General features: G+C 35.1%; 190 protein-coding genes and 1 tRNA gene (2 of these 191 running past the window's edge). 106 read left to right on the top strand and 85 right to left on the bottom strand.

The features are described from left to right. On the top strand, window positions 1–677 hold the 3' end of the coding sequence (locus LNP23_RS05125) for a T9SS type A sorting domain-containing protein (protein ID WP_230004174.1). 2,170 nt of this gene lie to the left of the window's left edge; the window shows 677 of its 2,847 coding nt (coding positions 2,171–2,847); its start codon lies beyond the left edge, outside the window; it ends in the stop codon at window positions 675–677. Between the two features lie 135 nt (window positions 678–812). Beyond that, window positions 813–1,418, top strand: a complete 606-nt coding sequence (locus tag LNP23_RS05120; RefSeq protein WP_047774748.1) for a hypothetical protein — start codon at window positions 813–815, stop codon at window positions 1,416–1,418. A gap of 332 nt (window positions 1,419–1,750) precedes the next feature. Here the strand turns inward: LNP23_RS05120 and LNP23_RS05115 are convergent, their stop codons facing one another. After that, window positions 1,751–2,995 carry an NAD(P)/FAD-dependent oxidoreductase gene (locus tag LNP23_RS05115; RefSeq protein WP_047774747.1) on the bottom strand — a complete coding sequence of 415 codons (1,245 nt, stop codon included), beginning with the start codon at window positions 2,993–2,995 and terminating at the stop codon, window positions 1,751–1,753. Window positions 2,996–3,096: 101 nt separating this feature from the next. Here LNP23_RS05115 and flxA point away from each other — a divergent pair, with 101 nt between their 5' ends. From flxA to LNP23_RS04925, 38 genes are all read left to right on the top strand, one after another. Then, complete coding sequence (gene flxA, locus LNP23_RS05110; RefSeq protein WP_230004172.1) at window positions 3,097–4,617, top strand: flexirubin biosynthesis tyrosine ammonia-lyase FlxA; 1,521 nt, start codon at window positions 3,097–3,099, stop codon at window positions 4,615–4,617. A 37-nt stretch (window positions 4,618–4,654) separates the two neighbouring features. Beyond that, the gene (locus tag LNP23_RS05105) at window positions 4,655–5,866 is read left to right on the top strand and encodes a WG repeat-containing protein (RefSeq protein ID WP_230004170.1); all 1,212 of its coding nucleotides are present in this window, start codon (window positions 4,655–4,657) and stop codon (window positions 5,864–5,866) included. Window positions 5,867–5,897: 31 nt separating this feature from the next. Further along, the gene (gene flxB, locus LNP23_RS05100) at window positions 5,898–6,629 is read left to right on the top strand and encodes a flexirubin biosynthesis SDR family reductase FlxB (RefSeq protein ID WP_047774742.1); all 732 of its coding nucleotides are present in this window, start codon (window positions 5,898–5,900) and stop codon (window positions 6,627–6,629) included. 19 nt (window positions 6,630–6,648) lie between these two features. After that, complete coding sequence (locus LNP23_RS05095; protein WP_047774741.1) at window positions 6,649–7,872, top strand: beta-ketoacyl-[acyl-carrier-protein] synthase family protein; 1,224 nt, start codon at window positions 6,649–6,651, stop codon at window positions 7,870–7,872. A 4-nt stretch (window positions 7,873–7,876) separates the two neighbouring features. Next, window positions 7,877–8,131, top strand: coding sequence for an acyl carrier protein (locus tag LNP23_RS05090; protein ID WP_047774738.1), 255 nt, complete (start codon window positions 7,877–7,879; stop codon window positions 8,129–8,131). Then, window positions 8,131–9,012, top strand: a complete 882-nt coding sequence (locus LNP23_RS05085; protein WP_230004168.1) for a lysophospholipid acyltransferase family protein — start codon at window positions 8,131–8,133, stop codon at window positions 9,010–9,012. Before LNP23_RS05090 ends, LNP23_RS05085 begins: the two co-directional genes overlap by 1 nt. A 72-nt stretch (window positions 9,013–9,084) precedes the next feature. Further along, on the top strand, window positions 9,085–10,734 hold the full coding sequence (locus tag LNP23_RS05080; RefSeq protein ID WP_230004166.1) for a phytoene desaturase family protein: 1,650 nt from the start codon (window positions 9,085–9,087) through the stop codon (window positions 10,732–10,734). Between the two features lie 32 nt (window positions 10,735–10,766). Then, a complete protein-coding gene (locus LNP23_RS05075; protein ID WP_230004164.1) occupies window positions 10,767–11,669 on the top strand; it encodes an NADPH-dependent FMN reductase family protein in 903 nt (300 codons plus the stop codon). A gap of 16 nt (window positions 11,670–11,685) precedes the next feature. Next, window positions 11,686–12,819, top strand: coding sequence for a dialkylresorcinol biosynthesis protein DarB (gene darB / locus LNP23_RS05070; protein WP_230004163.1), 1,134 nt, complete (start codon window positions 11,686–11,688; stop codon window positions 12,817–12,819). Continuing rightward, window positions 12,819–13,250 (top strand): hotdog family protein, encoded by a 432-nt coding sequence (locus tag LNP23_RS05065; RefSeq protein ID WP_047774729.1) that lies wholly within the window; start codon window positions 12,819–12,821, stop codon window positions 13,248–13,250. The genes darB and LNP23_RS05065 overlap by 1 nt, the downstream gene beginning before the upstream one ends. Window positions 13,251–13,257: 7 nt before the next feature. Next, window positions 13,258–13,722: a hotdog family protein gene (locus LNP23_RS05060; RefSeq protein WP_047774728.1), complete on the top strand. Its 465-nt coding sequence runs from the start codon at window positions 13,258–13,260 to the stop codon at window positions 13,720–13,722. Window positions 13,723–13,748: 26 nt separating this feature from the next. Beyond that, entirely contained in the window at window positions 13,749–14,153 is a 405-nt protein-coding gene (DarG, locus tag LNP23_RS05055) for a flexirubin biosynthesis protein DarG (protein ID WP_047774726.1), read from the top strand. Continuing rightward, a complete protein-coding gene (darH, locus tag LNP23_RS05050) occupies window positions 14,153–15,151 on the top strand; it encodes a BtrH-related acyltransferase DarH (RefSeq protein WP_230004161.1) in 999 nt (332 codons plus the stop codon). Before DarG ends, darH begins: the two co-directional genes overlap by 1 nt. 6 nt (window positions 15,152–15,157) lie before the next feature. Then, window positions 15,158–15,910: an ABC transporter ATP-binding protein gene (locus LNP23_RS05045; RefSeq protein WP_117610275.1), complete on the top strand. Its 753-nt coding sequence runs from the start codon at window positions 15,158–15,160 to the stop codon at window positions 15,908–15,910. Continuing rightward, a complete protein-coding gene (locus LNP23_RS05040; protein ID WP_047774723.1) occupies window positions 15,900–17,183 on the top strand; it encodes an ABC transporter permease in 1,284 nt (427 codons plus the stop codon). Before LNP23_RS05045 ends, LNP23_RS05040 begins: the two co-directional genes overlap by 11 nt. Further along, window positions 17,158–17,607, top strand: coding sequence for an acyl-CoA thioesterase (locus LNP23_RS05035; protein ID WP_230004159.1), 450 nt, complete (start codon window positions 17,158–17,160; stop codon window positions 17,605–17,607). Before LNP23_RS05040 ends, LNP23_RS05035 begins: the two co-directional genes overlap by 26 nt. Before the next feature lie 559 nt (window positions 17,608–18,166). Continuing rightward, window positions 18,167–19,309: a beta-ketoacyl synthase N-terminal-like domain-containing protein gene (locus LNP23_RS05030; protein ID WP_230004157.1), complete on the top strand. Its 1,143-nt coding sequence runs from the start codon at window positions 18,167–18,169 to the stop codon at window positions 19,307–19,309. Then, the gene (locus tag LNP23_RS05025; RefSeq protein ID WP_230004155.1) at window positions 19,309–19,986 is read left to right on the top strand and encodes a hypothetical protein; all 678 of its coding nucleotides are present in this window, start codon (window positions 19,309–19,311) and stop codon (window positions 19,984–19,986) included. The genes LNP23_RS05030 and LNP23_RS05025 overlap by 1 nt, the downstream gene beginning before the upstream one ends. A gap of 21 nt (window positions 19,987–20,007) precedes the next feature. Further along, on the top strand, window positions 20,008–20,625 hold the full coding sequence (locus tag LNP23_RS05020) for a beta-ketoacyl-[acyl-carrier-protein] synthase family protein (RefSeq protein ID WP_230004153.1): 618 nt from the start codon (window positions 20,008–20,010) through the stop codon (window positions 20,623–20,625). A gap of 2 nt (window positions 20,626–20,627) precedes the next feature. Next, window positions 20,628–20,885: a phosphopantetheine-binding protein gene (locus tag LNP23_RS05015; protein WP_047774715.1), complete on the top strand. Its 258-nt coding sequence runs from the start codon at window positions 20,628–20,630 to the stop codon at window positions 20,883–20,885. A 103-nt stretch (window positions 20,886–20,988) separates the two neighbouring features. Next, entirely contained in the window at window positions 20,989–22,188 is a 1,200-nt protein-coding gene (locus tag LNP23_RS05010; RefSeq protein WP_230004152.1) for a beta-ketoacyl-[acyl-carrier-protein] synthase family protein, read from the top strand. Further along, entirely contained in the window at window positions 22,185–23,249 is a 1,065-nt protein-coding gene (locus LNP23_RS05005) for a beta-ketoacyl synthase N-terminal-like domain-containing protein (RefSeq protein WP_230004150.1), read from the top strand. The genes LNP23_RS05010 and LNP23_RS05005 overlap by 4 nt, the downstream gene beginning before the upstream one ends. A gap of 68 nt (window positions 23,250–23,317) precedes the next feature. Beyond that, window positions 23,318–24,022, top strand: a complete 705-nt coding sequence (locus LNP23_RS05000; RefSeq protein WP_230004149.1) for a polysaccharide deacetylase family protein — start codon at window positions 23,318–23,320, stop codon at window positions 24,020–24,022. Further along, window positions 24,012–24,644, top strand: a complete 633-nt coding sequence (lolA2, locus tag LNP23_RS04995; protein ID WP_047774708.1) for a flexirubin biosynthesis/transport protein LolA2 — start codon at window positions 24,012–24,014, stop codon at window positions 24,642–24,644. Before LNP23_RS05000 ends, lolA2 begins: the two co-directional genes overlap by 11 nt. Continuing rightward, on the top strand, window positions 24,610–25,245 hold the full coding sequence (gene lolB2, locus LNP23_RS04990) for a flexirubin biosynthesis protein LolB2 (RefSeq protein WP_230004147.1): 636 nt from the start codon (window positions 24,610–24,612) through the stop codon (window positions 25,243–25,245). Before lolA2 ends, lolB2 begins: the two co-directional genes overlap by 35 nt. A 29-nt stretch (window positions 25,246–25,274) precedes the next feature. Then, complete coding sequence (locus tag LNP23_RS04985) at window positions 25,275–25,898, top strand: porin family protein (RefSeq protein WP_230004145.1); 624 nt, start codon at window positions 25,275–25,277, stop codon at window positions 25,896–25,898. 40 nt (window positions 25,899–25,938) lie between these two features. After that, entirely contained in the window at window positions 25,939–26,589 is a 651-nt protein-coding gene (locus tag LNP23_RS04980) for a porin family protein (protein WP_230004143.1), read from the top strand. A gap of 6 nt (window positions 26,590–26,595) precedes the next feature. After that, on the top strand, window positions 26,596–27,210 hold the full coding sequence (locus LNP23_RS04975; RefSeq protein ID WP_428979175.1) for an outer membrane beta-barrel protein: 615 nt from the start codon (window positions 26,596–26,598) through the stop codon (window positions 27,208–27,210). Between the two features lie 5 nt (window positions 27,211–27,215). Continuing rightward, on the top strand, window positions 27,216–27,587 hold the full coding sequence (locus tag LNP23_RS04970; protein WP_047774694.1) for an ApeI family dehydratase: 372 nt from the start codon (window positions 27,216–27,218) through the stop codon (window positions 27,585–27,587). 2 nt (window positions 27,588–27,589) lie between these two features. After that, window positions 27,590–28,075 carry a hypothetical protein gene (locus LNP23_RS04965; protein ID WP_230004139.1) on the top strand — a complete coding sequence of 162 codons (486 nt, stop codon included), beginning with the start codon at window positions 27,590–27,592 and terminating at the stop codon, window positions 28,073–28,075. A gap of 19 nt (window positions 28,076–28,094) precedes the next feature. Beyond that, the gene (locus LNP23_RS04960; RefSeq protein ID WP_230004138.1) at window positions 28,095–29,273 is read left to right on the top strand and encodes a DUF2062 domain-containing protein; all 1,179 of its coding nucleotides are present in this window, start codon (window positions 28,095–28,097) and stop codon (window positions 29,271–29,273) included. Between the two features lie 172 nt (window positions 29,274–29,445). Continuing rightward, a complete protein-coding gene (locus tag LNP23_RS04955; protein ID WP_230004136.1) occupies window positions 29,446–33,126 on the top strand; it encodes a 1-acyl-sn-glycerol-3-phosphate acyltransferase in 3,681 nt (1,226 codons plus the stop codon). A gap of 1 nt (window position 33,127) precedes the next feature. Next, complete coding sequence (locus LNP23_RS04950; RefSeq protein ID WP_230004134.1) at window positions 33,128–34,645, top strand: phytoene desaturase family protein; 1,518 nt, start codon at window positions 33,128–33,130, stop codon at window positions 34,643–34,645. A gap of 9 nt (window positions 34,646–34,654) precedes the next feature. After that, window positions 34,655–36,316, top strand: coding sequence for a C45 family autoproteolytic acyltransferase/hydrolase (locus tag LNP23_RS04945; protein ID WP_230004132.1), 1,662 nt, complete (start codon window positions 34,655–34,657; stop codon window positions 36,314–36,316). Between the two features lie 2 nt (window positions 36,317–36,318). After that, complete coding sequence (gene flxY / locus LNP23_RS04940; protein WP_230004130.1) at window positions 36,319–37,617, top strand: flexirubin biosynthesis putative acyl-CoA ligase FlxY; 1,299 nt, start codon at window positions 36,319–36,321, stop codon at window positions 37,615–37,617. Between the two features lie 301 nt (window positions 37,618–37,918). Further along, the gene (gene dusB / locus LNP23_RS04935) at window positions 37,919–38,911 is read left to right on the top strand and encodes a tRNA dihydrouridine synthase DusB (RefSeq protein ID WP_047774678.1); all 993 of its coding nucleotides are present in this window, start codon (window positions 37,919–37,921) and stop codon (window positions 38,909–38,911) included. 160 nt (window positions 38,912–39,071) lie between these two features. Continuing rightward, entirely contained in the window at window positions 39,072–40,412 is a 1,341-nt protein-coding gene (locus LNP23_RS04930; RefSeq protein WP_230004128.1) for a hypothetical protein, read from the top strand. Window positions 40,413–40,431: 19 nt separating this feature from the next. After that, window positions 40,432–40,848: a hypothetical protein gene (locus LNP23_RS04925; RefSeq protein WP_230004126.1), complete on the top strand. Its 417-nt coding sequence runs from the start codon at window positions 40,432–40,434 to the stop codon at window positions 40,846–40,848. 277 nt (window positions 40,849–41,125) lie between these two features. Here the strand turns inward: LNP23_RS04925 and LNP23_RS04920 are convergent, their stop codons facing one another. From LNP23_RS04920 to LNP23_RS04815, 22 genes are all read right to left on the bottom strand, one after another. Then, window positions 41,126–41,731, bottom strand: a complete 606-nt coding sequence (locus LNP23_RS04920; RefSeq protein WP_230004124.1) for an N-acetylmuramoyl-L-alanine amidase family protein — start codon at window positions 41,729–41,731, stop codon at window positions 41,126–41,128. Between the two features lie 71 nt (window positions 41,732–41,802). Next, window positions 41,803–43,230: an MATE family efflux transporter gene (locus LNP23_RS04915; RefSeq protein WP_230004122.1), complete on the bottom strand. Its 1,428-nt coding sequence runs from the start codon at window positions 43,228–43,230 to the stop codon at window positions 41,803–41,805. Between the two features lie 173 nt (window positions 43,231–43,403). Continuing rightward, window positions 43,404–44,603 (bottom strand): ABC transporter permease, encoded by a 1,200-nt coding sequence (locus LNP23_RS04910; protein ID WP_230004120.1) that lies wholly within the window; start codon window positions 44,601–44,603, stop codon window positions 43,404–43,406. Window position 44,604: 1 nt separating this feature from the next. Beyond that, window positions 44,605–44,997, bottom strand: a complete 393-nt coding sequence (gene rbfA, locus LNP23_RS04905) for a 30S ribosome-binding factor RbfA (protein WP_047774669.1) — start codon at window positions 44,995–44,997, stop codon at window positions 44,605–44,607. Window positions 44,998–45,241: 244 nt separating this feature from the next. Further along, window positions 45,242–46,495, bottom strand: a complete 1,254-nt coding sequence (locus LNP23_RS04900; protein WP_230004118.1) for a murein hydrolase activator EnvC family protein — start codon at window positions 46,493–46,495, stop codon at window positions 45,242–45,244. Between the two features lie 23 nt (window positions 46,496–46,518). Next, complete coding sequence (gene lolB1, locus LNP23_RS04895) at window positions 46,519–47,298, bottom strand: lipoprotein insertase outer membrane protein LolB1 (RefSeq protein ID WP_047774665.1); 780 nt, start codon at window positions 47,296–47,298, stop codon at window positions 46,519–46,521. Window positions 47,299–47,305: 7 nt separating this feature from the next. After that, the gene (locus LNP23_RS04890; RefSeq protein WP_230005138.1) at window positions 47,306–48,655 is read right to left on the bottom strand and encodes a tetratricopeptide repeat protein; all 1,350 of its coding nucleotides are present in this window, start codon (window positions 48,653–48,655) and stop codon (window positions 47,306–47,308) included. Between the two features lie 41 nt (window positions 48,656–48,696). Next, complete coding sequence (locus LNP23_RS04885; protein WP_230004116.1) at window positions 48,697–49,713, bottom strand: sugar phosphate nucleotidyltransferase; 1,017 nt, start codon at window positions 49,711–49,713, stop codon at window positions 48,697–48,699. Window positions 49,714–49,801: 88 nt separating this feature from the next. Then, window positions 49,802–50,236 (bottom strand): dUTP diphosphatase, encoded by a 435-nt coding sequence (gene dut, locus LNP23_RS04880; RefSeq protein WP_230004115.1) that lies wholly within the window; start codon window positions 50,234–50,236, stop codon window positions 49,802–49,804. Window positions 50,237–50,281: 45 nt separating this feature from the next. Continuing rightward, the gene (locus LNP23_RS04875; protein WP_230004113.1) at window positions 50,282–51,742 is read right to left on the bottom strand and encodes a lipopolysaccharide biosynthesis protein; all 1,461 of its coding nucleotides are present in this window, start codon (window positions 51,740–51,742) and stop codon (window positions 50,282–50,284) included. Between the two features lie 94 nt (window positions 51,743–51,836). Next, a complete protein-coding gene (locus tag LNP23_RS04870) occupies window positions 51,837–52,283 on the bottom strand; it encodes a GNAT family N-acetyltransferase (RefSeq protein ID WP_230004111.1) in 447 nt (148 codons plus the stop codon). Between the two features lie 396 nt (window positions 52,284–52,679). Continuing rightward, entirely contained in the window at window positions 52,680–53,540 is an 861-nt protein-coding gene (atpG, locus tag LNP23_RS04865) for an ATP synthase F1 subunit gamma (protein ID WP_230004108.1), read from the bottom strand. A 90-nt stretch (window positions 53,541–53,630) separates the two neighbouring features. Beyond that, window positions 53,631–55,208 carry a F0F1 ATP synthase subunit alpha gene (gene atpA / locus LNP23_RS04860; RefSeq protein WP_047774652.1) on the bottom strand — a complete coding sequence of 526 codons (1,578 nt, stop codon included), beginning with the start codon at window positions 55,206–55,208 and terminating at the stop codon, window positions 53,631–53,633. A gap of 38 nt (window positions 55,209–55,246) precedes the next feature. Then, a complete protein-coding gene (gene atpH, locus LNP23_RS04855) occupies window positions 55,247–55,780 on the bottom strand; it encodes an ATP synthase F1 subunit delta (RefSeq protein ID WP_230004106.1) in 534 nt (177 codons plus the stop codon). Window positions 55,781–55,784: 4 nt separating this feature from the next. Continuing rightward, on the bottom strand, window positions 55,785–56,285 hold the full coding sequence (locus tag LNP23_RS04850) for a F0F1 ATP synthase subunit B (protein ID WP_047774649.1): 501 nt from the start codon (window positions 56,283–56,285) through the stop codon (window positions 55,785–55,787). Window positions 56,286–56,411: 126 nt separating this feature from the next. Continuing rightward, on the bottom strand, window positions 56,412–56,603 hold the full coding sequence (gene atpE, locus LNP23_RS04845; protein ID WP_047774646.1) for an ATP synthase F0 subunit C: 192 nt from the start codon (window positions 56,601–56,603) through the stop codon (window positions 56,412–56,414). 102 nt (window positions 56,604–56,705) lie between these two features. Then, on the bottom strand, window positions 56,706–57,860 hold the full coding sequence (gene atpB, locus LNP23_RS04840; protein ID WP_230004104.1) for a F0F1 ATP synthase subunit A: 1,155 nt from the start codon (window positions 57,858–57,860) through the stop codon (window positions 56,706–56,708). 569 nt (window positions 57,861–58,429) lie between these two features. Next, complete coding sequence (locus LNP23_RS04835; protein WP_047774642.1) at window positions 58,430–58,657, bottom strand: AtpZ/AtpI family protein; 228 nt, start codon at window positions 58,655–58,657, stop codon at window positions 58,430–58,432. Then, on the bottom strand, window positions 58,629–59,033 hold the full coding sequence (locus LNP23_RS04830) for a bactofilin family protein (RefSeq protein ID WP_047774640.1): 405 nt from the start codon (window positions 59,031–59,033) through the stop codon (window positions 58,629–58,631). The genes LNP23_RS04835 and LNP23_RS04830 overlap by 29 nt, the downstream gene beginning before the upstream one ends. A gap of 4 nt (window positions 59,034–59,037) precedes the next feature. Then, a complete protein-coding gene (porW, locus tag LNP23_RS04825; RefSeq protein WP_230004102.1) occupies window positions 59,038–61,656 on the bottom strand; it encodes a type IX secretion system periplasmic lipoprotein PorW/SprE in 2,619 nt (872 codons plus the stop codon). 88 nt (window positions 61,657–61,744) lie between these two features. Further along, window positions 61,745–62,440: an ABC transporter ATP-binding protein gene (locus tag LNP23_RS04820; RefSeq protein WP_230004100.1), complete on the bottom strand. Its 696-nt coding sequence runs from the start codon at window positions 62,438–62,440 to the stop codon at window positions 61,745–61,747. Window positions 62,441–62,586: 146 nt separating this feature from the next. Beyond that, window positions 62,587–64,047 carry a DUF5687 family protein gene (locus LNP23_RS04815; RefSeq protein ID WP_230004099.1) on the bottom strand — a complete coding sequence of 487 codons (1,461 nt, stop codon included), beginning with the start codon at window positions 64,045–64,047 and terminating at the stop codon, window positions 62,587–62,589. 128 nt (window positions 64,048–64,175) lie between these two features. On the opposite strand from LNP23_RS04815, the gene LNP23_RS22875 reads away from it, so the two are divergent. Continuing rightward, the gene (locus LNP23_RS22875) at window positions 64,176–65,228 is read left to right on the top strand and encodes a ferredoxin--NADP reductase (RefSeq protein ID WP_305070196.1); all 1,053 of its coding nucleotides are present in this window, start codon (window positions 64,176–64,178) and stop codon (window positions 65,226–65,228) included. A gap of 310 nt (window positions 65,229–65,538) precedes the next feature. On the opposite strand, the gene LNP23_RS04800 is transcribed toward LNP23_RS22875, so the two are convergent. Beyond that, the gene (locus tag LNP23_RS04800; protein WP_230005136.1) at window positions 65,539–66,558 is read right to left on the bottom strand and encodes a glycosyltransferase family 9 protein; all 1,020 of its coding nucleotides are present in this window, start codon (window positions 66,556–66,558) and stop codon (window positions 65,539–65,541) included. 43 nt (window positions 66,559–66,601) lie between these two features. Continuing rightward, window positions 66,602–67,207: a DUF4254 domain-containing protein gene (locus LNP23_RS04795; protein ID WP_230004097.1), complete on the bottom strand. Its 606-nt coding sequence runs from the start codon at window positions 67,205–67,207 to the stop codon at window positions 66,602–66,604. Window positions 67,208–67,320: 113 nt separating this feature from the next. On the opposite strand from LNP23_RS04795, the gene upp reads away from it, so the two are divergent. Further along, entirely contained in the window at window positions 67,321–67,974 is a 654-nt protein-coding gene (gene upp, locus LNP23_RS04790) for a uracil phosphoribosyltransferase (protein ID WP_047774631.1), read from the top strand. On the opposite strand, the gene LNP23_RS04785 is transcribed toward upp, so the two are convergent. Continuing rightward, on the bottom strand, window positions 67,969–68,898 hold the full coding sequence (locus LNP23_RS04785) for a DUF6427 family protein (protein ID WP_047774630.1): 930 nt from the start codon (window positions 68,896–68,898) through the stop codon (window positions 67,969–67,971). The two genes, upp and LNP23_RS04785, sit on opposite strands and share 6 nt — an antisense overlap. Window positions 68,899–69,036: 138 nt before the next feature. Here LNP23_RS04785 and LNP23_RS04780 point away from each other — a divergent pair, with 138 nt between their 5' ends. Then, window positions 69,037–69,267, top strand: coding sequence for a DUF6341 family protein (locus tag LNP23_RS04780; protein ID WP_047774628.1), 231 nt, complete (start codon window positions 69,037–69,039; stop codon window positions 69,265–69,267). Here the strand turns inward: LNP23_RS04780 and purD are convergent. Beyond that, entirely contained in the window at window positions 69,259–70,533 is a 1,275-nt protein-coding gene (purD, locus tag LNP23_RS04775) for a phosphoribosylamine--glycine ligase (RefSeq protein WP_047774626.1), read from the bottom strand. The two genes, LNP23_RS04780 and purD, sit on opposite strands and share 9 nt — an antisense overlap. Window positions 70,534–70,666: 133 nt before the next feature. Here purD and LNP23_RS04770 point away from each other — a divergent pair, with 133 nt between their 5' ends. Continuing rightward, complete coding sequence (locus tag LNP23_RS04770; protein WP_230004095.1) at window positions 70,667–71,977, top strand: phenylacetate--CoA ligase family protein; 1,311 nt, start codon at window positions 70,667–70,669, stop codon at window positions 71,975–71,977. Window positions 71,978–72,012: 35 nt separating this feature from the next. Further along, complete coding sequence (locus LNP23_RS04765; protein ID WP_230004093.1) at window positions 72,013–72,540, top strand: ORF6N domain-containing protein; 528 nt, start codon at window positions 72,013–72,015, stop codon at window positions 72,538–72,540. A gap of 39 nt (window positions 72,541–72,579) precedes the next feature. Here LNP23_RS04765 and LNP23_RS04760 read toward each other — a convergent pair whose 3' ends face one another. The 4 genes from LNP23_RS04760 to LNP23_RS04745 all read right to left on the bottom strand — a co-directional run bounded on the left by LNP23_RS04760 (window position 72,580) and on the right by LNP23_RS04745 (window position 77,013). Then, window positions 72,580–73,347, bottom strand: coding sequence for a glycosyltransferase family 2 protein (locus LNP23_RS04760; RefSeq protein ID WP_230004091.1), 768 nt, complete (start codon window positions 73,345–73,347; stop codon window positions 72,580–72,582). An 87-nt stretch (window positions 73,348–73,434) separates the two neighbouring features. After that, a complete protein-coding gene (locus tag LNP23_RS04755) occupies window positions 73,435–74,418 on the bottom strand; it encodes a UDP-glucuronic acid decarboxylase family protein (RefSeq protein ID WP_230004088.1) in 984 nt (327 codons plus the stop codon). A 230-nt stretch (window positions 74,419–74,648) separates the two neighbouring features. After that, the gene (locus LNP23_RS04750) at window positions 74,649–75,965 is read right to left on the bottom strand and encodes an O-antigen ligase family protein (protein ID WP_230004086.1); all 1,317 of its coding nucleotides are present in this window, start codon (window positions 75,963–75,965) and stop codon (window positions 74,649–74,651) included. Next, the gene (locus LNP23_RS04745) at window positions 75,925–77,013 is read right to left on the bottom strand and encodes a DUF1972 domain-containing protein (RefSeq protein WP_230004084.1); all 1,089 of its coding nucleotides are present in this window, start codon (window positions 77,011–77,013) and stop codon (window positions 75,925–75,927) included. Before LNP23_RS04745 ends, LNP23_RS04750 begins: the two co-directional genes overlap by 41 nt. Window positions 77,014–77,128: 115 nt before the next feature. Here LNP23_RS04745 and LNP23_RS04740 point away from each other — a divergent pair, with 115 nt between their 5' ends. Then, window positions 77,129–77,935 (top strand): 2OG-Fe(II) oxygenase, encoded by an 807-nt coding sequence (locus LNP23_RS04740; protein ID WP_230004082.1) that lies wholly within the window; start codon window positions 77,129–77,131, stop codon window positions 77,933–77,935. A gap of 13 nt (window positions 77,936–77,948) precedes the next feature. Here LNP23_RS04740 and LNP23_RS04735 read toward each other — a convergent pair whose 3' ends face one another. The 8 genes from LNP23_RS04735 to LNP23_RS04700 all read right to left on the bottom strand — a co-directional run bounded on the left by LNP23_RS04735 (window position 77,949) and on the right by LNP23_RS04700 (window position 87,116). Then, entirely contained in the window at window positions 77,949–79,064 is a 1,116-nt protein-coding gene (locus LNP23_RS04735; RefSeq protein WP_230004080.1) for a glycosyltransferase family 4 protein, read from the bottom strand. Next, window positions 79,057–80,319: a hypothetical protein gene (locus LNP23_RS04730; RefSeq protein WP_230004078.1), complete on the bottom strand. Its 1,263-nt coding sequence runs from the start codon at window positions 80,317–80,319 to the stop codon at window positions 79,057–79,059. The genes LNP23_RS04735 and LNP23_RS04730 overlap by 8 nt, the downstream gene beginning before the upstream one ends. Continuing rightward, complete coding sequence (locus tag LNP23_RS04725; protein ID WP_230004076.1) at window positions 80,319–81,560, bottom strand: oligosaccharide flippase family protein; 1,242 nt, start codon at window positions 81,558–81,560, stop codon at window positions 80,319–80,321. The genes LNP23_RS04730 and LNP23_RS04725 overlap by 1 nt, the downstream gene beginning before the upstream one ends. Before the next feature lie 190 nt (window positions 81,561–81,750). Continuing rightward, complete coding sequence (locus tag LNP23_RS04720) at window positions 81,751–82,299, bottom strand: hypothetical protein (protein WP_230004074.1); 549 nt, start codon at window positions 82,297–82,299, stop codon at window positions 81,751–81,753. 101 nt (window positions 82,300–82,400) lie between these two features. Next, window positions 82,401–83,390, bottom strand: a complete 990-nt coding sequence (locus tag LNP23_RS04715) for a hypothetical protein (RefSeq protein ID WP_230004072.1) — start codon at window positions 83,388–83,390, stop codon at window positions 82,401–82,403. A 9-nt stretch (window positions 83,391–83,399) separates the two neighbouring features. After that, window positions 83,400–85,079, bottom strand: coding sequence for a DUF6909 family protein (locus LNP23_RS04710; RefSeq protein ID WP_047774606.1), 1,680 nt, complete (start codon window positions 85,077–85,079; stop codon window positions 83,400–83,402). A gap of 40 nt (window positions 85,080–85,119) precedes the next feature. Next, on the bottom strand, window positions 85,120–86,604 hold the full coding sequence (locus tag LNP23_RS04705; RefSeq protein WP_230004071.1) for a GH3 auxin-responsive promoter family protein: 1,485 nt from the start codon (window positions 86,602–86,604) through the stop codon (window positions 85,120–85,122). Window positions 86,605–86,615: 11 nt separating this feature from the next. Then, window positions 86,616–87,116, bottom strand: coding sequence for a peptidase (locus LNP23_RS04700; protein ID WP_230004069.1), 501 nt, complete (start codon window positions 87,114–87,116; stop codon window positions 86,616–86,618). Window positions 87,117–87,325: 209 nt separating this feature from the next. Between LNP23_RS04700 and LNP23_RS04695 the strand changes: the two genes are divergently transcribed. Further along, window positions 87,326–87,511: a Sec-independent protein translocase subunit TatA/TatB gene (locus tag LNP23_RS04695; RefSeq protein ID WP_047774603.1), complete on the top strand. Its 186-nt coding sequence runs from the start codon at window positions 87,326–87,328 to the stop codon at window positions 87,509–87,511. A gap of 108 nt (window positions 87,512–87,619) precedes the next feature. Here the strand turns inward: LNP23_RS04695 and LNP23_RS04690 are convergent, their stop codons facing one another. Together LNP23_RS04690 and LNP23_RS04685 are read right to left on the bottom strand one after the other, a co-directional pair. Then, entirely contained in the window at window positions 87,620–89,743 is a 2,124-nt protein-coding gene (locus LNP23_RS04690; protein WP_230004067.1) for a Tex family protein, read from the bottom strand. A 59-nt stretch (window positions 89,744–89,802) separates the two neighbouring features. Continuing rightward, entirely contained in the window at window positions 89,803–91,101 is a 1,299-nt protein-coding gene (locus LNP23_RS04685) for a Fic family protein (protein ID WP_230004065.1), read from the bottom strand. Between the two features lie 149 nt (window positions 91,102–91,250). Between LNP23_RS04685 and LNP23_RS04680 the strand changes: the two genes are divergently transcribed. Next, window positions 91,251–91,520, top strand: a complete 270-nt coding sequence (locus LNP23_RS04680; protein ID WP_230004063.1) for a DUF1294 domain-containing protein — start codon at window positions 91,251–91,253, stop codon at window positions 91,518–91,520. 60 nt (window positions 91,521–91,580) lie between these two features. Here LNP23_RS04680 and LNP23_RS04675 read toward each other — a convergent pair whose 3' ends face one another. The 4 genes from LNP23_RS04675 to LNP23_RS04660 form a co-directional block, all read right to left on the bottom strand. Beyond that, on the bottom strand, window positions 91,581–93,494 hold the full coding sequence (locus LNP23_RS04675; protein WP_230004061.1) for a DUF3857 domain-containing protein: 1,914 nt from the start codon (window positions 93,492–93,494) through the stop codon (window positions 91,581–91,583). Further along, window positions 93,491–95,356, bottom strand: coding sequence for a DUF3858 domain-containing protein (locus LNP23_RS04670; RefSeq protein ID WP_230004059.1), 1,866 nt, complete (start codon window positions 95,354–95,356; stop codon window positions 93,491–93,493). Before LNP23_RS04670 ends, LNP23_RS04675 begins: the two co-directional genes overlap by 4 nt. 360 nt (window positions 95,357–95,716) lie before the next feature. Beyond that, window positions 95,717–96,145 carry a ribose 5-phosphate isomerase B gene (rpiB, locus tag LNP23_RS04665; protein WP_230004057.1) on the bottom strand — a complete coding sequence of 143 codons (429 nt, stop codon included), beginning with the start codon at window positions 96,143–96,145 and terminating at the stop codon, window positions 95,717–95,719. Between the two features lie 1,996 nt (window positions 96,146–98,141). Next, window positions 98,142–98,375, bottom strand: coding sequence for a putative signal transducing protein (locus LNP23_RS04660; RefSeq protein WP_047774592.1), 234 nt, complete (start codon window positions 98,373–98,375; stop codon window positions 98,142–98,144). A gap of 109 nt (window positions 98,376–98,484) precedes the next feature. On the opposite strand from LNP23_RS04660, the gene rnr reads away from it, so the two are divergent. Genes rnr through LNP23_RS04645 form a run of 3 tightly spaced genes read left to right on the top strand, consistent with a single transcriptional unit; the run spans window position 98,485 to window position 102,054 of the window. Then, window positions 98,485–100,662: a ribonuclease R gene (gene rnr, locus LNP23_RS04655; RefSeq protein ID WP_230004056.1), complete on the top strand. Its 2,178-nt coding sequence runs from the start codon at window positions 98,485–98,487 to the stop codon at window positions 100,660–100,662. 27 nt (window positions 100,663–100,689) lie between these two features. Next, window positions 100,690–101,358, top strand: coding sequence for a head GIN domain-containing protein (locus LNP23_RS04650; protein ID WP_230004054.1), 669 nt, complete (start codon window positions 100,690–100,692; stop codon window positions 101,356–101,358). A 15-nt stretch (window positions 101,359–101,373) separates the two neighbouring features. Then, window positions 101,374–102,054 carry a LysE family translocator gene (locus tag LNP23_RS04645; protein WP_047774587.1) on the top strand — a complete coding sequence of 227 codons (681 nt, stop codon included), beginning with the start codon at window positions 101,374–101,376 and terminating at the stop codon, window positions 102,052–102,054. A 143-nt stretch (window positions 102,055–102,197) separates the two neighbouring features. Here LNP23_RS04645 and LNP23_RS04640 read toward each other — a convergent pair whose 3' ends face one another. The 3 genes from LNP23_RS04640 to folB all read right to left on the bottom strand — a co-directional run bounded on the left by LNP23_RS04640 (window position 102,198) and on the right by folB (window position 103,558). Beyond that, a complete protein-coding gene (locus LNP23_RS04640; protein WP_230004052.1) occupies window positions 102,198–102,734 on the bottom strand; it encodes a hypothetical protein in 537 nt (178 codons plus the stop codon). A gap of 300 nt (window positions 102,735–103,034) precedes the next feature. After that, window positions 103,035–103,105, bottom strand: a tRNA-Cys gene (locus LNP23_RS04635). A gap of 93 nt (window positions 103,106–103,198) precedes the next feature. Continuing rightward, window positions 103,199–103,558: a dihydroneopterin aldolase gene (folB, locus tag LNP23_RS04630; RefSeq protein ID WP_230004050.1), complete on the bottom strand. Its 360-nt coding sequence runs from the start codon at window positions 103,556–103,558 to the stop codon at window positions 103,199–103,201. A gap of 107 nt (window positions 103,559–103,665) precedes the next feature. On the opposite strand from folB, the gene LNP23_RS04625 reads away from it, so the two are divergent. The 5 genes from LNP23_RS04625 (at window position 103,666) to LNP23_RS04605 (ending at window position 108,976) form a co-directional block, all read left to right on the top strand. Next, window positions 103,666–105,783 carry a glutamine--tRNA ligase/YqeY domain fusion protein gene (locus tag LNP23_RS04625; RefSeq protein WP_230004048.1) on the top strand — a complete coding sequence of 706 codons (2,118 nt, stop codon included), beginning with the start codon at window positions 103,666–103,668 and terminating at the stop codon, window positions 105,781–105,783. A gap of 1,559 nt (window positions 105,784–107,342) precedes the next feature. Beyond that, the gene (locus LNP23_RS04620; RefSeq protein ID WP_047774577.1) at window positions 107,343–107,822 is read left to right on the top strand and encodes a hypothetical protein; all 480 of its coding nucleotides are present in this window, start codon (window positions 107,343–107,345) and stop codon (window positions 107,820–107,822) included. 90 nt (window positions 107,823–107,912) lie between these two features. Then, window positions 107,913–108,239: a YtxH domain-containing protein gene (locus LNP23_RS04615; protein ID WP_047774575.1), complete on the top strand. Its 327-nt coding sequence runs from the start codon at window positions 107,913–107,915 to the stop codon at window positions 108,237–108,239. Window positions 108,240–108,368: 129 nt separating this feature from the next. Further along, window positions 108,369–108,719 (top strand): hypothetical protein, encoded by a 351-nt coding sequence (locus LNP23_RS04610; RefSeq protein WP_047774958.1) that lies wholly within the window; start codon window positions 108,369–108,371, stop codon window positions 108,717–108,719. 2 nt (window positions 108,720–108,721) lie between these two features. Continuing rightward, the gene (locus LNP23_RS04605; protein WP_047774574.1) at window positions 108,722–108,976 is read left to right on the top strand and encodes a DUF6327 family protein; all 255 of its coding nucleotides are present in this window, start codon (window positions 108,722–108,724) and stop codon (window positions 108,974–108,976) included. A gap of 21 nt (window positions 108,977–108,997) precedes the next feature. Here LNP23_RS04605 and LNP23_RS04600 read toward each other — a convergent pair whose 3' ends face one another. Together LNP23_RS04600 and gltX are read right to left on the bottom strand one after the other, a co-directional pair. After that, window positions 108,998–109,978 carry an SPFH domain-containing protein gene (locus tag LNP23_RS04600; protein ID WP_230004046.1) on the bottom strand — a complete coding sequence of 327 codons (981 nt, stop codon included), beginning with the start codon at window positions 109,976–109,978 and terminating at the stop codon, window positions 108,998–109,000. A gap of 134 nt (window positions 109,979–110,112) precedes the next feature. Then, a complete protein-coding gene (gltX, locus tag LNP23_RS04595; RefSeq protein ID WP_230004045.1) occupies window positions 110,113–111,618 on the bottom strand; it encodes a glutamate--tRNA ligase in 1,506 nt (501 codons plus the stop codon). A 163-nt stretch (window positions 111,619–111,781) separates the two neighbouring features. On the opposite strand from gltX, the gene LNP23_RS04590 reads away from it, so the two are divergent. From LNP23_RS04590 to LNP23_RS04560, 7 genes are all read left to right on the top strand, one after another. Beyond that, window positions 111,782–115,171 (top strand): DUF4175 family protein, encoded by a 3,390-nt coding sequence (locus tag LNP23_RS04590; RefSeq protein ID WP_230004042.1) that lies wholly within the window; start codon window positions 111,782–111,784, stop codon window positions 115,169–115,171. After that, window positions 115,168–115,587 carry an rRNA maturation RNase YbeY gene (ybeY, locus tag LNP23_RS04585; protein ID WP_230004040.1) on the top strand — a complete coding sequence of 140 codons (420 nt, stop codon included), beginning with the start codon at window positions 115,168–115,170 and terminating at the stop codon, window positions 115,585–115,587. The genes LNP23_RS04590 and ybeY overlap by 4 nt, the downstream gene beginning before the upstream one ends. 337 nt (window positions 115,588–115,924) lie before the next feature. Beyond that, complete coding sequence (gene mnmG / locus LNP23_RS04580; protein ID WP_230004038.1) at window positions 115,925–117,796, top strand: tRNA uridine-5-carboxymethylaminomethyl(34) synthesis enzyme MnmG; 1,872 nt, start codon at window positions 115,925–115,927, stop codon at window positions 117,794–117,796. Window positions 117,797–117,958: 162 nt separating this feature from the next. Then, window positions 117,959–118,423, top strand: coding sequence for a GNAT family N-acetyltransferase (locus LNP23_RS04575; protein ID WP_230004036.1), 465 nt, complete (start codon window positions 117,959–117,961; stop codon window positions 118,421–118,423). A gap of 91 nt (window positions 118,424–118,514) precedes the next feature. Continuing rightward, the gene (locus LNP23_RS04570) at window positions 118,515–119,363 is read left to right on the top strand and encodes a class I SAM-dependent methyltransferase (protein ID WP_230004034.1); all 849 of its coding nucleotides are present in this window, start codon (window positions 118,515–118,517) and stop codon (window positions 119,361–119,363) included. 244 nt (window positions 119,364–119,607) lie between these two features. After that, complete coding sequence (locus LNP23_RS04565) at window positions 119,608–120,189, top strand: OmpH/Skp family outer membrane protein (protein ID WP_047774550.1); 582 nt, start codon at window positions 119,608–119,610, stop codon at window positions 120,187–120,189. Window positions 120,190–120,290: 101 nt separating this feature from the next. Beyond that, window positions 120,291–122,570: a helix-turn-helix domain-containing protein gene (locus tag LNP23_RS04560; protein ID WP_230004032.1), complete on the top strand. Its 2,280-nt coding sequence runs from the start codon at window positions 120,291–120,293 to the stop codon at window positions 122,568–122,570. A gap of 2,397 nt (window positions 122,571–124,967) precedes the next feature. Here the strand turns inward: LNP23_RS04560 and LNP23_RS04555 are convergent. After that, window positions 124,968–125,942, bottom strand: a complete 975-nt coding sequence (locus tag LNP23_RS04555) for an HU domain-containing protein (protein WP_230004030.1) — start codon at window positions 125,940–125,942, stop codon at window positions 124,968–124,970. Window positions 125,943–126,180: 238 nt separating this feature from the next. Between LNP23_RS04555 and dprA the strand changes: the two genes are divergently transcribed. After that, window positions 126,181–127,281, top strand: a complete 1,101-nt coding sequence (gene dprA, locus LNP23_RS04550) for a DNA-processing protein DprA (protein ID WP_230004028.1) — start codon at window positions 126,181–126,183, stop codon at window positions 127,279–127,281. Between the two features lie 73 nt (window positions 127,282–127,354). After that, window positions 127,355–128,209 (top strand): hypothetical protein, encoded by an 855-nt coding sequence (locus LNP23_RS04545; protein ID WP_230004026.1) that lies wholly within the window; start codon window positions 127,355–127,357, stop codon window positions 128,207–128,209. 176 nt (window positions 128,210–128,385) lie between these two features. Here the strand turns inward: LNP23_RS04545 and trpS are convergent, their stop codons facing one another. Next, a complete protein-coding gene (trpS, locus tag LNP23_RS04540) occupies window positions 128,386–129,363 on the bottom strand; it encodes a tryptophan--tRNA ligase (RefSeq protein WP_230004024.1) in 978 nt (325 codons plus the stop codon). Between the two features lie 253 nt (window positions 129,364–129,616). On the opposite strand from trpS, the gene LNP23_RS04535 reads away from it, so the two are divergent. Beyond that, complete coding sequence (locus tag LNP23_RS04535) at window positions 129,617–130,363, top strand: lysophospholipid acyltransferase family protein (RefSeq protein ID WP_047774535.1); 747 nt, start codon at window positions 129,617–129,619, stop codon at window positions 130,361–130,363. A 353-nt stretch (window positions 130,364–130,716) separates the two neighbouring features. Here the strand turns inward: LNP23_RS04535 and recA are convergent, their stop codons facing one another. From recA to LNP23_RS04515, 4 genes are all read right to left on the bottom strand, one after another. Beyond that, window positions 130,717–131,724, bottom strand: a complete 1,008-nt coding sequence (gene recA, locus LNP23_RS04530; protein WP_047774954.1) for a recombinase RecA — start codon at window positions 131,722–131,724, stop codon at window positions 130,717–130,719. Between the two features lie 143 nt (window positions 131,725–131,867). Continuing rightward, window positions 131,868–132,377 carry an acyl-CoA thioesterase gene (locus LNP23_RS04525; RefSeq protein ID WP_230004023.1) on the bottom strand — a complete coding sequence of 170 codons (510 nt, stop codon included), beginning with the start codon at window positions 132,375–132,377 and terminating at the stop codon, window positions 131,868–131,870. A gap of 246 nt (window positions 132,378–132,623) precedes the next feature. Then, entirely contained in the window at window positions 132,624–133,007 is a 384-nt protein-coding gene (locus LNP23_RS04520; protein WP_047774533.1) for a hypothetical protein, read from the bottom strand. Window positions 133,008–133,014: 7 nt separating this feature from the next. After that, on the bottom strand, window positions 133,015–134,163 hold the full coding sequence (locus tag LNP23_RS04515) for a DNA polymerase III subunit (protein ID WP_047774532.1): 1,149 nt from the start codon (window positions 134,161–134,163) through the stop codon (window positions 133,015–133,017). A 437-nt stretch (window positions 134,164–134,600) separates the two neighbouring features. Here LNP23_RS04515 and LNP23_RS04510 point away from each other — a divergent pair, with 437 nt between their 5' ends. The 14 genes from LNP23_RS04510 to LNP23_RS04445 all read left to right on the top strand — a co-directional run bounded on the left by LNP23_RS04510 (window position 134,601) and on the right by LNP23_RS04445 (window position 169,314). Further along, window positions 134,601–135,053 carry a hypothetical protein gene (locus LNP23_RS04510; RefSeq protein WP_047774529.1) on the top strand — a complete coding sequence of 151 codons (453 nt, stop codon included), beginning with the start codon at window positions 134,601–134,603 and terminating at the stop codon, window positions 135,051–135,053. A 376-nt stretch (window positions 135,054–135,429) separates the two neighbouring features. Next, window positions 135,430–136,722, top strand: a complete 1,293-nt coding sequence (locus tag LNP23_RS04505) for a hypothetical protein (RefSeq protein WP_047774527.1) — start codon at window positions 135,430–135,432, stop codon at window positions 136,720–136,722. Between the two features lie 105 nt (window positions 136,723–136,827). Then, window positions 136,828–137,244, top strand: a complete 417-nt coding sequence (locus LNP23_RS04500; RefSeq protein ID WP_047774525.1) for a hypothetical protein — start codon at window positions 136,828–136,830, stop codon at window positions 137,242–137,244. Beyond that, window positions 137,241–138,710, top strand: a complete 1,470-nt coding sequence (gene sprC, locus LNP23_RS04495; RefSeq protein ID WP_230004021.1) for a gliding motility protein SprC — start codon at window positions 137,241–137,243, stop codon at window positions 138,708–138,710. The genes LNP23_RS04500 and sprC overlap by 4 nt, the downstream gene beginning before the upstream one ends. Window position 138,711: 1 nt before the next feature. Further along, window positions 138,712–143,214 (top strand): PorP/SprF family type IX secretion system membrane protein, encoded by a 4,503-nt coding sequence (locus LNP23_RS04490; RefSeq protein WP_230004019.1) that lies wholly within the window; start codon window positions 138,712–138,714, stop codon window positions 143,212–143,214. A 126-nt stretch (window positions 143,215–143,340) separates the two neighbouring features. Continuing rightward, on the top strand, window positions 143,341–153,039 hold the full coding sequence (locus LNP23_RS04485) for a DUF11 domain-containing protein (protein WP_230004017.1): 9,699 nt from the start codon (window positions 143,341–143,343) through the stop codon (window positions 153,037–153,039). A 117-nt stretch (window positions 153,040–153,156) separates the two neighbouring features. After that, window positions 153,157–161,331 (top strand): T9SS type B sorting domain-containing protein, encoded by an 8,175-nt coding sequence (locus tag LNP23_RS04480; protein ID WP_230004015.1) that lies wholly within the window; start codon window positions 153,157–153,159, stop codon window positions 161,329–161,331. A gap of 43 nt (window positions 161,332–161,374) precedes the next feature. Next, window positions 161,375–162,370 carry a PorP/SprF family type IX secretion system membrane protein gene (locus tag LNP23_RS04475; RefSeq protein ID WP_047777093.1) on the top strand — a complete coding sequence of 332 codons (996 nt, stop codon included), beginning with the start codon at window positions 161,375–161,377 and terminating at the stop codon, window positions 162,368–162,370. 247 nt (window positions 162,371–162,617) lie between these two features. Beyond that, entirely contained in the window at window positions 162,618–163,805 is a 1,188-nt protein-coding gene (locus LNP23_RS04470) for a phosphoglycerate kinase (RefSeq protein WP_230004013.1), read from the top strand. 109 nt (window positions 163,806–163,914) lie between these two features. Beyond that, window positions 163,915–165,759: a LysM peptidoglycan-binding domain-containing protein gene (locus tag LNP23_RS04465; RefSeq protein ID WP_230004011.1), complete on the top strand. Its 1,845-nt coding sequence runs from the start codon at window positions 163,915–163,917 to the stop codon at window positions 165,757–165,759. Between the two features lie 46 nt (window positions 165,760–165,805). Beyond that, a complete protein-coding gene (locus LNP23_RS04460; RefSeq protein ID WP_230004009.1) occupies window positions 165,806–166,777 on the top strand; it encodes a DUF4837 family protein in 972 nt (323 codons plus the stop codon). 49 nt (window positions 166,778–166,826) lie between these two features. Continuing rightward, window positions 166,827–167,468 (top strand): DUF1579 domain-containing protein, encoded by a 642-nt coding sequence (locus LNP23_RS04455; RefSeq protein WP_230004007.1) that lies wholly within the window; start codon window positions 166,827–166,829, stop codon window positions 167,466–167,468. 420 nt (window positions 167,469–167,888) lie between these two features. Continuing rightward, entirely contained in the window at window positions 167,889–168,437 is a 549-nt protein-coding gene (locus LNP23_RS04450) for a hypothetical protein (RefSeq protein ID WP_230004005.1), read from the top strand. Between the two features lie 430 nt (window positions 168,438–168,867). Continuing rightward, window positions 168,868–169,314 (top strand): GNAT family N-acetyltransferase, encoded by a 447-nt coding sequence (locus LNP23_RS04445; protein WP_230005135.1) that lies wholly within the window; start codon window positions 168,868–168,870, stop codon window positions 169,312–169,314. A gap of 7 nt (window positions 169,315–169,321) precedes the next feature. Here LNP23_RS04445 and LNP23_RS04440 read toward each other — a convergent pair whose 3' ends face one another. The 4 genes from LNP23_RS04440 to rnpA all read right to left on the bottom strand — a co-directional run bounded on the left by LNP23_RS04440 (window position 169,322) and on the right by rnpA (window position 173,081). Next, the gene (locus tag LNP23_RS04440) at window positions 169,322–170,128 is read right to left on the bottom strand and encodes an OmpA family protein (RefSeq protein WP_230004003.1); all 807 of its coding nucleotides are present in this window, start codon (window positions 170,126–170,128) and stop codon (window positions 169,322–169,324) included. Window positions 170,129–170,131: 3 nt separating this feature from the next. After that, the gene (locus tag LNP23_RS04435; RefSeq protein WP_230004001.1) at window positions 170,132–171,769 is read right to left on the bottom strand and encodes a S41 family peptidase; all 1,638 of its coding nucleotides are present in this window, start codon (window positions 171,767–171,769) and stop codon (window positions 170,132–170,134) included. 2 nt (window positions 171,770–171,771) lie between these two features. Then, window positions 171,772–172,596, bottom strand: coding sequence for a DUF4349 domain-containing protein (locus LNP23_RS04430; protein ID WP_230003999.1), 825 nt, complete (start codon window positions 172,594–172,596; stop codon window positions 171,772–171,774). An 80-nt stretch (window positions 172,597–172,676) separates the two neighbouring features. Beyond that, a complete protein-coding gene (rnpA, locus tag LNP23_RS04425; RefSeq protein WP_230003997.1) occupies window positions 172,677–173,081 on the bottom strand; it encodes a ribonuclease P protein component in 405 nt (134 codons plus the stop codon). A gap of 127 nt (window positions 173,082–173,208) precedes the next feature. Between rnpA and LNP23_RS04420 the strand changes: the two genes are divergently transcribed. The 3 genes from LNP23_RS04420 (at window position 173,209) to LNP23_RS04410 (ending at window position 175,909) form a co-directional block, all read left to right on the top strand. Further along, complete coding sequence (locus LNP23_RS04420; protein WP_047776871.1) at window positions 173,209–173,949, top strand: lysophospholipid acyltransferase family protein; 741 nt, start codon at window positions 173,209–173,211, stop codon at window positions 173,947–173,949. 52 nt (window positions 173,950–174,001) lie between these two features. Continuing rightward, window positions 174,002–174,994: an acyl-ACP desaturase gene (locus tag LNP23_RS04415; protein WP_047776872.1), complete on the top strand. Its 993-nt coding sequence runs from the start codon at window positions 174,002–174,004 to the stop codon at window positions 174,992–174,994. Window positions 174,995–175,255: 261 nt separating this feature from the next. Further along, window positions 175,256–175,909 (top strand): HD domain-containing protein, encoded by a 654-nt coding sequence (locus LNP23_RS04410; RefSeq protein WP_230003995.1) that lies wholly within the window; start codon window positions 175,256–175,258, stop codon window positions 175,907–175,909. 433 nt (window positions 175,910–176,342) lie between these two features. On the opposite strand, the gene LNP23_RS04405 is transcribed toward LNP23_RS04410, so the two are convergent. The 5 genes from LNP23_RS04405 to LNP23_RS04385 form a co-directional block, all read right to left on the bottom strand. After that, the gene (locus LNP23_RS04405; protein WP_230003993.1) at window positions 176,343–176,465 is read right to left on the bottom strand and encodes a FeoB-associated Cys-rich membrane protein; all 123 of its coding nucleotides are present in this window, start codon (window positions 176,463–176,465) and stop codon (window positions 176,343–176,345) included. Between the two features lie 6 nt (window positions 176,466–176,471). Beyond that, the gene (gene feoB / locus LNP23_RS04400; protein WP_230003991.1) at window positions 176,472–178,571 is read right to left on the bottom strand and encodes a ferrous iron transport protein B; all 2,100 of its coding nucleotides are present in this window, start codon (window positions 178,569–178,571) and stop codon (window positions 176,472–176,474) included. Beyond that, complete coding sequence (locus LNP23_RS04395; protein ID WP_047776875.1) at window positions 178,571–178,810, bottom strand: FeoA family protein; 240 nt, start codon at window positions 178,808–178,810, stop codon at window positions 178,571–178,573. Before LNP23_RS04395 ends, feoB begins: the two co-directional genes overlap by 1 nt. A 104-nt stretch (window positions 178,811–178,914) precedes the next feature. Next, window positions 178,915–179,580, bottom strand: a complete 666-nt coding sequence (locus LNP23_RS04390) for an SCO family protein (RefSeq protein WP_047776876.1) — start codon at window positions 179,578–179,580, stop codon at window positions 178,915–178,917. 87 nt (window positions 179,581–179,667) lie between these two features. Continuing rightward, window positions 179,668–180,591: a DMT family transporter gene (locus tag LNP23_RS04385; protein ID WP_230003989.1), complete on the bottom strand. Its 924-nt coding sequence runs from the start codon at window positions 180,589–180,591 to the stop codon at window positions 179,668–179,670. Between the two features lie 201 nt (window positions 180,592–180,792). Here LNP23_RS04385 and LNP23_RS04380 point away from each other — a divergent pair, with 201 nt between their 5' ends. Next, a complete protein-coding gene (locus tag LNP23_RS04380; RefSeq protein WP_230003987.1) occupies window positions 180,793–182,853 on the top strand; it encodes a M13 family metallopeptidase in 2,061 nt (686 codons plus the stop codon). A 173-nt stretch (window positions 182,854–183,026) separates the two neighbouring features. Here LNP23_RS04380 and LNP23_RS04375 read toward each other — a convergent pair whose 3' ends face one another. The 11 genes from LNP23_RS04375 to hemA form a co-directional block, all read right to left on the bottom strand. Beyond that, the gene (locus LNP23_RS04375; protein WP_230003985.1) at window positions 183,027–183,476 is read right to left on the bottom strand and encodes a GyrI-like domain-containing protein; all 450 of its coding nucleotides are present in this window, start codon (window positions 183,474–183,476) and stop codon (window positions 183,027–183,029) included. Window positions 183,477–183,640: 164 nt separating this feature from the next. Continuing rightward, complete coding sequence (locus LNP23_RS04370) at window positions 183,641–184,042, bottom strand: c-type cytochrome (protein ID WP_230003983.1); 402 nt, start codon at window positions 184,040–184,042, stop codon at window positions 183,641–183,643. A gap of 12 nt (window positions 184,043–184,054) precedes the next feature. Further along, a complete protein-coding gene (locus LNP23_RS04365) occupies window positions 184,055–184,564 on the bottom strand; it encodes a DinB family protein (RefSeq protein WP_230003981.1) in 510 nt (169 codons plus the stop codon). 2 nt (window positions 184,565–184,566) lie between these two features. Next, window positions 184,567–185,562, bottom strand: a complete 996-nt coding sequence (gene hemB, locus LNP23_RS04360; RefSeq protein ID WP_230003979.1) for a porphobilinogen synthase — start codon at window positions 185,560–185,562, stop codon at window positions 184,567–184,569. Between the two features lie 103 nt (window positions 185,563–185,665). Further along, the gene (gene hemF, locus LNP23_RS04355) at window positions 185,666–186,589 is read right to left on the bottom strand and encodes an oxygen-dependent coproporphyrinogen oxidase (RefSeq protein ID WP_230003977.1); all 924 of its coding nucleotides are present in this window, start codon (window positions 186,587–186,589) and stop codon (window positions 185,666–185,668) included. After that, entirely contained in the window at window positions 186,579–187,130 is a 552-nt protein-coding gene (locus tag LNP23_RS04350) for a GNAT family N-acetyltransferase (protein ID WP_230003975.1), read from the bottom strand. The genes hemF and LNP23_RS04350 overlap by 11 nt, the downstream gene beginning before the upstream one ends. Before the next feature lie 2 nt (window positions 187,131–187,132). Continuing rightward, window positions 187,133–187,510: a hypothetical protein gene (locus tag LNP23_RS04345; protein WP_230003973.1), complete on the bottom strand. Its 378-nt coding sequence runs from the start codon at window positions 187,508–187,510 to the stop codon at window positions 187,133–187,135. A gap of 109 nt (window positions 187,511–187,619) precedes the next feature. Next, on the bottom strand, window positions 187,620–188,645 hold the full coding sequence (gene hemE, locus LNP23_RS04340; RefSeq protein WP_047776893.1) for a uroporphyrinogen decarboxylase: 1,026 nt from the start codon (window positions 188,643–188,645) through the stop codon (window positions 187,620–187,622). A 56-nt stretch (window positions 188,646–188,701) separates the two neighbouring features. After that, on the bottom strand, window positions 188,702–189,367 hold the full coding sequence (locus tag LNP23_RS04335; protein WP_230003971.1) for a uroporphyrinogen-III synthase: 666 nt from the start codon (window positions 189,365–189,367) through the stop codon (window positions 188,702–188,704). After that, the gene (gene hemC / locus LNP23_RS04330; RefSeq protein ID WP_047776896.1) at window positions 189,367–190,290 is read right to left on the bottom strand and encodes a hydroxymethylbilane synthase; all 924 of its coding nucleotides are present in this window, start codon (window positions 190,288–190,290) and stop codon (window positions 189,367–189,369) included. The genes LNP23_RS04335 and hemC overlap by 1 nt, the downstream gene beginning before the upstream one ends. A 383-nt stretch (window positions 190,291–190,673) precedes the next feature. Next, entirely contained in the window at window positions 190,674–191,924 is a 1,251-nt protein-coding gene (gene hemA, locus LNP23_RS04325) for a glutamyl-tRNA reductase (RefSeq protein WP_047777096.1), read from the bottom strand. 227 nt (window positions 191,925–192,151) lie between these two features. On the opposite strand from hemA, the gene LNP23_RS04320 reads away from it, so the two are divergent. From LNP23_RS04320 to LNP23_RS04285, 8 genes are all read left to right on the top strand, one after another. Then, window positions 192,152–193,024, top strand: coding sequence for an AraC family transcriptional regulator (locus tag LNP23_RS04320; RefSeq protein WP_047776898.1), 873 nt, complete (start codon window positions 192,152–192,154; stop codon window positions 193,022–193,024). A gap of 213 nt (window positions 193,025–193,237) precedes the next feature. Next, the gene (gene hemH / locus LNP23_RS04315; RefSeq protein WP_230003969.1) at window positions 193,238–194,263 is read left to right on the top strand and encodes a ferrochelatase; all 1,026 of its coding nucleotides are present in this window, start codon (window positions 193,238–193,240) and stop codon (window positions 194,261–194,263) included. 8 nt (window positions 194,264–194,271) lie between these two features. Continuing rightward, window positions 194,272–195,285 carry a PDDEXK nuclease domain-containing protein gene (locus LNP23_RS04310; RefSeq protein WP_230003967.1) on the top strand — a complete coding sequence of 338 codons (1,014 nt, stop codon included), beginning with the start codon at window positions 194,272–194,274 and terminating at the stop codon, window positions 195,283–195,285. Window positions 195,286–195,290: 5 nt separating this feature from the next. After that, the gene (locus LNP23_RS04305) at window positions 195,291–195,839 is read left to right on the top strand and encodes a CopD family protein (RefSeq protein ID WP_047776901.1); all 549 of its coding nucleotides are present in this window, start codon (window positions 195,291–195,293) and stop codon (window positions 195,837–195,839) included. Window positions 195,840–195,988: 149 nt separating this feature from the next. Continuing rightward, window positions 195,989–197,404: an ATP-binding protein gene (locus tag LNP23_RS04300; protein ID WP_230005134.1), complete on the top strand. Its 1,416-nt coding sequence runs from the start codon at window positions 195,989–195,991 to the stop codon at window positions 197,402–197,404. Between the two features lie 10 nt (window positions 197,405–197,414). Then, window positions 197,415–198,197 carry an enoyl-CoA hydratase/isomerase family protein gene (locus LNP23_RS04295; protein WP_230003965.1) on the top strand — a complete coding sequence of 261 codons (783 nt, stop codon included), beginning with the start codon at window positions 197,415–197,417 and terminating at the stop codon, window positions 198,195–198,197. A gap of 71 nt (window positions 198,198–198,268) precedes the next feature. Beyond that, window positions 198,269–198,670: a hypothetical protein gene (locus tag LNP23_RS04290; RefSeq protein ID WP_047776905.1), complete on the top strand. Its 402-nt coding sequence runs from the start codon at window positions 198,269–198,271 to the stop codon at window positions 198,668–198,670. Between the two features lie 63 nt (window positions 198,671–198,733). Further along, complete coding sequence (locus LNP23_RS04285) at window positions 198,734–199,261, top strand: hypothetical protein (protein WP_230003964.1); 528 nt, start codon at window positions 198,734–198,736, stop codon at window positions 199,259–199,261. A gap of 41 nt (window positions 199,262–199,302) precedes the next feature. Here LNP23_RS04285 and LNP23_RS04280 read toward each other — a convergent pair whose 3' ends face one another. The 3 genes from LNP23_RS04280 to LNP23_RS04270 all read right to left on the bottom strand — a co-directional run bounded on the left by LNP23_RS04280 (window position 199,303) and on the right by LNP23_RS04270 (window position 202,383). After that, the gene (locus LNP23_RS04280) at window positions 199,303–199,956 is read right to left on the bottom strand and encodes a metal-dependent transcriptional regulator (RefSeq protein WP_047776909.1); all 654 of its coding nucleotides are present in this window, start codon (window positions 199,954–199,956) and stop codon (window positions 199,303–199,305) included. 91 nt (window positions 199,957–200,047) lie between these two features. Beyond that, complete coding sequence (locus LNP23_RS04275) at window positions 200,048–201,919, bottom strand: Nramp family divalent metal transporter (protein WP_230003962.1); 1,872 nt, start codon at window positions 201,917–201,919, stop codon at window positions 200,048–200,050. A 74-nt stretch (window positions 201,920–201,993) separates the two neighbouring features. Further along, complete coding sequence (locus LNP23_RS04270) at window positions 201,994–202,383, bottom strand: Fur family transcriptional regulator (RefSeq protein WP_047776913.1); 390 nt, start codon at window positions 202,381–202,383, stop codon at window positions 201,994–201,996. An 82-nt stretch (window positions 202,384–202,465) separates the two neighbouring features. On the opposite strand from LNP23_RS04270, the gene LNP23_RS04265 reads away from it, so the two are divergent. The 7 genes from LNP23_RS04265 to LNP23_RS04235 all read left to right on the top strand — a co-directional run bounded on the left by LNP23_RS04265 (window position 202,466) and on the right by LNP23_RS04235 (window position 209,437). Then, window positions 202,466–202,810, top strand: a complete 345-nt coding sequence (locus LNP23_RS04265; RefSeq protein ID WP_047776915.1) for a MerC domain-containing protein — start codon at window positions 202,466–202,468, stop codon at window positions 202,808–202,810. A gap of 5 nt (window positions 202,811–202,815) precedes the next feature. After that, entirely contained in the window at window positions 202,816–203,727 is a 912-nt protein-coding gene (locus tag LNP23_RS04260; protein ID WP_230003960.1) for an NAD(P)/FAD-dependent oxidoreductase, read from the top strand. 249 nt (window positions 203,728–203,976) lie between these two features. Then, a complete protein-coding gene (locus LNP23_RS04255) occupies window positions 203,977–206,262 on the top strand; it encodes a TonB-dependent receptor (protein ID WP_230003958.1) in 2,286 nt (761 codons plus the stop codon). 189 nt (window positions 206,263–206,451) lie between these two features. Continuing rightward, the gene (locus LNP23_RS04250) at window positions 206,452–206,916 is read left to right on the top strand and encodes a thioredoxin family protein (protein WP_230003956.1); all 465 of its coding nucleotides are present in this window, start codon (window positions 206,452–206,454) and stop codon (window positions 206,914–206,916) included. Between the two features lie 18 nt (window positions 206,917–206,934). Next, window positions 206,935–208,128 carry a lycopene cyclase family protein gene (locus LNP23_RS04245; protein ID WP_230005133.1) on the top strand — a complete coding sequence of 398 codons (1,194 nt, stop codon included), beginning with the start codon at window positions 206,935–206,937 and terminating at the stop codon, window positions 208,126–208,128. 3 nt (window positions 208,129–208,131) lie between these two features. After that, window positions 208,132–208,929, top strand: a complete 798-nt coding sequence (locus LNP23_RS04240) for a tetratricopeptide repeat protein (protein WP_230003954.1) — start codon at window positions 208,132–208,134, stop codon at window positions 208,927–208,929. A gap of 97 nt (window positions 208,930–209,026) precedes the next feature. Continuing rightward, on the top strand, window positions 209,027–209,437 hold the full coding sequence (locus LNP23_RS04235; RefSeq protein WP_029271207.1) for a BrxA/BrxB family bacilliredoxin: 411 nt from the start codon (window positions 209,027–209,029) through the stop codon (window positions 209,435–209,437). A gap of 1,152 nt (window positions 209,438–210,589) precedes the next feature. On the opposite strand, the gene LNP23_RS04230 is transcribed toward LNP23_RS04235, so the two are convergent. Genes LNP23_RS04230 through LNP23_RS04220 form a run of 3 tightly spaced genes read right to left on the bottom strand, consistent with a single transcriptional unit; the run spans window position 210,590 to window position 216,249 of the window. After that, window positions 210,590–211,957, bottom strand: a complete 1,368-nt coding sequence (locus LNP23_RS04230; RefSeq protein WP_230003952.1) for a TolC family protein — start codon at window positions 211,955–211,957, stop codon at window positions 210,590–210,592. Then, entirely contained in the window at window positions 211,954–215,097 is a 3,144-nt protein-coding gene (locus tag LNP23_RS04225; protein ID WP_230003950.1) for an efflux RND transporter permease subunit, read from the bottom strand. The genes LNP23_RS04230 and LNP23_RS04225 overlap by 4 nt, the downstream gene beginning before the upstream one ends. Before the next feature lie 3 nt (window positions 215,098–215,100). Continuing rightward, window positions 215,101–216,249, bottom strand: a complete 1,149-nt coding sequence (locus tag LNP23_RS04220) for an efflux RND transporter periplasmic adaptor subunit (protein WP_230003948.1) — start codon at window positions 216,247–216,249, stop codon at window positions 215,101–215,103. A 219-nt stretch (window positions 216,250–216,468) separates the two neighbouring features. On the opposite strand from LNP23_RS04220, the gene trhO reads away from it, so the two are divergent. Further along, window positions 216,469–217,836: an oxygen-dependent tRNA uridine(34) hydroxylase TrhO gene (trhO, locus tag LNP23_RS04215; protein WP_047776924.1), complete on the top strand. Its 1,368-nt coding sequence runs from the start codon at window positions 216,469–216,471 to the stop codon at window positions 217,834–217,836. Between the two features lie 177 nt (window positions 217,837–218,013). On the opposite strand, the gene LNP23_RS04210 is transcribed toward trhO, so the two are convergent. After that, window positions 218,014–220,029 (bottom strand): T9SS type B sorting domain-containing protein, encoded by a 2,016-nt coding sequence (locus LNP23_RS04210; protein WP_230003947.1) that lies wholly within the window; start codon window positions 220,027–220,029, stop codon window positions 218,014–218,016. A 379-nt stretch (window positions 220,030–220,408) separates the two neighbouring features. Here LNP23_RS04210 and LNP23_RS04205 point away from each other — a divergent pair, with 379 nt between their 5' ends. The 5 genes from LNP23_RS04205 (at window position 220,409) to LNP23_RS04185 (ending at window position 226,218) form a co-directional block, all read left to right on the top strand. Then, window positions 220,409–221,770: a PSP1 domain-containing protein gene (locus LNP23_RS04205; RefSeq protein WP_230003945.1), complete on the top strand. Its 1,362-nt coding sequence runs from the start codon at window positions 220,409–220,411 to the stop codon at window positions 221,768–221,770. Further along, a complete protein-coding gene (locus tag LNP23_RS04200; RefSeq protein ID WP_047776931.1) occupies window positions 221,754–222,233 on the top strand; it encodes a gliding motility lipoprotein GldH in 480 nt (159 codons plus the stop codon). The genes LNP23_RS04205 and LNP23_RS04200 overlap by 17 nt, the downstream gene beginning before the upstream one ends. Window positions 222,234–222,245: 12 nt before the next feature. Continuing rightward, window positions 222,246–224,552, top strand: a complete 2,307-nt coding sequence (locus LNP23_RS04195; protein WP_047776933.1) for a penicillin-binding protein 1A — start codon at window positions 222,246–222,248, stop codon at window positions 224,550–224,552. A gap of 166 nt (window positions 224,553–224,718) precedes the next feature. Next, window positions 224,719–225,417, top strand: a complete 699-nt coding sequence (locus LNP23_RS04190) for a CoA transferase subunit A (RefSeq protein ID WP_047776935.1) — start codon at window positions 224,719–224,721, stop codon at window positions 225,415–225,417. Between the two features lie 147 nt (window positions 225,418–225,564). Beyond that, window positions 225,565–226,218: a CoA transferase subunit B gene (locus tag LNP23_RS04185; RefSeq protein ID WP_047776937.1), complete on the top strand. Its 654-nt coding sequence runs from the start codon at window positions 225,565–225,567 to the stop codon at window positions 226,216–226,218. Window positions 226,219–226,381: 163 nt separating this feature from the next. Here LNP23_RS04185 and LNP23_RS04180 read toward each other — a convergent pair whose 3' ends face one another. Both LNP23_RS04180 and LNP23_RS04175 read right to left on the bottom strand, forming a co-directional pair. Then, window positions 226,382–226,909, bottom strand: coding sequence for a DUF6646 family protein (locus LNP23_RS04180; protein WP_047776939.1), 528 nt, complete (start codon window positions 226,907–226,909; stop codon window positions 226,382–226,384). A gap of 49 nt (window positions 226,910–226,958) precedes the next feature. Next, window positions 226,959–227,693, bottom strand: a complete 735-nt coding sequence (locus LNP23_RS04175; protein WP_230003943.1) for a metallophosphoesterase family protein — start codon at window positions 227,691–227,693, stop codon at window positions 226,959–226,961. Window positions 227,694–228,271: 578 nt separating this feature from the next. Between LNP23_RS04175 and LNP23_RS04170 the strand changes: the two genes are divergently transcribed. Continuing rightward, a protein-coding gene (locus LNP23_RS04170) for a M4 family metallopeptidase (protein ID WP_230003941.1) crosses the window boundary here: on the top strand, window positions 228,272–230,686 show its 5' portion. 348 nt of this gene lie beyond the right edge of the window; 2,415 of the gene's 2,763 nt are visible here — the first part of the coding sequence; it begins with the start codon at window positions 228,272–228,274; its stop codon lies off the right edge, out of view.

Below are 230,686 nucleotides of genomic sequence, written 5' to 3'. Positions count from 1 at the left end.
TTGTCCTCTGGCAAATCCCCGTAGGGCATATCAATGGTTCAGAAACTCTAAATGAACGAACAGCAGCTCCTTTCCAAATTTTAAATAATACCAGCCAGCACTATGAAGATTCTGCTACTACTTTTTTCTTTGGGGATACTGTAAATTTCTCAAATGACACGAATCGCTATAACTATTTCAGCCAGAATAAACATGCTGATCCCAAACTTCAGGTTAATTCTGCAACCAAAAAAGTAACTTTCGGAAATCATTTCGCAGAGGTAAAAAATAGCGGAACTAAACTGGTCTTAATGGGAGCAGGTGTAGGAGCTAGTACGGATGGAATCGGAAATCCGGGAACCACTCTTACAGATGATCATTTCTGGATTCAGAAATTACAGGATTATTACATCAATCAGACTTCCGGCAATCGCACGCTAAGTACTGCGGATATAAATGATGATGTAAAATTTAATTCTCCTCTGATTATTTACCCGAACCCTGTTAAAGAAGAACTAAACATTGATACAAATGAAAAAGTAGAAGTGGTCTATGTTTTTGATATGAATGGTAAAAATGTGATTACGGTGAAAAATAAAAATAAAATCAACCTTTCCGCACTTCAAACCGGGTGGTACATAGTCGCTGTAAAACTTGAAAACGGTAAAAAGATTTCCAACAAAATATTAAAAAACTAAAAAACAATCCGTTGCAAGCAATGGTTTGTTGAAGAAGATAAAAGAGATGTTTTTTGCATCTCTTTTTTTATTTACATTACCTTACTATTTTAGTAAAATATTATTTACATTTGGCGCTTTAACAACACCCTTTTTATGAAAAAACTAATACTTGCATTATTCCTTATCTCAGGAATGGCCTTTTCTCAAGACATGAACGTGTTACAGGGAAATTTTGATTTTTTAAAAGATCAGAAAGAAATTAACGTTGAATTTGATTATAGTAATTTTACTATGATGAAAGAAAAAAAATCTGAAGCGCAGTATGTTGCAGAAAGAGAGGCAGATCTAAATGAAAAAACAAAAGGAACCGGTACTATTTGGAAAAAGAAATGGGTTTCTGCGAAAGAATTAATCTGGAATCCAAAATTTTTAGAGATCGCCAATGTTGTTTTAGTAAAAGATAAAAAAGACGTTAATTTTCAAGAAGGATTAAATACACCTTATACCTTAATTGTACAAACTATTTGGGTTTATCCGGGTTGGGATGCCGGTATCATGAAACAACATGCAAAAGTGACTACCAATTTAAGATTTGTTGAAACCGCAAATAAATCAAAAGTTTTACTTGAAATCACCAGTGACGAAGCTCCAGGAGACCAATGGGGAAACAACTATAGTAACGAATCCAGAATTGGAGAAGGTTATGCCAAAACAGCAAAATCATTGTCTAAAATGTTGTTGAAAAAAGCATACAGATAAGATTTCGAATCTGTACTATCTTCAGAAAAACACACAAAAGGGAAACTATAATGGTATCCCTTTTTTTATGATTCCTTTTTACCTTTTTGAAAAATAAGGATCAAGTTCAACAGTTGTGAGGAAGTAAAAATCTCGCAGAGTCGCAAAGTCGCAAAGTTTTAATGAAAAAGCAGAAAAAAAACTTAGCTACTTTGCGCCTTTGCGAGATCGTCAAAGCGAAAAGTTGGGAAATACAGGCTTAAAAAGAAGGGTGATGAAAAAAGTATAACCTCTCTAAACAAAAAAAGAGGATGCCATTGGCATCCTCTTCTTATATTATAGTATCACAAAAATTATTTACTTTCTTTTTCCCGATCCAAAAGATACGCCATGTTCTTGATCACATTGTCGTGTTTCTTTACAAAAGGATTTTCTTCATTCCAGACATAACCTGCCAGAACAGAACAAATCTTTTCTTTCACATCCGGATTCTCGGGCTGATGAAAAAATAAAGTCTGTAGGTTTCCGGTATACCATTCTTTCACGTAAGTGGTAAAAACACCAATTCCGCGTTTCATATATTCTGTAAACTCTACTTCCCAATTGACTTCAATTCCTTTCGATTCTTTGAGATACAATTTAGCCGCCAACATTCCCGATTCTGTCGCAAAAGCAACTCCTGAAGAGAAAACCGGATCTAAAAATTCAGAGCTGTTTCCCGTCAACGCAAAACCATCACCGTACATTTTTTTTACGGCTCTGGAATAATTCTCTAACTTCACAGGCTCGAACAAAAATTCAGTCCCTTTAAATCTTTGTATGTAATAGTCCGAAAGCTGAATGGCGTTTCGTAAAGCCTCCGCATTGTCTTTGTTCTCTGACAAAGCATTAATAAAATCGGTTGGACCTACAACTCCTAAACTTGTATTTCCGTTAGAAAAAGGAATAACCCACAACCAAACTTCGGTTTCTAAAATATCAAACGAAATTAAAGTTCCTTCCTCTCCCTCCGGTCTGTTTATATCTTTTACATGTGAAAATATCGAAGAATGAGGATCTAACTTTGACGGTGTATCAAGATCTAAAAGTCTTGGCAAAACACGTCCGTATCCACTGGAATCGATAATGAATTTAGCATGAATTTCTTTTAAATTCCCATCCTTATCTTTTACAATTGTTTTAGAATTTTTCCCTTCAAAAGAAACTTCCAAAACTTCCGATTCAAATTCCAGATCAATTCCTTTTCTAATTACTTCCTGCGCCATAGTGTTGTCAAAATCAGCTCTTGGCACTTGCCAGGTCCAATCCCAACCTTCACCAAATTTTTTACTGAAATCAAAAACACAAATTTCTTCTCCTCTTATAAAACGAGCCCCTAGTTTCTTTTCAAAATTCATTTTGTCAAGACTTTCAAAAAGCTCTGCCTCTGCAAAATGGTCCATAACACGCGGAATAAGACTCTCCCCGACAACAAGTCTTGGGAATCTTGTTTTTTCCACCACTTTTATCTTAACGCCATTATTATGAAGATACGATGCCGAAACGCATCCTGAAGGTCCTGCGCCTATGATTAAAACATCTACAAACTCCTTTGTCATATTAGAAATGTTATGATTTATTAACTTACATTTGCCATCATCAAAATAACCACATTTATTTTGATAAATAAAATTAAATTAGCACAATCAAAACCGGTTTAATGAATACAATTAATGAATATTTAAGTTTAGCAGAATTTGAGTCTATTATCTTTGGAAATAATAAAGTTGTTGTTAGCGATGTTGTTTTAAATAGAATAAATGAAAGCTTTAATTTCCTAAAAGAATTTTCAGGAAACAAAGTAATATACGGTGTAAATACAGGCTTTGGACCAATGGCCCAATACCGAATCAAAGAATCCGATCAGATTCAATTGCAATATAATTTAATCAGAAGCCACTCTTCAGGAACCGGAAAACCTTTGAGTCCTGTGTGTGCAAAAGCAGCTATTTTAGCCCGATTAAATACACTATCATTAGGGAATTCCGGAGTTCATTCTTCTGTAATTCACTTAATGGCAGAACTTATTAACCGAGATATTACCCCATTAATTTTCGAACACGGTGGTGTTGGTGCCAGTGGAGATTTAGTACAATTGTCTCATCTGGCTTTAGTTTTAATTGGAGAAGGAGAAGTTTTTTATAAAGGAGACCGAAGACCAACTCAGGAAGTTTTCGAAATCGAAGGCTTAAAACCAATCCAGGTAGAAATCAGAGAAGGACTTGCTTTGATCAACGGAACTTCGGTAATGACTGGAATTGGAGTTGTAAATGTACACCACGCTTCTAAATTACTAGACTGGTCTTTAAAATGTTCTTGTGCGATAAACGAATTAGTTCAGGCCTACGACGACCATTTTTCTGAAGAATTAAATCAGACCAAACGTCATAAAGGACAACAGGAAGTAGCTAAAAGAATGAGACAAAATCTTTCGGACAGTACTTTGATCCGCAAAAGAGAAGATCATTTATACTCCGGAGAAAATACCGAAGAAATTTTTAAAGAAAAAGTACAGGAATATTACTCTTTAAGATGTGTTCCTCAAATTCTTGGTCCGGTTTTAGAGACTATAAATAATGTTGCTTCGATTTTGGAAGACGAATTCAATTCGGCAAACGACAATCCGATTATCGATGTAAAAAACAAACACGTATATCACGGTGGTAATTTTCACGGCGATTATATTTCGCTTGAAATGGATAAATTAAAAATCGTAATTACCAAATTAACGATGTTGGCAGAGCGTCAGTTGAATTATTTGTTAAATTCAAAAATCAACGAAATTCTTCCTCCGTTCGTAAATTTAGGGACATTAGGATTTAATTTCGGAATGCAGGGTGTGCAGTTTACCGCTACCTCAACAACTGCCGAAAGTCAGATGTTATCCAACCCAATGTATGTTCACAGTATCCCGAACAACAACGACAATCAGGACATTGTGAGTATGGGAACAAATGCTGCTGTAATTACCTCAAAAGTAATCGAAAATGCTTTTGAAGTATTAAGTATCGAAATGATTACAATCGTACAGGCGATCGATTACCTGGGGCAAAAAGATAAAATTTCATCTGTTACTAAAAAATGGTACGATGATGTTCGAAATATTATTCCGGAATTTAAAGAGGATCAGGTAATGTATCCTTTTGTTCAAAAAGTAAAAGATTACCTGATCGAGAGTTAAACCGCATACCATATTATTAATCTTGAATCTTAAACCTATGAAAAAGTCACTCTTTTTTTTATCGTTATTATTTATTCAGTTTGTTAATAGTCAGGAATTGGCTTTAGTCAAGAAAAGTTCAAAAATTGGATATCTTTCCAAGGACGGAACACTGCGCATCGAACCCCAGTACAAATCAGCAAAAAGTTTCTCTGAAGGCCTGGCCGCAGTAGAAAAAGACGGAAAATGGGGATTTATAGATACTAAAGGTACCTGGGTAATTCCTGCCGATTATAAAGGGGTTAAAGATTTTAACAGCGGAATTGCAATCGTACAAAAAGAGAAGGATTGGGTTTACATCAATACAAAAGGAGAGATTCAACAAGCACCCGCTACAGAGAAATTATTTGATTTTAATGACGGAGTTGCTTTTATCAGACAAAATGATAAAGTAGGATTGATCAATTCAAAAATGGTGGTTGTTTTAGAACCAAAATACGATCAGATCAAACCTTTTGAAAATGGTTATGCAAGAGTTGAGAGCAATAAAAAATGGGGTATCATTAATACTGCCGGCAAGGAATTAATAGAACCTGCCTACGACGAAATAGGCAATTATTTTAAAAACACAACCTGGGCAAGAAAAGATAAAACTTTCGGAGTCGTAAGTGGCGGAAATTTTACTCCGGTTGAGGGTGTCGAAAAAATCTGGGACTTTGACACACAAGATTTAACTTATGCTAAAAAGAACGGAAAAATCGGATTCATTGACTTAAAAGGAAATTGGGCCATTTTGCCTATTTACGATAAAGCAAAAGCATTCTCAAAAAATTTAGCTCCTGTTGCGGTAGGATCAAAATGGGGATACATTAATCCAAAAGCAGAATTTATTATTCCGCCAACCTATGCTGATGCAGAAGTTTTCAGTTCAAATGGGCTCGCTCCGGTAAAAGAAAAAAACTGGGGGTTCATCAATGAAAGCGGAAAATTAGTCATTCCAACCCAATATGCTATTACTTCAAACGGAATCATTATTTCTCTTTTTGTCAAACAGGACAAAGGATTTATTGATGGTTTTGCAAGAGTAAAAAATGAAGGAAAATGGGGCTTTCTAAAACCGGACGGAACTGTCTTAGGCAACCAATGGTTTGAAAACGCTGAACTATTTTCAAATACAACAGAAAAAAAAGAGGTGACTGAAATCGCAGCTGAAAAACCAAAACCAGCAACAAAACCAGCAGCAAAGCCGGTAAATAAAAAAAAGCGATAACATCGACCTATAAAAAATAAAAATTACTTAAATGAAATGTGTATTAGTAACAGGCGGATCAAGAGGAATTGGAAGCGCTATTTGTAAAAAATTAGCCGTTGAAGCCAATTATCATATTTTGATTAATTATCATTCTAATAAAACGGCTGCCGAAGAAACACTTCAGGAAATACAAAAATTAGGAGCTACGGGCGAAATTTTAGGCTTTGATGTTTCTGATTTTGAACAAGTACAAGACATTTTAACAAAATGGCAGGAAGCCAATCCTGAAGCAATTGTTGAAGCAATAGTAAACAACGCCGGAATAACAAAAGACGGTCTTTTTATGTGGATGACTCCACAAGACTGGAACGGAGTTGTGAACACCAGTGTAAACGGTTTTTTTAATGTTACTCAGTTTTTCATTCAGAAAATGTTGCGTAACAAATATGGCCGAATCGTAAATATAGTTTCGGTTTCGGGAGTAAAAGGAACTGCCGGACAAACCAATTATTCGGCTGCAAAAGGAGCAATTGTTGCGGCAACCAAAGCTTTGGCTCAGGAAGTTGCCAAAAGAAACATTACTGTAAATGCAGTAGCACCGGGTTTTATCAGAACCGATATGACCAGTCAGTTAGACGAAAAAGAATTACTGAAGCTAATTCCGGTAAATCGTTTTGGCGAAGCCGAAGAAGTAGCAGATTTGGTAAGCTTTTTGATTTCAAAAAAAGCGAGCTACATTACAGGAGAAATTATCAATATAAACGGAGGAATTTATTCTTAAAAAATTACTTTGAAAGACGATGAATAAGAGAGTTGTAATTACTGGAATGGGAATTTATTCTTGTATCGGAACTTCTTTAGATGAAGTAAAAGAGTCCCTATACAATGGAAAATCAGGCATTCAGTTTGACCCTGAAAGAAAAGAATTTGGTTTTCAATCGGCCTTAACAGGAATGGTTCCTAAAGCCGATCTGAAAAACTTACTGTCGCGCAGACAACGTATGAGCATCGGTGAAGAAACCGAATATGCCTATATGGCCACTATTGAAGCCTTAAAAAATGCCCAAATAGACGATGCTTTTTTTGACACTCGTGAAGTGGGAATCATGTACGGAAACGATAGTGTTTCTAAAGCTATTATTGATGCCACCGATATTATCAGAGAGAAAAAAGACACCGCTTTAATTGGTTCCGGCGCCATTTTTAAATCGATGAATTCTACGGTAACAATGAATTTATCTACTATTTTTAAATTGAGAGGAATCAATCTTACCATAAGTGCCGCCTGTGCCAGTGGATCTCACTCTATTGGACTAGCCTATTTTTTAATAAAAAGTGGTTTTCAGGATATTATTATCACCGGAGGAGCGCAAGAAATCAACAAATACGCCATGAGCAGTTTTGATGGTTTAGGTGTTTTTTCTTCCCGTGAAAATGATCCGACAAAAGCATCAAGACCTTTTGATTCCGGTCGCGACGGCTTAATCCCAAGTGGTGGAGGTGCCACTTTAATTCTGGAAAGTTATGAATCTGCCATCGCCCGTGGAGCAACTATTATTGCAGAAGTTGCCGGTTATGGATTTTCTTCAAACGGAGGACACATTTCTACCCCAAATGTCGAAGGCCCATCAACAGCGATGCAACGCGCACTTGACGATGCAAAATTAAAATCGTCAGATATTGACTACATAAACGCACATGCCACTTCAACTCCGGTTGGAGATGAAAATGAAGCCAAAGCAATCTTTGAAGTTTTCGGAGAAGAAAATCCCTACATTAGCTCAACCAAGTCCATGACGGGTCATGAATGCTGGATGGCAGGAGCAAGCGAGGTAATTTACTCTATTCTAATGATGCAGCACGATTTTATTGCTCCAAACATCAATTTAGAAAATCCTGACGAAGATGCTTCAAAATTAAATTTAGTTAAAACTACGTTAAACAAAAAATTTGATATATTTTTGTCCAATTCCTTCGGGTTTGGAGGAACCAACTCTGCGTTGGTAGTTAAAAAGTTTAAATGAAGTGATGAATAAAGAAGAAATAATAGAAAAAATTAATAGTTTTTTGGTTGATGAATTTGAGGTTGATAGTGATGACATTGAACCAGACGCTAATTTAAAAGATACACTTGGTCTGGATAGTTTAGATTATGTAGATTTAGTGGTTTCTATTGAATCTAATTTTGGTGTAAAACTAGTAGAAGCTGATTTCGTCGGAATCGCTACTTTTCAAAATTTCTACGATCTTATCGAAGCCAAATTAAAAGCGAAAGCCCTTTAATGAGTCAATGGGATGGCAAATCAAAAGGCACCGTTTTAGGCTATAAAATATTCGTTTTTTTAATACAAAAAGCGGGGATTAAATCGGCCTATATCTTACTTTATTTTGTTGCCTCCTATTATTTTCTGTTTCTAAAGAAAAGCAATCGGGCCATCTCTTATTATTTTAAAGAACGGCTCGACTATTCCTATTTCAAATCTAAAAAAATGGTATTCAAAAGTTACTATACTTTTGGACAAACCATTATTGATAAGGTAGCTATTTCTGCAGGAATGCGGAATAAATTCACCTATGAGTTTGATGGAATAGAAATTCTGAAGCAACTTTTAGCCGAGAAAAAAGGGGGTGTACTGATTAGTGCTCATGTTGGAAATTTTGAAATCGCCGAACACTTTCTGGGCGATATCGATCTTAATTTCCAGATTAATTTGGTCACTACAGATTTGGAACATTCCCATATTAAAAAATATCTGGAAACGGTTACTCAAAAACCAACCGTAAAATTTATTATCATCAAAGACGATTTGTCTCATATTTTTGAGATCAATGCAGCTTTGGCAAATAACGAATTGGTTTGTTTTACCGGTGATCGCTATTTTGAAGGCACCAAATCACTTTCCGAAAAAATACTTGGACAAGAGGCCAACTTCCCTGCCGGTCCTTTTTTAATTGCTTCCCGTTTACGAGTTCCGGTGGTTTTTGTTTATGTAATGAAGGAACCCAACCTACATTATCATTTATACGCCAGAGAAGCTACTGTAAAACATCGCGACGAAAAAGCCCTACTCAAAGAATACGTACAAAGTGTCGAAACAATTATACAGCAATACCCTTTGCAATGGTTTAATTATTTTGATTTTTGGAAGCGCTCTGAAAAATAAACAATAAAAGACAGCATCATTCCACTTATAATTGGCATTCTTTCCTACTTTTAAGAAATCTTAAAACAAAACATGAAAGAATACGACGCGATTATCATTGGTTCCGGAGTTGGAGGTTTAGCAACTGGTATTTGTTTGGCAAGAGCCGGACAAAAAGTTCTGATTCTCGAACAACATTATGTTCCGGGTGGCTGGAGTCACAGTTTCACGCTAAACGGACAACGTTTTAGCCCCGGTGTACATTATGTCGGACTTCTTGAGGAAGGAGCCTCTACCAATGAACTCTATCGTGGTTTAGGAATTGCCAATGATCTGGTTTTTTTTCGAATGAATAAAAAAGCCTATGAACATTGTTTAATCGGCGATAAAACTTTTAATCTCCCGGCAGGAATTGACAATCTTAAAGAAACCCTTTCCTCCCATTTCCCTTCTGAAGAAAAAAACATAAACGAATATCTTTCCTTAGTCGAAAAAGTAAGTACAGAACTTCAGCTAATTCCAAAATTACAAGGCTGGTGGCAAAAAATAACAGTGCCCTTTCGCACCAAACATTTTGGAAAATTCGCATTATTCCCTTTAAAAAAAGTAGTCGGATGGCATGTCAAAGATCCGATGTTAAAAGCAGTTCTTAATATTCAATGTGGGGATCACGGGCTTCCGCCAAACCGGGCTTGTTTTCCAGTACACTGTTCCGTGATGAGTCATTATTTTGATGGCGGTTATTATCCAATGGGCGGCGGTGGCGGTATCGTAAAAGCAATGACAAACGGAATAAAAAGACATGGAGGTGAAATTCGCGTACAGCAAAACGTCCATAAAATCATAATCGAAGATAAAAAAGCCGTTGGCATTGAACTGGAAAATGGTGAAAAGCTATGGGCAAAAAATATTATTTCGAATGCTGATCCTTCTATTACCTATTTAAATTTAATTGACAAGGAGCACCTCAGCAAATCCCTTCTCAAGAAACTTGATAAAACAAAATACTCCGTCACCTCATTGATTCTATTTCTGACCTTAGATATTGATGTTACTCAATTTAAAATTGATTCGGGAAATATCTGGATGATGAAAGATGAAAATGACGATGCCAATTTTGAAGATTTAATGAACAATGACATTGCAGAAGGAGATTCATTCCCTGCCGTTTTTATAAGCTGCACCACACTCAAAGATCCGGCAAGTTTTAATGGAAGGTACCATAATTTCGAAATTGTCACCTATGTCAATTATGAGCATTTAGACGATTTTAACGGTTTAGAAGACTATCACAATGAAGCTTATAAAGTCTTCAAAGAAAAAGTCACCAATAAACTGATGAACAATGTCGAAAAAATAATCCCTAATGCAAAACAACATATTATTCAGGCCGAATTAGGAACACCAAAAACCAACGAATTCTACATTAATTCGACAAAAGGAAATGTTTACGGAACGGAAAAAACACTGAATCAGGTGGGGCCGTTTAGCTATAAAAATAAAACCGAGATCGCTAATTTGTTTCTTTGCGGAGCCTGTACGTTATCACATGGTGTTAGTGGTGCCACGTATTCCGGAATCGCAGCCGCGGCATTAATCTTAGAATGTAAATCGGATGATTTATTACTGAAAGATGTCGATCAGAAAGTACGAATTTATGATGCTGAAGATGCTTCAACATGGCCGGAATGGGTGCATACCAAACGATCCGATAAAATCCGAAAATTCATTCCAAAAAATTAACTACTTTTGCGAGAACCAAAGACAAAACCAAAATGAAAAATGTTCTTGTTATCTACTATTCCCAATCTGGACAATTGGAAGAGATTGCACAAAATATCGCAAAACCATTCTTAAATTCAGCAGAGATAAAGGTAACATTTCATGAAATACAGTTAGAAAAACCATTCCCCTTTCCTTGGGATAAAAATTCCTTTTTTGATGCTTTCCCGGAAACTTTTCTACAAATCCCAACCGCATTAAAACCGGTACCGGAAGAAATTTTAAACACCAAATTTGACTTAGTATTATTTCATTATCAAGTCTGGTATTTATCCCCTTCAATTCCGATAAATTCATTTTTGAAAAGTGATGCGGCCAAAAAATTACTAAACAACACCCCCGTAATAACCATCAGCGGTTCCCGAAATATGTGGATCATGGCTCAGGAAAAAATCAAGGTATTGTTACAGGAAGCGAATGCAAAATTGGTCGGAAATGTAGCATTAGTTGACCGTGTTGGAAATCTAATCAGTGTAATCACTATTGTAGAATGGATGTTCTCCGGAGTAAAGAAAAAATACTTGGGTATATTCCCGTTACCGGGAGTTTCCGATAAAGATATTAAGGAATCAGATAAGTTCGGAACGCTTATGCTTTCTGGGTTTAACCAGAACAATCTAGCCGATTTACAACCTAAATTGGTAGCTATTGGCGCAGTCAAAATAAGTCCGTACCTGGTAACCGTTGACAAAACAGCCAATAAAATTTTCAATAAATGGTCAAACCTGATTTATAAGAATCAAAAAAACAGAAAAATGCTGCTAAAGCTATTTAATGTTTATTTATTCCTTGCTATCTGGTTAATCTCGCCAATAGTATATATATTGCACCTTATTACCTATCCCGTTAAGTTAAATACCATAAAAAAAGAAACTCAATATTATCAGGGAGTTTAGAAGACGAAATTAGATTATGTTTGAAGTATATATTACCAAAGCTGCAAAATATTTGCCAAATGATGCCGTTTCAAATGACGAAATGGAAAGCTTTTTAGGCCTTATCAACGATACCGCTTCAAAAGCAAGACGTATTATTTTGCGCAATAATAAAATTACAAGCCGATATTACGCAGTTGACAAAACAGGAAAAAGTACACACAGCAATGCCGAATTAACTCAAAACGCTATTGTACAACTGTTTGACGAGAACTTTACGGCTCAAGATGTGGAAGTACTTTCTTGCGGAACCTCAACACCGGATCTTTTTCTTCCTTCACATGCGGCAATGGTACATGGTTTACTAAAAAACAAATCAGTAGAATTAAACTCGTCAACGGGTGTTTGCTGTGCCGGAATGAATTCCTTAAAATTCGGTTTTCTTTCGGTAAAATCAGGAAATTCAAAAAATGCTATCTGCACAGGATCAGAAAAAGTATCTACCTGGCTTTTAGCTCAAAAATACAATCACGAAACAACCAATCTGAAAAATCTGGAAGAACAACCTATCATTGCCTTCAAAAAAGATTTTTTACGCTGGATGTTGTCTGATGGAGCTGGTGCTTTTCTATTAGAAAATAAACCTCAAGGACCAATTTCACTAAAGATAGAATGGATGGAAGCTTTTTCGTATGCTTACGAATTAGAGACCTGCATGTATGCCGGAGGTGATAAATTAGAAAATGGTGAAATCAAATCATGGAGTGATTATGCGCCTGAAGAATGGTTAAACGAATCTGTTTTTGCCATCAAACAGGATGTGAAATTACTGGATGAATTCATTCTTTCTAAAGGAGCCGAGAGTATGAAAGACGCCATGGACAAGAACAACATTACCGCTGACCATATTGATTATTTTATTCCGCACGTTTCTTCTAACTTTTTTGTCGAAGGATTAAAAAAAGGACTAACAGAAAGAGGAATCGGAATGGTGGATGAGAAATGGTTTATGAATCTTTCAAGAGTAGGAAATGTGGGCTCTGCCTCTATTTACCTGGCTTTGGAAGAATTAATGAATTCCGGAAACCTGAAAAAAGGAGACCGCATTCTTTTATCTGTTCCCGAAAGCGGAAGATTCTCCTTTGCTTATGCTTATTTAACCGTTTGCTAATGAACACAACTTTACTTTTAGAAAAAGAAGCTGTCGAGAATTTATTACCACAAAAGTTTCCTTTTGTAATGGTAGATAAAATGTATTCGTTTACCGAAAACACATTGGTTTCGGGTTTAAATATTACAGACGACAATATCTTTTTTAATCAAAATACTTTTCTGGAAGCAGGTTTAATTGAGCATATGGCGCAATCTGTAGCCTTGCATACCGGATATGATTTTTTCTTGAAAAACCAAAAAGCTCCAACGGGTTATATTGGTTCCATCAAAGAAATTCAAATTAAAAAGTTACCTAAAATCAATGATACGATTCAATCGACTGTAACCATTATACAGGAATTTGCAGGAATCACTTTGGTCGAAATCGTAACAACTCTGAACAACGAAGAAATCGCCAACGGACAGATGAAAACGGTCCTGGCAAAATAATACTGGTATGAGAACTGCAGTAGACATTCAAAATTATTTACCACACCGGGCACCTATGCTTATGGTCGATTTAATTCTGGATGTAAATGCCAGTTTTGTAGAAACCGTATTTTTGATCAAAGAAGACAATATCTTTGTGGCGAACAATACTTTTATTGAAGCCGGTTTAATCGAAAATACAGCACAAACCTGTTCGTCTATTGTAGGGAAAAAATATTTTTTTGCCGATGACGGTTCAGAAAACGAAAACGTAAATGTAATTGGTTTTATCAGCGCCATAAAAAACCTGAAAATCCATTCGTTACCAAACGTTGGACAAAGCATTGTTACCAGAGCAAATCTGGTTTCCAAGTTTGAAGGCGACGATTACACTTTATGCACAATGAGCTGCGAAAGCTTAGTTGAAGACAAAATACTTTTAGAATGCGAAATTAATTTGTTCATTCAAAAAACAATTTCGACTGTATTATAATCATTTCAATCGAAAACCAAACGGTCATGGAAAAAGAAAAAGTACCACAAGACAAAGGCAATTTAACCCAAAACAACCTCAAAGAATTACTGTATGCCACCGATGAAAATGGTAATTATACTACGACTTTAAGCACGGGTTGGGAGCCCAAAACAATTGCCCTTTCTAATTCTATTGATGATATTAACGAAAGAATTGCTGAAGCAAAACAACAGGTGGAAGCTGGAGAAGTCAGTCCGATTTGTTATTATATGGAATTGAACAAAATGGACCTCACGATCCTTGCCAGTTATGTCGGAATGTGGAAATGGCGTGTAAAAAGACATTTTAAACCAGCCGTTTTCGCAAAATTAAGCGATACCCTTTTACAGAAATATGCCGACGCTTTTGACATTTCAATAGCCGAACTAAAAAATAGCAAAACAGACTAATGCAAACTAATTTTACACATCATCAATCTGCTCATTGTGAGAATGGAGTAGCTTCGAATTTGTTAAAAAATAACGGACTGAACATCAGCGAACCGATGGTTTTTGGTATTGGCTCCGGACTTTTCTTTGTATATCTTCCCTTTATAAAAGTAAATCATGCGCCGGCCATAAGTTACAGAACTTTACCCGGGCAAATTTTTAATAAACTGGCAAGCCGTCTAAATTTAAAAATAAAAAGACAAAAATTCTCGTCTGTTACCAACGCAAATGCGGCTTTAGAGGCGAACTTAAAAAACAATATTCCAACCGGATTACAAGTTGGTGTTTATCATTTGAGTTACTTTCCTGACGAATATCGTTTTCATTTTAACGCTCATAATTTAGTCGTTTACGGAAAAACCGAAACCGATTATCTAATTAGCGATCCTGTAATGGAAACCGTTACGACGCTAACGCATGACGAATTAGACAAAGTACGTTTTGCAAAAGGCGCTTTTGCTCCAAGAGGACAAATGTACTATCCGATTCAGATTCCAAAAGAGGTAGATCTTAAAAGTGCTATCCTTAAGGGAATCAAGAATACGTGCCGTGATATGTTGGCGCCAATGCCAATTGTCGGGGTACGCGGTATTAAATTCGTGTCCAGACAAATTAGAAAATGGTCCGTAAAACACGGTACTAAAAAGGCCAATCATTATCTGGCGCAAATGGTACGAATGCAAGAAGAGATTGGTACCGGAGGCGGTGGTTTCCGTTTTATTTATGCCGCATTTTTACAAGAAGCTTCGGTTATTTTAAACAATGAAGAGTTGAAAATACTCTCTAAAGAAATGACTCAGATTGGAGATTCCTGGCGTGATTTTGCCGTAGAAGCTTCCCGAATTTATAAAAACAGAAGCGCCAAAGAAGACGCCTACAATACCATTGCCGATGAACTTTTGGACATTGCCAACAGAGAAGAAGTATTTTTCAAAAAACTAAAAAAAGCAATCAGCTAAACTATTTTGCATCCCATAATTAAAATAGAATCCCTCTCGAAAAAGTACAAAGATGCAGAATTGTATTCTTTGAATGATTTTTCGTTGAACATAAACGAAGGCCAGATTTTTGGATTATTAGGTCCAAACGGTGCCGGAAAAACAACTTTGATTTCCATGCTTTGCGGATTGGTAAAACCAACATCAGGTCATTTTACCATTCAGGAGCTGAACTATGCGAATCATGCCTCAAAAATTAAAAAAATTATTGGTGTCGTTCCTCAGGAATACGCTTTATACCCCACCCTAACTGCCAGAGAAAATCTGCATTATTTTGGTAGTATGTATGGTTTGAAAGGGTCACATCTCAAAGACAAAGTGGTTGAAACTTTAGATCTTTTGGGGCTCTTAAAATTTGCAGACAAACGCATCGAAACTTTCTCGGGCGGAATGAAACGAAGAGTCAATCTGATTGCGGGAATACTGCACAATCCAAAGGTGTTGTTTTTGGATGAACCAACCGTTGGTGTTGACGTTCAATCTAAAAATGCCATAATCGATTATTTGAAGTTCCTGAATCAAAATGGAACAACGATTATTTATACCTCCCATCATCTAGCTGAAGCGGAAGATTTCTGTACCCAGATTGCTATTGTAGACCAAGGCAAAATTTACGCGCAAGGCACCCCGTCAAGCCTGATCGCTTCAACTGCTGAAGCCAGAAATCTCGAAGAAGTTTTTATTTCATTAACCGGTAAAAACTTAAGAGATGCTATATAAAATTTGGATGTCGGTTGTAAAAGAATTTTTACTCCTTAAACGCGATTTAGGTGGTTTGATTATTTTGTTTATCATGCCATTGGTCCTTGTCATCACGGTAACCTTAATACAAGACAGTACGTTTAAAGCGGTTAGTGACACTAAAATTCAGATCTTACTCGTAGACAAAGATAAAGGAGCTGTGTCTAAAACCGTTTTTGACAATTTAGAAAAGAGCAATCTGTTTACCGTTGTAACTCAAATCGACAACAAACCTATTACCGAAGACATTGCCAGAGAAAATGTATACAAAGGAAAATACCAATTGGCTATTGTAATTCCGGCAAAATTAAGCACCGATCTACAGGCCAAAATTGATCAGAACGTACAAAATATTGTAAGCAGTATTGGTTTAACAGACAGTGTTGCTGCTCCGCAAACTGCAACAGTCATCAAAGAAAAAGAAGTCAAATTGTATTTTGATCCGGCGGTTCAGATGAGTTTCAAAAATGCGGTGATGAGTTCGATTGACAAGATGATTTCACAAATCGAAACCCAATCTATTTACACTACTTTTCAAAGTCAGCTGGGAGAAGGCAGCGCTAAATTTGAGCAAAAGAGTTTCATTACTTTCAAGGAAATAATTCCGAAAATCAACAACAAAGAAGTTCGTCCGAATTCAGTACAACATAACGTTCCTGCCTGGACTCTTTTTGCAATATTTTTTATTGTAATTCCGTTGTCTATTAATATCGTAAAAGAAAAATCACAGGGAACCTTTGTACGATTGTTAACCAATCCGGTTTCTAATTTGGTTGTTATCATAGGCAAAACGATCACCTACTCTGCTATTTGCATGATTCAGTTTTATATGATGGTGGCTGTTGCTATTTTCTTATTTCCGCATATTGGTCTGCCTCCGTTAAATGTTGAAGGCCATTTACTATTAATGAGTGTTGTTGCCCTATTCTCCGGTTTTGCAGCCATCGGATTCGGAATTTTGTTGGGTACTGTTGCCAGCACTCAGGAACAGTCTGCTCCTTTTGGCGCAACAAGTGTTATCATTTTAGCTGCCATTGGCGGGGTTTGGGTTCCTGTTTTTGCAATGCCCAAAATCATGCAGTTTATTGCCAAATCGTCTCCTATGAATTGGGGACTGGAAGCCTTTTACGATGTTTTATTACGCAACGTAACTCTATTAGAAATCATTCCAAAAATAAGTTTATTGTTTTTGTTTTTTATCATCACAACCTCGATTGCATTATTCTATGACAAAAAGAAAAGAACAGTTTAAGGAAGCTTCTGCGCTAACCGTTTCACATGAAATCAGAATTCGTTTTAACGAAACTGATCCGCTTGGAATCGTTTGGCACGGCAATTATATTACCTATTTTGAAGACGGAAGAGAAGCCTTTGGTCGTCAACACGGACTTACGTATTTGGACATTGGTAACACGGGTTATACGACTCCGATTGTAAAATCAAAATGTGAACATAAATTATCACTTCGTTACGGCGATGTGGTAACAATAGAAACAACGGTAGTAGACACTCCTGCTGCCAAAATGGTTTATCGTTTTAAAATAATTGACGCCAAAGGCGAAATTGCCTGCACCGGAGAAACCGTTCAGGTATTTTTAGATAAAGAAGGGAATTTAATGCTGACCAATCCTCCGTTTTATGAGGAATGGAAGAGGAAAGTAGGTTTGTTGCTTTAATCGGATCGGCGAGGTTAAAATATACCTAAAAGTAACTCTAAAAAGTCATAAAAACGTAACGCTATAAATCCGCTTAATCTGCGTGCTAAAAATTTAACACATAGAAATATAGGATTTAAAATACGCTAAGAAGAATACATAACAAATCATAATTTGACACATACTGTTATGTCAATTTAAAAAAAAGGAAACACCTTTTTATGAAGAAAAGGAAAGCGAGATTGATAAAATAATACATCCTATAAAATCTAAAAGTAACTGTAAAAAGCCATAAAACGTAACGCTATAAATCTGCTTAATCTGCGTGCTAAAAAATTTAACACATAGAAATATAGGATTTAAAATGCGCTAAGAAGAATACATAACAAATCATAATTTGACACATAGCGTTATGTCAATTTAAAAAAAAGAGAAACGCCTTTTTATGAAGAAAAGGAAAGCGAGATTGATAAAATAATACATCCCAGTCCTGCAAGGTCTTTTTCTGACCTTGTAGGTTTTAGGAATTTAAACGCATACCTACACGGTTTTAAAAACCTTGCAGGAATAAAAATACACCATGATAAGAGAAGTATACATCACCGCAACCAATTGTATCACCCCATTAGGATTTGATGTCGAATCGAACATTGATGCGCTGGTGAATGGTAAAACGGGCATTCAACAGCACGAAGATTCTTCTTTGATGCCTGTCCCCTTTTATGCTTCCATCATAAATAATGAAAAACTAAACAGCGCTTTTGAAAAAATTAGTGCTGACAAAAAATATTCCCGCTTAGAAAAAATGATGATTTTGGCTTTAGAACCCATTATCGAAAATTCAAGCGTTGAACTAAATTCAAAAACAGCTTTTGTCCTTTCAACCACAAAAGGAAATGTTACCGCATTAAAAGAGGATTCTGAAACCAGTTTTCAAAACGCCCATTTAGATGTTTTAGCACAAAATGTTGCTGATTTCTTCGGATTTAAAACACAACCCATTGTCGTTTCAAATGCCTGCGTTTCGGGAATTTTAGCTGTTTCCGTTGCCAAAAGATTAATTCAATCGGAGCTTTACGATACTATTTTTGTGGTAGCGGGCGACGAAGTTTCTGAATTTGTTTTGTCCGGATTTAATGCTTTTCAGGCCATGAGTGATGCCCCTTGCAAACCGTATTCTAAAAACAGAACCGGAGTAAGTTTAGGGGAAGCAACTGCAGCTGTTTTACTTTCGACGCAAAATAAAAATGCTAAAATAAAAGTTCTTGGAGACAGTTCAATAAACGATGCCAATCACATTTCCGGACCATCAAGAACCGGGGAAGGTTTGTTTAGAAGTATCCAAAATGCTATAAAAGAAGCACAAATAGATCCTGAAAAATTAGATTATATTTCAGCACATGGAACCGCTACTCCGTTTAACGATGAGATGGAAGCCATTGCATTGAACCGTTTAGGTCTGCAGAATGCTCCTGTAAATAGTTTAAAAGGTTTTTACGGACATACGCTGGGTGCGTCGGGATTATTAGAAACAGTAATTGCTATTGAATCTGCCAATCAAAATATACTCTTTGAATCGAAAGGGTATGATGAATTGGGTGTAAGCGAATCCATCAATATCATTGCAAAAAATGAAAAAGCCAACATTGATTACTTTCTAAAAACAGCTTCGGGTTTTGGAGGTTGTAATACGGCTGTAGTTTTTGAAAAAGTGACGTATTAATGAAAAGAGCAAAATTCATAGTACTGTTTGCTGTTTTGCTTTCCTTTTTCGGATGCGAAAAAAAAGTGGATGCACGCCCTTTTGAAGAGGATGTAATCAATAGTCTCTTTGTAGAAATCGTTGATTCTATATATATGGATCGAAGAACTATGCTTCCTCCGCCAACACCAAGAATTGATTTCAAAACAAATAAGCAAGACACTACTGGCTTTCATAAAAAATTAAAAGAATACTGGCATAATCAAGATAGCATCAAAAATAGTACAGCAAGAATTTTAATTGGTGTATCTGATCTTATAACAAAAATTAGCCCACTGGAAACGGAAATAATTCTCAAAGAGATTAATCCTTCAGGATACAATTATGATACTTTAAAAGAAGCAGAAAGTTTTAAATTTGATTTAACTCCTTTTAAGAATAATAAAAAATTTGATTTTCAACTTTTATCAAAATTTCCTGCTGTAAATCTTTGGGATTTAAATGACACCCCTAATTCTTTGCCTGTTGGAGCTGTTGGATTTTCAAGAATTCAGTTTAATAAAACAAAGACTAAAGGAATATTATCTGCCAGTGCCTCCTGTGGTGGTGGAAAATGCGGAAGAGGTTTTTTAATTTTAATTGAAAACAAATCTGGAAAATGGAAAATCAAAAAAATCATTCCTACTTGGCTTTCATAAAACCAATCTAGTTCTAAAAAAATGACTCAAACCAAAACCTACATACACGATTATTGCACCATCGAAAACAACAAAATTGTTCTCAACGGGACTACTGTTTTCAAAACAGAGCCGACCTCTTTTGGTGATTTCTCTAAACAGGCTTATCGCAATTCTGATATTCAATACCCTAAGTTTTTCAAAATGGATGCTTTGAGCAAATTGGCTTTTTTGGGAGCTGAATTGCTTTTAAGTCCAATAACTTCACCGGGGACAGAAAACAATATTGCTTTGGTTTTGGCCAATAAATCCTCGAGTTTAGACACCGATGTAAAATATCAGGAATCGATTTCTAACCAGGAAAACTACTTTCCGAGTCCCGCGGTTTTCGTTTATACACTGCCAAATATCTGTCTGGGCGAAATAAGTATCCGTCATCAGCTGAAAAGTGAAAATTCTTTCTTTATATTTGATGCCTTTAATCCTGATTTTATGTCGAATTATGCGAACATTCTTCTACAGTCAAACAAAGCCGATTTGGTGCTTTGTGGCTGGGTTGAATACTTTAATGAGACTTACAAAGCATTTCTTTGTACGATAGGCACGCAGGAAAACACAAAATATACAAACGAAACGATCAATACATTATACAATAAATAATCATGGAAGCATTAAAAGCAGAATTAAAAAACAAAATCATTACTACCTTAAACCTTGAAGATATCGCAGTTGAAGATATTGCTGATAACGATACTTTATTTGGAGACGGTTTAGGATTAGACTCGATTGATGCTCTTGAATTAATCGTGATTTTAGACAAGGACTACGGTATTAAATTGGTTGATCCAAAAGAAGGAAAAACTATTTTTCAATCGATCGAAACAATGGCTGCCTACATTCAGGCAAACAGAACAAAATAATTTTAGACAGCAGATCAAACAACTTGAAAGAATCTTCAGAGATCATCTGAATGCTTTTTTCATAGTTTCAATCTAAAATCTAAAATCATAAATCTAAAATTAGATGAAAGGTGTTGCAATAACAGGAATGGGAATTATCTCTTCGATTGGAAATTCAGTTGAGGAAAATTTCAATTCATTATTAAGTGAAAAATGTGCCATTACTCGTGTTGAGTATATTAAGACGGTTCATGCCGACACTAATAAGGTAGGAGAAATCAAGAAAACCAATTCGGAATTGATTGATGAACTAAATCTTCCTGCTGATAATAACTTTTCAAGAACCGCTATGATTGGTGCTTTTGCTGCCAAACAAGCTGTTGAAAATGCCGGAATTACATCCATCAACGAATTTAGAACAGGCCTTATTTCGGCTACCAGCGTTGGCGGAATGGACATGACGGAGAAATATTATTACGATTACTTCGAAAAACCCGAACTGGTCAAATACATTAGCTGTCATGATGGTGGCGATGTAGCGGATAAAATCGCTGAAGAATTAGGCTTAAAAGGAATGGTAACCACAATAAGCACCGCCTGCTCCTCGGCTGCAAACTCGATTATGTTGGGTGCCCGATTGATTAAAAGCGGTAAACTGGATCGTGTTATTGTTGGCGGATCTGATGCTTTGGCAAAATTCACCATCAACGGTTTTAAAACGCTGATGATTTTATCTGACGATTACAACAAACCTTTTGACAACAATCGTAAAGGTCTGAACTTGGGAGAAGCCGCCGCCTATTTGGTTTTAGAATCGGACGAAATTGTTGCCAAACAAAATAAAAAAGTCTTAGCCAGAGTTTCCGGTTACGGCAATGCCAATGATGCCTTTCATCAAACCGCTTCTTCAGAAAATGGAGATGGTGCGTATCTGGCAATGAAAAAAGCTTTTGAGGTTTCAGGTTTAAAACCTTCCGAAATAGATTATATCAATGTACACGGAACGGCAACTCCAAACAATGATTTGTCAGAGGGAAGAGCTTTACTTCGAATTTACGAAAACGAAAACGTGCCTGATTTTAGTTCAACGAAACCATTCACGGGACACACTTTAGCAGCCGCAGCGGCTATTGAGGCGGTTTACAGTGTTTTGGCAATTCAAAATGGTGTCGTTTATCCAAACCTGAATTTTGAAACTCCAATGGAAGAGTTTGATTTGAAACCGCACACAACTTTAAAAAATAAAAATATAGAACACGTTCTCTCTAATTCTTTTGGTTTTGGAGGAAATTGTTCCACTCTTATATTTTCAAAAAACAAATGAAAAAGAGAACTTATATAAACGGAGTAAGTTGTATTTCGACTCAAAAAACATTTGATACTGTTTTTTTAGAAGAGGCAGTGTACAATCAAAATGACACTGTTCTTAACGTTGTTTCCCCAGTTTACAAAGACTTTATTTCTCCCGCTGCCGCCAGAAGAATGGCAAAAGGAGTAAAAAACGGAATTGTAGCTTCGGCGCTCGCCATGAAGGATGCACATGTTGAAAATGTCGATGCTATTATCACCGGAACTGGATTAGGCTGTATTGAGGATTCAGAAAAATTCTTGAAAAACATCCTTGATAATAACGAGGAATTTTTAACCCCTACTTCTTTTATTCAATCTACTCACAATACGGTTGGCGCTCAAATTGCTCTGACAATCCAATGCAAAGGCTATAATTTTACCTATGTAAACGGAGCTGTTTCTTTTGAATCTGCTCTTTTAGATGCCAAAATGCAGTTGGAAGAAAATGAAGCAAATTCTATTTTAACAGGTGGTGTCGATGAAAATGGCGATTATACCATGTCTCTTTTCAAACTGGCAGGGCGTGTTAAACAAGAAAGTAATGAACCTTTCAATCTTTTAACGCCAACAACAACCGGAGCTGTTCATGGTGAAGGTGCCTGTTTTTTTGTTTTGGAAAATGAAAAAAAAGCCAATACTTATGCTGAAATTCTCGACGTTGAAATTAAAAACACGATCGCTGAAAACGAAATTGAAGCTGAAATAACGGCTTTCTTAAAGGCTAACCATCTGGAAATTTCAGATGTCGATGCAGTCGTTTTAGGTTTTAACGGGGATATGCAATTTGATTCTTATTATAAAACACTGGCTGAAAATGCCTTTTCAAATACGCCTCAGTTATATTACAAACATTTGTGCGGCGAATACGATACCGCAGCTGCCTTTGGTTTATGGATGGCATCAAAAGTTTTGCAACTACAGGAAGTTCCTGAAATTATAAGAGTAAATTCAGTTGAAAAATCAGTTTACAATACGATTTTATTATACAATCAATTAAGCGGAAAAAACCATAGTTTTACGTTACTATCCAAATGATAACGCACAAAAACATCTCGTTTTTCTTTCTCTTTCTCTTGCTTTTACTGGTTCTTCTGAATCTTTATATGGCAATTAGTTTCTGGTGGTTTCCAGTGATTATTTTAATTTTGTTGGGAATTAATGCCGTTCAGTCCTCCCGAATTTCTTCCAATTATCATGTAAAAGCGTACTGCAATAATCCGCTCGAAACAGCAAAAAAAATTGCTTTAACTTTTGACGATGGTCCAAGTTCTTATACCGTAGAAATTTTAGCCCTTTTAAAAAAATACAATGCAAAAGCAACATTCTTCTGCATTGGAAAAAACATAGAAACGCATCCCGAAATCCTGCAACAAATCATAGCCGAAGGTCATCTGGTAGCCAATCATTCCTATAGTCATTCTCCCTTTTTTGATTTTTATAATGCAAAAAAAATAACCGAAGAAATTCAGAGAACAGATGCGTTGCTCGAAAAATTCACTTCAAAAAAAATAAACTTTTTCAGACCACCCTATGGCGTAACCACTCCATCTATCCGAAGAGCACTCCAAGTAACCGGACATAAGGTAATTGGCTGGAACATTCGCTCGCTCGATGGTGGTACCAAAAACCGGGAATTAATTTACAAGCGAATTATAAAACGTGTTTCTCCCGGCGGAATCGTACTTTTGCACGATACTGCTCCCCACTCTGTTTTGGTATTGGAACAGTTTTTGCAATTTCTGCAACAAAATAAATATACCGTAATTTCAACGGAAGAACTTTTGAATCTTAAAGCGTATGAAAGCTAAACTATATCTTTTCCTTTTACTGTTAAATATTGGCAACATCGCGTTTGCTCAGGAACAAAAAATGACGGACTCCGAAATTGCTTCTTTTAAACAGGACGTAAATGTGGTTTCCAAAAAAATCAAAAGCTTAACCACGGATTTTGTTCAATACAAACACCTGGATTTTTTATCGAAGGACATTGAAACTTCGGGGAAAATGAACTTTAAGGAACCTGGTTTATTGCAATGGCAATACAAAAAACCCTACAACTACAGTATTGTTTTTAAAAACGGGAAAATCCTGATCAACGACGAAGGAAAGAAAAGTGCCGTTGATATTGGGAACAGCAAGATTTTTGGCCGCATCAATAAATTAATTATCGGAAGTGTAAGCGGAAATATGTTTGATGACAAAGAGTTCTCCATTTCTTATTTCAAATCGAAAGGACAAAACATCGCCAAATTTATTCCGAAAGATGCTACTTTGAAAAAATACATCAAACAAATCGAACTTACTTTCGACAAAGAAGAAGCGACAGTTGTTCAGGTTAAACTACTGGAATCCTCTGAAGACTATACCCGAATTGTACTTAAAAATAAAGTAATCAATGCAAAAATCGACGATTCCATTTTTACTAATTAATTGCTTTTTGGCGGTTGCTATACTTTCTTGTGGCTCGCTCTCAAAAAAGTATAGTCCAAAAAAATTAGACAAAACGTCTTACCAGGCAACGTATTTTTCAGACTCAAAAACAGACTACGTTTACAAAACCAATATCACGGTTTACGGAAATGAACTGAGCGGAATTTTTATTGCCAAAAAAATAAATGACACTACGCATCGCGTTGTTTTTACGACAGAATTTGGCAACAAATTATTGGATTTTGAAATTTCTGAAACCAATTTTAAAGTCAATGCTATTGTATCTGAATTAGATCGCAAAATCCTGATCAATACTTTAAAAGAAGATTTCAGATTACTGCTCAAAAAAGAATACCAGATTCAGGAGCAATTTGAAAACGAATCAGATAATATTTACAAATCTGCAGATGGAAAACGATTTAATTATTTGTTTCTCTCTAAAAAAGACCAAAAATTAGAGAAAGTGGTCCATGCCTCTAAAACAAAAGAAAAAATAACCCTGACATTTAGTTCAGAAAACAATATTTTTGCTGAAAAAATTCAGATAATTCATCAGAATATTAAATTAAAAATTGAATTAAATTACTTTAAATCAGAATAATAAATCAAAATAAACACTATTTCAAACAAATGAGAAAAACGGTAATCATCGCCTTAGTATTATTTATCACGACTATAACATCGCAAGCACAAGTAAAAGTAAGCCCGGGGCTTCGCGCAGGTACAAATTTTTCAACATTAAGCAATATTGAAGATGCCAGCTTTAAAACTGATTTTTATGTAGGTGCATTAGTCGCTATAAAATTTAATAAATATTTTACCCTTCAACCCGAATTAACCTACTCCAGACAAGGCTCTGAAGGAATTTCTTATGATCCTCAAAATCCATATATTAGAAGTTATAAAAAAGAATATGAGTTAAATTATCTTTCGGTTGGCGCTGTTGCCAAATATCATTTTAACGGAAGTGGTTTTCATATCTTAGGCGGTCCTTCTGCAGATTTCAAAACAAGTGATAATTTCAAACAAAATGAATTTGACCCGATTGACTTTGATCTTTCGATTATTGGAGGATTTGGTTATTCGTTACCAAACGGATTAACGTTTGAAGCCAGAATTAAACAGGGTCTTATTGACATTTATGGTTATAACGAATATCAATATAATAACAACAATAATAATAACCGTTATGACGATGCCATCTTAAATCAGGTTTTCCAGATTGGTGTGAGCTACACCTTCAAAATGAAATAAAAACAAATAAAACACAAATAGAAAATAAATAAAAAACCAAATGAACAACAGAAATCTAATAATTGCAATAGCCCTTTTTTTTACAGCCCTGAACCTGCAAGCACAAGTAACGTTCAGACCCGGAGTTCATGCCGGACTAAACATTTCAAAATTCACAGATTCGGATTTTGGAAACAAAACTGATTTCTATATTGGAGCATTTGGAGCTTTAAAACTTTCTAAAGTGTACACTTTACAACCGGAATTGACCTACTCCAGACAAGGAGCTAAAGGAAGTAACGTTCCGATGGGATATACCAGCATTTATAACCCGTCAACAAATACATACACTACAGTTTATAACGAAGGTAGTGTCGATATTTCTTTGCAATATCTTTCTGCCGTTACCATTAATAAATTCAATTTAACAAACGATTTCTATTTGTTAGTAGGTCCGTACTTTGATATTCTTGTTGGCGATGATGTTAAAGTTAATCCTAAAAGCAGAGAAAGAGATTTTAAAAAAGGAGAGGATGTTGACTTAGGAATTGTAGGAGGTCTTGGATACAGTTTAAAAAATGGAATTTCCTTTGAAGGAAGAATCAAAAAAGGGCTTACCAATTCTTTTACCAACTATTATAGCTACAATTATTCAGATGCAACCAATTTAGTATTTCAATTGGGTGCCACTTATACCTTTGGAAAAAAATAAAAAATGATGAGTCAAAAAAAAATAGTTTTCCTCCTGTTTGTTTTTTTTACAATACTACAGACACAAGCTCAGGTTAGTTTTAAACCCGGCTTAAGGGGAGGATTGAGTCTTTCTTCCATTTCTGAAATGCATGGTGATTACAAACCTGATTTTTATGTTGGTGGTTTTGGTGAAATTAATTTAACCAAACGTTATGCACTTCAACCGGAAATCACGTATACCAGACAGGGTTCTAATGACGTTGCCCGAAATTATTTTGAGGCCGGTACTTCAATAGAAAAAGTGGAACGCCTGGATTTAAAACTCGATTATCTGTCGTTAAGTTTACTTAATAAGTTTACTTTTGGACCTGGTATTCAAATCCAATTCGGTCCCTCATTAGATGTGTTGGTAGATGATAATTTAGCGATCACAAAAAATAGAAATGATATATCTTTTATTTCCGGAGTTGCTTATCGCTTCCCTTCAGGTCTGACAATTGAAGCCCGTTTTAAAAAAGGTTTTCTTGACGTATTGGACAGCAGTTATTATTCCAACAACTCCAATAATTATTACTGGTTAGGGGAATACAATGTAAATAACAGTTTTCAGTTTGGTGTTTCTTATATATTCGGAAAATAGATACTATGGTTTTAAAAGATTTTTACAAGATTCTTTCGGAGGAAAAAATATCCGATTCGAAATACAATATCACGATTTTGGTCAATGAAAAACACGAAATTTTCAAAGGTCATTTTCCGGGAAACCCCATTATGCCTGGTGTCTGCATGATTCAGATTATCAAAGAACTTACAGAATCAATTACTGCAAGTTCTTTGATGATTCAAACTCTTTCTAATGTAAAATTCATGGCGCTTATCAATCCAGAAGCGACTCCTGAATTACGTTTAGAATTGGATATTGCCACTACAGAAGAGCAGTTGGTTAAAGTAAAAAACACTACGTATTTTAATGATACTGTTGCTTTAAAATTAAGCAACACTTATAAAAAAATATAATTATGAAACTTTTACTCTCCTTACTTTTATGGTTCAGTTTTGTCGGTAATCCGGATTTAGCTTCCATTCGCAAAGCTTATCCTGACGTTAATAAATCAGAAGCTAATGCTAAAAGTTTTGTAGAAAAGCTCTCCGGTGTTTCAAACAATGACGATAAAATCTTAGTCGCCTACAAAGCTGCTGCGATCTTATTGGATTCAAAATTTGAAAAAAAACTGAAAGAAAAAATGAATCGCTTCAAGGAAGGGGCAAAATTGCTGGAATCAACCATTGCAAGCGAACCAAACAATATTGAAATCCGAATGATTCGGTTGAGTATTCAGGAAAATGTACCGGGAATTACGGGTTACAAAAAAAATATTAAGGAAGACAAAAAGTATATTACCACCCATTACAGCGAGCAAAATGCCGCTTTAAAAGAATACCTAAAAGATTTTGTTTTACAATCTAAGAGTTTCTCTGACAAGGAGAAGCAATTTGTAAAGTAAACAAAGAAAAATCTCCCACATGAAACCTACTTTACCACAGCAGGACCTGATTAATTCGACGCATTTTTGTGTGCTTGTTCCCACGTACAACAACCACAAAACTTTAAGAAAAGTCTTAGATTCTGTTTTGGATTTCACTCCCAATATCATCATCATCAATGACGGTTCTACTGATGAAACCAGCACTATATTAAAAGACTATTCGTACTTAACTCAAATTCACCACGCCAAAAATTCAGGAAAAGGAATGGCTTTGAGAAATGGTTTCAAAAAAGCAATTGAACTGAATTTTGAATATGCCATTACTATTGATTCTGATGGTCAGCATTTTGCTACCGATATTCCAAATTTTCTTGTCGAAATTCAAAAGCAACCCGATTCTTTATTGATCGGAAGCCGAAATATGACACAGGAAAATGTGCCTAAAAAAAGTAGCTTTGGTAATAAATTCTCCAACTTTTGGTTTTGGTTCGAAACCGGAATTAAACTCGACGATACACAATCGGGTTTCCGTTTGTACCCGTTAAGACTCATCCCGAAAAAATATTATACCAATAAATTTGAGTTTGAAATTGAAGTTATCGTTCGCTCTGCCTGGAAAGGTATTTTGGTGAAAAATATCCCAATTCAAATTTTGTATGACCCTACGGAACGGGTTTCACACTTTCGTCCTTTCAAAGATTTTACCCGAATCAGTATTTTAAATACCGTTTTAGTTCTCAATGCCCTTTTGTACATTAAGCCCCGGGACTTTGTTCGAAAAGCAAAAAAAAAAGGTTTTAAAAGATTCTTTCTCGAAGACATTTTAGAAAGCAGTGATTCCAATTTCAAAAAAGCAGCTGCTATTGCACTGGGCATTTTTATCGGAATTTCGCCTTTTTGGGGATTTCAAACCGTATTGCTTTTGTTTTTTGCTACTCTTTTTAAACTCAACAAAGTCATTGCTTATTTGTCATCCAATGTGAGTTTCCCTCCTTTTATTCCATTTGTAATTTATGGATCATTAAAAATGGGCAGCTATTTTGTGTCCACAGATACGCCTTTGGTTTTAGACAGTTCCGTGACGTTTGATGATATTCAAAAAAATGCAACACAATATATCGTCGGAAGTCTTATTTTAGCATCCGTTTTAGCGCTTTCAGTTGGTCTTATCAGTTATTTACTTTTGACCGCTTTTAGTTCTAAAAAAAATAAATAGCAAATAAAGGTTTGCCACAGATTAAGAAGATTAAAAGGATTTCAAATCTGTGATCTTTCGCCACGAACTTCACAAATTAAACGAATTAATTGGTGGCAATTCGCGTAATTCACGGCAAAAAAACTGTTTAATCCTTTTAATCTGTGGCAAAAAAAACAATAAAAAAATAATTATGCATCACTATTTCTACGCCATTCACTTATTTGTAAACCGAAGAAAAACCCTATCGGTTGTACTGGCTGTTGCGATGCTTTTTGTGTTTGGATTTTTTGCTTCTCAAATTAAATTTGAAGAAGATATTACCAAAATTATTCCGACAAACGACAAATCAGATGTTACGGCAAAAGTGCTTAAACAGCTTAATTTTGCAGATAAAATTACCGTTATTTTCAAACTCGAAAAAAACGGAACCGAAGAAGATTTAACCCAAATGGCAACTGCTTTTTCTGACAGTGTTGCGGTATCCTGTAAGCCTTATATCACCGGAATTCAAGGGAAAGTTGACGAAGAAAACATTCAGGAAACTATCGATTTTGTTTACCACAATCTGCCGCTTTTTCTGGATACTGAAGATTATGCTGCCATCGGGAACAAGCTTCAAAAAGACAGTATTGCGGCGACCGTTCAGGGCAATTATAAAGCAATTATTTCGCCTTCAGGATTTGTGACCAAAGATTTTATTTTACAGGATCCGTTGGGAATTTCTTTTATTGCTTTAAAAAAATTACAACAACTAAACGTTGGGGATGATTTCACCCTCAATAATGGTTTTGTTATGACCAAAGACAAAAAGAAATTATTGCTTTTTATCACCTCCAATCTTCCGTCGAGCGAAACCGAAAAGAATACTCTTTTTGCCGCCAAGCTTCAATCAATTCAGGACCATCTAAATCAGAAATTCAAAACCAAAACTTCGATCAGTTATTTTGGTTCGGCTTTAATTGCGGTTGCCAATGCCAATCAGATTAAAAGCGATATTATTCTGACGACCTCCATCGCGATGATCACTTTGATGTTGATTCTGATTTTGTTTTACCGAAAAATATTGATCCCGTTAATTATTTTTCTGCCAACGGTTTTTGGTGGTCTCTTTGCTGTGGCTTTTCTGTATTTTATAAAAGATCAAATTTCGGCCATCTCCCTCGGAATTGGCTCTATTTTATTGGGAATCACAATTGATTATTCCATTCATATCCTCACCCATTACAAACACAATAGCGATGTAAAAACGTTATACAAAGACATTACAATGCCTGTTATTATGAGTAGTTCAACAACTGCTGTGGCCTTCTTGTGTCTGCTTTTTGTAAAATCTGATGCCTTGAATGATTTGGGAATTTTTGCAGCCGTGATTGTAATGTCTTCTGCTTTTTTCTCGCTCTTAATTGTTCCGCACTTGTACAAACCAAAAGAGCATACTCCTGAGCATAAGAAAAATGTAATCGATAAACTCGCTCATTTCTCCTTTCACAATAATAAATTCTTAATCGGATTTTGTGTTCTCATTACGATTGTTTGCTGCTTTACTTATAATGATGTTGGTTTCAACAATGACTTATCGCAATTAAATTTCGTTCCAAAAGAAATAAAAGCGGCCGAAAAAGACCTCGAAGAAAGCACTAGTCTGACTTCAAAAACCATTTATGTTGCTTCGTACGGGAAAAGTATGGAGGAAGTGCTGCAAAACAACAGCCGTCTTTTTGCTCATTTGGCTAAAGAAAAACAGCAACAGAAAATACTAAATTTCAGTTCTGTCGGCGGTATTATGCTTTCAGAATCTGCTCAAAAACAAAAAATCGATCAATGGAATTCGTTTTGGGATACCCACAAAAAACAACTTTTGCAATCCGAATTAGTTGCCGAAGGTTCCAAATTAGGTTTCAAACCCACAACATACGCGACATTTTTTGAGCATTTAGATTACAATTTCAAACCCATTACACCCGCCGATTATCTAAAAATTCAGGCGTTGCAATTGCATGAATTTGTAACAGAAAAGAAAGGCTTTTATACCATTTCGACCTTAGTAAAAGTAACTCCTGAACAACGTGATCCTTTTATAAAAGAAGCGGAAACTCAAAAAGACCTGATTGCAATTGACCGTCAACAGATGAATGAAACATTCTTTAGCACTTTAAAGACTGATTTTAATTCTCTTGTAAATTATTCTTTTGTGGCTGTAATTCTGATTTTATTTTTCTTTTTCAGAAGAATTGAATTGGTCATCGTAAGCTGTATTCCGATTGTTTTGACCGGAATTGTTACAGCAGGAATTATGGGGATTTTTGGCATTCAGCTAAATATTTTCAGTATGATTGTCTGTACCCTGATTTTTGGTCATGGAGTCGATTTCAGTATTTTCATGACCAGTGCGCTTCAGAAAGAATATACAACCGGAAAAAACGAAATTGCCATCTACAGAACTTCCATTATTCTGGCAGTAATCACAACTATCTTAGGAATTGGTGCGATGATTTTTGCACACCATCCTGCGCTTAGATCTATTTCGTCTATCTCCCTAATTGGGGTTTTTGCCGCACTTATCATCACCTTTATTTTTTATCCGATTCTGTTCAAACTGTTTTTATCGAATCGTCCTAAAAAAGGAAATGCTCCTTTTGAATTGCGCAGTTTTGTTCACGGTGTTTTGTCTTTTGCCTACTATGGACTTGGTGGTCTTTTAATGTCTCTTTTCAGTTTAATCGTGATGCCGATTATTCCGTTAAACGAAAAAACAAAAATGAAAGGCTTTCGATATGCGATTTCAAAATTCATGAAATCGGTGTTGTATACCAATCCATATATTCATAAAAAAGTCATTAACAACTTTAATGAAAATTTTGAAAAACCGGCTATTATTATCGCCAATCATTCTTCTTTTCTTGATATTTTATTGGTGGGAATGCTCAGTCCAAAAATTATATTTTTAGTAAATGACTGGGTTTACAATTCGCCAATCTTTGGTGCGACCGTTCGAAAAGCGGGCTTCTATCCGGTTTCTGAAGGACTCGAAGGCGGTGTTGAACATCTCCGTCAGAAAGTAAACGAAGGCTATTCGTTAATGATTTTCCCGGAAGGAACACGCTCAGAAAGCAATCAGATTAAACGTTTTCACAAAGGTGCTTTTTACCTTGCCGAAGCATTTAATTTAGACATTCTTCCTGTTTTGATTCATGGCGCTTCAGAAGCCATTCCGAAAGGCGATTTTGTAATTCACGACACCACACTTACCGTTTCTATTCTGGAAAGAATTACACCTGATAATCTTTCGTTTGGCAAAAATTACACCGAAAGAACAAAACAAATTGGTGCTTATTTTAAAAACGAATTTGCTAAAATCCGCCAAGAATTAGAAGGCCCGAAATATTTCAAAAAAATGCTTTTGCACAGTTACGATTACAAAGAAATTGAAATCGTAAACAGTGTAAAAAACGATCTGAAGGCCAATTTAGAAACGTATCACAATCTGAACCAACATCTTTCGACGAAGGCTAAAATATTGCATTTATCAAACGATTATGGGCAACTGGATGTTTTGTTGACGCTACAAGAGCCACAACGAAAAATATATTCCTATACTAAAGACGAAGAAAAATTGGCCGTTGCAAAAACCAATTACATCGTTTCAAAAAGAAAAATCACTTATCTGGACCATTTTGATCTGACTTTACAAGATCAATACGATGCTGTTTTAATTTCTGACGAAAACTATAAAAATGACCTTGAGAAAATTGTTGCTACAACTTCTGTCGTTATTTTAATTGATGCTTCCGATTTAAAAGACACTTTGACTAACTTTGGCTTTAATTCGGTTTTAGACAAAGACTCCATAATTATATTAAAGAAAAACTAGGATGAAAGAGCATTACGACGTCGTAATTGTAGGAAGCGGTTTAGGCGGTTTAGTTTCGTCTATAATCCTGGCGAAAGAAGGCTATAGCGTTTGTGTGCTGGAAAAAAACAATCAATATGGCGGAAATCTGCAGACTTTTGTGCGCGATAAAACCATTTTTGATACCGGAATTCATTATATCGGAGGTCTGAGTGAAGGGCAAAATCTGCACAAATATTTTAAATATCTAGGGATAATTGACCATTTGAAATTAAAAAAAATGGACGAAAATGGTTTTGATATGATCTCATTTGAAGACGATCAAAACGAATATCCACATGCCCAAGGGTATGATAATTTTGTAAAACAATTAGAAACCTATTTCCCCGAAGAGAAAACCAACATTGAAAATTATTGCGATAAACTAAGAACTATCTGCGATTCTTTCCCACTTTATAATCTGGAATGGGGAGGCAAATATGACAATGCCATTTTAGAACTAAATGCGAAGGCAACCATAGAAGAATTTACACAAAACGAAAAGTTAAGAGCCGTTTTGAGTGGTTCGAATTTTCTGTATGCCGGAATTGCAGACAAATCTCCTTTTTATGTGCACGCGCTCTCGGTAAACTCCTATATCCAAAGTTCCTGGCGCTGTATTAATGGTGGAAGTCAGATTACAAAGCAACTGCTGAAACAGTTAAAAAAACACGGTGGAGAATTTTACAAACACAAAGAAGTTATTCATTTTCCTGTTGAAAACAACAAGGTCACATCGGTAAAAATGAAGGACGGAACAGAAGTTTCGGGTACCTATTTTATTTCAAACATTGAACCGAAAACTACCTTGAAAATGGTCGGGGAAGAAAATTTCAGAAAGTCGTTTTACAGCAGGATTCAAAGTCTGGAAGGTGTTATTTCTGCCTTTAGTCTTTATATTGTTTTCAAGCCAAAAAGTTTCAAATACATCAACCATAATTATTATCATTTTAAGAACAGCCAGGAAGTCTGGACCGCTCATGAGTATGATGAAAATTCATGGCCAAAAGCCTATATGGCATCCATGAATGCCTCAGCAAAAGAAGAAGAATGGGCAGACGGGATGACTTTTATTACTTACATGAAATATGATGATGTTTCGCCATGGGTAGATACCCATAATACGATCGTGGACAAAAAAGATCGCGGCGAAAGTTATGAAGAATTTAAAACCCGAAAGGCTGCTGCTTTTTTAGATCAAATCGAAAAGAAATTTACAGGAATCAAAGACTGTATCCAATCCGTTCATACTTCTACGCCACTTTCTTATCGCGATTATATTGGCGGTGATAAAGGCAATATGTACGGTTACGTCAAAGATTCAAATAGTCCGATGAAAACCCTGATTGCCTCCAAAACAAAATTAGACAATCTTTATCTCACAGGTCAAAGCATCAATATGCACGGTGTACTGGGGGTAACAATCGGAGCTGTAGTAACCTGCTCGGAAATTGTAGGCAAAGAATATCTGGTTGACAAAATAAATCAAGAATCTGAATAAGTAAGCATTATGAAAAGCAGAAGAATACTTCTTTTCTTTATCGGTATTTCGATGCTGCTAACTTCTTGTGGTATCTCAAAATCAAAACATCATTTACCTGATGTTGCCAGTTATAATGCAACAAAACCGGTAGTGACAAAACAATCGGACAGCGCTTTTGTGTCCGGAAGAAATTCGTTTTTAAAAAATAAACAAGGTCTTTGGGAATTGTATGTCGAAGGAGATCCGCTTGAAATCGGTCTTAGCACCGGTGCTTTAACAGATTCCCTTTTAAAAAAACAGGAGCAGATTTTTTTCTCGCGAATTGAAGATATTGTTCCCTCTAAATTCCAGCAAAACTTGCTTCGTAATTTTCTAAAATGGTACAATCGAAAATTATATCTCAATGTTCCTAACGAATATCAGGCCGAAATCTATGGTATTTCGCAATATACTTCACATACTTTTGACAATCTGGCGCCACAATATCAACGCAATTTGTACCTGCATGGAGCACACGATATTGGCCATGCTCTACAAGATTTGGCCTTGGTCGGTTGTTCCTCTTTTGCTGCCTGGAATGAAAAATCGGAAGACGGAAATCTGATTTTAGGACGCAATTTTGATTTTTATGTCAATGAGGCTTTCGCAGAAAATAAAATAGTTGCCTTTATTAATCCAAAAGAAGGATATCCTTTTATGATGGTAACCTGGCCCGGAATGATTGGGGCAGTTTCGGGAATGAATAAAGAAGGACTTACCGTAACCATAAATGCCGGAAAATCGAAAATTCCTTTGAGCGCCAAAACACCAATTTCTATTCTAACCAGAGAGATTTTACAACACGCACAAAACATAGAGGAAGCCATTGCAATTGTCAAAAAGAGAAACGTATTTGTTTCCGAATCCATCATGGTTGGAAGTGCACACGATAACAAAGCTATTCTAATCGAAGTCTCACCCAAAAAAATGGATGTGTACGATGTTCCCAACAGTGATCAATTAATTTGTTCCAATCATTTTCAGAGTGCTGCTTTTAAAGATGATAAACGAAATCAATTTCAAATTGCCAACAGTCACTCGGAATATCGTTTTGAAAGAATGCAGGAACTCCTTAGTCAAAACACAAAAATTAACCCTCAAATTGCTTCCGAAATCCTCAGAAACAAAGAAGGTTTACAAAATAGTACCTTGGGTTATGGCAATGAAAAAGCGCTAAATCAGCTGATGGCGCATCACGGAATTATTTTCAAACCGAAAGAAAAAACGGTTTGGATTTCAGCAAATCCCTATCAATTAGGCGAGTTTGTCTGTTACAATTTAGATTCTGTTTTTAAAGAACGGAAAACAAATCCTCTTCTTTCGTTTGAAGAAGAAAACCGGAACATCGCCAAAGATCCTTTTTTACAAACAACAGCCTTCAAAAACTATAAAAAGTTCAAAACTGAAGATCATAAAATAGATGTATACCTAAAAAATAAAACAAAAATTCCTTTTGATTTTATTCAACAATATCAATCATTAAACCCTGATTATTGGGTTGTGTATTATAAAGCAGGGTTGTATTTTTACCAAAAGAAATACTTTAGACTTGCGCAGGAAAACTTTGAGAAAGCATTGACCAAAGAAGTCACAACAGTTCCTCAAAAACTGGCAATTGAAAAATATTTAAAAAAACTCAAAAGAAAATGAACATGATTCCATCAATAGAAAAGGATTCTTTAGAACAAATTAAAATTTTTCAAGAGCAAAAATTAGCCGACCTTTTAGCCTATGTCAGTCAACATTCTCCCTTTTACAAAAGACTTTTTTCAGGACAGAATATTGACCTTTCAAAAATAAAAACGCTTGAAGATTTACAGCATTTACCCGTAACTACAAAAGAAGATTTACAGCAATACAATGACGATTTTTTATGTGTACCACAACATAAAATTATCGATTACGCCTCAACTTCAGGGACTTTGGGCGATCCTGTAACTTTTGGTTTAACCGATTCGGACTTGGACCGATTGGCTTATAACGAAGCCATTTCGTTTGCCTGTGCCGGAATCGCAGAAGGAGATGTTGTGCAACTTATGACGACAATTGACCGTAAATTTATGGCTGGTTTAGCCTACTTTTTAGGACTGCGAAAACTAAAAGTGGGTGTCATTCGGGTAGGCGCAGGAATCCCGGAATTACAATGGGATTCTATTTTAAAATACAAGCCTTCTTACTTAATAACGGTTCCTTCTTTTTTATTGAAATTGATTGAATATGCCGAAATTCACGGAATAGATTATAACAACTCCAGCATAAAAGGCGCTATTTGCATTGGAGAATCGCTGAGAAATCAGGATTTTTCGATGAATACGTTATCCAAAAAAATAACAGATCAATGGAATATTCAGTTGTTTTCGACTTATGCTTCTACAGAAATGAGTACCGCTTTTACAGAGTGCGAGCATGGAATCGGAGGGCATCACCATCCGGAACTAATCATTACGGAAGTTTTAGACGAAAATAACAATCCCGTAAAAAATGGCGAAGCAGGCGAATTGACCTTTACTACTTTGGGCATTGAGGCCATGCCGTTACTGCGTTTTAAAACCGGAGATATTGTACAGCTTCATGATGAACCTTGTGCTTGCGGAAGAAACACTTTTCGAGTAGGTCCGGTAATTGGTCGTAAAAAACAAATGATTAAATATAAAGGAACAACCCTTTATCCGCCGGCAATGAATGATGTGCTAAGCGATTTCGACAATATAGAAAATCACCTTATTGAGATCTCTACCAATGATTTGGGAACAGATGAAATCCTTATAAAAATAGCCGTAAAAAGTCAAACTCCTGAGTTTTTACAGGAAATAAAAGACCACTTCAGAGCCAAACTGAGGGTTACTCCAAAAATTGAATTTGCCTCAAAAGAAGTTTTAAACCCACTGGTTTTTAACCCAATGAGCAGAAAACCTATTCGCTTTTTTGATTTTAGGAAGACAACTGTTTAGGTTTTTTTTAAACCATATAAGTGATGTAAGTTCATATAAACTGGGTGTTTTGCCTCGCTTAACTTGTATCACTTAGATGGTAAAGGTAACGTTTCTAGCTTTGCAACTACCTCCTGCTTCACTGAACTTACATCACTTATATGGTGAAACCAACCCACAGCTTTGCAACTCCCTTCTACTTCACTGAAATTGCATCACTTATATGGTGAAACCAACCCACAGCTTTGCCCCTTTCTCCCTTTGCCCCTCTAAATAGCAATCAATTAAACTAAAAGTTGTAATTTTGCACAAAATATTGAAGATGGTCAAGATTGGCAACATAGAATTACCCGAATTTCCTTTATTACTAGCACCGATGGAAGACGTGAGCGATCCGCCGTTTCGCAGATTATGCAAAACGCATGGCGCTGACTTAATGTACTCTGAGTTTATTTCGTCGGAAGGATTGATTCGTGATGCTATTAAAAGTAGAATGAAGTTGGATATTTTTGATTACGAACGTCCGGTTGGTATTCAGATTTTTGGTGGTGATGAAGAAGCGATGGCCCTTTCGTCTAAAATTGTTTCTGCCGTAAAACCCGATTTAGTAGATATCAATTTTGGATGTCCTGTAAAAAAAGTAGTTTGCAAAGGTGCCGGTGCCGGAGTTTTAAAAGATGTTGACTTGATGGTGCGTTTGACTAAAGCTGTTATTCGCAGTACTGATTTACCGGTAACCGTAAAAACACGTTTAGGCTGGGATGACAACTCTATCAATATCGATGAAGTTGCCGAAAGGCTTCAGGATATTGGCGTTCAGGCTTTGACCATTCACGCCAGAACCCGTGCCCAAATGTATAAAGGTCATGCCGACTGGTCGCATATTGCACGTGTAAAAAACAACCCAAGAATTACAATGCCCATTTTTGGAAACGGCGATATCGACAGCCCCGAAAAAGCATTAAAATATAAAAATGAATACGGTATTGACGGTATCATGATTGGTCGTGCTGCCATTGGTTATCCATGGATTTTCAACGAAATCAAGCATTATTTTAATACCGGTGAACACTTAGCTGCTCCAACGGTCGGAGATCGTGTTGAAGCCGCCAGAAACCACCTGCAATGGTCTATGGACTGGAAAGGCCAGCGTTTGGGAATTGTAGAAATGCGTCGTCATTATACTAATTATTTCAAAGGAATTCACTCTTTTAAAGAATACAAACAAAAATTGGTTACAACCGATGAACCTGAAATTTTATTCGCCATTATGGATGAAATTAAAGACGTTTATGCCGGATACGAATTTGTTTAAAAGTAAAAAGACCTTCATTTTTGAAGGTCTTTTTTTATGTTATTAAATTGACATGAAAAACATTCTTCTCAGAAAAAAAACTATTCGCTCTTACACTTGTTCTTTGTAATTTTTATCCTATTTTTGATCAAAACAAGAAAAATCTTAAACTCAACTAACTATGAGCCGGATAGAAAAAAGCAAACCCAAAATCCACAAATTACTACTATTTTTATTCCTGACAATGACACTAACTAATTGTCAGAAAGAAGAAAACAATACGGAACAGAACAAAAACATAAAAACCGTCAGTATTGATGAAACTCTTGGGTTTCTAAAAGAGCATGCTATAACAACAGACGCAACAACAAGTAAAAAAACTGTTTTGTCGCCCGATACAGCAAATATAACTCAGGAAAAAATAATAAACAGCGATCAGTTTATGACGGTAATACCCGTATTCTCAACAGAAAAAGAAAGCACCACCCGACTAGTTCTACTTAAGGTACACAATGTACTGAAATCGGCTATAGTAAAAATGACTCCGGATCAAAAGGTATCAACTGAATTTTTCTCGGGAAAACTATTTCTTTATAGAATTGACGGTAGTCTGATTACTGGTTTTAAAGTAGAAAATGGCCTTTTGGTTATACAGTATTTTGGAGCAGAAAAACGAATCAGTAAAAGTACTGGTGGTGAGATAGAATTACGTGAGGTTATCATTATTAACCGATATCACAAATCATATGCTTTGGATGTTGAATATTTTGACTGGGCTTCAGGTGGGGCAAGCCCTGAAAGTTCAGCTGACATGAGTTATATGTGGGGGTCATCAGACGGCGGTGGAGGGAATTCAAATCCTCCGCAAAACAACACAGGTTTAGACCCTTGCGAGACAGCAGCACAGGCTACTTTAGATGCTAAATCTACTACTTTTACAGCTGCGAAAGCAGCAATAATTGCCGCAAGTTCAGACGGAAAAGAACACAGTATCACTTTAGGAAGAAGTACTTACAATGAGATAAGTCAAGCTCCGATGAATAACGGAGGACAATATAATGTTGTAACAAATACAACTTGGCCTGGAGCATTTGCGGTTTTACACAACCACCCAAATAATACTAAACCATCTGCTGGCGACATCTATGCCAGTGTTACATTGAATGAAAAAAGTGTTTTCTTTAACACTTCTTTTGTTTTAACTGGTGGTGAAGTTTACGCAATTGTGGTTACAGATTTAGCAGCAGCACAAGCTTTTGTAAAAGCTTATCCAGCTTACATAAATCCACCTAATACTCCCGAATTTCCCGATAGTTTATTTTATGAAATGGAAGCGCTCAGACCAGCTATGGGATATAGCCAAAATGGATTAGCAATAGCAATGGCATATGTTTTAGATCAGCACAATTCAGGAATAACATTATTTAAACAAGATAGCACGGGTGATTTTCAACCTATAAAAATTAAACAAATAACACAACCTAATGGGAATAAAGCATACACTACAGTTCCTTGCTACTAAACAAAAAAAATATAACGTCATGAAATTTACATTAAAAATAATCCCTATCCTATTACTATTTATGAACGTTGCATGCAATGCACAACAAATCGTTCAACTACCAAAAGATGCTTATAAATTAAAAACAAATGAACAGCAGTTTCTAAATAAACCCTTGAAAAATTTGCTAAAAGAAATAAAACCGGAAATAAAAACTGCCTGGGCGACTCTAGGAGAACAGTCCTATTTCTCTTTTTATTTTACTGATCCAGAAGCATTTAAAAACGGGAGTATAATAGAAAAAAACAACATCGGCTTATTTATCTACGTAAAAGAGCCAATTGATTGGGTATTTGAAAAAAGATCAAAAGACAAAGAACTATTTTGGACAAAAGAAGATGCAGAAAAATACGGAAATCTTACAGTAATTCGAATTAAAGTAATTGGCAAAGATTAACAAATCTTTTCATCTCAAAATTAAGTAAAATGAGCCATCCAAACTTTAGTAATTTGGATGGCTCATAATTTGAGTTAAGCAAAATTTAAGAATCAAAAACACATTATAATGTTTGTAATTCCTTTCTTGTTATGAACTATAGCTCAGAAGTACCACAATTGACACACCTATCTAACGATACTTAATAAACGTAAATAAAAAGTGTACCTGTCAACAAATCTTTAAAAGAAACAGACCCAGAAATCAAGATTATTCACAAAACATTAAATGTCTCCTATTACTTTATTGATTCCAAAATTTTAGCAGCCATCTCATTTTGTCCATTTTCACTGGTGATGTAAGCTCTGTCTTTTTCGTTAGACAAAAATCCCATCTCTAACAGTACGGCAGGACAATTAGCATTTTTCAAGATATAAAAAGGAGCTTCGTTTATTCTTCTTTTCAAAAGATTTTCACCCGAAACTTCGGTAAGGATTTTCTCTGCTTTTTCTTTCGACTTTCCGTGAAATTCTTCTCTTGATGTGATATAAGCGTCAACTCCGTTGGTTTCAAAACTTTTCGAAGAATTGATATGCAATGAGATGACCAATTCAGGTTTGATGTTATTGATTATGGAAACTCTTTCGCTAAATTCCATAAAGTGATCCCCATCACGAAGTAATACGATTTCGAGATTAGCATCTTTATTGAGTTCTTTTACTTTTTTAGCAATCGTTTCTGAAATGATCTTTTCCTGAAAACCATACATCGCTACACCGAAATCATGGCCACCATGACCTGCGTCAATAACAATTACTCTTTTTTCTGCAGCAGGTTTAAAAGCAAAAAGGACAAATAATAATGCTGTACTAAGGATTCCTAAAATTTTGGTGCTGGTTTTCATGCTAGTTTATTTTTTGGTTTATTAATCAATTCTAACGAGACTGATTAAGAAATATTGTACAAAAATAAAACTTACACCTGAACACGTTTCCACTTTCCACGTTTGTAAAAGAAAATACCTGCCAATGTTATAGCGGTTTCAGCAACCGGAATTGCGATGAAAACACCTGTTGGTCCCATCTGGTAATGCTTCGCCAGTAAAAAAGCCAATGGTATCTGGAACAACCAAAATCCAAAGAAATTAATTCCCGTTGGTGTCCACGTATCTCCTGCTCCGTTGAATGTATTTATTAAAACCATTCCGATTCCGTAGAATACAAAACCAATACTCATAATTTGTAAAGCCTCGACTGCGATGGTTTTTACACTTTCGTCATTGGTGAAAAAAGAAATAATATATTTTCCCAAAACTAATGTAACTACCATAATTGTTGCCATAAAAATGACATTGTACTTCGCTGTTGTCATAACCGATTTCTCGGCACGATCAATTCGCTTGGCTCCTAAATTTTGTCCAACCAAAGTGGCCGCTGCATTACTAAGTCCCCAGGCCGGAAGTATAAAAAACATCATGATTCTAAGAGCCGTCTGATATCCGGCAGAACCGTGATCACCTCCTGTTGTTGCTACCAATTGCGCCAGAAAAATCCAGCTGCAAGAGGCAATTACAAATTGTAAAACACCCGGAGCAGCAATTTTTACCAATGCTTTTATTTGTGTAAAGTCAGGAATAAAATAAGCGGCATAAATTCTCAACACGCCTTTCCCAAAAAACAAATGATACAATTGGTAAAATACCCCGATACTTCTTCCTAAGGTAGTTGCTATCGCGGCACCAGTCAGTCCAAAAGCGGGAATTGGGCCAAAGCCGTTAATCAAAATTGGACATAAAATGATATTGCAAATGTTGGCCAACCAAAGACTTTTCATGGCAATAGCCGCATTTCCGGCACCACGAAAAATTCCGTTAATCAAAAACAAAAGCATGATACATAAACTTCCGCCGATCATAATTTGGGTAAATCGATAGCCATGTTCAGCCGCATCAAGTGAGGCTCCCATGAATATCAGAATCTCTTTGGCATAAATAAAACCTAAAATACTCATTACACTGTTGATTACAAAAGCGATAATTATAGCCTGCATTCCGGCTTTTGCAGCTGCAATCGGATCTTTCTCTCCAATACGTCTCGCTACAACAGCTGTTGCTGCCATACTAATTCCTATTGCAATCGAGTATACAATTGTTATTACAGATTCTGTTAAACCAACGGTTTGAATGGCAAAACTACTGTGTTCCAAATGGCCAACGAAGTACAAATCGACAAGCGCAAATACCGATTCCATCATCATTTCTAAAACCATCGGTATGGCTAGTAATATGACTGCTTTTTTAATGCTTCCTTCGGTATAATCAAAAGACTCGTCTCCTTTGATTGCTAATTTTAATGTGGTGAAAATTTTAGAAAATAAACTCTTCTTTATGGTTGTTTCTGTCATGATATATTAAGATAAATGTAAAAATGAGCCCAGATGCAAAGACCTGAACTGAAGAAAAAAAACGTAAGTATCCTAATTATTCTAAAAAATAAAAATAGGACTAGGCAGAAACAATCATAAACTTGAATTTTTAAGACGATAAATATAGGTATTATTTTCTTACTAAGAAAACACTAATCTAATAGTCTTTTACTTACCCGGCTACTGGCAATTAAAGAAGCTACAAAACCAAGAGAAATAATGGTTCCCATTACGATCAGTACGTTTTCTAAAGTAAAAACGACCGGATACGCCAAAGTTGGTGTAATCATAATTAACTCATACTGTTGTTGCAGTACGACCAGGATAATACCCAGCACAAGGCCAATAACGCCACCAAAAACACTTAGTAATGTTCCCTGAAGTAAAAATATTTTTCTCAGATCATTGATTTCCGTACCCAGATTAAAAAGGGTTTTAAGATTTCCTTTTTTATCTAAAATCATCATAATCAAAGCCCCGATCAAATTAAAAAGTGCCACGATAATCACGAGGGTAAAAATAAGATAAACCGCTATATTTTCGGTATTTAGCATTTTATACAGAGACTCGTTAAGTTGCGCTCTGTTTTTTACAGTAATTTTATTTTTGAAGATCGTTTCTAATTGAAGGTTAATTGCCTTTTCATCGGCATTTTCCTTTATATTAAATTCAATTCCTGAAATCTGATTCGGTTTGTACAGCAATAATTCCTGTGCTAAACCTAAGTCGGCAAACACGTATTTTGAATCTAAATCTTCACTAATGGAATAAATCCCGACCGGTAAAACATCTGTTTTATTAAATGCTTCTTCGGGATTTTCAAAAGCTCCTTTTCCCGGTTTAGGCGCGAATATTTGCAAGGGATTTTCGAAATCTAATATGCCCATCGAAAAATCTCTTGCAATTCCATAACCAACGACTACCTGATAGGTGTCCGGTTTTAGCCATTGTCCGTTGAAAAGTTTTTTTCTGATATCGTTTACAGCAACATAATTGCTGTCAACTCCTTTTATGTAAGTAACTTGTTGTTTGTCTTTAAACAGAAACAAAACACGCTCTTCAATAATTTTTGTATACGAAACGACCCCATTAATTTCTTTAATCTGTTTTTCCTGATCGGGTGTAATCAAAAATGATTTTCCGTAGGTACTGGTCATTTTTAAATCAGGGTCGATTTCATTTGTAAACGAAAGACTAAATACTTTTAATCCGCTAAAAACGGATAACACCACAAACAAAGCCATCGTACCAACAATAATCCCCATGCTGGCAATATAATTGATAATATTTATAGCATTGTTTTTACTTCTGCTAAAAATATAACGCTTGGCTATGTAAAATGGGAAATTCAATTTATGATTTTCTTCTTTTTTCTAAAAGATCACGATTTTCAATTGGATTTTCTCTGTTAGATAAGGCATTATCAATTTTCTCAATATAATCTAAAGAGTCATCGATAAAAAATACCAAATTAGGTACACGACGTAATTGCAAACGAACGCGTTGTGATAAATCGTGCTTAATTAAAGTGGAGTTTGATTTTATACCCTCTAAAGTTTCTTTGGCTTTCTCCTGAGGAAAAATGCTTAAATATACGGTAGCAACCGATAAATCTGAAGTAACACTTACTTTGGATACTGAAATTACTAAATTATTAATTCCATTTTTTCTCACTTCACCTTGCAAAATATCAACCAAATCTTTTTGGATGACACCGCCTATTTTTTTCTGTCTATTTGTTTCCATACTGCAAAAATACTATTTTAAATTTCAATCAATACCATTTCAAATAAACAATAGGCTGATTTTTGCATTCGCAGTGGTTTTAAGGTGTTTTTACTCTTCTTTTTTTTAAAGTTTTTCATTCATTACCCTTAGCAGATAATGGAATCTTTAGTTGCATTTTTTTGACCATCGCTATGATGAGACCTTTATTAGAGTGATATGATTAAAAAAAGTTCATAAAAAAAGGGAGCTTGGCTCCCTTTTTTTATCTATTCTGCAACCAACCTTCCGGATTGTTATTTGATGTATTTTGAAGAATCAGAAACTTAATGATTGTTTTTCCGGTATCACCACTGGTTCTTACTTTTCCAATACTTTGTTTGATATTTACTTTATCTCCTTTATTTACAAATACCTGACTTAAATTCTGATATACGGTAAAATAATCTCCATGCTGAATCATAACGGCCCTGTTAATTGGAGATAAAACCATGATGCTTGCTACTTCTCCCGCAAATACGGCACGGGCATTTGCTCCTTGTTCGGTCGTAATCTCCACACCTGAATTGTGTACGGTTAATGACGGATAAAGCGGGTGCGGCTGATCTCCGTAACCAAGAGAAATAAATCCTTTTTCTACTGGCCAAGGTAATTTTCCTCTGTTTGCTTTGAAATCGGCAGCTAAAATTTTTCCTTCCGGTGTCAATGCAATTTTAGAAGAGGAAACTGGTACATTTGATGCTGTAGATCCCGGATTTTCTTTTGCTCTTTCCAGCGCTGCTTTTCTGTTGGCCTCCGCAATAGCTTCACGAATCAAACGATCAATTTGTCTGTCGATTCTTTTTGCTTCCTGCTGCTTGCTTTTGGTATCGGCAATGATTTTATTTTTATCTTTTTTGATTGAGTTAACCAGCTTTTGTTGCTCTTTTTTCTCAATCTCTAAAGCGGAACGCTCTTTCTGATTTTCGGCAATAATTTTTTTCTTGACTTGCCTTTGACCGTTTAGTTTTGTGTTGAAATTTTCTAATTCTGCCGTTTTAGATTGAATTTCCAAGCCTTGATTTTTTCTAAAATTCGTATACTGTTTTAAATACTGCGCTCTTTTATAAGCTTGCAAAAAACTTTCCGAAGATAAAATAAACATAGCCCTGCTCTGCTCTGAACGGCTTTTATACGATTTAAGAATCATCTTGGCATAATCCTCTTTTAGAATCGCCAATTCTTTTTTCAGTTTATTAACCTTAACTTGGTTAATATACATATCGTTACTTAAAAGTTTCTCCTGTTTTGCCGTAGTATTAATCAGCTTTTCTTTCAGCTTAATTTTATTGGCCTGAATTAAAAATACATTTACCGCTGATTTTTCTTTTTTCTTTACGGATTGCAACATCTTTTCGTTATCTCTAATTTCCTGCTGAATCTGAGCTTTACGCTGTTCCAGCTTTTCTTGTTGCGAATCTTGTGCCCACAGCATTGTAGAGGCACATATAAAAATCAGACTTAGGAGAAATTTCGGCATGTTTCTTTTTTCTTTTTGCAAATTTACTTAATTATAACCTTTTTATAGCCACTTGGTACGCTATACGGAAAAGAAAGTTGTTCGTTGAACGAAATAGTATTGTAATTTAAATTAATATCTGTTTTTCCTTTCGGCTGAATCGCATTAATTTCGATTGCCGTTGGAAGTGTTCCCTGATCAAAAACTTTACTGTCAGAATATTTAATTTCTAACATTCTGTTTTCTGATGGTTGTGAAATTTGTTCCTTTTGCAACAAATATTTTTCCGGCTCCAGAAAGAATACTTTTTTGATATTCGCTTCTTTTTGATCTTCCAAACGAAAGAGGTTTTCTACAATAGTTTGTGTGTAGTCTCCTTTTCTTAAATCTTCTAAAGCCTCACCTACCAATAAATTTTGTACCTTACTGTAATTCAATTCTGTACCCAACCATTTACTCAAACTTGTAAAGTCGCCTTCGTAGTAAGTACTGTTTATTTTTTCGTAATAACTTACAGCTGTCGGCGTTATCAACGCTTTTGCCATGGTAATTCCCAGAAAACGAACACTTATTAAAATCTGTTTGTCTTTTTCGATTTTTATCTCGGCCGAAACATTTTGACTTTGTTTTTCATCGACATACCTCGCACTTGCTTTTATGTATACGGTTGAAAAATCTAATTTATTATCGTAATGTTTTTCTATTGCTTTTTTGTCTTTTTTTGCCTCAACTACTTCCGTTTTATTGTTTTGTACGGCAACAGCTTTAGATTTACAAGAAATCACAAAAACGGACATCGATAGTATTATTATATACTTTTTCATTTACTCTTTACTTTTTTTTCTTCAATAACTCATTTGCCTTCAAAAAGTATTCCTCTTTTTTCTTGGCATCTCCTAACCCATTGTAAGCCTCTCCTAACTGAATATTAAAATTCGATTCCAGTTTTATATCGTCAACTACATAATCCAGTCCCATTTCTAAAACCGTTTTTGCATTTTTAAATTGCTTCAATTGATTGTTCCCTAAACCGGCATAATAATAAAATTGCGGTTGACTCGGGTACACTTCAATCATATACATGGCTCTTTTTGTCATAGGCTCAAATTGTTTTGCCTGTGTATAAGCCTCTAACAAAAGCAAATTGGTCTCGCGATCGGTATCTGAGTTTGATTTTAGATCTTTCTCATAATACTTAATGGCGTTTTCAAATTGATTTTTGCTGTGATAAAACTTTCCTATTTCTTTTGCAACATCAATTTCTTTATCATTATCAAAATAAGAAATCGCTTTTTCCAGATCCGGAGCGTACTGCGGATTTTTATTCACATAAATCAAAAATTCATTTAAGGTACGGTGTTTTATTTTTGAATCAATTTTTGCACTTGATAAAATTACATTCATCGCCTTAATCGCTTTATCAGCCTGATTGGCATCTAAATATCCCTTAAACAAACTGACCTGAGCCCAATCTGAAGTCGGAATTTCTTTTGCCAATTGTTTGGCAACGTCTATAGCCTTGTCTGTTTCTTCTCCTTTTGAATACAGAAAAATCAGGTTTACGTAATTGGATTCTTCTTTTGGGTTCTTCTTAATCTGATCAATCAAATTGCCAATCTCTGCATTTTGATATTTCCCCTGAGACATGATCTGATTTTTATAAATTTCACGATCTGATGATTTCCCAAACTTGTCGTTCATTTCATTAATCGCAACCAACGCTTTATCGTATTGATTGGTTATCATGTATATCGAAATCAAATCGTCCTTATACTCTTCATCAAACAAAATGATTCTTTGAATGGTTTCAATTGCGAGATTGTAATTTTTGGTTTCAAAACTTACATCATAAATCCCAAGCCAAAACCATTTGTTTTTTGGATCTAACTGAGTCGCTTTTTCAAAAGAATCCTGTGCATTTTTATAATCTTTTAAAGCCAGATAATTTTTACCCAATTCGAAATAAGCAACTGCATCATTGGGTTTTAACTTGATACATTTCTGCAACGAAACGATTGCCTTATCATAATTTTCAATTCCTTTTTGCTTTAATGATTCGAAAAAAGAGTCTTTATATTCATCTGTAACCATAGCAATATCCTCCGGTTCTGTCTGAGCCATAACCGACATCGTATTACCAAAGAAAACAGAAAACAAAATTACTAAAACTCCCTTTTTCATCATTTTTATAATTTCATTTAAAACAAAAGAATACTACCTGTCTATTCTAAAACCGAATAATCACCAATACTAATACTGGTAAACTTACCATCATAGCTAACGTGATTTCCGATCATCGCATTGTCTAAATTAGCATTTTTTATTTGAGAAAACGTTTGTACCAGACTATTTTTAATGGTACTGTCAATCACATGACATCCTTTTCCTAATGAAACGTTTGGTCCTACCGTTGCGTTTTTCAACACTACGTTTTCACCAATATAACAAGGCGGAATAATTGTTGCGTTTTCTAATTTCACATCAAAATCTACCAAATGTTCTCCATCGTTATGCAAAAATCCGAGCATTCTCGTATTTGTTTCAACAGTCACATCTTTGTTTCCGCAGTCCATCCACTCATCAACACTTCCGGTTTTAAAAACTTTTCCGTTTGCCATCATGGCTTTAATTCCGTCGTTAATCTGATATTCTCCTCCATTTTGGATGTTATTGTCCAAAACGTTCTGAAGTTCTTTTTTCAAATCACCCACTTCTTTAAAGTAGTAAATTCCGATAACAGCTAAATCACTTACAAACTCTTTTGGTTTTTCAACCAATTCAATAATTTCATTGTTTGCGTTTAATTTTACAACACCAAAAGCTTCAGGTTGTTCTACTTGTTTTACCCAAATTACCGCGTCAGCTGATGGATCTAATTCGAAATCAGCTCTGATTAAAGTATCGGCATAGGCAATAACTGCCGGACCCGATAACGATTCTTTTGCACACATAATAGCATGTCCGGTACCTAAAGGTAAATCCTGACGGTAAATAAATGCTTTTGCTCCTAAACTACCTGCTAACTCTTCCAGACTCTCTACAAGGTCATCTCCAAAAAAAGCAGGATCTCCAAGTATAAAAGCAACTTCATCAATTGGTTCTTTTAATATCTCAGCAATGTCTTCAACCAAGCGATGAACGATTGATTTCCCTGCAACTGGAATTAATGGTTTAGGAACAGTTAAAGTATGTGGTCTAAGTCGTGATCCACGACCTGCCATTGGAACGATTATTTTCATTTGTTTTTTATTTTTTATGGGAAGATTTAAAATCTTCAATTGGTTTGGTTTGTTGTAAAGTTTATAAACGGAAAACCGAGACTGTAAATTATTTTACTCCCGTACTTCCAAAACCGCCTTCACCTCTGGAGGTTACAGAAAGTTCTTCTACTACTACCCATTCTGCTCTTTCATGTTTGGCGATAATCAACTGTGCAATTCTTTCTCCATTTTCGATTACGAAAACTTCATTTGATAAATTTACTAAAATTACACCTATTTCTCCTCTATAATCCGCATCTACAGTACCCGGTGAATTTAAAACCGTAACTCCTTTTTTTGCTGCAAGACCACTTCTTGGTCTTACCTGTGCTTCATATCCGATTGGTAATTCAATAAAAAGTCCCGTTTTTACGATGGTTCTTTCTAGTGGTTTTAAAGTTATTGATTCTGTTAAATTAGCGCGCAAATCCATTCCAGCCGAAGCAATTGTTTCGTAGTTTGGCAAATCGTGCTGTGATTTATTTATAATTTGTATTTTCATTTTTATATTAAATTCTAAAAAAATAAAATTGGATTTAACCCGATTCTATTTTCTATTCATAATTCCTTTGATTGTATCCTTTTCATTGTGATAAACAAAATAAATAAAGATTAAAAGTAATGGGATTCCAACGTAATATTTTTCTCTGAATCCGTAAAAAGAAATAGCAGAAAATGCAATTGAAATTCCTAAATAAGCCCCTATTTTCTTCATGTCGTAGGGAATCGGATAATACTTATTTCCTAAAATATACGATATTAACATCATACTTCCATATGCTGAAATAGTTGCAATAGCGGATCCGTAATAACTGTACTTTGGAATTAGAAAGTAATTCAAAACCAACGTTACTATAGCACCAACGATAGAAATATAAGCTCCAATTTTGGTTTGATCTGTCAGTTTATACCAAACCGACAAATTGTTGTAAATTCCTAAGAAGAAATTCGCCAGTATAATTAGGGGCACGACCTTCATTGCTTCCCAATAGGATTTGTTGTCCAGTAAAAGGAATTTCAGGAAATCTGCAAAAACAATTACACCCAATAAAATCAGTGAACCAAAAATAACGAAGTACTTCGTGATAACGGCGTAGGTCTGTGGGGCGTTGGCGTTTTTGGCATGACTAAAAAAGAACGGCTCAATACCCAATCTAAAGGCAGTTGCAAACAAAACCATAAACAAACCTAACTTGTAACAGGCAGAATAAGCTCCAACCTCTGATTTAGCCAAATTTTCAGGCAGTAAATAACCTAGTAAGATTTTATCAAAATGTTCGTTAACGGCAAACGCTAGTCCGGCAACAAGAATAGGTAAACCATATTTCATCATCTTTTTCCAAAGTACCGGATCGAATTTTCGTCCAAGCGAAAGATAATTTGGGGATAATACAACAAAAGTGGCCAAACTGGCTAATAAGTTGGCTATGAAAATATAAGCGATCTGGAAGTTTTCAATATATAAATTATCCCAAACTGAATTTGGGTTTGCGATGGCAAGTTTGGGTAAGTATATTAAAAAGAAAAAATTCAATACCATGTTTATTACCACATTTCCAATCTTTATTGCCGCATAAACCATTGGTCTCTGATTGGCTCTAAGTTTAGAAAATGGCACCAAAACCAGCGCGTCCAGAACTAAAATCCAAACGGAATACGTAATATACTGTGAGTCGACTTCCGCCCAATTTGCCAGCGTATTTCTAAAAATTAATGCTGCAAACAAAAACCCAATTGAAGACCAGAATATTGATATTGTCGCTGTAGCAATCACATTCTTTTTATCGTCTTCTGCACTATAAAACCTAAAAAATGCCGTTTCCATTCCATAAGAAAGCACTACGTTAAAGAAGACCATCCAGGATAAAACGATAGAAACTTCTCCGTATTCTGCCGTTGGTAAAATACCGGTATACAAGCGTACTAATAAAAAACTTAGCATTCGCGGTAACACCGTCGCTAGTCCATAAATAGCCGTTTGTTTGAATAGATTTTTATATAATCCCAAAATATACTTGTAATAAAGTTCGTAAAACAAAAATAACCAATTCTTTCGTTTATTATTGCTTTTGTTGATTCAATAAAAAACGCAACAGGTCTTTTTAGTGTGTTAATTTTGTTTCGTCCAAAATTTTAACAAAATGAAAGCCTTTGGGCCCATAACCTTGATTATAATAGAAACGATGCGCTGCAAAATTACCGGTGAAAGCATCTAGAACAATGCTGCTGCAATCAGAATCTAAAGCCTTTTGTTCGATATAATCTGTTAATAATTTTCCAATTCCTTTAGATCGCTGTCCGGGATCAACAACAAAATTATCTATTTCGAGATATTTACCGGTCCATAATTTAGTTGCGGTCCAACAACCGGTAATTCCCACACATTGCTCTTCTTCAAAGACGCCTATTTGGATATAATTACGCGGTACCATCTCAGAAAGATAAGCTTCGTATTTTTCAACAGTTAGATTCGGATAAAGAAATCGCATGGTTTCAATTTGTGCCAGCATTTCCGGGATCGTAGTAAGTTCTAGTATTTGTAGTTTCATTGGTGTAAAAATAGAGGACAAAAATACTTAATTTTTTTTCATTGCCTGTTATATAATTCACAGCCCATGGTGCGAAATATATAAATAAAGGCTAAAAATTCTGTAATTCATTTTATCCATACTTTTCTAAATTTGCTAAACAGGGATTGATAACAGCTGATCTGTAACCCTACAAAAACAGAGCATTGGGACTAATAAAGCTTGTTTGTTCCCACAAAAGACAAAGCATTGCGGATTTTAAGGTTTCTGCAACTCAATTCTAAAATGGTGTCGATTCTTGTTTTTTGAGTAAAATGAGAATCACCATTTTATAACTATACAGAAAGAAAAACAGTTCTATAAAAAAAGAGCAGACAATCGTATGACTGTCTGCTCTTTTTATTTCTCTTAAATAAATTATCCGTTCAAAGCTTCTGCTCCACCAACGATCTCTAAGATTTCGTTAGTAATAGATGCCTGACGTGCTTTATTGTAAGTCAATTTTAATTGGTTTCTCAATTCAGTTGCATTGTCAGTTGCTTTGTGCATAGCTGTCATACGCGCTCCATGTTCTGAAGCAAATGAATCACGAATTCCTTTATATAATTGTGTTTTCAATGATTTAGGAATCAAAGTCAACACGATTTCTTCTTTTGAAGGCTCAAAAATATAATCTCCAGTTGAAACCGGTACATCAGATTTAATTGGAACTAACGGTAAAAATTGCTCAACCTGAACGATTTGAGTAGCGGCATTTTTAAATTGATTGTATATCAATTCGATTCTGTCGTACTCTCCTGTCAAGAATTTTTCAGTTAAGTTATCTGCAATTGCAGCAACATTATCAAAAGTTAAATGATCAAAAATTGCATTATGATGACCGTGAACTTTATGCGTTTTAACTAAAACATCGTTTCCTTTTTTACCAATAGGAAAAACATCTACTTGTTTTCCTGCGTAAAACTGAGTACGGTTTTTAGTCTCTTTAATAATGTTAGTATTAAAAGCGCCACATAAACCTCTGTTCGAAGTTATCGCAACAAGTAATACTTTTTTTACTTCACGTTGTGTTGTATAATCTCCTCCTACTTCACCATCAAGTGTAGCGGAAAGATTTTGTAACAACTCCGTTAATTTCTCGGCATAAGGGCGCATTGCAGTGATTGCATCTTGTGCTTTCTTAAGCTTTGCAGCAGAAACCATTTTCATAGCCGATGTAATCTGCATCGTCGATGAAACGGAAGTAATTCTATTACGGATTTCCTTTAAATTTGCCATCTATTAATTAGAAAATGTGACAATTTGAAAATTAGATAATCAGAAGTATCCGGAGATATTTTCTAATTATCTAATTGACTAATTCTCTTATTAGTTATATTTTGCTGAAATTTCTTTTGCTGCTTTTTCGATAACATCAGTGATGTTGTCATCTAACTTACCAGCTTTTAAAGCATTAAGAGTATCTTTATGCTTGCTGTTTAAGTATGCTAAGAAATCAGCTTCGAATTCTTTTACTTTATTTACAGGAACGTTTCTTAATAAGTTTTTAGAACCAGCGTAAATAATAGCTACTTGATTTTCTACTGTATAAGGATCGTTTAAACCTTGTTTCAAGATTTCAACGTTTCTTTTTCCTTTTTCAATTACGTTTAAAGTAACAGAATCTAAGTCAGAACCAAATTTAGCAAAAGCTTCTAATTCACGGAATTGAGCTTGATCTAATTTTAAAGTTCCAGAAACTTTCTTCATAGATTTAATCTGTGCATTACCTCCAACACGAGATACTGAGATACCTACGTTGATCGCAGGACGTACTCCAGAGTTGAACAAATCTCCATCAAGGAAAATCTGACCATCTGTAATCGAGATTACGTTTGTTGGGATATAAGCAGAAACGTCACCAGCTTGAGTTTCGATAATTGGTAAAGCAGTTAATGAACCACCACCTTTTACGATAGGCTTAATAGAGTCTGGTAAATCATTCATGTTTTTAGCAATTCCATCATCAGCAATTACTTTACAAGCACGCTCTAATAAACGAGAGTGTAAGTAGAAAACGTCTCCAGGATATGCCTCACGTCCCGGTGGTCTTCTTAATAAAAGAGAAACCTCACGGTAAGCAACCGCTTGTTTAGATAAATCATCATAAACAATTAAAGCCGGACGACCTGAATCTCTGAAATATTCTCCAATTGCAGCACCTGCGAAAGGAGCATAAACTTGCATTGGAGCTGGATCAGAAGCATTAGCTGCAACAATAACGGTATACGCCATTGCACCTTTTTCTTCTAACATTTTAGCAATTCCTGCTACAGTTGAAGCTTTTTGCCCAATTGCAACATATATACAGAATACAGGTTTTCCTGCATCGTAAAATTCTTTTTGATTTAAGATTGTATCGATACAAACAGTTGACTTACCTGTTTGACGGTCACCGATTACAAGCTCACGTTGTCCACGACCAACCGGGATCATAGCATCTACTGCCTTAATACCTGTTTGTAATGGCTCCGTAACTGGCTGACGAAAGATAACTCCAGGAGCTTTTCTTTCTAACGGCATTTCGTATAAGTCTCCACCAATTGGTCCTTTTCCGTCAATTGGAAAACCAAGCGTGTTTACTACACGTCCTACCATTTGCTCACCTACTTTAAGAGAAGCGATACGTTGTGTTCTTTTTGCAGTTGATCCTTCTTTGATACCTGTTGATGGTCCTAAAAGTACCACACCAACATTGTCTTCTTCAAGGTTCAATACAATTGCTTCAAGTCCGTTATCGAATTCAACTAACTCACCGTATTGTACATTAGATAACCCGTAAATACGAGCAATACCATCTCCAACTTGAAGTACTGTTCCCACTTCCTCTAGCGTAGCACCAGATTCAAAACCTTCTACTTGCTTTCTTAATATTGCTGAAATTTCAGCAGGTTTGATTTCCGCCATCTTAATTTATAATTTAGACACTTTTATGTGTAATAAAACTAATTACTTAACTCTCTTTTTAATACTTGCAATCTGTTTGCAACAGAAGCATTGTATTGTTGATCTCCTATTCTTAAAATAAACCCTCCAATAATTGAAGCATCTACCGTATTTTCTATTGTTATTTTTTTATCTGACAATGTTGCGATTTTAGCTAAAACTTTAGCTTCTAATGCAGCATCCATAGGAATTGCTGTTGTAACTTTTGCTACTTCGATTCCATTTCCTTCGTCAAATAATTTACTGTATTCTATAGCAATTTCTGCCAGAATCTCAAATCTTTTGTTCTCAAACAATAAGTGAAATAAACCTTTAGTTACTCCATTTACATTTGCGAAAACTTCTAAAAGAGCACTTTCCTTCACTTCAACTTTTGTAGTTGGGTTTTGAATAAAAGTACTTAATTCTGCATTGGTATCAATTGTAGACGCAATCGATTTCATGTCATTATTGACAACTTCGGCAACACCTTTAGAGTTTGCTAAGTCCAGAATTGCTTTTGCATAACGAATTGCTGCTCTTGTACTTGCCATAATCTTAGTTTAGCTTTACGTCACCTAACATTTTCTCAACTAATCTAGTTTGAGCTTCTTTGTTAGATAATTCTTCTTTTAACAATTTTTCAGCAATGCTTAATGATAAAGTTGAAACTTGAGATTTCAATTCTGCCATAGCAGCATTTTTTTCGCTTTCGATAGCAGCCTTAGCTTGCTCGATCATTTTAAGACCTTGCAATTGCGCTTCGTTTTTAGAATCTGCGATCATTTTCTCTTTGATCTCACGAGCTTCTTTCAACATTGCATCACGTTCAGCACGAGCTTCATTCAAAATTCTTTGATTGTCAGCTTGTAAATTTTGCATTTCTTGTCTTGCGTTTTCAGCAGAAAGTAATGCATCTTTAATACCTTGCTCTCTTTCATTTACTGCATCCAGAATTGGTTTCCAAGCAAATTTTTTCAACAAAAGTACTAATCCAACAAATATTAATATTTGCCAAAAGAACAAACCAAACTCGAACTGATATATTAACTTATCCATTATATAATGATTATAAATTTTATTTTATGACTTTTAAATTGCACTTAATAAAAGCAATTTTAATGTTTTAATTTTAAAACAATAGTTACAACCAACCGTTGCAACTATTGTTTTTTTGTATTTTAATTAAGATGCGAATAACGCAGCGAAACCAATACCTTCAATAAGTGCTGCTGCAATAAGCATAGCAGTTTGGATTTTTCCAGAAGCTTCTGGTTGACGAGCGATAGCGTCCATTGCTGAACCACCGATTCTACCGATTCCTAATGCTGCTCCGATTACAATTAATCCAGCTCCAATGATATTTGGAATTACCATAATAAATATATTAAAAAATTAAACATTCTTTTTTGATTTTAGATTTTGAATGTCGATTTTAGATTGTTATTAAATCTGAAATCTAAACTCTGAAATCTAATTTTAATGGTGAGCTTCTTCTTCGTGATGATGCTCTTCTACTGCTGAACCAAAATAAAGTGCAGACAGCATGGTAAAAATATAGGCTTGTAAAAAGGCAACTAAAATTTCAAGTATTGAAAGTACAAATGACAATCCAAAAGAAAGACTGCTTCCAATCCAGCTTTTAAAGATAAACATTAATCCAATAATACTCATTAATACGATGTGACCTGCAAAGATGTTAGCGTATAAACGAATCATTAACGAAAATGGTTTGATGAAAACTCCTAACAACTCAATTGGCGCCAAAATAATTCTCATTGGTTTTGGCACTCCCGGCATCCAAAAAATATGACCCCAGTAATTTTTATTTGCAGTAAGATTTGTGATTAAGAAAGTAAGGATTGCCAAAGAAAAAGTAATTGTTAAGTTACCTGTAGCATTTATCCCCAGTGGTGTTAATCCAAAAATATTCAAAAACAATACAAAAAAGAATATAGTCAATAAATAACTCATGTATTTTTTATAGTGTTTCTCTCCAATATTAGGAATAGCAACTTCGTCACGAATGTAAACTACTAATGGTTCGAAAATTCTTCCAACTCCAGAAGCAATTCCTCCGTTTTTACCATACGATTTTGCTAAACTTGTAAATAACCAAAACATTAACAATGCAGCTGCCAAAATAGAGACTACTGTTTTAGTAATAGAAAAGTCAATAGGACGAACATTTGTAGGGTGACCCGATTTCTCATCTTCAGTAATTTCTCCAGAAGCATCTGTTCTGTAAATTTTACCATCATGATGATTAATTACATAATAGTTCCCGTTTGATTCTGCCACAGCATGACCATGGTTGAATTTTGATGAAGAAAAAACGTGTAAACCATTATCCCAGATAATAACAGGTAATGGGAAACCATAATGTTTTCCTGTTTCATCATCTTGTGTTAAGGTAAAATCATGAGAGTCTAAAACGTGATGTTTTATAAATCCTTTTATTTTTGATTTTACGTCTGTTGGCTCAGCATGATGTCCTTCTGCACCGGCTGCATGAGCTTCTTCAGTTTGTACATGTGCTGAGTCTTTCTCAACATTTGAAAAACTCATTAATGGCAGACAGGCTACGAAAGCTGCTGTAAGAATAAATCTGAGTGGTTTGTTTGAAATCACCATATCTGTGGAAAATCTTATTTTTTACGTTTCTAAAATTTGCTGCAAAGGTACATTTTTTATTAATATTCAAAAGGATATAAAAAATTATTTTTGAGCATTCTTTTACAGAATCCCTATTTTAACGCTTTTCATTTAATAATCGTACCGTTAGAAGCGTCTCAAATAACAAAAAGAAAATAAATGTTATAAAAAAATTAATTTTTTCAAAACGAACGTTGTGAATCTTATCTAATAAAATTGGTCGCAAAACAATATAAGCCAAAAACATTTGAATAAAAGTCCCTAACATAAAAAACATTCCTATACTGTCAAACTTGTCTTTTTTAAATTTCAACAGGAAACTTAAAAGTACTGTTGCAATTAATAAAAAGATTAAATACAATCTTTCAAGACTATAGTGAAAATCCTGTTCGTTAACCTTTAAAACAAAAAAAACTACCTTATGCAATATATAGGTAGCAGTTGCGAGAAAAAATAAATGTAAAATCGGTCTGTAATTTTTTAAAAGCATTTTCAATAATTTTGCTGCAAAGATGCAACATTTATTTAAAGCTCTTTTATTTGATCTATTACTTTGTCTTGTTAATTTCGTTTACCTGGCGAATTACATTATATAATGCTATAGCAACGCCAACCATGACTAAGATTTTATTGTAGTACACTTTTTCACTTGGGTGATTGTCATCTAACCAAGTTCCTAAATAAGAAAACAAAAAAATAATCGCACCCATTTGAATTGGAATATTAATGAGTGCAATCCACTTATTGTTAGGACTTTTGTTCGGCTCCTTTTCCATTTATTAGTTTTACTTCGTTGGTATTGGTTAACATACTGCAAGTCGCTGTAAAATCGGCACCGGGTTCTATAGAAAGTTTTCCTACGGTAACTTCTCCGTGAATTTGCGCTGTGGCTTTTATATTAAGAACTTCTAAAACCTTTATTTTTCCTTGAAATTCTCCTTCAATATCAGCATTATTACAAACGATTTCACCTTTTACAACACCGGAAACTCCGATAACCAATTTTCCTTGTGAGGTAAAATTACCTATTAATTCGCCATCTAATCTAAAATCGGCTTTTGAAACGATGTCGCCTATAATCGAGGTTCCTTCTACTATTCTATTGGTTTTTCCTAAGAGTTCTGTTCCGTTTTTTTTTACTTTATCAAACATTAGATTATGGGATTTTGGGGGCTGTGTAAACGTCAATATTTTTTTTAATTTGAACTATTTTATAATTGTCGCTCGAGATAATAATTGCCTTATTTGAGATTTTGTATTTTTTATCATCTCTGAAAACACCGGCAAGATCATTAGCGTAAGCTTCCGACTTTATACCATGAATAACCACAAAACTCTGGGTTTTATTGTACCTATCGATAGATGTTCTAAGTTTTAGGAAATTCTCTATGTCTAAAAACTTGTGAATTGCTTCCTCGACTTTTTTTCCAGTCTTAGTATCATCATTAGCAATTGGATAGATAATTTTCCAATTCTTTGCATCAACAGTTGTAAAATCAAGTTTTTCTAAGTTTGGAACTTGTTTTTCTAAAATTTCACGCGCATTTTTCCCTTCTACACTATTCGGATAATTATCGGCAACATTTTCTAAGCCTTTCTTATACGCTGCCAGACCATTTACTTTTCCTAATGTATTCGCTTTCAATAATTCATACTTAGAAACGATCTCATCTCCGGAATATTGATTGATTAAATTATCAATATTGTCCAAGACCAAATCAAATTGTTCTTCCTGGAATAATTTATACCATTTTTGATATTCTTTTTCCGGGAGTGCCAAATCATCGTTACCTGTGTTATTTAAGATTTGTGCATATCTTGAATTTGGATAGTTTGTGGTAATTTTCGATTTTATCTCCTGAGCTTTTCGCGGATCTGTAATTTCGTAAATCTTGTACAAATTGTACATGGCTGGTAAAACCAATTTTTCTTCTGGATTATTTTTCAATAATTGCTCCAATTTACCACTCGCCAAATTGTATTCTTTAAACTTTTCCTTGTAAATAAGCCCTAATTGATAGTACGCAAAATTGCGCTCTTTTCCAATGCTATCCATAGCCAACTCTGTAGCGGGAAGCTGTTTTTCATAAAAATCTGTCGTGTATTTTTCGATAACAATGGTGTCTTTTATCGCATTTAAAGAATCCTGAGTCATCTCTGCTGCTTCTTTTGCTATTGCATCATCGTTTGCCGCTTTTGATGAAGCCATTCTCCAATAACCTCCTAAGATTCTGTTCCCCCAAGACTTTCTAAATTGCAACTTACCATAAGCAACCGTTGTTGGATTGTAAAAATAAAAGGTACTTGTTGTCTCATTAGCAGATGGCGGATTAAAAACTCCAACACCGGGAGGAACAATACCCGGCTGAGATTGTGGATTAACTGCCGTTGGTTCACTATCTGCTTTTGTATTACGCTCTACATTAGCCAGTTTCTCTTTTTCTTTTTCCTCCAGAATACGTTTGGCTTCGTCTTTCTTTTTAAGCTCAACTATATAGTTTTCAAAATATAACTTTCGGTCGGGAGCCGGTAAACCATAAACGGTAATAATACTGTCATTGCGTTTGGCAATGGCCTCGTATTTTATAACATTGTCTAAGTTTTTTCTGTTTTTTTCTATAAATGTAAACTCTCTGCTTTTGGGATCTAATTTTACCAATGTACTGTCATAATATTTCGCAGCCATAGTATAATCTGTATTTTTAAAATACATATTTCCGATATTTCGATAGGTGGAAGCAATGAGATAAGGATCTTTGGATTTTCTGTCCAATGATTTGTTGTAGAATTCTAAGGCATTTTCCTGTTCTTTCCTTTTATCAAAAAAGACACCCATTTCAAAAAACAGTACATCATAATAAGGTCTGTTCTCACGATCTGCTACCAGCTTATTGTATTTTTCAATAAAAATGGTATCATTACCCGTTTCATAATCATACAGTTGTGCCTTTTTTGCATAAGCATGCATCATATATTTTCGATCGGCTTTTCGATTCATATCAATAACTCCGTCGTAATAATAAATAGCGCTGTCTTTTTTACCTTCTTCCTGATACAACTGTCCTAAAATAAAACGGTATCGGGCTTTGTCTTCATTTATTCGGCTAAACTCTTCCGCAATTTTAAGTTTGGTAACGGCACTGTCTCTCTTTTCTAAATTTAAGAAAGCCTCTGCCAATAGTGCATTGGCATCCGAAAAAGTTTGTTTTTTTAGATCTGTGTTTTTTAATAATTTGTTAATGTTTTTTACAACAATCGCATCATTTCCCAGACGCATATTGGTTTTCTCGCGCCAGATTTTTGCGGTATAAATATTACTACTGTTGGGATATTTGTATAAAATATAATTAAATGCTTCTAAAGCCGGAATAAAACGCTGATCATAATATCTGGCTTTTCCTAGCATTAGATAGGCCTCGTCTATCTGAGAATTTTTTTCCCGTCCGCCAATATTCATGGAATGCTTCTGAATGGCTTTTGTTGCTTTTGTTTCGGCCTTCTCGAAATCCGCATTTTTAGCTTTAGTATCATCCGCGAAACTCTCATCGACCTGCATTTTCTCAATAGGCAGCATTTTCCAGAAATTATCCTGATTATTGCCTTGAATTGATTTTAATCCCTTGTCTAAACCTATACCCCCATTGTACAGAATATTATATTTTGTACTTAAAGCATGAGAATTTCGAGACAAAAAAGTGTTGTTTTTGGTAGAGCAGGCTATCAAAAGGAAGAAAAACACCAGAAAAAAGCTATATTTAAGAGTATTCTTTTTCAATAGAAAAGAGTTTAAATCATTTAACTTCTAAAAACGATTTTTAGTATAATGACTTGTAAAAATACGCTTCTTTTTGTAATATCGAAATTTATACTGCAAAAAACGATTCCAATTCTTGTAAGGTTTCTTTTGAAGTTTGAATATCTTTAACTATTTCTCCTTTATTGAGTGCCACAATTCTATCGCAAACCTCTACCGTGTGCTGCAAATCATGACTGGAAACCAGAACGGTTACGTTTGGATCTTCGGCTAATTCTTTAATAATTTTTTTCAATCGACTTACGGTTGTAGGATCTAAATTTGCAAAAGGCTCATCGAGAATAATCACTTCGGGATTACCGATAAGTGTAGCAATTATCCCCACCTTCTTCTGATTTCCTTTAGATAAATCTCGCAGGTACTTTTTGTTTTTCAAGATTTCTCCATTAAAAAACTCTTCCTGTTTTGCTAACAAGGCATCCACATCTGCTTTATTCTGGTGGCGTAAATCTCCAATAAAATAAAAATATTCTTCCGGAGTTAAATACCCAATCAGGAAACTTTCATCGAGAAAAGAACCTGTAAACGATTTCCAATTTTCATTGGTATTAACCTGAATATCATTGCTTTTAATATTTCCTGTCGAAGGCTGAATCAAGTCCAATAATAAACTGAAAAAAGTGGTTTTTCCGGCTCCGTTATTTCCAACTAATCCGAAACTTTGCCCTTTTGGAATCTCAAGATGCTCAATATTTAAAACTGTTGTCCCGTTGTATTTTTTTGAAAGCTGACTTACTTGTATCATTTTGATTGTGGATTTTAGATTGTAGACTTTAGATTGTAGACTTTAGATTGCTGATTTTAGATTGCTGATTTTAGATTAAAAAAGTGATTGTTTCCATCCGATAAAATTATCTCATTATCAAATTGACACATTCTCTAATTAACACATTAATTCTTTTGTTTATACGCACTTATCGTACTGTATTTTTCTATTTTGTACCTTTTTTCAATTAAAGAAAAGACCTTATTTCTAAAAATAAAACCTAAAAAACCGGCTCCGGCAACTAATACTAATCCGAGCGTTTTATCTCCCAAATAAAGTCCGACACCATACAATCCCAAAGGCAATAATATTTTTGGTAACGTCAATAACATGGCATTGACGTTGAACGCTTTTTTATCGCTAAAGGCTCCTCCGGCATTACTCAAATCAATTGGCGTTTTGGTAAATGCGCCTCCTAAAAGTACCATGTGAGAATTAACTCCAATATTATAAATCGCTCCAACAACGATTGTTAAGTATACTTCCCATCCGTAAAAAAGATAAAAAGAAGCGATAATTGTCGAAACAAAAGTCGCAATCACTATCAACCACCATTTTGAAGTAATATAACCGCGATACGGAATATTCTGCGTCATCATCAATTGATAATACGAACTGTCCCAACTTGGTACAAATTGTCCAAAAACAAATAGAAATCCACCTGAAACAAATATCCCGGCAAAAATATACATCACAGCCGGCTGGTGTGAATTTCCAAAAAAGATAAGCCCGTAAAACAAAAAGAGAACACTCATTAAAATAGTTGTTTTTGATCTCTTGTTCCTCTTAATCAATTTAATATCATTCTTAAGAAATGTCCCCAAAGTACCAAACTGATTCAGCCACGAAAGATTTTCTGTGCTGGCAATGTCTTCTTTTTTAGAAAGTCCTGCATCTAAATATAAATTGTTTTTAAAATATTTAAATGTAAAGACATACAAACTAACTAATACCAAAACCGGGATAAAAACCATTCCATTTGTGTTATAAAACCCTTGAAAAAATGGAGCTGTAAAAGTTGTAATGTCGAATATCTTGTAGTATTGTGCTGCTCCTAAGGCCACAATTACAGCTACAAAAACAACAAATAACTTGTCGATATTACTCAAAATGATATTCAGAAAGTTGTTGATATATACTAACGAAAGAACCGCCAGATGCCAAAAAATAATACCCATAATATCATATCCCTCAATAGCTAATACGATCGAAAAAGGAAGAAAGAACAGCGCATGGACCCAATTAAAAAAAGATAAAGCTGTTTTGCCCAGCGAAAAATGAACAATTGTTGGTTTCTTAAAAGGTAAAACCAATAACGGTTTTATATTGAGCACCGGTATGGCCTGCATCAGCAATCGAATAACGAGGTCGAACAGAAAATAATAAATTAGAAATCTGTTAACCGTAACTAATGGTTCCAGATTCATTTCTTTAAGCATATAAAAGGCTCCAACACCCATCCCTATAAAAAGGATTGAAAAATAGATCATCAAGAAACCGATCAGAATTTTCATGGCCAAATTAGAACCAAATGAGGCAGATCGAATAAAGGCTTTCCATTCCAGGTAAATAAACTTTTTAATCATGGTTCTTTGGTTTTCAGTTTTATAGTAAGAGATCAAATGTAAGTAAACGTTACAAAAAAAGTTAAAAAAAATAATTTCGTTACCATCAATTAGCTGTTGTTTGCTACTTTTGCAGAAAATATCATATCATGCCTTCATTCTTAAAACTTATAATTAAAGAGGTAAAACGTGAAACTGCCGATGCTGTTTCTGTTCTTTTTAATGTTCCCGAAGAACTAAAACCGGACTATAAATTTGTTGCCGGACAATATATAAACTTAAAACTAACCCTTGATAACCAAGAGATTAGACGTGCTTACTCAATTTGTTCAGGACCGGAAAGTGGTGAATTAAGAATTGCGGTAAAAGCGGTTAAAAATGGTTTGTTTTCGCAATTTGCAAATACCAAACTAAAAGCCGGAGATGTTCTTGAAGTAGGGCACCCTGAAGGAAAATTTACTTTCGAACCAGATGCTGAAAGACAAAAAAATTATGCAGCTTTTGTAGCAGGTAGCGGAATCACTCCTGTACTTTCTATTATAAAGTCCGTTTTAAAAAGTGAACCAAAAAGCTCATTTGTATTGGTTTATGGAAATAAAACACCTGAAGAGACGATCTTTCATCAGGAATTACATGATTTACAATTGCAATATGTAGGGCGCTTATTTGTGCATTATGTATTTAGTCAGGCTAAAGCTGAAAATGCTTTATTTGGCAGAATTGACAAATCGGCTGTGAATTTTGTATTGAATAACAAACATAAAGAATTACAATTTGATAAATTCTACTTGTGTGGTCCTGAGGAAATGATCAATACGGTTTCGGGTATTCTAAAAGAGAAAAACATAAAAGAATCTGCTATTAAGTTTGAGCTTTTTACTTCTTCTACTAAAGAAAATCAAATCAATACCTCATTAGAAGGACATACAAAAATTACGGTTTTAGTTGATGATGATGAAGTTACTTTTGAAATGTCTCAAAAACAAACGATTCTTGACGCAGCACTAAAACAAGGAATCGATGCTCCTTATTCTTGCCAAGGCGGAATTTGCAGCAGCTGTCTAGCACGTATCACAACAGGAACGGCAGAAATGACTAAAAATTCTATTTTAACTGACCGAGAAATTGCTTCCGGTTTAGTCTTGACCTGTCAAGCACACCCAACATCGGAGACTATTTACGTAGATTTTGATGACGTTTAGGAGGGTTTCTTAGTCGCAGTCGCGGTTTTCAGTCTCAGTTTACAGATATAAAAAAAGAGTTTGCTTTGCAAACTCTTTTTTTTGTTGTTATTTATTGTGACATATAAACAGTAAGATGTGACTAAAAACTGAGACTGAAAACTGAGACTGTCAGGCTGAGCGAAGTCGAAGCCCCTTTTAACTAATAAGCCTTCGACTTCGCTCAGGGTGACATAAATGCTGTCGAGTTGTAACTATAAACTGTGACCGCAAACTGTGACCGCAAACTGCGACTGAGACTGCGACTGCAAACTGAGACTACAAACCGAAACTACTTTTTTTCTTCCAAAAGCGACTGAATCCTCTTAGCCACTTTCTTAGGAGAAATGGTTCTCATGGCATCTTCATAACCTTCGATTATTTTATTTCCATATACAGAAGACGGTAAATTAGGATACAGATTTCGATCCGAAAGCAAAGCATTATCAAGACTTTGATTAAACGGTAGAAATCCTGCATACGGATGCGTTGCGCCCCAGAGCGTAACCACTTTTACACCCAACATCGCTGCAATATGTGCATTTCCGGAGTCCATGGAAAGCATTACGTCCAAATTGCTTATTAGTTTTAGCTCTTGTTGGAATTTAATTTTTCCGGCGACATTTATTACATTTTTAAAGGGCTTTGAAAGAGACTCTAAAATTTCGATTTCTTTCTTTCCTCCTCCAAAAAGTAAAATAGTTTGTTCTTTATTATCAGCCAGTTTTGCAATTACTTCCTCCATGAAATCCAACGGATATACTTTAGAATCATATTGTGCAAATGGTGCAATTCCGATTAGTTTTTGGTAACTTTCTCCCACCAAATCAGTAATTTCAGCACTTAATACCGCTCTTTTCGGAAATTCAGGATTCGATAAGTTGACGGGAAAACCGAGTTTTTCAAACACTTTTGAGTGTCTCTCAAACATCGTTGGTAATTGCTTGAAAATTTTATTCTCGACGCGTGTTAATTCCTTTTTACCTTCTCGTCCTTTGTCGACTGTGGCTCTCTTTTTTCCGGTTAAAGCAAAAAGAAAACTCACAATTTTAGATCTTAAAACATTATGTAAATCTGCAAAAGCATCAATTTTGAGTTTTTTGACATCTGAAAATAATCTCAAAAGCCCCAGAAAACCTTTGTGGCGCTCTTTTTCATCAAAAGCAAAAAAATCAAGATTGGGAATTCCTTCAAAAAAAGGCTTAAAAAACGGACGTGAAATCACCGTAATTTTTATCGTCGGATACTGTTTTACAAAAGCACGTAAAACAGGAACCGTCATGGCAACATCTCCCATTGCAGAGAGTCGCATGACGGCTATATGTTGAATAGTCTTAGACAATTTTGCTGTCAAACTATTTTTTGTTTTGGTATAAAACCGGATTCAAATCATCGTCGTTGTACATTTTCATTTGTTTGTACACTTTCATGAATTTATCTCCATTTTCGATATCTGTCAACAAATCATCGATTGCTGTAGATAAATCACTTCTTTGTTCTAAAAGAATATTTAATTTTTCCTGACACTTATCTCTGTGCTCTTGTGAAGCCTCTGCACGAGTAGCTTCTTCATGCATATGATAAATTTTTAATGCCAAAATAGACAATCTGTCAAATGCCCAAGCCGGACTTTCAGAATTGATTTTTGCACCGTCTTTTACTTTTACTTCGCTGTATTTTTGCAAAAAATAACTGTCGATATATTCTACCATATCGGTACGTTCCTGGTTAGAAGCATCAATTCTTCTTTTTAATGTTAATGCTGCTACCGGGTCAATTTGCGGATCACGAATAATATCTTCAAAATGCCATTGAACAGTGTCAATCCAGTTTTTTAAGTATAATAAATGTTCAAATTTATCTTTTGGAAACGGATTGTTTATAGGTTGATCAACATTATCAAACTGGTGATAATCTTTGATGCTTTGTTCGAAAACCGAATATGCTAATTTTGAAAACATGTCTTTATTTTTTAGAGAGACAAAGATACTTTTTATACTTTTATAGTTCGAAAAAAAACTTTACTTTTTCGTCATTAATAAAGGTTATATCCTAACAATTCTAAAAACTCCTTATGAAAATTCATTATATATCGGAAGATAACAGTGTTTTAAACCATTTTTTAGGTCAAATTCGAAATATAAATGTTCAAAACGACAGTATGCGTTTTCGAAGAAACATAGAGCGAATCGGCGAAATTATGGCCTATGAACTGAGTAAAACTTTGGCTTATAAAAGTGTCGAAATTCAGACTCCGCTTGGGATTAAAAAAACAACCGAAATAAGTGAAGATCTGGTTTTATGTTCAATTTTAAGAGCCGGATTACCCCTGCACAATGGGTTTTTAAATTATTTTGATCATGCAGAAAACAGCTTTGTTTCTGCTTGCAGACATCATCCGAATAATGATGATGCTTTTGAAATTTTAGTTGAATATCAAGCGCTTTCAAACATAAACAATAAAACGGTTCTGCTTCTCGACCCGATGTTGGCCACAGGTCAGTCTATCGTTGCTGTTCATGAAAAATTAGTTCAAAACGCAACTCCAAACGAAATTCATATTGTAGTCGTGATTGCTGCTCCGGAAGGCATACAGTATCTCGAAAAGAATCTTCCCGAAAATTGCCACTTATGGGTTGCTTCGTTGGACGAGAAATTAAACGAAAAAAATTACATTATTCCGGGTCTTGGTGATGCCGGTGATCTTGCTTATGGCAGTAAATTATAATTGGGACAAAAATGTAAATAAACTACAGGCAATGAGCGCGTAAAAAACAATTTCATTATTTAACTTTTGCTGTATATATTCTACATGTCCTGATGCCATAATGGTTAAAGGTGCAATACTAAACAACAATAAATCGTTGCTTTTGTTTGGTGAAACAATAAAAACAATAACCGCTATAAAAAAACAGGCTACTACTTTTTTGTATGATGAATGCACAATTTGTGGCCTGTTTGAAAAGGTTGTTAACATCGAAAACACAAAAAATAAGGCTACCGCAGTGTAGATTGAAAGTGCAGCGTTTTCGTAATTGTTCTTAAAATAATCAATACTGAAATCAACTACAGCACGTTTTTCAAAAAACTGAATGGCATCGATATGAAAGACCAAAGAGATTAATAAAAAAATCACGCTAACCGCTAAAAGTGCTATAAAAGGCAATACCCAGTTTCTATAATCACGTGAAACGTGAAAAATAATCGATATAAAAACCAATATCAGGAAAAGAATACACCAAAATTGAAATAAAGAAGCTACTAAAATCCAAAAAGAAGCGTCAAATATTTTTTCTTTTGAAGCCTTCAGAGACTGAAGCGAAATTAACCTTCTAAGGGCTAACAGAATAAAAAAGTTCGCATATATTACATTCGAATCATTAAATATTGTGGGGAAAAACAATAAGAACAATAAGTAGAAAAATATCGAGTAACCGTTGTCTTTACTGAGTCCGTTCTTCTTTACAATAAAATTAATCAGGAAAAAAGAAGCAAAAATAAAGCACAAAAGACTTATTTTTTGAAATGCCAAAAACGGGGAACTGATCCAGGATGGTTCCTGAATTTGAAAAAGAAAAAAGAAAACCAGTATTAAAATTACGACCAATGAATAATTTAATGGCGTAGATTTTTTAAAAACACTTGTTATCATAAGGATATTTTATACTTTTGTGACTGTAAATATAATACTTGTTTAAAAGGAAAACCAACAAGTTGAAAAAGATTCGATCAATTGAATTTTGTGTTCAATGCGTTACAAAACAATAAATAACATATAATTTTATAAATTATGACAGCTTTTTTTGAAGGAATACAATACTTATTCGTTAACATTTTATTTGCTCCACTTGACTTTTTACGTCGTTTAGAGCTAATTACTTGGTTTGGTGCAAACACAATTAACTGGATATTTATGATTATTTGTTCTGCAGCAATCGTATATTGGATTAAACAATTACGCATTTTTGATGCTGCAGGAACAGAAAATCAAGATACTACGGCTCACTCTTTCTTAAAGTAAGTCGAAGCCGATATCTTTTCTAAAATACATCTTATCAAAATTTAGTTTATCTATGTTTTGGTAAGATTTTTTTATGGCTTGTTGGAAATCATCTCCGTAAGAAGTAATCGTCAATACACGACCTCCGTTACTCAAAACTGCTCCATCTTCTAATTTAGTTCCCGCGTGGAAAACAATAGAATCAGTAATATTTTCTAAACCGGTAATTACTTTTCCTTTCTCGAAATCTTCCGGATATCCGCCTGAAACCACCATAATTGTTGTGGCACTTCTTGGATCAACCTCTAATTCAAAAGAATCTAATTTCTGATCTGCTACGGACAAGAACAGTTCAACTAAATCAGATTTTAATCTTGGTACTACAACTTCTGTTTCCGGATCCCCCATTCTCACGTTGTATTCAATAACGATTGGTTCGTTTTTCACATTGATCAAACCAATAAATACAAATCCTTTGTATTCAATTCCATCTTTCTGAAAACCTTCAATTGTTGGTTTTACGATACGTGTTTCGATTTTTTCCATCAAAACGGCATCTACGTAAGGAACCGGAGAAACTGCTCCCATTCCGCCTGTATTTAATCCTGTATCACCTTCGCCAATTCGTTTGTAATCTTTAGCTGTTGGCAAAATTTTATAACTTTTACCGTCAGTTAAAACAAAACAGCTTAATTCAATTCCGTCTAAAAATTCTTCGATAACTACTTTTGAACTCGCCGCACCAAATTTTTGATGAACCAGCATGTTTCTCAATTCTGTTTTAGCTTCTTCTAAATCCTGAATAATCAAAACTCCTTTTCCGGCAGCTAAACCATCTGCTTTTAAAACGTATGGCGGTTGTAATGTTTCTAAAAAGTCACATCCTTTTTCAACTGTTTCAGCCGTAAAACTGTCGTAAGCTGCAGTTGGAATGTTATGTTTCATTAAGAATTCTTTAGCGAATTCTTTACTTCCTTCTAATTGTGCCCCTAATTTAGATGGCCCAATAACCGGAATATGCTTTAAACTTTCGTCATTTTTGAAATAATCGTAAATACCTTTTACCAACGGATCTTCAGGTCCAACGACTACCATACCTACTTTTTCCTGTAGTACAAATGTTTTTATAGCATCAAAATCGGTTGGAGACATTGCAACATTTGTGGCAATACCGGCAGTTCCGGCATTTCCCGGTGCAACAAAAAGTTTTTCGCAAAGCGGACTTTGAATCATTTTCCATGCAAATGCATGCTCTCTTCCGCCTGATCCCAATAGTAAAATTGTCATGTGTTGTTGTATTTAGTTGTGGTGCAAAAATAATTGCTTTTGAACGTAAAAAATAATTAAATCTTAAAAAGTTGTTGATTCATCACTGTTAGTAATTGGATAATATTATTTTTGATGAAAATTCAGTCTTAAAATGATTTCTCTTTTTGATCTTTCGCTTCAATTAAATGGTTTTCCGATAAAGAAAGCAAAGGCTGATTTAGATGCAATCACTCGTCTTTCTGAAAAGGAATTTTTACAATTTCTTCAAAAACAAAAAGATGATATTGTTGGTTTTCACTTGCAAAACAATCCATTTTATAACGAATTAGTTGGAAACAAAATTGTCCGAAAATGGGAAGATTTACCCGTTCTGAACAAGCAAAATTTGCAAAAGCCACTTGAACATAGACTTTCAAAAGGCTATACTTTAAAAAATGTCTATTGTAACAAAACGTCCGGATCCAGCGGGACGCCTTTTGTTTTTGCTAAAGATAAGTATACTCATGCCATGACCTGGGCTTCCAATAGTATGCGTTTTGGCTGGTTCGGAATCGATTTTAATTACTCTTATCAGGCTCGTTTTTACGGTATTCCGATGGATTTTGTTGGCTATCAAAAAGAGCGCTTTAAAGATTATTTAGGGAACCGGTTCCGATTTCCTGTTTTTGACTTATCGGATGAAGTTTTGGAAAGATTTCTGCAGAAATTCAAAACAAAAAAATTCGATTACCTCAACGGTTATACCAGTTCTATTGTTTTGTTTGCTAAATTCTTAGAGAAAAAAAATAGTTTTTTAAAAGACATTTGTCCAACACTAAAGGCCTGTTTTGTGACTTCGGAAATGCTTTTTGAATCGGATAAAAAACTATTAGAAAAACAATTCGGAATTCCGATTATCAATGAATACGGGGCTTCGGAACTGGATTTGATTGCTTTTGAAAATCCAAAAGGCGAATGGCAGGTAAACTCCGAAACGCTTTTTGTTGAAATTTTGGATGAACATAATCAGGTTTTACCTTATGGAAAAGAAGGTCGCATCGTGATTACTTCTTTATTTAACAAAGCGAATCCATTTATAAGATACGACATTGGCGACATTGGAATTTTAGATGAAAAAAGTACGCTTCAAAAACCGATTCTCAAAAAACTGGTTGGTAGAACCAATGATGTCGCGCTCTTACCAAGCGGGAAAAAATCACCCGGATTGACGTTTTATTATGTCACTAAGAGCATTATTGAAGACGATGGTAATGTAAAAGAGTTTATCATCAAACAAACCCAATTAGATACGTTTGAAATTGAATATATCAGTGAACATGAATTAGATATCCATCAGATTCAAAAAATAGAAGAGGCTATTTCTTTGTATTTAGAACCTAATTTAAATTTCAGTTTTATTCGAAAGACGGTTTTAGAAAGAACGAACCGTGGAAAACTAAAACAGTTTAAATCTTATTTATAAATAAAATCTTACATTTGTTTTTCAATTAAAAACTTATGGACGATCTATCTTTACTTCCGGAAGAAACAATTTCTAACAAAATATACTTTATTCGCAATCAAAAAATAATGCTTGATCGTGATCTTGCGATGCTCTATGGTGTTGAAACAAAGGTTTTAAAACAAGCTGTTAAAAGAAATTTATCTCGATTTCCAGAAGATTTTATGTTTGAACTTAATGAATCAGAGTTTAAAAATTGGAGGTCACAGTTTGTGACCTCCAATTCTGATAAGATGGGTTTACGTTATGCTCCAATGGCATTTACAGAACACGGAATTTTAATGCTTTCAAGTGTTTTGAAAAGCGATAAAGCAATCCAAACTAATATTCAAATTATGCGCATTTTCACAAAAGTGAGAGAATTGCTTTTAGGTACCACAGAAATGAAAATTGATATTCTCCAAATTCAAAAGAAATTAGAAAATCACGATAAAAATATAGAATTGGTTTTTAGCTACTTAGATGAATTAACGGAGAAAAAGGAAAACGAAAGTGAAAGAATTAAAATTGGTTATAAAAAATAATACTCTTTAAGGTTACAAATTACAACCTCCGATCTTACTCTATTTATTCTTTATATATCGAGGTTTTATAACCAACTGCGTAAATAAAAATCTTGTCATCAACAAAAGAGAAAACACAAAGTTATAACCGTGAAATCCTCTGTAAACGCCAAAATTGTGTTTAATCAATTTGAATTTTGAAGATGAAATAGAATCTTTTCTAATTCTATAAAAAGCCAAAGGTTCCGCAACTGGTCTGGTTGTTTTGATCTGTTTTAAAATCGTTAGCCATAAACGCCAATCTTGCCTTTTCTGAGAGGCTGGCAAGGTAATTTTTCCAAAATAAGCTGTATCGTAAATTGCCGTTAAATTACCGACATAATTGCAGTAAAATAATTGCTTATAAGTTAGCTTTAATGGTGCTTCTACTCTTCTGTTTAAATCATTGCCTTCTTCGTCTATACAATCATAAAATGAAAAGGTAAAAGGCAAATTGTTTGCTTTTAAAAACCAGATTTGTTTTTCCAGCTTTTCCGGAAACCATAAGTCATCGGCATCGAGATAGGCAATATATTTTCCTGTGGCTTTTTCTAAGGCTACATTTCTCGCAAAACCATTTCCAGAGTTCTTCGCTAACTGAAAAAATTTTATTCTGTTGTCGTTTCGAGCAAATTCCGCAATAATAGCGACCGTTTGATCCGTTGAAGCATCATCAACCAAAATTGCTTCCCAGTTTTGATAACTTTGATTCTGAACTGATTCTAAAGTTGCTCTGATGAACTTTTCAGTATTATAGGTGGGTATTATAATCGATACTAATTCATTCATTTGACGACGACTATCGGAATTTATATTTTTTAATTAAAAAAAAATCAGTCCGAATTCAATTAAGAAATCCGGACTGTATGAAGTGTATTATTTTATATAACTGGAGAAATCTTTGTGTTCCTCTTTAGAAAGTTCTTCCGGAGAAAGGGATCTGAAATAATCATACGTAATTTTCATTCCTTCCGAACGATTTACTTTTGCTTCCCAGCCCAATAGTTCTTTTGCTTTTGTGGTGTCTGGCTGACGTTGTAAGGGATCATTTATTGGTAATGGATGGTAGACTACCTTTTGATTGGTTCCTGTCAATTTAATGATTTCTTCTGCAAAATCCTTAATTGTGATTTCATCCGGATTTCCAATATTTACAGGATACACATAATCAGAATGCAGTAATCTGAAAATTCCTTCTACCTGATCATCCACATAACAAAACGAACGTGTTTGCATTCCATCTCCAAAAATCGTCAAATCTTCTCCGCGAAGTGCCTGTCCGATAAACGCAGGAATTACACGACCGTCATTGAGTCGCATTCTAGGTCCATACGTATTAAAAATACGCACAATTCTGGTTTCTACACCATGGAAAGTATGATATGCCATAGTGATCGACTCCTGAAAACGTTTCGCCTCGTCATAAACACCACGTGGCCCGATTGTATTTACGTTTCCGTAATATTCTTCTGTCTGAGGATGAACCAAAGGATCTCCATAAACTTCTGAAGTTGATGCAATCAGAATCCTGGCTTTTTTTACTCGGGCTAAACCTAACAAATTATGTGTTCCCAACGAACCTACTTTTAAGGTCTGAATCGGAATTTTTAAATAGTCAATAGGGCTCGCCGGCGAAGCAAAATGTAGTATATAATCTAAATCACCCGGAATGTGAACAAATTTGGTAATATCGTGATGGTAAAATTCGAAATGTTCTAATTTGAATAAATGCTCAATATTTTTAAGATCTCCCGTAATCAGATTATCCATTCCAACAACATAATAGCCTTCTTTGATGAATCGATCGCACAAATGCGATCCTAAAAATCCTGCTGCCCCGGTGATAAGTATTCTTTTCATAGTAATTATTTATACATCGCAAATGTAACTTATTTGAAAATTATAAAAACTATTCTAAAAAAAAACTGTCTAAATTAATTTGGACAGTTTTATAAATTCTTTAAAAATTTATTATTCATTACTATTATACTAATGCAGAAAAAAGTTCTAAAGTATTTAGTCCAAAAGCTGATTATTCTCTTTTTGGATCAAAAGACTAACCTTAGCTTCTGAAAATAGTGCTTTTATCTCTATATTTTCTGTTCATCAGCATAATTAGCTACGCTAAACATACAGTAAATAACTATAAAGAAAATTATTCCTCTCTGTCTACTCAAAAAAGATTCGCTTAAAAATAAAACGGTCATAGTTACAGAAAAAGAAATAAGTAGAAAATCTTTATACCTGATCCCTTTTTTTATCGAAATAAACAACATACTGACAACGATTAAAAAACCAAGTATCCCGAGTTCTGAAAATATTTGAACATATTCATTATGAAAATTAAATTCTCCATAACTGGAGTGCAAATTATACTCTTTTACTTTTTCTCTTATTTTATTCTGCGAAGCATCTAATCCAAATCCTGTAAAAAAAATAGCATCCTCCTGAAGCATTTCTTTAAAAATTCTAATCTGAAAAACCCGAAAAGCTGCTCCAGGGAAAAAATCATTCTGTTGAAATTTATCCTGGTTCCAAGCTTGTTTCAAACTTATATTATAAATCGGTCCCTGATTTTCTTCAGTAGCTTTCTTTAAGGAGCTATCAACAAATATTGTTTCAAACTCAATCATGAACCTGTCTCTGACTGGCTTAATTAAAAATATCGAACTTAAAAACACCGTAATTACCGTCGAGACTAATATCGTTTTTGTTTTTCTGGAAACTGCAGAAAAAAAGAAATAATAAATCATTATCATAACCAAATCGACAATAATAATATTCTTAGATGACAATAAGATTATAAAGACAATAAGAATTGCAAAACCAACTTTATCAACAAATAATTTATTCTTCTTAACCAGAAAAAAAAACATTCCTAAAGAAGCAAAAACAGCAACGTAAATTGCATTTAACTTTAATGTGACTAGCTCGTGATAGAAAAAAACATTTGCGTTTCCTGATACCAAAAATTTTACAATCGCTTTTAAAAAATAAAAGACGGCAAAACCAACCATTGCAAAACTGAAGTAATTAAAAACCTTATTTACATGATTGCGATTTATTTTCGGCAATCCGCAAAAAGCTAACGGAATCAGAAAAAACAGCACTTCTTTTTGCAATCCTCTAATTGTTAATTTACTGTCTAATGTCCAAATGAGTGACTCAAGCATTACCCCATACAATAGTATTGGAAGTATTAACGCTCCGGAAATTGAAAAATTTGCTTTTTTGAATTTGGAAAAAGAAACAATTAAAAAAAGTATGCAAGTCAAGCTGCCAATTATATATTCCATTGGAAGTGTAATCAGCATTGCTGTTAAAAAATAAACCAGCAAAGTCTTATTTTTCCACAATTCATCAATTTTATTGAAGACTTTTTTCGAATAAACTAAGGTATGATTCATTTATTTTTTCCCAATTAAACTCTTTAATTATAGTATCAAAGTTATCCTGAACAATTTGTTCATAATCCTTTCTTTTTACTGTTTCGATAATACATTTAACTTCAGTAGCATTCGAAAAGTAAAATGCATTTTCCTGTAAAATAGCGCGATTAAATTCATTGTTATGTGCCACAATTAATGTTTTAGCCGCCATTGCTTCCAGTAAAGAAGGGTTTGTTCCTCCAACTGAATGTCCATGAAAATAAATCGTGGAGAAATATCTCAAATTATCCAGATGCTCTTTGTTATAAATTCCTCCTGTAAAACGTATCTTTTGATTGTTAGAAAACTTCTTTTTGAGATATTTTCCAAAACCATTATCATTATTTCCTACAACCAATATTATTTTATCATTTTGACTATCAACAACTCCGTCCAAAATCATTTCAATATTATTTTCAGGCTCAAAACGTGCTATTAGCAAGTTGTAATTGTTTTTTTCAACATTATATTGTGAAAGTAAATCCTGTTGTGGATCTAAAAATACCTCAGCGCCATAAGCAATATAGACCGCGTCTTTATGGTATATCTCTTTTAAATATTGTTTAATTCCAAGCGAATCTGCAACCAAATGATCACTACTTTTGACTGCTTTTTTTTCAGCTATCTTTAGAAATTTTTGGGTTATTTTAGAGTATTTACTTCTCTTCCATTCCAATCCATCCATATTAGTAATGATAATTGATTTTTTTGGTAATAAAAAAGACCATATCGAACTACTTGTGTACCCCAATTGCAGAATAACATCAAAATTTCTTTTTCTGGAATCCAGAATACAATTAAGGTCATAAATAAATTGTCCTGCGGTACCTATTTTATTTTCCGGATCGTATTGATGAATAATATTCACCCCTTTATAATACGTTTCCTGAAAAACATGAGTATGCGAATTGTAGACATAAACATCGTGCTTTTGTTCTGCTGCATAAACAGCAAAACACTCGGCAAACTGTTCAAACCCGCCATAATTATTTGGGATTCCTCTTGTTCCAAGTATGGCTATTCTCATTTAAATTATTTTAATCAGGCTTCAAAAATAATGAATTAAAAGTTCTTAAATAATTTAATTGATTATGAACAAATTAAATTTTAATTAACCAATAGGTTTGATTAAATTCCTACTTTTGTCTGAGAATAATTTATCTCAGCAGGTTATGATTAATTTTGAATATCTGGAAAAACATTTAGACGATTTGCGCTTACAATATCTAACTGCCAGCCCATTTCCGCATTTAATAATTGATGGCTTTTGTGAAGAAGAAAAATTAATAAAAGCGCATAAAAGCATTCCTGAACTCAATAATAAGAGCCGTGATTATTCTTTTGCAAATAATAAATTTGAAAAATCAAATTATAAGGAACTAGGACCTGAGTTACGTGATTTATATGACGACCTTTCGTCTGAACGATTCAATAAAATTATTTCATATATAACCTCAAAAACAATTTTTGTTGACCCAAAGAATCATGGTGGAGGATTACATCAAGGCAAGAAGAATAGTTTTTTAGACATGCACTTAGATTTTAATTATCATCCTTTAAACAAAAATTGGTATCGGGAATTAAATTTACTTTTGTATCTGAACAAAGATTGGAAACCTGAGTATAAGGGTGGCTTAAAAATAACCGATTTAAGAACCGGACAAGAAGCAGAACTTGATGTACCTTTTAATCGTTTAATTATTCAGCAATGTGCCCCTTATACACTTCATGGATATGATATGACCTATTTCCCTGAGGGATGTTTTAGAACGTCTGTTGCAACCTACGCCTATCAAATTCATGAAAGACAAATTGAAAAACCACGAACTACAGATTGGTTTCCTAAGGATGATGCCTCGTTTTTAAAGAAACAATTTGCTAAAAATTATAATTTTTTAGTGAAAACAAAAAATAAATTATTTGGTAGCAACACTGCAAAAAATCAATAACTTGACTTTCAGATTAGCGATACTGTTTTATTAGTCGATATAAAACATCCGCTGATTTTTCCCAGTTGTAATTTTCTTTAATCTTCTGCGCCATTATTTCAAAATCTGAACTTCGGTTTTCTTCTAAGATCTGGAGAAGTTTTTTATTAAATTCAATCTGATTGTATGGGTCAAAATAAAATTCCTCAAAAAAACTAAAATCTGACATTGCGGTTTTATCCGAACAAATTGTTGGAATTTTAGCTGCTACTGATTCCAGTGGAGGAATTCCAAAACCTTCTGCTACAGAAGGATAAACGGATACATTTGCTCCTCTAAGCAACAACAACATGGTCTGAAAATCGGTGTTTTCTAAGGTAACTACCTGCTCTTTTATTTCAGGACTCAATTTGTCATAAATTTCATTATACTCCTGAGCAACAATAGTATGGTTTCCTAAAAAAAGAAGTTGCTGTTTTTTATATAATTCTAAATCAACAAAAGCTTTTAAAACCATCTGTTGATTTTTTCTTGGCTCCCATCGGCTTACATAAATAATATATTCATTCAAAGCGAATTCTTTTCTGACTTTTGCTTTAATCAATTCTTTGTCATACTCCTTAAAAAAAGCGTCCTCAACGGCATTCGGTGTAATTTCGTAGTTAGATATCCCAAAATGTTGCTGGATTTGCTGTTTAGAATATTCAGAAACAGTTAGTCTAATATCGGCCAATTTAGCACTTTGTCTATATACAATTCTATTGACCATTCTGCTAAAAAACGGGAAGAAACCCGGAAAATCGATAAACAGTACGTCATGGGTTGTAGCGATATATTTACACCTTTTAAGAGGGGAAACGATGTACTGAAAATGAGCAAAATCAATTTTATACTTTTTGATAATTTGAGGTATATCAACGAGTAACCTCAAATATTTGTTGTGGTATTTATACTTTATGTAGGTAACATTTGAATGATTACCAAAAATAGACGCTAAGTGATCCGGTTTAGTACTCCCTAAAAAAAAATGAAGTTCCTGTTGTCTGATTAGCTCAGAATACAACCCTTTTAAATAGGTTCTTGTTCCTTGAAAGCCATCGTCAAAAACATGACAATCAACAAAAATACTGATGGTATTTTTACTACTCATTTTCTATGCCTTTTTGACGATTATTTTCCCTTATAATAACTTCTCTAAGCGCTATCAGAAACCCAATTATTATCGATTTATTGTCCAATTTTAAATACAATCCCAGAAAGACCCAGTTGGAAACGATGAGGAAAACACTGGTTCCAATTAATAAATAATTAATGCTTTGTACTGCCTCGATATCCGATCTTTTTTGTCTGTATAAAACGACCAAAAAAATAAGAAGCAAAAAAACACCCAATAGTCCCGATTTTAAAAACACGGTCATGTATCCGTTGTGCACAATAGGAATATACTGAACGTACTCATGATCATTTGTCCAAACTTTTCTGCCCAAGTTTAGGGTCGAACCTAAGCCTTCCCCGAAAAAAACAGCTCTGTTTCCCTTACTTGAAACCTGTTTTACGGCAATTATATTTTCAAACGATCTGTAATTATCGTTAAAATCTTTCCAGTCATCCTTGTCTATTCTTGTTTTAAAAGCTTCTACGGGAGCAATTTTTACTTTATATAAAAAAGCCTGTATCCCTTTCCCTTCTCTTTTTGGGTTAATGTAAACAATCGTCGTGTAACCTATAATTGCACCCAATGCAACAAATAAAATTACTTTTAAAGATCTCTTACTATAAATTAAATATCCTTTTAAGCCTATATATAAAATTATAAACTGAATCAAATTTGTTCGCGCCAGATACAAAAAGCTTGATAAACCTATTATTACCAGCAATATTCTTCTCTGATTTTTTGAAATTTCTACTTTCAGATTTTTATAAAAAATAAGAATAATTAGTACATAAATCTCATAATCACTAAAATACCCCCCGTGCTCCCGTAAAAGATTAACACTTAAAGTTCTAAATTCAAGTACCGTAAAAAATAACATTATCAAGTGCATCAAAGCAATTGCTAATCCGGTATACACTATAACCTTTAAAGCTAATTTACTACTAAATCTACAAAGCTGATACCCAACCACCAATCCTAAAATGGGTTTAACTAGGTAGGTAAAATCTCTAATGAATAAAAAAACGGTTGTCGCACTGAATAAAGTAGAAACCACTGCAACTGAAAGTATCGTAAGAAAAATAGCACTGTATTTAATAATAGTAACAGAATATTTTCTCTTAATAGTCATCAATAAAGTTAAAACCCAAACGGCAAAAGTGAGTTCGTAATTAGCAAACAAAGAGACTCCGATGCAGAGCAAAAATAAAATCTGATACGGAAAACTTTTATAAATGGTTAAGTTCATCATTACTTACTCAATCTTATTATTGGTTTTAAAACGATGCCATATAATACTATAATCAATATTTCAATGCTTATTGTTGCTATAAAAGCTCCTTGTAATCCAATGTTTTTTACTAATATGAAAAACACAAATAAGCTAAAAAAGGAGGATCCAATTGTAATGTTTATGTATTCCTTATTCCGGTCTAATGCAAAAAGTAATTGTTTTAAAGCCATAGAGATTGCCATAAATATTGGAATAATTAAACCAGTTTTGAAAAACAATGTCATCGATTCTAATTCATTTGAACGAATATTGAAATATAATAAAATTTGCTTTGTAGAAACAACTGCAATAATCAATAATGATAATACTAGTACGTAATTTAAACCATTATACTTAAACCACTGTGAAATTCCATTTTTCAAATTCTTATGAACCTGTAAACAAACATCTGCATAGATAAAATTGAAAAACATTTGCAAATAGGTTCTGAAAGTCATAATAATCTGATCTATGATTCTATACTGTCCTGCCATATTATTTCCTCCCACATAACTAATTATCATAATCGGCAGGTATTGATAAAAGGAAAGAAACAATTGTGAAAATGTTAGGGAAAAATCCTTTTTTAATAGCTCTAAAGCGTCCTTTGAAACATTTTTATAGAGTCGAAGATCATATTTTTTTATCAGACTAATTAATCCTATTAAACTCGCAATTATCAACCCCAATCCCAAAAACGCATTGGCATAAATATAATCACCCTTTTTATTGATAAAAATAAAAACACCGGCCACATAGATAATCTTAGAAGTAATATTAACAAAAGTAATCCATTTATAATTTTCTAAACCTTGAAAAACCCATGTAGGGTTAATGAATTGCCCAATAACATACGAAAAACTAAAGAAAAAAACCGCTTGCTCTTTATTAAAAAAGGGCACAAAACAGATCAGCAAAAAGGCGAGTAACAGTAATACTACTATCAAAAACAATTTCATTATATATATTGAAACTATTTTTCTTTTAATGATCTCAGGATTGCTTCTGTTAATAGATATTTCTTTGGTTCCGTTAATATACGAACCGTAATCAACCAAAACATTTAATATTAAAGCAAAAGAAAACCCAACGCCAATCTTCCCTAGTCCTTCTTTTTCGCAAATAGCAACCAAATAAGGCATTACCAAAAGCGGACTAACAAGATTAAAGACCTGGCCAATTCCATAAATAATAAAATTTTTAATTCTATTATGCTGCAATACATTTAGATATTTTGATTTAAACAAAATGATATGATTTATTTACAAATTTACTATATAGTCACCTGTCTGTTCTAAAATAATATAAGTTCAACTTAACAACTTAACAAATCATTTTAGATCAAACTTAGATTATCTATTTCAAAAAAAAGAGCCACAAAATATGGCTCTCGAATAGTATGAAATAATCTTATTTTACAATTAATTGTATTTGATCATAAAGTGCTTTCTCAGAATAAAATAACGGATCGTAAATTCCTTTTTGAGATTTGATGTTTTGCACAACTGAATTCTTTTTGTCAAGGATTTTAACGCAATCATTCGGAATAAAGTAGTTGAAAAATAGCGAGTCTTTGGCTTCAAAACTTTTGCTGAAATATTTCATCTTAAAATTTTTGACGGTAACTTCTTTTTGTGCTTCATTGGTACCAAAATCAATTCTGATATAGTTAGGAATTACATTTTCCGGCAAATTAAAAACAATATCTTGTGGATTATCATTCGCTTTTACAGCTACCCAAACCGAATTTTCTTCCTTATAAGGAACATCATACTCGTCTTGACTGTAGTACAACTGAAAATTATCATCCGTTTTGACTATTGCTGTTAAAGTTACTTGAAAATTATTTTTATTCGTTTCAACTTCAATCGGTTTAATTTCTTCTTTACTAACCTCTTTCTTGCAAGAAATAAAAGTTAATGCTAAAATCAAACTTGTAAAAATTAATTTTGTTCTCATTTTTTAAAATTTTGGGCTAAATTAGTTTTTTAAGACTTAAAAAAATAATGCTTTACATAAACTGATAACATGATCTTTATGCTATTATTCAGATAAAAATATTAGTTATTATTCTCAATAATCAGCTTTTGCTTTCTATAAAAAGCTCTAAAAAAACTTAAGAAAATATAGCCAAAAACAAACACTAAAGGCAACAATAACTTCTTTTTTCCGTAAAATAGACCTGTTTTTTCAATATTTAATGTTGTACTTATATCTTTTATAATTTTATCATAGCCAATTAATTCAAGCCTGTGATATCCTTGTTCTTTAACTAAATCTCCCTTCGTTTTAATAACGTCATTAAGCTGTGTATTCTCATTATAATAGACCAACTTGTCACTTTTCTGAGAACCATTAACATTTGTAGAAAATTCTTTTAATACATTATTAATTTGAGAAATGGTCGTATCATTTTGTACCATTTTCGCCTTTACATTAATCAAATTTGCTTCCTGAATTTTTTTAAAATACTCTGTTTTATTAAAAAAATTAAGAAGAGATTCCATTATTTCATTATCAATAACTACACTATCTGTAAACACTGAAATCTTATGGTATCGGTAGTTTTTACTTGTCAGATTATCGTCAATGGTTTTTTTAATATCTCCATTATCTGCCATTAACTTGATCAATTCAAAATTTTCAGGTTTATTTTCAATCAATTTATAAATATCCGCTATCGGTTCGATTTCAATAGACTTAAATTTTTTAGGGTGCAGAATTCCAACTGTGCTCTTTAAAAAAACGGTATCACCCTCTTTAATTTTAGAATCAATTAAATTCACTTTAGCATATAGATAATCAGTGCTCTCAAAATTTGGTGCAACAATAATTTGATGCTCATAGTTTTTTTGAGTTTTATCTAAAAACATTCCAAGACCAAAGCCAATTATAACCAAAGCCAAAACAACAATCTTGTTTTTTATAAAAAACTGAATTCCTCTAAAAATTGATGTATTGATCTTTTGGAAAAAATCATTTATCTTTTTAGAAATCTGCAACAAATCAATTTCCTGATCTTCTTGGCTTTGAGGTACTTTTGTACTCATCTATAAGTTCTATTTTATGTTAAAAATTTGCTCTAAAATCTTAATCGTGATCAAATAAGTAGGTTTTACACCAGTCGTTCCAAGTCCTCCTGAAGCTAAGGTACTTCCAGTTTCTAACGGATTATCTGAAGCATAATAAGCGTATCGTACTTTGATATCGTGTGGTACACTTTTTCTGATTTTTGATGCCGATTGTATTGCTTTTTGATAATAAGAACCTTCCATTTCAAGACCAATCACTCCCCAGGTCGATTCGTGAAAGAATTTTAACAAGTCTCTGTTCTGCAATGATGTTCCTAAAACGGTTACCATAGCACCTTCAAAAACGGCAATGTCATTTCCTTCAAACATGGCTCCTGTTAATTCATTTTCGAAGAAATAATTATCCGCTGTTCCTTCATTTATATGAGCAGTCGGAATCATGATATCTCCTTTTCCACCCTCTAAAATTCCGGCTTTCCCCATTATTGACACTGATTTTACTTCTAACAAAGTATCTTTTTTGAACGGTTTTAAAAGTTCATCAATGGTTTCATACGCTTGTTCTCCAAAAGCATAATCCATTACAATGATCACCGGTTTTTCTTCCTCCAGTTTTGCTTTTGGAAAAGCTGTTTTTGTCCAGTCAATTTTTGCGGTATCAAAAATCTGAACGTCAATATTGGTTCCTGAGGTATCCAATAACGAAATCATTCCGTTTTTCAATGCCAGGTCTTCAACTCCTTTTCTGGTTTCTTTAGCACCTGATTTACTTAACTCTTCATAAATAAAGAAATCAGATTTGTCCTTGAATTTTGTTTTCAACAACGGAGTTGCAAAAATAGAATTCATTACACTGTGCATGTTGGCACTAATAACATGTATTGGACGCTTTAGCAGATTATTTGCTTTTAGAACTTCCTTAATATTTGTTGCCCAGATCTCTCCGTGAATATGGTGTCCTAAACGCTCTCGTAAAACCGGACTAAAGGTAATCGTACGTTTATTGTTGTCAATTACTTCTTCGATTGCTAGTTTTCCTAACCAATAAATAACATGTAAAAAACGATCCGGAACGTCATCTGAACCAAAAGCATCATAAATATCCAAAACCTCTTCGAAGGTTCTGCCTAAAATATTCGCAACATGCGAAATAGCTTTTTCCTTTTCTATTAAAGATAATTTTTTAGTTTGCATTACGGCTTGCTCCAGTTTCATCCAATCGCGTGAAACTTCGCCTCCATCATCCAGTAAAACTCTGTTTTTTATTTTATGTGATTCAATGAAAATAAACGTCAAATGCGTAAGTATATCGTAAATATCTGAACGACCACGTGTGATTTCAACATTCATTTGCTCCTCATCAATGCGGTAACAGTTTCTTCTTCTTTTTGGAGGAACAATCGCTTGAAAATGTGATTTAGAATACCCTTCATCTGAGGTTAAATTAATAAATCGGCATTGTTCAATTCCAATTGGAAGACGTTCTATTACGTACAAAAGTCCATTTAACTCTACTTTCTCTTCAGCAATGTTTCCATAAATTTCCGGACGAAGCGCCAATAAAGATTCACGTAAACTATCCCCTGAGACTCCCATTGGTTTGTAAAAACCACGGTTGAATAAATGACGCATGGTAATGTACATTTTTTCTATCGCTGCTGATGATTCCTGTGCTCTTGATCTTGATATGTGTTTTGTCTCTTTCATTTTATTTAATTTTCAAACTTATAAATAATAAGCTGTATTTCTATTTTAAATTATCCGCTATATCCCTATTATTTGATAGTCGTGGAATTTTATTTTGTCCGCCTAATTTTCCCTGTGATTTCATATAGTCCTGAAATCCGTTTTTCGAAACTTTTGTCACCACTACTTTTCGCAAAACATTCCCGGTAATCAGATCATCGTAATAAATGTTTTGCTTTCGCATTGCGTTATCAATTGCTTCTTCAAAGACTTCCATACTTTCCGGCTCTGTTTCAAACTCTACAAACCATTCATGATACGGTAATCCGCTTGACGGTATGATTTGTGGTGCAACTGTAAATTCGTTAATTACGACTTTTGTTCCTTCTGTCGCTTCTTTCATTGCATTTTCTACTTCGTTGGCAATAACATGTTCTCCAAAAGCAGAAATATAATGTTTGATTCGGCCTGAAACGATCACACGATGCGGAAACAAGGTAGTAAACTGAACGGTATCGCCAATATTATATCGCCAAAGTCCTGCATTTGTAGAAATAATCAATGCATAGTTTACTCCAATTTCTACTTCGCCAACTGTATAACTTTTTGGGTTATTTTCGAAGAATTCATCTGCTTTGATAAACTCATAAAAAATTCCCGAGTTCAGTAACAAAAGCATTCCTTTAATTTTTTGAGAATCCTGATAGGCAAAAAAGCCTTCAGAGGCCGGAAACAACTCAATGCTGTCTACTTTTCTGCCAATCATGTTTTCAAACTTGGCCCGATACGGTTCGTAATTAACTCCGCCGTAAATAAACAAATTAAAATTTTTGAATAACTCTCCTATTTTTTTTCCACCGCTTTTTTCCTGCAAACGCTCAAAATACATTTGAACCCAAGATGGAATTCCCGAAATAATGGTCATATCCTGTTCAATTGTTTCTTCCACAATAGCATTTACTTTGGTATCCCAATCTTCGATGCAGTTGGTTTCCCAGGATGGCATTCGGTTTTTTTGCAAATATTTCGGTACAAAATGTGCTCCAATTCCAGATAATCTGCCAAATTTAATTCCATATTTCTCTACTAAAATAGGGCTTCCTTGCAGAAAAATCATTTTCCCATCAACAAAATCAGCATTTCCACTTTCGTAGATATAGTGCAAAATCGCATTTCGGGAAGCTTCAATATGATACGGCATTGATTCTTTGGTCAGCGGAATGTATTTTGCTCCGGAAGTTGTTCCCGAAGTTTTTGCAAAATAAAGGGGCTTTCCTTTCCACAATATGTCCTTTTCGCCCATTCTAACCTTATCAATGTACGGTTTTAAATCTTCATAATCCCGAATTGGAACTCTTTTCTTAAAATCGTGAACAGACTTTATTTTATCAAAATGATGATCAACGCCAAACTGAGTTTCTTTAGCACTTTGAATTAACTGCTTAAAAACTTCTTGCTGGGTTTCGACCGGTTTATTGGCCCAGGCAAATGTTTGATAGTATATTTTACTGGCAAATAATTTTGCCGCTACAGCTTTAATAGACATCCTTTATGATATTATTTCTTCTCTTTTTTATTTTTATCTCGAATTTTTCCGTTCGACTCCTTCTCTGCTTTATTTACTTCTTCCCTTAATTTAAGCTCTTCTTCTGTAACTTTCATATTTACTTCAGCAGCTTCATCGGTTTCTGCGAGAATGGAATCTTTATTGAATTTTGCATACTCCAATTCACCCCTCAGTACTTTCTGAACTCCTTTTATATAAGCCTCATTTTTCTTTAAGGCTCTTTCTAAAGAATCTGATTTTATGGCTAACTCCGTGGCATTTCGTTTCAATTCAGAAGAAGAATATCCCGGAATAAACTCGCGCAGTGGTGTAAATGCAATGATGAAAGTAGTAATTAAAATCAAAAAAATACCGCCTAAGGAGAAAACAACAAACACATTCATCAAGGTCAGTTTCAACGAAAACTGCTCTTCGAAAGTATCTTCATTCAAAATAATTAACCGGTTTTTGATGAATAATTTTTTTCTGAAATTGAATTTCTTCCTGGCCATTATTGTTATTTATTGCGAGCAAATATAAGAATTAATCATCTTTCTGATACCTGCCAAAATTAAGGGAATGTTCGTAAATTACTATTTTATGGAATATTTAACGCCTATTAGGATAAAAAATTACCCGCAAAATCATTTCCCGTATGCTAATTCTATATACCTTTGCCTAAAATTAGATACAAATTTGCTTCGGCATTAAATATACAATCATGGGAAGATTAGGTCTTACAGAAATCCTCGTAATAGTAGGTATTGTGATATTACTTTTTGGAGGTAAAAAAATTCCAGAATTAATGAAAGGTTTAGGAAGCGGAATTAAGGAATTTAAAAATGCTGCCAAAGACGATCAATCTGCTCCTGCTGCCAAAAAAGAAGAGGAAGAAACAAAACAATAGTTTTTTTAAACGTATTAAAAATCCCAAGCTACACTGTAGTCTTGGGATTTTTTTTATTTCAAAAACTCCAATAAATTTGGAATTTGGAATTTCAATATTGGAATTTTTTTAAAGTACCATCGTCAATTGGATCCTTTTTCTGTCCTCATCAACCTCAGTAACTTTCACATCAACATGCTGGTGTAGTTTTACCACTTCGTTTACATCGCTCACGAAACCTGCTTTTAGCTGCGAAATGTGAACCAATCCACTTTCTTTGATTCCGATATCAACAAAACAGCCAAAATTGGTAATGTTATTCACAATTCCCGGTAAAATCATTCCGGTTCTAACGTCTTTGATTGATTTTACATTGGCATCAAATTCAAAAACCTTCGCAGACTTTCTAGGGTCTAATCCGGGTTTTTCAAGCTCTTTTATGATGTCTTTTAACGTTAGTAAACCAATTTCAGGTGTAATATAGTTTTCGGCCTTAATTAGGGCTGTTTTCTCTTTGTTGGCAATTAAGTCGTTTACGGAAAGTTTCAGATCTTTTGCCATTTTCTCTACCACCGGATAAGCTTCCGGGTGCACAGCCGAATTGTCTAACGGATTTTTTGCATTCGAAATTCGGATAAACGCTGCTCCCTGCTGATACGCTTTCTCGCCTAAGCGAGGCACTTTTTTTAACTGTTTTCTATCTTCGAAAGGACCATTTTCTGAACGGTATTGCACAATGTTTTCAGCCAGCTTCTCTCCTATTCCACTCACATAACTTAGTAAATGTTTACTTGCCGTATTGATATTGATTCCCACCGAGTTCACGCAACGAATTACCGTATTGTCTAATTCTTCTTTAAGTTTCGTTTGGTCAACATCATGTTGGTATTGTCCTACTCCAATTGCTTTTGGATCGATTTTTACCAATTCTGCCAAAGGATCAGAAAGTCGTCGCCCGATAGAAACCGAACCACGAACGGTAACATCATAATTTGGAAATTCTTCACGCGCAATTTTTGAAGCGGAATATACCGAAGCTCCTGCCTCTGAAACAATAAAAACCTGCAACGGCTTGTCAAACGCAATTTTTTTAATAAAAAACTCTGTTTCTCTTGAAGCCGTTCCGTTTCCGATTGAAATGGCATCAATCTGATACGCATTTACCATCGAACGGATTTTCTTGATTGCCATGGTTTCCTCCTTTTGAGGGGCATGCGGGTAAATGGTTTCGTTGTACAACAAATCACCTCGTTCGTCCAGACAAACTACTTTACAACCACTTCTAAAACCCGGATCTATTGCCAGAATTCTTTTTTCACCTAAAGGCGGTGCTAGTAACAACTGTCCTAAATTATTGGCAAAAACCTGAATGGAATTCGCATCGGCTTTGGCTTTGGCTTCCTGGAGGGTTTCATTTCCAATTGCCGGATTTAACAAGCGTTTATAACTGTCTTCAATCGCCAATTGTAAATGTGCTGTGGTACTATTTTGTTTTTTGATAACAATTTCGTCTATTATATCATAGGCTTCATCAAGATCCACTTCGATTTTCATTTTAACAAAACCTTCGTTTTCTGCGCGAAGCATTGCTAATAATCGATGTGAAGGCGCTTTGGTTAAGGGTTCGTCCCAGTCAAAATACTGACTGAATTTCTTGGCATTTTCATCTTCCTCCTTCTTTTTTACCACTTTTGTAGCAATCGTTGCTTTGCGCTGATATAACCTTCTAAGTTGTTTACGAACATAAATATTCTCATTAATCCACTCTGCAACAATATCACGCGCACCTTGCATTGCAGCTTCTTCATTAATAACATTATCATTAAGATATTGCGTCGAAATAAAATCAACGTCAACATCATTTTGTGACATTATAATTTTGGCCAATGGTTCTAAACCGAATTCACGGGCTACATCTGCTTTTGTTTTTTTCTTCTTTTTAAAAGGCAGATAAAAATCTTCTATCTCCTGTAAATCAAAACTTTGTTCAATTTTTTGCTTCAATTCCGGCGTAAGCGCTTTTTGTTCTTCGATAGATTTTAAAACTGCTTCTTTACGTTTTACAATCGTATCATACTCTTTCTGAAGCTTCGCAATTTGTTCAATTACCACTTCATCCAGATTTCCCGTCGTATCTTTTCGGTAACGGGAGATAAACGGAATTGTACAATCTTCGTCTAATAATTTTACCGTGTTTTGAATGTTGATCGCTGCTGTTTGAACAGACTTGGCAATGAATTGAATATTAGTCATTATTTATTGTTTTAAAAAAGATATAAAAACTGCGAGATTTAACAAGAATCTCGTAATTTTTATAATTTATAAGATTTTAAAATTTTATTAAACTGTTTCGCTTTTATAAAATTGTGTTTTATTTTGTTCACTTGTATTTTTTCGAGAAAACCTAAACTTTCAAGGTTGTTAAGATCTGATCTTGCGGTAAAATTTGATATTCCAAACCTGTTTTCCATTTCTTTACTACTTAAAACTCGATCCGAATCTTCATTTAAAATTTTTAAAATTTGAGCCTGACGATCATTTACGTTCGGTATTTTAACAAATTTTGCTGCCTGAATCACTTCATTTTGTTTTCTGCTAATATACTCTTTCAAAGCAATAAAAGCTTTTTCCATTGTTTTTATGTGATACGTAATAAAATAAGTAAGATCGTTTTGATCTATTTCTGAATATAAAAAAGCTTTCTCGTATTGAATTTTTGTGTCTTTTATAATTGTTGAAATAGTTAAATATTCTGTAAGCCAATACCCATTTTTAAGCATGTACCAATAAAATAGGGCACGTGCTGTTCTTCCGTTTCCATCTGTAAATGGATGTATCCAGCCGATCATAAAATGAATGATAATACCTTTAATTATTGGATGAATAAATGTTTTTTGTTCTTCATTAAAAAAGACACATAAATCATTCATTATTACTTCAATTTCTTCCTTTTTTGGAGGTATATGAACTATTTCACTATTAGAATAATTTACAACATAAATATCATTATTCTCTCTGAATTTCCCCTCCTCTTCAATGGAATCTAAAGTATTATTAGCTATTAGCCTATGAATAAAAAGAAGTTTTTCCGGCGTTAAATCATCATTTTTATGCTGAACAATATACTTCATTGTAGCATAATTGTTCATAATCATCTGCTCTGATTTATTTTTTGGCTTCCGTTCTTTTTGGATCATCTCCTTGGCAGCTTTTCGCGTGGTATTTGCACCTTCCATTTGGCTACTGGAAATAGCTTCTTCCATTATTGAACTTATCAAGAACTTATTCTTATCCGTTTCTGTTATACCTACATTACTCCCTAAATTACCTCCGATATTTAAATCAAAATGATGCAAAAGTCTTAGAATATAATCCGTAACATTAAAATTAAACTGATAGGTTCCAAACAGAATATTTTGTTTATTGAACGATCTGGATAATTTAACAGCATTCCAATACTGTTCAGGTTCAATTGATTTGGTTTTATATTTTACTTTATCCCAATACAAATAGTCATCATTAATCTCCTTCAATTCACCTGATAATGTAAGTTGCTTAAGCAAATCGATAGTGCTAGTGTCATATTTCGATATGGGTGCATGCTCTAACATAAAACTATTTTTATACTAAATTAGTAAAAAATGCGAGATTCAAGACAAATCTCGCATTTTTTACTAATTTTATTCTCCTTTTTTAAAATCAAAATCAGACCTTATTATTCCTTTCACTAAATGATATCTTTGTTTCTAATTTTAGTCCCATGAAAGTTTTATTACTCTATTTTTTAATTGTAAACAGTCTCACTTTTCTCATCGCTGGATATGATAAATACCTGGCAATCAAAAATAAACGCAGAATTTCCGAAAATACATTGTTTACAGTGGCCTTAATTGGCGGCTCAGTCGGATTATTACTGGCAATGATATTGTTTAGACATAAAACGAGTAAAACCTCTTTTATTGTAAAGTTTTTGATAATTATATTGCTTCAAATTTTAGCACTCTTTCTTAAACTAACTAACAAAATCTAAATAATTAGTATTCAAATTTTTAGATAATTATAGTTTATTTACCCGTTTTTGTGTTGAAACTTATTTCTTTGGCCTCAAAACTACTGATGCTTTTGTAAAATCTGAAGCTGCATTAACAACCATTCTATAATCTTGATATAATTCTTTTGGATAATTAATTGAATTATAGATTTCAAAAACCTCAACTATTAATTGGTTTCCTTCTATTTTAGCAATAGATTTAAAAGAACAGTTTTTACTTGCGTCCCCTTCCATTTTTTTATCTATTATCAAGTCCTTAAAACTCTCTACTTCGTAACCATTTGGAATATCAAAAATTATTTTATGCCTAAAAGTTTTGGCACAACCTAGATCAACATCCCATTTTCTTTCCGTTTCTTGGTATAAATTAATATGGCTACCGATTATTTTTCCAAGATTAACCAAAACTAGATTACCAGCATTTTCAATTAAAGACTCCTCAGCTTCGGCCTTAACTTTTATAACATAAGGTGTATTGATATAATTATACTTAAATTCTTGATTTTCGAAGCTGTAAGTAGTTATTTTTAAATTAAATTTATCCCCAAATGTTTTCGTCTTAATTGCTTCAACGAGTTCTTTTTCGTCTTTATTTTCTTTAAGATATTTTATCCAATTTCTATACATTTGTCCATCATACCCGCTGCTTGAATATGTTTTTTCTATTGTTGCAGTAGTCAGATCTTCTGAGAGCGAAACCGTACTTTGTGATTCGTTTACAGTATATTCAGCGGGAGCTATTGGAAAAGTAATTCTGGAAATTATATTTCCTTTTTGAGCTGGATTATAAGATACCCCTTTTGATCCTTGTATTTCATACATTGGATAACCATAACTTAAATATTTCTCATAAGGAGATAAAAATTTCCTTGTCTCCGGAATATAATACATAAACTCATGTGACAATGGCAAGACAAACCTTTCTCCTTCTACTTCACCTAAAAATCTGGACATACCAACAACAACTTCGTATTGGATTTTTGATTCTTTTAATACAAATCCATACAATTCAAAAAGATCACTTGACTTCAATTTTTGTTTTCCATCGTTCAAATTCGTTATCTTTTTGGCTGTTTCTCCTCTCCAAACAAAATCAAAATTCTCTTTTATATAATTATCTATTGTAATTAACTTTTCTTCCGTTGATAGACTATTAATATTCAATTTTTCTATAAAATCACGAGCTTGATTTTTTTTGAAATATTGAAAAAATGGCTTCTTATAATAAGTAGGTAAAAAATAATTCCACCTATATGTATCTACCGGTGGTGTAGAAACCATATAAATTAATTTTATTAAATTCTTTACATTTCGCGCATTTGCCTCTTCTTTATATGGAGGAATATTTGAAGCTTTTGCAATGGTTTTGCCATTAAAATTGCTCATTTCAAATTCTGATGAAGCGAAAGTGTTGAACGTTACTCCATCTTTTGTAGTGGTAAACTCAGCTAATAAAACGGGAATATCTTTTTGAAAAATTTCAACTCCATACGAAGATGGACTTTCTTTTACAATAAAATAATACTCTAAAATATCTCCAGCTTCGACACCTTCAAAAACAATCGATTTTACTTTATCGATCTCAGTTTCAATAATTTTATCCTCAGGTAATATTTTTATATCTCCATTAGGTTTTATAACACGTGCATGAAAATCCCTAACATCTCTGATATACCCATTATCTTGAGCTTTAATCTTATTGTATTTATTAATTTCCTCCGCTTTATTAATTTTTATTGCAGTGTGGTTCATTGCAAAAGTAGCAAAGGCATAATATCCTACTCGCGTATGTATCCAACGTTTATCAAAAAGAACTATTGCGGGTTGATTTTTATATTCTTCCGGAATTTCATTAAAAATAGGTTTTTCATCCCATGCGTAATTTTTTATTTCTTGCGAATAACTGTGAACAGAAAAAAATAAGACAAGAATTAAGGTAATTTTTTTTATCATTTTGAAAGAATTATAGATTGATTGTATTGTTTAATTACTGCTTTTATAAAAGAATTCCATAACACAAAATCTTTAGTTTCTAGCAATAATTTTTTATGTTCAACCCTTTGTGTTACATTGATTGTGTTTTTCTGTACTTTGTATTGAATGGCAAAACTTCCTAAATCATTTTCTGTTTTTACACTTTCCGGCAAAAATTCAACTTTATAGTTTGAAGGTAATTCATACTCATATTGGATTTCGTATACATAAGTAAAACTATTTTCTATTGAAAGTTTTCTGTTTTCTACATCTATTAAACTTTCTTTTAAAGGAAAAACTAATATCGGTTTTAATAATAATTTACCATTAACATCTTTTACTCCGTCTTCTAATTTTAATTTAAAATTTACTTTTGAAGGAAGTTCTTGATAATCATTCTTTTGTAATTCCTTTATTTCTAATTGTATTTTTTGATTATAAGCTGTAACCGTATTTTTCCAAATTTCATTTCCTTTTTGATTGTACGCTGAAAGATTATTTAATAATTCACTTTTTTTTAGTCCTGAAACTGTTGCACTTACATCTCCTAAAATATGATTATTTTCGATATTCAATTTCATAAAAATTGCCACTTTATTCTTATCGGATTCGACTTGCGGAACAATCTCTAATTTAAAATCATTTTCCGTTTTACCACCTATTAAAGCTTCTTTTCCTTGTATAAAAGGAGAAGGAAATGTAAAAGGGCAAAATTTATCTGTTGCATCCAAAAAATAACTTTTACCATCAATAACAACATTCGTTATCATGTGATTATCAACCAAAGGAGTTGGAACTTCGGCATAGGTGTAAGGTTTCCCACGAGTTCCGATCCAGGTAATATTAGAATCTAAATTTGCATATCGCAGCATTTGATTCAAAATATTGGCCATGTCCTTACAATCACCATATAATTTTTGATAAACAGCTCCGGCATCTCTGGGAATAAAACCTTCCATTCCATCTTCAAAAGCAACATAATGCATATTTTGTTGCACCCATTGATAAATTGCTTTAGCTTTCTCAAAATCAGTTTTTTTATCTTTTATTATATCTAATGTTTTGTTTTTTAAAACTGTTTGATCTGTTTTATTAATATCTTTTAAAAGTGAAAAATACCATTCATATAATCTTTCCGGTGTGCCTAATAGTTCCTTTTTGTTACCTTCATAAGTATAACTTTTGATGTAGTAAATAACGTGTGGCATAAAATATAGTAAACTTGGCATGTTTTCTTCCTTTTTAAACTCCGGAATATCTTTTGCCTCCCAAGTGTAAACATCAAAGCCATCTTTTTTTGTTTTGGTAAAAACAATTTTGTCTTGGTAATTCCCAAAAACTTTATACCCAATTTCTATACTGGGCGGACATTTAATTTGAAATTTTGAAGCTTCTGTTTTTATTGAATGTTGAAATTGAAAAAAGGATAACAAACGAGGTTGTTTAATTTTACTTTTATAAGAGAATTCAATTATCGAGTTGTCTTCTACTTTTGGAAGTACAAAATATTTGAATTGACTATCGCTCTTATAAATATTTTCAATTTTTGTATCATATGTTTGAACAGATGAAGAATTTAAATCTGTTCTTTTTTGAGTTTCTACAACAAAAGTAGATCCTTTAATATCTGAAATCTCATTAAAACTATCAAATGGAATTCGAATCGAATATTCTTCTGTATTTTTACTTTTCGAAACTACTCTACTTTCATATACAAAAGATTCAATTTCTAAACCATTATCAGAATTAATAACAATGGTTTCGCTTGCCAAATTTATTTTAGACTTTTCCTGAGAAAACAATTGAAAGGAAAACAGAAATATTGTAATGTATTTTTTCATTTTTTTTATAAGATATTCTTTAAAATAACTACTATTTGAAATAACTTTTTTCAATAATAGCCGCAGAAAATTTTTCTTAAACTATAAAATCTTAAGAATTTTCTACTTTTCTATATTTTATATTGAATACTGATCAGTAACTTTTCTCCTCTATACTTTTAGCAACAGTATTAGAAGAAAAATTCAACCAATAAATTTATATTCAATTTTTTGAGGGCAAAATAGCGCACAATTTCATCATAAAGACAAAGCCACAATTATTAATGTTAAAACACTAACAAAAGCGGCTATCAATTTATCTATTTTATAACCAAATGTTTATTTTCTGTAATTGTGGTTTTAAACATACCACAAAATATATTAGCAACTTATTTTATCCACTCTATTTTGGTGTCTTCCACCTTCAAATGCTGTAGTTAAAAACGTTTCAACTATTTCTACAGCCTGAGGAATAGAAGTAAAACGTGCCGGAATACTAACAATGTTAGCATCATTATGTAAACGGGTTAAATAAGCAATTTCTTTAGTCCAGCAAAGACCAGCTCTTACTTTTTGGTGTTTGTTTGCTGTCATTGCTATTCCGTTTCCACTTCCACAAATTACAATTCCGAAGTCGGCTTTCCCCTCAGATACATCAGTGGCCACCGGATGTCCAAAATCAGGATAATCAACAGAATCCTCAGAATCAGTTCCATAATTGGTTACTTCATATCCTTTTGCTTTCAACATCGCAACAATTGCTTTTTTATACTCTGGTCCTGCGTGATCGTTTCCTATCGAGATTTTCATTTTTAAATACTATTAAGTTGTGTGGCACAAATTTAACCAAAGAATTTTGAAGTAAATCTATTTCAAAAGAAAAGTTGAACATGGATTACACTAATTTTCACTAATTCCTCCTTTTAAAATTACAGGAATAGACATTTTATGAAATTTGGGAAAATTAGCGCGATTACTGACTGAAATAACTATTTAATTTTCAATATATTAACGTTATTAACAATTATTAATATCTATATAAATCACTGATAATCAAAATACAAACGGTACAGTTTTATTATAAACTAACTTAAAACGTAAAGTTCAACACGGATTACACTAATTTTCACTAATTCCTCTTTTTAAAATTGCAGGAATGGGCATTTTACGAAATTCGGGAATGAAATAACTATTTAATTTTCAATACCTTAACGTTATTAACAATTATTAATACCCATATAAATCACTGATAATCAAGATACAAATAGTGCACTTTTATTATAAACTAACTTAAAACCTAAAGCTCAACACGGATTACACTAATTCCTCTTTTTAAAATTATAGGAATGGGCATTTTACGAAATTCGGGAATGAAATAACTATTTAATTTTCAATACATTAAGGTTATTAACAATTATTAATATCCATATAAATCACTGATAATCAAGATAAAAATAGTGCATTTTTAATATAAACTAGCTTAAAACGTAAAGCTGAACACGAATTCCACCGATTTTCACTGATTTTTCTTTTTAAAAATTACATAAATAGGTATTTGATAAACACTTTTTTCCAATTAGTGAAAATTAGTGCAATTAGTGGCATAAAAGTACTATATAACTATCTTATTTTAAGTTAATTAACGTTATTAACAATTGCTAACATCTCTATAAATCTCTGATAATCAATACATAATTAGTGTATTTTATTCTAAATCATATCCTAATTATTACCTATATCTAACTCATTGATACTAAACATAACAAACCCTAAATTAAAGAACTTAAAAATATAAAGTTAGCCACGAATTATACCAATATTCACTAATATTTATTTTAAAACTACAGAAATACACACGTTATCAACATTTTTTTTCAATTTGCGGTAATTCATGTAATTCGTGGCAAAAAAAAGCTAAATAACTACCTAATATTAAATACGTTAACGTTATTAACAATTATCAACATCTGTATAAATTACTGATTATCAATATATCAGTAGTACATTTTATTTTCAACCAATTTTAAAAGAAAAGTTTGCCTCGAATTACACCAATTTTTACCAATTTTTCTTTTAAAATTTATCGAAATAGCCACTTTATAAACACTTTTTTCAATTCGTGGAAGTTATTGCAATTCGTCGCGAAAAAACATCTAATACAACTGCCTTAATTTCAAAATGTTAACGTTATTAACAATTTTAGTATCTCCATAAGAAGCTGATTATCAATTAAGAATAAACAATGTTTTTGTTAAAATTTTAGAATGTTAATACTGAAACCTAATTCATTGATATTCAGTTAACCTTAAATTAACATTATCTGTTAATAACTAAAGATAGAAAATTAGAAGTTTTTTTTGGTCGTGTCAAAAAAAAACCTAATCCAAAACCGGAATGAAATAACCTAATAAAGTTTCATGAATTTTTAGAAAAGTTATCAAGATCAAAAATACCATTTTCAACAAAAATCGACATATGAACTTATCTACAAAATCAATTCATTTTAGGTTGTCAACCGTTGTTAATTAAAATTCAAAAAGTCTTAAAAACTAATCCTTTAACAAAATATAAGTATGTTGATAACTCTAGATAACTAAGAGAAACTTCATTTCAATACTTTTAAAAATAAAATTATTGTACCTATTAACACGCTATAATAACAACCAAAATTTAATTAAATTTAAAATTTCTTTTTTGTTGTATTTAATATATGTTGACAACTTTGAAAGTTTAAAAAGAAAAAAACTGAATTTGAGTTTTCAGATTGATTTGTAATTGAAATTGATTTTTGAAATTGTAAATTGTTTCAAACGATTTTCAAAGGATTGTTGAGATTGTCTAGGATTTCCTGAACTTGTTCGAAATCGTTGGGATGTACTTTGAGTTTGATTCCACCCAGCGCTGCAGAGTAGAAAGGAACCACAGATAAAGTGATTTCGTTTTCAAAAAAATAAGGAATTCCTTCTTGCTCCAGTAAGTGTTTGAGAATTACCGTTTCGTGCTCGAAATTGAATATGGCAATCGTTTTAAAGGTTTCCATAAAAGGTCTTTTTGTAAAGATACGAAAGTTATATTTTTAATAATTCTATTTGTTAAAATCTGTTATCTGATATCTTATTTGTAATTTTAAACCTTATAAGAAAAGATATATGAGTAAGAAAATTAGAAAGCCGATAAAAAATGAGAAAGATTTCTCCAGTAAGATAGTAAAGATTTTATCGCAAAGCCCGAATAAAGCATTTAATTACAAACAGATAGGAGCAAAGTTAGAACTTGATGATACCAAAAGCAGAAACCAGATTATTAAAGATTTAAAGATTCTGGCTGCTTCAAAAAAAATTATAGAATCTGAACCCGGTAAATATTTAGTAAAAGCAGAAAGTCAGGATTACTACGAAGGAACAATTGATATGACAAGCCGTAAAACAGCTTATTTCATTTGCCCTGATTTTACAGAAGATGTTTTTATTCCAACGAATAATTTGAATCGTGCCCTGGATAAAGACAAAGTTAAAGTATACGTTTACAACCGAAGAAAAGGGAAAAGACCTGAAGGTGAAGTAATTGAAGTGGTAGAAAGAAATAAAACTGATTTTGTCGGAGTTATTGACATTCAGGCCAATTTTGCCTTTGTTTCTACAGCAAATCCTAAAATGTATACCGATATTTTTATTCCAAAAGATAAAATAGGCGAAGCAGAAAATGGTGACGTTGTTTTGGTTACCATTGAAGATTGGCCAAAAAGAGCCGATAGTCCGTTTGGATCTGTGGTTCGTGTTTTAGGAAAACCCGGAGAACACAATACAGAAATTCATGCTATTTTAGCAGAATACGGTTTGCCGGCAGATTTTCCGGTAGAAGTAGAGGTTTATGCCCAAAAGATAGACACTACCATTCAGGAAGCTGAAATTGCAAAACGTCGTGATATGCGTGATACGCTTACGTTTACGATAGATCCAAAAGATGCAAAAGATTTTGATGATGCCTTGTCTTTCAAAAAGTTAGAGAATGGAAATTATGAAATCGGAATCCATATTGCCGATGTTTCCTATTATCTGGAAGAAGGAACAATTTTAGATGATGAAGCCTATCAACGTGCTACTTCGGTTTATTTAGTAGACAGGGTAGTGCCAATGCTTCCGGAAGTTTTATCTAATTTTGCCTGTTCGCTACGTCCGAATGAAGAAAAATATACATTCTCTGCTGTTTTTGAAGTTTCAGAAAATGCACAAGTTATCAACCAATGGTTTGGAAGAACTGTAATTTATTCTGATCAGCGTTTTGCTTACGAAGAAGCACAGTATATCATTGAAACAAAAGATCATACGATCCCGGTTGATATTTCAATTACCGGAAGTTCGTATTTAGTTTCAGATGAAATTGTTCAGGCTACTTTAAAGTTAGATGAATTAGCTAAGATTCTGAGAAGAAAAAGAATGGCCAATGGTGCGATTTCGTTTGATAAAGTAGAAGTAAAATTCAATTTAGACGAACAAGGAGAACCGGAAGGCGTTTATTTCAAAGTTTCAAAAGATGCCAATCATCTGATTGAAGAATTCATGCTTTTAGCCAACCGAAAAGTGGCCGAATACATTGGAAAACAAAAGAAAACATTTGTTTACAGAATTCACGATGAGCCAAATGAAGACAAACTAATTGCCATGCAATCGGTTATTGCAAAGTTTGGTTATAAGATTGATTTTAGAAACAAAGGAGATATTTCGAAATCATTGAATGCTTTGATGGAAGAAGTAAATGGTAAAAAAGAGCAGAATTTAATTGATACTCTTGCCATTAGAAGTATGAGTAAAGCCAAATATTCGACAGAGAATATTGGACATTATGGTCTGGCTTTTGATTATTACAGTCACTTTACTTCGCCAATTCGTCGTTATCCGGACGTTATGGTGCATCGTTTACTGCAGTATTATTTAGACAAAGGAGCTTCTGTGGACGAAGAAGTGTATGAAACAAAATGTTTGCATTGCTCGAATATGGAAAGTTTAGCTACTAATGCGGAACGTGATAGTATTAAATACATGCAGGTGAAATACATGCAGGACCATCAGGACGAAGAGTTTTTGGGTGTTATTTCCGGTGTTACAGAATGGGGAATTTATGTTGAAATCGTTTCGAACAAATGTGAAGGAATGGTTAGAATTCGCGAAATAAAAGACGATTATTATACTTTTGATGAAAAGCAGTATGCCTTAGTTGGTGCGACTTCAAACAGTATTTTACAATTAGGAGATGAAATTTACGTTAAAGTAAAAAATGCAGATTTAGTTAAGAAACAATTGGATTTTCATTTTTTAAGAAGAGCTTAATAATTGTTAAATTAAAAGAAAAGGAACATGAAAAAATTAATTATAGGTGCCGCGATATTAGTGGCACAATTGTCTTTTGGACAAGTAACCAAAGAGTTAGGAGATTTTGATTCTGTAAAAGTTTTTGATAAGCTAAGTGTAAAACTAGTACCATCTTCAGAAAATAAAATTGTTATAAAAGGGACTCGTGAAGCAGAAGTTGAAGTAGTTAATAAAAAGGGATTATTGAAATTAAGAATGCCTTTCCCTAAATTATTATCCGGTAATGATTTGGATATTACGCTATATTACAAACATCTTGAGCTAATAGATGTTAATGAAGGTGCAACGGTTGATAGTAAAGAAGCTATAAAAGCTACTGTTTTTAAAGTTAGTGCACAAGAAGGCGGAAAAATCAATGTAGCATTAGAGGTAGATAAGCTAAATGTTAGCTCTGTTTCCGGTGGTGAAATCACTTTATCAGGTAAAGCAGCGAATCAGGATGCAAGTTTGGGAGCAGGAGGATATCTTCTGGCAAGTAAATTAAGTACCTCTCAAACGAAAGTAAGCGTTTCTGCGGGAGGAAAAGCAGATGTGAATGCTTCTACCCTTGTAGATGCAAAAGTAAGCGCAGGAGGCTCTATTTACATTTATGGAAAACCAAAACAAATCAATCAGAAAACGGTTTTCGGAGGAAAAATTGAAGAAGTAAAGTAAATTAATTGTATTTGAATGATAAATGATATTTTAGCTGGACTGCCGTGGGGACTTTTTCTGAGTTTTATGGTAGGTCCAGTATTTTTTATACTGCTGGAAACCAGTATTACAAAGGGATTTAGAGCTGCAATAGTTTTTGATTTCGGAGTAGTATTAGGTGATATTTTTTTTATAGCTATTGCTTATTTAGGGAGTTATCGACTCATTCAGAGTTTAAAAGATAAACCGGCTCTTTTTATTTTCGGTGGAATTATAATGCTGGCTTACGGTATTATTTCCTTTGTAAAACTAAAAAAAGAAGAAAAAATTAATGACGAAGAAATTGATCGCGATATTATAAAAAGAAATTATGCCAGTTTGTTTGTAAAAGGTTTTTTATTGAACGTTATCAACATTGGTGTTCTTGGTTTTTGGTTGGCAGTTATTATTTCTGTCGGCCCAAAATTACAAATGCAGACCCCAAGGATGATGACTTTCTTTACCTCAGTTATCATTACTTATTTGGCAGTTGATTGTATTAAAATATTATTAGCTAAGCAATTAAAGTCTAAAATGACACCGACAAATATCTTAAAAATCAAAAAGGTAATTAGTATCGTTTTAATGGTTTTCGGATTAGTTTTAATCGTGCAAGGCTGGTTTCCTAAAGAAAAAGAAATGGTAAAAAATGCCTTTGAAAAGATTGAAAACAAGTAGTTTAGCATTTAGATAAAAATAGAAAACCTCTCAATTTGAGAGGTTTTTTTATGTTTTATAAGAACTACACCTAACAGGTTTTTAAAACCTGTTAGGTGTAATTAATAATATCTTTTAGATTCTAATCTAAATTTGTAGTTAGTTTATATTTTCCTGGTTTCGTAATAATTTTCCAGAACGATAAATCCATTTTGAATTATATCTCTCATTGCATTATCTTTTTCCTCAGCATCTTTATCATCGATATAATTAACAGCAAAAGACATATTTATAAAACGATCACTTAAAGGATAAGTAACATGTAAGCTTAGTTTTTTTTCTTTTTTAAGTTTAATTGTTCTGATAAAGACGTTTGTTTCGTCAGATTTAACAATCGATTTATTAATTTCTCCCGGTACTGATTGTTTATTTTCAAATAATGCCTTAATAAGCTCATTAGTATCTCCTGAATACTTTTTATCAATTAAAATCGAAACAAAGGGGACACCTTTAGAGATATAACTACCATCTTTTTGCAACACGTATGGAGTTATTTTATCTTTGTTTTGAAGGATATAGACTTTAGTTTTTCCTAATTTTAGAATAGTTGCAGGTTGGTTATTACTTAACAAAGTGTCTCGGGCTATGTTTTGAGCAGATGCAAAACTTGAAAATAGAATTATAAACAGTAGCTTTCTCATATTTATGTTTTTTAAATAAAAATAGGGAATAATACTTATTAAATGTAAGTTGCTTTAACATAATTTATTAAATACAAAAAGGTAGTATAATTTTTATACCTAACAGATTTTTAAAACCTTTCAGGTGTAACGTATTGATTGTTTTTTCTCCTTCATCAAAAGAAAAAACGCAACGTTTAAGCTTTGCAGCTTTACAACCTTTACGGTATTTTAGAAGATTGGAATTTGGAATTTAAGAAAATTTGGAATTTTTAAAATTTTAGCATAAAAAAAACCTTCAAATTGCTTTGAAGGTTTTTGAGGCATCGTCCGGATTCGAACCGGAGTAGGAGCTTTTGCAGAGCCCAGCCTAGCCGCTCGGCCACGACGCCGTACTTGAACGGATGGCAAAAGTAACTAAAATCTTTAAATTTCAAAAGTTTAAAGAGAAGAATTTTAAAAAAATACGCCTTTTTTAAAAAGGATTACTTTCTCTTTTCCGTCATTTTTATGGTAACCGTCTCAACATCACCACCAATAGGAGGATTTATTTTAGATACCCAAACGGTAGTTTTTTCTATAGATTTTATCTCTTCCAGAACACGAAGTACGATTCTTTTAGCCACATGCTCTAATAAATGCGAACGAATAGCCATTTCTTCGGTTACAATTTTGTTCAAATGGACATAATCTACCGTGTCAGCTAAGTGATCTGTAGCTGCTGATTGCTGTAAATTAGCTTTAATTTTTAGATCGACAGTGTAATCAGATCCAATTTTTCCTTCTTCAATTAAACACCCATGGTACGAAAAAGTACGGATGTTTTTTAATTTTATAACTCCCATTTTGTCTTTGTTTCAAGTTTTAAGTTTCAGGTTTACTGTGACTAAAATAACTTTAAACCTGAAACCTGAAACCTTTTTTTTATCTTTGCTAAAATTACTATAAAATAATGGCATCAGAAGAGAAATCACTTAATTTTATTGAACAAATCATAGAAGAAGATCTGAAATCAGGTCTGTCAAATAACAAACTTCATTTTCGTTTTCCACCCGAACCAAACGGTTATTTACATATCGGACATGCAAGTTCTATTGCATTAAATTTTGGTTTAGGACTTGATTATCAGTCGCCTGTAAACTTACGTTTTGACGATACTAATCCGGAAAAAGAAGAGCAGGAATTTGTTGATGCAATTAAAAAAGATGTTGAATGGCTAGGGTATACCTGGTCAGAAGAACGTTATGCTTCAGATTATTTTCAACAATTGTATGATTGGGCTGTTTTATTAATTAAAAATAATAAAGCCTATGTTGACAGTCAGTCTTCTGAAGATATGGCCATTCAAAAAGGAACACCTTCAACTGAAGGGGTAGACGGTCCGTATAGAAATCGTTCTGTTGAAGAAAATTTAGATTTATTCGAAAGAATGAAAAACGGTGAATTTGAAGCCGGAACTCATATTCTTCGTGCAAAAATAGACATGAAATCGACAAACATGTTGATGCGTGATCCTATTATGTACCGAATTTTGCACAAAGAACACCATAGAACAGGGGATACTTGGAAAATCTATCCAATGTACGATTGGGCACACGGACAAAGTGATTATTTAGAACAAATTTCACACTCGTTTTGTACGCTTGAATTCTTGCCTCACCGTGAATTATACGATTGGTTTTTAGATCAGATTTTAGATGAAAATAAGTTACGTCCAAAGCAAAGAGAATTTGCAAGACGTAATCTTTCACATACTGTTGTAAGTAAAAGAAAGTTGCAGCAATTAGTTAAAGAACAACATGTTAATGGTTGGGATGATCCTAGAATGTCAACTATTTCGGGCTTAAGAAGAAGAGGATATACTGCTGCTTCTTTACGTCATTTTGCTAATACAATTGGTATTGCAAAACGAGATAATTTGATTAATGTATCGGTTTTAGAATTTTGTATTCGTGAAGATTTGAACAAAATTGCACCTCGTGTAATGGCTGTTTTAGATCCTGTAAAATTGGTTATTACAAATTATCCGGAAGGAAAAGAAGAGTGGTTAGAAGCCGAAAACAATCAGGAAGATGAAAGTGCTGGTTTCAGAAAAGTACCTTTTTCACGCGAATTGTTTATAGAAAGAGAAGACTTTTTAGAAGAAGCTCCGGCTAAATATTTCCGTTTGACTTTAGGAAAAGAAGTACGTCTTAAAAATGCGTATATCATTAAAGGGGAGAGTGTTATAAAAGATACTGAAGGTAATATTACCGAAATTCATGTAACTTATGATACGGATTCCTTAAGTGGAAGTGGGACAGAAGCAAGCCAAAGAAAAGTATCCGGTACCTTACATTGGGTTTCTATTGCTCATGCCGTTAAAGCAGAAGTTCGTTTGTACGATCGTTTGTTTACAGATGAAGCTCCGGATGGTTATAAAGACAAGAATTTCTTGGATTTTGTGAACCCAAATTCATTAGAAATTGTGACAGGTTTTGTAGAACCAAGTTTGGCTTCAGCACAAAATGAAGACAAATTTCAGTTTCAACGTTTAGGTTATTTTACGGTTGATAAAGACTCAACTGCTTCAAAATTAGTATTTAACAAGACGGTTGGATTGAAAGATGCCTGGGAAGAAAAAGGTAAAAAAGAAGAAAATAGTATTAATAATTCTTTGAAAGATATCAACAAATATTTCAAAGTGGAAACAAAAGCGGAACGTATTGCAATTGAAAGTGCAATAGGGGAGAGCATAAAAAATGTTAGTAGTTTCTCTTTATTGCAAAATTCTTTAAAGAAAAATAGCAATAATAATAAGAGTTCGTTGTTATTTGCTCAGTTTATTTTGAAATATTCAAGTTTGAAATCTTCTGATTTTGAAGAAGAAGAAATCAAAAAATTATATACAATGTCTTTAAGAAGTGAATCGACTTATGTAAGATCAAAAGCACTTTTGAATTTAAGAGATTTGGAAAATGAAGCTTTCAAAAATCAGTTTGAAGACGATATTTTGAAATTATATTCAAATCCGCCGAAAAATGCTTCTGAGAGAGAAATTGAAATTCTTGGAGAAATGGTAAAGAAATAATATCAAGATTATTTATTAAAAGCGCTTTTATAAGCGCTTTTTTTTATTATATAGTTTTTCTATTGAAAATTGTAATTTAATAATTTTTATAGATTAAAAATAACCTTCATAAATTGATTTTAAGACGTCTTTTAGTTTCTGCCGACTCATTAATTATCTTTTAAAAAATAATTAAATAAAGAGCTTTATTTTAATTTTAGCGTCTGTTTTACCTTGCTTTTAGGGTTATCAACATTAGATTGTTTATAAAGTTGAGAATTATAGCCCTTTTGTAGTTTTTTGCCACTCGAAGAATGGATTAAGTTTTAAAAAGAGATTTTTATACTTTAGTATAAGTTTTATTGATTATTTGTTTTGTATTGGTATGTTTTAATTATTATTTGTTTTATCTATTATAAAGTTAATATTGATAATTATTTTATATTAAAAGTGACTTTCATAAATGTTTTTTAAGGCATCTTTTTATTTCTTCCGACTCCTAAATCGTATTTCTAAAAATCTTTGAAATAGAAGCCTTATTTTAAATTTACCTTTTTTTGCCTTCATTTTTGGGTTGTGAGGCACTGAATCATCTATAAAATTTAGAACGCAATTTATTTTATAGATTTTGACCCTAAAAAAAATAAAAGAGGACTAAATGGGTTTTTAGACTAATCATCAATTATGTTGATAGTTATTTTATTATTTTTCTTATTTGTTTATTATTGATTTTAATTATTAATATTTAAATTTTAATAGTTATTTATAATTAAAAACGGCTTTCATAAATGTATTTTAAGACGTTTTTTTATTTCTTCCGACTCCTAATTCCTATTTTTTAAAATCATTAAAAAGAGAGCTTTATTTTAATTTTAGCCTTCTTTTTGCTCATTTTTTTGGTTTATTAACACCAAATTGTTTATAAAGTTAAGAATACATTTGGTTTCCTATTTTTTGAGAGATTTGTCATTTTTGAAGTGCGTGAATTTCTATAAAAAGAGAAACGCTAAGTTTTAATCAATTTTAGTTATGATGAAATCAATTGAGTAATTATTTTACAATCATTTATAAAAGCTATTAATTTTTAATTTTTTATAGCTGTTTGTAATTAAAATTGACCTTCATAAAACTATCGTAAGCTGTTTTTTATTTTCTTTTATAGCAATAGGTGTATTTTAAATTATTGTTGATTTGGGTGCTTTATTTAAGTTTTTATCTTCGTTTTTCTTAGTTTAACGGGTTATTAACATAGAATTGTTTATAAAGTTGGTATTTTTACGATCATACCAGAAGTCAGTAGTGATTTTTTAAAAATTCATGATTTCGTATTAAGATGTTAAAGAGAGTTTCGCTGGAATCAAAAAAGCAATTTTTGTTTTAGTGTGTACTCTAAATTGATTTCTTAAAATAATAATTTTATGATCTAATTCTTATTGTGTGCCAATTTTGATGCTGTTTTGCCTATAAAACATTTTTCAAATTGGTTTCATAATTTTCGAAATTTCATAACATTGATTATGCGATAGTTTTGAATTTTAAATTTCGTTCTGATTTTTAGTTTTAATTTTAAATCTAAATTTATGAAAACACTATATTTTACATTAGCCGTATTATTTGCCAATGTGGCAATTTCTCAAACACATCAAATTACAAAACACAATGGAGAGCAATTGGATGTTAATTTCATTAAAAGTGAAAATGATTTAATTTATTATGCTTTAAACGGAAGTGCTGAAGAAATGAAAATTAGCAAATATGCAGTTTCTCAAGTTACCAACAAACAGACTAATCAAACTCAAAAAGTTTCAGATAGGGTAGAAGTAGTTTCAAAATCAGATTACAATAAGGTTCAGGTTTTGTCTGAGGATAAAACGGTTGGTTTAAAAAAAGTGGCAAACTTTGAAGGAGTTTCTGTTAAGACAAAAGGAGAGGGACCATTGGGACAGCAAAAGCAAACTGCGATGTTGATTAAAACAAAGTCAGCTTTAAAGGGTTATCCGTTTGTAAGTATTGTCGAGAAAGATAACGGGAAATACGAAGCAGTTGCTTATGTGTATTAATTAGTTTGTTAATTTTTTGTAAACATCTTGTAATCAATATTTTATAATTATAAAAAAGAGTATCTTTATTAATCACTTAAATCTAATAATATGTCTAATAAATCAAATACAATCGCCGCAATTTTGGCCGGTGCCGCAGTAGGAGCCGCAGTAGGAATTTTATTTGCTCCGGATAAAGGATCTAAAACACGTGCAAAACTTAAAGAAGGTTTAGATGATGCAACACATAATTTGAAGGATTCAATAGGAGCAAGTTCTGAAGTGTTACGTGAAAAATTTGCACATGCAAAAAAGAATCTTGACGGAACATACGATGATTTACTTTCGAATATGAGTTACAAAACAGAAGAAGTAATTTCATTTTTAGAATCTAAGCTTGCGGATTTGAAAGCGCAAAACGCCAAACTTCAAAAGTAAATTTCTAAGTCAGGCACAAAACGAATTTTTTAATAGATTACATTTCCAGTTTATTTGGTTACTTTTAATAAGGAAATGGCAATTTTTAAAGTGCGTTTTGTGCTTTATTATTTAACTAAAAATCAAATTATGGCTTTTGAAGAATTAAAAGAACATACCGAAAATATGCAAGATCAAGCTAAAGAGTATTTAGACAGTCACTTAGCATATTACAAACTTTGGGGTTTTAAAGTAGCCATGAAGTCTACCACACTAATTTTTAAGTTTACTTTAATTTTATTGTGTTTTGCTATGGTTTTGTTATTTGGTTCTGTTGCAGCAGCGTTTGCTTTTAGCAACATGTTTGGGAGTTATACCTTAGGATTTTTAACAGTAGGAGGGATGTATTTGGTGGCAACTATTTTACTTTTCTTTATCAAAGATAAGTTTGTTGAAGGACCAATTTTGGAGAAATTTTCAGAAATCTTTTTTAATGATTAATTATGGAAACAAAAAAATACGCTTCATACGCTGAAATTGAAAGAGAGTTAGAAATACTGAAACTTCAAAAAGACATTAATTATCAGAAATTAGTTTTAAGTTTTCAGAAAACTAAGGAAACGATAACACCACAGAATATTGTCAATGGCTTTTTGTCCTCATACAAAGAGTACTTTTCAAATTCTTATGTGAGTATTTTACAGTCTATTTTGCCCTATATTATTGGGTGGTTTATCAATAAAAAAAGAGGCAATTAAGCCTCTTTTTTGTTTTTAGAATTATTTTTCTTCCGGTATTATATCATCTTCATAACCCGATTGTGGCTGAATTGGTTTCGGTTTTTCAATTTTCTTATTGTTTTTCTTCATCATTTCACCAACTTGGTTAGAAGCAGTAAACGAAGCAACCATATTATTTAGCATATCACTTCCGGCTTGCGGAGAGTTTGGAAGAAGAATTAAATTAGAATTGGCGTCAGCTCCAATGGCTTGTAACGTATCATAATGTTGTGTCACTACAATCAGGGCAGAAGCTTCTTGAGAATTAATACCAACATTGTTCAAAACTTCAACACTTTCTACTAAACCTCTTGCAATTTCACGACGTTGATCTGCAATACCTTGACCTTGCAAGCGTTTACTTTCAGCTTCGGCTTTTGCTTTGGCAACAATTCTGATTCTTGAACTTTCTGCCTCAAACTCAGCAGCAGTTTTTTCTCTATCGGCCGCATTAATTCTGTTCATTGCATTTTTTACCTGGATATCCGGATCAATATCAGTCACCAAAGTATTGATAATATCGTACCCGTAAGTTGTCATCGCTTCATTCAATTCTCTTTTTACTGCAATCGCAATATCATCTTTTCTTTCAAAAACATCATCCAGTTTTAGTTTAGGAACTTCAGCACGAACCACATCAAATACATAAGCAGTAATCTGATCGTGTGGATATTCCAGTTTATAAAAAGCATCATATACTTTTTCCTGGATCACTTTAAACTGAACCGAAACTTTCATTTTGATAAAAACGTTGTCTTTAGTTTTGGTTTCAATGATAACATCTAACTGTTGAATTTTCAAATTAACACGTCCTGCTAATCGGTCAACTATCGGGATTTTCAATTGCAATCCTGAATTTCTAACGCTCAAGAATTTTCCAAATCTTTCTATAACTACTGAGGATTGTTGTTTCACAGTAAAAAAGGAAGACATTAAAATAAAGAACGCAAATACTAAAATGATAATAAATGGTGTGAACATAATGATTTTGATTTAGTTTTATGATCCGGTAAATTACGAAAATTCCTCGGATTTATTTTTTTTGCAACTATAAAAAAACGCTAAGAACATTTAAAGGATGTTTCTTAGCGTCTGAATTTTATTGAAAGTTGGTTTTATATCGAACTTATTGCTTTCTGAATTCTCGAAATAGTTTCTTCTTTTCCGATGATTTCTACAATGTCAAATAGGTGAGGACCTTTAAGCGCTCCAACCAAACTCAGTCGGAAAGGTTGCATTACTTTACCCATTCCAATTTCGTTTTTCGTCAACCAATCTTTTACAATTGTTTCGATATTCGCAGAAGTAAAATCAGCAATATTTTCTAAAACGGAGATCAGTTCCTGCATCAAAGCCGGTGTTTCTTCCTTCCAGTTTTTGCTTGCTTTCTCATCATAAGAAGTTGGTGCCTGGAAAAAGAAATCAGTAAGATCCCAAAATTCAGAAACAAAATGAGCGCGTTCTTTAATAAGAGACACAATACGTGTTGTCAGTTCGAGCGAAGTCGAGAACCCTTTTTCTTCCAAAATAGGAGTAAAGTCTTTGGCTAAATCTGCATCATTTTGTTTGATTAAATGCTGGTGATTGAACCATTTGTTTTTCTCAGGATCAAATTTTGCTCCTGATTTGTGCACTCTGTTTAAGTCAAAAGCATCTACTAGTTCCTCCAATGAAAATAATTCTTTATCCGTTCCGTCATTCCAACCTAATAAAGCAAGGAAATTTATAACAGCTTCCGGGAAAAAACCTTTCTCTCTGTATCCGGAAGAGGTACCCTCTTCGGTTTTCCATTCTAACGGAAACACAGGAAATCCTAATTTATCACCATCTCTTTTAGATAATTTTCCATTACCAACTGGTTTTAATATCAAAGGTAAATGAGCAAATTCCGGAGCATCCCATCCAAAAGCTCTGTATAATAAAACGTGAAGAGGCATAGACGGCAACCATTCTTCACCACGAATTACATGTGAAGTTTCCATCAAATGATCATCCACAATATTAGCTAAGTGGTAGGTTGGCATTCCGTCACTTTTAAACAAAACTTTATCGTCAAGAAGATTCGTTTCAAACTTTACATCTCCGCGAATGATGTCTTTCAAATGTAAAGTTTCATCAACCGGAGTTTTAAAACGGATCACATAATGTTCTCCATTTGCGATTCTTTTAGCAACTTCATCGGCAGAAATTACAAGAGATGTATCTAACTTTTCACGATTATGATGGTTGTAAATAAATGTTTTTCCATCTGCTTCATGTTCTTTTCTTAAGGCATCAAGTGCTTCCGGAGTATCAAAAGCATAATACGCCCAACCCGAATGGATCAGTTGATCGGCATATTCTTGATAGATTGCTTTACGATCACTTTGTCTGTACGGACCAAATTTTTCGTTTTTTCCAACGGTTTCTTCAGGAGCAATTCCCAACCATTCTAATGCTTCCATTATGTAAGCTTCAGCACCGGGAACAAAACGAGTTTGATCAGTATCTTCAATTCTCAGGTAAAAAACACCATTGTTTTTTTTGGCAAATAAATAATTAAATAGGGCAGTACGAACACCACCAATATGTAATGGCCCTGTTGGACTTGGTGCAAAACGCACCCGAACTTGCTTTGACATTTGTTTGAAATTTTGATGCAAAGATACGATATTAGTTAAAATCCAAATTTTTAAAAATCCCAAATTCTAAAAGACTACAGCAGTTGGAATTTGGAATTTATTTTTTGGAAATTGAATTGCTATAATTAGTACTTTTATAGGTTATAAGTAAAACAGATTCATTTTGAAAACAACGTCTGCCATATATCTAAAGCTAGAAGCCTTTATTAAAAAATATTATACCAATGAACTCATAAAAGGAATGCTTCTTTTTACCGGTTTTGGACTTTTGTATTTTTTGATTACCCTTTTTATTGAGTATTTCCTTTGGTTAAAACCATTGGGAAGAACTCTTTTGTTTTGGCTTTTTATAGGAGTGGAAGTGTTCCTTTTGTTTCGTTTTATTTTGTTTCCAATTTTTAAGTTATTCAAACTTCAAAAAGGAATAGATTACAATCAGGCTTCTGCTATTATTGGAAATCATTTTACAGAAGTAAGTGATAAACTGACGAACTTTTTACAATTGTCAGCCTCTGAGAATTCAGCAGAAAGTTCAGAATTAATGCTGGCTTCAATAGAGCAAAAAGCAAATTCATTGCAACCAATTCCATTTGGAAATGCAATCAATTTTAATTCGAATAGAAAGTATTTGCCATTGGCTTTGATTCCAATTTTGCTTTTTGCAGTGTTTTATATTTCAGGGAACAGCACGATTATTTCTCAAAGCTTAAATAGGGTAGTCCATTTTAATGCTACTTTTTTACCTCCTGCACCTTTCAAATTTGTGGTGTTAAATCAGAATTTGCAAACAGAACAAAACAAAGATTTTGTTGTGAAAATGGAATCTGTTGGAAAGATCGTTCCGGAGAATGTGATGATTCATATTGGTGATGAAAGTTATTTTATGGAATCTTCAGAACCAGGAAAGTTTGAATTTAAAATCGAGAAACCGATAGAGAATGTTGCTTTTTCATTTGAAGGGAATTCAGTTTCATCTAATGAATATGAATTGAAAGTAATCACCGTTCCATCGATTGCCAATTTCGAAATGGTTTTAAACTTCCCATCTTATTTAAAGAAAAAGTCAGAAACCATTCAGGGAACAGGAAATGCTATTGTACCGGAAGGAACTTTGGTGACTTGGAAAATGAAAACTCAGGCTACGGAAGAGATCGTTTGGAAGGATGAAAAATCAGTTTTTAAGTTCAATAAAGCCGAAAATGAGTTTAAATTGAGCAAAAACATAGGTCAAAATACAGAATATCAAATTCTTACCTCCAATAATAAGGTAAAAAACTACGAAAAACTCGATTATCAGCTTTCTGTTATCAAAGATCAGCATCCAACGATCACTGTTGCACCGGCACCGGACAGTTTGAAGTTAGACAAAAATTATGTTTTAGGAAGATTGGGTGACGACTATGGTTTATCTAAATTACAGATTGTTTACTACGAACGCAACAAACCCCAGACTGCCAAACGTGGAACTATTCCGGTAAAGCAAGCTGTTTTTGATCAATTCGTTTTTTCGTTTCCAAGTAATTTAGCAGTTGAAGAAGGTGTATCGTATGAATACTATTTTGAAATTTTTGACAATGATGCGCCTCATAATTTTAAGAGTACAAAGTCTTCTGTGTTTTCAGATCGAGTGGCTACTACTGATGAAGTGCAAGACTTAGAATTACAACAGCAAAATCAAAACATTAATAGTTTAGAGAAATCTTTAAAGAATCAAACCAAACAGTTTTCTGAAATGGATAAGATTCAGAATACCGGAAAAGAGAAAGATAATTTAGAGTTCAAAGATCAGCAAAAGATAAATGAGTTTCTGAAACGTCAGAAGCAACAAGATGAATTGATGAAGCAGTTTACAGAGAAGATGAACAAGAATCTGGATAAATTCAAAGAAGATAAAAAGGATAAAACTGCAGAAGATTTACAAAAGCGTTTAGAGAATGCAGATAAAGATTTAGAAAAAAATCAAAAGTTATTGGACGAATTGAAGAACTTAAACGACAAATTAAATAACGAAGAGTTGTTTGATAAGATGGAAAAGTTCAAACAAATCAGTAAAAACCAATCGAGAAACTTAGAGCAATTGGTAGAACTTACAAAGCGTTTTTATGTTTCAAAGAAAGCCGAACAAGTGGCAGATAAATTAGACAAGCTTGCTGAGAAAGAAGAACAGCTTTCTAATAAAGAAAAAGAAAACACTTCCGATAAACAAGAAGAAATTAATAAAGCATTCGAGAAAATCCAGGAAGATTTAAAGGACTTAAAAGAAGAAAATAAATCATTAAAATCTCCTTTAGAAATTCCTTCAGATGCTTCAAAAGAAAAAGACGTAAAAGAAGATTTGAATAAAGCTTCTGAAGAATTGAATAAAAAGAATACTTCTTCGGCCAAACCAAAACAAAAGAGTGCTGCTAAGAAAATGAAAAGCTTGGCACAAGACATGAAGTCCGGTATGGAAGGTGAGGAGAAAGAACAAATGGAAGAAGATGTGGCTATGTTGCGTCAGATCTTGGATAATCTTTTAGCCTATTCTTTATCTCAGGAAGATGTGATGAAACAATTTAGGTCGATGAAATTGGGATCATCTATATATACGAAGAATATAAAAGTGCAGCAAAATTTAAAGCAACAGTTCAAACACGTTGACGATAGTCTGTTTGCTTTGTCTTTAAGAAACCCTAAAGTAGCCGAAGATGTAACGAAGGAAATAGGAAATGTACAATATAATATTGATAAAGCTATAGAGTCGTTAACCGATGTTCAGGTTCCAAAAGGAGTTTCGCACCAACAATATGCTGTTTCATCTGCCAATAAATTAGCTGATTTTTTAAGTGATTTATTAAACAACATGCAGATGTCAATGTCTAAACCCGGAAGCGGAAAACCAAAACCTGGTGACGGACAAGGAATGCAATTGCCGGATATCATTCAAAAACAAAAAGGATTAGGTGATAAAATGAAAGAAGGAATGAAGCCGGGTAGTCAACCGGGACAAAAACCGGGAGAAGGTAAAGACGGAAAATCAGGTCAGGGACAAAGCGGTCAGGGTAAAGATGGACAAGGTAAAGATGGTAAAAGCGGGAATGGAGGAAGCAAAGGAAACCAAAATGGCAAAGGAGAAAAGGACGGAAAAGAAGGTGAGGATGGAGAAGGAGATGCTGAAGCAATAATGGAAATTTATAAAGAACAAGTTAAACTTCGTGAAGCATTACAAAAGGAATTAGCCAAACAAGGATTAGATTCTCAAGGAAGATCTGTTATTGAGCAAATGAAACAATCCGAAAAGCAACTTTTGAATAAAGGTTTTAAGAATGAAAATTTGCAAAGAATATTAAATATCCAACAAGAATTATTGAAATTAAACAATGCAGTGCAGCAACAAGGTCAAGATACCAAGCGCCAATCTGAAACAAATAAAGCTGAATTTACAAATAGAACTAATGCGTTGCCAAGCTCGTTATTGGATTATTTAAACAGCGTGGAGATTTTAAATAGACAATCACTACCTTTGCGCTCGAATTTTAATCAAAAAGTTCAAGAATATTTTAATACAAAATGATCAATTTTAATTACGAAACAGAATTTAATTTAGAGAACGAAGAAGCCTTTACTGATTGGTTGAGTGCTGTAATTGTTTCTGAAAACAAAAACGAGGGAGAGATAAATTACATTTTTTGTGACGATGAATATCTTCATAAAATAAATGTAGAGTATCTGGATCACGACACACTAACCGATATTATCAGTTTTGACTATACAGTTGGTAACGAATTAAACGGAGATATTTTTGTTTCTGTTGAAAGAGTAGAAGACAACGCTAAGGATTTTAATGTTCCTTTTGATGAAGAATTGAAGCGTGTTTTAGCCCACGGTATTTTGCATTACTGTGGATACAAAGATAAAAGTGATGCTGATGCAGCGTTAATGCGCTCAAAAGAAGATGAAAAAATCGCCATGTTCCACGTGGAACTATAGCTTAAACATCTTTTTAAAAGTTTGAAAAGGTGTTCCACGTGAAACATATTCTGTTTTTGTAGAGATATCCAGAAAACGTTCCACGTGAAACAAAGTGAAATATTGAGATTGAGTTTGTGAAACGTTCCACGTGGAACGCTCAGTTTTGAAATTTTGAAATCAAATCCGTTCCACGTGGAACAGTTTGAACCCCGTTTTAGCGCAGCTAAAACCCCCAAGTTTTGGAATTTGGTATTTCATTTTTTTGGAATTTAAGAAAAGTTCCACGTGGAACAAAAGAGTATAAAGTTAATTCTGAGAGCCACCTTAAAGGGTTTCCGGAGAATAATAAAACAAAATGTTTTTAGAAGAATACGATGTTATTGTGGTGGGTGCTGGCCATGCCGGTTCCGAGGCCGCGGGAGCGGCAGCAAATTTGGGATCCAAAACGCTGCTGGTTACAATGAGTTTGCAGAACATTGCACAGATGTCTTGCAACCCTGCAATGGGTGGAATTGCAAAAGGACAGATCGTTCGTGAGATTGACGCGCTCGGAGGATATTCCGGAATTATTTCAGATCGGACGGCAATTCAATTTAAGATGTTGAACAAATCAAAAGGTCCTGCAATGTGGTCGCCAAGAGTTCAAAGTGATCGAATGCGTTTCGCCGAAGAATGGAGAATGATGTTGGAGGGAACTCCAAATTTGGATTTCTACCAGGAGATGGTCAAAGGTTTGATTATTGAGAATGGCAAAATCAAAGGTGTGAAAACTTCGCTTGGAATTGAGATTCGTTCGAAATCGGTGGTTTTGACAAATGGTACTTTTTTGAATGGTCTGATTCATATTGGAGACAAACAGTTTGGTGGGGGTAGAGCAGGCGAAAGTGCTGCGTACGGAATCACCGAAGATTTAGTTCAGGCAGGATTTGAATCTGGAAGAATGAAAACAGGAACGCCACCGAGAGTCGATGGACGTTCTTTGGACTATTCTAAAATGAACGAAGAAAAGGGAGATGCAAAGCCGGATAAGTTTTCGTACTCCGATGTGACGTCACCTTTGATTCATCAGAGATCATGTCATATGACGTACACGTCCTTGGACGTGCATGATATTTTGAGATCTGGTTTTGATCGTTCACCAATGTTCAACGGTCGTATAAAAAGTATCGGCCCAAGATACTGTCCGTCGATAGAAGATAAGATTAATCGTTTTGCTGATAAAGAACGTCATCAGTTATTTGTTGAACCGGAAGGTTGGAATACTTGTGAGGTTTATGTGAATGGATTTTCGACTTCGCTTCCTGAGGATATTCAATTTAAAGCATTGCGTTCTGTTGCCGGTTTTGAGAACGTGAAGTTCTTCCGTCCCGGTTACGCGATCGAATATGATTATTTCCCGCCAACACAATTGAAACATACTTTGGAAACAAAGCTGGTGGAAGGATTGTATTTCGCAGGACAAATAAACGGAACAACCGGATATGAAGAAGCTGCATCGCAAGGTTTGATGGCCGGTATAAATGCGCATTTAAAAGTACACGAAAAAGCGCCATTGATTTTGAAACGTGATGAAGCGTATATCGGAGTACTGATCGACGACTTGATTACGAAAGGTACAGAAGAACCATATCGTATGTTTACCTCAAGAGCAGAGTATAGAACTTTGTTGCGTCAGGATAATGCCGATTTCAGATTGACACCAATGTCACATGAAATTGGTTTGGCTTCTGAAAAGCGTTTGCGTAGAATGGAACACAAATTAAATGAGTCTGAAAAGATGGTTGCCTTTTTCAAAGAAACAAGTGTTTCGGTTGGAGAGGCAAATCCTATTTTAGAAGCGAAGGATACCGCATTGATTACACAAGGTGATAAAATGTTTAAAGTGTTCTCTCGTCCACAAATTGATTTGGAGGATATCATGAAATTTGAGAAAGTGAAAGAATACATCGCAGCAAACGATCTTGATCAGGAAATCTTAGAGCAAGCCGAAATTCAAGTGAAGTATTCCGGATACATCGAGAAGGAAAGAAATAACGCAGACAAATTGACAAGACTTGAAGAAGTAAAAATTCCGGAGAATTTTGACTACAACAAAATCAAATCAATGTCAATCGAAGCAAAACAAAAATTAAGCAAAATTCGTCCCGTAACCATTTCGCAAGCATCAAGAATCAGCGGAGTATCACCAAGTGATATTTCGGTGTTATTGATTTATATGGGAAGGTAGAGAGAGAATTTTAGATTGTTGATTTTAGATTGTTGAGCGTAAGGAGTAATTTTTAGATTTTAGATTTCACGCAATCTAAAATCTAAAATCCACAATCTAAAATTACAATTGTTCCACGTGAAACTATTTCGTGATAGATTTTATTTAAGTTATTGTTTAGTCATGAAAATAATTGAGAAAGAAGTTTTATCATTGCAAGATAAAGAAACGTTGTTGCAACTTTGGAATAACGAATATCCGGTGAAATTAAATTATCAGGCTATGCATGATTTTGATTTGTATCTGGATGCTTTGGTGGAAAAGAAGCATTATTTGTTGCTTGATGAGAATAGCAGGATCAAAGGCTGGGCTTTTACTTTTTTACGAGAGGGAGAAGATTGGTTTGCTATAATTTTGGATAGCGATATTCAAGGGAGTGGTAACGGTAGGCTTTTGATAAACGAATTAAAAAAGAATAAAAGAAGTTTGAATGGTTGGGTGATCGATCATGAGAATGACGTGAAACAAAATAAAGAGGCATACAAATCTCCATTGCCGTTTTATATTAAAAATGGATTTGTAGTGCTTGAAGACAAGAGATATGAAGGCGAGAAAATGTCTGCCGTCAAAATAAATTGGAAGTATTAAAAAAGTATATAAAATAGAATAAGCCCTAAAAGTGAATTTTTCATTTTTAGGGTTTGCTATGAAGTTAAATCAAAACCCCAATATTTATAAAATGAACGTTTTAAATAAAAAACACTTTCTTACGGTAAAAGATCATTCCGTTTCTAAAGAAATTTTCGAATTGTATTATGATGAAAACCTGGACATGTTAATTACGTCTCCACAACCGGATTTAGAAAATTTAGGAAGGTATTACGAAAGTGAAGATTATATTTCGCACACAGACAACAAACGTTCATTATTTGAAAAAGCCTATCACTTTGTAAAAAATATAGCCTTAAAAAATAAGCTGAATTTGATTAATGCAGAGCAAGCTCAGAAAGGCAGAATTTTGGACATTGGTGCCGGAACTGGCGATTTTTTATTAACAGCAAAAAATGATGGTTGGGAAACGATTGGAGTAGAACCAAGCGCAAGAGCAAAAGAAATTGCAGTTAAAAAAGGAATTTCATTTGTGGACGAAATCAGTGCTCTGGAGAATAATTCGTTTGATGTAATTACAATGTGGCACGTTTTAGAACATGTTCCAAATTTGGAATTTCAAATTTCGGAATTGAAACGTTTATTAAAACCAACTGGAACATTAATTGTTGCGGTTCCAAATTTTAAATCATACGACGCAAAACATTACGATACATTTTGGGCAGCTTATGATGTGCCGATTCATTTTTGGCATTTCTCTAAAAAAGCCATTCAATCGCTTTTTGAAAAAGTGGATATGAAATTAGAAAAAGTACTTCCGATGAAATTTGATTCTTTTTATGTGAGTTTATTATCCGAAAAATACAAAACAGGAAAAATGAACTACATCAGTGCTTTTTTGATCGGTTTGAAGTCAAATCTAAAAGCCAGACGTACGATGGAATATTCTTCGCACATTTACGTGCTAAAAAACAGCTAAAACTTATTTTTAGCGCGTTTTAGCGACGTTTTTAGGTAAGAAGGGCTCTGAATATGTCTTTTTTTAGAAATTCGCTTAAAAACGAGCTATGAAATCCATTATTAATAACAGTAAATTATACATAACTTAAGTCCGATAACAAAAATTGATACAAGAAAAAAAGAGCATTTTTTAAACTTTATGTTGATGCTATTTATTTTTTTATATTTTTGTCTTCAACATTAAAAAAATAGAAATTAAAGAAATGAAAAAAGCATTAGTAATTATCGCGGTTTCAATTTTAGTTGTTTCATGTGGTAAAACAGCAGAAGTTAAAGAAGTAAAAACAGCTTACGTTGATACTTCGGTTTTAATGAAAGAGTACACTGAAGCAAAAGATCTTGAAGCAAAATACAAATCTCAAGCAGAAGAAAAAGGAAGACAACTGCAAGCTGAAATTACTCGTTTTAAACAAGACGCTGCTAATTTTCAAAGTCAAGCGCAAGCAAACGGTCAGGCATGGGCACAACAAAGAGGTGCTGAATTGCAAAAAAGAGAGCAACAATTGGGTTACGCTCAACAAGCTTTGTCGCAACAATTGCAACAAGAAAGTGGAGTTGAAATGGATTCTCTTGTAAGCGGAGTGAAAAAATACATCAAAGAATACGGTAAGAAAAACGGTTATTCTTATATCTACGGAACAGGTGATGCTGCAACAGTATTATATGCTGAAGATAAATACGATATTACAAAAGTTATCGTTAAAGAATTGAACGATAAGTACAAATCTGCGCCGAAAACAGAAGAAAAAGCTCCTGCAAAAGAGGGTGTGGAAGCTAAAAAATAAAACACAAAACAAACTAATTTCTAAAAACCTAAATCTACACGGATTTAGGTTTTTTCTTTTATAAAAAATACGATACTTTTAGTTTTTCAATACAAGCCATAATGCAAAACGTTTCAGAAGCAGCAGCTTACACCTTACAATTTATCAATCAAACGCAAAAGTCGATCTTTCTGACGGGTAAAGCCGGGACAGGAAAAACGACACTTTTGAGGGAAATTATAGCCACAACGCACAAGAATACTGTGGTGGTTGCCCCAACCGGAATTGCGGCTTTAAATGCGGGTGGCGTGACGATTCATTCGATGTTTCAGCTGCCATTTTCCGCTTTTATACCCTCTTTTGAGGCGAATTCGCAGTTTACCGAAACGGTGAAATTTGAGAATAAAGATACGTTGCGCAGGCACTTTAAAATGAACAGTCTGAAGCGTAATGTAATCCGGAATATGGAGTTACTGATTATTGATGAAGTAAGTATGTTGCGGGCCGATTTGCTTGATGCTATTGATTTTATGATGCAGACTGTTCGCAGAAATTCGTATGCTTTTGGTGGCGTTCAGGTGCTTTTTATAGGCGATTTATTGCAGTTGCCACCCGTAATTAGGGATGAAGAGTGGCGAACGTTACGTAATTATTACAAAGGAAAATTCTTTTTTCATTCTCACGTAATGCAGCAAAATCCGCCTTTGTACATTGAGTTATCTAAAATTTACCGTCAAACAGATGATGCCTTTATCTCGGTTTTGAACAATCTGCGTAACAATCAGATTTCAGCTGATGATGTGCAGTTTTTGAACCAATATGTACTGCCTGACTTTGATTTAAAGAGTAACCCGGGTTATATTACTTTAACAACTCATAATGCCAAAGCAGATTCTATTAACGAGCAGGCGATAAACGATTTAGCAGGAAAAGAGTATTCTTTTCAACCCTTTATCGTAAGTGATTTTCCGGAGAAAATTTTTCCGGTAGAAGAAAATCTAAAGTTGAAAGTGGGAGCACAGGTCATGTTTGTAAAAAACGATTTGAGCTTTGAAAAACGCTATTTTAATGGAAAAATGGGGATTATCAAGTCGCTTTCACCGGAAGAAATTTTTGTGCATTTCCCCGAAGAGAATAAAACAATTGAAGTAGAAAAGTACGAATGGAAAAACATCCGTTACAAAGTAAATGAGCTCACCAAGGAGATTGAAGAGGAAGTTTTGGGCACATTTGCGCATTATCCGATCAAATTGGCTTGGGCTATTACGGTACATAAGAGCCAAGGATTAACTTTTGACAAAGCTGCGCTTGATGTATCGCAAGTTTTCCTTCCCGGACAGGCCTATGTAGCATTATCGCGTTTAAGGTCCTTAAATGGGCTTATTTTGCTTTCTCCGATGCGTATGAATGGGATTTCTAACGATCAGGATGTGATGGATTATGCTTTGAATAAAGCTACCGAGGACGTTTTAGAGAAATCGTTGCATTTTGAAACGAAAAACTTTATTCATAACTATTTGATTAACAGTTTTAATTGGTCAGATTTGGCACAAGAATGGCGCAATCACCGTTTTAGTTACAACGAAAATGCTGCTGCGTCAGAAAAAGCCAAACATGCTATTTGGGCACAAAAGCGCTTAGAAACCATAGAGCAGCTGGTAGATCCTTCTCAAAAGTTTATCCAACAACTGAACAAAATTTTCAATAAAGAAACAGTCGATTTGTATTTTGTTGAAGAAAGAATGGTGGCAGCATATGATTACTTTTTCGGTCCAATGGACAAATTGGTGACAGATCTTTTACAAAAAATGGCTGAAATTCAGAAGTTTAAAAAAGTGAAAGAATTTTATGAAGAGCTGACTTTGCTGGATGATTTGCAAACAAAAGCGGTTTTACGCTTGATGAAAGCTAAATTATTGATTGAAATTGTGGTTGCAGGAGAAACGATTTGCAAAGAAAAATTGACTTCATCGGCTATTAAAAACTTCAAAATAAATAAGCTGGAAAAGATTCGTGAAGAGTTTAAAATGAGCAACACGGATATCTTCAATGTGGAAGAACCGGTTGTACGTTACACTTCAAAAAAGCGCGATAATAATGAGCCAAAAACGATCAAAAAAACCACGGTAGAAGAAACCTACGACCTATGGATAGAAAAGAATTCGATTCAGGATATTGCCCGAATTCGAAAGCTGACGGTGCAGACAATTGAGATGCATTTAGTCAAACTAATTCAGACTAAAAAAGTGGATATTTCAGACGTATTGCCGTACGATAAAATACTGGCTTTACGAGAGGCTTTTCAATTTTATCAAGAAGAATCGCTTAACCCATTGAAGGAAAAATATGGTGACGAATTTACCTGGGATGAACTTAAAATGTTTAAGGCGAGTATAAATTAGGGAAAATTCCAATTTTTTTAAATTCTAAATTCTAAATTCAAATTCAAATTCCAAATTCAAGTTTCAAGTTTCAAGTTTCAAGTTTCAAGTTTCAGGTTTCAAGTTTCAGGTTTCAGGTTTCAGGTTTCAGGTTTCAGGTTTCAAGCTTGGGATAAATGGGTATTATTAGTTATTTAATGGTCAATTTTAGACGGGTGTCACCCTGAGCGAAGTCGAAGGCTGGGAAAGAAATATTTTATTGAGATATTCGAAAATCAAAGTAATAAGTGTGATAAAATGTAATTTGATAACGGTAAATTGTTATTGTTTTTGGTTTGATAACGCGATTTTATAGCAAAAGAAAACAAGCTGTGCTGTCTTAAAAAGAACGTTTTGTATTGACTTCATTTTATTTTTTTTTGAATCGTTTTGAAAAATTAAAACGTCTTAGATTCGAAAATAGTTTCACGTGGAACATTTTGGATTCACTAAAACATTAGACTAATTACCTGTTTTTATGTTTTTAATATCTTGATTAACAATGTGTTAATTTTTAGTTATGGTTTTTTGACGAAGACTCGTTTGGTTTCTAAATGCCAAAACGACAAAAAAACAGCGATAAAACACGATTCTTGAATCGATAATTTTTTAATTTTTAAGATAAGTGAATCACTCGCGCAAACCCTGTGCAGGAATATTTTGGGTAGAAGTTGTGTGACCAGTTTAGATAAAACTCTTGAGATTTTTTTCAAAACGATTTGGTTGTGGAGTAGAGGCAGGGAGTTTGTTGTGAAACTTATTGAATTTTGCATCACTTCGAAGAGAGACCAAGACTTTGCTTAAATTCGAAAAAAAAAAAAATCGGCGCCTTCGGCGTTTTTTAGCATTAATAACAACAAATAGTGATTGGATAAAAGTAAAATGGCTGGTTAGTTTGAAAACAGTCGCAAAACCATGCTTTTTAAGCCGTATTTTTTGTTTTTACAATAAAAAGCTATTCTTCCGCCTGAAACAAAAAAGAAGTCTTTAAATCTCTTTATTTTGTTCTTTGAAAAAGTAACTTTAAGATCAAAAGCCATTTTTGTAATGTAGTTTTCACGTGGAACGGTTAAGCTTTACAAAATAATGTACGTTAGTTTTAAACCTTCAAATCTCACTGCTATACGTTATGTCAACCTGAGCGAAGTCGAAGGCTGGTCTAGAGGATGAGTATCTATCAAATTCTAAACTTGAGGAAGCACAGTATAACTTAAAAAAGGTGAAAATTTTCTAACGTAGCCTTCGACTTCGCTCAGGGTGACTGTTGGGTTAAATTAGAGACTTTAGGAAGTAGAAAAACTAAAATTTCACCTGACACAATAAAACGATCCTTTGATCTCTTTATTTCGTTTTTGATAAAAGTAACTCCAAGATCTAAATCCATTTTTGAAATGTAGTTTCCACGTGGAACGGCTAAGCTTTACAAAATAACGTGCGTTAGTTTTAAACCTTCAAATCTCACTGATATACGTTATGTCACCCTGAGCGAAGTCGAAGGCTGGTCTGGAGGATATGTATCTATCAAATTCCGAACTTTAGGAAGCACAGAAAAACTGAAAAAAGGCGAAAATTTTCTAACGTAGCCTTCGACTTCGCTCAGGGTGACAGTTGGATTAAATTAGTAGATTTAGGCCGTAGAAAAACAAAAAATTTAGCGTGAAACAAGAAAACAATCCTCTGATCTCTTTATTTCATTTTTGATAAAAGTAGCTCCAGGATCAAAAGCCATTTTTGCAATGTAGTTTTCACGTGGAAGGGATAAGCTTTACAGAATGATGTACGTTAGTTTTACACCTCCAAATCTCACTTATGTACGTTATGTCACCCTGAGCGAAGTCGAAGACTGGCCTAGGGATAAGTATCTAGTAAATTCTGAACTTTAGGAAGCGCAGAGAAAGTGAAAAAGGTGTAAATTTTCTAACGTAACCTTCGACTTCGCTCAGGGTGACAGCTGGATTAAATCATAGATTTTAGGCAGTAATAATATAGAAAATTATGGAACTTATTTTAGGGATGTAACTTTTTTAGAAGTCAATTTTTTCAAAAAAAATCGGCGCCTTCGGCGTTATTTTTGAATTAAATCGGGGAGTCTTTTTGTCGAAATTAAAACGAGTTGTGGAACAAAAAGACTAGAAGTAAAGGTCTTTGGCTGTGATAATTCGTTTTTTTTAAAACAGCGTCTGGCCAGTAATTATAAAAAATATCATTTTCATTTCAACAAACTTTCATAAATAATTAAACTTTTGAAGGCAAAAGTTATTTTCACCTGGAACAGATATACGAGAAGTAGATTTTGTAAAACTGGCACGAGTATAAATAAAAAATCCTTTTTTCGGTTTAAGAAAAAAGGATTTAGTTAAGTAAGTGGCAATTGAAAATTTATAACGTTTCGACTAAAATCCAGGCATCCGGATTTTCTCCTTTTTGAATTTCTTTCTGTGCTTTTTGTGCTTCATTCATAGTGGCATAACTTCCGTATAAAACAGGAAACAGACCATGTTTGTTTTCGCCAAGCATTCTGGCTTTGTAGCCGTCTTTTACCAATTGATTATAGGCTTTTCTGGCATTTTGTTCGCTTCTGAAAGCACCTGCCATAATGTGGTAAGGCATTGTTTTTATTTCTACTTCTTCAGTTGCAGTTTTAGCAGAATCTACTGAAAGTGTTACAGCCGGTAATGGACTTTGTATAAAAAAGGTCGCTTCCTGGATTTTGTTTTGTACTTTTTTCTGTACAGCACTTTCTACAATAAGAGTCTGACTTGCAATTTGATTCTGGTACAAAGGATATCCGATACTTCCGGTAATTCCTAAACCTAGAACAAAAATAGCAGCATATCTCAAGTATGGTTTTGAAGTTCTAACGTGCTCTTCATTTTCGTATAAAGCAACCGTTTCTCTTTCTTCCATTTTTTCCAGTTTTTTCTCGAACAGTTCTCTTTTTACTACAGGAGAAACAAACGGACTTAACCCAAAAGAAGTAGATAAGAAGTTGGTCTGATCATTAGGTGTAAAAACCATGTTTTGATCAGCGTTTAGACGAATATCACCAATGTTTTTAAAATTCAGAACACCATGTTCGTCTAATATTTTTTTCCAATTTAGAACTTCATGTGTAATAGCACTTACGGCAAAACCATAAGAAGTATTTTCAGTCTGAGCGATATGATTGGCTAATAATCCGTCATTGTTTTTTAAAAGACTATTGAATGCGATCGTTTTCTTAGGTGGAGAAAACGAATTGGTGCTTTCATTAAGTCTTGCCGGGTGATTTTCGGTTAGAAATGCTCCAAACCCTGGAACCGTTACACACTGATAACGATACAATAACTGCGATATGTAAGTTTCGATTTTCATAGTAACAAAGTTAGGTAATGAATATAGTTATCAAAATTTTATTCACAATTGTTATTAACAATTCGCTTTATTTTATATACAATTAACTTTCAAATGGTTAAGTGTTTTTGCTTCATGTTGAATAGGGTGCGAAAACGATTTATCTTATTTTTTATTAAGAAATTACTTTAATTTATAGATATTTGCTGCCTCAAATCGAGTTTTTAATAGACTCTATTTTACATAATATTTTAGCAAGATGTCAGATCAGGAATTATTTTATTTATTAGCCCTACTTAAAGTGGATGGAGTTGGAGATATTTTGGCTAAAAGATTGTTGCTGCATTGTGGTAGTGCGGAGGCTTTTTTTAAAACGAAAACCAATCAGCTAGCTGCTATTGACGGAATCGGCTCTGTTTTATTGAAAAATATAAAAGACAAAACCGTTTTTGAAAAGGCAAATGTCGAATTAGAATTTATAAAAGCAAATACGGTAAAGGTTTCTTTTTTTCAGGAAGAACAGTATCCGGAGCGTCTGAAACATTGTTTTGATGCGCCGGTTTTGATTTTTTCTGCAGGAAATATTGATTTAAAAAAGAGAAAGATAATTAGTATAGTCGGAACGCGTCAGATTACCTCCTATGGTTTGGAATTTTGTAGGACACTACTGGAAGATTTAGCACCATTGGATCCCGTAATTGTTAGTGGTTTTGCCTATGGAGTTGATATTGTGGCGCATCAGTTTGCAATGGACAACAACTTACAGACCATTGGTGTTTTAGCCCACGGATTAAATCAGGTTTACCCTAAAGCGCACAAAAAGTATATCGGCCGAATGGAAGAAAAAGGGGGTTTTATTACCGAGTTTTGGAGTTCGTCTAATCCGGACAGGGAAAATTTTGTTCGTCGAAATCGCATTGTTGCCGGAATCTCGGAGGCCACAATTGTAATTGAATCTGCAGATCGGGGAGGGTCGCTCATTACAGCCCATTTTGCAAATGAGTACAACCGTGATGTTTTTGCTGTTCCGGGCCGCGTTACAGATGTGTACAGTAAGGGTTGCAATGATCTGATTAAAACCCAGAAGGCCAACGTGCTTACCAGTGCGGCCGATTTGATCTACATGCTGAACTGGGATATTGAAAATAAAGCAAAACCAGTTCAGAAACAGCTGTTTGTAGCTTTAGATACAGAGGAACAAAACATTTACGATTTTCTAATAAAAAACGGAAAAGAAGTACTGGATATCATTGCGCTTCGTTGTGATTTTCCTGTTTATAAAATTTCCGGAATCCTTTTAAAAATGGAGCTTAAGGGAGTAATAAGACCTTTACCGGGTAAATTGTTTGAGGCTATTTGATCTTTATTTTTAATTAGATTAGGTTTGAAATATTAAAATTTTATTTTTGCCCCTCACTTTTAACCCTTTTTTAATGAATATTATTGAATTATTCGAAAATGCCGGAATTTATAGAACAAATTTAAGAGAATTTAACCCTGAGGATATTGCAAAAATTCAGAAACAATTTGAAATTGAACGTGCACAGCATTCCAATTTAGATTCAAGTGTAGCTTCAAATTTGATTTTAGCAATGAATGAATTTCCAAATGAGCTTTTGTCTATTTCAAATAATCGAATACTTTATAATTTATTTTCTAAGAAAAATTATTCACGTAATAGATTTAGTTCTGATAATGCTGTCTCAGTTAGTTTAGAGGCCGTAAAAGTATTCATTATTAGATTTTTATCAGAAGCATTGACGTTGTTTATTGAGGAAAGAATGGCTCAGAACGATTTTGAAGCTATTGAAGACATTTTAATGGTCAAAGAATATTTGCCGGAAGAATCATTAGACTTTTTGCGTGAGAGAGTTACAGGTAAATTAGATTTTGTTTTAGACAAGTTAGATCAAAATTTTTCGATGGGGGATCACAATATTAAGTCTATTTATTTTATAAAATTCAGACCTTTTTATGCTTTGCTTGCAAATTTTAAATCAGTTGATACAGATATGAAAATTAGATTGCTGCAAAATAAAATAACCAGCCCCATTTTAAATCAAGAAATAAAATCGATTTTTACGGAAGCTACAATAATTGCGATGAGTAATTATAATGCCCTTAATCCGGAATTGGATAGTTTTTTAAAAGCAAACAGAGAAAAACTTACGGAATCATATGAAACAACATCATCGTCAAGTGATTCAGGTATGTCGCCATGGGCAATAGTAGGAATAATTGTTCTTGTTTTAAGAGTGATTTTCTTTATGGCAAGATTAGCTAAGTAGTTATTTTTTTGAGTAAATTTTAATGTTTTATTAAGAATAACGTCTTTTCTGTTTCTCGTAAATATAAGTTAGAAAGGACATATATAAAATGCTGGATTTCGGTGATTTTTTCAAACAAAAATCCCTTTCCAAGCTTTGTGCTCGAAAAGGGATAAATAATATCTTAAAACGACTAATTATGATGGTTCAAAGCCTAGTTTAATGCGGGCACGTTGTAAAACACCGTTCGCGATGAGTGCTGCTTTATCAGCTCCTTTTTTCAAAAGTAATTCTACTTCAGTAAGGTTAGTGATATAGTAATTGTATTTTTCTCTTTCGGTTTTGAATTTTTCTGTGATCAATTCAAACAAGGCTTGTTTGGCATGTCCATAACCATAGTTTCCGCCCAAATAATTGGCTCTCATTTCGGCAATTTGTGCTTCGGTGCCCAGTAATGAATAGATAGCAAAGGCATTACAAGTGTCCGGATTTTTTGGATCTTCAAGTGGCGTACTGTCTGTCTCGATGCTCATTATCTGCTTGCGTAAGGTTTTATCGTCAAGGAAAATATTGATAATATTATTAGCAGATTTACTCATTTTTCCGCCATTAGTTCCGGGGATCAACATGCCGTCTTCCTGAATTATAGCCTCAGGAATTACAAAAGTTTCACCCATTTGGTGATTGAAACGAGAGGCTACATCACGAGTAATTTCCAAGTGCTGTAATTGGTCTTTTCCAACGGGAACAAATTGAGCGTCATACAATAAAATATCAGCAGCCATTAACATCGGATAAGTAAAAAGTCCGGCGTTTACATCGTCTAAACGATCTGCTTTATCTTTGAAAGAATGGGCCAATGTCAGACGTTGAAATGGAAAAAAACAGCTTAAATACCAGGTTAGTTCTGCTGTTTGAGCGACATCAGACTGTCTGTAAAAAGTAACTTTATCGGGATTTAAACCACAGGCCAACCAAGCTGCTGCTGTACTGTAGGTGTTTTCTCTTAATGTTTTACCATCTTTGATTTGTGTAATCGAATGTAAATCAGCGATAAACAAAAAAGATTCGTTTGCCGGATTGTTAGATAATTCAATTGCGGGAATAATTGCTCCCAATAAGTTGCCTAAATGTGGTGTTCCTGTACTTTGAACACCGGTAAGTATTTTTGCCATTCTAGTTTTCTCTTAACCGCAAAGATGCAAGGTTTTAACCGCAAAGTTCGCATGGTTTATTGTTGATTTTAACCCTAAATTTCGTATTTTTTAATTGGAAAGTTTGCCAGGTTTATTTTCCTGGTCGCAAAGTTCGCAAAGTTTTTTGTAAAGTACACAAAGTTTATTTGTTCTTTGGCGTAAAGTTGGCAAAGTTTTTACGAAAATAAATTCTTTTATAATAAATCACCTTCGATTTATTACTTTTGAAACCATGAAAGGAATAAAAATTGTTTTTTGGGTCATTTGGCGCATTTGGTTTTATATTTTAATGGCCATCCCGATATTGATTATGTTGCCGTTTTTACTGGCTTCGATTATAACCGAAAGTGGTTATCCGTATTTTTTCAGAATGGCGCGAATTTGGGCGAAATTCATCCTCTACGGAATGGGATTCTATTACAAAATCAAACGGGAACAAAAGCTTGAAAGAGGCAAAAGTTATATGATTGTGGCTAATCACACTTCAATGACAGACATTATGTTAATGCTGGCCATTATAAAAAATCCATTTGTTTTTGTTGGAAAAAAGGAGCTTGTAAAGATTCCGTTGTTCGGATTTTTCTATAAAAGAACTTGTATTTTGGTAGACAGAAATTCGTCGAAGAGTAAAAATGATGTTTTCAAACGAGCTCAGGATCGTCTAAATCAAGGATTAAGCATCTGTATTTTTCCGGAAGGCGGAGTTCCTGATGATGAATCAATTTTACTAGACGAGTTTAAGGATGGGGCTTTTAGATTGGCCATAGAGCATCAAATTCCAATTGTTCCGATTGTTTTTGCGGATAATAAAGAACGATTTTCGTATACTTTTTTAAGCGGAAGTCCCGGTAAAATGAGAGGTAAGATATTATCGTTTATTGAAACTAAAGGACTTACGGGCGAGAACAGAAAAGAGCTGAGAGATCAGGTAAGACAGGTGATTTACAATAAATTACTGGAATTTAAGAGCGTAAAGTAAAAGTAAAAAGAATTAAATATTAAACCCGGCATTGAGTATGAATCATGCCGGGTTTTCTTTTGAATTTAAAACCCCTTTTATATTCAAAATCTTATTTTATCAATACTTTTATCGAAATCAAAATCAATTGCTTTTTAGTTTTTTCCTTAATTGTTTTAAAGGAAATAGCCTTGGTAATTAGATTTTTAACTTGTAATAAAAGTCACATGATAATGATTAGATGAACAAAAAGGAAAATGGTTGCGTCAAGAAGTAGATTTTTTTCCGTTTTTTTTCAAAATAAAAAACCCGACCGCTTTTAGAACGGTCGGGTTTATAGTATAAGAATCTGCAACAATCAGATTTGTAACGTTTTATGCGTTAGCTAATTCTTTAATGTGCGCTTTAATTTTTGCTTCTAATTCGTCAGCTAATTCCGGATTATCTTTAATTAAAGACTTAACGGCATCACGTCCCTGACCTAATTTAGTATCGCCATAGCTGAACCATGATCCTGCTTTTTTAACGATCTCAAATTCAACAGCTAAATCTAAAATTTCTCCTGTTTTTGAAACTCCTTCGCCATACATGATGTCAAATTCGGCAGTTTTGAAAGGTGGAGCTACTTTGTTTTTAACGATTTTTACTTTGGTTCTGTTTCCGATTACATTTTCTCCGTCTTTAATTTGTGAAGAACGACGAATATCAATACGTACCGAAGCGTAGAATTTTAGGGCGTTACCACCTGTTGTAGTTTCCGGATTTCCGAACATTACACCAATTTTCTCTCTCAACTGGTTGATGAAGAAAACCGTACAGTTTGTTTTGCTGATCGTTCCGGTTAATTTTCTTAAGGCCTGAGACATTAAACGAGCGTGAAGACCCATTTTTGAATCTCCCATTTCTCCTTCAATTTCACTTTTTGGGGTCAAGGCTGCAACCGAGTCAATTACCACAATATCAATTGCTCCTGAACGAATCAGGTTTTCTGCAATTTCTAAAGCTTGCTCTCCATTATCCGGTTGAGAAATAATTAAGTTTTCAATGTCAACGCCTAATTTTTCAGCATAATTTCTGTCAAAAGCATGCTCAGCATCTATAAAAGCAGCAATTCCGCCCGCTTTTTGAGCTTCGGCAATCGCGTGTAAGGTAAGTGTGGTTTTACCGGACGATTCTGGCCCGTAAATTTCAATGATCCTTCCTCTTGGGTAACCATTTACCCCAAGAGCTAAATCAACACCAAGAGAGCCAGAAGAAATGGTTTCTACCTCTACAATGGCTTTGTCGCCCATTTTCATTACGGTTCCTTTTCCGTAAGTTTTATCAAGTTTGTCAAGCGTAAGTTGTAGCGCTTTTAATTTGGCCTCTTTGTCTGAACTCATCTTTTCTTTCATCTAAATTGTTATAATTTTTTTCTTTTTCAAAGCCAATCAAAATCGCAAATTACGTCTTGATTTAGATTTGAAAGGGCTTGTAATTTTGTAAAAATACTTCTTTTTTTTGAAGTTACAACGTTGTTTTATTGCTATAAAAACAATGCTTTTAGTTCTGTAGCTTCCTCAGCTTTTATTTTACCGGCAAGCAACAAACTCAGTTGTTTACGACGTAAAGCAGCATCATAACGCTGTTTTTCAAGTTCCGTTTCAGGTTCGATCGCCGGAACTTCAACCGGTCTGCCGGTATCGTCAACCGCAACAAAGGTGTAAATGGCTTCGTTGGCTTTTGTTCTGTTTCCAGATTCGCGGTCTTCTACCCAAACGTCTATAAAAACTTCCATAGAACTCTTGAAAGAACGGGATACTTTTGCTTCAACGGTAACAACGCTGCCTAAAGAAATAGCTCTGTTAAAAGCAACGTGATTTACAGAAGCTGTTACTACAATTCGACGCGAATGTCTTCGGGCTGCGATACTTGCCGCACGGTCCATTCGGGCCAAAAGTTCACCACCAAAAAGGTTATTCAAAGGATTTGTTTCACTTGGTAAAACTAAATCGGTTAAAATAGTTAGAGATTCTGCAGGATGTTTTGATTTCATTTTTTTAATGTAAAAATTTATTTTTTTGCCACGAATTTCACGAATTGGCACTAATTGTTTTTTTTGCCACTGATTAAAAGGATTTGCACAGATTATTTAATCATTTTAATCCTTTATTCTGTGGCTTTTTTTCCTCATAATTGAGTTAGGTTAGCAAATCTTTATCAAAGTGCATAAATAGACTTTTTTGGATTTGATGTTTTATCTTACCTATTCAAACATTATGTAAAATAGGACTTGGCAGATTTAATTCAGCCAATATACCGCCATAACTGCCGGAATAAAATAGATAACAATGGTTCTTGCACCATCATAATCCTTGGCTAATCGTTGACCGAAGAGCATCATTAGCAAACAAATACAAGAGAAAATAGCGCCGTAGAAGCCAAATTCACGACCGCTGTCTGTAAGCAATTGTATGACACCAACCACGCATAAAATTCCCGAAATTAATTCTAAAATTAAAAGGTGAAAGAGGGCTAGTGGTACTTGATTTTTTAAGATTGTTTTGGAAAAATGCTCCTTCAACCAGGAAACATTATCCTTCCAGTAGAAAACTTTTTCATAACCGGATTGCAAAAAAGTTAAGGCCAGAAAAACCAACAGTAAAATTGTGGCAGTATTGTTCATTAGCAAATTATTTTTTGTGAATTAAACGTGTGAGTTTTATAGATAGATCTGTTAAAATTATTTTTGCATTTCCATTCCGTTCAATGTGATACATCGCCTCCGAAAGTTCTTTAAAAATGTCATGAATATTGTTTCCGTTAACAAATGGAGCAAAATTTTCGAGTTTGAATTTATCTACTTTCGGCTCAATGTAAACGAGGCTTGGTGCCTGATAATTAAGTAAAAGCGCCTGTCGGAACATTTCGATACAGTACTGGATAAATTTCTTCTGACTTTCACGTCCAAGAGCGGCTATTTCTTCGCTCCAGGAAATTAAATCCTGAATGGCAGCGGCATTACCTTTGGCTCTGAAAGCAGCACGAACCCAATTGACAAACCATTGTTCAAAAGGATATTCCGAGTCATCTTCTTTGAGTATAGAAAGTGCTTTACTAAAATTTCCCTGCGCCTGATGTGCGATTTTTAAAGCTAAATTAGAATCGATATTTTCTTTAGCAACCAAGGCTTCAGCGATCACCTTTTCGGGTAATCCGTTAAAATGAATCACCTGACAACGAGAACGGATTGTTTGAATGATATCTTCTTCATTTTCAGAGATCAGTATAAAAATAGTTTTATCTGAAGGCTCTTCGAGAAGTTTTAATAATTTATTTGAAGCAGCGATATTCATTTTATCGGCCATCCAGATAATCATAATTTTATAACCGCCTTCGTACGATTTTAAGGCAAGTGATTTCAAAACTTCCTGTGCGTCTTCGACTCTGATTTCTCCTTGTTTGTTTTGAACACCCAAAATTTTATACCAATCGAATAAGCCTCCGTAAGGCATTTCTTGTATAAAGGAGCGCCAGTCCTGAATAAAATCTAAACTTTTGGGTTTCGTTTTTACATCTTCGGTGGTGACGGTTGGATAAATAAAATGGAGATCGGGATGTGAAAGGTTTTGGAATTTGAGATTACAGGAATCATTTCCGTTTGAGTTTTCAGTGCCCGTATTGTTACATAAAATATATTGCGCGTAAGCAATAGCAGTTGATAGCGTACCACTTCCTTCCGGCCCGACAAATAATTGTGCGTGCGGAATTCTTCCGGAAGATGCACTTTGTATCAAGTGACTTTTGATGTAATCTTGACCTAAAATTTGAGAAAATTGCATGTAGCAAAGATAGAAGAAAATGATGTAGTCAAAAATTTTCGGAATTAAAGATTAATTATGTTTCTGTTTTTTTATTTTTAACAGACAGCGTTTTGTTAAATTGTTTATTTTTTTTGGCTCGTCTTGGGTAAGTACTGGGTGGGATTTGGTGAGATATTAATGGTTTTTTGTTAATAGTTTTTATAAAAATATTTAAAACATATCTTTTTTTTACCTACAATAATGCGTAAAGAAGACCATATATAAAGTCAATTCCTACAAATATATATTTTAACAAAATTAACAAAAAACTCGCTAAAACGCATATTTTCTCGACATACGGCAGTTTTTCGGACGATGTAAAAGCTTAATTTTTCAAAAAAGAAAATATTAAAGTTGCGTTTTAACATAATTTACATATTTTTGTTTTCATCAACAACCAATTTTAATAAGAATCTATGAAAGGGAAAATTATTTTTTTAAGTTTATTTTGTTTAATGACAACTGGAGCAATTTCTGCCCAGGCTAAGAATGCTCCTAGAAGTATAATCAGTACAACAGCGCTTATTCGCAAGTATCACGATCAAAAAGAATTGAGTGGTATGCAAAAAGGTGAACTTTTGGAACTGTATATCGAGCGTATTAAAGTACTAGTTAAAACTCTCCCTTACATTGCATTGGTGACTAAACCAGGTGTTACGATGGCAGACTTAGGTATTCCGGACGACAGTGAGCACAAAAAAGTATTGGATTCTCAGGCAACTGGAACTGCTACGTTTTTGGACACTACAGTTGAATTCCAAAGAAAAATGATGCCATATTCTGATAAAGGAAATCTAATCGCAGCCATTTTATTTTACGAAAGCACATTAAAGTCTTTACATGAGTTCAACGAATTGAACGAAATGTAATATTTTAAAATTTCTGAAACCTTTTTGTCAAAGTATTTTACTTGTTAAATGATTAATATGGTGACGAGTATAAACTATAACAACTCAGTTGTTTGTTTGTATAAACTTAGTATTGATTTTTTAAGTTCATTTGTAAAGAGAAAAAGAAGTGTTAAAGTACTGTAAAACATTGTGCTTGAAGCTCTTACTCTAAGCGAGCCATAAAACAATGTAAATCTTTGATCTGTTAGAGTTTCATAAAATTTTAAAAGTAGAAGTACAAATAACAACTCGTTCTCGAAGCATCCTGATTACGATCAGATAATTCGAGATGAGTTTTTATCATATTACGCATACGCATACCCAAATTTATTATTAACCGTAATACCCCCTTATCATGAAAAAAATTACTCAAATCATCTGCATCCTTTTGACAGTAACCAGTATGAGTGCTCAGCAAGAGAAAGGAATTATGGGCTACAACAATTGGTTGAATAACTGGACCGAATTTAAGCCTAACAAAGTAGACTATGGAGAAGCAAATCAAATTTTAGCAGGAAACATTTCTGTTAATACAAAATTGATGAAAAGGAATGTTTATGTTTTACAAGGAAACGTTTATGTTACTAATAATGCTGTTTTAACTATTGAACCTGGTACGTTAATCATTGGTGATTTCGAAACTAAAGGAACATTGGTAGTTACAAAAGGTGCATCAATTATTGCAGACGGATTAGAAACTGATCCTATTGTATTTACTTCAAACCGTAGCCAGAAAAAAGCTGGTGATTGGGGAGGACTTGTAATTCTTGGTGATTCTCCAATTAATAAATTCGGAAACGCCGGTTCTTACAACCTTGATCTTGATCCTACTCTTACTACTTATGGTGGTGATAATGTTGCCGGTAACTCAGGAATTTTAAGATTCGTTAGAATCGAATTCGCAGGGAAAAAAGTAAAAGGTTTAGATTCTTTCAACGGATTAACTGTTGCAGGTGTTGGAAACAAAACAATAATTGAAAACGTAATGGTTAGCTACTCAGGTGGTAATTCATTTGCTTTCTATGGTGGAGACTTAAATGCAACTAAATTGGTTTCTTATAAATCAATCAATGATGATTTTAAATTCACACAAGGAGTTCAATGTCGTTTATACAACTCATTAGCAATCAGATCTTCTTATTTGTCTAGTACAAAAGACGGATCTCGTTGTATGGAGGTTAGAACATACGATAAGAAAAGCGAAACAGATTTTACTAAAAAACCTACTTTAGTAGTTGCTTCGAATATTACAATGCTTAACGATAGTGAAAATATTAAAGCTGACATTCAGTCTGGTTTAGTAAAAGAAGCTATTTATGTTGCAGAAACTGCATCACTTGAAATGAAACGTAGCGTGATCTCCGGATTTAATCCAGCTGTATTATTAGACAGTAAAACAGAGATTAATGATGCCAATCTTAAAAAAATCAGATTTGAAGAAATGTATTTCAACCTATGTAACGGAAATATCTTTACAGAATACAATTCTAACAATGAAGATTTAGAGAGCTGGTATGGTAATAGCGTATTCTTTAACGTGTATTCACAAAGTGATAACAAAGAGACATTTATTGACATCTTTAACCCAAAGAAACCTGATTTCAGACTACAATTAGGAAAGATTACGGCTTCTAGCGGAAACAGATAGATAAGACATAGATTTTTATTTTAGAGCGTAAATTTTATTAATTAAGTCCCCAGACACAATTTATGTATTCGTCTTAAATCGGACTCAAATAAAGATCATAATATAATGGCCCCAACAATAAAAAAATATTTTACTTGTATTATATTTTTGGCTTTGCCTATGACATTAAGTCTATATGCACAAAGTACAATAGAAGAACCTACTTTTTCTGTACTTAATAAATGTAAAAAGACAGCGTCAACGCTTGACCAAAACAAAGATATAGCTGAGCAACGTATCAGCCAATTAGATACTGATTCTAATCAGTTTATAGAAGGGCTATCCATCCCCAAGGATAGCCTTGCTACAACTGGTGAGTGTAATCTAATTACTTTTAAATGTGAAGAGAATTCATCAATAGCTGCTACTTATTCAGTACTTGCAAAAGATATTATTGAGAATTACAGATATGATTTTTCAGAATCATTTATAAACATTTTGTTTTTTGAAGATATAGATTTAGCCAGAACACGCACTATATGATTCAAAAAACTACTCTAATTTTTACCAAATTTTTTCTTTTATTTGGCATGTTATTCTGTGCCAACTCGAGTTTGTTTGCTCAAACGAAAGTTGTAAACCCGGAAATACTATCTTTTGATAGGATTTGTGCGGGTACGGTGCACAATGAATATAATGCCACTTTTACCTATAGTGGGTTTCCGGCAGGAACAGAGTTTACAGTTGAGTTATCTACCGATAATTTTGTAACGGTAATTCCTGCTGCTACAATTCTGCCTGTTATAAACGATACTCCTACTCAGAAAACAATAAAATTTGCGGTTCCTTCAACCCTTAAGGGATCGGATACTTATAGTCTTAGAGTTTCAACTGCCGGTTATGCAAGTCCTAAATTCACTTCATTTGCTCATAAAACGGCGTTCCCAATTTATTTTAAAGCACATGACAATCAGTATACTATAAATAACTTTAAAGGAACCGCTACATTTTGTGCGGGAGGAAGTTATTTGTTAACGATTGATCCTGATCGAGCAGATCCTTTAAATGAATCTCCTTTAAAGTATGATTTTTTAACCTATAACTGGTACAAAGATAATGGCGTTTCTGTGCCTCCAACCTTAGTCGCTGCTGCGACCGGTCCTAGTTACAGCGTAACTGCCGAGGGAGTTTATTATGTAGAAACAAATTATGGAACTTGTAGTTCTGAATCATATTCAAACCGTGTGACAGTTTCGTCATCAGGTTCCGGTTCAGCGGTTTCAGTAACCTCAAGTTTAGGGAATCCTTTTTGTTCCAGCGGAGCGGGTACAGTTTTGACTGCTACTTCAGGAAACAGTTATGTTTGGAGTAAAGATGGTAAAGTATTAGCAGGACAAACAACACGTTCTATCAATGCAAATGAAAGCGGATTATATTCGGTTGCAGTAGATTTTGGAGGATGTGTGGCTAATGGAACTATCGACTTAAAAAGCAATAGTTTTTCTGCCAGTATTGATGTGGCAGATACCTATAAACTTAAAGCTGGCGAAACTTTAAAAGTGTCCATAACTTCTGATGCGACCAATCCAACTTACGAGTGGTATCTAAATAACAATCTTATTGATGGTGCTAACACAGATACCTATCAGATAGCGGTAAGAGGTAGCTACAGAGCAAAAATTTCACAGTCTTCAGGCTGTATTTCTTCTAAAGAATTTGCATTCAGAGTTACTTCTGAGGAAGATGCAAAAACGAATGTTGTTCCAAATATTGTGAAACTAAGTAGTAGTTCTCCTTATTGGAATGTACCGGAAGTATACAAAACGCCTGATACAAAAATTACAATTTTGAGTTCAAACGGAGAAGTAATGTATGATGATGTTGGAAGTAATTACGATCCCGAATTCAATTCGTTTATAAAAGATTTTAAAAATGTTAATCCTGTTTATTACTACGTCATTAAATCCAGCTCGGGTGATAAAAAAGGATCAATAACTGTGATAAAATAATATGAAGAAAATTTACCTATTCATAACTTTATTTTACGGTTTTTCAAATGTACTCTATTCGCAGGACACAGCTGTCCCTGAGAATGGAGTTGTTTCGTTTTCGTTACCTATCAGAAATTCTTTAAAGTTTAATAGATACCTAATCAACCCTGCATTTAGCTTTGTTAGAGAGCAAAATGCCTATATAAGTTTTTACAACAAAAGACAATGGACTCAGTTTGAGAACGCCCCAAATACCTATGTTTTCGGTTATTCGGGACGTTTTAGAGAAAATGAAGCTTTTGCTTTTAGTCTTTTTCAACAAAACTATGGTCTAATGACAGTGTTTGGCGGAGTTGGAAACTTTGCTCACAATATCGTTTTGGAGGAAGACAGCAATTTAACTTTTGGTTTAAACGCGGGCATTTATCAAAGCAGTTTGAATAAAGGAAAGATTGTATCTGATGATCAGGACGTTTTAAACGCAGATTATCCTTCAAATACGATGTTAACGATCAATCCCGGGATTAATTATGGTACTGCATTCCTTGATTTTGGATTGTCTGTGAATAATTTAGTGCTGTACAATTTTGGTTCAGGAGTAGTTAAAGAAGATCCGGAAAGAGCCATTCAGTTACATGCTATGTATACCGGTTATATTGATGCTTATGGTTTTTTTGACAGAAGTAAATTTTCGGGAATCTTAAAAACAGAAATCAAGCAAGATAAAACTATCATTTCTGGACTTGCTATGGTGGCGATTCCAAAAGGAGTTTGGGCACAAGCAGGATATAATTCATTATACGGCGTTTCAGCGGGTCTTGGTGTTAATATTTCACCAAGCATTGCTATTGAATATAACTATGAAAGAGGATTGGGTAATCTGTCTAATTTAGGAGGTTCTCATGAATTTGCTATTGCTTATAAATTTAAAAACAGAAATTATTATTATGGTGATGATGAAGAAGGTTCTCTTATAGATCCTGCACAATCAAAGCCGGTACCGTCTAAAAAGACTACTGCTTCTACAACTCCGGTAACAAGAGTGAGTGGTGCAGAAAAAGCGAAGTTAGCAGCAGATACGAAGGCTAAAACAGATGCAGAAGCGCAGCAAGCAAGACTTGCGGCAGCCGAAAAAGTTCGTGCAGATGCAGAAGCTGCTGCAAAAATAAGACTAGCAGCAGATACTAAAGCGAAAGCCGATGCTGAAGCTTTAAGAATAAGATTAGCAGCCGATGCAAAAGCCAAAGCCGATGCTGTAGCTGAAGCAAGAGCAAAAACTGCCGGAACCAGAACTGTAGCTAAACCAGCAGCACCTCAAAGAACAGCAGCACAATTAGCGGCTGATAAATCGAGAGCAGATGCTGAGGCTGTTGCGAAAGCAAGATTAGCAGCTGCAAAAGCAAAAGCTGACGCAGAAGGAGCGGCTAAAGCTAAAACAGCAACACCGGTAACACCTCAAAAAACACAAGCACAATTAGCGGCTGATAAATCTAAAGCAGACGCGGAAGCCGCTGCAAAAGCAAGATTAGCAGCAGATACTAAAGCGAAAGCAGATGCTGAAGCTTTAAGAATAAAATTAGCAGCAGATACTAAAGCCAAAGCTGACGCAGCTGAAGCGAAACGTAAAACTGATGCAAAAGCAAAAGCGGAAGAAGCGGATTTACAGTCCATCTTAGCTGCCGATGCTAAGGCCAAAGCTGATTCTGATGCACTTCAGGCAAGAATTGCTGCAGATGCAAAAGCAAAAGCTGCAGCAGCTGCAAAAACAAAGGCTAGCATTGATGCTGCAAACAAAGCAAAATTGGCAGCTGATGCCAAAGCTAAAGCAGCCGAAGAAGCGGCCTTAAAAGAAAAATTAGCGGCTGACGCAAAAGTTAAAGCCGATGCAGAAGCACTACAAGCAAGACTTGCAGCCGACGCCAAAGCCAAAGCCGATGCTGAAGCATTGAAAATAAAATTAGCAGCAGATGCTAAGGCCAAAGCCGACGCAGAAGCGTTACAAGCAAAATTAGCGGCAGACGCTAAAGTGAAAGCGGATGCAGAAGCATTACAAGCTAAGTTAGAAGCCGACGCCAAAGCGAAAGCCGATGCAGAGGCATTGAAAATAAAATTAGCAGCTGATGCAAAAGCGAAAGCCGACGCAGAAGCATTACAAGCAAAATTAGCAGCTGACGCAAAAGTTAAAGCGGATGCAGAGGCATTACAAGCTAAACTAGCAGCCGATGCAAAAGCAAAAGCTGATGCAGAAGCATTACAAGCTAAACTAGCAGCCGATGCAAAAGCCAAAGCGGATGCAGAAGCGTTACAAGCTAAACTAGCAGCCGATGTTAAAGCGAAAGCCGACGCAGAAGCATTACAAGCAAAATTAGCAGCTGACGCAAAAGCCAAAGCGGATGCAGAAGCGTTACAAGCAAAACTAGCAGCCGATGCTAAAGCAAAAGCCGATGCAGAAGCATTACAAGCTAAGTTAGCAGCAGACGCAAAAGCAAAAGCCGATGTAGAAGCGTTACAAGCAAAGTTAGCAGCAGACGCAAAAGCAAAAGCCGATGCAGAAGCATTACAAGCAAAACTAGCAGCCGATGCAAAAGCGAAAGCCGACGCAGAAGCATTGCAAGAGAAATTAGCAGCTGATGCCAAAGCGAAAGCCGATGCAGAAGCACTACAAGCAAAACTAGCAGCTGACGCCAAAGCGAAAGCGGATATGGAAGCATTACAAGCTAAGTTATTGGCAGATGCTAAAGTTAAGGCGGATGCAGAAGCTACTGCCAAAGCACAAGCTGATGCAGAAGCTAAAAAATTACAATTAGAAGAAGAAGAGCGCCAGGCAAAATTAGCAGCAGATGCCAAAGCCAAAGCGGATGCAGAAGCATTACAAGCTAAGTTAGCAGCAGACGCCAAAGCGAAAGCCGATGCAGAAGCGTTACAAGCGAAATTAGCTGCAGACGCCAAAGCGAAAGCCGATGCAGAAGCATTACAAGCTAAGTTAGCAGCAGACGCAAAAGCGAAAGCCGATGCAGAAGCACTTCAGGCGAAATTAGCAGCAGACGCAAAAGCGAAAGCTGATGCGGAAGCATTACAAGCGAAATTAGCAGCCGACGCCAAAGCGAAAGCCGATGCAGAAGCACTTCAGGCTAAATTAGCAGCCGATGTTAAAGCGAAAGCCGATGCGGAAGCATTACAAGCGAAATTAGCAGCCGACGCCAAAGCGAAAGCCGATGCAGAAGCATTACAAGCAAAATTAGCAGCCGATGTTAAAGCGAAAGCTGATGCAGAAGCACTTCAGGCGAAATTAGCAGCCGACGCAAAAGCGAAAGCGGATGCAGAAGCATTACAAGCGAAATTAGAAGCTGATGCCAAATCTAAAGCCGATGCAGAAGCACTTCAGGCAAAACTAGCAGCAGATGCTAAAGCTAAAGCAGATATGGAAGCAGCGCAAGCTAAGTTATTAGCAGATGCCAGAGCTAAAGCGGATGCAGAAGCAAATGAAAAATTACAAGCTGAAGAAGAAACAAGACAATTAAAACTGGCTGAAGAAGCACGTGAAGCAAAATTATTAGCAGATGCAAAAGCCAAAGCTGATGCGGTAGCGCTACAAGCAAAACTAGCGGCAGATGCAGCAGCAGTAGCAGCAGCAAAAGCGGCTTCAGCACCGAAAGATGATACAGCAAGAGCGATTGACAATTTAACGCAGTCTTTAGATGCTTCAGGAAAAACACAAAGTGATTTATTGGAACAGTTTAATGCAACGGTAGCCAACAAACAAAAAGATTTGGACGACTTAAGAGAAGAGAATGACTTAAGCGATAAAGGGATCTACAAAGAGCCTAAACCGTTCAAAAGTGTTGCTGCTGAAAACAGTCAGTTAGAAGCTTTAAAATCACAATTGGCAGATGCCAACAGAATACAAAAAGATGAGATTGCTAAACTGACGAATTTATACAACGAAAGACTTAAAAAAGTACCAAATAAAAATGATGCTTTGAACAAAGCTTATTTGGAGAAAATAAATCAGTTGAAAGCCGCACAGCTTAAAATGGAACAAGACAGTGCAGCTTTACTTGCCAATTTAGAACGTATTAAGGCAGAAACTGAAATTGAGAAAAAACGTAGAATTAAACGAGCTGCATACGAAAATGATCAAGGAAGATATGAACAGGATTTGGCTGCTCTTAAACGTATAAAAGAAACAACAAAACTAAGTAATACACCACTAACAGCAAGTGATTTTGATTTTGGAGAAGATCAGTCAAACATGCAGATTATTAAGAATATTAAAAATTCTGACAATGGGTATTATTTAATTGTTGCTGTACACAGCAGTGTGGAGAAGAGAGATGAATTCCTTGCCAAAGCAGTAGCTTCAGGAGTTTCAAATGTGAATTTCTTTTATAATGTGACAACAAGTAAATATTACATTTATTACGATAAATTCGAAGGATTATCAGATGCTCAAAAAGCACTGGAAGCTAAAGGCAGCAAACCATACAATGGGAAAATGGTTATCGCTAAAGTGGAAAATTAATATCAATAAAAAGTTGTGCCCTTCTTAATTTTTGGGAAGAGTCTAAATAATAAAAATTTAAAATACTAATTGTTTTTATTCACTAATGCCCCTTAGAGAATAAAGTTTAAGTAAATAAAAAGGACTATGAAAAAACCTACTATTTTTAAAACATTAATTGCAGTTGTGTTCTTATTGCTCAGTTTTTCTTCTTATTCTCAGTTAAGAAAAGAGTTTGCGACACGTTATAAAAACAACTTGAATGGAGATATTTTAGTTATTGGAAACAATATCTTAAATAGAGAAACCGATAAGAAGGGAGAAAGTGCTAACGATGCTTATGATTTAACAAATGAGGTGAATGATAATTTCACTATGAAGTATATTAAGGTTGATAAAGACGCTATTAAAAATTCAAGTTCCTCTGAATTAGTGATTCCTAAAGGGAGCAAAAATTGTTATAATATTGTTTATGCGGCTTTATATTGGTCGGGAACCTACAATAGTAAGGATGCTGATAGAACTACAATTTCTAAGATAAAACTAAAAACACCAAACAGTAAAGTTTTTGAAAATATTGAAGGAATTGTACTTCATGATGAGGGAAAAGAAGGTGTAGTTTCGCCTTTTGCATCATTGCCTTATGCTTGTTTTAAGGATATTACCGATTTTGTAAAGGCATCAAAGGAAGGGGTTTATACAGTCGCAGATTTGGTTTGTTCTGAGGGGAAATTTTCTCCTGGAGGTAATGCTGCAGGATGGTCTATTTTTGTGGTTTACGAAGATCCTTTATTACCTAGTAAATTTGTTACAAGCTTTGATGGTTTTAGTATTATTAGAAAAAACGATCCACCTTTAATTGTTCCAATTTCGGGGTTTCAGACTAATCCATTCGGTGATGTAAATGTAAAGTTGGCTTTTAGTGCACTAGAAGGTGATGCAAAGTTGGATGGGGATGGTTTAGAAATTAAAGGTTTAGATGCTATAGACCCACCACCAGCAATTAAGTCTGTTTACGGACCTGTTAAATCATTAGTAAGAAAAATAATTGGAAAGGTGCCGAACTTTTTTAATAGCACGATTACTGATGGAGATGTTATTTTAGCAGGTCGTATTCCTGCGAGTATCAATACGTTGGGTTATGATGCGGGTGTGATAAAAGTTGATAACCCTGGTAATACTGTAATACAGAATAAGGAAACGAAAGCTGAGTTAAGGATAAGTACTTCATCAGATTCTTATTATATGTTTTTTAACGCGTTAGCGGTAGAAATTATTGCTCCTAAAATAGTTCTTAAAAAAAATGTATTAGATAAGGATGACAAAAATATTGGATTACAACCGGTAAAACTGGGACAAGAACTTAGATATGAAATTAAGTTTAGAAATGAAGGGAATGACAATGCTAAAAATTTCACGATTACCGATGTTCTTCCGAATAATATAATTTTTGATGAATCAACTGACATCTTAATTATGGACTCTGCTATTAAGGCAACTTATACAGCAGCTACAAGAACTCTTGTATTTACAGTACCGGATAGTTTTGTTATTGCAAAGGGAGCAGAATATCCAATTAAATTTAGAGTTAGAGTTGTAAAAGATTGTAATGAATTAATCGACGCTTGTTCTAATGAAATAAAAAATATAGCTAATTCCAAATATTATGGTGATAAAAACACTACGGAAGGAGGATTTGGTGAAGGAAGTTTTTCTAATATTTCATCCTGTAATGTAGGATCACCAACATCTACCAATTTCTTAGTTGGAATAGATGATTGTCTATTTAAGAGAGATGTATCGATATGTGATACTGCCATTTTAAAAGCGGCTAATGGTTATGCCACTTATGAATGGAGGGATCAAAACGATGTTGTTTTTGGAGGTAACAATCAACAAGTAACAGTAACCAAAGCCGGAATTTATAAGGTAAAAAATAGTGGCGCGGTAAATTGTAAAGACATAGAACAAACTTTTAACGTCATTGATTATCTTACCGGAGCAAAGAAAAATCCAATAAAAGGAGACAATATAGATCCTCTAACAGGTGAGGTGATTACTTGTGTGCGAGACGGTAAACCTTTTCCTAAGATCTTTTTATGTGGTTTAAACGATAAAAGACCATTAATGACCGGAATTATTGGAGCAGAAAGTATTGTTTGGCAAGAAACTAAAGATCTTCCGGCAACTCCGGGTCCGGATACCTGTCCTTATGAAGGAGCAACAAACTGGACAACGGTTCAAACCGGACCTGACTATATTGCCGACAGACCTGGTGTCTTTAGACTTGTAGTGAATTACGGTAATACTTGTGTCGCTACTTATTACTTTAATGTGTATCAAAATTTACTTGATCCAAAAGCAGATAAACAAGATATAATTTGTGATACTAAGGGATCGATCACGGTTACAAACCCGCTTCCAAATACCGGATATTCTTATAGTCTTGACGGTGTAAACTACCAAGCTTCGAATGTATTTAATAATGTACCGAAAGGGTCTTATGATGTTCAGATCAGACAGACTGTATTTGTAAATGGAGAAATTTCATCTTGTCCGTTTCATGTTCAAGTGAATGTCGAAGAACTTATTTTTAGCACAGAAATTACAGCAACACATCCACGTTGTAATGGTGAATTAGGGACAGTAAAAGCGGTTATTAACAATGTACCGGGTCAATTTAGATTCATCCTAAGAGCAGTGGGAAGTGCGGTTGAGATTCAGAATTCAGGACTTATTGATAATAATTATGTCACATTTACAGGTGTTGCACCAGGTAAGTATGAGGTTTTAAGCGCAACAAATCATAATGGTTGTAACAAAATCGACGAAATAGAAGTTTTCGATTATCGTTTAACTGCTTCGGCTAATCTTACCAAACCGCTCACAGCTTGTGCTGATGGTGAAATTTTAGTATCAGTAAGCGGTGGAACTCCAAGACCAGGACCACCACCTTATTATTTATACTATGTAAATGGCAGTACAGATTATGTTACAGATCCAAAAATTCCGGTAACAAGACCTTTACCAGCTAGTGGAGAATACAATATTGTAGTAGTAGATGATAAGGGATGTCGCGTTACAATACCACCAATAAAAGTTACGGATATTCTTAAACCTACTGTAACATTCAATACCAAAAATGGTAAATGTTATAATGATAACGGAGGAGAAATTTCAATGGTGGTTACGCCATCAAATTCTGGTTATACAGTTTCTTATAATGTAGATGGTGGTGCTTATACTACATCGCCTACTACTAACCTTAATCCGGGTAAATACAGTGTAATCGTTAAATATACTTATGGTACAGATGAATGTTTTGATCCAGCCAGAGAAGTAATCGTTGGAGGACCAGCATCAAAATTGACTGCATCAGCGGGAGTTGCCGAATTATCAGGTTGCGGACCAACTGGTCATGAAAACCAAGGATTGGTAAGAATTACAAATGCTCAGGGAGGTATTCCTTTCGCTGCGCCAAATTTATACCGTTATAGTTTTGATGGTGGAGGTACATGGATTACTTCAAATCAGGCTTATGTAGAGCCAAGAGCCACACCTTATGTTTTATTGATTAAGGATGCTGCAGATTGTATTTATGAAATGTCGGGTATTGTTTTAGACCCGAAACCGTCTGATCCGGTTTTCACTGTACAACCAACAGCCTATACTTGTGACGGAAAAGGAACCACTACGGTTACCGTAACAACCGATCCAAGTACAACTTATACCTATGAGTATTATTTAGGAAAAACCTTAAATACTAATGTGCCACCAAATGTCTTTAAAGATGTTCCGGCTGGTACTTACGATATTATTGTAAAATATAAATTGGTATCTGCTCCAACTTTCAGTAATTTATTGAAAGAAGATTTTGGTAGCGGAGCCCCAACAACTTCGCCAGGTATTGCTTCTGCATATTGTTTTAATGATCAAAGAGTTTTAAAGCCTTATCAATGTCCTAACCCAACAAGGTCGGTTGAAGATAATCAATATTCTGTTGCAAGTTTCTTTTGGAGAAATGACGATTTGTTAAGCAATAATACAGGAGCATGGTTTCACTTTAAAGATCATACCACAAATCCAAATAATTTAAACAATACTGGAGATCCTAATGGACGATTTTTATTGGTAAATATTGGATCTGCAGCTGGAAAATATGGTGTTCTTTATAGTAAACCAATTGTAGACGTTATTCCTAATCAGGATATAATCGTAGATTTTTACGTCGGAAACTTATTAAATCCAGGTGTTGGCGATGCATCTAAAGCTCCATATATTAAAGTTGAATTAGTTAATTCTTCAGGACAAGTTGTTGCAACAGATAATACTGGGGCAATTGCACCTGGTGCTTATGATGTAAACAGGAGAAAATGGGTTCCAATTAGTATAAAAATGAACCCAGGTAATAATACAAACTTAACTTTTGTCGTACGTTCAGGAAGTGAAGTTTATGATGGTAATGACTTAGTTATTGATGATATTTGGGTCCGTCAATTACCAAAATCATGTTTGTCTGAGCAGAATCTTAAACTTATTATTCAAGATAAAAAAGCATTTACAGCTACTGTAAAAGGAATTAAAAATATAAAATGTAACGGAGACAAAGATGGTGGTTTCAGTATTGTTGCTGAAAATTTCGATACGGCGAAAGGTTACTTTTATTCCATAGATGGAGGAGCGACATGGGCTAAATCAACAACTGCTCAAGTTGATATTTCAGGTAAAGCAGCTGGTGACTATGATGTTCGTGTGAGATACGACAATCCTGCAGCACCATCTGGAATACTTTGTAGTGTTACGATACTTACAAAAATTACGACACCTACTTCATTTGTTTTAACTGCTAAAGCAAGTATTGCAAATTGTAAAACCAATGCAACCGTTACTGTAACGGCGGCCGGAGGTGTTGAACCTTATGTTTTAACACTAAAAGATAAAAATTCACCGTTTACTAAAACTTTCCCGGCGGATGGAATACTAACGAATATCCCACCAGGAACTTATACGGTAACCGGAACAGACGGAAATTTATGTCCGGGTACCACAGGTTCAGATTTAATTATTGATAAACCGGTAAAACCTACAGCAGAAGTAGTAGCCAATACAGGTTTGTGTTTTGATAATAATAAAGCGGAAATTACGGTTACTATTAAGGGCGGTATAGGACCATATACCTACCAGGTAAAAGTTAACGGCGGAACCTACAGCGATCCTAGTCCTAGTTTTGCAGGGCCAAGTTTTAAGTACACAGCAACTGCTACAGGAACGTACGACTTCTTAATTACAGATGATAATAATTGTGAAGCTCTTGCAGTAAGCCAAAAAATTGACGCCAAAATTACGGCTAAAACAGAAATTAAAAATACACTAAGCTGTGACCCGGTTGCGCCAAATGCTACTATAGAAGTTACTATAGAAGGTGGTACTGCACCATATAAATATGTGGTTAAAAGAGGTGCTACTACCTTATTTACAAGTAGTGCTATTACAGGACCAACCTTTACCTATTCTGCAGATACAGCCGGAACATATACTTTTGATATAGAAGATGCTAACAAATGTACTTTTAGTATTGACAGAAAAGTTGACGGTAAAGTAGCTGTAACAGGAAAAGAAGAAGTAGAAAATGTAACTTGTTTTGGAGCTAACGATGGTAAAGTTAAACTTATAGGTTTAACAGGAGTAGCTCCGTTTACTTTTCAATTTGATGGTAAGGGACTTTTTATTAGTAAAGATACTTATGGTCCTTTAGTAGGTTCAGTTGCCGGTACTGAATATACTTATATTGTTAAAGATGCTAAAGGTTGTCAGATACAAAATAAATTTAAGGTTTTCCAACCTGAAGATTTAACAGGTACAGCCTCAATAACGACCCCATATACCTGCGATAATCCTGCTACTATTACAGTTGCAAGTGCAAGTCTTTTTGGTGGAAATGGTTCTTATAAGTTTACATTGTATAAGGATGGAGTAGCGGTAGCCGGTCCACAATCAACTTATGTATTTAGTGGTTTAACAGCAGCGGGTGTTTATACCGTAACTATTACAGATGCCAAATCATGTCCTAAAACAATTCCTGCGGGAACTATAGTAGCGTTAAACCCGCCTAAGGGAATGACACTTACTCCTACAGCAATAACTTGTCCAACTAATAAAGCGAATGTAACCATTTCAAATGTTGTCAATGCAGCAGGAATTGCTGTGCCAACTACAGGGTTAAAATATAGAATGCTTTTACCTACAGTTGGTGCTTATCAGCCAAGTAACGTATTCGCTGGTTTAGATGCCGGTATTACTTATAAGTTTGAAGTAGCAGATGCCAATAATTGTAAATTCGAGAAAGAAATTTCTATTGCCTCATTGCCAACTATTTCGGTAACAGTTAAATCACAAATCAATGTGATGTGTTTGGGAGATTCTAAAGGATCAGCCATATTTACTGTTTCAGGAATGGGGAATAGTGTAGCTTATAGTTATACAGTAGATTCTGGGGCAGTTCAAACCGGAACATCTCCGGCAGCAGGAACTTCATTTGAGATCTCTGTACCAAATTTAAATGCAGGTACACATTCAATTACTGTTACTAATACAGCAACTACTTGTTTTGCTACGCAAACGGTAAATATTTTAGCACCGACAGCAGCTTTAGCTTTAAATTTACCAACATTAACGCATGTTACTTGTAAGGAAAAAGGAACCGCTATTATAAACACAGTTGGAGGTTGGTTGCCATACACTTATGTAGTTACACCAACTGCTCCCGCAGGTACTGCTATTACGCAAACGGTTAAAACGTTTAGTAATTTAACAGCAGGAACGTATTCTGTTGTCGTAACCGATTTAAATGGCTGTTCAAAAACTCAAGATTTCACGATCAATGATAAAGTAGCTATAGACGTAAAAATAGATGTAACCTCAGATTTTTGTGCTAAAGGAGCCGGAGCTACGATAAAAGTATCTCCTAATACAGCACCAAATTATGTTTATAAGTTAGACAACGGAACCACTCAGAATCATGGAACGTTTACAAATGTAACTCCGGGTGATCATAAAATAACTGTAACAGATATTGCTACAGGATGTGATAAAACGTTAACAGTGCCAACTATTGCTTTACCAATAACAGCAAGTATCAAGATAGATAAAGACCTGGATTGTTCTCTTGGTTCACCGGATGCAGTAATTAGCGTATATAATATTGCGGGCGGTTATCCAAATTATAAATACAGAGTAAATACAACAGGTAAATTTACTTCGGAACCTTTTACAACACTTTCGACGGGACAAACATCGTTTACGCATCCGGTTAGTAGTGCTGCTACTTATTATTTTGAGATTTCAGACACTAAAACTTGTTCAACAACTGTAGATCAAAAGATAAACACATTAGTAAAATCGGTTGTTACTGCTGCAACTCCTACTGCTATTAAATGTAAAGGAGGCGCTACAGGAACCATTACGGTATCAACAAATCCTGTTGCTGGAAGTTATACCTATGTTTTAACGCCAGTTGCTCCAACTACAGGTTCAGTAGTTTCACAAACGACAAGTAATGTATTTACAAATGTAAAAGCAGGAACGTATAGTGTTACTGTGATAGATGCGAAAAGCTGTCCTTCTCTACCTGTATCCGTTACAGTTACAGAACCTGCGATTGCTTTGAGCGCTACTGCTTCTGCAACAAAATTAAAATGTGGCCCTGCAAATGCACCACAAGCTGCTAAGATTACAGTAACAGCCAGTAATGGTACTCCATTTGCAGGAGGAACATACAAATACGATTTTGGTGCTGGATATGTAGATTCAAATGAATTTACAACCAATACGCCAGGTGTAGTTAATATTATGGTCAAAGATGCCAATGGTTGTACATTTCCTACTTCAGCGACTATACTTGCATTAAAACCACCGACAGGTTTAGCTTTTGATCAGGAACTGGTTATCACTTGTGATCCTGCAAAATTAAATACAGATTTAAAAGTTACAATTACGAATGGTATATCACCATTTAAATACGAAATTACGAGTACAACAGCAGCAATTGCACCGGCAAGACCTGTTGAAACAGGAATTGTAGCGCAGTCGCATACTTTTACAGACTTAGCCCCGGGTAAATATTATTTTACTATTACAGATGCTAACGGTTGTACAGTAAGTGATAATTACGAAATTAGCAATGTAGCACTAATTAGTGTTAACGGAGGAGTAGATACAAATGTAACATGTAATGGCGCTGCCGATGGTAAAATTAAATTTACTGTTGGAGGAAACATTGCAGGTGGCTATACCTATACTTTAACAGGAAGCGTATCAGGTCCAATTACCGGAGGTGTGAAAACAGGAGATACTGTTCTTTATTCCGGATTAAAAGGGAATGAAACCTATACTTTTTCAGTAATCAATAGTGCGACTACATGTAGAGATTCCGATAGTGTTGTATTATCACAACCTGCTGCAATTATTAATTTGAAAGCTACCGCTTCAAAGGTTTTCTGTTCACCGACAGTAGAATCCAGAATCGAAGTTACCGCTTCGGGTGGGGTAGCACCATTGCAATTTGCCGTTGTAAAATTGGGCGTAACTCCTGTGGCTGCAGATTACAATACTTCAGGTATTTTTACTAAAAACACGACTGTTGATGGTTTAGCCTATGTTGCTTATGTAAAAGATAAAAACGGAAATTGTTCTCAGAATATTCCGGTAAATGTAGTACGAGATGCAGCACCAACAGTAGATCCAATAGGAACAACTTGTTATGAAGGTGGTACCTTAAATATAACAATGTCAGGAACTGTTTTTACAGGTTCAGGTATTTTATATGGTGTTGACGGAAACTATTCTTCAAATCCAATTAAAAATATTCCGGGACCGGGTTCTTATAATTTGACTATTAAAGATGATAACGGCTGTATATCGTCGGTTTTTGTTTTAAATATCAGCAACCAATTAAAACTTACCGTAACACCAATTAAAGATGTTACGTGTAGCGCAGTTCCACCTTTTACTACTACAGATGCACAGGTTACATTGTCTGCTGTTGGTGGTGGGGCTACTTATGCATATGAGGTTAGAAAAGCACCTTCTATGACCTATTCGCCAGTAGTTGGTACCGTTTTTGAGACGTCATCACCTGGTGATTATTATTTTAGAGTTATTTCTGGTGGATGTGATGCAGTGAGCCCAGTTGCGGTAACCGTTACAACGCCAGTACCTCCGGTTATTACTGCCGTAGCGACAGGAACAAAATGTACTTCTTCTAAAGAAGGAACCATTCAAATTTCGGTTACTTCCGGTGGAGTTCTTCCGTTTACTTATACAATCGATAATTGGGTTACAAGTAATACGACGGGGTATTTTACAGATTTAGCGGGAGCAGTAGGAACTGGTTTAGGATACACCTATCAGGTTCGTGATGCTAAAGGTTGTGTGGTGTCAGGAGCGGCGCAAGTATTTGTTGTGGCACCGGATCCTATTGATTTTATTGCAGATGACCAACCAATAAAATGTAATCCATCAGGTGGAGGTTCAAGCTTAGGCTCAATTGAAGTGAAAAATGTTACTGGTGGAACAGGGCAATATACTTATTTCATTAGAAATAATTTTGGTTATCAAGATTCTTATACAACTACGGCCAGAGAAGATCACAAGTTTGATATCATTAATTTTGGTATTTATACTGTTGAAGTGCAAGATGCAAACGGTTGCCCACAACGAAAAGTAGTAGTGATGGCTTCACCTCCAAGTGATTTGGATATAAATATTACGTCAACTACATCGACTTGTGCATCAGGAGGTACTGCAATCGTTCAGGTTGTTGCTTCGGTTGGTAGTGGAAATTATTAGTTTGGAATATTAGAATCTAATGTAGCTCCTTATACGACTACCTATTATCCACCAGATGTTCCTAATGGTAGTACAAAAACATTTAATTCTCTTATACCGGGTGTAACTTATACATTTGTGGTGCATGATGTAACAACAAAATGTTATTTCTTAAAATCGGCAAGTGGTCCTATAGCACCATCTTCTAGTTTAGTTGGAACACCAACTGCTCAGAACGTTACTTGTAACGGAGCTGGTGATGGTAAGGTAACATTTACGGTTACAGGATATGCTGGATCGACAACGACTGTTGATTACCAAATTTTCAGAGATCAGGATAATAAGGTGATGAGTCCGGTATTAACGGAGACTATTACAGGTACATCATTTACTAAAACATATCCTGCAACAGGGCCTGGAACATTAATTCCGGGAAGATATTATATCGTATTCACAGAAAAGAACGGTGCTGTTATTGGATGTAAAGCTGCTTCAAATATGTTTGAAATAAAAGAAGCAACAACACCTTTAACATTACTGGCGTCTTCTCTTAAAAATGATAACTGTAATCCAAAGGCTGGTATTGTTAGTGCTCAGGCTTCTGGTGGAGCGGGTTCTTATTTATACCAAATTGTTACGGATAACGGATCAATTGGTTTTAATGCTGCTGATGATACTAAGCCAACGGTAGCTTCATTTTTACCTACTCATAGCACAGGTACATTCTATGTGGAATCAGGAGATTATTTGGTTTGGGTTAAAGACGCCAATAACTGTATTACAGAAAAAACAGTTAAAGTTCTTTTGGATCCAAATCCGGTATTTGCTTTAAGTGTAGTGAATCATTGTGCTGTAGAAGGAGCATTTGCTGTTACGGTTACAGTAACAGACCCAACACCTTCAATGGCGCCATATAAAGTAAGTGTTAATGGTGGAAATCCAGTTCCACTTACCACATTAATTTATACAGCTTCCGGTCTTAATTCCGGAATGCAAACTATTATTATTACGGACAAAAATGGTTGTCTAATTACAGATACTATAAACATAAATGCAACGCCAATTGCGGTGGCTACTATCGACAAAGTGTTGGCTTGTTCTGTGACAGGAGCTGTTGTTGAAGATGCTGTTATTCATGTTGAAGTTAAAAATGGAACAACTCCATATACGTACCAGTTTAAGAAAGGCCTTGGTGGTTTTACAGCATTTACTCCTGTAACAACTGTTGTTGCCGGTGTAACCTCATTTGATTATACGGTTCCTGCAGCTGCTGCAGATACGTATGTATTCAGAATTACAGATTTAAATGGTTGTCCTATTGACACAAATCCTATAACTATTGACGCCATTGTACCAATTGTACCGGCTGCAAATCCTATTCAACCTTTATGTTTTGGAGGTACAGGAAGTGTTAAGTTATCGGCTAAAGGTGGGAAAGGACCTTATACATATAGTTTTGATGGATCATTATTCACAACAAAAACTATTTATGACGTTGCGGCCGGAACTTATAATTACATTGTAAAAGATAATTTAGGTTGTGAAGCTCCAGGTTCTGTAATTTTAGGTCAGCCAACAGAAGTATTTATTTCTGCTCCGGTTATTGACCCATTAACTTGCGGCCCTGCAAATGTTGGACAAGACGCTAAAGTTGTTTTGTCTGCAACAGGAGGTAGCGGTAGTTATGAATATAGTTTTAACAATAGTGCGTTCACTACTCAAAACACCTATTACGTTATTGATACTAAAGCGGATCAATTAAATATTCCATTTAGTGTAAGAGATACAAATGGTTGTGCTAAGTCAGGTACTGTTGATATCCTTAAATTAAACCCTCCATCGGATTTTGATTTGACACAAGGAGTAGCCATTACGTGTACACAATTGACAACAACTGTTGTTGTTTCAGGAGTTGATAATGGTGTTGGTGCCCTTACGTATCAAATTGTTTCACCTGTTAGTGAAATGATTGATAATGGTCCAGTTGCTACTTTCGGAAATATTAAACCGAATATAGATTACGTATTCCAGGTTAAAGATGCAAATGGTTGTATTTTCCAAAGACCATTGCGTATCAATGACGTTACAAAAATTAATATTGTTGTACAATCTACAACAGGTATCACTTGTTCTACAGCCATAGACGGGAAAGCTTCTTTCTTCGTATCAGGTTTTGGTTCAGTGGTAGGAGGAACTTATCGTTATGAATTAGATGGTTTAGCTGCCGTAACAGGTTTAACTGCAGCAACAATTGATCTGACAGGATTAGCTGCTGGTCCACATTCAATCAAAGTGTATGACGATGTAACAAATTGTGAAATGACTAAGCCATTTACAATTACTGCTCCGCCTGCTGCACTTACGATGAGTAAAGTGGTTACGCCATTAGGTTGTACTACTTTTGGTGGGGTTGTTATAACAGCTCTGAATGGTTGGGGTAATTACACTTTTAGTGTGACGCAACCTGATACAGTTGTTTTGACAAATACCAACGGAACTTTTAGTGGTCTTACACAAACAGGAACGTATGCTATTGCTGTAAAAGATGCTAACGGTTGCGTACTAACAGATTCATTTACGTTAACAGCACCGGTTAAGCCAACTATTACAATTGATGCTTCAAATTACTGTTATGTAAGTGATAATTCAACAACTATAAATGTTAGTGCTACTTCTGTAGGTGCGCCACATGCAGTAACACCATACGAGTTTAGTATCGATGGTACAAACTGGCAAACTAGTGGTTCATTCCCAGGTTTAAAACCGGGTGATTACACCATTACAGTTAGAGATATATTTGGTTGTACAGCTACTGCAACAACTAAGATCAATGGTCAGCTTTTTGCTTCGGTAGAAAACTTAAAAGACCTTTATTGTACAGGTGTTCTTGACGGAACAATCAGAGTAAAAGCTGTTGGAGGTTATCCTGCTTACAGCTACACAGTAGCAATAAACGGAGGACTTCCTTCTGCACCGGTAGCATTTGCTAATGCCGCTGCTACTTTTGCTGACTATACGGTAACTGCTGCAGGTAGTTATATATTTACAGTATACGATACTAAAGGATGTTCTTACCCAATTCCGGTGATCGTTATGGCAGCTCCAACTCCGGTTGTGTTTACTGCTACGCCAACTTCGCCAAGTTGTTCAGGTACTCAGGGTACTACAGGAGACGGTTCAATTTTAATTAATTTGGATGCTTCTAATAATAATCCGGATTATACCTACAGCATTCAGCGTACAGCGCCAACGGTTGGTACTGTTGTTACTCAGGTGAATAATCCATTATTTACAGATTTAATTGCAGGTACGTATTCAATTACGGTGACTTCTGCCAGAGGTTGTTCAGATTCTGATAACGTGGTAATTAATGAACCAAATCCGGTTGTTGCTTCTGCTGTTGCTTCGCCATTTACATGTTCTGCTACAAATACTGTTAACACAACAATTGTTACCGTTACAGGTGCAGGTGGTGTAGGAGCAGGTTTAGTTTCAGATTATACGTATAGCGATATCGCAACTGGTAATTGGAAGACTACGAATGTATTCAACGTAGACAACAAATCTGCTCAAACTCTTACATTCTATGTGAAAGATGCAAACGGATGTGTTGATGATGTTCAAATTTCAATAAATGCATTCCCTACATTGATTTCTGCTACAACTAGTTTAGATACTAAAGCAGATTGTACCAATGCAGGTGAAATTATAAACGTAGTTATTGCTGGTGGTACTGCTAATTTTGAATACCAGGTATATAAAGATGGTGTATTGTTTGGTGGCGTAGTTCAGGTTCCGGTTGGAACAAGTACGTTCAAATACATAGCCGCAGATGCCGGTCATTCATACCAGTTCTTAATCAAAGATAAAACGACTTTATGTACTGTTCTTTCTGATGTTTATAACGTTCCGTTATTTAATATTATGAAAGTAATTGCAAATGCTTCTTCAATGGTAACCTGTGACGGGTTTAGTGATGGAAAAATTACTATTACTATTGAAAATTATACAGGAACTTACAACTACAGAGTACTTCTTGCAGGAGCGCCTGTAGCTTCAGGAACAGCTATAAATGCAGGTACTAACAATCCGTATATCATTACAGGATTAGCAGCAGGAGTAGATTATGTAGTTGAGGTTACACAAACAGCGTACCCTTCTTGTATCGTACTTTCAAATAAAGTAACTCTTACACAACCACCGGTATTAAATATTAGTGGATTGAAAGTAAATGTTGCTAATCAGAATTGTAATACAAAAGGAGCAGTGCTTACGGTAGATAAAACAACTATTGTAGGTGGTACACCGGATTATATATTTGCTTTTGTACCTGCAGGAACTTTACCGGTTGCTACAGACTACGATGCATCAGGAACTAAAACAATTGCAACGACTAAGATCGCTCCATTGTTTGATGCATGGGATGTTTATGTGAAAGACCTTAACGGTTGTTTTGCTTTCCAAACCGTACAGATTTCTGTTGACCCTCTACCGGTAATTACCGATGTAAAAGTGGCCAGCCAATGTGCGAGCGCTGCAGGGTATAGAATTGATGTTACTGCAAATGGAGTTGGTCCTTTAAAATACAGTTTAGACGGAAAACAATTCCAGGACGATAGTTTCTTTACTGTTTTTGCAGCAGGAAACTACACCGTAACGGTAATGGATGTAAACCAATGTAAAACAACAGCAGCTGCTCCGGTTACGATTTTAAATCCGCTTGAGTTACGTGCAAGAGTTAGTATCATGCCGGTTTGTAATGCTACAAATGGTGAGATTACATTAGAAGCTTTGGGTGGTACAGTTACACCTCCAAACAGCTATGTATACACGAAAGACAATTGGGCTACAAGTCAGGTTCAACCTAACTTTACAAATCTTGCTCCGGGAGTTTATACTTTTAAAGTAAGAGATATTGTTACATTATGTGAAAAAGAAGTAGTAAAAGAAATTGAGGTTCCTACATTGGTAACCGGAATTAAGTTGGCTCCAACAGCTGTTTCTTGTAATGGTGGTTCAGACGGAACTATTACAGTAACGTTAGCTGCATCAAATAATAATCCTAAATATACGTACAGTTTAACTGGTCCAGCCGGATTTACTCCAAGACCAGCTCAGGATTCACCAATTTTCAATGACTTACCATTCGGATTATATACCGTAAGTGTATTGTCAGGAAGAGGATGTCCTGGTACAGCAACTGTTACAGTGCCTCAACCGCAACCTATTACAGTATTGTTGCCAACAGTTACGCAATACCTTTGTACTGCGGGTACTAATGACGCAAACAATGCTACAATCACGGTAACCCCGGGTTCTGTTGCAGGAGGTTCAGGTAAATATGTGATTTACGAATTCTTTAGAAATGGAGTTTCTGTTCAAAAAGACGGCAGAAATACCTTTACAGAATTTGATTATTTAGGTGGTACATACACCGTAACTGTTTTTGATTCTAACAATTGTCAAGGTCAGTCTAACAGTGTTGTTATTGCTCCATATGCTAACATCAGTGATTTAAAAATTGATGTTACTACAATTACTTGTAAAGACGATGAGTCGATTCGTGTTTCGGCAATCTCGACAATAGGAACATTACCAACGTTAACGTATACCCTAGAAGGTGTTGACGGTACGGTTTACCCTATTACATCTAGTCCTACAGGATTGTTTACAGGATTAAAAGTTGGTCTATATAAAATTATCGTGACTAACACGGTAACGGGATGTAGCATCGAAAAATTCCATAAAGTGAATGAGCCAAATACATTCAAAATCGTAGCTTCAAATGTGAAAAATGTTATTTGTTTTGGTGAGGCTAACGGTAGCGCTACTTTAACATTGGTTGACAACATTGTTCCAACAGATGAAGCAGGTATCTTTACTTACGTGATTACACATAAAGAATCAGGTGCAACTCGTAATGGAGTTACTACTTCGGCTAAATTAGATCTTACTAATTTGGTAAGTGGTACTTATACAGTAGAGGCTACATTAAACAGCACTCCGTTCTGTCCAGTTCAAACTGAATTTAGTATTGAAGGACCAACAGCTGAATTAACAATTTTAGCATCTAAAGATGATATTACTTGTGCTGTAGGGAATAAAGACGGTAGAATTTCAGCTTCTGCTGAAGGTGGATGGCCAGGTGGTTATGAGTTTAAATTGGTAGGACCTGTAAATGTGGCTTACTCTTCAGATAGAATTTTCCCAGGATTAATTCCGGGATCTTATACGGTATTTGTGAGAGACAGTAAAGGATGTGAAGTTTCTACACCAGTGGTGTTAGAGATTCCAAAACCAATTGATGTTGTGATCAGCGCTACACCATTACTTGCTTGTTATGATGACGAAAATGGAGTGGTTACGATTAATACAGTAACAGGTGGTTCAGGTAACTATACGTATACTTTGAACGGAACTTTAGTAGACGGAACAGTAATCAGTCAACAATCACAAGGAGCTCTGCAATTTACAGGACTTAAAGCCGGAACGTATTCTGTAACGGTTAATGATAGCTGGACTTGTAAAGGAGTTTCTAATACAGTGACTATTGCTGAGCCTACAAAAGTTAAGGCTTCACTAGATACGAAAACGAACGAAACTTGTAAAGTTTTCCCAGTTCTTACACTTAGTGCTACAGGAGGTACTGCACCTTATTTCTATAGTGAAGATGGTACCAACTATATTTCAATGACAGGTTCGTCAATTGATATAACGTTACCATTTATAACTACTAAAACGACTTACAAGTATTTTGTAAAAGATGCAAACGGATGTACAAGTTCGGAGTCTAATTATGTAGAAATGCCTGTAATTCCAGCGTTAACATTTGACAAGTTAGTTGATATCGATATCATGTGTAGTGGAAGTGCTACGGGTGCTATTACCGCGATTGCTAAAGGAGGTTTAGGAAACTATATCTATACTTTACAAGATGCTGCAGGAAAAGATATTACTCCGGCTCCGATTCAGCTTACACCAGGTGTCTTTACCGATTTAAAAGTTGGAAGATATATCGTGAAGGTAAGCAGTGTAGATTGTGAGCAACCTTCGGCTGTAATCGATATTACAGAACCAAAAGCACCTTTAACGGCAGTAGCAATTGCTACAGATATAAGCTGTAACGGTTACAATAACGGTATAATAACAGTAAATGCACAAGGAGGAACAGGAGTTTATAAATATGCTATAGAGCCTGAGTTCAAACAGTTCTTTGATGATAATAAATTTGTAAACTTGAAACCAGGATTCTACGATGTTATGGTTCAGGATGAAAATGGTTGTTATATCATCATCAAAGATGTTGAGGTTAAACAACCGGATCCAATCGTAGTTACTGAAATTGTAGCCAATACAAAACCAGAACTATGTAAAGATGATAAAGATGGTTATTTTGAGGTAGAAGTAAAAGGCGGAACAGGTCCTTACAGCTATAGTCTGGATAATGATAAAGGACCATTTACAGTTGGTGCAGTTGGACAAACGGTATTTAGTTTCCCTAACCTAATAGATGGTGGACACACGGTTTACATTATAGACAGTAAAGGTTGTTTTGGTGAGCAGTTGGTAACATTACCATTCCCGGTTACGCTTGACCCTAAAGTTAAAATTGATTATCCATGTGTTGATAGCGATCAGGCAACAGCTACTGTTACTGTAAGTGTGGATCCTAGTAATTATGATTTATCACTTATCACATATGAACTTGACGGTGTTGCTAATACAAATCCGAATGATCCGGTATTTTTAAATGTTGCTCCTGGTCTTCATAAGGTGACTGCAATTCATGCCAACGGCTGTTTCAAGTTCACTGACGATTTCACGGTTAAAGCTTACACCAAATTGACTTTAGCTGAGACTACCGGTCAACAGGAAATGAATGTAATTTCTGTTACGGCTGCTGGTGGATCTCCTGCTTACGAATACAGTTTTGAAGGAGGACCGTTTACATCTTCTAACAAATTTAAGTTCTACAAAACAGGAACTTATAAAATTATAGTTAGAGATCAGAATGGTTGTGAAGCTGAATTAAATCTTTACAGAGAATTTGTAGACGTTTGTCTTGACAATTATTTTACACCAAACGGTAGTTATACCGAATGGGGTCCTGGTTGTACCAATATTTACAACAATCTAACGTTCTCTATCTTTGACAGATACGGTCGTGAAGTTGGTAAATACCGTTACGGTCAAAAATGGGACGGTAAATACAATGGTATAGAATTACCTTCTGGTGATTACTGGTATGTTCTTAAACTAAATGATGAGAGAGATATGAGAGAGTTTGTTGGACATTTCACTTTATACAGATAACAAAATAATAGCCCCTATGATGTTATCTAAAAAAATTATTACAATGAAAAAATTAATTTTATCCTTAGTACTTATGGCTGTAACGACAAGTTACAGCCAGGAGTTAAACCTACCGGTATTTACGCAGTATCTTGCCGACAACCCTTTTGTTCTTTCTCCTGCCTATGCAGGTATTGGCGACAATCTTAGAATTAGGGCCAATGGACTTACACAATGGGTTGGTGTCAAAGACGCTCCTCAAAACCAGTCTGTGTATGCAGATTTCAGGATTCTCGATCGTTCGGGAGTTGGTATTTCGATGTATAATGATAAAAATGGATACACCAGACAAACCGGTGCTAAAGTCTCTTTCGCACACCATTTGATCTTAGATTATTATTCTAAACAATATTTATCATTTGGTATTTCATATAACTTCAATACTTTCCGAATTGATGTTAATGAGTTCGAGAGTACGACCAATAGACCGTTGGATGCCTATGTTACAGATGACAGATATACAGCAAACAATAACTTTGATGTCAGTGCCTTATATCGTTTCAAAGATTTTTATGTTAGTTTTAATGCCAACAACCTCTTAAAGAAAAATATAGACAAGTTTGGTGTTACCGGCAAGGATGCCAGCAGAGCTCTTGAACCACGATTGTTATCCAATTATCAGGTATATACCGGATATGTATTTAGAGATTCAGAAAACAGTCGAATAGAATACGAACCATCTGTGTACTACCAGTATTTTGCAAATGATAAACGTTCCAGTACCGATTTTAACTTCAAGTACAGACACTACAACCGTTACGAAGACTATTACTGGGTTGGGGTTTCGTATAGATTCCTAAACGATCAGTTTGGAAAACCTTTGGCAGTAGGACCAATGGCCGGGTTTATGAAATCTAAGTTCTACTTCGGGTATTCGTATCAGGTGATGTTCAATGATCTTGGAGCTTACAACTCAGGAACGCACATGGTCACTATCGGATTCGATTTCTTGGGATCTATTAGTAGCTGTCCTTGTACACAAAGTCCGGTTCACGATTAATAAAATTTACAGTTGAGGTATACTGCAAACTAATTTTCTGACAAGATCAGGAGTTTTAGTTTGCAGTATGTTTTAACGGTTAGTATATAAATAAGCATTTTTATCTTTTTTAAATATAAATTTGTTTTTTTTCATAATTTACAACGTTTTCGTTTTCATAGACCCGCTATTTTTGTTTTTTTCGAATTTAATACTACTTTAAAAGTTCTATATTTGTTTTTCTTTCAAAATATTAAATAAGTATCAAATGAAAACTTTAAACAATTTCGATTTTAAAAATAAAAAAGCAATAATCCGTGTTGACTTTAATGTGCCGCTGGATGAAAAATTTAATGTAACGGATGCTACGCGTATCGAAGCTGCAAAACCAACTATTGATGCTATTTTGGCACAAGGCGGAAGTGTAATTTTAATGTCGCACTTAGGAAGACCAACTGGTGTTGAAGAGAAATACTCATTAAAACATATTTTAAAGACAGCTTCTGAAATTTTAGGAGTTCCTGTTCAGTTCGCTGAAAACTGTGTTGGAGATGTTGCTCAGACTGCTTCAAATAATCTTAAAGCGGGAGAAGTACTATTATTGGAAAATTTGCGTTTTCATAAAGAAGAAGAAGCTGGAGATGTGGCTTTTGCGAAAGAATTAGCGTCACTTGGAGACATCTATGTAAATGATGCCTTCGGAACGGCGCACAGAGCGCATGCTTCTACGACTATTATTGCCCAATTCTTTCCAACTGAAAAATGTTTTGGAACCTTATTGGCAAAAGAAATAGAAAGCTTAAACAAAGTACTTAAAAACAGTGAAAAACCGGTAACTGCTATTTTAGGCGGATCTAAAGTATCTTCTAAAATTACGGTTATCGAAAATATTTTGGACAAAGTAGATCACATGATCATTGGAGGCGGAATGACTTTTACGTTCGTTAAAGCGCTTGGTGGTAAAATTGGAAAATCTATTTGTGAAGATGATAAACAAGAATTAGCGCTTGAAATCCTAAGATTAGCTAAAGAAAAAGGGGTACAGGTTCACATTCCTGTTGATGTTGTCGCTGCTGATGATTTCTCTAATACGGCAAATACGCAAGTAGTAGATGTTACAGCAATTCCTGATGGATGGCAAGGTCTTGATGCAGGTCCTAAATCTTTAGAAAGCTTCAAAAAAGTGATTTTAGAGTCAAAAACAATTTTATGGAATGGTCCATTAGGTGTTTTTGAAATGGAATCTTTTGCGAAAGGTACAATTGCCCTTGGTGATTATATCGCAGAAGCTACAGGAAACGGAGCTTTCTCTTTAGTTGGAGGGGGTGATTCTGTTGCAGCAGTGAAGCAATTTGGTTTCGAAGATAAAATGAGTTATGTGTCTACAGGTGGTGGTGCTATGCTTGAAATGTTAGAAGGAAAAGTACTTCCGGGAATCGCTGCGATTTTAGATTAAATCGTAGTTTTAACATTTTTTTAGATAGTTTTCAGCTGTAAACCATTTAAGTTTGCAAAATGATGGTGTTATAATGCTTTGAATTATAGCCTATTGAAATAAATGTTCTATGATTGTAAAAAAAATTTCCTTAGCGGTTTCAGCTTTTTTTTCGATCGCTGCTTTTGCACAAGATGTTGCAAATACAGACGCTCCAATTAAGCCTGAAGTAAAAATATCGTATTTAGATTCGGTTAAGAGTACTTTCAAAAAAGATGAACTGGCTACACGTGTAGACAGTCTCTGGATGAATGAATTAGTGAGCCTGGATATATACGACGATTTAACAAAAGACATTCAAACCATCAATTCTGATGTTTCGGTCAATGAAGAATTGCCAACCGAGTTGCTCAAGGAGCGACTGCAGGCCATGAATGGGAAATCGCCTTTTGAAATTGAGTACAATCAGGGACTTGAAAATATTATAAAATCGTTCTTGAAAAACAGGAAAAAATCGTTTTCACGATTGATGTCCTTATCAGAATACTATTTTCCAATTTTTGAGGACGCCTTTGCCAAGCAAAATGTTCCTTTGGAAATTAAATATTTAGCCGTTGTAGAATCTGCTTTAAATCCTAAAGCAGTTTCTAAAATGGGCGCCACAGGAATTTGGCAATTCATGTACGGAACCGGAAAGCAATACGCGCTTAAAATCGATTCCTATATTGACGAACGCAGTGATCCTTTAAAAGCAACTGCAGCCTGTTCAGAATACATGACCAAGATGTTTAACATCTTTGGCAATTGGGAACTTGTTTTAGCCTCTTACAATTCAGGACCCGGAAATGTTACTAAAGCAATTCGTCGTTCCGGCGGAAAAACAAAATACTGGGATATTCGCAATCACCTTCCAAAAGAAACACAAGGGTATGTTCCTGCTTTCCTGGCTACCATGTATCTTTTTGAATACCATAAAGAACACGGTATTAATCCACAAAGAGCTGTAGTAAAAAACTTCGAAACCGATACGGTTCAGGTTAAGTCGCAAATGTCATTCAAACAAATAGCTGATTTGTTAGACATGCCACAAGCACAGATTCAACTTTTAAATCCTTCATACAAATTAAATATAGTACCGTTTTATCAAAACGAAGCGCATTATCTGCGTTTGCCAAAAGATAAAGTGGCAACTTTTGTTTCTAACGAGGATAAAATTTACGCATACGTAAAACACGATTCTGAATTTAAAGGTCTTCCTATCCAACTGGCTATGAAGGTTGCACCTAAAGCGAAAGCGAAAGTAAAAGTCGATGCGAAAGTAGAAAAAGACATACAAGATATCCAATTTTATAAAGTTCGTAAAGGAGACAATCTAGGTTCAATTGCAAGTAAATATGATGTTTCGATTCCGGAATTAAAAAAATGGAACAATATCAAAACGAACACGGTAGCTTACGGTAAAACGTTAAAAATCAAAGCAAATGATCCGCTAGCTAAAAATTCGAAAGAGTTGAAAACTCCGGATTTGGATAGAAAAGCGAATGAAGAAGCTATTGCAGCTGCAGACCATAAAGAAAAAGCAACGGAGCAGTCTCAGGAGTATATTGTGGCAAGCGGAGATAATTTAGGTAGTATTGCTAAAAAATTCGGTACGACTATTGCTGACTTAAAAGAACTAAATAGTCTGACTTCAAATAATATTGTTTTAGGAAAAACTTTGGTAGTTTCTAAAAACACAGCTGTTATTGAAGAGGTTACTGTAGAAACGAAAGCAATTGCTTCAAATTCTGTTGATTCATTCAAAAAGAAAGCAGCATCAAAAGACTTAGGTAAAGACTATTACGTTAAAAAGGGAGATTCATTGTATAGTATTTCTAAAAAGTATCCTGGAGTAACAATTTCAGATATTAAAAAGTGGAATGGAATTAAAGATGATGATTTAAAACCGGGAATGAAACTTAAAATAAACGGATAATAAAAAATCTTAACTAAATTTGGGTTTTATTTCATAAATTAAAAAAATGAATAAAACCCATTTTTTATTGCTTTTACTTTCGTGTTTGTTCGTTTCTTGTTTTAAAAACGACAAACATCCTGAGCCTGTATCAGGCAAAACAAACACCATTTCTGTTATCATCGATGATCAGTTGTGGTATGGCGAAGTGGGCGACAGCGTCAGAAATAAATTTGCCTCTCCGGTTCTTGGTCTTACACAGGAAGAACCTTTGTTTACGATCAATCAATATCCTGCCAAACTTCTTGAAGGCTTCGTTACCGACAGCCGAAGTATTATTGTCATAAAAAAAGGCACGATCGATAAGTTCGAGATAAAACACAATCCCCATTCTTTACCGCACAACACCTTTCGGATTTATGCAAAATCGGTCGATGATATCATTTGCAGCATCGAATTAAATTCGGCTGAAATGATCAAAATGATCCGCGATGCCGAAATTCAGAAAATTCAGGAAGATAACAGCAAATCACTTTTGCATCCGACTATTATAAAGAATAAATTTCATATCGATTTGCAAATTCCCAGCGGATACGAATACATGTTGCATAAAAAGAATTTTATCTGGCTAAAAAAGGAGATCATTAGTGGCAGTACAAGTTTGCTTATCTATCAAGTTCCCTTAAAAAAACTTAAACGAGGGTCTAATGTTGTAGAGGATATCGTTAAAATGAGAGATTCTGTTGGCCGATATATAAAGGGACGGGAAACCAATACACAAATGATAACGGGTGAAGCCTATGCACCCTATTTTTTAGTGACGGAATTAAACGGAAAGAAGACTTTTGAGACCAAAGGAACCTGGGAACTAAAAAATGATTTCATGACCGGTCCGTTTATCAATTATGCTATTATTGATGAGGCATACAATAGAATTTTGGTTATTGAAGGATTTTGTTATTCCCCATCCGATGAAGAACGTGATTTAATGCTGGATCTTGAAGCGATCATAAAATCAGTTAAAGTAGATAAAAGATAGCTTCTGTTTTTTCGTTACTTTTGTTTAATAAACTTTAAATGAGATAATTATGAAAAAAATTTATGTGATAGTATCGATGTCCGTATTTTGTTTTTCTTCTTGTAAAAAGGATGGGAAAACCGAAGCCGATAATGCTAAAGTTGCGGACAGTATAAAAACAGAAGAAGCAATTGCAGAACGACCTCTCGATTCTGCGGCACAAGAAAAAGCGTGGATTGCTTACGGAACCCCCGGAACTCCACACAAAATGATGGCTGACGAAAATGGTACCTGGAAGTGTGACATGACTTTTTGGATGGAACCGAACGGCAAACCTCAAAAAGCGAGTTCTACCGCAGTCAACAAAATGATACTTGGCGGTCGTTATCAGGAATCCAATTACAAAGGAATGATGATGGGACAATCCTTTGAGGGTAAAAGCACCTTAGCCTACAATAATGCCAGTAAAGAATACACCACTACTTTCATTGATAATATGGGAACCGGTATGTTGGTGGCCATAGGGAAGTACGATGAAAAAAGTAAAAGTATAGAATTTAAAGGCGACATGATAAACCCATTAAACGGCAAAAAAACACCCTACAGAGAATTATACACCTTCGTAGACGCCACAACCCGTAAAATGGAAATGTTTGAAGTCAAAAAAGGGGAGGAATTCAAGAGTATGGAAATCTTGATGAAGAAACAGTAATCCTATTTTCTACAAGGAAAAAAAGTGGCCGTCTCAAATTATTGGGATGGCCACTTTTTTTAAACTTTGTGGCCCTTGCATAAAGTTTTTCAGATCAAGCTTTGCGAACTTTGCGTTTTTTGCAAAGCCCCCCATATCAAAAAAACCTTGCGTTGCTTGCGGTTAAAAACAAGTTTTCACAAAATAACAATCAATTTCTACTTCATACTACTGTCACCCTGAGCGAAGTCGAAGGCTAGTTAATTGAAAAGGGGGGGGCTTCGACTTCGCTCAGCCTGACATACGGGGAAAAAAAACTTAGCGAACCTTGCGTAACCTCTTTGCGCTCCTTGCGGTTAAATCAGCTTTAGGATATTTTTACCGCATTTTATAAGAGTTTCGTACATTTGAAGTTGTATGTAACTACCTAACGTTTAACTTATGAGAACACTTCGAAGTAAATATTTAAGTGACATCCCAATTGGTGAGGATATCTATAAAGTTGATTTTATAATTTTAGAGAAGTATCAAGGTTTTTCCTCAGAGATATTGAGGCTTTCATTACTTGGTTTAACGATATATGGATTTTTAATTACCAATGTACTATTTAAAGTTACAGATGATGGAAAGAAAAATATATTTATCGATCCATTTTCCGAAAATAAAATACTTCTGTTTCTTGGCGCATTAACATTAATAGTTGCAGCACTGGTAGCATTAATTCACCGTTACTTTTCGACCCATTGCATGACTCATTTTATAAGGGGTTTTCGTATGCGACAAAAATTGTCAGAAATGGAGGAGAAAGTAATAAATAACAGACCCGAACTTATCCGACTTGGAGAATCTATAAAAAGGGAAGGATTAAGCTTTGAGAAAGATTTAAATTATTGTGGATTGTTGTTGTTTGCTTCCTGCTTTTTTTTAATTGCGGGAATTTTATTAATCATAATTGCATTAGCATGCTCGTTTAACAGCCTGTTGGTATAAGGGCAACTATAGTTTGAAACCTGGGAAATCCTTTCGCAGGGCTATTCAAGGATATGAAGTTGTCTACACCTTCAGATATTAATTCAAGCAAGTTGGAATTAACATTTTCAAGCGGATTTGCTTGACCTGTTCACTATAACAAGGATGACAGATCAAGAAGATTTGTTAATCTGCCCAATAAAAAAATCCGCTAAATCTGTAAAATCCGCGTGCATAATATTTTGTAAACAATACCATTCGAATTTTTAGTGATCTTAGTCGACCTTAATACCATAAAACACGTAAAATTTGACTTGTTAACCGTTAAGCGACCCATTAAGTCTGTAAAATTAATTTAGTTCTTTAACACAACTCTAAAGAATAATTTTTCTATGTTTGAAATATAGAAAAGATGGAATCCATTTTTACAATAGCACAAAAACAGAATCAGATGGAAATAAAATGGAAAATAAAGCCCTTTGAGGCATTAACAGCACATGAGGTATATGATTTGCTCAAACTAAGGAGTGAGATCTTTGTAGTCGAGCAAAACTGCGTTTATTTAGATCCTGACGGTAAAGACAAGCTCGCTTTGCACCTAATTGGTGAGTACGATGGAAAAGTAGTCGCTTATTCGCGATTATTTGATGCCGGAATTAGTTTTGACTATGCGTCAATCGGCAGAGTGGTGGTCGATGCCAATTATAGAGATAAGAAATGGGGACACGATTTAATGCGCGAGGCCATTGCAGGCATAAAAGCTAATTTTGGTACCGATAAAATTACAATCGGAGCGCAGTTGTATCTAAAGAAATTCTACGAAAGTCACGGTTTTGTTCCAACTAGCGAAATGTATCTGGAAGACGATATCCCGCATATTGAAATGCAACGGACTTAAGTTAAAATCAAACTTTGGTAATCACAAACTCCACGCGTCGGTCTAAGTTGTCTCCTTTGCCCAGTGGATATTTATTGCCACAACCTTGATACGTCATGCGACTTTTGGATATTTTTCGATCCATCAAATAGATAAAAACGGTTTTGGCCCGGTTCCAGGAAAGTCTCCTTTCCTTAGTAACTTTGTCAATTCCGTCGCTATAAATTTCAGGCGTGCAACAGACATGTCCTCGAATTTCGAACTCAAGGGTTTTCTTTTGCTCAAGAATTTTGGCGATTTTGTCTAATTCTTTTTTGGAATTATTCGTGAGTTTAGAACTTCCTAAATCAAATAAAATATTGTCTAAATAGATTTTATCGCCTACTTTTAGACGGTTTTTAAACGAAGTATGAATTCCTTTTCCGAACGAGTTCTTCTTTACGGCGATCAAATCGACACGGCGGTTTTGCGAACGGGTTTCGTGCAGGTTTTCTACTGTATCGGGTTTGATGATCACCCGTCCTTTTCCTTCAAGGATGATTATTTTACTTTGATTAAAACCATTTTCTATTAATAATTTCTGAATGGTATTGACGCGATTATTAGACAATCGAAAATTGTATTCATCATTACCGCGATCGTCACAATACCCGTAAATCTGTACCGATTCGATTTTTGAAGTGTCAATGGTTTTTATAAATTTTGTAATAACGTCTGTCTGTTTTTCAGTAAGATCAAATTTGTCAAAATCAAAATATACCGTTTCGACGGGTTTCTTTTGAGCTGACAGGTGGATGAAAATAAAGAAAAGAAACAGTGTTTTACAAAATTTCATTTTTTACATTTTTAAAATCGTTTTATATTCAGTCTGATTGTTTAAAACGTTTACGGCCTTTTTAATTTCTGAATTGTTTTTAATGTAAAATTGATACAAACCTTCCTGATATTGGTACCTTTTGATAAGTTCCTCCTGAATCAGGTTTTTAATTTCTTTCTGGTTTTTATCTAGCAAAGTAGTTTCGCTTTTCTCAAGGGCGTTTAATAATTGTTGGTATTCAGGCGCAATTGTTTCGTCTATTTTTTCGTTTTTGGCTGCAGCCAAAGTGTTTTTCAAAGCCACTTCTGTTTCTGTATCAAAAGTAATTTTGTTGGTTTTTAAATACTGTTTAAAACTGGTGTAATCAGCATCGGTTACAACAGGGATTTTATCACCCAGATTCGGATTTTTATAGTAGTAAGTTGTAGCATAGTCAAAGATACCGTCGTTTTTTAATAAGGCAGTGGTGATCGGACTCATTTTTGCCTCGTCTAATTCAATATCCGGTAAAACGCCACCACCATCATATACGGTTCTGCCTTTTCGGGTTTTAAAAGCAGTAAAGTTTTTGGAGTCCGTTTTTTGTGCCACACCATTTTTGTCTTTATGCGCATAATCCAAAGCCTGTATGCAACGACCGGAAGGGGTGTAATAACGTGAAATAGTCACTTTTAGCTGTGTTCCGTAGGTCAGATCAACAGAACGTTGTACCAGACCTTTTCCAAAACTGCGACTTCCCAGAATTACAGCACGATCTAAATCCTGTAAAGCTCCAGAGACAATTTCTGATGCCGAGGCACTTCTCCCGTTTACCAAGATGGCTAACGGAATCTCGGTATCTACAGGGTCTCTTTGTGTTTTGTAAATATTGTTGTGTTTTTCAATCCTTGATTTTGTAGTCACAATTACCTCATTCTTTGGAACAAACAAATTGCAAATATCGATGGCTTCGTTTAACAAACCTCCCGGATTTCCGCGTAGATCAAGTACAATTTGTTTGGCGCCGTCCGCTTTTAATTTTTCTAAAGCTTCTTTTACTTCAGCGGCTGCTTTTCTGCTAAAATGGGCCAAAACGATATAACCGGTTTTATCATCGATTTTTCCGTAAAAGGGCACCGATTTAATATCGACCTCGTCTAAAACCAATTCTGTTGTAAATGGTTTTCCCTGACGCAGGTATTTTATGGTGATTTTGGTATTTTTTGCTCCTTTTAATAATTGCGAAGCATCATCTTGAAAATCGGCGATTAAGACATCCCCAATCTGGATAATTTCATCTCCCGCTTTTAGTCCGGCTTTGTCGGCAGGATAATTTTTATAAGGTTCACGAACAATCAGACGGTCTTTTTTTCGGGCAATCAGAGCACCAATTCCGGTATACTCACCTGTGTTGTTGATTTTGAAGTTGACAACATCCTGTTCATTAAAATAAACCGTGTACGGATCTAAGCTGCCCAACATGCTTTTAATGGCTTTATCCATCAAATCTCCCGGATTAGTGTCGTCCACATAATTGGTGTTCACCGCTTTGAATAAGGTGGTGAAAATTTCGATTTGCTTGGCTATTTCGAAAAAATCGTCTTTGAAACTGGTTCCGATAAATAAAAACCCGGCCGCAACGACAGGAATGACAAACTTCTTTTTGAAATAAGGATACATGATTATATTTTTTTTCTTTTAAATCTTCTTCTAATGTAATAACCCAACACGCCAAATAATAGTATAAACGGCCAGACACTTATGATCCAGATAAATAAACCGGATAATTCGAAAAAACCGGATTTTATAGCGTTTAGTATTTTTGAACCATAGGAAACCTTAACGCCTTCTCTTTCGGCTGTTGTTTTATAAAACTCAATATAAAAAGTGCTTTCCGAAACACGGTTTTCTAAGTATTTTAATTGCCCTTCTTTTGCTTCAATTTCTTCGCGGATAGCAGAAATCTGTTTTTCTATTTCTAATATCTCACTGATTTTAGTGGCTCTTTGAAGGATCTCGAGATAGCGGCTTTCTAATTTGCGTTTTGTTTTTAATCTGGAATCCAGGTCGATATATTGTGTTGTTACATCATCACTGGAAATCTGCTTGGTATCAAAATAAGAAACTCCTTTTGAAATGGATTGCAGGAAAGCATCAAAATTCTGACTGGGAACACGAACGGTTATGTTTCTGGATGCTGTATTATATCCTTTTTCTTCCGTATCATTCTGTACGTTTCCTTTGTTGTCTTTTATCGCTTTTTGGATTTGTTCAAAAGTACTTTCTAAATCACTCGTTTCAAATCGCAAAGTGGCTTGTCGGATTATTTTTTGTGGAATTTCAGGTGGCGGCGGAACTTCTTTGTCATAACTTGCATCCGATTCCATTTTTTTGGCAGGCAGTTTTATAGCCGAAATCTTAATGTCGTTATTAACTTCATCTTGTTGTTCCTTTCCACAACCCGCTAAAAACAATACAAAAAAGAATACGTAGAAGATATATCGCATAAAATTTCAATTTAGAGCTAAAACTACAATTTTTTTAGAATTTTTTATCTAATTTGATAAATTAAGTTGTCTTTCGAATCTTATAACTCAGTTTTATTTTCAGAATCGTTCGTTTTGTTTAGCTGAATAAGGAATTTTTCAAACAACTGGATTGTTTTGGTATTGATTTCTTCGTACGATAATCGGTCTTTAGTCTGGTAAAAAAGCATAAAAGAATAGTTTCCTTCCAGATTGTCCCAAAGTAAGTGTTTGTTGAGGCGATAGGTTTCCCTTAAAACACGTTTGAAGTAATTGCGGTCGACGGCCTTTTTGAAGTACTTTTTTGAGACCGAAACGCCAACTTTGATTTTTTCTTCAGCTTCCACTTCTCCAACATGATAAACCAAACGCAACGGGTATTTTGAAACTGATTTTCCTTCAGAAAACAGTAAACCAATTGTTGTTTTGCTTTTTAAACGTTCATTTTTGGGATAGGTAAAGTTCATTTAGTTCAGAAAAAATTTGCAAAATTATCAGGCAAAGGTACAATTAAACCAGAAATACGGTTATTGTTTTTAATTTTAATAGCGCTAAAAATTTATTTATTACTTTTGGCCTTTAATTTTTTCAAGCATGCAAAAGATAATTTCGTATCCCATATCCGTAATTTATTATTTATGTTTTGGATTGTGTCTGGTTGTTTTTCACCCAATTCAATGGATCTGCCTAAACGTTTTTGGTTATCAGGCTCATAAAAAAAGCGTTGATTATTTAAACTTCTTCCTTTTAAGATGTACTAATCTTGCGGGAACAACTTATAAAATAGAGAACAGGGAGATAATTCCTACCGGAGTTCCCTTAATATTTGTGTCGAATCACCAAAGTATGTACGATATCGTGGCAATGATTTGGTACTTTAGACGATTTCATTGTAAATTTGTCAGTAAGAAAGAGTTAGGTAGTGGAATTCCAAGTGTCTCATTCAATTTACGACATGGAGGATCTGTGCTAATTGACCGTAAAGACCCTAAACAGGCGATCCCGGTAATCAAGGGTCTGTCTGAGTATATTGAAAAAAACACGAGATCTGCCGTTATTTTCCCCGAAGGCACAAGAAGCAAAACCGGAAAACCGAAAGAATTTGCCCAAAGTGGATTAAAAATCTTATGTAAATATGCACCATCAGCCTATGTGGTACCGATAAGTATCAACAATTCATGGAAAATGGTACGTTTTGGTTTTTTTCCTGTTGGTTTAGGAAATCACCTTACCTTTACAGCTCATAAAGCGATGGCGGTAAAGGATTATGATTTTGCCGAGTTAATGGCGCTTACAGAAAAGGCAGTTGTAGAAGGAGTAAATGAATATAAATAGATTTTTGCTTGTAGTGTATGCTAAAGCTTAAATCCCAAATCTAAAATAAGTAATGTCTATAAAAAACATTAGATTAGAAGTAATGCAGTTTTTGGAAAAAAACGTGGACAGCTTCGTTGAGCAGTATTTAATTCCAGTGGAAAAAATTTGGCAACCGTCTGATTTTTTGCCTAATTCTGAAGGAGATAACTTCTTTGAAGAGGTAAGAGAGTTGCGCGAGATTGCTAAAGAATTGCCATATGATTTCTGGGTAACACTTGTTGGTGATACGATCACAGAAGAAGCTTTACCAACTTACGAATCCTGGTTGATGGATGTAGAAGGAATAAATCAGGTAGAAAATGGTGGAAATGGTTGGTCAAAATGGATCCGTCAATGGACGGGTGAAGAAAACCGCCACGGAGATTTATTGAATAAATACTTGTATTTGTCAGGACGTGTGAACATGCGTGAAATCGAAATGACCACACAGCATTTAATCAACGACGGTTTTGATATCGGAACGGGATCTGATCCGTATAAAAACTTTGTATACACTAGTTTCCAGGAATTAGCAACTTATGTTTCGCACAATAGAGTTGCTCAAATGGCGAAGAAGTTTGGTGACAATAAGTTGTCTAAAATGTGTAAAATGATTGCTGGTGACGAAATGCGTCATCATCATGCGTACAGCGAATTTGTAACTAGAATTTTCCAGGTTGATCCAAGCGAAATGATGTTGGCGTTTCAATATATGATGAAACAAAAAATCGTTATGCCGGCACATTTCCTAAGAGAATCAGGTCAAAAGATTAGTTCTGCTTTTGAGCAATTTTCAGATTCAGCACAACGTATCGGTGTTTACACAGCAAACGATTATGTAGATATCATGCAAAAACTAATCGATAAATGGGAAATTGATAAGATTTCTAATTTAACAGATGAAGCCGAAAAAGCACGTGATTATTTAATGAAATTACCGGCTCGTATGGCAAGAATCTCGGAGAGATTGGTTATTCCACAGGAGTCGCATATTTTCAAATGGGTAGAACCGGCTAGATTGTAAATCTTAGACTTAAGATTTTAGATTTTAGATTTTTTGGCGAGGCTTGAATTTCTGATTTTGATTGATTTTTGATATTGCAATTAAGTTGCATTTAATAAAAATAATAAATTAATGTTGATTGTTGAAGCTAACAAGTCTTTGATAATCAACATTTTTTATAAGGTTAATTTCAGTTTAGATTTAAATGAAAATGAGGGAGCTCAAGTAAATCTTTGTACCGATACTAAACATAAATAGAATTCGTTTAACAGTAAAAAAGTTATGAATATTACAGACCTAATAAACAAAACGATAGTTTTTGTAAAAGAAAAATTGAACGATGCTGAAGGCGGACACGATTGGTTTCATATTGAGCGTGTGTATAAAAATGCGCTTTTAATTGCTAAAAACACAACTTGTGATCTTACAGTAGTTCAATTAGGAGCTTTGCTTCATGATATTGCCGACAGTAAATTTCATAACGGAGATGAAACGATTGGACCAAAGACTGCTCGTTTGTTTCTGGAATCAGAAAATGTTTCCGAAGAACTTATTGTACACGTTATAAAAATCATTGAAAACATCTCATACAAAGGCGGTAACTTCGAAAAGAAGTTTTCTTCTATAGAGTTAGATATTGTCCAGGATGCGGATCGTTTAGATGCCATTGGAGCCATTGGAGTGGCTAGAGCTTTTAACTATGGAGGCTTTAAAAACAGAGCATTGTATAATCCCGAAATTGCTCCGGTTACAAACATGACCAAAGAGGAGTACAAGAATAACAATGCGCCTACAATAAATCATTTCTACGAAAAGCTTTTACTCCTAAAAGACAAAATGAATACCGAAACCGGAAAACAAATCGCTGCCGAAAGACATCATTTTATGGAGTTGTTCCTGTCGCAGTTCTATGCTGAGTGGGAGGGTGTTAAGTAGTTTTTTTTAGTTTTCAGTCTCAGTCTCAGTCTCAGTTTTCAGTCTCAGTTTTCAGTTTTGGTTTCGATGACCGTCTTTTTGTCTTCCTGAGCGAAAGTGGACTGTGCGGAAAAATTTTGCGAACCGTGTCTTTACTTTGTAATTAAAAAATTAACCAAGGCTCGAAAAGATTTTCTTTTGCAGGCAGATTTCCTTCGCCAGTTCGCTATCACTCGGATAGCAGATTGCACAGATTTTTTATAAGAGGTAAATAAGATCAGCCTAATCTGCTAAATCTGCGTGCAGAAAAATAGGGTATAAAAGTAAAAAGGAATCGTAATGTTATGCTCAAACTTTCCGTTGCTTGCAGTTAAATCTCAAGGGAAATATAGTTGCTAAGTTTAAAATCTCAGAATCTTAGCAACTCAGAACCTCAGAGCCTTTAGAAAAAAAATCACCCACACCCGCAATTGTCATCACCACAATCTTTTTTCTTCTTAGATTTCCAGAAGAATTTTTTGATCAGAAAGGCAACGGCGAATCCTAATATGGCGAAGGCAATAATTTCTTGTACCATGGCTTTTTATTTTAAAATTTGGAAGGCAATTAATGCAGCAAAATAAGCCAAAGCACTCATAAGGAATAGCTGCATAGCAGGCCATTTCCACGAATTGGTTTCTTTTTTTGTGATGGCAAGTGTACTGGCACATTGCATCGCAAAGGCATAGAATAACAAGAGTGAAATTCCCGAAGCAAAATTAAAGATCTTTTCACCGGTTTGCGGATTAACTTCCTGTTGCATCTTACTTTTTATAGTGTCTTCGTTTTCACTGTCACCCACACTGTATATCGTTGCTAAAGTCCCCACAAAAACTTCACGGGCTGCAAATGAGCTGATTAGTGCGATTCCAATTTTCCAATCGTAACCCAATGGTGCAATTGCCGGTTCGATGGCTCTTCCCATCAATCCGATATACGAATTCTCTAGTTTTTGAGAGTTTACTTCGTTTTGAAATTCAACCTCATTCAAATGCTTTTCAGCAGTTCTTTCTTTTACGATGGCTTCCGCGTCGTTAAAATTCTTTCCTGGCCCGTAAGATGCCAAAAACCACAAAATAACCGATATGGCCAAAATGATTTTACCTGCACCTACAACAAACGCTTTGGTTTTTTCAACAACATTGATGGCAACATTCTTAAAAAGGGGTAGTTTATAACTTGGCATTTCGACAACGAAATACGTTTTAGTATTTAATTTTAGAACTTTATTTAAAATATAGGCTGAAATAATCGCACCTGCAAATCCTAAAACATACAGAAGCATCAGCGTTAAACCTTGAAGATTCAGGATTCCGAACACTCGTTTACTTGGTATTACTAAAGAGATAATAATCGCATAAACCGGTAATCTTGCGGAACAGGTTGTAAATGGTGTTACTAAAATGGTAATGAGACGTTCTTTCCAGTTTTCAATATTACGGGTTGCCATGATCGCCGGAATAGCACAAGCCGTTCCCGATATTAAAGGCACCACACTTTTTCCTGAAAGCCCAAATCTGCGCATGATTTTATCCATCAAAAAGACGACGCGACTCATATAACCGCTTTCTTCTAAAATCGAAATGAATAAAAACAGAAAGGCAATTTGAGGAATGAAAATGATCACTCCACCTATTCCCGGAATTATTCCTTCAGAGAGTAAGTCTGTTAGGATTCCACTTGGTAATGTTTCGGCTGTCCAGGCACTTAATGCCGCAAAACTACCGTCAATAAAGTCCATTGGAATAGTAGACCATGAAAAAATCGATTGGAAAATAAGAAACAAAATTCCAAGAAAAATAGCATATCCCCATACTTTGTGGGTCAATACACGATCTAATTTGGCTCTGATGTCTTTTGCCATTGAGGCATCGACTTTCAATCCTTCTTTTAAAACATTATTTATAAATTGATAACGTTTTATGGTTTCCTGCTGTTGCAGGCGTTTTAATTCAGAATGTGATTTTGTAAATGTATTACGAATTTCATGTCGATCTAAATTCGAAAAGTTTACATCTTGGGTAATAACCAGCCACAATTTATATAACAATTGATTCGGGAATGCCTGTTGTAAGCTTTCAAAATAAGCTTTATCCATAACCGATGCATTCAGGCAAGGTTCTGTTGGAAGTGTTTTGTACGAAACAATTAATTCTTTTAACGCATCAATTCCGTGCCCTTTGCGCGAACTAACCAAAGCAATTTTAGTCTTAAGTTGCGCTTCAAGTAGCGGAATGTCAAGGGTAATTCCTTTTGTTTCCATGCGATCGGCCATGTTGATGACTAATATCGTTGGAATTTCAAGGTCTTTTATTTGGGTATAAATAAGAAGATTTCGTTTTAAATTCTCTACATCCGTAATAACAATGGCAACATCGGGATATAATTTGTCGTTTTTGTTAAGCAAAAGCTCAATCACGACACTTTCATCCATAGAACTTGCGTTCAGACTATACGTTCCCGGAAGGTCCAGTATGTTTGCTTTGATGTTTTGAGGGAGTTTACAGAAACCCATTTTTTTCTCAACGGTAATCCCCGGATAGTTCCCAACGTGTTGGTTTAGTCCGGTAAGTTGATTGAATACTGAAGTTTTTCCTGTATTTGGATTCCCAATAAGGGCAACATTGATATTTTGAACACTCATTACAAATTGGTTTTGATAAGTTCAACTTCAATTTCACGAGCAGTTTCTATGCGAATAGCCACATGAGAACCATTAATGTCCAAGTACAAAGGATCTCCAAAAGGGGCAATCTGAAGTAATTCTACTATGCTGCCCGGCAAGCAACCCATTTCTAATAATTTGAGAGGAATAACATCGATATCAAAATCTTTGATAATGGCTTTCTCGCCTTTTTTCAGAGTGTGGATAGTATTTTGCAAGCTTATTTAGATTGAATTTAGATTGCAAAAATAGGCAATTATTCTGTATTTAATGGCGTTTAATGCTTACACAAATGCTAAATGTTTCTAAAAATTGAGAGATTTTACTCTTCGCAAAGGAAATTGATGTCTTCTATCAGACGTTTTACGTCTTCTTTATTCGTTCCGTCGTAGAAACCTCTAACGCGACGTTTTTGATCTACCAAAACAAAATTCTCGGTATGCACCATATCGTATAGTTGATCGGGTCTGCCCAATTTTACTGCCAGATAAGATTTTCTGGCCATGGTGTAAATCTCTTTTTTGTCTCCGGTAACCAAATTCCATTTGCTGTCTACTACACCATGTTTTATGGCGTACGCTTTTAGAACAGGAATGCTGTCTACTTCAGGAAATACAGTATGGGACAATAACATTACTTTTGGGTTATTCAGAACGGCCTTTTGAACATCGGCCAGATTGGTTGTCATTTTAGGACAGATAGAACCACAAGTTGTAAAGAAAAAATCGGCTACATATACTTTGCCTTCATAGTTTTTCTGCGTGATAGTATCTCCGTTTTGGTTTACAAAAGAGAAATCGGCAATGGTGTGGTACTTACTTTTGTATTGAACCGTACTGTCTACCATTTCCGGATTTACATCGGCGGGATTGTAAATCGGTAATGTTTTTTGCGGTTTTAAAGCAGAATAAAACAAAGAAAGAGTTATAACAGAAAATACAGTTAATACGATAAAGAATTTGCGGTATTTGTAAAGTAAGGATTTCATAAACTTGATTTGGCGCAAAAATACAAAAAGCAGTTTTTAAAACCCTTATTCCTTGTTTTTTTAACTTTGGTGATGTACTATTTTATATTATTTTTTTAATTTTCGAATCGATTTGTTTACGAGATACAATCCAATCAATGTTACGATCACTCCAATTGTAATGGCCTGTGTAAGCATTTCCCCAAAAATAAAGGAGCCTAATAAAATAGCTACAACCGGATTGATATACGCATAAATGCTGCTAACTTCAGTTGGAAGATGTTGCAAAGAATATATAAAAGCAATAAAAGTTAATACAGAACCAATGATTACCAAATAGGCAATCGCCCACCAGGAAGTTGTTGGTATTTGACTGTAAGGGATATTAATTCCGGAAAGCTCTGTTACACTCAAAAGGATAAAACTTGAAATCAGCATTTGTAATCCCAAACTAAAATACGGATTAAAACTGGCTGCTTTTTTCTTGGTATGTAAAATCCCGAAAGCCCACGTAATGGTCGATGCAACAGACAGGAAGATTCCAAATTGAAAATCCGGTCGTAAAAAATCACCCAAATGATCCATAAAAATAATACAGATTCCTCCAAAACAAATTAAAAGTCCGGTTACGGCCAGTTTGGCTATTCGCTCCCCTTTAAAGAAACAAATAACAACAATCCAGATTGGGAAGATCGCACCAATGATGGCACCAAGTCCGCTGCTTATGTATTTTACTCCCCAGGTGCTTAAACCGTTACTGCAAACAAAATTTAAGATGGCTAGGATCAAAATCGTTGTCCATTGTTTGCCTTTGGGCCAAAGTTCTTTTTTATATAAGAAATAACCAACATAGAGTATGCCTCCTAAAAACTGACGAATGGTTGCCAGTTGTAAAGCAGGCATATGTTTTACACCTTCTTTTGAGGCCAGCCAAGTAGTTCCCCAAAAGAAACTTACCCAACATAAGGCGAGAATTGGTAGTCCGATAGCTTCAACTCTACCGGATAATGCGGCTTGTATTCTTGCTTTCACTTTTGTTTGAATTGGTTTGGCAAATATTCCAAAAACAATTTCAAATAGAAGGTAAAAAGGGAATATATATTCATGAAATTTTTAGCTTATTGTGATGAAATATTTGCATTAAAAAAGCTGTGGCAGATTATTGTTCAATTTTAACATAAAGTTTGAAATAATAACAATATGTTTGTGTTAAACCTTAAATAATAAATTATAATGATTAAACAGCTAAACAAGCCTATGTTTTGTGTTGTTTCTGCAATGTTTACATTTTTAGCTGCGCAGGCTCAGGATGCAAAACCAAAGGAACCGGGTATCAATGTTTCGTACATGAATACCAAAATTAGTCCAAGTGAAGATTTTTTTCGCTACGTAAACGGAAGTTGGTTAGACAAAACGGAAATTCCTAGTGACAGAAATTCATGGGGAAGTTTTAATGAATTGAGACAAAGAACGGATGATAATTCGCTTGCTATATTAAAAGAAGCTTCGAAAGATCCAAAGTACAAATCAAACACAGATCAAGGTAAGGCAATTGCTTTATACAATACTATTTTAGATACTGTTGGAAGAAACAAACAAGGTATAAAACCGATTGAGCCTATTTTAAAGAAAATTGATGCTATTAAAAACGTAGCGGATTTACAAAATTTCCTTATCGAAATGGAACCTCAGGGTGGTGTTGGTTTTTTTGGAGTTGGAGTTAGTGCTGATGCGAAAAACAGTAATGTGAATTCGGTGAGTATGGGACCAGGACGTTTAGGTTTATCGGATAAAGATTATTACAATGCTGATGATAAAGATTCTAAAGAAAAACGCGCTAAATACGAACTTCACATTGCCAGAATGATGCAGTTTATTGGCGAGTCTCCTGCAAAAGCAAAACAAAGTGCAGCTCAGATTTTAGCTTTAGAAACCGCTATGTCTGCACCAAGATTAGATCGTGTAGAACGCAGAGACCGTAGAAAACAATACAACCCAACTGCTGTTGCGGATTTAAAAAAGACAGTTCCTTCTATTCAATGGGATAAATATTTTGCCGGAATCGGAATGGCAAAAGTTGATACTGTTATTGTAACTCAACCCCGTTACATGGCCGATCTGGAAAAGATTTTTACAGCAAAAAAAGTAGAAGAGTGGAAAGAATACCTAAAATGGTCTGTTCTTAACGGATCAGCTTCTTTGTTATCGACTGATATCGAAAATGCTAATTTTGATTTCTACGGAAAAACATTAACCGGAACGTTAAAACAACGTCCACGTGAAGAAAGAGCTTTGCAGGTAGTTAATAATACTGTTGGAGAAGCGTTAGGGAAATTATATGTTGAAAAATTATTTCCTGCTGAAGCAAAAGTGAAAGCGCAGAAAATGATTCAAAATGTGATTTTGGCATACGAAAACAGAATCAATGCTTTGGCATGGATGTCGGCTGAGACAAAAGTAAAAGCAATTGAAAAGTTGAAGAAACTTACCGTTAAAATTGGTTATCCGGACAAATGGAAAGATTATTCTGCTTTGACAATTAAAAATGTTGCTGAAGGAGGAACGTATTTCTCTAACATGCAAACGTTCTCTAAATGGGATTTCAAAGAAGATTTAGCTAAATTGGGCAAACCGGTTGACAAAACAGAATGGGGAATGTCTCCACAAACGGTAAATGCTTATTTTAATCCTTCTTATAACGAAATTGTTTTCCCTGCAGCTATTCTGCAACCTCCATTTTACAACTACCAAGCTGATGAAGCAGTAAATTATGGTGGAATCGGAGCGGTAATTGGTCACGAAATTTCACACGGTTTTGATGATTCAGGTGCTCGTTACAACGCTGACGGAAATTTAGTTGACTGGTGGACTGCTGATGACTTGAAACAATTTACAGCACTTGGTGGGGCACTTGCAGCACAATACAGTGCTTTAGAGCCGTTACCTGGAATTCACGTAGATGGTAAATTTACTTTAGGGGAAAATATTGGTGATTTAGGTGGAATAAACGCTGCTTACGATGGACTACAATTGTATTTAAAAGCAAACGGAAATCCTGGTTTAATTGATGGATTTACACCGGAGCAACGTTTCTTTATTTCTTGGGCTACTGTTTGGAGAACAAAATCAAGAGACGAAGCAATCAAAAGTCAGGTGAAAACAGATCCGCACTCTCCTGGAATGTACAGAGCGTATGTGCCAATTCAGAATGTAGATGCTTTTTATGATGCTTTCGGAATCAAGAAAGGGGATAAAATGTATGTTGACCCGGACAAACGAGTTAAAATCTGGTAATCAGAAACTATAAAATAAGCAAACCGTCTCCCTAACAAGAGACGGTTTTTTTGTGCGGTAGTGTTTTGTTTGTGGAAGGGTTTCACGCAGATTTAACAGATTGAGGGGATTTTTTCTCTATTAAAAGATCAGCTTAATCTGCGTAAGAGAAAATATACTACCGGGTTTCTTTATTACTGGATAGCGATATAAATAGGAACTTCTGCATCCTCGCGATTTTGGGCTTTCTCCCCATAAACTTCAAAATCGGTGGTAAAAGTGCGGTTCAGATTGGAGTCCCAGATTTTCATCCATTCGTTATAGACGGCTCCTTCTGCTAAATTTCCTTTTGCGGTGAACGTTTGATATTGAATTCCTTCGATTGTTTTTGCGATCATTCCTTCAGGAATAACCTCTAAATTGTTTACCACGCAACCTATAATGGTGGTATAAGGTTTGGTGTGGTCTTTTTCATAATCGGTGTACATACAGATGATGTCCTGCGATATCTTGTTTGGAATTTTTTCACCGACAGCCTCAGAGAAAAATTTGTTCCAAAGTGCCGGAATGTCCTTACCGGATTGACCGTTTTCATTAGTCGTTCGCATGGAAATACCAATTACATTGAATTTTTGAGTGTACATGTTTTTTAATTTTTAGTTTAATATGATACAAAACTAAAATAGTGCTGTGACAACCGTATGTCAAGGGTTCGTTTTTTGTTGCGGTTTAAGGAATAGTTTTGAAAGAACAGTATAAAAAAACGGCGCTGAATTAGCGCCGTTTTACTTTTTTATGTATTTCTGAATTACTTTAGTTTACTGTAAATATACGTTTCTATTGCTTTCAGTTCTTCATCAGACATGGCCTGAGTTACCGGAAAATTAGTTTTCATAACGGTAAACTGACTAGGATCTACGATTGGTTCCGCATTTCCTTTCAAGAAAGTAACAATGTCCCCATTTTTGTCTTTGTAGATTTTTGCAATTTCCTTAATACTTGGACCAATCACTTTTTGATCTACCTGATGACAGGAAGTACAGTTTCCTCTTCCTTCAAAAATTTGTTGTCCTAAAGCTTCCGGAGTTGCTGCTTTTGCCGTTTCTCCTTCTGAATACGCTTCTGTTGTTTCCGGAACAGGGTTTTCTGCAGTTTCTTTTTTACAGGAAGCCAAAGCTAAAACGGCAGATAGAAATAGTATTTTTTTCATGATTAATTAATTTTACCAACCAACATATTTAGGGGGTTCGATTTGATTTAAATTTAAATAGACAATTAGTTGTCCGCGATGATGTGTGACATGATCCTGCATTAAATTTAGAATTTGGAGCCTTGTTTTCGGCCCGGCAAAAAAATCTACTTTCTCATTTAAATTTGGATTTTTGTCCTCTTTTATGGTGTTTTTTGCTTTATCAAAAGCGCTTTCAATTTCTTTTAAAATAGCTTCTTTTGATGTGATTTTTGAACGATCTTTCTTTTGGTATTTAGCTGTCGAAAAATAAGTAGTACTCAACCAATCCATATTTTCTAAAATATGAAATACTTGCTCTTTAAAACTCATTTCTCTTGCAGTAGCCTTAAAATCATATTGACTCTCAGGCATTGCTTTCGCGATGTCATAAAGATAGGTTTTAGAATTGTCCCACTTTTCTATAAAGGTTGTTGTGATTTCTTGTTGAGCAGAAACAACGGCCGATATAAACAGTACTAGAATACAGATCGTTTTTTTCATCTTTATTTATTTAAAAGTATGGAGGCTTCTTTAGCAAAATAAGTCGAAATTAAACTGGCTCCCGCGCGTTTGATACACATTAACTGTTCCATCATGATTTTATCATGGTCTAACCAACCTCTTTCTGCGGCTGCTTTAATCATGGCATATTCTCCCGAAACATGGTACACGGTAACAGGAACGTTCACAGCGTTTTTTATTTCACGAACAATATCCAAATAGGCAATTCCCGGTTTTACCATAACCATATCAGCTCCTTCTTCTACATCCCATAAAGCTTCTTTGATAGCCTCAATACGGTTGGCATAATCCATTTGATAGGTCTTTTTATCTTTTGGAACTACCACATCAGCTTCTCTTGGTGCAGAATCTAATGCATCGCGAAATGGACCGTAAAAAGCAGAAGCATATTTAGCCGAATAACTCATGATACCCACATTATGAAAACCGGCTGCATCTAAGCCTTCTCTTAAGCGCAAAACACGTCCGTCCATCATATCACTCGGGGCGACAAAATCGGCTCCGGCCTGAGCGTGAGAAACGGCCATTTTGACCAAAGCTTCAACGGTGCTGTCATTTTCTACATCGCCATTGGTTATAATTCCGTCATGACCGTAGATAGAATAAGGATCTAAAGCTACATCCGGCATAACAATCATTTCAGGACAAGCTGCTTTGATGGCACGAATGGCCTGTTGCATCAATCCGTCTTTGTTCCAGGCTTCTTTACCAGTATTGTCTTTTAAGTTTTCGCTGACTTTTACATAAATGTTAACGGCGCGAATCCCCAAAGCATAAACTTCTTTGACTTCTTCAACGGTTAAATCAATTGATCTGCGATAAATTCCCGGCATAGAAGGAATTTCTACTTTTACATTTTCGCCTTCAGCAATAAACATAGGAAACATAAAGTCTGATGGACTCAAAGTGGTTTCGCGGACTAAAGAACGAATGGATTCATTTACTCTTAATCTTCTGCCTCTGTGTAATGGGAACATATAATTTTAGATTTTTGGATTTTAGATTTTAGATTTTGACTTCTTGAAATCATAAGTCATGGATCTGCTTTCTTAAAATCGTGTTGTTGTTTAGTTTTATATTTTAAATCCAATCAATCGGATTTTCAAGAACATTTAATAATTTCTCTTCCTCACTTCCCGTTTCCGGATGATGATCGTAAACCCACTGCACATGAGGAGGTAAACTCATCAGTATACTTTCGATTCTTCCGTTGGTTTTTAAACCGAATAAAGTGCCTTTGTCATGAACTAAATTAAATTCAACATAACGGCCACGACGGATTTCCTGCCAGTTTCTTTGTTCAGGTGTGTATGGAAGATTTTTTCTTCTTTCTGCAATCGGAACGTAAGCTTCAAGGAAACTATTTCCCACTTCACTGACAAAATTGAACCAGTTTTCCATTGACATCTGTTCATTTGCTTTGCAATAATCAAAGAACAAACCGCCTAGTCCGCGAGCCTCATTTCGGTGTGCATTCCAGAAGTAAGTATCACATTGCTTTTTATATTTTGGATAAAACTCCGGATTGTGTTTGTCACAGGCTGTTTTACAGGTTTGGTGAAAGTGTTTTGCATCGTCTTCGAACAAATAATAGGGCGTTAAATCCTGACCACCACCAAACCATTGCTCGATTACTTTTCTTGGTTCTGTACTGAGCGAAGATGAAGTATCATACATTTCGAAGTAACGCCAGTTGGCATGAACTGTAGGAACCATTGGGTTTTTTGGGTGTAAAACCAAACTTAGTCCGCAGGCAAAAAAATCTGCTTCGCCAACACCAAACATCTTTTGCATGGCTTCCGGTAATTTTCCGTGAACGGCTGAAATGTTGACACCACCTTTTTCAAAAACAGCTCCATTTTCGATCACGCGGGTTCTTCCGCCACCACCTTCCGGACGTTTCCAAAGATCTTCACGGAATTTTGCAGTTCCATCAACGGCTTCTAATCGGGCGCAAATCTGATCTTGTAGTTTTTGTATGTAGGCGTAAAATTTATCTTTCATTGTTTTCGTATTCTGATTTAAGCAAGCCGAAATAAACGGTGTTCTGCAATTCGCCAGCACCGTTTCTAAATTCGTCGCGTAAAATTCCTTCTTGTTTGAAGTTGTTTTTTAATGCAATCTGCTGACTTGCGAAATTAATTTCTGAAGTACAGATGAAAACTTTATTCATCAATAATTCATTGAAACAAAAATCAAGCGCATCAGACGCCATTTTTGATATTATTCCTTTTCCCTGAAAATCTTCGTCAATGAAATAACCGAGTTCGCATTTAGAGTTGCGATAATCTATAGACTTTACACACAGATAACCAATTAAAGCATTGGTTTCGATTGCTCTTGCGAAAAAGAAATAACCTTCTTTGTTTTTCTCTTTCTCAAGATTGACAGTCAGGAAGCCCTCTGTTTTCTTTAGCGTGTCAGAGTTGGCCAGTGTTAGCGGAAAGGTTTGTGCAATATGACTTTTATTCTTGTCAATAAGTTGGTAGAACTCTTGGGGAAGAATGTTTTTAATTCGGTCAGTTTTCCAATCGGTATTACTCATCTCTATTTGTTTTTAGCAGCAGTGATTTTAGTATTAATTCCAAAAGAAAAGACCTTGCTTTCCTGCTGGATGTATTGATAAACAGCCAAAGCTTTTTCGTGAAAAGTGTAACCTTCGGCTTTGGAAAAATGCATTAGAAAATCAGCAAATTGTTCGAGATGATCCCAGTCAAAATGAAGTCGGAGCAATAAGGTGATCAAATCTTCATTTGAATAATCAACCAATGTTTCGATCTTTAAACCGAATTCTTTTAATTGATTATCGAGGTCAATTTTATCTGAGTTGCTTAATGGTTGAGGTACAAAAACAATAGTTCGCAACGTTTTTAAAACATTATCGATTCTAATTTTTTCCTCGTCTCGTAAACCTTTGTTAAGCATGATTTATAGCGTTTTCAGTCCCGGTCTCAGTCCCAGTCTCAGTCTCGGTCTCAGTTTTCAGTTTGTTAAGAGATAACTGAAAACTGAGACTGAGACTTAAAACTGCAAACTAATTCCCGTATTCCTTCACCGCGTCAATAAATGCCTTGGCGTGATCTACAGGGATATTTGGTAAAATTCCGTGACCTAAATTTACGATGTATTTATCTTTTCCGAATTCGTCGATCATTTCGTGAACCATTTTCTTGATGGTTGGAATTGGAGAAAATAATCTTGACGGGTCAAAATTTCCTTGAAGTGTGATGTTTCCACCAGACAAGTAACGTGCATTTCTTGCAGAACAAGTCCAATCTACACCCAAAGCCGAGGCTTTACTTTTACCCATTTCACCTAAAGCAAACCAACATCCTTTTCCGAAAACAATAACCGGAGTAACCTCTGCCAAAGCATCAATAATTTGGTTGATGTATTTCCATGAGAATTCCTGATAATCAACCGGAGAAAGCATTCCTCCCCAAGAATCAAAAATCTGAACGGCATTAACACCTGCTTTTACTTTTTCTTTTAAGTATAAAATGGTAGTGTCTGTAATTTTTTGCAATAAAGTATGTGCTGCAACCGGGTTCGAAAAACAGAATCCTTTCGCAGTATCAAAACTTTTAGAACCTTTTCCTTCAACAGCATAACAGAAAATTGTCCAAGGTGAACCGGCGAAACCAATTAAAGGCACTTCGTCGTTCAACATTTCTTTAGTCAATTTAATGGCATCAAAAACATACCCTAAAGTTTCATTCACATCCGGAACAAAAACCTGATTTACTTGCTCCATTGTGCGAATTGGATCCGGAATAATTGGGCCCAGGTTATCTTTCAATTCAACGTGAATTCCCATAGCGCGAGGTACCACCAAAATATCCGAAAACAAAATAGCAGCATCGGGAGCAATTCTGCGAATAGGCTGAACCGTTATCTCTGCAGCCAATTCCGGAGTTTCACAACGGGTAAAGAAATCGTATTTATCACGTAAAGCTCTAAATTCCGGTAAATATCTTCCTGCCTGACGCATCATCCATACGGGTGGACGTTGAACAGTTTCTCCTTTTAATGCTCTTAAAAATAGATCGTTTTTTAACATGTTTTTTATTTTTACACCTAACAGGTTTTTAAAATCGGTTAGGTGTTGTGTTATAATTATTTATATTCGTTGATCACATCTTCAATCACATCCTCAATAGTAGGCTGATCGGCGATTATGATGTTTTTTGTAATTTTCTCTAATGCTTGAGCTGTAGTTTCTCCGATACAGAAACAAGTCTCTTTCTTGATTGTGTTCTCTTTTAAATAACTATCAACGCCCGAAGGACTAAAAAACAAAATAGCATCTGCCGTGGTTTTTATCTTCTGTGGAGTTAATGAAGTTTCATAAACCTGAATCTCATTTAGCTTTACATTGGCATCTTTTAAAGCTTTAGGCAACGTTTCTCTACGAAGATTTCCGCTGAAAAAAGTATAGCTTTCCTGAGAATAGATCAAGGTGATGATCTCAGCCAAGTCCGAGGCATAACCAGTGTAAGCGACAACGTTGAATCCGCTATCGGATAAAAGAATCTTAGTTTTTAACCCAACGCAAAAAACATTTTTAGACTTTAATTTTTCACAATTTGGATCTGCTAAAATACTGTGAACAGCATTTTGACTGGTGAAAATCAAATTGTCGTTAAGGTCTTTAATCTCAAAAGGTTTGTTTGCGGTTTGTATAAAATCGGCTTCGATAAGTTCAAGACCGGCTTTTTGCAGTTCTTGCTTTTGAATGTTCGAAAGCGTTTTAGTCGACAGTATTTGAATTGATTTTGTCATTATTTTTTCAGAGATTCTTTAATTGTTTGCATCAATTCGGTTCCGCCATTGTTCAGGATTTCCTGAGCGGCAAAGAATCCTAGTTTTTTCCATTCTTCAATTCCAACAGTTTTGTTGATTTCCAGTTTTTGTTTTCCATCAATAGAAAGTAGAACACCTTGAAAGTGAAGGGTGTCTTCATCTTCATTATACGTGACCAAAGCTCCAATTGGCGCAGTACAACCACCTTCTAAGGTTCTTAAAAACTGACGCTCGATATAGGTACAAATTTCAGTTTCAATATGATTTAATTGGGATAATGCATCCAGAGTATAATTGTCATTTTCCATTGCCACGACAAGCATTGCTCCTTGAGCCGGCGCAGGAATCATCCAATCTAAATCGATACAGTTTTGCGGTTTTAGGTTGATGCGCTCCAAACCTGCAGCGGCAAAAACAGCTCCATCCCAGTTATTGTCTTGTAATTTTTGCATGCGGGTGTTTACGTTTCCACGTAAGTCAACCACAGTATGATTAGGATATTTATTGAACCATTGCGCCTGACGTCTAAGACTTCCGGTGGCGATGGTACTTGGTGTAGTAAAATCAGGATTTCCTTTATGAACTAAAATATCCAGCACATTGGCTCTTTCCAGAACTGCCGCCTGAACGATTCCTTTTGGCAAAGCGGTCGGAACGTCTTTCATCGAATGTACCGCAATATCAACATCACCATTAATCATAGCAATGTCTAAGGTTTTGGTGAAAATTCCTGTAATTCCAAGTTCGTAAAGAGGTTTGTCGAGAATAATATCACCGGTAGATTTTACCGCTACAATTGAGGTTTCATAACCTAAATCGTTAAGTTGTTTTTCGACGGTATGTGCTTGCCAAAGTGCTAATTCGCTATCGCGCGTTCCAATTCTTATTACTTTTTTGTTCATTATTGTTTTTTTAAACCATATAAGTTATGTAAGCTCATTTAAGTTTCGCGTGACATAGTGTTAGCGGCTTTTTATTTGAATTTGCATAACTTATTTTTTTAACCGTATAAGTTCTATAAGCTCATTTAAGTTTTGCGCAACATAGTGTTAGCGGTTTTTTATTTGAATTTGTATAACTTATTTTTTTAAACCATATAAGTTATGTAAGCTCATTTAAGTTTTGCGCAACATAGTGTTAGCGGCTTTTTATTTGAATTTGCATGACTTATTTTTTTTACCATTTAAGTTATATGAGCTCATTTAAGCTTTCCGCAAGATGATAGTAGCGGCTTTTTTTAAAATGAACTTATATAACTTATATGGTTTAAATATTTTCTCAAGCTTTATGAAGCCTTTATTTTGAAGACTTTCTCGATCCATTCGATGCTTTCATCGACCATGGTGTTGTCGTCTTTTAAGTGATTGGCAAAATGAGTGGTGATTTTCTGAATGATTCTTGCACTGATGATTTCAGCTTGTTCTTCATTAAAATCAGTTATTTTTCTGCTTTGAAAATCCAGTTCTGAATTTTTTATGGCATTCAGTTTTTCTTTTAAAGCATTAATGGTAGGAGCAAATTTTCTTCCTTTAGTCCAGGTTATAAATTCTTCCTTTACCTCTTCGATAATCGCTTCTGCTGCAGGAATGTGCAGTTTACGGTTTTCTAAAGTTTCGTCTGTCAGCTGAGACAAATAATCCATGTGGATTAAAGTAACACCTTCTAAATCCTCTACATTTTCATCTACATTTTTCGGAATAGAAAGATCCAGAATTAATAATGGTTTTTTAAGATTTAGAATCGCTTTGTCAACCGTTGGGTTCTGAGCTCCTGTTGCCACAACAACAACATCGGCTTTTTGAAGTTCAAGGTGTAATTCTGAGTAGTCTTTAACAATCAGATTTAGTTTTCCGGCCAATTTCTCGGCTTTGTCTTTTGTTCTGTTAATTAAAGTGATATGTTCGTTTTTGGTATGTTTTACGAGATTTTCGCAAGTATTTCTTCCGATTTTTCCGGTTCCGAACAACAAGATGTTTTTATTACTGATGTCGGCAACATTTTTAAGAATGTATTGTACAGATGCAAAAGAAACCGAAGTAGCACCTGAACTGATTTCCGTTTCGTTTTTGATTTTCTTACTCGCCTGAATGACTGCATTTACCAATCTTTCTAAAAAAGCATTGGCCAAATTCATTGATTTTGAATGCGAAAAGCTGGTTTTTATTTGAGAGATAATTTCGAAGTCACCCAAAATCTGACTGTCTAATCCTGTTCCTACGCGAAACATATGATTAATCGCTTCCTGATTTTTATAAACAAAACCCACCTTTTGAAAGGCATCAACAGAACCATTGCTGTTATCGCAGATTAGCTTTATCAATTGAAACGGGTGTTCTGCAAAACCATAAATTTCAGTTCTGTTGCAGGTCGAAGTTACGATTAAGCTTTCGATCCCTTCGTTTTTGGCTTGTTCTAATAGACGCGTTTTGGCAATTGCGTCCAAACTAAATTTACCTCTGACCTCTGCATCGGCTTTTTTGTAACTCAGACCAACTGAGTAAAAATAAAGATGTTTTGGTGCGTTGTTGTTTTCCATAAATCCACTTTCATAAAAGTGCAACAAAATTATCATTATAGCTTTTATAAAAGTAACGCTCAAAGTACTTTTTGTGTCGCTATATGTTTTTTTGATTCTAAACAGCTGTTTTTATGCAAAAAGGATTATTTTTGTAGCAAAATCAAGTTGTTAGAATTGATTTGTTTAGAGTCATTCTAAATAAGATTTTGTTTTTTAAGCAATTTATCCTTCAAAAAAATATCGCTATGAGTTCTCAGGAAATTATAAAAATTGAAGACGATTTTACGCTAATCCGTTTTCAGAATGACAGTCCGGAGCCATTTTTTGCACAGCATGAAGTTGGTAGTGGTCTGATACAGTTTCACTTCGGTATAAAAGGGAACGCTAAATTTTTATTCAATCAGGGTAATTATGCTTTGGAATTGAAGGAAGAAAAATCGCTGCTTTTATACAATCCGCAGAAAGAATTACCACTTCATTTAGAACTTGCTCCAAATTCATGGGTGATTTCTGTAATTGTTTCAATAAAGAAATTTCATGCGTTATTTTCTGCCGAAGCTGATTATATTACTTTTTTAAGTCCTGATAATAAGGATAAAAAGTATTATAACGAGGGAAATATTAGTCCGTCTATGGCGATTGTATTGAGTCAGTTGTTTCATTATAATCTGCATCCGTCTATTAAAAATCTGTATTATAAAGGAAAAGGATACGAATTGTTGAGTCTGTATTTTAACAGAACCGAAGACCCAAATGCAGAGCAATGTCCGTTTTTGATTGATGAAGACAATGTTTTGAAAATCAGGAAAGCCAAAGAAATCATTATAGCCAATATGGCCGAACCACCAGGTTTACAAGAACTGGCGGATGAAATTGGATTGAATTTGAAGAAACTAAAGATGGGTTTCAAACAAATTTACGGCGATACCGTTTATGGTTTTCTGTTTGATTACAAAATGGATTTCGCCAGAAAACTACTTGACAGCGGTTCTTATAATGTAAACGAAGTTGGATTGAAAATTGGTTACAGTACAGGAAGTCACTTTATTGCGGCGTTCAAGAAAAAGTTTGCCACAACTCCAAAAAAATATTTGATGTCGATTAATACAAATGTTTAGGTTTTTTGCCACTAATTGCACGGATTTACACGAATGTACAATCTGCTGAAACGGCATAAAAGAATCTAAGAGATTGTTTTTTGATATTCAACAATAAATAAAAAATAACATTTATCATATTTCTAAAAAGTTGTAAGAGCTACTTTTGAAGAAAATTTAATTAAACAAAAGCTTAAAGCCTAGGGCTTAAAGCCTAAAGCAATAAAAAAGATAATGAAAGGCGTATTATTAGTAAACTTAGGATCTCCGGACAGTCCAACTGCAAAAGACGTAAAACCTTATTTAGATGAATTTTTAATGGATAAATACGTGATTGATGTTCCGTATTTATTGAGAGCCTTTTTGGTTAGAGGTATTATTCTAAGAAAAAGACCGGAAGAATCGGCACATGCCTATGCAAAAATTTGGTGGGATGGAGGCTCACCATTAGTAGTGCTTTCCGAGAGAATGAAGAAAAAAGTACAACCTTTAACGGCTGTCCCGGTTGCACTAGCGATGCGTTACGGATCGATGACAATCGAAAAAGGACTTCAGGAATTGCACGACAAAGGAGTTACTGAGGTATTGCTTTTTCCGCTGTACCCGCAATATGCGATGGCTTCGACTTTGACCATTTTAGTGTTAGCAGAAGAGATTCGTAAGAAGAAATTTCCAAACATGAAGTTTACGGATGTTCCTGCGTTTTACAACAAACCGGATTACATTAAAAACGTTGCCGATTCTATTGAGAAAAATCTAAAAGGGTTTGATTACGATCAGTTGGTTTTTTCTTATCACGGAATCCCGGAACGTCACGTTCGTAAAACAGATAAAACAAAATCACATAAAAAGTTTGTTACTAACGAAATGTGTTGCGAAGTCGGAACTCCCGAAGCGGAATTTTGCTACAGAACACATTGTTATGAAACGACACGTCTGGTAATAGAGCGATTAGGAATTCCAAAAGACAAATATTGTGTGACTTTCCAGTCCAGATTGGCCGGTGATAAATGGCTTGAGCCTTATACAGATGTCGAAATCGACAAAATGCCTTCAAGAGGAATTAATAAAATTGCAGTTGTAACCCCTGCCTTTGTTACCGATTGTTTAGAAACACTGGAAGAAATTGCAATGCGTGCCAAAGAAGACTTTGAAGCCAACGGAGGGAAAGAGTTTTTGGCCATTCCATGTTTGAATGATGATGACGAGTGGTGCGAGACAGTTAGTAACTGGATTAATGATTGGGCCCAGGTTAAATAAAATTAACAATGAAAAATTTGCCCACAAATTATCATCAAACACTTCTTCTATTAAAAGAGAGAATTAAACTTGCTCAATATCAAAGTTTATCTCTTGTTAATACAGAGTTGATTTCGATGTATCTTGATTTTGGAAGAGTGCTTTCTGAGAAATTAAAGTCAGGGTGGGGAGAAAGTATAGTCGATAATTTGTCTAAAGATTTACAATCAGAATACGTTGGAGTTAAAGGGTTTTCTTCCCGAAATTTGAGAAGAATGAGGCTTGTTTTTGAGGAGATAGAGCATAATTCAATTTGGTCACAGCTTGTGTCCAAAATACCTTGGGGACATACAAATGTTATATTTTCTAAAGTAAAGGATTCCGAAAAAAGAACTTTTTATCTTCAAAAATGCCAAGAAAGAGGTTGGAGTAGAGCTGTTTTAGAAGAAGAAATAAAATTTGATAGTTTTACAAAAACAAATGAATTTCAGAATAACTTTTCCACAAGAGTATCAGAGAGCAAATTAATTGAATATAGGTTAGAATTTAAAGATGAATACAATTTATCGTTTTTAAATCTTGAAGATATACATAGCGAACGAGAATTGGAGAATGCAATTGTAAATAATATCACAAAAACATTAGGACAGTTTGGTAATGATTTTGCTTTTATGGGAAGGCAGTTTAGACTTGAATTGGATGAAAAGGAATATTTTGTTGATATTCTTTTTTATCATAGAAAATTGAAATCAATGATTGCAATTGAACTTAAAACTTCAGAATTTAAACCGGAACATAGCCAACAACTTAATTGGTACTTACAATTATTAGATAAAACAATAAAATATCCTGAAGACAATCAAAGTATAGGAATATTACTTTGTAAAACGAAGAGTAAATTGACTGTTGAGTACGCATTAGAAATGGCTAATAAACCAATGGGTGTAGCGACATATAGTTACCGTCAATTGCCCGAAGACATTGCGAGATATCTTCCTACTGAACAAGAATTTGAAAGCATACTAAAATCTAATTTTGAATAATAATAATGGAATATTATAATTACCTAAAATCCTTACATCTTATTTTTGTAATTACCTGGTTTGCGGGATTGTTTTATATTGTACGTTTGTTTGTATATCAAATAGAAGCCAACGAAAAGCCTTCTCCTGAAAAGGAAATTTTACAGGCGCAATATAAAATTATGGCCTACCGTTTGTGGTATATTATCACATGGCCGTCTGCAGTTTTGGCAAGTATTTTTGCTTTTTGGATGCTGTTTTTTACAGATTTAGGAAACGCCTGGCTCAAAATGCCGTGGATGCACGTTAAATTGTGTTTCGTGTTTTTGTTGTATTTGTATCACGGCAAGTGCCATCAGATTTTCAAGCAATTGCAAAACGATGAGGTGAAATACACCAATAATTTTATGCGTTTGTGGAATGAAGGGGCAACGATTATATTATTCGCAGTCGTTTTTTTAGTAGTGCTAAAAAGCGCGATCAACTGGATCTACGGTGTAATCGGAATCATGGCATTCTCGATTTTAATCATGTTAGGTTTTAGATTTTATAAAAGAATTCGAGAGAAGAAATAGAGTTTTTGTTTCAGGTTCAAAGTTTCAAGTTGTTATTCTCAAGAACCTGAAACCTGAAACCTGAAACTTTGAACCTGAAACAAAAAAAAACTATGTTGAACAACTTCAAAATGTCGATGCTTTCTTTGCGTACCAGGATTTTCCTGTCGATGATTGTATTGATTGTTGTGGCATCTTTTTTATTGGCGTCTATTTCGATTATTCAGTTTAAAAATGAAGCCAAAGAATACCATCAGGAACGTTTAGAGCGCAAGGAAAATGCGGTAAAAGAACACATCAATTATGTGTTGTCGACTACAACTTATCCGCTGAAAACCGGGAATCTGGATTTAATTTTTAAAGATAAAATCCACGAATTAGCTCAGATTCATAAAATTGAGATCAATATTTACAGTTTGGACGGAAAATTGCTAAAATCGTCCAAAGAGTCTTTTGCTGTGGATAAAGCACCACCGCCAATTCCGGAATACATTCTTAAATTGGTTCGCTCTTCTATCGAAAAGCGTTTTGTAGATATCAAAACCATCGATGGAGTCAAGAACAGATCTTCCTATAGCTTAATTAAGGACGAAAAATTCAAACCCTTGGGGATTTTGAATCTCCCTTACCTCGAAGATGACGGCTATTATGACAATGAATTAAACACCTTTTTGATTCGTTTGAGTCAGGTGTACTCGTTTATGCTTCTGGTAGCTTTTGCCTTAGCCTACTTTTTATCGACCTATATTACGAAATCATTGAAAACCATTTCAGACCGATTGGAAGAAACCAATTTAGATCAGAAGAATGAGAAAATTGTTTTGGAGGCGAATAGCAAAGAAGTAAACTTCCTGATCAAAGCCTATAATGGAATGGTGGATAAACTGGAGACCAGTGCTATAAAACTTGCCCAGAGTGAGCGGGAAGAAGCATGGAGGGAAATGGCAAAGCAGGTGGCGCATGAGATTAAAAATCCGCTAACGCCAATGCGTCTGACGGTGCAGAGTTTTCAACGAAAGTTCGATCCCACAGTTCCCGATGTCAAACAAAAGCTGAATGATTACTCCGAAACGCTGATTCAGCAAATTGATACCATGACGGCCGTGGCTTCGGCATTTTCGAATTTTGCATCTATGCCGGCGCAACAGAACGAAACCTTAAATGTAGTGGAGGTTGTGGAGTTGGCATTGGATATTTTTAATGAAGATTATATCGTCTTTGAAAGTCAGGAAGAGGAAATTATCTCTAAAATGGATCGTACACAATTGATCCGTGTGATTACCAATCTGGTTAAAAATGCCACACAAGCTATTCCGGAGAATCAAACTCAGAAATCTATTTTAGTTACCGTGAAACGTCGGAATAATAATGTTGAAATAGCGGTAAAAGATAATGGAGTTGGAATTCAAAAACAGGATACCAGCAGAATTTTTGAACCCAAGTTCACCACCAAAACTAGCGGAATGGGTCTTGGACTAGGAATTATAAAAAACATAATCGAAAATTACAAAGGAACAATTACCTTTGAATCAACATATGGAAAAGGAACTACATTCAGAGTTTCTTTACCAATCATAAACTCTTAAAATAAGCGTCATGAACTACGAGAATCTTTTAATTTCTATTGAAGAAAATATTGCAACCGTTACTATTAACAGGCCAACGAAACTAAATGCGTTAAACAAAGCGACGATTAGTGACCTGAATAAAGCTATAAAATTGTTAGGTAAAAATAACGATGTCAGAGTTATTGTTTTGACCGGAAGCGGCGAAAAAGCATTTGTGGCGGGAGCCGATATTTCAGAATTTGCAAATTACACGATTATTGAAGGCGCACAATTGGCTGCCGAAGGACAGGAAGCGTTGTTTGATCATATTGAGAATTTGAAAAAACCGGTTATCGCTGCTGTCAATGGTTTCGCTTTAGGCGGAGGATTGGAATTAGCGATGGCATGTCATTTTAGAGTAGCCTCAGAGAATGCTAAAATGGGATTACCTGAAGTAAGTCTGGGACTAATTCCGGGATATGGAGGAACACAACGTTTGCCGCAGCTTGTTGGTAAAGGACGAGCGATGGAATTAATAATGACAGCCGGAATGCTTACTGCCGAAGAAGCTAAACAATACGGTTTAGTAAACCATGTAGTCCCTCAGGCAGAACTTTTAGAATTTACTAAAGGAATTGCACAAAAAATCATCAAAAATGCTCCTTTTGCAATCAGTAAAGCCATCAAGTCTATCAATGCGAATTTTGTGGATGGTAAAAATGGTTTTGAAACTGAAATAAAGTCATTCGGAAAATGTTTCGGAACGCAGGATTTTAAAGAAGGAACTACCGCTTTTTTGGAGAAAAGAAAACCTGAATTTACAGGGAAGTAATAAAAATATTTAACCGCAAGGTTCGCTAAGCTTTGCGAATCTCGCGGTTAAAAAAACAAATAATAATTATCATGTCCTACGAACCAATATTTGCTCTTTTCAGCGAACGCGTGAAAGAAAGCATTCAAAGCGGCACCTTTGCCAAATTAACTTTAGCCAAAACCATTGGTGATACCGAGATCAAAAACATCTATTTCAGATTGGTTCTGAATGAAGATAATACCTATTCGATATCGTTAACAACCCGTTATAAAACCGAAGAAATAGAAAGTATCCATACTTTAGACGAGGCTTTATTGGTGCTAGGTTCGTATATTAAAAACCCATTTTTGACGGCACTTTTATTCACAACCGACAATGACCTGACGTTTAAAGTCAACAAGAAAAATGCCGGTAGCATCATCGAGCAACCGCCGACTTTTAAAAATGCTTCGCCCGTAATGCTTGAAATGATTGAGAAAGGGATTGTTTAAGTGTTATTGAACAGCATGGTGCGTTAGAATAAATCATAAAATTATAATTTAAGTTTACCCCAAATGAAGAAAAGAATTACTCTTTTTATGTTGGCATTGATTTTTGCTTCTGCAACGGTTTCTGCTCAAACGAAAATGAAAGAATATAAAGCAGGACATACTTTTACCGTTAATTTGCCTGACTATATGAATAAAACGGCCGGTATAAATACATCATCGGCTATTGAATACAAAAGCGAAGTCAAAGAAACCTATGGGTTTGTAATCTATGATTTGAAAGAAGATTTGAGTCTTGTAGAGTTAAATTATGCTTCGGCAAATGACTTTTATGAGGACTTTATGAAGGATTTCCTTAGTGATGTAGAGAAAAAAACGGTTTCGACTCCTGTTTCAAAGAAGATCAATGAAACCAATTTTCTGGAAGCCGATATTAGCTATTATGATAAAGATGCCGCGATGGATATTTATTATTTAGTGGGAATTGTTGAAACTAAAAAAGCTTTTTATAAAGTGTTTTCATGGACTTCAACGGCAAATAAAGACAAGTTCAAGGGCGATTTTCAAAAGATACTTTACAGCTTGAAAGATTAAAAAAAATCCCAAAACTTTAAGTTTTGGGATTTTTTTTGTTTCTAAACCAGTTTCACAAACAAATTAGAAGCAATTTTATTAGAAATCGATAATTCTCTACCGTCGACCTTTATTTTTACTGATAAATCAAAAGACTCTTTCGACAAGAGTTCAATTTTAGAGCCCAAAGCAATTTCCTGTTTGTCCAGATATTTTAAAAACTCCGAAGAGGTGTCTTTTACGCCGACACAAACGCCAATTTGACCTTCGTTTAACTCTGACAGCAGATGTTTCTCAATTTTAACGATACGACCGTTAGCATCCGGAATAGGATCACCGTGCGGGTCTTCTGTTGGGTTTCCAAGAAAATCATCCAGACGGTTGATCAGTTGCTCGGATTTAATATGTTCTAACTGTTCTGCAATATCGTGGACTTCATCCCAACTGAAATTTAATTTTTCAACTAGAAATACTTCCCACAAACGATGTTTTCTAACGATCATCTTGGCAGCCAGTTTGCCGTTTTCCGTCAAAGAAACGCCTTGGTATTTTTTATAATTTACTAAATCCTTTTCGGACAGCTTTTTAAGCATATCTGTAACCGATGAAGCTTTGGTCTCCATCATTTCGGCAATAGCATTTGTGCTCACTTCTGTTTCTAAAGAAGCAGTAAGGTGGTATATCGCTTTTAAGTAGTTTTCTTCTGAGAAAGTCATTCTTTTTTAAGGTTCTAAGCGGCTGAGATGCTGAGGTTCTGAGTGTAAAGATTTAAAATCTTAGTCACTTAGTAACTCAGAATCTTAGCCGCTATTTTTTAACAATCAACAAAGGTATTGAAATTTTATGACGCAGTTTGTCTACTGTTGTGCCAAAAAGAAGATCCTTTAGACCCGTATGTCCATGGGTTCCCATTACCAAAATATCAAAATCACCTTCATTTATAATTTTTGCGATAATCGTATTGGGTTTTCCAAATCCAAGCTCGGTTTTGATTTTAAATCCTTTTTTGGAAAGCATTTCTTTGTATTCCAATAATAATTTTTCATCAATAGTAGTTTCATGATCTTGTATTTCGACGCCGTACATTAAAGCGCCAACCGTTTCTACAATATGAATTAAGGTATATTGCGTGTCAATGCCCCCCAATTCAAAGGCTTTGTTTAATGCGGGCTCGTCAGCATTTGAGAAATCGACCGAAATGGCTATGTTCTTAATCGTTTGGTTTTCTTTTGGCGAAAACTGTAATTTTAAATGATGAGGGGAGTGGTTCACAATCTTGTTTTTTACCTTAGCGATAAAAGGTCCAACCACGATATAAAGCAGTAAAGCAAGGAATGCGAAAGCCAATGGAACAACGGTAAGCCATAGCACTATTGGATTGCTGGAGTTTTCAAGCCAGGAAGTAATTTCATCGTATACTAATTTTGCATTCAATGAAACTATAATCGCCGCAATAATCCACGAAACTACCTGTGTCGTTCTGGAAATATGAAAACCGTTCATTTTTGATTTATCACTCACAAAATGAATCAGAGGGATAATCGCAAAACCCAATTGCAAACTTAAAATGACCTGACTTAGAATCAATAGTTTTCCGGTGACGCTTTCACCATAAATTAAAATAACGATAACGGCAGGAATAATGGCAATTAAACGCGTAAGGATACGACGAACCCAAGGCTGAATACGCAAATGGAGATAGCCTTCCATTACAATCTGTCCGGCCAGCGTTCCGGTAACCGTAGAACTTTGTCCTGCTGCAATCAATGCAACAGCAAATAAAATGGGAGCCCACTTGGTTCCCAACAGCGGTTCCAGAAATTGATGTGCATCCTGAATTTCGGCTACTTCAAACATACCGTTTTTATGAAAAGTTGCCGCCGCAAGAATCAAAATGGCTGCATTTACAAAAAAGGCCAGATTTAAAGCAATGGTCGAATCGATGAAATTGTATTTTAAAGCTTGTTTGATACCTGCCGGTGTTCGGTCAAATTTTCTGGTTTGCACCAAAGAGGAGTGTAGGTATAAATTGTGAGGCATTACAGTTGCCCCAATAATTCCGATGGCGATATACAAAGCAGCAGAATTTGGTATAGAAGGAATGAGGCCTTCGAGCACTTTATGCATTTCCGGTTCTGCAAAAATCATTTCAAAAATAAAAGAGAAGCCGATAATGGCAACCAAAGCAATAATGAAGGCTTCCATCTTGCGAATTCCTTTATTGATCAGGAAAAGCAGTAAAAAGGTATCTAAAACGGTAATTAAAACCGCTTCGAGAAGCGGAATGCCAAATAACAGATTAATTCCGATCGCCATTCCGAGAACTTCTGCCAGATCACAAGCTGCAATAGCAATTTCTGCCAGAAAGTATAAAATGTAATTGATGTATTTAGAGTAGGTTTCTCTCGAAGCTTGCGCCAGATCGCGCTGTGTCACAATTCCAAGTCGGGCACTTAGGCTTTGAAGTAGTAAAGCCATCAAATTACTCATAAGCAAAACCCAAACCAGGGTGTAGCCAAACTGACTCCCTCCCGCAATATCGGTAGCCCAGTTTCCGGGGTCCATGTAACCTACACTTACTAAGTATGCCGGACCGAAGAAGGCTAATATTTTTCTGAATCCTGTTTTTTTATTCTCGGTGGGAACCGATTGGTTTACTTCTTCTAAAGATTTGGTCATTGTCAAAATATTGATTTTCCAAATATATAGAAAAATTGCATTCGCTCAACAATATTTTTAGACAAGTCTAAAAGTTAAATGTTAGAATTTAAACAATTGGGACACAAACCTGATAACGTAAAGTTAATATCATTTACTTTATAGTTGTGCGGAATAATGTAACTTGGTTTTACATTTTCAAGGCAGGTTATTTCGTGGCAATTTTCACAGCTGAAATGAGCGTGATTATGAATGTGTACTGGATGTGCATGATGGCATTTGGCATATTTTACCGTACCGTCAAGATCTACAATTTTATGAACGATATCGTCATTTACAAGACGATCCAATATTCTGTAAATAGTAACACGATCACACAAATCTGCTGTTAGTTTGTGAATTTCTGTATGTGACAATGCCGTTTTCGATTCGGTGAGAATCTGTGTAACGGCCGTCTTTGCGGTAGTATTTCTAGTGTTTTTCATTCTAAATCAATTAAATATATTAACGCAACAATGTTGCGATTGAAATAATTTTATATATTTGCATTAAGCAAAAGTACGAGAAATGAAGAAAACGACCATGGCCCTTTACGATATTTTAGGAATTTCGAGCGCTACCATTTGTTTGGTGCATTGCTTGCTCTTTCCTTTGCTAACCATTCTGCCATTAGGATTAACTCACAATCCTTTTATCGATTTGGTTTTTGCTTCAATTGGACTTTTTGCGATTTTAAAAATAATTAAAAAATCGAACCTTTTGGTCTCCAGCATTTTTATTATTTCTATGGCCATGATTTGGATCAGTGTTTTGGTCGATATTTTTTTGGAAATTCATCTTGATTGGATTTTTTTTGGAGGAATAGGGATGATTGTGGGACATTTTTTGAATTATAAATCACATAAAAGATAACAATTATGGCACAGCAAAATCATTTTGAAGTTATTGTTGTAGGAGGAAGTTACAGCGGACTAGCTGCCGCGATGAGTCTGGGGCGTTCTTTGCGTGAGGTTTTGGTGATAGATAGTGGACTGCCATGTAACAGACAAACACCCTATTCGCATAATTTTATTACACAGGATGGAGAGAAGCCGGCAACTATTTCGAAGAAAGCCAAAGAAGAGATTAGCTCTTATGATACGGTTCAATTTCATAACGAATTAGCGGTTAGCGCTATTAGAATAGAAAATGGTTTTGAACTTAAAACAGAATCAGGAAAAACGTTTACAGCAAAGAAAATTCTTTTCGCAACCGGAATAAAAGATTTGATTCCGAATATTAATGGCTTTGGTGCCTGTTGGGGAATCTCCGTTTTGCATTGCCCGTATTGTCATGGTTATGAAGTGAAAGGTGAGAAAACAGCGGTTATTGCCAACGGTGATCTGGGTTTTGAATATGTGAAGATGATTTCAAACTGGACAAAAGAGCTTAGTTTGCTAACAAACGGAAAAGCAAATTTTAGTATAGCGCAAATGGAGTTGCTTCAAAAACATGGAATTAAGATCATTGAAGAGGAGATTGATTCATTTCTTCATGAAAACGGAAGCATTCGTGAGGTAGTTTTCAAAAACAAATCAAAAATTAAAGTAAAGGCGGTTTATGCCAAAGTTCCTTTTGTACAGCACTGTCCCTTACCTGAAATTTTAGGGTGTGAATTGACCGAGCAAGGTTTGCTAAAAGTAGATCTGTTGCAGCGGACCAATATCCCCGGAATTTATGCCAGTGGGGATAGTACCATTCAGGCACGATCTGTTGCAATGGCAGTTTCTTCAGGCTCTTTTGCAGGAGCTTCAATTAATAGAGAACTTATCGATGAAAGTTTCGTTTAAGGATCTCCTTATTCTTTTATAACACATGGAATCATAATTTCCTTTACTTAATTAAAAGGGGTTTTGTTTTTTAAAGGTTACAGAGTTAAATAGGTTTTTGGTTAGGTTTAGCTCGGTTTTTCTTATGATTCTGTGTGTTTTTTCTTTTATCCAAACCCACTAAATGATTTCATTTTTAAGTTTTTAGCCTTGTAAACATTATTTGTCAAATTTAATTTTTAGATTTGCCTAAAAATTAATTTATATAGAATGAAATATTTATTTTTAGTCTTGTTTTTATTTTCTGCGAAAATGGTTCATTCGCAAACTATTTCGGGAAAGGTAAACAGGGATAATGACGCTCAATTGATTAAAATTACCTTGTTAAATACTGCATTTAAAACAGAAGCTGATAGTTTAGGGTATTATAAATTGGAGAGCATTCCTCAGGGAGAATATAAAATTCAGGTTACCTCTATGGGATTTAAACCCGTAACTCAAAGGATTTTGGTTGCAGAGAATGAAAAACTGAATCTTGATTTTGAATTAAAAGACAACGATAACGAACTCAATGAAGTGGTGGTTTCCGGAACTCTAAAACCCGTAAAGCGATTAGAAAGTGCCGTTCCGGTTGAGGTTTATTCTACGGTTTTCTTCAAGAAAAACCCAACGCCTAGTATTTATGAGGCACTTCAAAATATAAACGGTGTTCGGCCTCAGTTGAATTGTGGGGTCTGCAATACGGGAGACATTCATATTAATGGTCTTGAAGGACCATATACTTTGATTTTAATTGACGGGATGCCAATTGTGAGTAGTCTATCAACGGTTTATGGACTATCCGGAATTCCAAATTCGCTTGTAGAACGCATTGAAATCGTAAAAGGCCCGGCTTCCTCCTTGTACGGAAGTGAGGCTGTGGGAGGCTTGATCAATATCATTACCAAAAATCCGACTAACGCGCCGTTGTTTTCTGCTGATGTTTTTACGACTTCCTATTTAGAAACCAATGTCGATTTAGGAATGAAATTCAATCCGTCAAAAAAAGCAACAACGCTTTTAGGGGTTAATTACTTCAATTACAATCAGATTATCGATAAGGATCGTGATAATTTTACCGATGTAACCTTGTCAGAACGAATTTCAGTTTTTAATAAGTGGAGTTTTTTGAGAGACAATAACCGTTTGTTTACCATTGCTGCAAGAGGAATGTACGAAGATCGCTGGGGTGGAGATGTGCGTTGGGAGAAGAAATTCCGCGGAGGGGATGAAATTTATGGAGAAAGCATTTACACCAAAAGAGGAGAATTAATAGGAAGTTATCAATTGCCTTTTGAAGAAAAATTGATGGTGTCTTTCTCCGGAAATGTGCATTATCAGGACAGTCGCTACGGAACGACCTCTTATATCGCCAATCAGAAAATTGGATTTTTGCAATTGACCTGGGATAAAAAAATGGGTAGAAACGATTTTCTGGCCGGAATTGCCAATCGTTATTCTTACTACGACGACAATACAACCGCAACTAAAGAAGCCGAAAGTACCTGGTTACCCGGAATTTTTGTTCAGGATGAAATCACGATTTCTCCAAAAAGTCAGGTTTTGTTAGGAATGCGATACGATTACAATTCGATTCACGGTTCTATTTATACTCCCAGAGTAGCCTATCGATGGAAGAAAAATCCAAACACTATTTTCAGATTGAACGCGGGAACCGGATTTCGGGTAGTGAATCTATTTACCGAAGACCACGCAGCACTTACTGGCTCCAGAGATGTGGTGATCAAAAGTGATTTAAAACCGGAGCGATCCGTTAATGTGAATCTGAATTACATACAGAAAATCAATTTTGGAAACGGAACTTTTATGGGGATCGAAACAACGGCTTTTTATACTCGATTCAGTAATAAAATTGTTTCAGATTACGAAAGCGATCCGAATAAAATCATTTACGATAACATCAATGGTTATGCGTTAAGTCAGGGAATCAGTACGAATGTGGATCTTAATTTTCCATCAGGTTTAAAGTTTATTGTTGGTGCAACGCTACTGGATAATAAAAATGTAGAAAATGGAGTTTCGGCAACACCTTTTTTAACCGAGAAATTCACAGCAACCTGGAGTGTTTCATATAAAATAGATTCACTAAATTTATTGTTGGATTATACGGGGAATGTGTACAGCCCGATGAAGTTACCTTTATTAAGTGATTTAGACCCGAGAAGCCCGAAATCGCCGTGGTATAGTATTCAGAACATTCAGTTTACGTATTTCGGATGGAAGAATTTTGAAGTGTACGGGGGAATTAAAAACCTGTTGAATTTTACACCAAAACGCAATAATCCCTTTTTGATTTCAAGAACAAATGATCCTTTCGATAAAAATGTGCAAACATCAGATGGAACAAATGTTGGCTTAAATGGACAAGTAGTTCCAAAAGGGCAAATTGTGACTACTTCAGATAATCCGTACGGTTTGACTTTTGACACAACTTATGTTTATGGACAAAACCAAACCATTAGAGGCTTCTTTGGTTTGAGATATAATTTAAAGTAGGGATTTAAGTTGCCATTTAAAAATAATTTTGAACACGAATTACACGAATTTTCACGAATTGTTTTTATTTATTATGCTTTGAGATAAGAATAAGTTACACCACAGACCTCACAGATTTAGAAAAGAATATTCAGAACAAGCTTAATCCTTTTAATCTGTGAAATCAGTGGCAAAAAAAACAACACCAAAATGGGAAAGCTGACCCTTATTATCTTCTTCCTTGGAATTACTTCAACAGGATTCTGCCAGCTCAAAAGCACTCCGTTTGAGGCGATTGACAGCTTGCAGCAAATTCAAAAGAAAAATGTGATTGTTTTTATCCATACCGATTGGTGTCAGTTTTGTCAGCGAATGAAAAGTATGACCTTCAACAATCACGAAATCATAGACAAGTTGAATTCGGATTTTTATTTTATTGATTTGAATGCAGAAGAAAAAAGAGACATTTCGTTTAATAATCAGGTTTTCAAATACCGGCCCTCGGGTAATAATGTGGGCATAAACGAGCTGGCCGTTCAGTTAGGAACGATTAATAAACAAATTGCGTATCCGGTTTTGTGTGTTTTGAATGCGAATAATGAAATCATTCTCCAGTATAACAGCTACTTAAATGAGGCGGATTTTAAACTGTTTTTAGAAATAGCAAAAGAATAAAATTTCTTATTTTTGAACATGCATTCCTCACAAATCAAACATTTCGACTACATTTTCACCGGAACAGGTCTCTCGGCTTTAATGACGGTTTATAAAATGGTTTTGTCCGGTAAATTCAGCACCAAATCGATTTTGTTGTTAGATGCAAGTTCAAAACAATCCAATGACAGAACCTGGTGTTTTTGGTCGGAGGAGGAAACGATTTGGGATTCGGTTATTTCAAAAAAGTGGGATGCTGCTTTGTTTGCCAATCAGGATTTTAAACGCGATTTAGACCTTCGTCCTTATCAGTACAATCAGATTAGAGGTTTGGATTTTTATAGCTTTGTTTTGAAAGCTCTTTTAAAAGAATCAAACATTACTTTTTTAACAGATAAAGTAACCGATATCAACGAACTCGATACCCATGTTTATGTTGGTACAGAAGATAACAGCTACACTTGCAGTCACTTATTCAATAGCATTTACACTAAAGCTTTTGCTGAAAATCAATCCCAATATGCCGTTTTGCAACAGCATTTTATAGGTTGGCTGGTCAAGAGCGAATCGGAGATCTTCAATCCGGAGCAAGTTACTTTTATGGATTTCTCGGTAGAACAAAAAGAGAATACCCGTTTTATGTATGTTTTGCCAATATCAAAAACAGAGGCCTTGGTTGAGTATACACTATTTTCGGAGAAATTACTTCCGGAAGAAGAGTATGAAAAGGAGATTCAAAACTATTTAAAGAATTTAGGCGCAACTGCGTATGAAATTCTGGAAAAGGAGCAGGGAAGTATTCCAATGACCTGTTTTCCTTTTTGGGAGCGAAATACCAAACGAGTGCTTAATATCGGTACTGCCGGCGGATGGACAAAGGCGAGTACAGGATATACATTTAAAAATTCGGATAAAAAATCAACGGAACTGGTGGCATTTTTGTTAGATAATCCTTCCACTTCATTGAAAATGAAAGATTTTCATAAAAAGAGCCGATTTTGGTTTTACGATCTGTTGTTGCTGGATATTCTCTATCGCCATAATGAACTAGGGAATCGTATTTTTTCTGCCCTATTCAAAAAAGGAAATCCGGTTTTTATTTTTAAATTTTTGGATGAAGAAACGACATTAATTCAAGATGTTAAAGTTATTTTAAAGTGCCCCAAAACACCATTTATTAAAGCGTTATTTGGGTTGATTTTTCTTTCAAATAAATACAACCAAAACCAATAAACTTTGAAAAATACCATTTTAGGACTAAGTTTCCTTTTTACCCTTTTGTCCTTTGGGCAAGTTTCTGTAAACAAAGCACATGATGCTATTATAGAAGAATTTTTGACGAATGGAGCCGAAAAACACAACTACATTTTTGAAATGACCGAATGGCAAAATTGCCTCGATGAAGGTTTGAAAAAAGACAGCACAGTTGCTCAATTATGGCAGCAAAAGGCGATGCCCTATTTTAAATGTAGAAAGTATGAAGTAGGAATGACATTTTTAGACAAAGCCGTTTTGTATGATAAACAAGAATGGCTACCCTATCGTGGTTTTATGAAATGCATCTTTTCAAAGAATTACAAAGAAGCAATCGCCGATTTTGAGGAATGTATCAAACTGTATGGTAACGGGTACAGAATGGACCATTCGTATCGTTTTTATATTGGACTTTGTTACTTACAGTTGAATGAATATGAAAAAGCCGAAAAAATTATAGGTGACTATGTAGATGATATTTATACTAACAGGCAGCAATTAGAACATCCGACAGCCTATTTTTACCAAGGAATTGCCAAATATGAATTGAAGAAGTGGGACGAAGCAATTGCCGTTTTTGATAAAGCACTGAAGATTTACCCTGAATTTTCGGATGTAAAGTATTATAAAGCCATTTGTTGGCTGAAACAAGGGAAATCCAGAGTAGAGGTCGTGGCATTAATTGATAGCGCAAAAGAAGATGCTGCTAAAGGATTTACGATAAATGAAGATAATACCGTTTATGAAACCTATCCGTACCAAGTGAAGTTTAGGAAATAACAATCGAACTATAACAAAACTTTATACCTCAAATTAAGTAGTTGCCGCTAAACTTTGTAACTTTGCAGTTCAAAAGTAAAATTTAAAAAATAAAAATATGTATCCAGAAGAAATGGTAAAACCAATGCAGGCTGAACTTACTGCTGCAGGTTTTCAAGATTTACATAGTGCTGACGCTGTTGATAATGCTATTAAAGCTGAAGGTACCACTTTGGTTGTTGTAAACTCTGTTTGTGGTTGTGCTGCAAGAAATGCACGTCCGGGAGCAAAAATGAGTTTAGAAGGAGCTAAAAAACCGGATCATTTGATCACCGTTTTTGCTGGTGTTGACAAAGAAGCGGTTGATGCTGCAAGACAACATATGTTTCCTTTTCCTCCATCATCGCCAAGTATGGCTTTGTTCAAAAACGGAGAATTGGTTCACATGTTAGAGCGTCACCATATTGAAGGCCGTCCAGCTGAATTGATCGCGGAAAACTTGCAAGACGCGTTTAACGAGTATTGCTAGTCTGAGAAGCTAAGTTTCTTAGATACTAAGATTTTATAAAAAAGAGTGCGTTTCATCATGAAATGCACTCTTTTTTTTGTTTTTTGGATTCCAGGCAGTAGTAAGAATTCTCGAATGCTTATTTTGATTTTAAGAGTTTCCGCTTTTAATTAAATACTTGAAGCTGTCCCCCTGAGCGAAGTCGAAGGGTTACGCAAAGTTTTTTTGCACGCAGATTTAGCAGATTTAGCGGATCTGTGCGAATGTTTTTTGCGCAAACACATCGATTTCAATTGTGTAATAAGAAGAAAATCTGCCAAATCTGCGTGCGAGATGTTCTTCTTTTAATTTGGGATTTTCAGGGTTTTATTAAATACTCAGAGCTGTCCTCCTGAGCGAAGTCGAAGGATTATGCGCGGTGTTTTGTATTTCTCGCAGAGCCGCAAAGTTTTTTTCTCGCAGATTTAGCAGATTAAGCGGATCTGTTCGAATGTTTTTTGCGCAAACACATCGATTTCAATTGTACCAATAAGAAAAAAATCTGCTCAATCTGCCAAATCTGCGTGCGAGAGCTTCTTCTTTTAATTTGGGATTTTCAGGGTTTTATTAAATACTCAGAGCTGTCCCCCTGAGCGAAGTCGAAGGACTATGCGCGGTGTTTTGTATTTCTCGCAGAGCCGCAAAGTTTTTTTTTCGCAGATTTAGCAGATTAAGCGGATCTGTTCGAATGTTTTTTGCGCAAACACATCGATTTCAATTGTACCAATAAGAAAAAAATCTGCTCAATCTGCCAAATCTGCGTGCGAGCTCTTCATCTTTTAATTTTGGGATTTTCAGAGTTTTATTAAATACTCAGAGCTGTCCTCCTGAGCGAAGTCGAAGGATTATGCGCGGTGTTTTTTTTCTCGCAGAGCCGCAAAGTTTTTAGCACGCAGATTTAGCAGATTAAGCGGATCTGTGCGAATGTTTTTTGAACTAACACACCGATTTCAATTGTATGAATAAGAAAAAAATCTGCCATATCTGCTAAATCTGCGTGAAAAAACCTCTCTCTATTATTTGCAACATTGTTGCGTTATGTGTATTGATTCGTTTTAAATTGCTGTTAATAAGTGTTTTAGTTATGTGATTTTTTGTTTTAACATCTCACAAATTTCCAAAAGAGACAATGCCCTAATTCCATCCGCCGCCAAGTGCTTTATACAACAGAACCATCGAACTCAACTGTTTCTGGGTTAATTGCGAAAGACTTAATTGTGCTTCAAATAAGGAACGTTGGGCGTCCAGAACTTCGAGGTATGAAACATATCCGTTGTAATATCTGGCGTTAGATAAGTCGTAGTTTTTTTGCGCGGCTACAATTTGTCTGTTTCGGGCGGTCCATTCTTCTTTGTACATGGCTACGTTTTGCAAGGCGTTTTCTACTTCTGAGATGGCTATTAAATACGTTTTCTGAAAAACCAGTTTGTTTTCTTCCGCTATCTGGCGGTTTACTTCAACACGGCGTTTATTTTTTCCAAAGTTAAACAATGGTCCACTAACGCCGGCTCCAATATTCTGGAGGTAAGAAGCATCAGTAAACAAATCACCAATCGTTGGACTTACAAAACCTGCAAGCGCTGCAATATTAAACGATGGATACCGCATCGCTTGTGCAACACCAATTCTTTCGTTGGAAGCGCGGTACAAAAGTTCCGTTCTTTTTACATCAGGACGGTTTTCTAATAAGGCCGAAGGTACCGAAGTCGGAAATGTAGACAAAATCAATAAATCATTGTTGGTTTTACCTCTTTCGATAGGAGCGGGAACCTGGCCTATTAGTACCGAAATGGAGTTTTCTAAAGCTGTAATCTGTCTTTTAATCAATGGAATATTGGCTTCTGCAATTGCGACCTGTTGTTCGATTTGTACTTTATCTAATTCCGCAACATAACCGCTTTTGAATCTTTCGTTAATGATATCATATGCTTTTTGTCTGGTTTCTAAAGTGTGTTGCGTGATTTCCAGTTGATTATCGAAATCACGTAATTCAAAATACGAAACAGCAATGGTGCTGACAATAGTGGAAAGCACTACTTTTCGGGCTTCATCAGTTGCCAGAAGTTCACTTTGTAGCGCTTTGTTTTGATGACGAAATTTCCCCCAAAAATCCAACTCCCAGGACATATTGGCGGTCAAGGAAGTTTGCTGCAGAAAAGTCTGGGCGCTATTTACCTGACCTGAATACTGAAAGGACGGATATAAATCGGCTTTGGCAATGCCTAAATTAGCTTTTGCCTGTTCCAGACGTGCTAAAGCAATTTTTAAATCATAATTATTCTGAATCCCTTTCTGAATCAATCCGATCAATACATCATCATTGAAAATTGTGGACCATTTTAGGGTAGTTACATTGGCAGTTGTGTCTGTTGTTTTGTTTCCGAATTGAAAACTGTCGGTTTTGGGTTGCTCTGGTTTTGAATATTTTGGACCCACCATACAGCTATAAGGAAAAACAGCTATTGCAAGTAATACGAGTACTAATTTTAGATTTTTCATCATTCTTCCTTTTTAGTTTCATCAATTTCTTCTGAAGGTTTTTTACCAAAACTTTCAATAAATACAAATAAGACAGGAATCAAACAAACTCCCAAAATTGTGGCAACCAGCATACCGCTGAAAACCGTTAATCCCATTACCTTTCTGGCTTGAGCTCCGGCACCACTAGCGGTTAAAAGAGGCACAACACCTAAGATAAAAGCAAAAGCGGTCATAAGAATAGGGCGGAAACGCAGTTTGGCGGCATATAGCGCCGCTTCTTTTACAGGCATTCCTTTTTCATACTCTTCTTTGGCAAATTCTACGATCAAAATGGCATTTTTCGCAGCCAAACCAATTAACATGACTAAACCAATCTGGGCAAAAACATTATTGACATAGTCGGGACTGATTAATCGGCAGAGGAACAGTCCCAGAAAAGCGCCGAAAACGGCAAAAGGAGTTCCTAAAAGCACGCTAAAAGGCAATTTCCAGCTTTCGTATTGCGCAGCTAAAATTAAGAACACAAAAAGCAATGCCATGAGGAATACTGTATTCCCTTTTCCTTCGGCTTGTTTTTCCTGAAAACTCATATTCGACCATTGATATCCCATTCCCGAAGGCAATACTTTCTCGGCGGTTTCCTGCAAGGCATCCATGGCTTCCGCTGAGGTGTATCCCGGTGCGGGAGTTCCGCCAACTTCGGCGGCCCGGTATAAATTAAAACGAGTTGTAAATTCAGGACCACTTTCTTTTCGGATCGTAGCAATACTCGAGATTGGAATCATTTTGTTGTCTTTACTGCGAACAAAAATCTTATTGATATCTTCCGGATTTACGGTATAATTTGGCGCAGCCTGTAACAGCACAATATACTGTCGGCCGAATTTATTGAACTCATTGATATATTGTCCTCCTAAACTTGCTCCGATAGCAAGATTGACATCAGACAACGAAAGATTAAGTTCGCTGACTTTCTCCCGATCAATATCCAGACTAATCTGTGGTACATTGGGATTAAAAGTGGTTCGGATGGTTCCGATTTCCGGACGTTTTTTAGCCTCTGCCATAAAACGTTGCGCGTTTTGATAGAGATATTGTGGCGTTTGTCCTTCTTTGTCCTGAAGCATAATTGTAAATCCGGCGGCATTTCCAATTCCGGAAATTGGCGGAGGTCCAAAGGCAAAAACAGTAGCTTCGGGAATTCCAAAAACCACTTTTCCATTTACCTCTTTGAGGATTTGGAAAACGTCTTGCTCGCGTTCTTTCCATTCTTTTAGCGAAACAAAAAAGAAACCATTATTAGTAGCAACAGAGTTTTTGATCAAACTAAATCCTGCAATCGAAGTATAGGAATCGATCCCTTCGTTTTTGGAGAGGATGTTTTCTACTTTGTCGATGACTTTATTGGTTCTTTCTAAGGAAGAAGCGCCGGGAAGTTCAATATTCACAAACATATAGCCCTGATCTTCTTCGGGAACAAATCCACCTGGAATTCTTCCACCTAAAAGAATAATGGCAACAATTAAGATTCCGATGAAAATAAAACTTCTCGTCATTTTCTTGATAAGATAACCGGAGAAACCTGTGTATTTATCGGTGAACGCACTAAACTTTTGATTGAAGGCTTTAAAGAATCGGCCTAACCATCCTTTTGATTCCTGATTGGGTTTTAACAAAAGAGAACATAAAGCCGGACTTAAAGTTAAAGCGCTTAAAGCAGAGAAAATCACCGATATAGCAATTGTAATGGCAAATTGTTGGTAGAGTCGGCCTGTTATTCCGGGTGTTAAAGCTACGGGAATAAATACTGCCGTTAATACAATGGCAATGGCAATTACAGGGCCCGAAACTTCTTTCATGGCTTGGTTGGTGGCATCCCTGGGCGACATACCCTGCTCAATGTGGTGCATGACGGCCTCGACGACGACTATGGCATCATCGACCACAATCCCGATGGCCAATACTAAGCCTAAAAGAGAAAGTACATTGACCGAAAATCCTAAGAGCGGAAAGAGCATAAAAACACCAACAAGTGAAACAGGGACAGTTAAAAGCGGAATCAAAGTCGCACGCCAGTTTTGCAAAAAGATAAAAACAACCAGAATCACTAAAATAATGGCTTCAAACAAAGTGTGCAGGATTTCATCTATTCCTTCCGAAATGGCAAGGGTCGTGTCTAAAGAAACTTTGTATTTTAGATCCTGTGGAAAGCGTTTGCTTAATCCTTCGATTGTTTTTTTGACATTTTCAGCAACTTCGAGAGCATTTGAACCCGGCATTTGTTTAATACCAATGGTTCCGGCGGGACTTCCGTTTAATTTGGCTATTGAAGCGTAACTTTCAGTTCCCAACGAAACGGTGGCGACATCTTTTAATCGAACCTGCTGATTGCTTAGATTTGATTTTAGAATAATATTCTCAAAATCTTCCGGATTTACCAGACGATCTTTAAGGGTTACATTATAAGTAAAATCGTTTTTGTCTTTTGCGGGTGGTGCGCCAAATTTTCCCCCCGGTGCAATCGCATTTTGTTCCTGAATTGATCGGACAATGTCGGGAACTGTCAGGTTGTATTTGGACATGATATCGGGTTTGACCCAAATACGCATGGCGTAACTGCTACCTCCATAAAGAGTTACTTCTCCAACTCCTTTAATACGGGCCAATGCATCCACAATATTAATGTTGGCATAATTGGTTAGAAAGTTATTATCGAAGGTTTTGTTGGGCGAATACAAGGACAAAATCAACAACGGCATGGCGAGAGACTTTTTGGTAGTCACACCGGTGGTTTTTACATCTTGCGGGAGTTTGTTGGTCGCCTCGGCAACTCTGTTTTGTGTTAACATCGTGGCGATATCCAAATCGGTTCCCATATCAAAGGTGATCGAAAGAGACATACTTCCGTCTCCGGTATTGGTCGATTGCATGTAAAGCATGTTTTCAACACCATTTACTTTTTGCTCAATAGGTGTCGCTACGGCTTGCTCGACATTTAAGGCATTGGCTCCACGATAGCTGGTGGATACCTGTACCAAAGGCGGTGCAATTTCGGGATATTGCGCAACAGGGGTCGAGAGTATAGAGAGTCCACCAATTAAAACAATAAAAATGGACAATACTATGGCGACTATCGGTCTTCGTACAAAAAAATTATCCATAATTTAGTTTTTTTGAGTTGAAGCAATTTGTTTCGGGTCCGGCACATAAGGAACCGGGACTACTGTCGATCCGGGCTGAATAAACTGATTTCCAATTATGGCTACTTTTTCATTCGCTTTTAATCCTTTGGTAATGACCCAATCGGTGCCGGTTTTTGGGCCTACTTCAACCACTCGTGTCTCGATTTTGTTTTGTGCATCAATTACAGAAACCTGAAAAAGTCCTTGAAGTTCGGTAACGGCTCTTTGTGGAATCACGATGGCATCTTTTTCGGTTCGGATTAAAACACGGACTTTACCAAATTGTCCCGAACGCAAAGTTCCGTCCGGATTTGGAAATTGTGCTTCAATGGTAACAGTTCCTGTCGTTGGGTCTATTTTACTGTCAGAAAAATTGAGTGTTCCCTTTTGAGGATGAAAACTACCGTCGGATAATATCAATTGAAGATCTGTGATTCTTTCGCCTATTTTCGTTTGTTTCTGATATCTGAGAAAATCAGCTTCGCTAACCGTAAATTGCACTCTGACTTTTTCGAGTTTTGAAACGGTATTCAATCGGGAGGCGTTGCCTAATTTAGTAATGTAGTCGCCTAACCTCGCATTCGAAAGGCCAATAACACCATCTATTGGTGATTTAATATTGCAATAACCTCTTTCAATTTCCTGATTTTTTAAACTTGCCTGTACACTGGCATAATTAGATCTTGCGGCTTTGTCTTTGGCAACTGCCGCATCGAGCTCCCGTTTACTTACCGCATTCATATCGGCCAGCGGTTTAATCCTTTTCAGTTCTTCATTAGCATTTACTAAATTACTCTGAGCAACAGCAACTTGTCCGCGAACCTGTTCGACCTTGGTTTCATATTCAAGTGGATCTATCGTATAGAGTAATTGTCCTTTTTTAACCTTTTGACCTTCTTTGAAATGAATTCCTGTTAAAATTCCATCTACTCTGGCGATCAGTTCAATGTCTAAGTCTCCAAAAGTCTGTCCGGCAAAATCTTTGTAGATCGGAACGTCTTCACTTTTTACGGTTACAAAAGGCGCCTGCATGGGCGGTGGCGCTTTTGGTTGTTCCTTTTTACAAGAACTTAAGAGGGTTAAAAAGATAAAGATTGGGAGCAGTGTTTTAGAGAGTTTTAAAGCATTCATAAGTCATAAATGTTAAAATTGTTTAACATAAATATAGTAAAAAAAGGCAAGCCCTTGATTGTTTGTGACTTATATTTCGGGATTCGGCCTCGTTTCTCTTAATTTTTAGATAAGAAACCGGCAGGGATTTTTAAATTGTAAATAAAGGTCTACCTTTGCAGCCGAATTCAGAATAGGAATTCATTAAAATATATCTCTTAACTTAAATCTGTTTATAGCATGCAACTGTATAACACTTTGAGCGCAGAAGAAAGAGCCATCATGATTGATGATGCAGGTAAACAACGACTTACTCTGTCTTTCTATGCTTATGCGCAAATTTCAAATCCAACTCAATTTCGTAATGATTTATTTTTAGCTTGGAATCCGCTTGGGGTTTTGGGTCGAATTTATGTAGCCAACGAAGGAATCAATGCTCAATTGTCTCTTCCGGCGGATCATTTCTATGAATTTAAAGATACCATAGAGCAATATGACTTTATGAAAGGGATTCGTTTGAATATTGCGGTAGAGCATGATGATCATTCCTTTTTGAAATTGACGATAAAAGTGCGTGATAAAATTGTTGCCGATGGTTTGGAAGATGAAAGTTTTGATGCCACAAACATCGGAATTCACCTGAAAGCCAAAGAATTCAACGATTTATTAGAGGATCCAAATGTAATTGTGGTCGATATGCGTAATCATTACGAAAGCGAAATCGGTCATTTTACACAAGCAATACGACCAGATGTAGATACTTTTAGAGAAAGTCTGCCTATTATCGAAGAGCAACTGGCAGAACATAAGCAAGATAAAAAATTGTTGATGTATTGCACAGGGGGAATTCGTTGTGAAAAAGCGAGTGCTTACTTTAAACACAAAGGTTTTGAAAATGTGTACCAGCTTGAAGGAGGGATTATAGAATATACCCGTCAGGTAAAAGCAGAAGGATTAGAAAGTAAATTCATAGGTAAAAACTTTGTATTTGATCATCGCTTAGGTGAAAGAATTACTGACGATATCGTTTCGCAATGCCATCAATGTGGAAAACCTTGTGATGTACATACCAATTGTGTGAATGAAGGCTGTCATCTGCTTTTTATTCAATGTGAAGAATGTGCACAGGCAATGGAAGGCTGTTGTTCTACCGACTGTATTTCTGTAATTCACTTACCGGAAGAAGAGCAAAAAGCAATCCGAAGAGGGATTAAAAACGGAAATATGATTTTCAAAAAAGGAAAATCAGATGTTTTGACTTTCAAAAACAATTTAGACCCATTAGCAGCTGTTCCGACTCTTTCTGATTTAGTGAAAACGAAAGCGGTTGCTAAAAAACAACCAAAAATAAAAAAACAATACATCGGAAAAGGAACCCACTTTTTTCCGAAACCTTCTATTGGTCAGTTTTTAATTGAAGAAAACGAAATCAAAATTGGGGATACTGTTTTAATCAAAGGATCAACAACCGGAGAGCAAAAATTGATAATTGAAAAGATGTTTGTCAATGATATTGAATCAGAAACAGCCGTTTCCGGTGATACTTGTACATTTCAATTGCCATTCAGAATACGATTATCGGATAAAATCTATAAAGTTCTAGACTAGGTAATTCTAACAAAAAAATAAAATAAACAACTCATGGCTCTCGTTGGGAGCTATGAGTTTTTTTATGCATTGTAGTGGTTGTAAAATCCTGTCCGGTTAAAATTAGAACCTATTTTTTTTGCGGTTTTTTGAACTGTACTACTCTTGTCAGTACTGATACGTTACTGCTGCTTACCTTTAGCGATATAAAGTAAAATGTCCAATAAAATCGCTGTCGTGCTTAGGTTCATTGAGGTTCAATGTATACCAATAATCACCCGTAGGCAATTCTTTTCCTTTATATTTCCCGTCCCATCTTTTGTTGTAGCTACAATTTGCTAGTGGTCGGCCGTAGCGGTCAAAAATAGTAAAGGTTAAATTTTTGTAGTTTAATTCACATTCTGGACCCCATTCATCATTTTGTCCATCTCCATTAGGTGTGAAATAGTTAGGAATGCACAAATCAATTTTAGTGTATTCGAAATATTTTGAAACCGATGCCGTACATCCATTTTCATCAGTAGTGTTAATCGTATACGTACCTGATTCATAAACGGCGAATTTGTTAGTCTGGCTGCCAGGCCCGTCGTTTATGGAATACTGATATCCCGGTTTTCCGCCACTTGCAGTTGCTACAATCTCATTTTGCCCATCGTCTGTTAAAGTTAAAGTAAGCGGACTAGCTAGATTATTTATTTTGATTTCGACATCCAGAAAGTTGCTTTCACAATTTGAACTGTTTATTTGCTTAACCTTGTAAGTGGTGTCAGATGAAAGGAGAGGAGTTGTAAATGTGGCACCTTGATAAAGTAAGTTTGTTCCTCTTGCATCGTACCAGTAAAAAGAGGCACCGGGAACTCCGGTGGCTGTAAGTGTGGCAGGTGAGTTATAACAGATTGTTTTATCGGTTACCACAGGGAGACCAAGATGGGCTGCGCTGATTATAACATCCAGAAAGTTACTTTCGCAATTCGAACTGTTTATTTGTTTAACCTTGTAAGTGGTGTCAGATGTGAGAACTGGAGTTGTAAACGTAGCACCTTGATAAAGTAAGTTTGTTCCTGTTGCATCGTACCAATAAAAAGAGGCGTTAGGGACTCCGGTGGCTGTAAGCGTAGCGGATGAATTACTACAGATTATTTTGTGGGCTACCATAGGGAGACTAATATTAGCTGCGCTGACTTTAACATCCAGAAAATTACTTTCACAATTCGAACTGTTTATTTGTTTAACCTTATAACTAGTATCAGATGATAGAATAGGAGTTGTAAATGTGGCACCTTGATAAAGTAAGTTGGTTCCTGTTGCATCATACCAATAAAAAGAAGCACCAGTAATTCCGGTAGCTGTAAGTGTGGTAGAAGAGTTATAGCAGATTGTTTTGTCGGCTGCCACAGGGGGATCAATATTAGCTGCGCTGACTTTAACATCGAGAAAGTTACTTTCACAATTCGAGCTGTTTATTTGTTTGACCTTGTAAGTGGTGTCAGATGTGAGAACAGGAGTTGTAAATGTGGCACCTTGATGAAGTAAGTTGGTTCCTGTTGTATCGTACCAGTAAAAAGAGGCGTTAGGGACTCCGGTGGCTGTAAGCGTGGTAGATGAGTTATAACAGATTGTTTTGTCAGCTACCACAGGAGAGTTAATAGAGGCTGTAAAACTTATGGCGTCCAGAAAATTACCTGCAGTTGGGTTTCCCGTTGCAGTTGCAGAAGATTCAAAGATAAATCGTGTTCTGGTTTGACCTGCCGGGACAGTGTAAGTTCCGGAGTATACTTTCCATTCTTTGGCTGTTGCGGCAGTTTTAATAGTGGTGTAAGGGCCTCCCGGGGGACCCACTTTTAATATCATGGTATCAACTCCAAATCTTCCCATGTGACTAAACGAATAATTGAAATGAGGCGTCGTAGAAGTGTCGTAATCCTGAAATAGACCTGAAGATTGATAGGCATTAAGTTCGATAAATTGATTTCCGGAATAGGCATTTCGACCATCGTAACCATTACTCCAAAACTCCATTATGTTATCTGTAGCAGTCGTTCTCCAGCCAAGTAAAGCTGCAGGATGCTGAGTTTGATTTATAAAAGCAATACTACCAGAAGCTATAACTGGGTATTCAAAATCTGAATTTGTAGTTTGAATCGTACATTGACTGTGTGTTAAAGAAGAGAAAAGAAAAAGAGAGAGAATTCCGGCTGATTTGATAGCGCTCATTATTGCCGAAATATTTTTTTTTCTCTTAAATAAGCGTTGGATTAAAGAAGATTTGTAAATTGACAGACTGTGATAGGTCAGTAGGTGAAGTTTTTTGAAGATCATATGGGAATACTTTGCAAATGGAACCTGATCTTAAAATTGAATTATTATAAAAACAGATTTGTATGGAATATTTTCTTGCAAAGAAAAATCCGATGACAATATTAAATCGTCCTTTTAAGCCAAAAAACTGGTGTAATACGGTAAAACATAAAGTTTTAACAATTAACAAGCCATTAGATTTAATCTATAAAAAGACAACTAAAAAAAATACTATCTTTACCGATCGAATGTTTATGAACTTAAGTTGCTTTTATGCAACACTACATATATAATTATGGCATGTACAAGTTGTTCAACCTCAGATGGCGGTGCGCCAAAAGGTTGTAAAAATAATGGGACTTGCGGCACCGATAGCTGCAATAAATTGACGGTTTTTGATTGGCTCGCGAATATGAGTCCGTCTAATGGAGAAGCAATTTTTGATTGTGTTGAGGTTCGTTTTAAAAACGGACGTAAGGAATTTTTTAGAAATTCGGAGAAATTAACATTAAGCATGGGTGATATTGTAGCAACTGTTGCATCGCCGGGACACGATATTGGAATTGTTACTTTGACAGGAGAATTGGTAAAAATTCAAATGAAGAAAAAAGGAGTTAATCCTGAGAGTAACGAAGTACCGAAAATCTATAGAAAAGCATCTCAAAAAGATATTGATATTTGGTCTGTAGCACGTGAACGTGAGGAGCCTATGAAGGTTCGTGCACGTGAATTGGCAATTCAGCACAAATTGGAGATGAAAATTTCTGATATTGAATTTCAAGGTGACGGATCAAAAGCTACTTTTTACTACACCGCAAACGACAGAGTCGATTTTAGACTTTTGATCAAGGATTTTGCAAAAGAATTCAGTACAAGAGTAGAGATGAAACAAGTTGGTTTTCGTCAGGAAGCAGCTCGTTTGGGCGGAATCGGTTCTTGCGGAAGAGAGCTTTGCTGCTCGACTTGGTTAACAGATTTCAGAAGTGTCAATACATCGGCAGCCAGATACCAGCAACTTTCGCTAAATCCTCAAAAATTAGCGGGACAATGTGGTAAATTAAAATGCTGTTTGAACTATGAGTTAGATACTTACATGGATGCCTTGAAAGATTTCCCGGATTACGACACTAAATTAGTGACTGAAAAAGGAGATGCGATCTGTCAGAAACAAGACATTTTTAAAGGGTTAATGTGGTTTGCCTACACGAATAATTTTGCAAACTGGCATGTTTTGAAAATTGATCAGGTAAAAGAAATTATTGCCGAAAACAAACAGAAAAATAAAGTGTCTTCACTTGAAGATTTTGCAATTGAGGTGACGGAAGAGCCTGAAAAAGATTTCAATAATGCAATGGGTCAGGAGAGTTTAACACGTTTTGATCAGCCTAAAAGAAAGAAAAAGCCAGCTCGAAAACGTAAACCCAATGCTGAGAATGCTGTCGTTGCAGCTCCCGAGAAACCAAAACAAGGGAGTAACAACAATAATAGCAATAACAATAATAACGCGAAGCCGGCCGGTGGAAACCAAAATAAAGGGAATAAGCCAAATAATAACAACAATAGGTCAAATCAATCGAATAAGCCCAAATCGAATGATGGTAAACCAGCCGAGCCAAGAAAACCTATAATTATTACTAAAAATGAGAATAAAAAATAGCGGTATTCTACTTTTGGTTGCCATTCTTCTTTTTTCCTGTGATAAAAAAAGAGTATTTGATGAGTATAAATCTGTCGGCAGTGCCTGGCATAAAGACAGTGTGGTTACCTTCAATTTGCCAGTTTTAGATTCTACCAAAAAGTACAATTTGTTTGTGAATTTGAGAGACAATAACAATTATCCTTTCAATAATTTGTTTTTAATTGTTGCTATTGAAACCCCAAGCGGATTCACGAAAGTGGATACCTTAGAGTACCAAATGGCAAATCCGGATGGGACATTATTAGGAAACGGTTTTACAGACATTAAAGAAAGTAAACTGTTTTACAAAGAAGATGTAAAGTTTAGAGGAAAGTACAAAGTACATATCAAACAAGCGGTTAGAGAATCAGGTAAAATTCCTGGTGTTCAGACTTTAGAAGGTATTACAGACGTAGGTTTTAGAATAGAACAAAAAGATTAGACGAATATATTTATGGCTACTAAAAAAAACAATGCAACCAACAACACTAAAGATATTAATTACTACAAAAAGAAATTCTGGAGAATTTTTGCTTATAGTTTATTAGGTGTTCTGGCCTTTTTCCTATTTGCTTCATGGGGATTATTTGGGTCAATGCCTTCTTTTGAAGATTTAGAAAACCCGGATTCTAATTTGGCAACAGAAATCATTTCGTCTGACGGAGTGGTGATTGGAAAGTATTTTAAAACCAACAGATCACAACTTAAATATTCTGATTTACCGAAAAGTTTGGTAGAAGCTTTGGTGGCTACCGAAGATGCCCGTTTTTACGATCACTCCGGAATTGATGGACGTGGGACATTAAGAGCTGTTTTTACTTTAGGGACAAACGGTGGAGCGAGTACATTAACACAACAATTAGCTAAACAATTGTTTCATGGTGAAGGGTCTAAGTTTTTGCCTTTCAGGATTGTACAAAAAATAAAAGAGTGGATTATTGCCATTCGCTTGGAAAGACAATATACCAAAAATGAAATTTTGGCGATGTATTGTAACGTTTACGACTTCGGAAATTACTCTGTTGGAGTGAGTTCTGCAGCGCAAACTTACTTTTCTAAAGACCCGAAAGATTTAACTATGGACGAATCGGCTATCTTAGTTGGAATGTTCAAAAATTCAGGGCTTTACAATCCGGTTAGAAATCCGGAAGGGGTAAAAAACCGTCGTAATGTGGTACTTTCTCAGATGGAAAAAGCAAAGATGATTTCTTCTGCTGAGAAGGTAAGATTACAAGCTTTGCCAATTGCATTGAAATTTAAACTGGAGAGCCACCGCGAAGGAACGGCTACTTACTTTAGAGAATATCTTCGTGATTACATGAAGAAATGGGTTGCTGAGAATAAAAAACCGGACGGATCGGATTACGATATCTACAAAGATGGTTTGAAAATCTACACTACGATCGATTCCAGAATGCAGCAATATGCAGAAGAAGCAGTTTCGGCTCACATGAAAAACCTTCAGGAGCAGTTTTTTATTGAGATGAAAAACAACAAAAACGCGCCTTTCTTAAATATTACGCAGGCTGAAACCGATCGAATTATGATGCAGGCCATGAAGAACTCAACTCGTTGGGCGATCATGAAAGACCTGGATAAAAGTGAGGAGGATATTATCAGCTCATTCAAAGTAAAAACAAAAATGCGCATATTTACCTGGAAAGGTGAGCGCGATACGATCATGACTCCAATGGATTCTATTCGTTATTACAAGCATTTTTTACAAGCTGGTGTAATGGCGATGGAGCCTCAAACCGGAAATATTAAAGCGTGGGTTGGTGGAATTAATTATAAATATTTCCAATACGATCACGTAGGGCAGGGAGCCAGACAAGTTGGGTCTACTTTTAAACCTTTTGTTTACGCTACTGCTATCGAACAATTAAATATGTCTCCTTGTGATTCTATACTAGATGGACCATTCATGATTCACAAAGGGCGTCACCACGTAACGGCAGATTGGGAACCAAGAAATTCGGACAACAGATACCGTGGAATGGTTACTTTAAAACAAGGTTTGGCGAATTCTATTAATACGGTTTCTGCGAAATTAATTGACAGAACCGGACCTGAGGCAGTTGTAGAATTAACGAAAAAATTAGGTGTAAAAACAGAGATTCCTGTACAACCTTCTATCGCATTGGGAGCGGTAGATATTACAGTTGAAGATATGGTTGCTGCTTACAGTACCTTTGCCAATCAGGGAGTTTATGTAAAACCACAGTTTTTAAGTCGTATTGAAAATAAAAGCGGAGAGGTTATTTACGAACCAATTCCGGAATCACACGACGTTTTAAATAAAGATATTGCTTTTGCGGTAATCAAATTACTGCAAGGAGTTACAGAAACCGGTTCAGGGGCGCGTTTGCGTACAGAAGGCGGTGGAAGTGGTGATAATCGTTGGACAGGTTATCCTTATATGTTCAGAAACCCGATTGCGGGTAAAACAGGAACAACACAAAACCAGTCTGATGGTTGGTTTATGGGAATGGTTCCAAATTTAGTAACGGGAGTTTGGGTTGGTTGTGAAGACCGTTCAGCACGTTTCAAAAGTTTGACTTACGGACAAGGGGCAACAGCAGCATTACCGGTTTGGGGTTATTTCATGAAACTTTGTTATGCCGATCCGACGCTTCAGGTTTCTAAATCTGATTTTGAACGTCCGGCTAATCTTTCTATAAAAGTAGATTGTTATAGTAGGCCTGCTGTAGTAAAAGATACAACACAAACAGATCAAAACACGGACGAATTCGAATTGTAGTCCGGTTTTTTCTTATAATAAAAAAATCCTTTTGTGCTTTCCAAACCGGAAAGAGTACAAAAGGATTTTTTTTGTTCTATGGTTTTATTTTTTTACGAAATCGATATAATATGATAAGAATATAGTATTTTTATCAAAATTATTTGTCAATAAAAGACTAATTATTATGATTACAAAAAAAGTAAATAATGTTCAGGAAGCAATAAAAGGAATTGAAAGCAGCATGACGATTATGTTTGGTGGTTTCGGTCTTTGCGGTATCCCTGAAAATACAATCGCCGCTTTGGTTGCGACCACAATTTCTGATTTAACTTGTATTTCAAACAATGCAGGAGTTGATGATTTTGGACTTGGATTGCTTTTACAAAAAAAGCAAATCAAAAAGATGATCTCTTCTTATGTGGGTGAAAATGCAGAGTTCGAACGTCAAATGCTTTCGGGTGAATTAGATGTAGAACTTATTCCACAAGGAACTCTTGCAGAACGTTCCCGTGCAGCACAAGCCGGAATTCCTGCTTTTTTTACACCTGCCGGTTATGGAACCGAAGTAGCAGAAGGAAAAGAAGTTCGCGAATTCAATGGTAAAATGCATATTATGGAAGAAGCTTTCAAAGCAGATTTCGCCATTGTAAAAGCATGGAAAGGCGACGAAGCCGGAAACCTGATCTTCAAAGGAACTGCCAGAAATTTTAATGCATGCATGGCCGGTGCCGGAAAAATTACCATTGCAGAAGTAGAGGAGTTGGTTCCCGTTGGGACATTAGACCCTAATCAGATTCATATTCCGGGAATTATGGTGCAACGTATTTTTCAAGGAGAGAAATTTGAGAAACGTATAGAGCAACGTACTGTTAGACAGAGATAATTAGATAATTAGAAAATGTGATAATTTGTCCATGAGATAGTTGAGAAATGTAATCGTTGTTTAGACAGCACCAGTAAATCATTATCCAATTATCCAATTATCTAATTGCCAAATTATCTAATTACTAAATTGATACATTTAAGACATATGTTAACAAAAGAAGATATAGCAAAACGAATTGCTAAAGAAGTAAAAGACAGGTATTTTGTCAATCTGGGTATCGGGATTCCGACTTTGGTTGCCAATTACGTCAGAGAAGATATTGCGGTAGAGTTTCAAAGTGAAAATGGAGTTCTGGGTATGGGACCTTTTCCTTTTGCGGGAGAAGAAGATGCCGATATCATTAACGCAGGAAAACAAACCATTACAACACTTCCGGGAGCGAGTTTCTTTGATTCCGCTTTTAGTTTTGGAATGATTCGCAGTCAGAAAGTAGATTTAACTATTTTGGGTGCGATGGAAGTTTCTGAAAATGGAGATATTGCCAATTGGAAGATTCCGGGCAAGATGGTAAAAGGGATGGGAGGCGCTATGGATTTAGTAGCTTCTGCCGAAAACATCATCGTAGCCATGATGCATGTGAATAAAGCAGGCGAATCTAAAATCTTAAAAAAATGTACTTTGCCATTAACAGGTGTAGGATGCGTTAAAAAGGTTGTTACGGAGCTTGCGGTTCTAGAAGTGACGCCAAAAGGATTTAAGCTCTTAGAACGAGCGCCAGGCGTTTCTGTGGAACATATCATTGCGTCAACCGAAGCTGATTTGATTATTGAGGGAGATATTCCTGAAATGGCGATTTAAAGGCTAAGTTCGCAAGGTGCAGAGGTACAGAGAAAATCTTAGAAAATAGTTTATACTAAAAAACCGTCCATTTGGACGGTTTTTTTAGTTGTAACAATCTTAGAATCTTAGAGCCTTAGCAGCTTAGTACCTCAGCACCTTTGTTCCAAGAACCTTAACAAAACTATAGATTAAAAGAAGCTCCTAAGCTAAATGTAGTCTGATTGTTTAAGTTGTAAAAAGGATCATTATTATTACCGTATTTCGCTATAGGAAATCCAACTTCTGTAAATACTCCAAATCCGTCTGTGAAGAAATAACGTCCTCCTACATGACCTCCAAAATTATGTAAACCTAAACTTAGTCCAGGATAAACGTCTAATTCTTTAATACCGATCACGCTTGATAAGTTAGCGTTGATTCTTGCTTTAGCATCAAAACGATCACCGAAATCTGCTTTTGAATCATTGTATAACGTTACATCATTGTGGTAAAACCCTGAAAAGTTGTCTACTCCTAATAAATAATTAGCAACAAAACCAAACGAGAAATTCTCTCCCAATCCAAAATCTACAGAACCCTGAATACCAGAACCACCATTTTGTAAATTAGCACCAACATTAACTTTCACATCACCTTTTCCTTTAAATGCTTCTTGTGCCTGTGTGATTCCAACTGTTACCAGAAACAAAAGTGTAATTACCTTTTTCATAAATTTATATATTAATTATTTTAAAGCGCAAAAATAGCCATTTACAGATTTAATTCCTACCCTTTTCGTTAGAATACAGTTCGTTTAACGGATCACTTTGCCAGAATTCCTTGGTATCAACATCCATTATAGTCAGCGAACCTTTGAAGGCGGCGCCTGTATCAAGGTTCCATACGCAGGCTCTCTGTACGGGAACGGTTTCTCCAATTCGCGTTACCGGTGTATGACCGATGTATACTTCTTTGTAAACGGTTAATCGTTTTGGATAGTATAAATCGTCGGGTTTCAAATTTGGATCTAAAGAAAGTGCGGTTTCCCAAAGTGTTCGGTCCCAATAGAATAATTTGGAGAAAAATTCATAGGTTACACCACTTAGATTGGTATATCCGGCGTGTATGAATAATCGGTTTTCAGTATCCAGATAAAAATCCTGCAGCGATGTCAAAAAAGCGATATGTTCTTCTTTTCGTTCTTCAGAAAGAACAGCATATCCTTCAACAGTAGCTTTTCCGCCATGTTTATACCACATTTCCTCATCAAATTCCTCATGTCTGTTTTCTAGCCAGTCTAAAGCCAACTGATCATGATTGCCTCTGATGCAAATGCATTTTTGTTTCTTTTTAAGGTCAATTAAAAAATCGATTACCTGAGTTGAATGACTCCATCCATCGACATAATCGCCTAAAAATATAAGAGTATCATTTTGAGTAACCTTAGCTTTACTCAACACCTGTTCAAGTGCAAGTAAACCTCCGTGTATGTCACCAATAACAAATGTTCGCATTTTATTTTCTTTCGTGTAGAAGAACAAAAATAAAGAAGATAAATTGATAATCATCAGTGGGGAGAAGAATTTTCTAAAAAACATATTTTAAAAATAGTGGAGAGAAAACGTTCTGCTGTTTGTTTACCAAAAAGGATGAAATCAGTAGTGGGTTTGCGTTGTAATGGATTGACAAATTGATATTGATCTTCTCAAAAAGCAAGATCATTAATAAACGCCAATCCAATTAATTTAAAGGTTTATTCTAAGATTTATTTTGAAAAATTGAAAGACGGAGTCAAATTCTGTTTTTTTTTAAATCATAAAATCAGCTCAAAACACTTTGTTTTAATATTCTTATATTTTTAAAAATGAAAAACACATGTCACTTTTTATAAATTGTTAGTTGTCAATTAAGTAATAAATTATTTTGTAAGGTATTATTTACACTTAGTTTCTTTCCTTTTTTTAGAGATTTAAAGGTGTGATTTGTTTAAAAATATAAATAATAATTATTTTACGTACGAAAATAATTACTTTTATAAAGCAAATCTTACAAAGTGATTTGTGAATTTTTAACCAATTAAAAAATATTGCTTATGAAACGTATTTTATCCAAAATTGTTACAATGACAGTTGTTGCATTTTCATTATCCGGAGTAGCTCAGGAGAAAGATAAAAGAATCAGTCAGAAAAGTTTATCTGAGAACGGAGTACCAAGTTTAATTACTTTCAGTAAAATGTCGACTTATAAAAGTGCTGACGCAGAAAAAGTATTTAAAGAGCAACTGGCTTTAAGGGACAATCAATCCTTTGCAAAAGTTAAAAGCGAATCGGATCGTGAAGGTTTTACGCATGATAAATTTCAGTTGTATGAACAGGGAATTAAAGTAGAATTTGCGAATTATTCTTTACACTCAAAAAAGGGAAGACTGGAATCCATGAATGGTGAATTTTACAAGATTGTAAATGCAAGAATTAAACCGACACTTTCTGCGCAAGAAGCTTTTAACAGAGCGGTTGTACATACCGGAGCAAAGACGTATTTGTGGGATTCTCCGAAGGATGCTGCCGCAATGAATTATGAGAAGCCAAAAGGAGAGTTGGTTTTCTTGCCGGATATGGAAAACCAAGGAAAAGAAAGAACTACAGATAAAGTTCGTTTGGCCTACAAATTTGACATCTATGCAACAAACCCGTTAAGTCGTGGTGATTTGTATATTGACGCCGCAACAGGACAGGCTTTGTTTTATAACGCAACAATAAAACATCTTGGTGAGTATAGCCATGGAAAATCGAAAGCTGCTGTTAAAGATTATAGTTCAAATTCAAAAAGGGTAGTGGTTTCCGGTAATGCAGCAACACGTTATAACGCAGCACAAACCATTGAAACAACCTTAAACGAGTTTTCTTATATTTTGCTTGACGGAACACGAGGAAACGGAATTCAGACGTACAACTCTTCAAGAACGGCAACGTACCCAGAAACTGATTTTACAGATGCAGATAATAACTGGACAGCGGCTGAGTACGCTAATGCAAACAAAGACGATGGTGCATTGGATGCGCATTGGGGAGCCGAAAAGACGTATGATTACTGGTCCGCCGTACACGGAAGAAATAGTTATGATAATGCAGGAGCAAAAATTAAAAGTTATGTGCATTATAACTTAATTGCAGCGGGTTATGCTGACAATAATAATGCATACTGGAACGGAACTGTTATGACTTATGGGGACGGTTCCGGGGCGGGAGGATTCGATATTCTGACTTCATTGGATGTTGCGGGGCATGAAATTGGTCATGCAGTTTGTGAGCATACGGCTAATTTGGCCTACCAGAAAGAATCAGGTGCGATGAACGAAGGTTTCTCTGATATCTGGGGGGCTTGTATTGAGTATCATACAACTCCAGTAAAATCGACTTGGTTGATTGGAGAAGATATAGAAAAAAGAGACGGTCATTTGGCTTTACGTTCTATGAGTGATCCAAAGTCTGAAAGACAGCCGGATACTTACAAAGGAACTAATTGGGTATCAGTAAATTGTTTCAGCCCGCAAAGGAGTAATGATTACTGCGGTGTACATACCAATTCAGGAGTATTAAATCACTGGTTTTATATTCTTTCTATTGGTAAATCGGGGACAAATGATATTGGAAGTGCTTACGATGTTGTCGGAATAACAATAGAGAAGGCTGAAAAAATTGCATACCGTTTAGAAAGTGTTTATTTAACAGCGAATGCTACTTTTGCAAATGCAAGAACTTTCGGAATTCAATCGGCTATTGATTTGTACGGAGCAAATTCTGCAGAGGTTATTGCAACAACAAATGCATTTTATGCAGTTGGGGTTGGAGAGGCTTATGTAGATTTAAGAGACACAGCGCCTCCTACAGCACCAGCTTCTTTGGCAGCTTTTGGAATAACAGAAACAACAGCGAACTTAACCTGGACAGCTTCTACAGATAATGTTGCTGTTACTGGATATGATGTTTACGAGGGTACTACGTTAAAAGGAACTACTACTGCAACAAATTATAAGGTAATCGGACTGACAGCTCAGACTGCTTACCGCTTTTCTGTAAAAGCCAAAGATGCGGCAGGAAATGTTTCTGCGGAAAGTAATGTGATAGATGTTATTGCAACTGAGGGCTACTGTGTTTCTAAAGGAGAAAGTGCCGAAGCGGAGAGAATTGGTAAAGTAGTATTTGGAACAATTAGTAATACTTCAACAGGAACAGCCGGTTATGAAAAATTTACAGAGATTTCTACCAATGTTAGACAAGGAGCATATTGTTCAATTACAATCACACCATCATGGACATCCAGACTTAATACTAATAAAGAAGGTTATGCTGTATTTATTGATTATAATCAGGATGGTGATTTCTCTGATGCAGGAGAAACTGTGTGGACAAAATCCATTTCTAAAATGAGTTTTATTCAAGCATCTTTTAGAATTCCTGCAACAGCAACTTTGGGAATAACAAGATTGAGAGTCTCTATGAAATAC

The organism is Flavobacterium cupriresistens (assembly GCF_020911925.1).
GTDB lineage: Bacteria > Bacteroidota > Bacteroidia > Flavobacteriales > Flavobacteriaceae > Flavobacterium > Flavobacterium cupriresistens.
The sequence above is the reverse complement of the archived record's forward strand: the minus strand, read 5'-3'. Positions and strand labels throughout refer to the sequence as shown.

Coding starts and splice junctions, on each gene's coding strand:
- LNP23_RS05120 (WP_047774748.1), top strand. CDS start 813: ATGAAAAAACTAATACTTGCATTATTCCTTATCTCAGGAATGGCCTTT.
- LNP23_RS05115 (WP_047774747.1), bottom strand. CDS start 2,995: ATGACAAAGGAGTTTGTAGATGTTTTAATCATAGGCGCAGGACCTTCA.
- flxA (WP_230004172.1), top strand. CDS start 3,097: ATGAATACAATTAATGAATATTTAAGTTTAGCAGAATTTGAGTCTATT.
- LNP23_RS05105 (WP_230004170.1), top strand. CDS start 4,655: ATGAAAAAGTCACTCTTTTTTTTATCGTTATTATTTATTCAGTTTGTT.
- flxB (WP_047774742.1), top strand. CDS start 5,898: ATGAAATGTGTATTAGTAACAGGCGGATCAAGAGGAATTGGAAGCGCT.
- LNP23_RS05095 (WP_047774741.1), top strand. CDS start 6,649: ATGAATAAGAGAGTTGTAATTACTGGAATGGGAATTTATTCTTGTATC.
- LNP23_RS05090 (WP_047774738.1), top strand. CDS start 7,877: ATGAATAAAGAAGAAATAATAGAAAAAATTAATAGTTTTTTGGTTGAT.
- LNP23_RS05085 (WP_230004168.1), top strand. CDS start 8,131: ATGAGTCAATGGGATGGCAAATCAAAAGGCACCGTTTTAGGCTATAAA.
- LNP23_RS05080 (WP_230004166.1), top strand. CDS start 9,085: ATGAAAGAATACGACGCGATTATCATTGGTTCCGGAGTTGGAGGTTTA.
- LNP23_RS05075 (WP_230004164.1), top strand. CDS start 10,767: ATGAAAAATGTTCTTGTTATCTACTATTCCCAATCTGGACAATTGGAA.
- darB (WP_230004163.1), top strand. CDS start 11,686: ATGTTTGAAGTATATATTACCAAAGCTGCAAAATATTTGCCAAATGAT.
- LNP23_RS05065 (WP_047774729.1), top strand. CDS start 12,819: ATGAACACAACTTTACTTTTAGAAAAAGAAGCTGTCGAGAATTTATTA.
- LNP23_RS05060 (WP_047774728.1), top strand. CDS start 13,258: ATGAGAACTGCAGTAGACATTCAAAATTATTTACCACACCGGGCACCT.
- DarG (WP_047774726.1), top strand. CDS start 13,749: ATGGAAAAAGAAAAAGTACCACAAGACAAAGGCAATTTAACCCAAAAC.
- darH (WP_230004161.1), top strand. CDS start 14,153: ATGCAAACTAATTTTACACATCATCAATCTGCTCATTGTGAGAATGGA.
- LNP23_RS05040 (WP_047774723.1), top strand. CDS start 15,900: ATGCTATATAAAATTTGGATGTCGGTTGTAAAAGAATTTTTACTCCTT.
- LNP23_RS05035 (WP_230004159.1), top strand. CDS start 17,158: ATGACAAAAAGAAAAGAACAGTTTAAGGAAGCTTCTGCGCTAACCGTT.
- LNP23_RS05030 (WP_230004157.1), top strand. CDS start 18,167: ATGATAAGAGAAGTATACATCACCGCAACCAATTGTATCACCCCATTA.
- LNP23_RS05025 (WP_230004155.1), top strand. CDS start 19,309: ATGAAAAGAGCAAAATTCATAGTACTGTTTGCTGTTTTGCTTTCCTTT.
- LNP23_RS05020 (WP_230004153.1), top strand. CDS start 20,008: ATGACTCAAACCAAAACCTACATACACGATTATTGCACCATCGAAAAC.
- LNP23_RS05015 (WP_047774715.1), top strand. CDS start 20,628: ATGGAAGCATTAAAAGCAGAATTAAAAAACAAAATCATTACTACCTTA.
- LNP23_RS05010 (WP_230004152.1), top strand. CDS start 20,989: ATGAAAGGTGTTGCAATAACAGGAATGGGAATTATCTCTTCGATTGGA.
- LNP23_RS05005 (WP_230004150.1), top strand. CDS start 22,185: ATGAAAAAGAGAACTTATATAAACGGAGTAAGTTGTATTTCGACTCAA.
- LNP23_RS05000 (WP_230004149.1), top strand. CDS start 23,318: ATGGCAATTAGTTTCTGGTGGTTTCCAGTGATTATTTTAATTTTGTTG.
- lolA2 (WP_047774708.1), top strand. CDS start 24,012: ATGAAAGCTAAACTATATCTTTTCCTTTTACTGTTAAATATTGGCAAC.
- lolB2 (WP_230004147.1), top strand. CDS start 24,610: ATGCAAAAATCGACGATTCCATTTTTACTAATTAATTGCTTTTTGGCG.
- LNP23_RS04985 (WP_230004145.1), top strand. CDS start 25,275: ATGAGAAAAACGGTAATCATCGCCTTAGTATTATTTATCACGACTATA.
- LNP23_RS04980 (WP_230004143.1), top strand. CDS start 25,939: ATGAACAACAGAAATCTAATAATTGCAATAGCCCTTTTTTTTACAGCC.
- LNP23_RS04975 (WP_428979175.1), top strand. CDS start 26,596: ATGAGTCAAAAAAAAATAGTTTTCCTCCTGTTTGTTTTTTTTACAATA.
- LNP23_RS04970 (WP_047774694.1), top strand. CDS start 27,216: ATGGTTTTAAAAGATTTTTACAAGATTCTTTCGGAGGAAAAAATATCC.
- LNP23_RS04965 (WP_230004139.1), top strand. CDS start 27,590: ATGAAACTTTTACTCTCCTTACTTTTATGGTTCAGTTTTGTCGGTAAT.
- LNP23_RS04960 (WP_230004138.1), top strand. CDS start 28,095: ATGAAACCTACTTTACCACAGCAGGACCTGATTAATTCGACGCATTTT.
- LNP23_RS04955 (WP_230004136.1), top strand. CDS start 29,446: ATGCATCACTATTTCTACGCCATTCACTTATTTGTAAACCGAAGAAAA.
- LNP23_RS04950 (WP_230004134.1), top strand. CDS start 33,128: ATGAAAGAGCATTACGACGTCGTAATTGTAGGAAGCGGTTTAGGCGGT.
- LNP23_RS04945 (WP_230004132.1), top strand. CDS start 34,655: ATGAAAAGCAGAAGAATACTTCTTTTCTTTATCGGTATTTCGATGCTG.
- flxY (WP_230004130.1), top strand. CDS start 36,319: ATGATTCCATCAATAGAAAAGGATTCTTTAGAACAAATTAAAATTTTT.
- dusB (WP_047774678.1), top strand. CDS start 37,919: ATGGTCAAGATTGGCAACATAGAATTACCCGAATTTCCTTTATTACTA.
- LNP23_RS04930 (WP_230004128.1), top strand. CDS start 39,072: ATGAGCCGGATAGAAAAAAGCAAACCCAAAATCCACAAATTACTACTA.
- LNP23_RS04925 (WP_230004126.1), top strand. CDS start 40,432: ATGAAATTTACATTAAAAATAATCCCTATCCTATTACTATTTATGAAC.
- LNP23_RS04920 (WP_230004124.1), bottom strand. CDS start 41,731: ATGAAAACCAGCACCAAAATTTTAGGAATCCTTAGTACAGCATTATTA.
- LNP23_RS04915 (WP_230004122.1), bottom strand. CDS start 43,230: ATGACAGAAACAACCATAAAGAAGAGTTTATTTTCTAAAATTTTCACC.
- rbfA (WP_047774669.1), bottom strand. CDS start 44,997: ATGGAAACAAATAGACAGAAAAAAATAGGCGGTGTCATCCAAAAAGAT.
- LNP23_RS04900 (WP_230004118.1), bottom strand. CDS start 46,495: ATGCCGAAATTTCTCCTAAGTCTGATTTTTATATGTGCCTCTACAATG.
- lolB1 (WP_047774665.1), bottom strand. CDS start 47,298: ATGAAAAAGTATATAATAATACTATCGATGTCCGTTTTTGTGATTTCT.
- LNP23_RS04890 (WP_230005138.1), bottom strand. CDS start 48,655: ATGAAAAAGGGAGTTTTAGTAATTTTGTTTTCTGTTTTCTTTGGTAAT.
- LNP23_RS04885 (WP_230004116.1), bottom strand. CDS start 49,713: ATGAAAATAATCGTTCCAATGGCAGGTCGTGGATCACGACTTAGACCA.
- dut (WP_230004115.1), bottom strand. CDS start 50,236: ATGAAAATACAAATTATAAATAAATCACAGCACGATTTGCCAAACTAC.
- LNP23_RS04870 (WP_230004111.1), bottom strand. CDS start 52,283: ATGAAACTACAAATACTAGAACTTACTACGATCCCGGAAATGCTGGCA.
- atpG (WP_230004108.1), bottom strand. CDS start 53,540: ATGGCAAATTTAAAGGAAATCCGTAATAGAATTACTTCCGTTTCATCG.
- atpA (WP_047774652.1), bottom strand. CDS start 55,208: ATGGCGGAAATCAAACCTGCTGAAATTTCAGCAATATTAAGAAAGCAA.
- atpH (WP_230004106.1), bottom strand. CDS start 55,780: ATGGCAAGTACAAGAGCAGCAATTCGTTATGCAAAAGCAATTCTGGAC.
- LNP23_RS04850 (WP_047774649.1), bottom strand. CDS start 56,285: ATGGATAAGTTAATATATCAGTTCGAGTTTGGTTTGTTCTTTTGGCAA.
- atpE (WP_047774646.1), bottom strand. CDS start 56,603: ATGGTAATTCCAAATATCATTGGAGCTGGATTAATTGTAATCGGAGCA.
- atpB (WP_230004104.1), bottom strand. CDS start 57,860: ATGGTGATTTCAAACAAACCACTCAGATTTATTCTTACAGCAGCTTTC.
- LNP23_RS04835 (WP_047774642.1), bottom strand. CDS start 58,657: ATGGAAAAGGAGCCGAACAAAAGTCCTAACAATAAGTGGATTGCACTC.
- LNP23_RS04830 (WP_047774640.1), bottom strand. CDS start 59,033: ATGTTTGATAAAGTAAAAAAAAACGGAACAGAACTCTTAGGAAAAACC.
- LNP23_RS04820 (WP_230004100.1), bottom strand. CDS start 62,440: ATGATACAAGTAAGTCAGCTTTCAAAAAAATACAACGGGACAACAGTT.
- LNP23_RS04815 (WP_230004099.1), bottom strand. CDS start 64,047: ATGATTAAAAAGTTTATTTACCTGGAATGGAAAGCCTTTATTCGATCT.
- LNP23_RS22875 (WP_305070196.1), top strand. CDS start 64,176: ATGCCTTCATTCTTAAAACTTATAATTAAAGAGGTAAAACGTGAAACT.
- LNP23_RS04800 (WP_230005136.1), bottom strand. CDS start 66,558: ATGCGACTCTCTGCAATGGGAGATGTTGCCATGACGGTTCCTGTTTTA.
- LNP23_RS04795 (WP_230004097.1), bottom strand. CDS start 67,207: ATGTTTTCAAAATTAGCATATTCGGTTTTCGAACAAAGCATCAAAGAT.
- upp (WP_047774631.1), top strand. CDS start 67,321: ATGAAAATTCATTATATATCGGAAGATAACAGTGTTTTAAACCATTTT.
- LNP23_RS04785 (WP_047774630.1), bottom strand. CDS start 68,898: ATGATAACAAGTGTTTTTAAAAAATCTACGCCATTAAATTATTCATTG.
- LNP23_RS04780 (WP_047774628.1), top strand. CDS start 69,037: ATGACAGCTTTTTTTGAAGGAATACAATACTTATTCGTTAACATTTTA.
- purD (WP_047774626.1), bottom strand. CDS start 70,533: ATGACAATTTTACTATTGGGATCAGGCGGAAGAGAGCATGCATTTGCA.
- LNP23_RS04770 (WP_230004095.1), top strand. CDS start 70,667: ATGATTTCTCTTTTTGATCTTTCGCTTCAATTAAATGGTTTTCCGATA.
- LNP23_RS04765 (WP_230004093.1), top strand. CDS start 72,013: ATGGACGATCTATCTTTACTTCCGGAAGAAACAATTTCTAACAAAATA.
- LNP23_RS04760 (WP_230004091.1), bottom strand. CDS start 73,347: ATGAATGAATTAGTATCGATTATAATACCCACCTATAATACTGAAAAG.
- LNP23_RS04755 (WP_230004088.1), bottom strand. CDS start 74,418: ATGAAAAGAATACTTATCACCGGGGCAGCAGGATTTTTAGGATCGCAT.
- LNP23_RS04750 (WP_230004086.1), bottom strand. CDS start 75,965: ATGAATCATACCTTAGTTTATTCGAAAAAAGTCTTCAATAAAATTGAT.
- LNP23_RS04745 (WP_230004084.1), bottom strand. CDS start 77,013: ATGAGAATAGCCATACTTGGAACAAGAGGAATCCCAAATAATTATGGC.
- LNP23_RS04735 (WP_230004080.1), bottom strand. CDS start 79,064: ATGAGTAGTAAAAATACCATCAGTATTTTTGTTGATTGTCATGTTTTT.
- LNP23_RS04730 (WP_230004078.1), bottom strand. CDS start 80,319: ATGATGAACTTAACCATTTATAAAAGTTTTCCGTATCAGATTTTATTT.
- LNP23_RS04720 (WP_230004074.1), bottom strand. CDS start 82,299: ATGAGAACAAAATTAATTTTTACAAGTTTGATTTTAGCATTAACTTTT.
- LNP23_RS04715 (WP_230004072.1), bottom strand. CDS start 83,390: ATGAGTACAAAAGTACCTCAAAGCCAAGAAGATCAGGAAATTGATTTG.
- LNP23_RS04710 (WP_047774606.1), bottom strand. CDS start 85,079: ATGAAAGAGACAAAACACATATCAAGATCAAGAGCACAGGAATCATCA.
- LNP23_RS04705 (WP_230004071.1), bottom strand. CDS start 86,604: ATGTCTATTAAAGCTGTAGCGGCAAAATTATTTGCCAGTAAAATATAC.
- LNP23_RS04700 (WP_230004069.1), bottom strand. CDS start 87,116: ATGGCCAGGAAGAAATTCAATTTCAGAAAAAAATTATTCATCAAAAAC.
- LNP23_RS04695 (WP_047774603.1), top strand. CDS start 87,326: ATGGGAAGATTAGGTCTTACAGAAATCCTCGTAATAGTAGGTATTGTG.
- LNP23_RS04690 (WP_230004067.1), bottom strand. CDS start 89,743: ATGACTAATATTCAATTCATTGCCAAGTCTGTTCAAACAGCAGCGATC.
- LNP23_RS04685 (WP_230004065.1), bottom strand. CDS start 91,101: ATGTTAGAGCATGCACCCATATCGAAATATGACACTAGCACTATCGAT.
- LNP23_RS04680 (WP_230004063.1), top strand. CDS start 91,251: ATGAAAGTTTTATTACTCTATTTTTTAATTGTAAACAGTCTCACTTTT.
- LNP23_RS04675 (WP_230004061.1), bottom strand. CDS start 93,494: ATGATAAAAAAAATTACCTTAATTCTTGTCTTATTTTTTTCTGTTCAC.
- LNP23_RS04670 (WP_230004059.1), bottom strand. CDS start 95,356: ATGAAAAAATACATTACAATATTTCTGTTTTCCTTTCAATTGTTTTCT.
- rpiB (WP_230004057.1), bottom strand. CDS start 96,145: ATGAAAATCTCGATAGGAAACGATCACGCAGGACCAGAGTATAAAAAA.
- LNP23_RS04660 (WP_047774592.1), bottom strand. CDS start 98,375: ATGGAAACCTTTAAAACGATTGCCATATTCAATTTCGAGCACGAAACG.
- rnr (WP_230004056.1), top strand. CDS start 98,485: ATGAGTAAGAAAATTAGAAAGCCGATAAAAAATGAGAAAGATTTCTCC.
- LNP23_RS04650 (WP_230004054.1), top strand. CDS start 100,690: ATGAAAAAATTAATTATAGGTGCCGCGATATTAGTGGCACAATTGTCT.
- LNP23_RS04645 (WP_047774587.1), top strand. CDS start 101,374: ATGATAAATGATATTTTAGCTGGACTGCCGTGGGGACTTTTTCTGAGT.
- LNP23_RS04640 (WP_230004052.1), bottom strand. CDS start 102,734: ATGAGAAAGCTACTGTTTATAATTCTATTTTCAAGTTTTGCATCTGCT.
- folB (WP_230004050.1), bottom strand. CDS start 103,558: ATGGGAGTTATAAAATTAAAAAACATCCGTACTTTTTCGTACCATGGG.
- LNP23_RS04625 (WP_230004048.1), top strand. CDS start 103,666: ATGGCATCAGAAGAGAAATCACTTAATTTTATTGAACAAATCATAGAA.
- LNP23_RS04620 (WP_047774577.1), top strand. CDS start 107,343: ATGAAAACACTATATTTTACATTAGCCGTATTATTTGCCAATGTGGCA.
- LNP23_RS04615 (WP_047774575.1), top strand. CDS start 107,913: ATGTCTAATAAATCAAATACAATCGCCGCAATTTTGGCCGGTGCCGCA.
- LNP23_RS04610 (WP_047774958.1), top strand. CDS start 108,369: ATGGCTTTTGAAGAATTAAAAGAACATACCGAAAATATGCAAGATCAA.
- LNP23_RS04605 (WP_047774574.1), top strand. CDS start 108,722: ATGGAAACAAAAAAATACGCTTCATACGCTGAAATTGAAAGAGAGTTA.
- LNP23_RS04600 (WP_230004046.1), bottom strand. CDS start 109,978: ATGTTCACACCATTTATTATCATTTTAGTATTTGCGTTCTTTATTTTA.
- gltX (WP_230004045.1), bottom strand. CDS start 111,618: ATGTCAAAGCAAGTTCGGGTGCGTTTTGCACCAAGTCCAACAGGGCCA.
- ybeY (WP_230004040.1), top strand. CDS start 115,168: ATGATCAATTTTAATTACGAAACAGAATTTAATTTAGAGAACGAAGAA.
- mnmG (WP_230004038.1), top strand. CDS start 115,925: ATGTTTTTAGAAGAATACGATGTTATTGTGGTGGGTGCTGGCCATGCC.
- LNP23_RS04575 (WP_230004036.1), top strand. CDS start 117,959: ATGAAAATAATTGAGAAAGAAGTTTTATCATTGCAAGATAAAGAAACG.
- LNP23_RS04570 (WP_230004034.1), top strand. CDS start 118,515: ATGAACGTTTTAAATAAAAAACACTTTCTTACGGTAAAAGATCATTCC.
- LNP23_RS04565 (WP_047774550.1), top strand. CDS start 119,608: ATGAAAAAAGCATTAGTAATTATCGCGGTTTCAATTTTAGTTGTTTCA.
- LNP23_RS04560 (WP_230004032.1), top strand. CDS start 120,291: ATGCAAAACGTTTCAGAAGCAGCAGCTTACACCTTACAATTTATCAAT.
- LNP23_RS04555 (WP_230004030.1), bottom strand. CDS start 125,942: ATGAAAATCGAAACTTACATATCGCAGTTATTGTATCGTTATCAGTGT.
- dprA (WP_230004028.1), top strand. CDS start 126,181: ATGTCAGATCAGGAATTATTTTATTTATTAGCCCTACTTAAAGTGGAT.
- LNP23_RS04545 (WP_230004026.1), top strand. CDS start 127,355: ATGAATATTATTGAATTATTCGAAAATGCCGGAATTTATAGAACAAAT.
- trpS (WP_230004024.1), bottom strand. CDS start 129,363: ATGGCAAAAATACTTACCGGTGTTCAAAGTACAGGAACACCACATTTA.
- LNP23_RS04535 (WP_047774535.1), top strand. CDS start 129,617: ATGAAAGGAATAAAAATTGTTTTTTGGGTCATTTGGCGCATTTGGTTT.
- recA (WP_047774954.1), bottom strand. CDS start 131,724: ATGAGTTCAGACAAAGAGGCCAAATTAAAAGCGCTACAACTTACGCTT.
- LNP23_RS04525 (WP_230004023.1), bottom strand. CDS start 132,377: ATGAAATCAAAACATCCTGCAGAATCTCTAACTATTTTAACCGATTTA.
- LNP23_RS04520 (WP_047774533.1), bottom strand. CDS start 133,007: ATGAACAATACTGCCACAATTTTACTGTTGGTTTTTCTGGCCTTAACT.
- LNP23_RS04515 (WP_047774532.1), bottom strand. CDS start 134,163: ATGCAATTTTCTCAAATTTTAGGTCAAGATTACATCAAAAGTCACTTG.
- LNP23_RS04510 (WP_047774529.1), top strand. CDS start 134,601: ATGAAAGGGAAAATTATTTTTTTAAGTTTATTTTGTTTAATGACAACT.
- LNP23_RS04505 (WP_047774527.1), top strand. CDS start 135,430: ATGAAAAAAATTACTCAAATCATCTGCATCCTTTTGACAGTAACCAGT.
- LNP23_RS04500 (WP_047774525.1), top strand. CDS start 136,828: ATGGCCCCAACAATAAAAAAATATTTTACTTGTATTATATTTTTGGCT.
- sprC (WP_230004021.1), top strand. CDS start 137,241: ATGATTCAAAAAACTACTCTAATTTTTACCAAATTTTTTCTTTTATTT.
- LNP23_RS04490 (WP_230004019.1), top strand. CDS start 138,712: ATGAAGAAAATTTACCTATTCATAACTTTATTTTACGGTTTTTCAAAT.
- LNP23_RS04485 (WP_230004017.1), top strand. CDS start 143,341: ATGAAAAAACCTACTATTTTTAAAACATTAATTGCAGTTGTGTTCTTA.
- LNP23_RS04475 (WP_047777093.1), top strand. CDS start 161,375: ATGAAAAAATTAATTTTATCCTTAGTACTTATGGCTGTAACGACAAGT.
- LNP23_RS04470 (WP_230004013.1), top strand. CDS start 162,618: ATGAAAACTTTAAACAATTTCGATTTTAAAAATAAAAAAGCAATAATC.
- LNP23_RS04465 (WP_230004011.1), top strand. CDS start 163,915: ATGATTGTAAAAAAAATTTCCTTAGCGGTTTCAGCTTTTTTTTCGATC.
- LNP23_RS04460 (WP_230004009.1), top strand. CDS start 165,806: ATGAATAAAACCCATTTTTTATTGCTTTTACTTTCGTGTTTGTTCGTT.
- LNP23_RS04455 (WP_230004007.1), top strand. CDS start 166,827: ATGAAAAAAATTTATGTGATAGTATCGATGTCCGTATTTTGTTTTTCT.
- LNP23_RS04450 (WP_230004005.1), top strand. CDS start 167,889: ATGAGAACACTTCGAAGTAAATATTTAAGTGACATCCCAATTGGTGAG.
- LNP23_RS04445 (WP_230005135.1), top strand. CDS start 168,868: ATGGAAATAAAATGGAAAATAAAGCCCTTTGAGGCATTAACAGCACAT.
- LNP23_RS04440 (WP_230004003.1), bottom strand. CDS start 170,128: ATGAAATTTTGTAAAACACTGTTTCTTTTCTTTATTTTCATCCACCTG.
- LNP23_RS04435 (WP_230004001.1), bottom strand. CDS start 171,769: ATGTATCCTTATTTCAAAAAGAAGTTTGTCATTCCTGTCGTTGCGGCC.
- LNP23_RS04430 (WP_230003999.1), bottom strand. CDS start 172,596: ATGCGATATATCTTCTACGTATTCTTTTTTGTATTGTTTTTAGCGGGT.
- rnpA (WP_230003997.1), bottom strand. CDS start 173,081: ATGAACTTTACCTATCCCAAAAATGAACGTTTAAAAAGCAAAACAACA.
- LNP23_RS04420 (WP_047776871.1), top strand. CDS start 173,209: ATGCAAAAGATAATTTCGTATCCCATATCCGTAATTTATTATTTATGT.
- LNP23_RS04415 (WP_047776872.1), top strand. CDS start 174,002: ATGTCTATAAAAAACATTAGATTAGAAGTAATGCAGTTTTTGGAAAAA.
- LNP23_RS04410 (WP_230003995.1), top strand. CDS start 175,256: ATGAATATTACAGACCTAATAAACAAAACGATAGTTTTTGTAAAAGAA.
- LNP23_RS04405 (WP_230003993.1), bottom strand. CDS start 176,465: ATGGTACAAGAAATTATTGCCTTCGCCATATTAGGATTCGCCGTTGCC.
- feoB (WP_230003991.1), bottom strand. CDS start 178,571: ATGAGTGTTCAAAATATCAATGTTGCCCTTATTGGGAATCCAAATACA.
- LNP23_RS04390 (WP_047776876.1), bottom strand. CDS start 179,580: ATGAAATCCTTACTTTACAAATACCGCAAATTCTTTATCGTATTAACT.
- LNP23_RS04380 (WP_230003987.1), top strand. CDS start 180,793: ATGATTAAACAGCTAAACAAGCCTATGTTTTGTGTTGTTTCTGCAATG.
- LNP23_RS04375 (WP_230003985.1), bottom strand. CDS start 183,476: ATGTACACTCAAAAATTCAATGTAATTGGTATTTCCATGCGAACGACT.
- LNP23_RS04370 (WP_230003983.1), bottom strand. CDS start 184,042: ATGAAAAAAATACTATTTCTATCTGCCGTTTTAGCTTTGGCTTCCTGT.
- LNP23_RS04365 (WP_230003981.1), bottom strand. CDS start 184,564: ATGAAAAAAACGATCTGTATTCTAGTACTGTTTATATCGGCCGTTGTT.
- hemB (WP_230003979.1), bottom strand. CDS start 185,562: ATGTTCCCATTACACAGAGGCAGAAGATTAAGAGTAAATGAATCCATT.
- hemF (WP_230003977.1), bottom strand. CDS start 186,589: ATGAAAGATAAATTTTACGCCTACATACAAAAACTACAAGATCAGATT.
- LNP23_RS04350 (WP_230003975.1), bottom strand. CDS start 187,130: ATGAGTAATACCGATTGGAAAACTGACCGAATTAAAAACATTCTTCCC.
- LNP23_RS04345 (WP_230003973.1), bottom strand. CDS start 187,510: ATGCTTAACAAAGGTTTACGAGACGAGGAAAAAATTAGAATCGATAAT.
- hemE (WP_047776893.1), bottom strand. CDS start 188,645: ATGTTAAAAAACGATCTATTTTTAAGAGCATTAAAAGGAGAAACTGTT.
- LNP23_RS04335 (WP_230003971.1), bottom strand. CDS start 189,367: ATGACAAAATCAATTCAAATACTGTCGACTAAAACGCTTTCGAACATT.
- hemC (WP_047776896.1), bottom strand. CDS start 190,290: ATGAACAAAAAAGTAATAAGAATTGGAACGCGCGATAGCGAATTAGCA.
- hemA (WP_047777096.1), bottom strand. CDS start 191,924: ATGGAAAACAACAACGCACCAAAACATCTTTATTTTTACTCAGTTGGT.
- LNP23_RS04320 (WP_047776898.1), top strand. CDS start 192,152: ATGAGTTCTCAGGAAATTATAAAAATTGAAGACGATTTTACGCTAATC.
- hemH (WP_230003969.1), top strand. CDS start 193,238: ATGAAAGGCGTATTATTAGTAAACTTAGGATCTCCGGACAGTCCAACT.
- LNP23_RS04310 (WP_230003967.1), top strand. CDS start 194,272: ATGAAAAATTTGCCCACAAATTATCATCAAACACTTCTTCTATTAAAA.
- LNP23_RS04305 (WP_047776901.1), top strand. CDS start 195,291: ATGGAATATTATAATTACCTAAAATCCTTACATCTTATTTTTGTAATT.
- LNP23_RS04300 (WP_230005134.1), top strand. CDS start 195,989: ATGATTGTATTGATTGTTGTGGCATCTTTTTTATTGGCGTCTATTTCG.
- LNP23_RS04295 (WP_230003965.1), top strand. CDS start 197,415: ATGAACTACGAGAATCTTTTAATTTCTATTGAAGAAAATATTGCAACC.
- LNP23_RS04290 (WP_047776905.1), top strand. CDS start 198,269: ATGTCCTACGAACCAATATTTGCTCTTTTCAGCGAACGCGTGAAAGAA.
- LNP23_RS04285 (WP_230003964.1), top strand. CDS start 198,734: ATGAAGAAAAGAATTACTCTTTTTATGTTGGCATTGATTTTTGCTTCT.
- LNP23_RS04280 (WP_047776909.1), bottom strand. CDS start 199,956: ATGACTTTCTCAGAAGAAAACTACTTAAAAGCGATATACCACCTTACT.
- LNP23_RS04275 (WP_230003962.1), bottom strand. CDS start 201,919: ATGACCAAATCTTTAGAAGAAGTAAACCAATCGGTTCCCACCGAGAAT.
- LNP23_RS04270 (WP_047776913.1), bottom strand. CDS start 202,383: ATGAAAAACACTAGAAATACTACCGCAAAGACGGCCGTTACACAGATT.
- LNP23_RS04265 (WP_047776915.1), top strand. CDS start 202,466: ATGAAGAAAACGACCATGGCCCTTTACGATATTTTAGGAATTTCGAGC.
- LNP23_RS04260 (WP_230003960.1), top strand. CDS start 202,816: ATGGCACAGCAAAATCATTTTGAAGTTATTGTTGTAGGAGGAAGTTAC.
- LNP23_RS04255 (WP_230003958.1), top strand. CDS start 203,977: ATGAAATATTTATTTTTAGTCTTGTTTTTATTTTCTGCGAAAATGGTT.
- LNP23_RS04250 (WP_230003956.1), top strand. CDS start 206,452: ATGGGAAAGCTGACCCTTATTATCTTCTTCCTTGGAATTACTTCAACA.
- LNP23_RS04245 (WP_230005133.1), top strand. CDS start 206,935: ATGCATTCCTCACAAATCAAACATTTCGACTACATTTTCACCGGAACA.
- LNP23_RS04235 (WP_029271207.1), top strand. CDS start 209,027: ATGTATCCAGAAGAAATGGTAAAACCAATGCAGGCTGAACTTACTGCT.
- LNP23_RS04230 (WP_230003952.1), bottom strand. CDS start 211,957: ATGATGAAAAATCTAAAATTAGTACTCGTATTACTTGCAATAGCTGTT.
- LNP23_RS04225 (WP_230003950.1), bottom strand. CDS start 215,097: ATGGATAATTTTTTTGTACGAAGACCGATAGTCGCCATAGTATTGTCC.
- LNP23_RS04220 (WP_230003948.1), bottom strand. CDS start 216,249: ATGAATGCTTTAAAACTCTCTAAAACACTGCTCCCAATCTTTATCTTT.
- trhO (WP_047776924.1), top strand. CDS start 216,469: ATGCAACTGTATAACACTTTGAGCGCAGAAGAAAGAGCCATCATGATT.
- LNP23_RS04210 (WP_230003947.1), bottom strand. CDS start 220,029: ATGAGCGCTATCAAATCAGCCGGAATTCTCTCTCTTTTTCTTTTCTCT.
- LNP23_RS04205 (WP_230003945.1), top strand. CDS start 220,409: ATGGCATGTACAAGTTGTTCAACCTCAGATGGCGGTGCGCCAAAAGGT.
- LNP23_RS04200 (WP_047776931.1), top strand. CDS start 221,754: ATGAGAATAAAAAATAGCGGTATTCTACTTTTGGTTGCCATTCTTCTT.
- LNP23_RS04195 (WP_047776933.1), top strand. CDS start 222,246: ATGGCTACTAAAAAAAACAATGCAACCAACAACACTAAAGATATTAAT.
- LNP23_RS04190 (WP_047776935.1), top strand. CDS start 224,719: ATGATTACAAAAAAAGTAAATAATGTTCAGGAAGCAATAAAAGGAATT.
- LNP23_RS04185 (WP_047776937.1), top strand. CDS start 225,565: ATGTTAACAAAAGAAGATATAGCAAAACGAATTGCTAAAGAAGTAAAA.
- LNP23_RS04180 (WP_047776939.1), bottom strand. CDS start 226,909: ATGAAAAAGGTAATTACACTTTTGTTTCTGGTAACAGTTGGAATCACA.
- LNP23_RS04175 (WP_230003943.1), bottom strand. CDS start 227,693: ATGCGAACATTTGTTATTGGTGACATACACGGAGGTTTACTTGCACTT.